At 71.9% G+C, this 226,824-nt stretch carries 204 protein-coding genes, 6 tRNA genes, 1 other RNA gene, 5 pseudogenes and 1 riboswitch (2 of these 217 running past the window's edge); of the genes and pseudogenes, 93 read left to right on the top strand and 123 right to left on the bottom strand.

Annotation, left to right across the window (positions count from 1 at the left end):
- Positions 1-298, bottom strand: partial view of an FAD-dependent monooxygenase gene (locus tag IE244_RS01255; RefSeq protein WP_191870749.1) — the 5' end (the start) only. It extends 950 nt beyond the left edge of the window; the window shows 298 of its 1,248 coding nt (coding positions 1-298); it begins with the start codon at positions 296-298; its stop codon lies beyond the left edge, outside the window.
- A 144-nt stretch (positions 299-442) separates the two neighbouring features.
- On the bottom strand, positions 443-757 hold the full coding sequence (locus tag IE244_RS01250) for a hypothetical protein (RefSeq protein WP_191870748.1): 315 nt from the start codon (positions 755-757) through the stop codon (positions 443-445).
- A gap of 369 nt (positions 758-1,126) precedes the next feature.
- Here IE244_RS01250 and IE244_RS01245 point away from each other — a divergent pair, with 369 nt between their 5' ends.
- The 4 genes from IE244_RS01245 (at position 1,127) to IE244_RS01230 (ending at position 5,839) form a co-directional block, all read left to right on the top strand.
- Positions 1,127-2,056, top strand: a complete 930-nt coding sequence (locus tag IE244_RS01245) for a bifunctional helix-turn-helix transcriptional regulator/GNAT family N-acetyltransferase (protein ID WP_191870747.1) — start codon at positions 1,127-1,129, stop codon at positions 2,054-2,056.
- Between the two features lie 17 nt (positions 2,057-2,073).
- Positions 2,074-2,874, top strand: a complete 801-nt coding sequence (locus IE244_RS01240; protein WP_191870746.1) for a sugar phosphate isomerase/epimerase family protein — start codon at positions 2,074-2,076, stop codon at positions 2,872-2,874.
- 138 nt (positions 2,875-3,012) lie between these two features.
- A complete protein-coding gene (locus IE244_RS01235) occupies positions 3,013-4,242 on the top strand; it encodes an MFS transporter (protein ID WP_191870745.1) in 1,230 nt (409 codons plus the stop codon).
- A 178-nt stretch (positions 4,243-4,420) separates the two neighbouring features.
- A complete protein-coding gene (locus IE244_RS01230) occupies positions 4,421-5,839 on the top strand; it encodes a serine protease (protein ID WP_191870744.1) in 1,419 nt (472 codons plus the stop codon).
- A gap of 66 nt (positions 5,840-5,905) precedes the next feature.
- Here IE244_RS01230 and IE244_RS01225 read toward each other — a convergent pair whose 3' ends face one another.
- The 6 genes from IE244_RS01225 to IE244_RS01200 all read right to left on the bottom strand — a co-directional run bounded on the left by IE244_RS01225 (position 5,906) and on the right by IE244_RS01200 (position 15,289).
- A complete protein-coding gene (locus IE244_RS01225; RefSeq protein WP_191870743.1) occupies positions 5,906-6,514 on the bottom strand; it encodes a hypothetical protein in 609 nt (202 codons plus the stop codon).
- 112 nt (positions 6,515-6,626) lie between these two features.
- Positions 6,627-8,558 carry a glycoside hydrolase family 3 protein gene (locus IE244_RS01220; RefSeq protein ID WP_191871374.1) on the bottom strand — a complete coding sequence of 644 codons (1,932 nt, stop codon included), beginning with the start codon at positions 8,556-8,558 and terminating at the stop codon, positions 6,627-6,629.
- Positions 8,559-8,948: 390 nt separating this feature from the next.
- Positions 8,949-9,344: a hypothetical protein gene (locus IE244_RS01215; RefSeq protein WP_031159799.1), complete on the bottom strand. Its 396-nt coding sequence runs from the start codon at positions 9,342-9,344 to the stop codon at positions 8,949-8,951.
- A 124-nt stretch (positions 9,345-9,468) separates the two neighbouring features.
- Entirely contained in the window at positions 9,469-13,197 is a 3,729-nt protein-coding gene (locus IE244_RS01210) for an ABC transporter ATP-binding protein (protein WP_191870742.1), read from the bottom strand.
- A gap of 60 nt (positions 13,198-13,257) precedes the next feature.
- Positions 13,258-14,301: an esterase-like activity of phytase family protein gene (locus IE244_RS01205; RefSeq protein WP_191870741.1), complete on the bottom strand. Its 1,044-nt coding sequence runs from the start codon at positions 14,299-14,301 to the stop codon at positions 13,258-13,260.
- Between the two features lie 64 nt (positions 14,302-14,365).
- The gene (locus IE244_RS01200; RefSeq protein ID WP_191870740.1) at positions 14,366-15,289 is read right to left on the bottom strand and encodes a serine hydrolase; all 924 of its coding nucleotides are present in this window, start codon (positions 15,287-15,289) and stop codon (positions 14,366-14,368) included.
- Between the two features lie 262 nt (positions 15,290-15,551).
- Between IE244_RS01200 and IE244_RS01195 the strand changes: the two genes are divergently transcribed.
- Positions 15,552-17,813: an ArnT family glycosyltransferase gene (locus tag IE244_RS01195; RefSeq protein ID WP_191870739.1), complete on the top strand. Its 2,262-nt coding sequence runs from the start codon at positions 15,552-15,554 to the stop codon at positions 17,811-17,813.
- A gap of 125 nt (positions 17,814-17,938) precedes the next feature.
- Here the strand turns inward: IE244_RS01195 and IE244_RS01190 are convergent, their stop codons facing one another.
- Positions 17,939-18,349, bottom strand: coding sequence for an ATP-binding protein (locus IE244_RS01190; protein WP_191870738.1), 411 nt, complete (start codon positions 18,347-18,349; stop codon positions 17,939-17,941).
- 204 nt (positions 18,350-18,553) lie between these two features.
- Here IE244_RS01190 and IE244_RS01185 point away from each other — a divergent pair, with 204 nt between their 5' ends.
- Positions 18,554-19,390, top strand: a complete 837-nt coding sequence (locus tag IE244_RS01185) for a helix-turn-helix domain-containing protein (RefSeq protein ID WP_191870737.1) — start codon at positions 18,554-18,556, stop codon at positions 19,388-19,390.
- Between the two features lie 8 nt (positions 19,391-19,398).
- Positions 19,399-19,590 carry a DUF397 domain-containing protein gene (locus IE244_RS01180; protein ID WP_191870736.1) on the top strand — a complete coding sequence of 64 codons (192 nt, stop codon included), beginning with the start codon at positions 19,399-19,401 and terminating at the stop codon, positions 19,588-19,590.
- Positions 19,591-19,594: 4 nt separating this feature from the next.
- On the opposite strand, the gene IE244_RS01175 is transcribed toward IE244_RS01180, so the two are convergent.
- The 5 genes from IE244_RS01175 to IE244_RS01155 all read right to left on the bottom strand — a co-directional run bounded on the left by IE244_RS01175 (position 19,595) and on the right by IE244_RS01155 (position 25,479).
- Positions 19,595-20,935, bottom strand: coding sequence for a VanZ family protein (locus IE244_RS01175; RefSeq protein ID WP_229853903.1), 1,341 nt, complete (start codon positions 20,933-20,935; stop codon positions 19,595-19,597).
- 98 nt (positions 20,936-21,033) lie between these two features.
- Positions 21,034-21,282 carry a hypothetical protein gene (locus IE244_RS01170; protein ID WP_191870735.1) on the bottom strand — a complete coding sequence of 83 codons (249 nt, stop codon included), beginning with the start codon at positions 21,280-21,282 and terminating at the stop codon, positions 21,034-21,036.
- Entirely contained in the window at positions 21,279-22,979 is a 1,701-nt protein-coding gene (locus IE244_RS01165; RefSeq protein ID WP_191870734.1) for a thiamine pyrophosphate-binding protein, read from the bottom strand. Before IE244_RS01165 ends, IE244_RS01170 begins: the two co-directional genes overlap by 4 nt.
- On the bottom strand, positions 22,976-23,956 hold the full coding sequence (speB, locus tag IE244_RS01160; RefSeq protein WP_191870733.1) for an agmatinase: 981 nt from the start codon (positions 23,954-23,956) through the stop codon (positions 22,976-22,978). The genes IE244_RS01165 and speB overlap by 4 nt, the downstream gene beginning before the upstream one ends.
- Before the next feature lie 56 nt (positions 23,957-24,012).
- On the bottom strand, positions 24,013-25,479 hold the full coding sequence (locus IE244_RS01155) for a sodium:solute symporter family protein (protein ID WP_191870732.1): 1,467 nt from the start codon (positions 25,477-25,479) through the stop codon (positions 24,013-24,015).
- Between the two features lie 173 nt (positions 25,480-25,652).
- Here IE244_RS01155 and IE244_RS01150 point away from each other — a divergent pair, with 173 nt between their 5' ends.
- Together IE244_RS01150 and IE244_RS01145 are read left to right on the top strand one after the other, a co-directional pair.
- On the top strand, positions 25,653-27,233 hold the full coding sequence (locus tag IE244_RS01150) for a PucR family transcriptional regulator (RefSeq protein WP_373305694.1): 1,581 nt from the start codon (positions 25,653-25,655) through the stop codon (positions 27,231-27,233).
- Positions 27,234-27,307: 74 nt separating this feature from the next.
- Entirely contained in the window at positions 27,308-28,096 is a 789-nt protein-coding gene (locus IE244_RS01145) for a phosphatase (protein WP_191870730.1), read from the top strand.
- Positions 28,097-28,110: 14 nt separating this feature from the next.
- On the opposite strand, the gene IE244_RS01140 is transcribed toward IE244_RS01145, so the two are convergent.
- The 3 genes from IE244_RS01140 to IE244_RS01130 form a co-directional block, all read right to left on the bottom strand.
- Entirely contained in the window at positions 28,111-28,986 is an 876-nt protein-coding gene (locus IE244_RS01140) for an acyl-CoA thioesterase (protein ID WP_031159775.1), read from the bottom strand.
- A gap of 35 nt (positions 28,987-29,021) precedes the next feature.
- Positions 29,022-30,179 carry an acyl-CoA dehydrogenase family protein gene (locus tag IE244_RS01135; RefSeq protein WP_191870729.1) on the bottom strand — a complete coding sequence of 386 codons (1,158 nt, stop codon included), beginning with the start codon at positions 30,177-30,179 and terminating at the stop codon, positions 29,022-29,024.
- 126 nt (positions 30,180-30,305) lie between these two features.
- On the bottom strand, positions 30,306-30,911 hold the full coding sequence (locus IE244_RS01130) for an SACE_7040 family transcriptional regulator (protein WP_191870728.1): 606 nt from the start codon (positions 30,909-30,911) through the stop codon (positions 30,306-30,308).
- A gap of 108 nt (positions 30,912-31,019) precedes the next feature.
- Between IE244_RS01130 and IE244_RS01125 the strand changes: the two genes are divergently transcribed.
- From IE244_RS01125 to IE244_RS01075, 11 genes are all read left to right on the top strand, one after another.
- Complete coding sequence (locus tag IE244_RS01125; RefSeq protein WP_191870727.1) at positions 31,020-32,636, top strand: carboxyl transferase domain-containing protein; 1,617 nt, start codon at positions 31,020-31,022, stop codon at positions 32,634-32,636.
- Positions 32,637-32,647: 11 nt separating this feature from the next.
- Positions 32,648-34,657: an acetyl/propionyl/methylcrotonyl-CoA carboxylase subunit alpha gene (locus IE244_RS01120; RefSeq protein ID WP_191870726.1), complete on the top strand. Its 2,010-nt coding sequence runs from the start codon at positions 32,648-32,650 to the stop codon at positions 34,655-34,657.
- Positions 34,654-35,598 (top strand): hydroxymethylglutaryl-CoA lyase, encoded by a 945-nt coding sequence (locus IE244_RS01115; protein WP_191870725.1) that lies wholly within the window; start codon positions 34,654-34,656, stop codon positions 35,596-35,598. Before IE244_RS01120 ends, IE244_RS01115 begins: the two co-directional genes overlap by 4 nt.
- A 5-nt stretch (positions 35,599-35,603) precedes the next feature.
- Positions 35,604-36,764, top strand: coding sequence for an acyl-CoA dehydrogenase family protein (locus tag IE244_RS01110; protein WP_191870724.1), 1,161 nt, complete (start codon positions 35,604-35,606; stop codon positions 36,762-36,764).
- A 158-nt stretch (positions 36,765-36,922) separates the two neighbouring features.
- Positions 36,923-37,969, top strand: a complete 1,047-nt coding sequence (locus IE244_RS01105) for an ABC transporter substrate-binding protein (protein ID WP_191870723.1) — start codon at positions 36,923-36,925, stop codon at positions 37,967-37,969.
- Between the two features lie 51 nt (positions 37,970-38,020).
- Complete coding sequence (locus tag IE244_RS01100; RefSeq protein WP_191870722.1) at positions 38,021-38,875, top strand: siderophore-interacting protein; 855 nt, start codon at positions 38,021-38,023, stop codon at positions 38,873-38,875.
- A gap of 114 nt (positions 38,876-38,989) precedes the next feature.
- Positions 38,990-40,432, top strand: a complete 1,443-nt coding sequence (gene desA / locus IE244_RS01095; protein ID WP_191870721.1) for a lysine decarboxylase DesA — start codon at positions 38,990-38,992, stop codon at positions 40,430-40,432.
- Entirely contained in the window at positions 40,416-41,693 is a 1,278-nt protein-coding gene (locus tag IE244_RS01090; RefSeq protein ID WP_191870720.1) for a lysine N(6)-hydroxylase/L-ornithine N(5)-oxygenase family protein, read from the top strand. Before desA ends, IE244_RS01090 begins: the two co-directional genes overlap by 17 nt.
- The gene (locus tag IE244_RS01085; protein ID WP_191870719.1) at positions 41,690-42,235 is read left to right on the top strand and encodes a GNAT family N-acetyltransferase; all 546 of its coding nucleotides are present in this window, start codon (positions 41,690-41,692) and stop codon (positions 42,233-42,235) included. Before IE244_RS01090 ends, IE244_RS01085 begins: the two co-directional genes overlap by 4 nt.
- Positions 42,232-44,001, top strand: coding sequence for an IucA/IucC family protein (locus tag IE244_RS01080; RefSeq protein ID WP_191870718.1), 1,770 nt, complete (start codon positions 42,232-42,234; stop codon positions 43,999-44,001). Before IE244_RS01085 ends, IE244_RS01080 begins: the two co-directional genes overlap by 4 nt.
- Before the next feature lie 44 nt (positions 44,002-44,045).
- Complete coding sequence (locus IE244_RS01075) at positions 44,046-44,675, top strand: hypothetical protein (RefSeq protein ID WP_229853902.1); 630 nt, start codon at positions 44,046-44,048, stop codon at positions 44,673-44,675.
- Between the two features lie 117 nt (positions 44,676-44,792).
- On the opposite strand, the gene IE244_RS01070 is transcribed toward IE244_RS01075, so the two are convergent.
- Entirely contained in the window at positions 44,793-46,406 is a 1,614-nt protein-coding gene (locus IE244_RS01070; RefSeq protein WP_191870717.1) for a beta-N-acetylhexosaminidase, read from the bottom strand.
- Between the two features lie 113 nt (positions 46,407-46,519).
- On the opposite strand from IE244_RS01070, the gene IE244_RS01065 reads away from it, so the two are divergent.
- Positions 46,520-47,389 carry a DUF4429 domain-containing protein gene (locus IE244_RS01065; protein WP_191870716.1) on the top strand — a complete coding sequence of 290 codons (870 nt, stop codon included), beginning with the start codon at positions 46,520-46,522 and terminating at the stop codon, positions 47,387-47,389.
- A gap of 36 nt (positions 47,390-47,425) precedes the next feature.
- On the opposite strand, the gene IE244_RS01060 is transcribed toward IE244_RS01065, so the two are convergent.
- Positions 47,426-48,991, bottom strand: coding sequence for a purple acid phosphatase family protein (locus IE244_RS01060; RefSeq protein ID WP_191870715.1), 1,566 nt, complete (start codon positions 48,989-48,991; stop codon positions 47,426-47,428).
- A gap of 165 nt (positions 48,992-49,156) precedes the next feature.
- Between IE244_RS01060 and IE244_RS01055 the strand changes: the two genes are divergently transcribed.
- Both IE244_RS01055 and glmS read left to right on the top strand, forming a co-directional pair.
- Entirely contained in the window at positions 49,157-49,414 is a 258-nt protein-coding gene (locus tag IE244_RS01055) for a hypothetical protein (protein WP_191870714.1), read from the top strand.
- A gap of 12 nt (positions 49,415-49,426) precedes the next feature.
- Positions 49,427-51,244 (top strand): glutamine--fructose-6-phosphate transaminase (isomerizing), encoded by a 1,818-nt coding sequence (gene glmS, locus IE244_RS01050; RefSeq protein ID WP_191870713.1) that lies wholly within the window; start codon positions 49,427-49,429, stop codon positions 51,242-51,244.
- A gap of 75 nt (positions 51,245-51,319) precedes the next feature.
- Here glmS and IE244_RS01045 read toward each other — a convergent pair whose 3' ends face one another.
- Positions 51,320-51,880, bottom strand: a complete 561-nt coding sequence (locus tag IE244_RS01045) for a GPR1/FUN34/YaaH family transporter (RefSeq protein ID WP_191870712.1) — start codon at positions 51,878-51,880, stop codon at positions 51,320-51,322.
- A gap of 137 nt (positions 51,881-52,017) precedes the next feature.
- Positions 52,018-52,545, bottom strand: a complete 528-nt coding sequence (locus tag IE244_RS01040; protein WP_191870711.1) for a universal stress protein — start codon at positions 52,543-52,545, stop codon at positions 52,018-52,020.
- 314 nt (positions 52,546-52,859) lie between these two features.
- Between IE244_RS01040 and IE244_RS01035 the strand changes: the two genes are divergently transcribed.
- The 4 genes from IE244_RS01035 (at position 52,860) to IE244_RS01020 (ending at position 55,688) form a co-directional block, all read left to right on the top strand.
- Positions 52,860-53,150, top strand: a complete 291-nt coding sequence (locus IE244_RS01035; RefSeq protein ID WP_191870710.1) for a hypothetical protein — start codon at positions 52,860-52,862, stop codon at positions 53,148-53,150.
- Positions 53,151-53,528: 378 nt separating this feature from the next.
- Positions 53,529-54,749: a helix-turn-helix domain-containing protein gene (locus IE244_RS01030; protein ID WP_191870709.1), complete on the top strand. Its 1,221-nt coding sequence runs from the start codon at positions 53,529-53,531 to the stop codon at positions 54,747-54,749.
- A 157-nt stretch (positions 54,750-54,906) separates the two neighbouring features.
- Positions 54,907-55,509, top strand: coding sequence for an oligoribonuclease (orn, locus tag IE244_RS01025; RefSeq protein WP_191870708.1), 603 nt, complete (start codon positions 54,907-54,909; stop codon positions 55,507-55,509).
- A 106-nt stretch (positions 55,510-55,615) separates the two neighbouring features.
- Positions 55,616-55,688 (top strand) — tRNA-His (locus IE244_RS01020).
- Position 55,689: 1 nt separating this feature from the next.
- Here the strand turns inward: IE244_RS01020 and IE244_RS01015 are convergent.
- On the bottom strand, positions 55,690-57,162 hold the full coding sequence (locus IE244_RS01015) for an MDR family MFS transporter (protein ID WP_191870707.1): 1,473 nt from the start codon (positions 57,160-57,162) through the stop codon (positions 55,690-55,692).
- An 84-nt stretch (positions 57,163-57,246) separates the two neighbouring features.
- Between IE244_RS01015 and IE244_RS41690 the strand changes: the two genes are divergently transcribed.
- Entirely contained in the window at positions 57,247-57,855 is a 609-nt protein-coding gene (locus tag IE244_RS41690; RefSeq protein WP_229853901.1) for a TetR/AcrR family transcriptional regulator, read from the top strand.
- Positions 57,852-58,397 (top strand): signal peptidase II, encoded by a 546-nt coding sequence (gene lspA / locus IE244_RS41685; RefSeq protein ID WP_229853900.1) that lies wholly within the window; start codon positions 57,852-57,854, stop codon positions 58,395-58,397. Before IE244_RS41690 ends, lspA begins: the two co-directional genes overlap by 4 nt.
- Before the next feature lie 59 nt (positions 58,398-58,456).
- Here the strand turns inward: lspA and IE244_RS01005 are convergent, their stop codons facing one another.
- The gene (locus IE244_RS01005; RefSeq protein ID WP_191870706.1) at positions 58,457-59,512 is read right to left on the bottom strand and encodes a LacI family DNA-binding transcriptional regulator; all 1,056 of its coding nucleotides are present in this window, start codon (positions 59,510-59,512) and stop codon (positions 58,457-58,459) included.
- Between the two features lie 316 nt (positions 59,513-59,828).
- On the opposite strand from IE244_RS01005, the gene IE244_RS01000 reads away from it, so the two are divergent.
- From IE244_RS01000 to IE244_RS00985, 4 genes are all read left to right on the top strand, one after another.
- A complete protein-coding gene (locus IE244_RS01000) occupies positions 59,829-61,160 on the top strand; it encodes an ABC transporter substrate-binding protein (RefSeq protein ID WP_191870705.1) in 1,332 nt (443 codons plus the stop codon).
- Positions 61,157-62,182, top strand: coding sequence for a carbohydrate ABC transporter permease (locus tag IE244_RS00995; RefSeq protein ID WP_191870704.1), 1,026 nt, complete (start codon positions 61,157-61,159; stop codon positions 62,180-62,182). Before IE244_RS01000 ends, IE244_RS00995 begins: the two co-directional genes overlap by 4 nt.
- Positions 62,179-63,072, top strand: coding sequence for a carbohydrate ABC transporter permease (locus IE244_RS00990; protein ID WP_191870703.1), 894 nt, complete (start codon positions 62,179-62,181; stop codon positions 63,070-63,072). Before IE244_RS00995 ends, IE244_RS00990 begins: the two co-directional genes overlap by 4 nt.
- Positions 63,073-63,161: 89 nt before the next feature.
- Complete coding sequence (locus tag IE244_RS00985; protein ID WP_191870702.1) at positions 63,162-64,595, top strand: GH1 family beta-glucosidase; 1,434 nt, start codon at positions 63,162-63,164, stop codon at positions 64,593-64,595.
- A 135-nt stretch (positions 64,596-64,730) separates the two neighbouring features.
- Here IE244_RS00985 and IE244_RS00980 read toward each other — a convergent pair whose 3' ends face one another.
- The 3 genes from IE244_RS00980 to IE244_RS00970 form a co-directional block, all read right to left on the bottom strand.
- On the bottom strand, positions 64,731-66,206 hold the full coding sequence (locus tag IE244_RS00980; RefSeq protein WP_191870701.1) for a glycoside hydrolase family 18 protein: 1,476 nt from the start codon (positions 66,204-66,206) through the stop codon (positions 64,731-64,733).
- A 131-nt stretch (positions 66,207-66,337) separates the two neighbouring features.
- The gene (locus tag IE244_RS00975) at positions 66,338-67,720 is read right to left on the bottom strand and encodes a sensor histidine kinase (RefSeq protein ID WP_191870700.1); all 1,383 of its coding nucleotides are present in this window, start codon (positions 67,718-67,720) and stop codon (positions 66,338-66,340) included.
- The gene (locus IE244_RS00970; protein ID WP_191870699.1) at positions 67,717-68,433 is read right to left on the bottom strand and encodes a response regulator transcription factor; all 717 of its coding nucleotides are present in this window, start codon (positions 68,431-68,433) and stop codon (positions 67,717-67,719) included. Before IE244_RS00970 ends, IE244_RS00975 begins: the two co-directional genes overlap by 4 nt.
- A 99-nt stretch (positions 68,434-68,532) precedes the next feature.
- Between IE244_RS00970 and IE244_RS00965 the strand changes: the two genes are divergently transcribed.
- A complete protein-coding gene (locus IE244_RS00965) occupies positions 68,533-69,039 on the top strand; it encodes a hypothetical protein (RefSeq protein WP_191870698.1) in 507 nt (168 codons plus the stop codon).
- Positions 69,040-69,043: 4 nt separating this feature from the next.
- On the opposite strand, the gene IE244_RS00960 is transcribed toward IE244_RS00965, so the two are convergent.
- The gene (locus tag IE244_RS00960; protein WP_191870697.1) at positions 69,044-69,931 is read right to left on the bottom strand and encodes a spermidine synthase; all 888 of its coding nucleotides are present in this window, start codon (positions 69,929-69,931) and stop codon (positions 69,044-69,046) included.
- 34 nt (positions 69,932-69,965) lie between these two features.
- Positions 69,966-70,370 carry a hypothetical protein gene (locus tag IE244_RS00955; RefSeq protein WP_191870696.1) on the bottom strand — a complete coding sequence of 135 codons (405 nt, stop codon included), beginning with the start codon at positions 70,368-70,370 and terminating at the stop codon, positions 69,966-69,968.
- 266 nt (positions 70,371-70,636) lie between these two features.
- On the opposite strand from IE244_RS00955, the gene IE244_RS00950 reads away from it, so the two are divergent.
- Entirely contained in the window at positions 70,637-72,112 is a 1,476-nt protein-coding gene (locus IE244_RS00950) for an NsdA family TPR-like regulatory protein (RefSeq protein WP_191870695.1), read from the top strand.
- 74 nt (positions 72,113-72,186) lie between these two features.
- Here IE244_RS00950 and IE244_RS00945 read toward each other — a convergent pair whose 3' ends face one another.
- Positions 72,187-72,783, bottom strand: coding sequence for a histidine phosphatase family protein (locus IE244_RS00945; RefSeq protein ID WP_191870694.1), 597 nt, complete (start codon positions 72,781-72,783; stop codon positions 72,187-72,189).
- Between the two features lie 212 nt (positions 72,784-72,995).
- On the opposite strand from IE244_RS00945, the gene IE244_RS00940 reads away from it, so the two are divergent.
- The 7 genes from IE244_RS00940 to IE244_RS00910 all read left to right on the top strand — a co-directional run bounded on the left by IE244_RS00940 (position 72,996) and on the right by IE244_RS00910 (position 79,302).
- Entirely contained in the window at positions 72,996-73,940 is a 945-nt protein-coding gene (locus tag IE244_RS00940; RefSeq protein WP_191870693.1) for a phosphatase PAP2 family protein, read from the top strand.
- Complete coding sequence (locus tag IE244_RS00935) at positions 73,837-75,099, top strand: hypothetical protein (protein ID WP_373305693.1); 1,263 nt, start codon at positions 73,837-73,839, stop codon at positions 75,097-75,099. The genes IE244_RS00940 and IE244_RS00935 overlap by 104 nt, the downstream gene beginning before the upstream one ends.
- Complete coding sequence (locus IE244_RS00930) at positions 75,090-76,679, top strand: hypothetical protein (protein WP_191870692.1); 1,590 nt, start codon at positions 75,090-75,092, stop codon at positions 76,677-76,679. The genes IE244_RS00935 and IE244_RS00930 overlap by 10 nt, the downstream gene beginning before the upstream one ends.
- The gene (locus IE244_RS00925) at positions 76,676-78,013 is read left to right on the top strand and encodes an AAA domain-containing protein (protein WP_191870691.1); all 1,338 of its coding nucleotides are present in this window, start codon (positions 76,676-76,678) and stop codon (positions 78,011-78,013) included. Before IE244_RS00930 ends, IE244_RS00925 begins: the two co-directional genes overlap by 4 nt.
- Positions 78,014-78,154: 141 nt before the next feature.
- Entirely contained in the window at positions 78,155-78,523 is a 369-nt protein-coding gene (locus IE244_RS00920; RefSeq protein ID WP_191870690.1) for a DUF8844 domain-containing protein, read from the top strand.
- A 145-nt stretch (positions 78,524-78,668) separates the two neighbouring features.
- Positions 78,669-79,238, top strand: coding sequence for a bifunctional DNA primase/polymerase (locus IE244_RS00915; protein WP_191870689.1), 570 nt, complete (start codon positions 78,669-78,671; stop codon positions 79,236-79,238).
- Positions 79,229-79,302 (top strand) — tRNA-Lys (locus IE244_RS00910). Before IE244_RS00915 ends, IE244_RS00910 begins: the two co-directional genes overlap by 10 nt.
- A gap of 100 nt (positions 79,303-79,402) precedes the next feature.
- Here the strand turns inward: IE244_RS00910 and IE244_RS00905 are convergent.
- Positions 79,403-80,662: a M6 family metalloprotease domain-containing protein gene (locus IE244_RS00905; RefSeq protein ID WP_191870688.1), complete on the bottom strand. Its 1,260-nt coding sequence runs from the start codon at positions 80,660-80,662 to the stop codon at positions 79,403-79,405.
- A 322-nt stretch (positions 80,663-80,984) separates the two neighbouring features.
- Here IE244_RS00905 and IE244_RS00900 point away from each other — a divergent pair, with 322 nt between their 5' ends.
- On the top strand, positions 80,985-82,790 hold the full coding sequence (locus IE244_RS00900; RefSeq protein WP_191870687.1) for a putative bifunctional diguanylate cyclase/phosphodiesterase: 1,806 nt from the start codon (positions 80,985-80,987) through the stop codon (positions 82,788-82,790).
- Here IE244_RS00900 and IE244_RS00895 read toward each other — a convergent pair.
- The 3 genes from IE244_RS00895 to IE244_RS00885 form a co-directional block, all read right to left on the bottom strand.
- Positions 82,769-83,866, bottom strand: coding sequence for an LLM class flavin-dependent oxidoreductase (locus IE244_RS00895; RefSeq protein WP_191870686.1), 1,098 nt, complete (start codon positions 83,864-83,866; stop codon positions 82,769-82,771). The genes IE244_RS00900 and IE244_RS00895 overlap by 22 nt on opposite strands.
- 82 nt (positions 83,867-83,948) lie before the next feature.
- Positions 83,949-84,680: a maleate cis-trans isomerase family protein gene (locus tag IE244_RS00890; protein WP_191870685.1), complete on the bottom strand. Its 732-nt coding sequence runs from the start codon at positions 84,678-84,680 to the stop codon at positions 83,949-83,951.
- Positions 84,677-85,468, bottom strand: coding sequence for a maleate cis-trans isomerase family protein (locus IE244_RS00885; RefSeq protein ID WP_191870684.1), 792 nt, complete (start codon positions 85,466-85,468; stop codon positions 84,677-84,679). Before IE244_RS00885 ends, IE244_RS00890 begins: the two co-directional genes overlap by 4 nt.
- A 207-nt stretch (positions 85,469-85,675) precedes the next feature.
- Between IE244_RS00885 and IE244_RS00880 the strand changes: the two genes are divergently transcribed.
- A complete protein-coding gene (locus tag IE244_RS00880) occupies positions 85,676-86,626 on the top strand; it encodes a D-2-hydroxyacid dehydrogenase (protein WP_191870683.1) in 951 nt (316 codons plus the stop codon).
- Positions 86,627-86,640: 14 nt separating this feature from the next.
- On the top strand, positions 86,641-88,062 hold the full coding sequence (locus tag IE244_RS00875) for an amidase (protein ID WP_191870682.1): 1,422 nt from the start codon (positions 86,641-86,643) through the stop codon (positions 88,060-88,062).
- A 14-nt stretch (positions 88,063-88,076) separates the two neighbouring features.
- On the opposite strand, the gene IE244_RS00870 is transcribed toward IE244_RS00875, so the two are convergent.
- On the bottom strand, positions 88,077-88,595 hold the full coding sequence (locus IE244_RS00870; RefSeq protein WP_191870681.1) for a DUF3830 family protein: 519 nt from the start codon (positions 88,593-88,595) through the stop codon (positions 88,077-88,079).
- Between the two features lie 47 nt (positions 88,596-88,642).
- Between IE244_RS00870 and ehuB the strand changes: the two genes are divergently transcribed.
- The 6 genes from ehuB to IE244_RS00840 all read left to right on the top strand — a co-directional run bounded on the left by ehuB (position 88,643) and on the right by IE244_RS00840 (position 92,862).
- The gene (gene ehuB / locus IE244_RS00865; RefSeq protein ID WP_191870680.1) at positions 88,643-89,560 is read left to right on the top strand and encodes an ectoine/hydroxyectoine ABC transporter substrate-binding protein EhuB; all 918 of its coding nucleotides are present in this window, start codon (positions 88,643-88,645) and stop codon (positions 89,558-89,560) included.
- Entirely contained in the window at positions 89,557-90,300 is a 744-nt protein-coding gene (ehuC, locus tag IE244_RS00860; RefSeq protein ID WP_191870679.1) for an ectoine/hydroxyectoine ABC transporter permease subunit EhuC, read from the top strand. Before ehuB ends, ehuC begins: the two co-directional genes overlap by 4 nt.
- Complete coding sequence (gene ehuD, locus IE244_RS00855) at positions 90,297-90,947, top strand: ectoine/hydroxyectoine ABC transporter permease subunit EhuD (protein ID WP_191870678.1); 651 nt, start codon at positions 90,297-90,299, stop codon at positions 90,945-90,947. The genes ehuC and ehuD overlap by 4 nt, the downstream gene beginning before the upstream one ends.
- Positions 90,937-91,719: an ectoine/hydroxyectoine ABC transporter ATP-binding protein EhuA gene (gene ehuA / locus IE244_RS00850; protein ID WP_191870677.1), complete on the top strand. Its 783-nt coding sequence runs from the start codon at positions 90,937-90,939 to the stop codon at positions 91,717-91,719. The genes ehuD and ehuA overlap by 11 nt, the downstream gene beginning before the upstream one ends.
- A gap of 224 nt (positions 91,720-91,943) precedes the next feature.
- Entirely contained in the window at positions 91,944-92,702 is a 759-nt protein-coding gene (locus IE244_RS00845) for an IclR family transcriptional regulator (RefSeq protein ID WP_191870676.1), read from the top strand.
- Positions 92,703-92,788: 86 nt separating this feature from the next.
- Positions 92,789-92,862, top strand: a tRNA-Lys gene (locus tag IE244_RS00840).
- Here IE244_RS00840 and IE244_RS41680 read toward each other — a convergent pair.
- The 5 genes and pseudogenes from IE244_RS41680 to IE244_RS00815 form a co-directional block, all read right to left on the bottom strand.
- Positions 92,828-93,147 (bottom strand): annotated as a pseudogene (locus IE244_RS41680) (acyl-CoA synthetase); the annotation flags it as partial. The gene IE244_RS00840 and the pseudogene IE244_RS41680 sit on opposite strands and share 35 nt — an antisense overlap.
- A gap of 6 nt (positions 93,148-93,153) precedes the next feature.
- Complete coding sequence (locus IE244_RS00830; RefSeq protein WP_191870674.1) at positions 93,154-93,621, bottom strand: DUF3592 domain-containing protein; 468 nt, start codon at positions 93,619-93,621, stop codon at positions 93,154-93,156.
- Positions 93,622-93,738: 117 nt separating this feature from the next.
- On the bottom strand, positions 93,739-94,344 hold the full coding sequence (locus IE244_RS00825; protein ID WP_191870673.1) for a lytic polysaccharide monooxygenase auxiliary activity family 9 protein: 606 nt from the start codon (positions 94,342-94,344) through the stop codon (positions 93,739-93,741).
- A gap of 133 nt (positions 94,345-94,477) precedes the next feature.
- A complete protein-coding gene (locus tag IE244_RS00820) occupies positions 94,478-95,620 on the bottom strand; it encodes an SPFH domain-containing protein (RefSeq protein WP_191870672.1) in 1,143 nt (380 codons plus the stop codon).
- A gap of 123 nt (positions 95,621-95,743) precedes the next feature.
- On the bottom strand, positions 95,744-96,808 hold the full coding sequence (locus IE244_RS00815; protein WP_191870671.1) for a peptidoglycan-binding protein: 1,065 nt from the start codon (positions 96,806-96,808) through the stop codon (positions 95,744-95,746).
- Between the two features lie 186 nt (positions 96,809-96,994).
- On the opposite strand from IE244_RS00815, the gene IE244_RS00810 reads away from it, so the two are divergent.
- From IE244_RS00810 to glxA, 4 genes are all read left to right on the top strand, one after another.
- Positions 96,995-97,068 (top strand) — tRNA-Lys (locus IE244_RS00810).
- Between the two features lie 105 nt (positions 97,069-97,173).
- Entirely contained in the window at positions 97,174-97,923 is a 750-nt protein-coding gene (locus IE244_RS00805; RefSeq protein WP_229853899.1) for a FadR/GntR family transcriptional regulator, read from the top strand.
- 311 nt (positions 97,924-98,234) lie between these two features.
- The gene (locus tag IE244_RS00800; RefSeq protein WP_191870670.1) at positions 98,235-100,214 is read left to right on the top strand and encodes a glycosyltransferase family 2 protein; all 1,980 of its coding nucleotides are present in this window, start codon (positions 98,235-98,237) and stop codon (positions 100,212-100,214) included.
- Positions 100,211-102,148: a radical copper oxidase GlxA gene (gene glxA, locus IE244_RS00795; protein ID WP_191870669.1), complete on the top strand. Its 1,938-nt coding sequence runs from the start codon at positions 100,211-100,213 to the stop codon at positions 102,146-102,148. The genes IE244_RS00800 and glxA overlap by 4 nt, the downstream gene beginning before the upstream one ends.
- Here glxA and IE244_RS00790 read toward each other — a convergent pair whose 3' ends face one another.
- The 15 genes from IE244_RS00790 to IE244_RS00720 all read right to left on the bottom strand — a co-directional run bounded on the left by IE244_RS00790 (position 102,149) and on the right by IE244_RS00720 (position 115,314).
- A complete protein-coding gene (locus IE244_RS00790; RefSeq protein ID WP_191870668.1) occupies positions 102,149-103,171 on the bottom strand; it encodes a glycoside hydrolase family 6 protein in 1,023 nt (340 codons plus the stop codon).
- Between the two features lie 98 nt (positions 103,172-103,269).
- The gene (locus IE244_RS00785) at positions 103,270-103,938 is read right to left on the bottom strand and encodes a class F sortase (protein ID WP_191870667.1); all 669 of its coding nucleotides are present in this window, start codon (positions 103,936-103,938) and stop codon (positions 103,270-103,272) included.
- A 9-nt stretch (positions 103,939-103,947) separates the two neighbouring features.
- Positions 103,948-104,505, bottom strand: coding sequence for a hypothetical protein (locus tag IE244_RS00780; protein WP_191870666.1), 558 nt, complete (start codon positions 104,503-104,505; stop codon positions 103,948-103,950).
- Positions 104,506-104,621: 116 nt separating this feature from the next.
- Positions 104,622-105,401 carry an HAD-IIA family hydrolase gene (locus IE244_RS00775; RefSeq protein ID WP_191870665.1) on the bottom strand — a complete coding sequence of 260 codons (780 nt, stop codon included), beginning with the start codon at positions 105,399-105,401 and terminating at the stop codon, positions 104,622-104,624.
- A 245-nt stretch (positions 105,402-105,646) separates the two neighbouring features.
- On the bottom strand, positions 105,647-106,702 hold the full coding sequence (locus IE244_RS00770; protein WP_191870664.1) for a 2-aminoethylphosphonate ABC transporter substrate-binding protein: 1,056 nt from the start codon (positions 106,700-106,702) through the stop codon (positions 105,647-105,649).
- 44 nt (positions 106,703-106,746) lie between these two features.
- Positions 106,747-107,544 carry an ABC transporter permease gene (locus IE244_RS00765; RefSeq protein ID WP_191870663.1) on the bottom strand — a complete coding sequence of 266 codons (798 nt, stop codon included), beginning with the start codon at positions 107,542-107,544 and terminating at the stop codon, positions 106,747-106,749.
- Positions 107,531-108,379 carry a 2-aminoethylphosphonate ABC transporter permease subunit gene (locus tag IE244_RS00760; protein WP_229853898.1) on the bottom strand — a complete coding sequence of 283 codons (849 nt, stop codon included), beginning with the start codon at positions 108,377-108,379 and terminating at the stop codon, positions 107,531-107,533. Before IE244_RS00760 ends, IE244_RS00765 begins: the two co-directional genes overlap by 14 nt.
- Entirely contained in the window at positions 108,369-109,430 is a 1,062-nt protein-coding gene (locus tag IE244_RS00755) for an ABC transporter ATP-binding protein (protein WP_191870662.1), read from the bottom strand. The genes IE244_RS00760 and IE244_RS00755 overlap by 11 nt, the downstream gene beginning before the upstream one ends.
- A gap of 1 nt (position 109,431) precedes the next feature.
- Positions 109,432-110,139 (bottom strand): HAD family hydrolase, encoded by a 708-nt coding sequence (locus IE244_RS00750; RefSeq protein WP_191870661.1) that lies wholly within the window; start codon positions 110,137-110,139, stop codon positions 109,432-109,434.
- Positions 110,140-110,144: 5 nt separating this feature from the next.
- Positions 110,145-111,269 carry a TIGR03364 family FAD-dependent oxidoreductase gene (locus tag IE244_RS00745; protein ID WP_191870660.1) on the bottom strand — a complete coding sequence of 375 codons (1,125 nt, stop codon included), beginning with the start codon at positions 111,267-111,269 and terminating at the stop codon, positions 110,145-110,147.
- Positions 111,270-111,400: 131 nt separating this feature from the next.
- Positions 111,401-112,156 carry a GntR family transcriptional regulator gene (locus tag IE244_RS00740; RefSeq protein ID WP_191870659.1) on the bottom strand — a complete coding sequence of 252 codons (756 nt, stop codon included), beginning with the start codon at positions 112,154-112,156 and terminating at the stop codon, positions 111,401-111,403.
- Positions 112,157-112,211: 55 nt separating this feature from the next.
- Positions 112,212-113,096, bottom strand: a complete 885-nt coding sequence (locus IE244_RS00735; protein WP_229853897.1) for a hypothetical protein — start codon at positions 113,094-113,096, stop codon at positions 112,212-112,214.
- Between the two features lie 96 nt (positions 113,097-113,192).
- Entirely contained in the window at positions 113,193-113,477 is a 285-nt protein-coding gene (locus tag IE244_RS00730) for a hypothetical protein (RefSeq protein WP_191870657.1), read from the bottom strand.
- A gap of 44 nt (positions 113,478-113,521) precedes the next feature.
- Positions 113,522-113,878 carry a hypothetical protein gene (locus IE244_RS00725; RefSeq protein WP_229853896.1) on the bottom strand — a complete coding sequence of 119 codons (357 nt, stop codon included), beginning with the start codon at positions 113,876-113,878 and terminating at the stop codon, positions 113,522-113,524.
- A 230-nt stretch (positions 113,879-114,108) separates the two neighbouring features.
- Positions 114,109-115,314 carry an ROK family transcriptional regulator gene (locus IE244_RS00720; protein ID WP_191870656.1) on the bottom strand — a complete coding sequence of 402 codons (1,206 nt, stop codon included), beginning with the start codon at positions 115,312-115,314 and terminating at the stop codon, positions 114,109-114,111.
- Between the two features lie 56 nt (positions 115,315-115,370).
- On the opposite strand from IE244_RS00720, the gene IE244_RS00715 reads away from it, so the two are divergent.
- Both IE244_RS00715 and IE244_RS00710 read left to right on the top strand, forming a co-directional pair.
- Positions 115,371-116,438, top strand: a complete 1,068-nt coding sequence (locus IE244_RS00715; protein ID WP_191870655.1) for a Gfo/Idh/MocA family protein — start codon at positions 115,371-115,373, stop codon at positions 116,436-116,438.
- On the top strand, positions 116,438-116,950 hold the full coding sequence (locus tag IE244_RS00710; protein ID WP_191870654.1) for a heme-degrading domain-containing protein: 513 nt from the start codon (positions 116,438-116,440) through the stop codon (positions 116,948-116,950). Before IE244_RS00715 ends, IE244_RS00710 begins: the two co-directional genes overlap by 1 nt.
- Positions 116,951-117,037: 87 nt before the next feature.
- On the opposite strand, the gene IE244_RS00705 is transcribed toward IE244_RS00710, so the two are convergent.
- From IE244_RS00705 to IE244_RS00695, 3 genes are all read right to left on the bottom strand, one after another.
- Positions 117,038-117,895 carry a fumarylacetoacetate hydrolase family protein gene (locus tag IE244_RS00705; protein ID WP_191870653.1) on the bottom strand — a complete coding sequence of 286 codons (858 nt, stop codon included), beginning with the start codon at positions 117,893-117,895 and terminating at the stop codon, positions 117,038-117,040.
- A 127-nt stretch (positions 117,896-118,022) separates the two neighbouring features.
- Positions 118,023-118,748 carry a membrane protein insertase YidC gene (yidC, locus tag IE244_RS00700; protein WP_191870652.1) on the bottom strand — a complete coding sequence of 242 codons (726 nt, stop codon included), beginning with the start codon at positions 118,746-118,748 and terminating at the stop codon, positions 118,023-118,025.
- An 86-nt stretch (positions 118,749-118,834) separates the two neighbouring features.
- Positions 118,835-119,188: a DUF6412 domain-containing protein gene (locus tag IE244_RS00695; protein ID WP_191870651.1), complete on the bottom strand. Its 354-nt coding sequence runs from the start codon at positions 119,186-119,188 to the stop codon at positions 118,835-118,837.
- Between the two features lie 251 nt (positions 119,189-119,439).
- Here IE244_RS00695 and IE244_RS00690 point away from each other — a divergent pair, with 251 nt between their 5' ends.
- Positions 119,440-120,210, top strand: a complete 771-nt coding sequence (locus IE244_RS00690) for a serine hydrolase domain-containing protein (protein ID WP_229853895.1) — start codon at positions 119,440-119,442, stop codon at positions 120,208-120,210.
- Positions 120,211-120,240: 30 nt separating this feature from the next.
- On the opposite strand, the gene IE244_RS00685 is transcribed toward IE244_RS00690, so the two are convergent.
- A complete protein-coding gene (locus IE244_RS00685) occupies positions 120,241-120,768 on the bottom strand; it encodes a winged helix-turn-helix transcriptional regulator (protein WP_191870649.1) in 528 nt (175 codons plus the stop codon).
- A gap of 144 nt (positions 120,769-120,912) precedes the next feature.
- Here IE244_RS00685 and IE244_RS00680 point away from each other — a divergent pair, with 144 nt between their 5' ends.
- Positions 120,913-122,310 (top strand): MFS transporter, encoded by a 1,398-nt coding sequence (locus IE244_RS00680; RefSeq protein ID WP_229853894.1) that lies wholly within the window; start codon positions 120,913-120,915, stop codon positions 122,308-122,310.
- Between the two features lie 21 nt (positions 122,311-122,331).
- On the opposite strand, the gene IE244_RS00675 is transcribed toward IE244_RS00680, so the two are convergent.
- The gene (locus IE244_RS00675) at positions 122,332-123,138 is read right to left on the bottom strand and encodes a class E sortase (protein ID WP_191870647.1); all 807 of its coding nucleotides are present in this window, start codon (positions 123,136-123,138) and stop codon (positions 122,332-122,334) included.
- Between the two features lie 196 nt (positions 123,139-123,334).
- Here IE244_RS00675 and IE244_RS00670 point away from each other — a divergent pair, with 196 nt between their 5' ends.
- Both IE244_RS00670 and IE244_RS00665 read left to right on the top strand, forming a co-directional pair.
- A complete protein-coding gene (locus IE244_RS00670) occupies positions 123,335-124,810 on the top strand; it encodes a glycoside hydrolase (protein ID WP_191870646.1) in 1,476 nt (491 codons plus the stop codon).
- A gap of 70 nt (positions 124,811-124,880) precedes the next feature.
- Positions 124,881-125,891, top strand: coding sequence for a hypothetical protein (locus IE244_RS00665; RefSeq protein ID WP_191870645.1), 1,011 nt, complete (start codon positions 124,881-124,883; stop codon positions 125,889-125,891).
- Between the two features lie 120 nt (positions 125,892-126,011).
- On the opposite strand, the gene IE244_RS41675 is transcribed toward IE244_RS00665, so the two are convergent.
- On the bottom strand, positions 126,012-127,076 hold the full coding sequence (locus tag IE244_RS41675; RefSeq protein ID WP_229853893.1) for a YDG/SRA domain-containing protein: 1,065 nt from the start codon (positions 127,074-127,076) through the stop codon (positions 126,012-126,014).
- Between the two features lie 100 nt (positions 127,077-127,176).
- On the opposite strand from IE244_RS41675, the gene IE244_RS00655 reads away from it, so the two are divergent.
- On the top strand, positions 127,177-127,839 hold the full coding sequence (locus IE244_RS00655) for an HAD family hydrolase (RefSeq protein WP_191870644.1): 663 nt from the start codon (positions 127,177-127,179) through the stop codon (positions 127,837-127,839).
- On the opposite strand, the gene IE244_RS00650 is transcribed toward IE244_RS00655, so the two are convergent.
- Positions 127,820-129,097, bottom strand: a complete 1,278-nt coding sequence (locus IE244_RS00650; RefSeq protein ID WP_191870643.1) for an NsdA family TPR-like regulatory protein — start codon at positions 129,095-129,097, stop codon at positions 127,820-127,822. The genes IE244_RS00655 and IE244_RS00650 overlap by 20 nt on opposite strands.
- A 617-nt stretch (positions 129,098-129,714) precedes the next feature.
- Here IE244_RS00650 and IE244_RS00645 point away from each other — a divergent pair.
- Complete coding sequence (locus IE244_RS00645; RefSeq protein WP_191870642.1) at positions 129,715-129,939, top strand: DUF397 domain-containing protein; 225 nt, start codon at positions 129,715-129,717, stop codon at positions 129,937-129,939.
- 75 nt (positions 129,940-130,014) lie between these two features.
- Positions 130,015-130,508 (top strand): annotated as a pseudogene (locus IE244_RS41670) (hypothetical protein).
- A 10-nt stretch (positions 130,509-130,518) separates the two neighbouring features.
- On the opposite strand, the gene IE244_RS00640 reads toward IE244_RS41670, so the two are convergent.
- Positions 130,519-131,010, bottom strand: coding sequence for a DUF2267 domain-containing protein (locus IE244_RS00640; RefSeq protein WP_191870641.1), 492 nt, complete (start codon positions 131,008-131,010; stop codon positions 130,519-130,521).
- A 285-nt stretch (positions 131,011-131,295) separates the two neighbouring features.
- Here IE244_RS00640 and IE244_RS00635 point away from each other — a divergent pair, with 285 nt between their 5' ends.
- A complete protein-coding gene (locus IE244_RS00635) occupies positions 131,296-131,598 on the top strand; it encodes a hypothetical protein (RefSeq protein ID WP_031159575.1) in 303 nt (100 codons plus the stop codon).
- A 41-nt stretch (positions 131,599-131,639) separates the two neighbouring features.
- Here IE244_RS00635 and IE244_RS00630 read toward each other — a convergent pair whose 3' ends face one another.
- Complete coding sequence (locus IE244_RS00630; RefSeq protein WP_191870640.1) at positions 131,640-132,440, bottom strand: hypothetical protein; 801 nt, start codon at positions 132,438-132,440, stop codon at positions 131,640-131,642.
- Positions 132,441-132,628: 188 nt separating this feature from the next.
- Here IE244_RS00630 and IE244_RS00625 point away from each other — a divergent pair.
- Positions 132,629-132,919, top strand: a pseudogene (locus tag IE244_RS00625) (hypothetical protein); the annotation flags it as partial.
- Between the two features lie 12 nt (positions 132,920-132,931).
- On the opposite strand, the gene IE244_RS00620 reads toward IE244_RS00625, so the two are convergent.
- Together IE244_RS00620 and IE244_RS00615 are read right to left on the bottom strand one after the other, a co-directional pair.
- A complete protein-coding gene (locus IE244_RS00620) occupies positions 132,932-134,491 on the bottom strand; it encodes an MFS transporter (RefSeq protein WP_191870639.1) in 1,560 nt (519 codons plus the stop codon).
- 89 nt (positions 134,492-134,580) lie between these two features.
- Positions 134,581-135,924 carry a DUF445 domain-containing protein gene (locus IE244_RS00615; RefSeq protein WP_373305692.1) on the bottom strand — a complete coding sequence of 448 codons (1,344 nt, stop codon included), beginning with the start codon at positions 135,922-135,924 and terminating at the stop codon, positions 134,581-134,583.
- Positions 135,925-136,105: 181 nt separating this feature from the next.
- Here IE244_RS00615 and IE244_RS00610 point away from each other — a divergent pair, with 181 nt between their 5' ends.
- Together IE244_RS00610 and rdgB are read left to right on the top strand one after the other, a co-directional pair.
- Positions 136,106-137,440 (top strand): SGNH/GDSL hydrolase family protein, encoded by a 1,335-nt coding sequence (locus IE244_RS00610; RefSeq protein WP_191870638.1) that lies wholly within the window; start codon positions 136,106-136,108, stop codon positions 137,438-137,440.
- Between the two features lie 92 nt (positions 137,441-137,532).
- Positions 137,533-138,135 (top strand): RdgB/HAM1 family non-canonical purine NTP pyrophosphatase, encoded by a 603-nt coding sequence (gene rdgB, locus IE244_RS00605; protein ID WP_191870637.1) that lies wholly within the window; start codon positions 137,533-137,535, stop codon positions 138,133-138,135.
- Positions 138,136-138,139: 4 nt separating this feature from the next.
- Here the strand turns inward: rdgB and IE244_RS00600 are convergent.
- Positions 138,140-138,226: transfer RNA gene (locus IE244_RS00600), tRNA-Leu, on the bottom strand.
- Positions 138,227-138,273: 47 nt separating this feature from the next.
- Positions 138,274-138,741, bottom strand: a complete 468-nt coding sequence (gene bcp, locus IE244_RS00595; RefSeq protein ID WP_191870636.1) for a thioredoxin-dependent thiol peroxidase — start codon at positions 138,739-138,741, stop codon at positions 138,274-138,276.
- Between the two features lie 93 nt (positions 138,742-138,834).
- On the opposite strand from bcp, the gene IE244_RS00590 reads away from it, so the two are divergent.
- The 3 genes from IE244_RS00590 (at position 138,835) to IE244_RS00580 (ending at position 140,076) form a co-directional block, all read left to right on the top strand.
- Positions 138,835-139,164 carry a DUF3618 domain-containing protein gene (locus tag IE244_RS00590; protein ID WP_031159556.1) on the top strand — a complete coding sequence of 110 codons (330 nt, stop codon included), beginning with the start codon at positions 138,835-138,837 and terminating at the stop codon, positions 139,162-139,164.
- A gap of 43 nt (positions 139,165-139,207) precedes the next feature.
- On the top strand, positions 139,208-139,567 hold the full coding sequence (locus IE244_RS00585; protein ID WP_031159553.1) for a GroES family chaperonin: 360 nt from the start codon (positions 139,208-139,210) through the stop codon (positions 139,565-139,567).
- Between the two features lie 83 nt (positions 139,568-139,650).
- Positions 139,651-139,719: riboswitch (guanidine-III (ykkC-III) riboswitch) on the top strand.
- A 36-nt stretch (positions 139,720-139,755) separates the two neighbouring features.
- Positions 139,756-140,076, top strand: coding sequence for a DMT family transporter (locus tag IE244_RS00580; RefSeq protein ID WP_031159550.1), 321 nt, complete (start codon positions 139,756-139,758; stop codon positions 140,074-140,076).
- A 13-nt stretch (positions 140,077-140,089) separates the two neighbouring features.
- Here the strand turns inward: IE244_RS00580 and IE244_RS00575 are convergent, their stop codons facing one another.
- A complete protein-coding gene (locus IE244_RS00575) occupies positions 140,090-142,921 on the bottom strand; it encodes a transglycosylase domain-containing protein (RefSeq protein WP_229853948.1) in 2,832 nt (943 codons plus the stop codon).
- Between the two features lie 1,022 nt (positions 142,922-143,943).
- Here IE244_RS00575 and IE244_RS00570 point away from each other — a divergent pair.
- The 4 genes from IE244_RS00570 to IE244_RS00555 are packed head-to-tail and all read left to right on the top strand — an operon-like array spanning position 143,944 to position 147,289.
- Entirely contained in the window at positions 143,944-144,744 is an 801-nt protein-coding gene (locus IE244_RS00570) for an ABC transporter permease (RefSeq protein WP_191870635.1), read from the top strand.
- Positions 144,745-144,781: 37 nt separating this feature from the next.
- The gene (locus tag IE244_RS00565) at positions 144,782-145,558 is read left to right on the top strand and encodes an ABC transporter permease (protein ID WP_191871364.1); all 777 of its coding nucleotides are present in this window, start codon (positions 144,782-144,784) and stop codon (positions 145,556-145,558) included.
- Positions 145,559-145,561: 3 nt separating this feature from the next.
- Positions 145,562-146,530 (top strand): ABC transporter ATP-binding protein, encoded by a 969-nt coding sequence (locus IE244_RS00560; protein WP_191870634.1) that lies wholly within the window; start codon positions 145,562-145,564, stop codon positions 146,528-146,530.
- 9 nt (positions 146,531-146,539) lie between these two features.
- Positions 146,540-147,289 (top strand): DUF1707 SHOCT-like domain-containing protein, encoded by a 750-nt coding sequence (locus tag IE244_RS00555; RefSeq protein ID WP_191870633.1) that lies wholly within the window; start codon positions 146,540-146,542, stop codon positions 147,287-147,289.
- A 104-nt stretch (positions 147,290-147,393) separates the two neighbouring features.
- Here the strand turns inward: IE244_RS00555 and IE244_RS00550 are convergent, their stop codons facing one another.
- From IE244_RS00550 to IE244_RS00540, 3 genes are all read right to left on the bottom strand, one after another.
- Positions 147,394-147,786, bottom strand: coding sequence for a hypothetical protein (locus IE244_RS00550; RefSeq protein WP_191870632.1), 393 nt, complete (start codon positions 147,784-147,786; stop codon positions 147,394-147,396).
- A 95-nt stretch (positions 147,787-147,881) separates the two neighbouring features.
- Positions 147,882-148,619, bottom strand: coding sequence for a ribonuclease PH (gene rph / locus IE244_RS00545; RefSeq protein WP_031159534.1), 738 nt, complete (start codon positions 148,617-148,619; stop codon positions 147,882-147,884).
- 86 nt (positions 148,620-148,705) lie between these two features.
- A complete protein-coding gene (locus tag IE244_RS00540; RefSeq protein ID WP_191870631.1) occupies positions 148,706-148,939 on the bottom strand; it encodes a PTS sugar transporter subunit IIB in 234 nt (77 codons plus the stop codon).
- 185 nt (positions 148,940-149,124) lie between these two features.
- On the opposite strand from IE244_RS00540, the gene IE244_RS00535 reads away from it, so the two are divergent.
- Positions 149,125-150,441 (top strand): PTS transporter subunit EIIC, encoded by a 1,317-nt coding sequence (locus tag IE244_RS00535; RefSeq protein ID WP_191870630.1) that lies wholly within the window; start codon positions 149,125-149,127, stop codon positions 150,439-150,441.
- A gap of 133 nt (positions 150,442-150,574) precedes the next feature.
- Positions 150,575-151,825, top strand: a complete 1,251-nt coding sequence (locus IE244_RS00530; protein ID WP_191870629.1) for a PTS transporter subunit EIIC — start codon at positions 150,575-150,577, stop codon at positions 151,823-151,825.
- An 83-nt stretch (positions 151,826-151,908) separates the two neighbouring features.
- Here the strand turns inward: IE244_RS00530 and IE244_RS00525 are convergent, their stop codons facing one another.
- The gene (locus IE244_RS00525; protein ID WP_191870628.1) at positions 151,909-152,661 is read right to left on the bottom strand and encodes an MBL fold metallo-hydrolase; all 753 of its coding nucleotides are present in this window, start codon (positions 152,659-152,661) and stop codon (positions 151,909-151,911) included.
- A gap of 214 nt (positions 152,662-152,875) precedes the next feature.
- On the opposite strand from IE244_RS00525, the gene IE244_RS00520 reads away from it, so the two are divergent.
- A complete protein-coding gene (locus IE244_RS00520; RefSeq protein ID WP_191870627.1) occupies positions 152,876-153,334 on the top strand; it encodes a type II toxin-antitoxin system PemK/MazF family toxin in 459 nt (152 codons plus the stop codon).
- A gap of 27 nt (positions 153,335-153,361) precedes the next feature.
- Here the strand turns inward: IE244_RS00520 and IE244_RS00515 are convergent, their stop codons facing one another.
- The 9 genes from IE244_RS00515 to clpS form a co-directional block, all read right to left on the bottom strand.
- Positions 153,362-153,817, bottom strand: coding sequence for a hypothetical protein (locus IE244_RS00515; protein ID WP_191870626.1), 456 nt, complete (start codon positions 153,815-153,817; stop codon positions 153,362-153,364).
- A 132-nt stretch (positions 153,818-153,949) separates the two neighbouring features.
- Positions 153,950-156,019 (bottom strand): putative Ig domain-containing protein, encoded by a 2,070-nt coding sequence (locus tag IE244_RS00510; protein ID WP_191870625.1) that lies wholly within the window; start codon positions 156,017-156,019, stop codon positions 153,950-153,952.
- Between the two features lie 275 nt (positions 156,020-156,294).
- The gene (locus tag IE244_RS00505; RefSeq protein WP_191870624.1) at positions 156,295-157,245 is read right to left on the bottom strand and encodes a PLP-dependent cysteine synthase family protein; all 951 of its coding nucleotides are present in this window, start codon (positions 157,243-157,245) and stop codon (positions 156,295-156,297) included.
- Between the two features lie 17 nt (positions 157,246-157,262).
- Complete coding sequence (locus IE244_RS00500) at positions 157,263-157,541, bottom strand: MoaD/ThiS family protein (protein ID WP_191870623.1); 279 nt, start codon at positions 157,539-157,541, stop codon at positions 157,263-157,265.
- A gap of 93 nt (positions 157,542-157,634) precedes the next feature.
- Entirely contained in the window at positions 157,635-157,730 is a 96-nt protein-coding gene (locus tag IE244_RS43100; protein WP_342448257.1) for a putative leader peptide, read from the bottom strand.
- Positions 157,731-157,809: 79 nt separating this feature from the next.
- Positions 157,810-158,232, bottom strand: a complete 423-nt coding sequence (locus IE244_RS00495; RefSeq protein ID WP_031159517.1) for a M67 family metallopeptidase — start codon at positions 158,230-158,232, stop codon at positions 157,810-157,812.
- 145 nt (positions 158,233-158,377) lie between these two features.
- The gene (locus tag IE244_RS00490; protein ID WP_191870622.1) at positions 158,378-159,814 is read right to left on the bottom strand and encodes an amino acid permease; all 1,437 of its coding nucleotides are present in this window, start codon (positions 159,812-159,814) and stop codon (positions 158,378-158,380) included.
- Between the two features lie 340 nt (positions 159,815-160,154).
- Positions 160,155-160,760, bottom strand: coding sequence for a DUF2017 domain-containing protein (locus IE244_RS00485; RefSeq protein WP_191870621.1), 606 nt, complete (start codon positions 160,758-160,760; stop codon positions 160,155-160,157).
- Between the two features lie 13 nt (positions 160,761-160,773).
- Positions 160,774-161,091 carry an ATP-dependent Clp protease adapter ClpS gene (gene clpS / locus IE244_RS00480; RefSeq protein WP_031159507.1) on the bottom strand — a complete coding sequence of 106 codons (318 nt, stop codon included), beginning with the start codon at positions 161,089-161,091 and terminating at the stop codon, positions 160,774-160,776.
- A gap of 57 nt (positions 161,092-161,148) precedes the next feature.
- Here clpS and IE244_RS00475 point away from each other — a divergent pair, with 57 nt between their 5' ends.
- Both IE244_RS00475 and IE244_RS00470 read left to right on the top strand, forming a co-directional pair.
- Positions 161,149-162,495, top strand: coding sequence for a nicotinate phosphoribosyltransferase (locus IE244_RS00475; protein ID WP_191870620.1), 1,347 nt, complete (start codon positions 161,149-161,151; stop codon positions 162,493-162,495).
- A 97-nt stretch (positions 162,496-162,592) separates the two neighbouring features.
- Complete coding sequence (locus tag IE244_RS00470; protein WP_191870619.1) at positions 162,593-163,180, top strand: nicotinamidase; 588 nt, start codon at positions 162,593-162,595, stop codon at positions 163,178-163,180.
- A 69-nt stretch (positions 163,181-163,249) separates the two neighbouring features.
- Here IE244_RS00470 and IE244_RS00465 read toward each other — a convergent pair whose 3' ends face one another.
- Complete coding sequence (locus IE244_RS00465; RefSeq protein WP_191870618.1) at positions 163,250-163,567, bottom strand: hypothetical protein; 318 nt, start codon at positions 163,565-163,567, stop codon at positions 163,250-163,252.
- A gap of 121 nt (positions 163,568-163,688) precedes the next feature.
- Entirely contained in the window at positions 163,689-166,043 is a 2,355-nt protein-coding gene (locus IE244_RS00460) for an immune inhibitor A domain-containing protein (RefSeq protein ID WP_191870617.1), read from the bottom strand.
- A 348-nt stretch (positions 166,044-166,391) separates the two neighbouring features.
- Here IE244_RS00460 and IE244_RS00455 point away from each other — a divergent pair, with 348 nt between their 5' ends.
- A complete protein-coding gene (locus IE244_RS00455) occupies positions 166,392-166,637 on the top strand; it encodes a hypothetical protein (protein ID WP_191870616.1) in 246 nt (81 codons plus the stop codon).
- 78 nt (positions 166,638-166,715) lie between these two features.
- Here IE244_RS00455 and IE244_RS00450 read toward each other — a convergent pair whose 3' ends face one another.
- The 3 genes and pseudogenes from IE244_RS00450 to IE244_RS43370 all read right to left on the bottom strand — a co-directional run.
- A complete protein-coding gene (locus tag IE244_RS00450) occupies positions 166,716-167,504 on the bottom strand; it encodes an RDD family protein (protein ID WP_191870615.1) in 789 nt (262 codons plus the stop codon).
- Positions 167,505-167,598: 94 nt separating this feature from the next.
- Positions 167,599-168,843 (bottom strand): RDD family protein, encoded by a 1,245-nt coding sequence (locus tag IE244_RS00445; protein WP_444545072.1) that lies wholly within the window; start codon positions 168,841-168,843, stop codon positions 167,599-167,601.
- Between the two features lie 576 nt (positions 168,844-169,419).
- A pseudogene (locus tag IE244_RS43370) lies at positions 169,420-169,512 on the bottom strand (DUF2510 domain-containing protein); the annotation flags it as partial.
- Between the two features lie 245 nt (positions 169,513-169,757).
- Here IE244_RS43370 and IE244_RS00440 point away from each other — a divergent pair.
- A complete protein-coding gene (locus IE244_RS00440; protein WP_191870613.1) occupies positions 169,758-170,171 on the top strand; it encodes an SsgA family sporulation/cell division regulator in 414 nt (137 codons plus the stop codon).
- 26 nt (positions 170,172-170,197) lie between these two features.
- Here the strand turns inward: IE244_RS00440 and IE244_RS00435 are convergent, their stop codons facing one another.
- The gene (locus IE244_RS00435) at positions 170,198-171,613 is read right to left on the bottom strand and encodes an FAD-binding oxidoreductase (RefSeq protein WP_191870612.1); all 1,416 of its coding nucleotides are present in this window, start codon (positions 171,611-171,613) and stop codon (positions 170,198-170,200) included.
- Between the two features lie 92 nt (positions 171,614-171,705).
- Here IE244_RS00435 and IE244_RS00430 point away from each other — a divergent pair, with 92 nt between their 5' ends.
- Entirely contained in the window at positions 171,706-173,169 is a 1,464-nt protein-coding gene (locus tag IE244_RS00430) for a tetratricopeptide repeat protein (RefSeq protein WP_191870611.1), read from the top strand.
- Between the two features lie 10 nt (positions 173,170-173,179).
- Here the strand turns inward: IE244_RS00430 and hppD are convergent, their stop codons facing one another.
- Positions 173,180-174,325 carry a 4-hydroxyphenylpyruvate dioxygenase gene (gene hppD / locus IE244_RS00425; RefSeq protein WP_191870610.1) on the bottom strand — a complete coding sequence of 382 codons (1,146 nt, stop codon included), beginning with the start codon at positions 174,323-174,325 and terminating at the stop codon, positions 173,180-173,182.
- A 121-nt stretch (positions 174,326-174,446) separates the two neighbouring features.
- Here hppD and IE244_RS00420 point away from each other — a divergent pair, with 121 nt between their 5' ends.
- Positions 174,447-174,929, top strand: coding sequence for an Lrp/AsnC family transcriptional regulator (locus IE244_RS00420; protein WP_031159480.1), 483 nt, complete (start codon positions 174,447-174,449; stop codon positions 174,927-174,929).
- A 33-nt stretch (positions 174,930-174,962) separates the two neighbouring features.
- Here the strand turns inward: IE244_RS00420 and IE244_RS00415 are convergent, their stop codons facing one another.
- From IE244_RS00415 to IE244_RS00405, 3 genes are read right to left on the bottom strand one after another with little or no spacing between them, the layout of a single operon-like run.
- On the bottom strand, positions 174,963-175,754 hold the full coding sequence (locus IE244_RS00415; protein WP_191870609.1) for a S16 family serine protease: 792 nt from the start codon (positions 175,752-175,754) through the stop codon (positions 174,963-174,965).
- A 32-nt stretch (positions 175,755-175,786) separates the two neighbouring features.
- Positions 175,787-176,896, bottom strand: coding sequence for an o-succinylbenzoate synthase (menC, locus tag IE244_RS00410; protein WP_191870608.1), 1,110 nt, complete (start codon positions 176,894-176,896; stop codon positions 175,787-175,789).
- Positions 176,893-177,672, bottom strand: coding sequence for a chorismate synthase (locus IE244_RS00405; protein WP_191870607.1), 780 nt, complete (start codon positions 177,670-177,672; stop codon positions 176,893-176,895). The genes menC and IE244_RS00405 overlap by 4 nt, the downstream gene beginning before the upstream one ends.
- A 102-nt stretch (positions 177,673-177,774) precedes the next feature.
- Here IE244_RS00405 and IE244_RS00400 point away from each other — a divergent pair, with 102 nt between their 5' ends.
- Positions 177,775-179,331: a PucR family transcriptional regulator gene (locus tag IE244_RS00400; RefSeq protein WP_191870606.1), complete on the top strand. Its 1,557-nt coding sequence runs from the start codon at positions 177,775-177,777 to the stop codon at positions 179,329-179,331.
- Here the strand turns inward: IE244_RS00400 and dapE are convergent.
- From dapE to IE244_RS00370, 6 genes and pseudogenes are all read right to left on the bottom strand, one after another.
- The gene (gene dapE / locus IE244_RS00395) at positions 179,312-180,367 is read right to left on the bottom strand and encodes a succinyl-diaminopimelate desuccinylase (RefSeq protein WP_191870605.1); all 1,056 of its coding nucleotides are present in this window, start codon (positions 180,365-180,367) and stop codon (positions 179,312-179,314) included. The genes IE244_RS00400 and dapE overlap by 20 nt on opposite strands.
- The gene (locus IE244_RS00390) at positions 180,364-181,818 is read right to left on the bottom strand and encodes an amino acid permease (protein ID WP_191870604.1); all 1,455 of its coding nucleotides are present in this window, start codon (positions 181,816-181,818) and stop codon (positions 180,364-180,366) included. Before IE244_RS00390 ends, dapE begins: the two co-directional genes overlap by 4 nt.
- Before the next feature lie 266 nt (positions 181,819-182,084).
- Entirely contained in the window at positions 182,085-182,726 is a 642-nt protein-coding gene (locus IE244_RS00385) for an IclR family transcriptional regulator (RefSeq protein WP_191870603.1), read from the bottom strand.
- A gap of 295 nt (positions 182,727-183,021) precedes the next feature.
- A complete protein-coding gene (locus tag IE244_RS00380) occupies positions 183,022-184,821 on the bottom strand; it encodes a DEAD/DEAH box helicase (protein WP_031159461.1) in 1,800 nt (599 codons plus the stop codon).
- A 116-nt stretch (positions 184,822-184,937) separates the two neighbouring features.
- A complete protein-coding gene (locus IE244_RS43095; protein ID WP_191871363.1) occupies positions 184,938-185,306 on the bottom strand; it encodes a Fic family protein in 369 nt (122 codons plus the stop codon).
- Positions 185,280-185,535, bottom strand: a pseudogene (locus tag IE244_RS00370) (MFS transporter); the annotation flags it as partial. The pseudogene IE244_RS00370 and the gene IE244_RS43095, both read right to left, overlap by 27 nt.
- A gap of 89 nt (positions 185,536-185,624) precedes the next feature.
- Here IE244_RS00370 and IE244_RS00365 point away from each other — a divergent pair.
- Both IE244_RS00365 and IE244_RS00360 read left to right on the top strand, forming a co-directional pair.
- Positions 185,625-185,699 (top strand) — tRNA-Cys (locus IE244_RS00365).
- A 698-nt stretch (positions 185,700-186,397) separates the two neighbouring features.
- Positions 186,398-188,521: an FG-GAP-like repeat-containing protein gene (locus IE244_RS00360; protein WP_191870602.1), complete on the top strand. Its 2,124-nt coding sequence runs from the start codon at positions 186,398-186,400 to the stop codon at positions 188,519-188,521.
- 22 nt (positions 188,522-188,543) lie between these two features.
- Here the strand turns inward: IE244_RS00360 and IE244_RS00355 are convergent, their stop codons facing one another.
- The 8 genes from IE244_RS00355 to IE244_RS00320 all read right to left on the bottom strand — a co-directional run bounded on the left by IE244_RS00355 (position 188,544) and on the right by IE244_RS00320 (position 198,317).
- The gene (locus IE244_RS00355) at positions 188,544-189,704 is read right to left on the bottom strand and encodes an SUKH-4 family immunity protein (RefSeq protein WP_191870601.1); all 1,161 of its coding nucleotides are present in this window, start codon (positions 189,702-189,704) and stop codon (positions 188,544-188,546) included.
- 137 nt (positions 189,705-189,841) lie between these two features.
- Positions 189,842-189,982 carry a hypothetical protein gene (locus tag IE244_RS00350; protein ID WP_191870600.1) on the bottom strand — a complete coding sequence of 47 codons (141 nt, stop codon included), beginning with the start codon at positions 189,980-189,982 and terminating at the stop codon, positions 189,842-189,844.
- Positions 189,979-192,291: a xanthine dehydrogenase family protein molybdopterin-binding subunit gene (locus IE244_RS00345; RefSeq protein WP_031159450.1), complete on the bottom strand. Its 2,313-nt coding sequence runs from the start codon at positions 192,289-192,291 to the stop codon at positions 189,979-189,981. The genes IE244_RS00350 and IE244_RS00345 overlap by 4 nt, the downstream gene beginning before the upstream one ends.
- Complete coding sequence (locus IE244_RS00340) at positions 192,288-194,324, bottom strand: 2Fe-2S iron-sulfur cluster-binding protein (RefSeq protein WP_191870599.1); 2,037 nt, start codon at positions 194,322-194,324, stop codon at positions 192,288-192,290. The genes IE244_RS00345 and IE244_RS00340 overlap by 4 nt, the downstream gene beginning before the upstream one ends.
- Positions 194,321-195,214 carry an FAD binding domain-containing protein gene (locus IE244_RS00335; RefSeq protein ID WP_031159445.1) on the bottom strand — a complete coding sequence of 298 codons (894 nt, stop codon included), beginning with the start codon at positions 195,212-195,214 and terminating at the stop codon, positions 194,321-194,323. Before IE244_RS00335 ends, IE244_RS00340 begins: the two co-directional genes overlap by 4 nt.
- 257 nt (positions 195,215-195,471) lie before the next feature.
- Positions 195,472-197,094 (bottom strand): beta-N-acetylhexosaminidase, encoded by a 1,623-nt coding sequence (locus tag IE244_RS00330; protein ID WP_191870598.1) that lies wholly within the window; start codon positions 197,092-197,094, stop codon positions 195,472-195,474.
- Positions 197,095-197,433: 339 nt separating this feature from the next.
- Complete coding sequence (locus IE244_RS00325; RefSeq protein WP_191870597.1) at positions 197,434-197,715, bottom strand: DUF3039 domain-containing protein; 282 nt, start codon at positions 197,713-197,715, stop codon at positions 197,434-197,436.
- A gap of 29 nt (positions 197,716-197,744) precedes the next feature.
- On the bottom strand, positions 197,745-198,317 hold the full coding sequence (locus IE244_RS00320) for a YqgE/AlgH family protein (RefSeq protein ID WP_031159437.1): 573 nt from the start codon (positions 198,315-198,317) through the stop codon (positions 197,745-197,747).
- 287 nt (positions 198,318-198,604) lie between these two features.
- Between IE244_RS00320 and murA the strand changes: the two genes are divergently transcribed.
- Positions 198,605-199,945 (top strand): UDP-N-acetylglucosamine 1-carboxyvinyltransferase, encoded by a 1,341-nt coding sequence (murA, locus tag IE244_RS00315; protein WP_191870596.1) that lies wholly within the window; start codon positions 198,605-198,607, stop codon positions 199,943-199,945.
- A gap of 190 nt (positions 199,946-200,135) precedes the next feature.
- On the opposite strand, the gene IE244_RS00310 is transcribed toward murA, so the two are convergent.
- The 6 genes from IE244_RS00310 to IE244_RS00285 all read right to left on the bottom strand — a co-directional run bounded on the left by IE244_RS00310 (position 200,136) and on the right by IE244_RS00285 (position 207,277).
- The gene (locus IE244_RS00310) at positions 200,136-200,417 is read right to left on the bottom strand and encodes an HU family DNA-binding protein (protein ID WP_023550134.1); all 282 of its coding nucleotides are present in this window, start codon (positions 200,415-200,417) and stop codon (positions 200,136-200,138) included.
- Between the two features lie 371 nt (positions 200,418-200,788).
- Positions 200,789-202,204, bottom strand: a complete 1,416-nt coding sequence (locus tag IE244_RS00305) for an NAD-dependent malic enzyme (protein WP_191870595.1) — start codon at positions 202,202-202,204, stop codon at positions 200,789-200,791.
- Positions 202,205-202,594: 390 nt separating this feature from the next.
- A complete protein-coding gene (locus tag IE244_RS00300; RefSeq protein ID WP_191870594.1) occupies positions 202,595-204,958 on the bottom strand; it encodes a HelD family protein in 2,364 nt (787 codons plus the stop codon).
- 60 nt (positions 204,959-205,018) lie between these two features.
- Complete coding sequence (locus IE244_RS00295) at positions 205,019-205,765, bottom strand: anti-sigma factor family protein (RefSeq protein ID WP_037684803.1); 747 nt, start codon at positions 205,763-205,765, stop codon at positions 205,019-205,021.
- 86 nt (positions 205,766-205,851) lie between these two features.
- Complete coding sequence (locus IE244_RS00290; RefSeq protein ID WP_030167252.1) at positions 205,852-206,436, bottom strand: sigma-70 family RNA polymerase sigma factor; 585 nt, start codon at positions 206,434-206,436, stop codon at positions 205,852-205,854.
- Between the two features lie 247 nt (positions 206,437-206,683).
- Complete coding sequence (locus IE244_RS00285; protein WP_191870592.1) at positions 206,684-207,277, bottom strand: CGNR zinc finger domain-containing protein; 594 nt, start codon at positions 207,275-207,277, stop codon at positions 206,684-206,686.
- Between the two features lie 163 nt (positions 207,278-207,440).
- On the opposite strand from IE244_RS00285, the gene IE244_RS00280 reads away from it, so the two are divergent.
- Entirely contained in the window at positions 207,441-207,962 is a 522-nt protein-coding gene (locus tag IE244_RS00280) for an anthrone oxygenase family protein (protein ID WP_229853892.1), read from the top strand.
- Between the two features lie 124 nt (positions 207,963-208,086).
- A complete protein-coding gene (locus IE244_RS00275; RefSeq protein ID WP_191870590.1) occupies positions 208,087-209,547 on the top strand; it encodes an FG-GAP and VCBS repeat-containing protein in 1,461 nt (486 codons plus the stop codon).
- Positions 209,548-209,619: 72 nt separating this feature from the next.
- Here the strand turns inward: IE244_RS00275 and IE244_RS00270 are convergent, their stop codons facing one another.
- From IE244_RS00270 to IE244_RS00260, 3 genes are all read right to left on the bottom strand, one after another.
- On the bottom strand, positions 209,620-210,780 hold the full coding sequence (locus tag IE244_RS00270; RefSeq protein WP_191870589.1) for a uroporphyrinogen-III synthase: 1,161 nt from the start codon (positions 210,778-210,780) through the stop codon (positions 209,620-209,622).
- A gap of 86 nt (positions 210,781-210,866) precedes the next feature.
- Positions 210,867-212,243 carry a nitrate/nitrite transporter gene (locus tag IE244_RS00265; protein ID WP_191870588.1) on the bottom strand — a complete coding sequence of 459 codons (1,377 nt, stop codon included), beginning with the start codon at positions 212,241-212,243 and terminating at the stop codon, positions 210,867-210,869.
- A 143-nt stretch (positions 212,244-212,386) separates the two neighbouring features.
- Entirely contained in the window at positions 212,387-213,364 is a 978-nt protein-coding gene (locus IE244_RS00260; RefSeq protein ID WP_191870587.1) for a LysR family transcriptional regulator, read from the bottom strand.
- 84 nt (positions 213,365-213,448) lie between these two features.
- Between IE244_RS00260 and IE244_RS00255 the strand changes: the two genes are divergently transcribed.
- The gene (locus IE244_RS00255; RefSeq protein ID WP_191870586.1) at positions 213,449-214,642 is read left to right on the top strand and encodes an MFS transporter; all 1,194 of its coding nucleotides are present in this window, start codon (positions 213,449-213,451) and stop codon (positions 214,640-214,642) included.
- An 89-nt stretch (positions 214,643-214,731) separates the two neighbouring features.
- On the opposite strand, the gene ssrA is transcribed toward IE244_RS00255, so the two are convergent.
- The 5 genes from ssrA to ftsE form a co-directional block, all read right to left on the bottom strand.
- Positions 214,732-215,100, bottom strand: a transfer-messenger RNA (tmRNA) gene (gene ssrA / locus IE244_RS00250).
- A 109-nt stretch (positions 215,101-215,209) separates the two neighbouring features.
- A complete protein-coding gene (gene smpB / locus IE244_RS00245) occupies positions 215,210-215,752 on the bottom strand; it encodes an SsrA-binding protein SmpB (protein WP_229853947.1) in 543 nt (180 codons plus the stop codon).
- A gap of 83 nt (positions 215,753-215,835) precedes the next feature.
- The gene (locus IE244_RS00240; RefSeq protein WP_191870585.1) at positions 215,836-217,008 is read right to left on the bottom strand and encodes a S41 family peptidase; all 1,173 of its coding nucleotides are present in this window, start codon (positions 217,006-217,008) and stop codon (positions 215,836-215,838) included.
- A 67-nt stretch (positions 217,009-217,075) separates the two neighbouring features.
- Positions 217,076-217,993: a permease-like cell division protein FtsX gene (gene ftsX, locus IE244_RS00235; RefSeq protein ID WP_191870584.1), complete on the bottom strand. Its 918-nt coding sequence runs from the start codon at positions 217,991-217,993 to the stop codon at positions 217,076-217,078.
- A 33-nt stretch (positions 217,994-218,026) separates the two neighbouring features.
- The gene (ftsE, locus tag IE244_RS00230) at positions 218,027-218,716 is read right to left on the bottom strand and encodes a cell division ATP-binding protein FtsE (RefSeq protein WP_031159396.1); all 690 of its coding nucleotides are present in this window, start codon (positions 218,714-218,716) and stop codon (positions 218,027-218,029) included.
- A 244-nt stretch (positions 218,717-218,960) separates the two neighbouring features.
- Between ftsE and IE244_RS00225 the strand changes: the two genes are divergently transcribed.
- Positions 218,961-219,152, top strand: a complete 192-nt coding sequence (locus tag IE244_RS00225; protein WP_191870583.1) for a hypothetical protein — start codon at positions 218,961-218,963, stop codon at positions 219,150-219,152.
- A gap of 93 nt (positions 219,153-219,245) precedes the next feature.
- Here IE244_RS00225 and IE244_RS00220 read toward each other — a convergent pair whose 3' ends face one another.
- From IE244_RS00220 to IE244_RS00205, 4 genes are all read right to left on the bottom strand, one after another.
- A complete protein-coding gene (locus tag IE244_RS00220) occupies positions 219,246-220,268 on the bottom strand; it encodes a hypothetical protein (RefSeq protein WP_191870582.1) in 1,023 nt (340 codons plus the stop codon).
- A gap of 294 nt (positions 220,269-220,562) precedes the next feature.
- A complete protein-coding gene (gene prfB, locus IE244_RS00215; RefSeq protein WP_031159389.1) occupies positions 220,563-221,669 on the bottom strand; it encodes a peptide chain release factor 2 in 1,107 nt (368 codons plus the stop codon).
- Between the two features lie 112 nt (positions 221,670-221,781).
- Positions 221,782-223,005, bottom strand: coding sequence for a serine/threonine-protein kinase (locus IE244_RS00210; RefSeq protein WP_191870581.1), 1,224 nt, complete (start codon positions 223,003-223,005; stop codon positions 221,782-221,784).
- Between the two features lie 143 nt (positions 223,006-223,148).
- Positions 223,149-224,840: a serine/threonine-protein kinase gene (locus IE244_RS00205; RefSeq protein WP_191870580.1), complete on the bottom strand. Its 1,692-nt coding sequence runs from the start codon at positions 224,838-224,840 to the stop codon at positions 223,149-223,151.
- A gap of 301 nt (positions 224,841-225,141) precedes the next feature.
- Here IE244_RS00205 and IE244_RS00200 point away from each other — a divergent pair, with 301 nt between their 5' ends.
- Positions 225,142-226,824, top strand: partial view of an FHA domain-containing protein gene (locus IE244_RS00200; protein WP_191871361.1) — the 5' portion only. It continues 2,457 nt past the right edge of the window; 1,683 of the gene's 4,140 nt are visible here — the first part of the coding sequence; the start codon lies at positions 225,142-225,144; its stop codon lies off the right edge, out of view.

The raw sequence follows: 226,824 nt of genomic DNA, 5'->3' as shown, positions 1-226,824 counted from the left end.
CCCGGCCCATGCTGTAGCCGTAGCCGCCGAAGTACGCGGTGCCGTCGTGCCGGCTGCCGTGCAGGCGGATCTCCTGGTCCCGCCAGAGCACGGAACCGGCGCTCACCGCGCGTGCGCTCTCGGGGTCGTTGCGGTGCAGGATGTCCAGCAGGTCGTTCCAGTACACGACGCCCCAGCCGTACGTCGCCTCCGGGGGGTCGCGCTCGATGACGGTGATCTCGTGTCCGGCGTCCCGCAGCTTCGCGGAGATGGAGAAGTACAGCCCGGCCGGGCCTCCGCCCACGCACACGATCCTCATCAGGTCCCACCGCCTTCACGGCCACGGGGCCCAGGGCCCCTGCGTCGCCACACCGCGGATGTCGTCACATGGATCCGGGCGCCCCATGGGTCGGGCACCCGGATCCGCTGTCGCTGTCAGTGGGCGGCAATCACGACGGTCGACTCAGTAGTCGTCGTCGTCATCACCCCAGCCCCAGCCACCGTGGTCTCCTCCTCCGTGATCGCCGTGGTCGCCTCCGCCGCCGTAGTCGCCTCCGCCCCCGTGGTCGCCTCCGCCGCCGTGGTCGCCTCCGCCGCCGTAGCCGCCTCCGCCGCCGTGGCCGCCTCCGCCTCCGCCGTTGTCATAGGCGACGACGTGGTCGGGGGCCGCAGCGGTGGTGGCTGCGCTGACGGCTCCTGCACCGGCGGCGATGGCGAGGATCGGCGCCGAGCAGACCGCGATGGCCACTCTCTTGATGCGGGTGGTGTGCGCGCGCATGATGAGTCCCCTCTCCGAGGGTGTGGATGATTTCGACGGCCTCGACGGGCCGTCAGTCTGCGCTCCGGAGCCTGCGCGTAGCTCCGCGCGCCCTCCTCGCCGCCCGCGATACGTTCCGGCGGCGGGTCGTCACGTCCGGTACAGAACGGATATCTGTGACGTTTGTTCTTAAATTACGACGCAAACGCGACGAAGTCAAAAGGAGTGACAGCGCAGGCGGAATGTGTGGGGTACAGGCCCAACTCCCCGCCCGGACCAGTGGTTTCCCCCCGCCTCCGCAACGGGTTCCCAGCTGTGGACGAGGACGCACCCCGGGTCTACGCTCGGAGCGACGATATCTCTGACTGAGTCAAACATCCGGGGGCGATCATGACTGTCCAGGACGTCCGCGCCTTCAACCGCTTCTACACCGGCGTCATCGGCGCCCTCGACCACGGCCGCCACCGCTACGCCCCGTACACCCTCACCGAGTCCCGTGTGCTGTACGAACTCGCCCAGGTCCCGCACCTGGACGCGGCCGACCTGCGCACCCTGCTCGGCCTGGACGCGGGCTATCTGAGCCGGATCCTCAACCGGTTCGAGGATGCCGGGCTGATCGAGCGCGGCCCCTCCGACAGCGATCCACGCCGGCGGCGGGTCCGGCTCACCGTGCCGGGCCGGGAGGCCGCCGCGGTGCTGGACGAGCGGGCCCGGGAGACGGTCGGGGCCCTGCTCGACACCGTGGCCCCGGCCGACCGGCCCCGGCTGGCGGAGGCCATGCGGACCATCCGGGACCTCCTCGGCGAGGAGCGCGCCCGGTCCGGCGCGGTGGTGCTGCGCGAGCCGCTCCCCGGCGACCTGGGCTGGATGGTGCAGCGCAACGCCGCGCTGTACGCGGCCGAGTACGGCTGGAACGCCGACTACGAGGGACTGGTCGCCCGGATCGTCGCCGACTTCGCGCAGGACCACGACCCGCACCTGGAGCGGGTGTGGATCGCCGAGGCGGGCGGGCGGCCGGTGGGGTGCGTGATGTGCGTACGGGACGACGCGCCCGGTACCGCGCGGCTGCGGCTGCTGCTCGTGGAACCCGCGGCACGCGGGGGCGGCATCGGCGACCGGCTGGTGCGGGCGGTGATCGACTTCGCGCGCGGGGTGGGCTACCGCGAGCTGGTGCTGTGGACCAACGACGTGCTGAGCGGCGCCCGCCGCATCTACCAGCGGCACGGCTTCGTCCTCGCCGCCGAGCGGCCGCACCGCTCCTTCGGCAAGGATCTGATCGGCCAGGACTGGCGGCTGGATCTGCACGGATCGGGCGTGTGACGAGTAGGGTCCGCCCCATGAAGCTGGCGTTCTCCACTCTCGGTGTCCCCGGCCTGCCCGTCCCGGAGGTCCTCGCGCTCGCGACCGCGCACGGCTACCACGGCGTCGAACTGCGCGCCCATCCGGAGGAGCCGGTGCACCCCGGCCTCTCCCCCGCCGAACGCGCCGACACGGCCGCCCTGTTCAAGACGGCCGGGGTCGAGGTGCTGGGCCTCGCCGGGTACACGCGCGTGGCCGCGCCGGGCGACGACGCGCCCGTACTGGCGGAGCTCCGGGACCTCCTCCACCTCGCCCACGACCTGGGCGCACCCTTCGTCCGGGTCTTCCCCGGCGCCGACCCCGACCGCCCCCGCGAGGAGTCCGACGCGCTCGCCGCCCGGCGGCTCGGCACCGCCGCCGAGGACGCCGCCGCGCTCGGGGTGCGGATCCTGCTGGAGACGCACGACTCGCACCGCACCGGCGCCGCCGCGATCCGGATCCTCGGCCCGGTCGGACACCGGCAGGTCGGCGCGCTGTGGGACGTGATGCACACCTGGCTGGGCGGCGAGCAGCCCTCCGACACCTACGCCGCGCTCGCTCCGCACCTGGGGTATGTGCAGGTCAAGGACATCGCGTCGGCCGACGACACGGTGCCGCTGCCGCTGGGCGCGGGGGTGCTGCCGCTCACCGAGTGCGTGGATGTGCTCCTGCGGCACGGCTGGGACGGCTGGCTGTGCTGGGAGTACGAGAAGCGGTGGTACGAGTCGGCCGCGCCGCTTCCGGGATTGCTGGGTGCGGGGCGGGAGCACTTGTTGCGCCTGCTGGGCGAGGCCGCCTGAGGGCCGGCCACGAACTCGGTGCCGCGGGGCCGTCGCCGGGTGCGGATCCGTCGCGGTTCCCCACGCCCCTGGCCGGCGTCGCCCCGGCCCCCGGTTAATTCGGTGGCCGGGGTGGGGGCGCCTGGTTAGCCTCCCCCGGTGATCCAGCCGCTCATCGACACACGTCCGCTCCGCACCTCGCCCGCCTTCCGGCGGCTGCTGATCGGGCGGACCGTGTCCACTCTGGGCGGGTTCATGACCATGGTGACGGTCATGTTCCAGGTGTGGGACGTCACCCGCAGCACGGCGTGGACCGGCGCGGTCGGGCTCGCGCAGGCGCTGCCGCTGGTGGTGTTCGGCCTGTTCGCGGGGGCCTGGGTGGACCGGGCGGACCGGCGGCGCGTCTATCTGGCGGCGACCGTGGGGCAGGCGGCCTGTTCCCTGCTGCTGGCCGTGCAGGGGTTCACCGGGCACGTCCCGGTGCCGGCCGTACTCGTGCTGGTCGCCGTGCAGGCGGCGTTCGGCGCGCTCGGCGCCCCGGCGGCCGGGGTCTTCGTGCCGCGGCTGCTGCCCAGGGACCAGGTGGCCGCCGGTCTGGCCCTCAACCAGATCACCGGCCAGTCGATGATGCTCCTCGGCCCCGCGCTGGCCGGCGTGCTGCTGGGCCGGCTGGGCATCGGCACCTGCTATCTGCTGGACGCCCTCAGCTTCGGCCTCGCCTTCCACGGGGCCTTCGGGCTGCCCGCGCTTCCGCCGCAGGGCGAGCCGTCGCGGGCGGGCCTGCACGGGGTGCTGGACGGGCTGCGGTTCCTGGCCGGCCACCGGGTGGTGCGCGGCGCGCTGATCACCGACCTCGCCGCGACCGTACTGTCCTTCCCGGTCAGCCTGTTCCCGCTGGTCAACGCCGAACGGTTCGGCAACGACCCGCGCACCCTCGGTCTGTTCCTGTCGGCTCTGGCGGTGGGCGGCATCGCGGCGACGGCGTTGTCGGGCGCCGTGACCCGGTTCGGCCGGCCGGGTCCGGTCATGCTGGGCGCGGCGGCCGTCTGGGGTGCCGCGCTGGCCCTGTTCGGGCTGACGAGCAACCCGTGGGCCGGTCTCGCCCTGCTCGTCGTCGCGGGCGCCGGGGACGCCACCTCGGTCGTCTCCCGGTCCACGATCGTGCAGACGCGCACCCCGGACGCGCTGCTCGGCCGGGTCACGGCGGCCGAGCAGATCGTCGGCCAGGCGGGTCCCAGCCTCGGCAACGTGCGCGCCGGCCTGGTCGCGGGCTGGACCACCGGGGCGACCTCCCTGATCTCCGGCGGTCTGCTGTGCCTGCTGGCGGTGGCGGCGGTCGCCGCGACGACACCCGAGCTGCGGGACGGCGCCGCGGTGCCGGCGGACTGAGCCCCCGAAGCGCCGCGGCGCCCGGCGGGACGACGGCGTCCCGGTGAGCTCGCGCCGAGCGCCCCGCGAACGCCGGCGCCCACCCGTGTGCGCTCAAATCCCTCTGGTGCGGCACCAGTTGCTCCGATAGCTTCCGGCGCACATGTGTCTCACAACAGTCACACAGGGGAGAGTGCGCATGCGCAAGGTGCTCAGATGGCTGCTGGCGCTCGCGGTGTTCCTGGGAACGCTGAGCGGCACGGCGGCCGGCGCGGCCACCGCCGCACGGTCCGGGCCCGCCGACATCAAGGACCGGCTGCTGTCCATACCGGGCATGAGCCTGATCGAGGAGAAGCCGTACCCCGGCTACCGCTACTTCGTCCTGAACTACACCCAGCCGGTCGACCACCGCCACCCGGACCGCGGCACCTTCCAGCAGCGGATCACCGTCCTGCACAAGGACACCAGCCGCCCGACGGTCTTCTACACCAGCGGCTACAACGTCTCCACGGCCCCCTCGCGCCGCGAGCCCACGCAGATCGTGGACGGCAACCAGGTCTCCCTGGAGTACCGCTTCTTCACCCCGTCCCGCCCCGACCCGGCCGACTGGTCCAAGCTCGACATCTGGCAGGCGGCCAGCGACCAGCACCGCGTGTTCGAGGCGCTGAAGCCGGTCTACGGCGGCCGCTGGCTCGCCACCGGCGCCTCCAAGGGCGGGATGACGGCGACGTACTACGAGCGTTTCTACCCGCGTGACATGGACGGGGTCGTCGCCTACGTCGCCCCGAACGACGTCGTCGACAACGAGGACTCGGCCTACGACCGCTTCTTCACCGCCGTGGGCACCAAGGCGTGCCGGGACCGGCTGAACGCCGTGCAGCGCGAGGCGCTGGTGCGCCGGGGTGCGCTGGAGAAGCGGTACGCGCGGTACGCCGCCGACAAGGGGTACACCTTCGACACCGTCGGCGGGCTGGACAAGGCCTACGAGGCGGTCGTCCTCGACTATGTGTGGGGCTTCTGGCAGTACAGCCTGCTGGAGGACTGCGACACGGTCCCGGCGGACGCGGCCACGGCGAGCGACGAGGAGATCTGGAAGTCGGTCGACACCATCTCCGGTTTCTCCGCCTACACCGACCAGGGCCTCGCGCAGTTCACGCCGTACTACTACCAGGCGGGCACCCAGCTCGGCTCGCCGACCATCCACTTCCCGTACATCGAGCGGAAGCTGATCCGCTACGGCTACCAGCCGCCGCGCGCCTTCGTGCCCCGCTCCGTCCCGATGCGGTTCCAGCCGCACGCGATGCGGGACGTGGACACGTGGGTGCGCCACCACGCCGCGCACATGCTCTTCGTGTACGGCCAGAACGACCCCTGGGGTGCGGAGCGGTTCCGGCTCGGCTCGGGTGCGCGGGACTCCTACGTCTTCGCGGCGCCCGGCATGAACCACGGCGCGAATGTGGCGGGCCTGGTGCCGGACCAGAAGTCCCTCGCCACCGAGCGCATCCTGCGGTGGGCCGGCGTCTCCCCGGCCGACGCCGCCCGGGCGAAGCCGTTGGCCGCGTACGACGCCCAGCTGGACGGCCGGGATCCCGAGCGCGAGCCCGCGCTGCGACCGTAGGAGGGGCGGGCCGCGGCGACGGCGCGTTCGGCGCCGCCGGGTTCCGCCGGCGCGGCCCCGAGCCGTTCACACCCGCCGGGCGCAGCCCACCGGCCTGCTCCCGCCCAGCTCGACGTAGAGCACCGTCGAGACCGGGCAGTCGTCCCGCTCCGCGGTCGCCTCGGTGATCCGGTACTGGGGCCGGTGTCCGCCCGAGCCGTCGCAGGGCGTCTCGCGGACCTGGCCCGCACCGGAGGCGTACACGCAGTCGCCGGGGATCGTGCGCGGGCCGCCCCCGCCGCCGGGGTCGCCCGGATGCGGGGGTTCCAGGTCGCGCATGCAGGCGTACCCCTGGGCGATGGCGCCGTCTCCGTCCTCGTCGCCGGTCGCGGCCTGGGCGCTGATGTGCAGGACGAAGTCGGTCGTCGCCGGGCACGAGGGGCCGTCGGCGGCCACGCCGTCGTAGCGGGCGACGACCCTGGCCGCCGCCCGCTCGCTCGTGCAGGGCACCTCGGTGAAGCTGGTCGTGCCGAAGGAGCTGCACTCGCCGACCGCGAGGAACTCGGCGCCGTAGCCGCTGGTCGTGGCCGGGGTGGGGCGGGCGTCGCCGACGGGGGTGCCCGCCGGGCCCCGGCAGCCGGTCAGCAGGGCGGCCAGCAGCAGGCACGCGGGTCCTGCGGCACCCTTCCCACGCATGGCAACCCCCCTGACGCCCCGGTCCAGCGTGGCCCTTGGCGGCGCGGCCACGCCAGACATTCGGGAGGGTTTCCGCCCATGGGGGGTATTGCGCCCGGTGTGTGGCGTACGGCTAGTACGTCAGCCCGTGCCCGATCGGGTACAGCACCTGCGTGGGGTCGTCGGCCCGCTGCACCGGCACCGGCAGCCTGCCGCGCGGCGCCACGCGTCCGGCGATCACCCGCGCGGCGGCCCGCACTTCGACGTCCGTCCAGCCGTAGGACGCCAGGCAGGCCTTCACGGCGGGGAGCTGGGCCACGTCGTAGGGGTTGCGGACGGCGAGGGCCACCAGCGGGCTGCCGACGGTCAGCAGGTGTTCCACCAGCGTCTGCTGGGCACTGCCCGGCACCACGTTGTACGTCGCCACGATCACCCCGTCCGCGTCCTGCGCGGCCGTGACCGCCTTGGCGATGGTCGCGGCGGAAGGGGAGGTGCCGGTGGACAGGGCCGTGGCGGTGAAACCCAGTTCGGTGAGGGCGGCCGCCAGCACGCCGGTGGGCGGCCCGGTGGTGCCGGAGGGGGAGTCCGGGTCCGCGCCGACGACCAGGAGACGGGGCGCGGTGCGGCTGTCGAGGGGCAGGGTGCGGTCCTCGTTGACCAGCAGGGTGGTGGTCCGCTCGGCGATCTTGTCGGCGGTGGCCAGGTGCGCCTTGGTGCCCACCGTGTGCTCGATGCGGGTCCGGTCGGTGTGCGGATCGTGGAGCAGGCCGAGCCGGGCCTTCAGGCGCAGGATGCGCAGGATCGATTCATCCAGGCGGGACTCGGTGAGCTCGCCGTCCTGGACGGCCTGCAGTACGGCGTTCCAGGCCACGTCGAGGGACGGCGGGTTGAGCAGCTGGTCGACGCCGGCCTTCAGCGCGAGCACCGGCACCCGGTCGTCGCCGTACTTGGTGCGGACGCCCTCCATGCCGAGGGAGTCGGTGATCACGACCCCGTCGTAGCCGAGTTCGCCCCGCAGGATGCCGCTGAGGATCCGTGGGGAGAGGGTGGCGGGGTCGCCGGAGTCGTCCAGCGCCGGGAACTGGATGTGCGCGGTCATGATGGAGTCGATGCCGGCGGCGATCGCGTCCCGGAACGGCACGGCGTCCAGCTTCTCCCACAGTTCCCGGCTGTGCGTGATGACGGGGAAGCCGGTGTGGCTGTCGACAGCGGTGTCGCCGTGGCCCGGGAAGTGCTTGGCGGTGGCCGCGACCCGGGACTCCTGATAGCCCTTCACCTCGGCCGCCACCAGTGCGGCGACCGCCTCCGGGTCGGCGCCGAACGACCGTACGCCGATGATCGGGTTGGCCGGGTTGACGTTGACGTCGGCGTCCGGGGAGTAGTCCTGGTTGATGCCCATCGCGCGCAGTTCGGCGCCGGAGATCCGGCCGAGGGTGCGCGCGTCGGTGCGGGAGCGGCCGGCACCGATGGCCATCGCGCCGGGGAAGAGGGTCGCGGGCTTGCCGACCCGGCAGACCGCGCCGTGTTCCTGGTCGGTGGCGATGAGCACCGGCAGGCCGCGCGGCTGGTCCAGGGAGGCCTGCTGGATGCCGGCGGACAGGTCCGCGATCTGGTACGGGTCGCGGGTGTTGTGGGCCCAGGTGAAGTAGATGATCCCGCCGACGCGGTACTTCGCGATCAGCTCGGCGGCCGTGCGGACGCCGATCTCCTTGAGGTTGGCGTCGATGTCGGCCTGGTCGGGGGCGGTGGCGGAGTGGCCGTAGACCCGCATCACGAAGAGCTGGCCGACCTTCTCCCGCAGCGTCATCCCGGAGATCAGGGTGCGCAGCCGGCGGTCCTCGCCGGGTGCGGCGGCGCGGGCGGCCGTCGGTACGGTCAGCGCGGCGGTGAGGCCCGCGGTGGCGGCGAGGACGGCGCGTCTGGACGGTCTGCTGGTGTCGGACACGTGCGCTCCTTCCAGAGGAGAACCGCTGAAGGAAACTTCCGAGAGGTCACCAATATCCGGGAGGTTTCTTTCCGTCAAGGGAAAGCACAGTAACCGGAGGAGAGGCCGCCACCGGCGCATTGAGGGGGGCGCGCCGATGGCGACGGGCTGTCGGCCGGATGCGGCGGAGAGGGTGAGTCGGCGCTCGCCGCCAGGCGTACGGGCCGACACCGCACCACGGAGGCTCGTCCGGCAACCCGGCCGTTTGGACGGGCGCGGGACGGGGCCGGTTCCCCGCCCGCCCGGTGTCCCGAGTTCATGGACTTCGCGTCCCGGCGGACGGCCGGACCGCCCTCGCCCGGCCGTGCCCGCGCTCGCCGGGGCCGACGTCCTCCGCCGCGGGATCCACCCCGGCACGTGCGCCCCGGCGCGGGGATCAGGGCCGACGGCCCCGACTGTGTCCGCACGACGTTCCCGCACTTCCCCGAGACGTCCGCCGGGCTGCGGCACACGGGGTGACCGGGCGGACCGTCAGCACAGGATCCATCCCGAGTTGGCCGACCCGTGCGACCCCACCGAGCCCTTGACCCACACACAGCGACGGCCGGCGTGGACCGTCACCGGGCCCGCGAGGTGCTGGTAGCGGCCCTTGTCGACGACCGGCCGGCCGCCGCGGACCTGGACGCTGACGGACATCGTCTGCGTCGAGCCGGGGTGCCGGGCGACGGTGACGGCGCAGACATAGCCGTCCCGCTTGTAGACGTGCGTGACCCCGCTGCTGAACGGCAGGGTCCGCACCTCGCGCCCGGCGCAGCCGCCGACCGTGCTCGCCTCGGCGGTGCCGGATGTCACGAGACCGAGCACCCCGGTCGCGGCCAGCACTGCCGCACCGAGCGCCAGGCGCCGGCGTATCCCACCACTGTCCACTGTCGTCCTCCCCCTCACGCGGTCGCACACCCCCGGATGCCGTACTGATGTACGGACGCACGACGTATGTCGGATGGTTGCACGACCGTCAGCGGCACGCGTCGACAGGGTCCGCACAACGGCCTCAGCGGGAGGCGGTGACCGGTTCCTCCGGTTCGGCACGGCCGGTGAAGGTCCGCCACAGCACGGCGTACCGGCCGTCGCGGGCGAGGAGTTCGTCGTGGGTGCCGTCCTCCGCGACCCGGCCGTGGTCCATCAGCACCACCCGGTCCGCCTTGGCCGCCGTGGTGAGGCGGTGGGCGACCACCAGCGTCGTACGGCGTCCCGCCAGGCGGTCGGTGGCCTGGTTGACCTGCGCCTCCGTGGCCAGGTCCAGGGCGGCCGTGGCCTCGTCCAGGAGCAGGATGTCGGGGTCGACCAGTTCGGCGCGGGCGAGCGCGATCAGCTGGCGCTGGCCGGCCGAGAGGTTGCGGCCGCGCTCGGCGACCTCGTGCAGATAGCCACCCTCCAGCGTGGCGATCATGTCGTGTGCGCCGACCGCCCGTGCCGCCGCCTCCACCTCGGCGTCGGTGGCACCGGGCCGGCCGTAGGCGATGGCGTCGCGGATCGTGCCCGGGAAGAGATAGGCCTCCTGCGGGACGACCCCGAGGCGGTGCCGGTACGAGGTCAGGTCCAGGGCGCGCAGATCCGTGCCGTCGACCGTGACCCGCCCCGCGGTGGGGTCGTAGAAGCGCGCGACCAGCTTGACGAGGGTCGACTTGCCGGCGCCGGTCTCACCGACGAAGGCCACCGTCTGCCCGGCGGGGATCGTCAGGTCGATGCCCGTGAGCGCCGCGCCGGTCTCGTCGGCACCCCCGTACGCGAAGTGCACCCCCTCGAAGGCGATGTCCCCGCGCAGCGACAGCACCTCCAGCGGCTCGTCCGCCGCCTTCGTGGACGCCGGCTCCCGCAGCAGCTCCTGGATGCGGCCCAGGGACACCGTGGCCTGCTGGTAGCCGTCGAAGACCTGGGAGAGCTGCTGGACCGGCGCGAAGAACAGGTCGATGTAGAGCAGGTACGCCACCAGGGCGCCGGTCGTCAGCGTGGCCGCCTCGATCCGGTGCGCGCCGGCGATCAGCACGCTCGCCGCGGCCACCGCCGACAGCAGCTGGACGAACGGGAAGTAGACCGATATCAGCCACTGGCCGCGGATGCGGGCGCGCCGGTAGCTCTCGCTGCGCTCGGTGAACCGCCGCCTGCCGTCCCGCTCGCGCCCGAAGGCCTGCACGATCCGCAGGCCGGCGACCGACTCCTGCAGGTCGGCGTTGACCGACGAGACGCGCTCCCGGGCGAGTTCGTACGCCTTCACGCTCGCCCGGCGGAAGAAGAAGGTCGCGACGACCAGCGGGGGCAGCGTGGCGAAGACGACGAGGGCGAGCTGGACGTCGATCACCAGCAGGACGACCATGATGCCGAAGAACGTGACGACCGAGACGAACGCCGTGACCAGGCCGGTCTGCAGGAACGTCGACAGGGCGTCGACATCCGTGGTCATCCGGGTCATGATCCGGCCGGTCAGCTCGCGCTCGTAGTAGTCGAGCCCGAGCCGCTGGAGCTGCGCGAAGATCTTCAGCCGCAGCGCGTAGAGCACCCGCTCGCCGGTCCGGCCGGTCATCCGGGTCTCGCCGATCTGCGCGACCCACTGGACGAGGACGGTCCCCAGGGCCAGCAGCGAGGCCGCCCAGACCGCGCCGAGGGCCATCTTCGACACGCCCGCGTCGATGCCGTGCCGGATCAGCACCGGCAGCAGCAGGCCCGCGCCCGCGTCCACGGCGACCAGCAGCAGGCTGAGCAGGAGGGGCGTGCCGAAACCGTGCAGCAGGCGGCGCAGGCCGTAGGAGTCCTCGCGGCGCACCGCCCGGGCCTCGTCGACGTCCGGGGTGTCGGTGGCCGGCGGCAGCGCCTCCACCTGCGCGAGGAGTTCCGGGGTGGCCGGGGTGCCGCTCAGCGCCTGGTCCTTGGGTTCGCGGTCGCCGGTCCACAGCCGGGGGGTCACACCCCGCTCCGCGTCGAACTCTGCGTCCAGCTCCTCGCGGACCGAGGTGTCCTCGCGCGGCAGGGCGGGCTCGGTGTGGCCCGGCGAGACCCAGCCCAGCTCGTCCGGATCGGTGAGCAGCCGCCGGTACAGCGCGGACCGCTGCTGGAGCTCCTCGTGCGTGCCGAGGTCGGCGAGCCGGCCGCCGTCGAGCACGGCGATGCGGTCGGCGAGGTTGAGGGTGGAGCGGCGGTGCGCGATGAGCAGGGTCGTACGGCCCTCCATCACCTGCTTCAGCGCCTCGTGGATCTCGTGCTCGACCTGGGCGTCCACGGCCGAGGTGGCGTCGTCCAGGACCAGCAGGCGCGGGTCGGTGAGCAGGGCGCGGGCGAGCGCGATGCGCTGGCGCTGGCCGCCGGAGAGGGTCAGGCCCTGCTCGCCGACCGTGGTGTCGTAGCCCTCGGGGAGCTCGGCGATGAAACGATCCGCCTGAGCGGCGCGGGCGGCAGCCTCGATCTCCTCGCGGGTGGCGTCCGGGCGGCCGTAGGCGATGTTGGCGCGGACGGTGTCGGAGAAGAGGAACGAGTCCTCCGGGACCAGCCCGATCGCGGCCCGGAGCGAGTCCAGGGTCAGCTCGCGCACGTCGTGGCCGCCGATCAGGACGGCGCCGTGGGTGACGTCGTAGAAGCGCGGGAGCAGCAGGGAGAGGGTGGACTTGCCGGAGCCGGAGGAGCCGACGACGGCCAGGGTCTCGCCGGGCCGTATCTCGAAGCTGAGCCCTTCGAGGACCGGACGCTGGTGGTCGTAGCCGAAGGACACGTCGTCGAACTCGACGGTCGCGGGCGCGTCGGCCGGGAGGGTCTTCGTGCCGCCCCGCAGGGTCGGCTCGGTGTCGATCAGCTCCAGGACGCGCTCGGTGCCGGCCCGGGCCTGCTGGCCGACGGTGAGGACCACCGCGAGCATGCGGACCGGGCCGACGAGCTGCGCGAGGTAGCTGGAGAAGGCGACGAACGTGCCGAGCGTGATGTGCCCGCGCACGGCCAGCCAGCCGCCGAGGGCCAGCATGGCGACCTGGCCGAGGGCGGGGACGGCCTGCAGGGCGGGGGTGTACCTGCTGTTCAGCCGGATCGTGCGCAGCCGCCCGGCGAAGAGCCGGTGGCCGACCTCCCTGAGCTTGCCGGTCTCCTGCTCCTCCTGCCCGAAGCCCTTCACCACGCGTACGCCGCTGACGGCGCCGTCGACCACGCCCGCGACGGCGGCGGCCTGGGCCTGGGCGTACCAGGTGGCGGGGTGGAGCTTGCTGCGGCTGCGCTTGGCGATCCCGTACAGGGCCGGTGCCACGGCGAGGGCGACCAGGGTCAGCGGCAGCGACAGCCAGGCCATGATCACCAGGGAGATCAGGAAGAGCAGCACGTTCCCGAGGGTCATCGGGAGCATGAAGAGCAGGCCCTGGATCAGCTGCAGGTCGCTGGTGGCCCGGCCGACCACCTGCCCCGTGGACAGCTCGTCCTGGCGGCGGCCGTCGAGGCGGGTGATCGTGCCGTACATCTCGGTCCGCAGGTCGTGCTGGACATCGAGGGCGAGCCGGCCGCCGTAGTAGCGGCGGACGTACGCGAGGACGTAGACGAGGACGGCGGCCGTTATGAGGGCGCCGGCCCAGGGGGCCATGGAGCGCGTGCGGGTGCCGATGACGTCGTCGATGATCACCTTGGTGATCAGGGGCACCACCGCCATGACCGCCATGCCGGCGAGGGACGAGCCGAGGGCGAGCATCACGTCCCCGGGATAGCGCCAGGCGTATTCCGCCAGCCGTCGTGCCCATCCCCGTTGCGCTGCCACGCGGGTGCCTCCCTCTAGACCTGGTCTGCCGGAAGGCACCAACGCCGAACGATGCGGATTTCATCCCTCCGCAACAATGGGCACGCGTACCCGCAGGTCGTAGAAGCGGGTCGTCTGTGCCGCGTTCTGGTTGTCGTCGCTCACCAGCAGCACCTTCAGGCGGCCGGTGCGGTCACGGCCCGTGACCGCCATGCCCTCGATGTTGTCCAGCAGGGGGTTCGGCTGGGGCTGCCTGGCCGTGGCGCCGAGGCTCGGGCAGTCCGCGATGTCGGCGAGCAGGGTCTTCCTGATCAGGTGGACCTCCGGCCGGCCGGTGAGGTTCTCGATGCCGCTGGTGTCCGTCGCGTGCCGGAGGTCGGCCAGGTAGAGGCGGACGGTGTTGCCGACCCCGGCGGTGAAGCCGCGCTCCAGGACGAGCAGGCGACCGTCGGGGGTGGCCTGCACCTCGGGGACGCCGAGGCCGGTGTCGGTGCGGTAGCCGTACTGGGCGGCGAGGCGGAACCGGCCGTGGTGGCGGGTCCAGGCCTGGAAGCGGACGATCCCGGTGGTGTCGCCCGAGATCGCGTCCTCCATGGAGGCCAGGAGGGTGCGGCCGCCGGGCAGCAGGGTCAGGCCCTCGAACGTCTGGTTGCCCGTGGCCCGGCCGGCCGGGGCGACCTGCAGGGAGGACGGGACGGGGAGCCGGTCGAGGAGCCTGCCGTCGCCGGAGTAGCGGCGTACGGACGGCTCGGTCTCGGAGGTGACGAGGCGGGTGCCGTCGCGGTCGACGACCAGGCCCTCGGAGTCGAGGTCGGCGCCCTTCTCGTCGGCGAGGTGGACGGACGCCCTCGGCTGGAGGGTCCCGGCGTCCAGGTCGAACAGGGACGAGCGGTCCGCCAGGGCCGCGAGCGATCCGTCCCGGTCCACCGCGAGGGCGGAGAGGTTGCCGACGAAGGTGCCCTCGTACGTCGTCTTGTCGAGCGCGTCGGAGAAGCGGTCGATCGACACGGTGGACGAACAGGCGTGGCTCGTGGCCCCGTTGGCGGCGGCCGGCCCGGCGGCGGTCAGACAGGCGGCCGCCGCCAGGCCGGCGGCGAGGGTGGCAAGTACGTTTCTCGGGCGCATGGTCGGTCACCGTAGGGCCGGCCGGTGACGCGCGGGAGACCCCCTCGTGAAGCGTCGGTCCGCCTCAGCCCTGCGGCGGCACCGCGACGAAGGCCTCGGTCGGCTTGCTGGTCGGGGTGTACACCGCCGTGCCGGGCGTGGTCGGCACAAGGTCCTTGTGGATGGCCTTGGCGACGTTCTGGATGGTGGTGACGCCGTAGCCCATGGTGCTGTTGTCCTGCGTCAGCACCGAGATCATGTAGTCGTGGCCGGCGCCGTTGAAGGTGCCGAGGCTGTGCACCCGCCAGCCGTGCGTCGCACGCTGCAGCCAGCCGTTCTTGACGTGCACGGAGACCGTGGAGGGCGCGCCGGCCGGCGTGCCCCAGCGCTGGTCGGAGACGACCTGGCCCATCAGCTTGAGGATGTAGGCACGTGCGTTGTCGGTCAGCACGCTGTTCTTGGCGGTGACGAGCTTCAGCAGCTTCTGCTCGTCGGTGACGTTCTCCTGGGTCAGACCCCAGTAACCGCCGGTGCCGGGCACGGTCTTGGTCATCCCGGCGGCGGCCAGGAAGCCCTTGATCTTCGTCATGCCCAGCTGCTTCCACAGCGCGGTCGTCGCGTCGTTGTCCGACTGGGTGATCATGGCCTTGGCGAGCGAGGTCTCACGGTCGGTCAGGTACCGGTTGTGCTTCTTGGCGTCCCACAGCAGCGTGGCGAGCACGGTGACCTTGACGGTGCTGGCCGAGTCGTAGGAGCTGGTGGCGCGCAGGGTGCAGGTGGTGTTGGTGCTGCGGTCGTACAGGCCGATGGCGACCGTGCCGTGACGGCCCGCGAGAGCGGCCGTGATGTCCTTCTGCAGCTTGTCGGCCAGACCCGCCTTGGCGGACGTACAGCTGACGGCGGGCGTGGTGGCGGCGGCCGGGACGGCGGCGGCCGCGATGGGTATGAGAACGCCGGCGCCGAGGGCTGCCGCCAGCACTTTGACGCGTCGGGTCATGCGGTGGGTCATGAGAAGGTCCCCCTGGGAACGTCGTGTGGGCGCACGCCTGCGCCTGTGGGGTTGACTCGCCGGAACCGCCGGAAGTTGTACGCATGTTCCCAGGGCGGGAGTTCAAGGTGACCGGCGGGTGGCGGTGACGCGTGCGGACACTCCGGGACAGACACCCGCAACTGCCGCACCTCCCCCGTCCACCCACAGCCGCCGCGCGACCCACAGCCTCCGCCCAGGTGCACCACAGCCCGCACCCATCGCCGGTCTGCATGGTGCACTCGTGACCTCCGCCACCGATCCCCTCCCCCGCACGACCACCGCGACCCCCGACGCCCGCCCCTCGGCCGGGCCGCCGGACCGGGCACCGCGCTGGTCGCTCCCCGCGCTGCTCGCCGTCCTGCTGCTGGCGGCCGGGCTCTACTCCTGGAACCTCTCCGGTTCGAGTCTCAACACCTTCTACAGCGGCGCCGTCTGGGCCGGTACGCAGAGCTGGAAGGCCTGGTTCTTCGGGTCACTGGACCCGGGCAACTTCCTCACCGTCGACAAACCGCCCCTCGCGCTGATGCTCATGGGCCTGTCGTGCCGGCTCTTCGGCTTCGGCACCTGGCAGATGATGGCGCCGATGGTCGTGGTGGCCCTGGCCACCATCTGGATCCTGCACACGTCCGTGAAGCGGGTGTGGGGCCACGTCGCGGCGGCGGTGGCCGCGCTGGTCCTGTCCCTGACCCCGGTCACGGTCGCCATCAACCGCGACAACAACCCCGACACGCTGCTGGTGTTCCTGATGGTGTCGGGTGCGGCACTCGCGCTGCGCGCCACGCGTGACGACAGGCTGCTGCCCCTGCTCGGCTCGGCGGCCTGCTTCGGCCTCGCCTTCAACACCAAGCTGCTCGCGGGCTACATCGCGCTGCCGGCCGTCTTCGCGGTCCACCTCTACGCGTCCCGGGCCGCGTGGCCGAAGCGGATCGCCCACCTGCTGCGCGCGGCGGTCGTCCTCGCCGTCTCCAGCTTCTGGTGGGCGCTGGCCGTCTCCCTCGTCCCGGCCTCCGACCGGCCCTACATCGGCGGTTCGACGGACGGCACCGCCTGGGACCTGATCATGGGCTACGACGGTCTCGGCCGCGTCTTCGGCGGCGAGGGCAACGGCGGGGGCGGCGGAGGCGGCGCGAGCTTCTCCGGCACCTCGGGCCTCGGCCGGATGTTCAACGACGTCCTCGGCGGCCAGATCTCCTGGCTTCTGCCCTTCTCCGCGATCGCGCTGACCGGCGGCCTGGTGCTGTGCGGGCGCGCCCCGCGCACCGACCTGAAGCGGATGGCGCTGGTGCTGTGGGGCGGCTGGACCGTGCTCCACTACGTCATCTTCGCCACCGCCCAGGGCACCATGCACCCCTACTACACCACCGCGCTCGCCCCGGGCATCGCGGCGCTGTGCGGCGGCGGTGGCGTGATGCTCCTGGACGCGTTCCGCGCCGACGGGCGCTGGGCCTGGGCGCTGCCGCTCGGCTGCGCCGTCACCGGCGTCTGGGCGATCGTCCTGCTGCGCCGGGCCTCCGGCTGGAACACCTGGCTGTGGCCGGCGATCGGTCTGCTGACGGTGGCCGGGGTCGTGGGCATGCTGGTCTTCCGCACCGGCGGCAGGGCCCGGCTGCTGGCCGTGTCCGTCGCCGCCGCGCTGGTCGCGGCGGTCGCCGGCCCGGCGGCGTACGCCTGGTCGGTGCCGTCGGGTTCCGGCGGTGGCATGGGCGGTACGAACCCCACGGCCGGCCCCTCGACGGGGGGCGGCTTCGGCGGTGGACCCGGCGGGGGCCGGGGCGGCTTCGGCCCGGGCGGCACCCGGCAGGGCAGCGGCAACACCGAGGCCGGCGGGATGCCCGGGGGCGGGCAGGGAGCGCCGGGCAGGGGAACCGGTGAGCTGCAGGGAGGCGGGAACGGTGGAATGCCGGGCGGAGGGAACGGTGAGCTGCCGGGCCGGGGCTCCGGGTTCCCCGGCGCCGGCCAGGCACCTGGCGGCACCGGCCAGGCACCCGGCGGTGCGGGAGCGGCCGGCGGCGCGGGCGGCGCCACGTCCGGCCGGAGGGGCGGCGCCACGTCCGGCCGGAGGGGCGGCGGCTTCGGCGGCCCCGGCGGCGCAATGGGCGGCGGGGCGAGCAGCGAACTGATCGCCTATCTGAAGAAGCATCAGGACGGCGCGACCTGGCTGCTGGCCGTGCCCGACTCCCAGTCCGCCGCACAGCTGGAGCTGACCGCCAGGGCGCCCGTCATCTCCATGTGGGGCTTCACCGGCAGCGACAAGGCGATGACCGTCGCCAAGCTGAAGGAACTGGTGAAGAAGGGCGAGCTGCACCACGTCCAGCTGGGCGGCGGCATGAGGGGCGGCCCCGGCGGTGGCGGCAACAGCGTCAGCTCCGAGGTCACGGCGTGGGTGAAGAAGCACGGGACGGCGGTGAAGGAGAGCGCGTACGGCAAGACACCGAGCTCGTCCTCTTCCTCCTCCACCAGCCAGCCCACGCTCTACCGACTGGACCCGTCGGACGCGAGCTGAGCCGAGCATCCACGCGGCGCGCCAAGGACCCGGCCGACCCTTGGCGCGCCGGGCCCCCTAGTTAGGCTTCGCCTGGGGGGCGGCCAGGCAGGAGCCGACTCCAGTACTTCGCGGTGCCCAACGAGCTAGGCCGTCGCGAGTTCGCACCACACGTACTTGCCCCGATCCCCGAAGCGGGCCGCCGGCTGCCACCCCCAGTACTCCGCGCACGCCCTCACCAGTCCCAGCCCGCGCCCGTCCTCCAGTTCCGCGACCTGCTCCAGCGGGCACGGAGGATCCGGCGGCGCGGGGTCCGTGTCCCACGCCCCGATCCACACCATGCCCTCCGGGGTGCGGCGGACCCTGAGCGCGGCCGGACCCTTCGTGTGCCGTACCGCGTTCGACACCGACTCCGCCGCCAGCAGCTCCGCCGTGTCCGCGATCCCGATGAACCCGTGCAGGGTGAGGATCAGGCGCAGGGTGCGGCGACACACCGTGACGGCTCTGAGGTCGTTGGGGATGCAGAGGGTGTAGTCCCAGGACTCGTTTTCGGGCATGCGTCATCAACTCCGGGAAGAGAAAGGGGATTTGAGCGCGCGGTGGCATTGCCGCAGCCGTCATGGCAGGACGGAGCGGTGCGCTTCCGCTGCGTGTGCGTTGCATCACCGACGGTAGGTCTAAATCTAGGGACGGGACAAGCCGATCGCGTAATCTGACACCGAACGGGTCGTTCTCTGCTGGCGTGTCAGGAGGCGCAGTCGATGGTGAAGAGGCGCGAGCCAACGGCACGTCAGCTGCGGCTGGCAACGGAACTGCGCAGACTCCGCGAGGCTGCCGGGCTCAATTCACGGCAGGCAGCAGCACTGCTCGGCGTGAACCCGGCCCAGATCACACATATCGAGTCCGCACTCGCAGGTGTCAGCGAGCAGCGAATCCGCCGCCTCGCCTCGCACTACGCCTGCACCGACGACGAGTTCGTCGATTCCCTGGTCGCGATGGCCGTCGATCGGACGCGCGGCTGGTGGGAGGAATACCGGGGTCTGCTGCCCACGTCGTTCCTGGACCTGTCCGAGCTGGAGCACCACGCCAAGTTCCTGCGCCACGTGGCGATCCTGTATGTGCCGGGCCTGCTGCAGACGGAGGACTACTCGCGTGCCGTCTTCTCGTCCAGGTTGCCGGAACTGACCAGCGACGAACTTGAGTTGCGCATCCAGCATCGAAGGGAGCGCCAGAAGTTCACTCTCCCGTACGAAGCGGTGATCCATGAGTCGGCACTTCGGATCCGAGTCAGCGATCGTGCCGTCGCCAGGGCCCAACTCGCCCGCCTCGTCGAGCTCTCCGAGGCAGAACACATCAGCCTGCGCGTCATTCCCTTCGACCTGGACGGCTTCGCCAGTGCCTCCAGCACGATGACGTACGTGGGCGGCCCCGTTCCCAAGCTGGACACCGTAGTCCGGGACGCGTTGCACGGCTCAGCGTTCATCGATTCCGAGGCACAGCTCAACACGTATCGAACGAGCTTCCGTAAAGTGGAGGCCGCGTCACTCGCGCCCGAACAGTCGCGTGACTTCATCCACAAGCTGACCAAAGAGCTGTGAGGAACCACATGGACAACTGGCGGAAGTCGTCCTATTCGGGGCCGGGCGACGGCAACGAGTGCGTCGAGATCGCGGCCACCCCCACCCACATAGCCGTCCGTGATTCGAAAGCCCCCGCCCGAGCCACCCTCACCTTCCCCGACGGCGCCTTCGGACGCTTCCTCGAAGCGTTGAAGGAGAGCTCCGCCACGGCGGAGTAGCGGCTCAGCCCACCTCCTCCCCGGTACGCGCGTCCAACCGCCACGTGCTGGGCTCGCAGTCGATGCCGTCCGCGGCGGAGGCGCACGGGGTGTCGGCGACGACCACCGACCAGATCGCGCGCCAAGGGCCTGTGTCGCCCTTGGTGCGTTCGGTCGTGAGGGGGCCGGCGTGGATCCGCAGTCCGGTGGTGTCGGTCTGACCCTTCTCCTCCTGCTCGCGGACGAGCCTCTCGGCCTGCCGGGCCGAGAGGAGGTGGGCGGGCAGGGGCACGTGGGTGGGGCCGAGGTCCACCTGCAGGCCCGTCACGTGTCCGGCGCGGTCGAGCCGGACGTCGAGGCTGCGGGGCATCTCCACTCCACGCTCCTTGTAACGCCAGGAGGTGACCCACCCGGCAGGGTCGTCGACCGCTCGTGTGGCGTGCCAGGGCGCCGAGTCGGCCCAGGGGTAGTGGGCGCGCATGTAGGTACGGGCGATGCGGTAGGCGTCCGCGGTGCTGCGAGGCGTTGCCGCGCCCGGCACCGCGAAGGCCGCCTCCTTCGGGTGTCCGGTGCTCTCGAAGTCCACGGTCAGCCGGCGTCCGCCGGGCCACATCAGCTCGGCGGGGAATCCGCCCGCGAACTGGACCGACATCGAGCCGCTGTAGCCGTCGAGGCCGGGCCTGACCCTGACGGCACCGACCCGGTAGCGGTCGCCGAAGGCCTGTCGTACGGCCCGCTCGGCGGCCACGCGCTCGTCGCCGTGGGCGTCCCGCACGGTGGAGCCGTCCACGTGGTCCAGGGTGACCGCGCTGCCGCAGACGACCGCCCCGAGTACCGCGAGGACGGCCGTCACGGCCACGGTGGGCGCGGCCCAGGCCCGCCACGCGACCCTCCCGCGCGACCACACGAGCCCCGCGGCCACGCCGACGACACCGCCGCCGGCGTTCATCTCCACGTCGGCGCTGTCGCAGACGCCGCTCGCGAAGGGGGCCAGGGCCTGGGTCAGTTCGATGACGAACGGCAGCGCCAGGACGCCGGCGAGCACGGGCAGCGGGCGCCGCAGGGCGAGCACGCCGAACAGGCCGAGCGGCACGAACATCGCCAGGTTCCACAGGCCCTGCGTGGTGTACAGGGGCTCGGTGATCTCGTGGTTGATCACGCACTCGGCGCGTCCGGCCTCGCCGCCGCGCAGCGCGAGGGTGACCCCGAGGACACCGGTGAGGCAGCACGCCAGCGGTGCCCACCAGCCCGGATGGGCGGCCCGGCGCCGGCGCGCGAGAGCCCACGCGAGGGCGCCCGCGACCACCGCGACGGCCGTGAGCCCGGCCAGGAAACCGATGTCGTCCCCGAAAACAGCGTCGAACACGCGTGCCCCGTCCCCCGATGCCATCCTCCGACACACCGCCCCGCTGCCGGCGGAGGCGGTGCGGCTCCGGCGGCCTGGTCAGGGCCCCTGAAGCATGATCACTTCAGAGGACGCCCGCGACCGCCGCCCGGTTTCAGGCCGTGCGCTCCCGGTACGCCGTGCCCGGGGACGTGGTCCAGGTCGGCCGGGGAGGAGGCGGCGACCATCGGGGTGGACAGGGCGTCCCTGGCGTCGTAGCGGTCCTTCACCTCGATACGCCACGGGCCGTGACGCGGGACGAGGATCTCCGCCCGGTCGCCCACCTTCCCGTGGCCCGCCGCGCGGGCGCATGGTTTCGGCCGCGTCACCCGGCGTCCGGCTCCGCGAGGTGCGTCGGGGCGAACATCCGCAGCACCGCCGGGAGGACGACCACCGACGGGCCCGGCGTGGCGAGCGCCTTCGCCAGGTCCTCCTCCAGGGTCTCGGGGGTCGTACGGATTCCGGGGACCCCGAAGGACTCGGCCAGCGCCACGTAGTCCGGGCGCGTCAGCTCCGTCGCCGTCGCCTGGCCGAAGGCGTCCGTCATGTACTCGCGGAGGATGCCGTAGCCGCCGTCGTCGACGATGAGCCAGGTGACCGGAAGGCCGTACTGAGCGGCCGTCGCCAGTTCCGCGATCGAGTACAGCGCGCCACCGTCGCCCGACACCGCCAGCACCGGGCGGTCCGGGTCGGCCGCCGCCGCGCCCAGCGCGGCCGGGAAGCCGTAGCCGAGGCCGCCGGCGCCCTGGGCCGAGTGCATGGTGTTCGTGCCCCGGGGGTCGAAGGCCGACCAGGCCCAGTACGCCAGGATCGTCATGTCCCAGAAGGACGGGGAGTCGGCGGGCAGGGCGCGGCGGACGGACGCCAACACGTCCTGTTCCAGGGTGAGTTCCTGGGAGGCGATCCGGTCGGCGACCTTCGCGAGGAGCTCCCGCACCCGCCCCGGCGCCGATGCGTCGGTCCGGTCGGTCACCGTCTCCAGCAGGGCCTGGAGGGCCAGTCGCGCGTCCGCGTGGATGCCCAGGGCGGGGTGGTTCGACTCCAGCTTGCCGGCGTCCGCCTCGATCTGGATCACCCGGCCTCGGGGCTTGAACGTGTGGTAGTTGGAGGACAGTTCTCCGAGGCCCGAGCCGATCACCAGCAGGACGTCCGCGTCCTCCAGGAAGTCCGTGGTGTGACGGTCCTCCAGCCAGGACTGCATCGACAGCGGGTGCTCCCAGGGAAACGCCCCCTTGCCGCCGAAGGTGGTCACGACCGGCGCCTGCAGCTTCTCGGCGAGCCGCAGCAGCTTGCCGGGGGCGTCGGACCGTACGACTCCGCCACCCGCGATGATCGCCGGACGGGCCGCGTTCGACAGCAGGTGGGCGGCGACCGCCGTCAGTTCGGGGCGCGGGACCAGCTCGTCCGGGGTCGCGTCCATGGCCGTCACCGCGGGCAGCGACGCCTCGGCCAGCAGCACGTCCTGCGGGATCTCCACCCACACCGGGCCGTGCGGTGCCGTCAGCGCCGACTTCCACGCCGCCGCGATCGCGGAGGGGATCTGGGACTGGGTGCGGACCGTGTGGACGGACTTGACCACGCCCCGGAACGAGGCGGCCTGGTCGGGGAGTTCGTGGAGGTAGCCGCGGCGGCCCCCGCCCAGCCCCGCCGTCGGGACCTGGCTGCTGATCGCCAGCACGGGTGCGGAGGCGGCGGCGGCCTCCTGGAGGGCGGCGAGCGAGGTCAGGGCACCGGGGCCGGTGGAGAGCAGCAGCGGGGCCGCCTCGCCGGTGACCCTGCCGTACGCGTCCGCCGCGAAGCCGGCGTTGTTCTCCACCCGCAGGCCGACGTAGCGCAGGGTCGAGCGGCGCAGGGCGTCGAACATGCCGAGGGCGTGCTGGCCGGGCAGGCCGAAGACGGTGGTCGCGCCGAGCCCGGCCAGCGTTTCCACGACCAGGTCTCCGCCGTTGCGGCCCGGAGGGGGATTCAGCGCCGCCGCCGTCTGCTGGTCGGTAGGCCGGAGTACCAGGTCGTGGTCGTGCGTCACTTGGCTTCGGAGTCCTTCCGGGCCGCCGCGATCTGGCGGCTCATGATGGTGGTCAGTTCGTAGGCCGTGTGCGAGGCCGCCACCGAGGTGATCTCGGCGTGGTCGTACGCGGGGGCGACCTCGACGACGTCGGCCGAGACCAGGTTGCAGGACGCCAGGCCGCGCAGGATCTCCAGCAGCTCGCGGGAGGTCATGCCGCCGGCCTCGGGGGTGCCGGTGCCGGGGGCGTGGGCCGGGTCGAGGCAGTCGATGTCGATGGAGATGTACAGCGGGCGGTCACCGATGCGCTGGCGCAGCTGGTCGGCGACCTCGTCGGCGCCCCGGCGGTAGATGTCGGCCGAGGTGACGATGCCGAAGCCCATCTTCTCGTCGTCGGTGAGGTCCTGCTTGCCGTACAGCGGGCCGCGGGTGCCGACGTGGGACAGCGCGGAGGTGTCGAGGATGCCCTCTTCCACCGCCCGGCGGAACGGGGTGCCGTGGGTGTACTCGGCGCCGAAGTAGGTGTCCCAGGTGTCCAGGTGCGCGTCGAAGTGGAGCAGGGCGACCGGGCCGTGCTTCTTCGCCATCGAGCGCAGCAGCGGCAGGGCGATCGTGTGGTCGCCGCCGAGGGTCATCAGGCGGGCGCCGGTGCCGAGCAGCTCGTCCGCGGCCGCCTCGATCGTCTCGACGGCCTCGTTGATGTTGAACGGGTTCACCGCGATGTCGCCGCCGTCGGCGACCTGCGCCAGGGCGAAGGGGGAGGCGTCCTGCGCCGGGTTGTAGGGGCGCAGCAGCCGGGACGCCTCGCGGATGGCGTTGCCGCCGAAGCGGGCGCCCGGCCGGTACGAGACGCCGGAGTCGAACGGCACGCCCACGACGGCGACGTCGGCGGTGCCGACCTCGTCCAGTCGGGGAAGCCGGGCGAAGGTCGCGGGTCCGGCGTACCGCGGGATGCGGGAGGAGTCGACGGGGCCGCGGGGCGTCTCGTAGCTGCTCATGGTGAAATGCCTTCTTTCTTGCGCTTCATCGCGCATGTACTGCTTTCCCTACGACTCTACTGGGGAGCCGGGACCGGTTCGGACGCGAGTTCGGGGGACCGTCCGGCCAGGCGCTCGCGCCAGACGGCGAGGACGGACTCGTCGGTGGGCCGCGTCGCCAGGGAGACGACGACGTACGCGGCGAGGGAGGCGAGCAGGCCGTAGTAGACCGGCTCGTTGGCGAGGATGCCGTAGCCGGCCATGAGGCCGATCACGGAGAGGCCGCCGAGGGTCACGGAGGCGAGGGCGCCCTGGACGGTGCCGCGCTTCCACAGCAGGCCGCCGAGGATGGGCACGAGCAGGCCGCCGACGAGCAGGTTGTACGCGACGGTCAGCGCCTCGACCACGTTGTTCAGCGCGATCGCCGTACCGATCACCGCCACACCCATGACCAGGATGAACGCCCGGTTGCCGGCCACCTCGTCGTGCTCCGCGGAGGGCTCGGACCGCTTGGCGAGCCCCCGCAGCCGCGACCAGATGTCGTTGTTGGCGACCGTGGCGCAGGCGATCAGGGCGCCGGAGGAGGTGGACATCACGGCGGCCAGGGCGGCGGCCAGCACCAGGCCGCGCACGCCGACGGGCAGCTCGTCCTTGACGATGGTGGCGAAGGCGTCGTCGGGGCTGCCGAGCTTGGGGTAGAGCACCTTGGCGGCCGTGCCGATCACCGCGCCGGCGAGGGCGTAGGCCAGGCAGTAGGTCCCGGCCACCGTGCCGCCCCACTTGGCGGTCCTGTCGCTGCGGGCGGTGAACACGCGCTGCCAGATGTCCTGGCCGATGAGCATGCCGAACGTGTAGATCAGGACGTAGGTGAAGATCGTCTCGCCGCCGATGCCCAGCGGGTCGAAGTACGAGGTCGGCAGCTTGGCCCTCATCGCGGCGAAGCCGCCCGCCTTGACGACCGCGATGGGCAGCAGCAGGAGCAGCACGCCGATGGTCTTCACCACGAACTGGACCATGTCGGTCAGGGTGATGGACCACATGCCGCCGAGCGTGGAGTAGGCGACGACGATCGAACCGCCGAGGATGATCGCGACGGTCCGGTTCAGGTCGAAGAGGACGTCGAAGATCGTGGCGTAGGCGATGGTGGACGTCACCGCGAGCATGAGGGTGTACGCCCACATGACCACGCCGGAGATCACGCCGGCCCGGCCGCCGTAGCGCAGGTCCAGCATCTCGGAGACGGTGTAGACCTTCAGGCGGGCGATGCGGGCGGAGAAGAACACGGACAGGGCGAGCAGGCCGAGGCCGATGGTGAAGACCATCCACGCGCCGGAGAGGCCGTACCGGTAGCCGAGTCCCACGCCGCCGATGGTGGAGGCGCCGCCGAGGACGATCGCCGCCATGGTGCCGGAGTACATGGCGGGTCCCAGGCGGCGGCCGGCCACCAGGAAGTCGCTCTTCGACCTGGCGCGGCGCATGCCCCACCAGCCCATGGCCAGCATGCCGGCGAGATAGACGACGATCACTGTGTAGTCGACGGCCATGAGGCGGCCCTCCTTCGCGCACTGTCGGTGGCGTGTCGTGCAGAGACGTGGGGGTGTGACGGCAGCGGATCGCGGGGACATCCGCCCGTACCCGCGGCTGCCGTTCGGTGTTGACCCTAGGTGGCCCGAAAGCGACTGCGAAGTGTACGTTTCATCCATAGAAACGGGGCCGGATGGAGGGAACGCACACCATGCCGGAAACGATCACCCCAGCAGTCCCACCGACCCCACCCGTCCCGCTCTCGGCCCTGTTGGCCCGCGAGGACCTGGCGCTGCGGCAGATCGCGGGCCCGCAGGACCCGTCGATCGTGATCCACTGGGCGCACACCTCGGAGATGGCCGACCTGTACCCGTATCTGCTGGGCGGCGAGCTGCTGCTCACGGCCGGGGTGCACATCCCGGAGGCGGCGGGCTCGGGCACCTACTTCGACGACTACGTCGCGCGCATCGTGGCGGCGGGCGGCGCTGCCCTCGGCTTCGGTCTGGCCCCGGTGCACGACACGGTCCCGCCCGCCCTGGCCGCCGCCTGCGAACGCCACGGGCTGCCGCTGCTGGAGGTCCCGCCCCAGACCACCTTCTCCGGGGTGGCCCGCGCGGTGTGGCAGCTGATGGCCCAGGCCCGCCTGGCCGAACTGCGCCACGTCACGGAGGCCCAGCAGAGCCTCTCCTCGGCCGCCGCCCGCCCGGACCCGGTGCCGTCGGTGCTGCGCCGCCTGGCCCAGCACCTCCTTGCCCACACGGTGCTCTACGGCCCCGACGGCACGGCCCTCGCGGCAGCGGGCCGCGAACCGGCCGAGGAGGTGCGCCGCGCGCTGGCCGGCCTGGCGACGGTGGTCCGCCCCACCGGCGCCCCGCCGCCCGAAGCGGACCGGGCGACCGCGGCGGGACCGCACCCGTCCGGCGCGGACCAGGCCCCCGCTCCCCCGTCGGCCCCCGCCCGCCCGCGGCCCACCTCCGCCACCGACACCGCCGGCTCCGCGCACCTCGCCGTCTACGCCCTCGGTGCCGGCGACGGGTTCGTCCTCGGGGTGGCCGCGCCGCGGCGCGAGCCCGGTGACCACACCATCGCCTCCGTCGCCGCGGTGCTGCTGTCGCTGCTGACCGGCAAGCACCACAGCGGCGCCGGGGCGGGGCGGTCCTCGGCGCTGGTGCGGCTGCTGCTCGGTGCCGCGCCGGAGGCGGTCGCACCGCTGCTGGGAGAGGGCCGCTGGACCGTCGTGCACGCCCGGCCCGAGGACCAGCTCCCGGACGCCGTCGCCGCCTCCGCGCTCGGCGCCGCCCTGGGGTCGCCGCTGGTGGACCTCGCCCATGACGTCGTACGGGTGCTGGTACCCGGCGGGCGGGCACCGGGGCCGCAGGACGGCTGGACGCTCGGGGTGAGCGCCGCCGTGGAGCCGCGCGAGTGGGCGGCCGCCGACGCCCAGGCGGCCCGTGCCCTCGCCCGGGCCCGCGCCACCCGCAGCCCGCTGGTCCGGCACGGCGCCCGGCCGGGGTGGGAGGACCTGGTGCCGCGGGCGGACGCCGAGGCACACGCCCGCGCGCTGCTCGCCCCGCTCGCCGGCCGGCCCGCACTCGCCGAGACGCTGCGCAGCTGGCTGTCCCTGCACGGCAGTTGGGACCGTACGGCGGTGGCGCTGGACGTGCACCGCAACACCGTGCGGCAGCGGATCGCCCGCTGCGCCGCCCTGTTGGACGCCGACCTGGACGACCCGGACGTGCGCATGGAGTTGTGGTTCGCCCTGCGGCACGGCTGACCTGGTGAGTGAGCCGCGTCCCAGCGGGCGATATGCCGAGGACGCCCGCAGCGCGCTGCCTCACAATGGGAGGCATGCCGATATCCGGGACACCCAGCCGCGCCCAGCTCGTCGACCACCTGGTGAGGACCCGTATCGCGGGGGACGTCGCCACGCCCCGCGAGAACAACCTCTCCCACTACCGCCAGCTCGCCAACGGGGTCCGGAACTTCTGGCTCGGCCTGGAACTGGGCGACCGCTGGACGGACGAGCAGGACGTGCTCGCGGTGATGGCGGAGAGAGTCGGCGTCAGCGACGACCCCGAGCACCGGTACGGGCAGGACACCATCGACCCCGAGCTGACGGTGGACGCGCTGGAGCGGATGGCGGGGCGGCTGCGCAAGGCGGCCGAGGGGCGGCAGCGGGTGCTGTTCGCGACCGGTCACCCGGGTGGCCTGCTGGACGTGCACCGGGCCACGGCCGGCGCGCTGCGCGCCGCCGGCTGCGAGATCGTGGTCATCCCGGACGGGCTGCAGACGGACGAGGGGTACGTCATGCAGTTCGCGGACGTGGCGGTGCTGGAGCACGGGGCGACGCTGTGGCACACCCACTCCGGGGAGCCGATGCGGGCCATTCTGACGGGACTTGAGCGCGAGGGGCGCCCGCTGCCGGACCTGGTGGTCGCCGACCACGGCTGGGCGGGGTACGCCGGACAGCACGGCCTGGACTCGGTCGGCTACGCCGACTCCAACGACCCGGCGCTGTTCCTCGCCGAGTCCGAGGGCACCCTGCAGGTCGTCGTGCCGCTCGACGACCATGTGGTCAGCCCGCGTCACTACGATCCCCTGACGGCGTATCTGCTGGCCGAGGCGGGGCTGGCCTGACGCCGGCGGCGGGCTCAGCGCGGGACGCGGACCACGCCCTCCTGGATGACCGTGATGGCGAGCCGGCCGTCCTGCGTGTAGATACGGGCCTGGCCCAGGCCGCGACCGCCGTGCGCGGACGGCGACTCCTGGTCGTACAGCAGCCATTCGTCGGCGCGGAAGGGCCGGTGGAACCACATCGCGTGGTCCAGGGAGGCGCCCACGACATCCCCCACGGCCCAGCCGCCCCGGCCGTGCGCGAGCAGCACCGAGTCGAGCAGGGTCATGTCGGAGACGTAGGTGGCGAGGACGACGTGCAGCAGCGGTTCGTCGACAGCACCGCCCAGCTTGCCGTTGGCCCGGAACCACACCTGGCTGTGCGGCTCACGCGGCTCGCCGAACTGCCCGTACGGCGGCTCGTCCACGTACCTGAGGTCGATCGCCTCGCGGGCCTCCAGGAACCTCTCGACGACCTCCGGGGCGAGGTGGCCGTAGCCGCGCAGCCGCTCCTGCGAGGTCGGCAGCGTCGCCGGGTCGGGCGAGGCGGGCATGGGCGCCTGGTGCTCCAGACCCTCCTCGTACGTCTGGAAGGACGCCGAGAGGTGGAAGATCGGCTTGCCGTGCTGCACGGCGACCACGCGGCGGGTGGTGAAGGACCGGCCGTCGCGGATGCGGTCGACGGTGTAGACGATGGGCGCGCCGGGGTCGCCGGGGCGCAGGAAGTACGCGTGCAGCGAGTGGGCGGGCCGGTCCGCGGGGACCGTCCGCCCGGCGGCGACCAGCGCCTGCGCGGCGACCTGCCCGCCGAAGACACGGGGTACGACGGCGGAGCGGGACTGGCCGCGGAAGATGTTCTCCTCGATCTGCTCCAGGTCGAGCAGATCGAGGAGATCCTGGAGTGCCTGGCTCATGGCGTCAGTTGTACCGGCCAGTGATTGCGGGGACCTTACAGACCCATGTCCTTGGCGATGATCGACTTCATGATCTCGCTGGTGCCGCCGTAGATGCGGTTGACGCGGTTGTCCGCGTACAGGCGGGCGATCGGGTACTCGTTCATGTAGCCGTAGCCGCCGTGCAGCTGCAGGCAGCGGTCGATGACGCGGTGGGCGACCTCGGTGCAGAACAGCTTGGCGGAGGCGGCCTCGGCGGGGGTCAGCTCACCGGCGTCCAGGGCCTCCGTGGCCCGGTCGGCGACGGCCTCGGCCGCGTCCACCTCGGCCTGGCAGGCGGCCAGCTCGAACTTGGTGTTCTGGAAGTGGGCGACCGGCTTGCCGAAGACGGTGCGCTCCTGCACGTACTGCTTGGCGAACCGGACGGCGGCCTTGGCCTGCGCGTAGGCGCCGAAGGCGATGCCCCAGCGCTCGGAGGCCAGGTTGTGGCCGAGGTAGTAGAAGCCCTTGTTCTCCTCGCCGAGCAGGTCCTCGACCGGGACCTTGACGTCGACGAACGCCAGCTCGGCGGTGTCGGAGGTCTTCAGGCCGAGCTTGTCCAGCTTGCGGCCGACGGAGTAGCCCTCGGACTTGGTGTCCACGGCGAACAGGGAGATGCCGTGGCGGCGGTCCTCGGCGGTGGGCGCGGCGGTGCGGGCGCAGACGATCACCTTGTCGGCGTGGACGCCGCCGGTGATGAAGGTCTTGGCGCCGTTGAGGACGTAGTGGGTGCCGTCCTCGCTCAGCTTGGCGGTGGACTTCATGCCCGCGAGGTCGGAGCCGGTGCCCGGCTCCGTCATCGCGATGGCCCACATCTCCTCGCCGGTGACGAACTTCGGCAGGTAGCGCTTCTTCTGCTCGTCGGTGGCGAGCATCTTGATGTACGGCAGGGCGAGCAGCACGTGGACGCCGGAGCCGCCGAACTGCACGCCGGCGCGGGCGGTCTCCTCGTAGAGGACGGCCTCGAACTTGTGGCTGTCCAGGCCGGCGCCGCCGAACTCCTCCGGGACGTTGATGCCGAAGATGCCCAGCTCACCGAGCTTGTAGTAGAAGTCGCGCGGCGCCTGGCCGGCGGCGAACCACTCGTCGTAGACGGGGACGACCTCGGCCTCGATGAAGGCGCGCAGGGTCTCCCGGAAAGCCTCGTGATCCTCGTTGAACACCGTACGGCGCACGCCGCCCACCTCCACGTACCTGTCTAAGCGCTTGCTCAGAATCGAAGATACCGGCGAGTACGGCGATGCGTCCAGGGTGAGCTGTGCCACCCGTCCGGGACGGGGCCGCGGACCCGGTGGCGCCCGTCAGCCCTCGGCACCCCCCGCCGCCTCGAACGCCCCCCGGGCCATCCGGTGCAGCAGCGCCGCCGTGGCGCCCCGCCCCGGCAGTGTCCCCGCGCGGCCCAGGTGCGGGGTGGAGTTCAGCAGGCCGAAGACCGAGTGGACGGCCGAGCGGGCCGACGGCTCGGACAGTCCCGGATAGACCTCCCGCACGACCTCCACCCACAGCTCGACGTACTGCCGCTGGAGCTGGCGCACCAGCTTGCGGTCGCTGTCGCGCAGGCGGTCCAGCTCGCGGTCGTGCAGGGTGATCAGGGGACGGTCGTCCAGGGCGAAGTCGATGTGGCCCTCGATCAGGGAGTCGAGGACCGCGGAGGCGCCCGACTGGCCGTCCGCCTCCGCCAGACGCCGCTTGGCCCCCGTCAGCAGCTGGCCGCTGATGCCCACCAGCAGCTCGGCGAGCATCGCGTCCTTGCCCGGGAAGTGCCGGTACAGACCGGGACCGCTGATGCCGACCGCGGCACCTATCTCGTCGACACCGACACCGTGGAAGCCGCGCTCGGCGAAGAGCCGGGCGGCCTCCTTGAGGATCTGCTCGCGGCGGGTGGGGGCGTCGGTTCTGGTGACCATGCAGGCAATTCTAGACAGCGAGGTTAGCGGTCGTTAACCTGAAGGAAATGGTTAACGCTCATTAACAGCGGAACCACGGGTTCGATCACCGGGTGAGGGGACCGCAGGATGCAGGAGGCACCGGAACTCCGGAGCGCGGCAGATCCCGCGTCGGAGGCCTGGCGGGCCAATGAGAAAGCCCATCTCGCGCTCGTCGGCGAACTGCGCGCCAAGCTGGCGGCGGCGGCCCTCGGCGGCGGCGAGAAGGCGCGGGCGCGGCACACCGCCCGCGGCAAGCTGCTGCCGAGGGACAGGGTGGACACGCTGCTCGACCCGGGATCGCCGTTCCTGGAGCTGGCGCCCCTCGCGGCCGACGGGATGTACGACGGGCAGGCCCCGGCGGCCGGGGTGATCGCCGGGATCGGGCGGGTCAGCGGCCGCGAGTGCGTGATCGTCGCGAACGACGCCACGGTCAAGGGCGGCACGTACTACCCGATGACCGTGAAGAAGCACCTGCGCGCCCAGGAGGTGGCCCTCGACAACCGGCTGCCGTGTGTGTACCTGGTCGACTCCGGTGGCGCCTTCCTGCCGATGCAGGACGAGGTCTTCCCCGACCGGGACCACTTCGGACGGATCTTCTACAACCAGGCCCGGATGTCCGGCGCCGGGATTCCGCAGATCGCGGCCGTTCTCGGCTCGTGCACCGCCGGCGGCGCCTACGTCCCGGCGATGAGCGACGAGGCCGTGATCGTCCGCGACCAGGGCACGATCTTCCTCGGCGGCCCGCCGCTCGTGAAGGCGGCCACCGGCGAGGTCGTCACGGCGGAGGAGCTGGGCGGCGGCGAGGTGCACTCCCGGGTCTCCGGGGTCACCGACCACCTCGCCGAGGACGACGCGCACGCCCTCCGGATCGTCCGGGACATCGTCGCCACCCTCCCGGCCCGGCAGTCCCTGCCCTGGGAGGTCACGCCCGTCACCGAACCCAAGGCCGACCCGTACGGGCTCTACGGCGCCGTCCCGGTCGACTCCCGCACCCCCTACGACGTCCGCGAGATCATCGCGCGCGTGGTCGACGGCTCGCGGTTCGCCGAGTTCAAGAGCGAGTTCGGGCAGACCCTGGTCACCGGCTTCGCCCGGATCCACGGCCACCCGGTCGGCATCGTCGCGAACAACGGCATCCTCTTCTCCGAGTCCGCCCAGAAGGGCGCCCACTTCATCGAGCTGTGCGACCAGCGCGGGATCCCGCTGGTGTTCCTGCAGAACATCTCCGGGTTCATGGTCGGCAAGGACTACGAGGCGGGCGGTATCGCCAAGCACGGCGCCAAGATGGTCACGGCGGTCGCCTGTACGCGCGTGCCCAAGCTGACGGTCGTCGTCGGCGGGTCGTACGGCGCGGGCAACTACTCGATGTGCGGCCGGGCCTACTCGCCCCGCTTCCTGTGGATGTGGCCCAACGCCAAGATCTCCGTCATGGGCGGGGAGCAGGCCGCGTCCGTCCTCGCCACGGTCAAGCGCGACCAGCTGGAAGCGCGCGGCGAGAACTGGCCGGCCGGCGACGAGGAGGCCTTCAAGGCGCCGATCCGCGCGCAGTACGAGCGCCAGGGCAACGCCTACTACGCCACCGCCCGCCTCTGGGACGACGGCGTGATCGACCCGCTGGAGACCCGTCAGGTGCTCGGACTCGCCCTGACGGCCTGTGCCAACGCGCCACTGGGAGAGCCCCAGTTCGGCGTCTTCCGGATGTGAGGAGGGGAACCGTGTTCGACACAGTGCTGGTCGCCAACCGGGGCGAGATCGCCGTACGTGTCATCCGTACGCTCCGCTCGCTGGGCGTGCGCTCGGTGGCGGTCTTCTCCGACGCCGACGCCGACGCGCGGCACGTCCGGGAGGCCGACACGGCGGTACGGATCGGGCCGGCGCCCGCGGCCGAGAGCTATCTGTCCGCCGACCGCCTCCTGGAGGCCGCCGCCCGCACGGGTGCGCAGGCCGTCCACCCCGGGTACGGCTTCCTGGCCGAGAACGCGGGCTTCGCGCGGGCGTGCGAGGAGGCGGGGCTGGTCTTCGTCGGCCCGTCCGCGGACGCGATCGCGCTCATGGGCGACAAGATCCGCGCCAAGGAGACGGTGCAGGCGGCCGGGGTGCCGGTGGTGCCGGGCGGCCGGGACCCCGACCTCGCCGAGGCGGCCCGCGCACTGGGCGCGCCCGTGCTGCTCAAGCCCTCCGCCGGCGGCGGCGGCAAGGGCATGCGGCTGGTGCGGGACATGACCGTGCTGGAGGAGGAGATCGCCGCCGCCCGCCGCGAGGCCCGCGCCTCCTTCGGCGACGACACGCTGCTCGTGGAGCGGTGGGTCGACCGGCCCCGGCACATCGAGATCCAGGTGCTGGCCGACGGCCACGGCAACGTCGTCCATCTCGGCGAGCGCGAGTGCTCCCTCCAGCGGCGCCACCAGAAGATCATCGAGGAGGCGCCGAGCGTGCTCCTCGACGAGGCGACGCGCGCGTCGATGGGCGAGGCGGCGGTGCAGGCGGCGCGCTCGTGCGGGTACCGGGGCGCGGGCACGGTGGAGTTCATCGTGCCGGGCGGGGACCCGTCCTCGTACTACTTCATGGAGATGAACACCCGCCTCCAGGTGGAGCACCCGGTCACCGAGCTGATCACCGGGCTGGACCTGGTGGAGTGGCAGCTGCGGGTGGCGGCCGGGGAGCGGCTGGCCTTCGCGCAGGAGGACGTGACGCTGACCGGGCACGCCGTCGAGGCCCGGATCTGTGCCGAGGACCCCGCCCGTGGCTTCCTCCCCTCCGGCGGCACGGTCCTGCTGCTGGACGAGCCGCGGGGCGACGGCGTGCGCACCGACTCCGGGCTCAGCGAGGGCACCGAGGTGGGCAGCCTGTACGACCCGATGCTGTCCAAGGTGATCGCCTACGGCCCCGACCGGGCGACCGCGCTCAGGAAGCTCCGGGCGGCCCTCGCCCAGACGGTCACGCTGGGCGTGCAGACCAACGCGGGCTTCCTGCGGCGGCTGCTGGCCCATCCGGCGGTCGTGGCGGGCGAGCTGGACACGGGGCTGGTGGAGCGCGAGGTGGACGGGCTGGTACCGGACGGGGTGCCGGCGGAGGTCTACGCGGCCGCGGCGCTGCTGCGGCAGGCCGCGCTCGCGCCCGCCGGCGGCCTGGGCTGGACGAACCCGTTCGCGGCCGCGGACGGCTGGCGCCTGGGCGGTGACCGGGCCTGGACGCCGCACCACCTGCAGGTGCCGGGGCACGAGCCGGTGACCGTGCGTGTGCGCAGCACGCCGGACGGCGCCACGGAACTGCTGCTGCCCGGGGCGGACAAGCCGCTGCGGGGGTCTCGGGGCGTGCCCCCGCGGCCCGGCGCCGCACACCGGTTCGGCTTCCTGCTGGACGGCGTCTCCCACACCTTCGCGGCCGGGCCGGACGGCTCCTGGCTGGGCCGGGACGGCGACGCCTGGCACGTGCGCGACCACGACCCGGTCGCCGCGTCCCTCACCCGGTCCGGGCACGCGGGCGCGGACTCGCTGACCGCGCCGATGCCCGGCACGGTGACGGTGGTCAAGGTGGCCGTCGGTGACGACGTCACGGCAGGCCAGAGCCTGCTGGTGGTGGAGGCGATGAAGATGGAGCACGTCATCTCCGCCCCGCACGCCGGCACGGTCGCCGAGTTGGACGTGGCCCCGGGCACCACGGTCGCCATGGACCAGGTGCTCGCCGTGATCGCACCCCACGCCGAGGAAGGGGTGGCCCGGTGACCGCCGACGGACTCCCCATGGTCGTACCGGCCACCGGTCTGCCCGCACGGGTGCGGATCTACGAGGTCGGCGCGCGCGACGGGCTGCAGAACGAGAAGAGGACCGTACCGGCCGAGATCAAGGCGGAGTTCATCCGCCGGCTCGCCGCCGCGGGCCTGACGACCATCGAGGCGACCAGCTTCGTGCACCCCAAGTGGGTGCCCCAACTCGCCGACGCCGAGCAGCTGTTCCCGATGGTCGTCGACCTGCCGGGGGTGGCGCTGCCCGTCCTGGTGCCCAACCAGCGCGGGCTGGACCGGGCGCTGGCGCTCGGCGCCGACCGGATCGCCGTCTTCGCCAGCGCCACCGAGTCCTTCGCGAAGGCCAACCTCAACCGCACGCTGGACGAGTCGCTGGCCGTGTTCGAGCCGGTGGTGCGGCAGGCGAAGGACCGGGACGTGCACGTGCGCGGCTATGTGTCCATGTGCTTCGGCGACCCCTGGGAGGGCCCGGTCCCCCTGCACCAGGTGGCCCGTGTCTGCAAGGCCCTGCGGGACATGGGCTGCGACGAGCTGAGCCTCGGCGACACGATCGGCGTGGCCACCCCCGGCCATGTGCTCGAACTGCTCAACCTGCTCAACGAGGAGGGCGTGCCGACCAACATGCTCGGCGTGCACTTCCACGACACCTACGGCCAGGCGCTCGCCAACACCTATGCGGCGCTGGAGCACGGGGTGACCACGGTCGACTCCTCGGCCGGCGGACTCGGCGGCTGCCCGTACGCCAAGTCCGCCACCGGCAACCTCGCCACCGAGGACCTCGTCTGGATGCTGCACGGTCTCGGCATCCAGACCGGGGTCGACCTCGGCCGTCTCACCGCCACCAGCGTGTGGATGGCCGCCCATCTGGACCGGCCCAGCCCGTCCCGTACCGTCCGCGCTCTCTCCCACAAGGACCAGTGATCAGCATGGACCACCGTCTCAGCCCCGAGCTGGAGGAACTCCGCCGTACGGTGGAGGAGTTCGCGCACGACGTGGTGGCGCCGAAGATCGGCGACTTCTACGAGCGGCACGAGTTCCCTTACGAGATCGTCCGCGAGATGGGCCGTATGGGCCTGTTCGGGCTGCCGTTCCCGGAGGAGTACGGCGGCATGGGCGGCGACTATCTGGCCCTCGGCATCGCCCTGGAGGAACTGGCCCGGGTGGACTCCTCGGTGGCGATCACCCTGGAGGCGGGGGTGTCGCTGGGCGCCATGCCGCTGCACCTCTTCGGCACGGACGAGCAGAAGCGCGAGTGGCTGCCCCGCCTGTGCGCGGGCGAGATCCTGGGCGCGTTCGGCCTGACCGAGCCGGACGGCGGCAGCGACGCGGGCGCGACCCGTACGACGGCCCGCCTGGACCCGGACACGAACGAGTGGGTGATCAACGGCACGAAGTGCTTCATCACCAACTCCGGCACGGACATCACGGGTCTGGTGACGGTCACCGCGGTCACCGGCCGCAAGCCGGACGGCAAGCCGCGGATCTCCTCGATCATCGTCCCGTCCGGCACGCCGGGCTTCACGGTCGCCGCGCCCTACTCGAAGGTCGGCTGGAACGCCTCCGACACCCGTGAACTGTCGTTCGCCGACGTCCGCGTCCCCGCCGCCAACCTCCTGGGCGAGGAGGGCCGGGGCTACGCCCAGTTCCTGCGCATCCTGGACGAGGGCCGCATCGCCATCGCGGCGCTCGCCACGGGCCTGGCCCAGGGCTGTGTGGACGAGTCGGTGAAGTACGCGAAGGAACGCCACGCCTTCGGCAGGCCGATCGGCGCCAACCAGGCCATCCAGTTCAAGATCGCCGACATGGAGATGAAGGCGCACACGGCCCGCCTGGCCTGGCGGGACGCGGCCAGCCGCCTGGTCGCGGGCGAGCCCTTCAAGAAGGAGGCGGCGCTGGCCAAGCTCCACTCCTCCACGGTCGCCGTCGACAACGCCCGCGACGCCACGCAGATCCACGGCGGCTACGGCTTCATGAACGAGTACCCGGTGGCCCGTATGTGGCGCGACTCCAAGATCCTGGAGATCGGCGAGGGCACGAGCGAGGTCCAGCGGATGCTGATCGCGCGGGAACTGGGGCTGGTGGGCTGAGGCTTGCGGGGCGCCCTTGCGGGCGGGGCGCCTGGCGTCACCCTCGCCGCCGAGACGGTACGGGCACCGACCCCCTGGACATCGAGTGAGGTTAGGCTAACCTGACCTTCGAACCAGTCCGGTGGGTCGCCCCGCCCTGTTCCGAAAGCAGCCGAGCCATGTCCAACGCCCCTGCCCCGCACATGAATCGCCGCGGCATCCTCGCCGCGGGCGGCGTCCTCGCACTCGGTGCCGCGCTCACCGCCTGCGGGGACGGCAAGGGCGAAGACACCGGCTCGGGCAGCGGGACGCAGGCCGCCAGGTCCGGCCCCTGGTCCTTCAAGGACGACCGCGGCACGACCGTGAAGCTCGACAAGGTCCCCGCGAACATCGTCGCCTTCACCGGTGTCGGCGCGGCACTCCACGACTACGGCGTCCAGGTCAAGGGCGTCTTCGGCCCGACGACGACCAAGGACGGCAAGGCCGACGTCCAGGCCGGCGACATGGACGTCAGCAAGGTGACGGTCCTCGGCAACACCTGGGGCCAGTTCAGCATCGAGAAGTACGCCTCGCTCGCGCCCGACGTGCTGATCTCCACGATGTTCGACGGCGCCGGCACGCTCTGGTACGTCCCCGAGGAGTCGAAGAAGAAGATCGCCCAACTGGCCCCCAGCGTCGCCATCTCCGTCTACGACCGTCAGCTCACCGAGTCGCTGCAGCGCATGTGGAGCCTGGCCGGGTCGCTCGGCGCCGACATGAAGGCCGCCAGGGTGACCGACGCCAAGAAGCGGTTCGAGGCCGCCGCCGCCCGGCTGCGCGCCGCCGCCAGGGCCAAGCCCGGCATCAAGGTGATGGCCGGCAGCGCGAGCGACCAGCTGTTCTACGTCTCCGGCACCAACCTCTCGGTGGACCTGGAGTACTTCAAGGCCCTCGGCGTGAACTTCGTGGAGCCGCCGGAGAGTGCCAAGAAGCAGGGCGGCGGCTGGTACGAGTCGCTGAGCTGGGAGAACGTCGACAAGTACCCGGCCGACATCATCATGATGGACGACCGGTCCTCGACCGTCCAGCCGGCCGACATCAGCAAGGCGACCTGGAAGAAGCTGCCCGCGGTGAAGGCGGGGCAGGTCATCGCCCGCTCGCCCGAGCCGATCCTGTCGTACGACAAGTGCGTGCCGCTGCTCACCGGTCTGGCCGAGGCCCTGGAGAAGGCGAAGAAGGTCAGCTGACCTCCGGACCACCCCTGACACAGCCCTGAACCCCACCCTCAGGAGCCACCCATGACGACGGCCGTAGCCGCCCCGTTCCGCTTCTTCTCCCTGCAGGTCGTACGGACGAGGCGGCTGGGGCCGTCTCTGGTTCGCGTGACCTTCGGCGGAGCCGATCTGCACGCCTTCCACTCCGACGGGCGGGACCAGTCCCTGTCCCTGTTCCTGCCGCATCCGGGCCAGCCGGAGCCTGTCGTGCCCCTGGAGCTGGGCGACGACTGGTGGCAGGCGTGGCGTGAACTCCCGGACGGCATACGGGCGGTCATGCGCTCGTACACCCTCCGGGCCCTGCGCCGCGACGCCCTGGGGCACACGGCCGAGATCGACATCGACTTCGCGCTGCACGGCGTCGGGACCGGCGCCTCCACGCCCGCCGGCCCCGCCTCCCGCTGGGCCTCCCGGGCCACCACCGGCGACCGGGTCCTGCTGCTCGGGCCCGCCGTCGCCGACAACCGGGCGATCCGCTTCCGCCCGCCCGAGGACACCGACCTCGTCGTGCTGTGGGGCGACGAGACCGCCGTACCGGCCGCGACCGCGACCCTGGAGTCCCTGCCCGCCGGCACCCGCGTGCGGGCCTGGCTGGAGGTGCCGCACGCCGGTGACATCCAGGACGTGCGCACGGAGGCGGACGCGGAGATCACGTGGCTCGTACGGCACGACGGGTCCCCCATGGCCGTCGATGCCGTACGGGCCGCCCGGCTCCCCGCCGCCGAGCGGCCGTACGTGTGGATCGCCGGGGAGTCGGGGCAGGTGAAGGCGCTGCGGCGGTACTTCGTCGGGGAGCGCGGGGTGGACCGGCGGCGGGTGACCTTCGTCGGGTACTGGCGGCGGGGGATGACCGAGGAACAGTTGCGGGCCGCCGAGTAACTCCCCCTGGAGTGGCGCCGGTCACGGGTCAGCCATGCCTTGATCCGAAGAAGTTAGGTTAGGCTAACCTAAGTCAAAACCCCCGCACGGACTGTCCCCTCGGAGGACCCCCACATGCGCTCGCACCTGCTCAATGGCCTCACCACGGAGCACTACCGCAGCTCCGTGACCGAAGGAGTCGAGCGGGTGGCGGCCAAACTCGCCACCACCGACCGTCCGTTCACCGGCGTCACCGTGGACGCCCTCGCCCCCCGCGTCGACGCCATCGACCTGGACCGCCCGCTCGGCGACACCGCCGCCGTCCTGGACGAGCTGGAGGACGTCTACCTCCGCGACGCGGTCTACTTCCACCACCCCCGCTACCTCGCCCACCTCAACTGCCCCGTCGTCATCCCGGCCGTGCTCGGCGAGGCCGTGCTCTCGGCGGTCAACTCCTCGCTGGACACCTGGGACCAGTCGGCCGGCGGCACCCTGATCGAGCGCAAGCTCGTCGACTGGACGGCCCGGCGGATCGGCCTCGGGCCCGCCGCCGACGGCGTGTTCACCTCGGGCGGCACCCAGTCCAACCTCCAGGCGCTGCTCCTCGCCCGCGAGGAGGCCAAGAGCGAAGACCCCGCCACCCTGCGCGTCTTCGCCTCCGAGGCCAGCCACTTCAGCGTGCAGAAGTCCGCCAGACTGCTCGGGCTGGGGCAGGAGGCCGTCGTCCCCGTCCCCGTCGACCACGAGAAGCGTCTGCAGACCGTCGCCCTCGCCCACGAGCTGGAGCGCTGCCGGCGCGACGGCCTGACCCCCATGGCCGTCGTCGCCACCGCCGGCACCACCGACTTCGGCTCCATCGACCCGCTCCCGGAGATCGCCGGACTGTGCGCCCAGTACGGCGCGTGGATGCACGTCGACGCGGCCTACGGCTGCGGGCTGCTCGCCTCGCTGAAGTACCGGCACCGCATCGACGGCATCGAGCGCGCCGACTCGGTCACCGTCGACTACCACAAGTCCTTCTTCCAGCCGGTGAGTTCCTCCGCCGTCCTGGTGAAGGACGCGGCCACCCTGCGGCACGCCACCTACCACGCGGAGTACCTCAACCCGCGACGCATGGTGCAGGAACGTATCCCCAACCAGGTCGACAAGTCCCTGCAGACCACCCGCCGCTTCGACGCCCTCAAACTGTGGCTGACCCTGCGGGTGATGGGCGCCGACGGTATCGGGCAGCTCTTCGACGAGGTCTGCGACCTGGCGGCCGAGGGCTGGAGGCTGCTCGCCGCCGACCCCCGCTACCACGTCGTCGTCGAACCCAGCCTGTCCACCCTCGTCTTCCGCTACATCCCGGCGGCCGTCACCGACCCGGCCGAGATCGACCGCGCCAACCTCCACGCCCGCAAGGCCCTGTTCGCCTCCGGCGACGCCGTGGTCGCGGGCACCAAGGTCGGCGGCCGCCACTACCTGAAGTTCACCCTGCTCAACCCCGAGACCACGACGGCCGACATCGCCGCCGTCCTCGACCTGATCGCCGGCCACGCCGAGCAGTACCTGGGAGAGTCCCTTGACCGCGCGTCCTGAAACCCCCCACACGACCTACGACTTCGTGGGAATCGGGCTGGGCCCCTTCAACCTCGGCCTCGCCTGCCTCACCGAACCGATCGCCGGTCTGGACGGCGTCTTCCTGGACGCCAAACCGGACTTCGAATGGCACGCCGGGATGTTCCTGGACGGCGCCCATCTGCAGACCCCGTTCATGTCGGACCTGGTCACCCTGGCCGACCCGACCTCGCCGTACTCCTTCCTCAACTACCTGAAGGAGAAGGGCAGACTCTACTCGTTCTACATCCGCGAGAACTTCTATCCGCTGCGGGTGGAGTACGACGACTACTGCCGCTGGGCGGCGAGCAAGCTGAGCAGCGTCCGGTTCGGCACGACGGTCACCGAGGTGACGTACGAGGACGAGCTGTACGTCGTCCGCACCGCGGCCGGTGACACCTACCGCGCCCGCCACCTGGTCCTCGGCACCGGCACCCCGCCGCACATCCCGGACGCCTGCCGGAGCCTGGGCGGCGACTTCCTCCACAACTCCCGCTATGTGCACCACAGGGCGGAGCTGCGGCGCAAGAAGTCGATCACGCTGGTCGGCAGCGGCCAGTCGGCGGCCGAGATCTACTACGACCTGCTCGGTGAGATCGACGTCCACGGCTACCAGCTGAACTGGGTCACCCGCTCCGCGCGCTTCTTCCCCCTCGAATACACCAAGCTCACGCTGGAGATGACCTCCCCGGAGTACGTCGACTACTACCGCGAACTGCCCGAGGCCACCCGCTACCGGCTGACCGCCGAGCAGAAAGGCCTGTTCAAGGGCATCGACGGCGACCTGATCAACGAGATCTTCGACCTGCTCTACCAGAAGAACCTCGCCGGCCCGGTCCCCACCCGCCTGCTCACCAACTCCTCGCTGAACGCCGCACGGTACGCGGACGGCGCGTACACGCTCTCCTTCCGCCAGGAGGAACAGGAGAAGGACTACGAGCTGACCAGCGAGGGCCTGATCCTCGCCACCGGCTACCGGTACACCGAGCCGGACTTCCTCAAGCCCGTCAGGGACCGGCTGCGCTACGACTCCCGGGGCAACTTCGACATCGCCCGCAACTACGCCGTCGACGTCACCGGCCGAGGCGTCTTCCTGCAGAACGCCGGCGTCCACACCCACAGCATCACCAGCCCCGACCTGGGGATGGGCGCCTACCGGAACGCCTACATCATCCGCGAGCTGCTCGGGACGGAGTACTACCCGGTCGAGAAGAGCATCGCCTTCCAGGAGTTCGCCGTATGAACGACACGAACACGACCTTCACCTTCCGTGCCGTCGACCCGCTGGAGGACGGCCGGCTGCTGCACTCCTGGGTCACCCACCCCAAGGCCTCCTTCTGGATGATGCAGGACGCCAGACCGGAGGACGTCGAGCGCGCCTACATGGAGATCGCGGCGGACGAGCACCACCACGCCCTGCTCGGCCTGCGGGACGGGGAGCCGGTCTTCCTGATGGAGAAGTACGACCCCGCGCACCGGGAGCTGACCGGCCTGTACGAGGCCCGGCCGGGAGACATCGGCATGCACTTCCTCACCCCGCCGACCGGTACGCCCGTGCACGGGTTCACCCGGTCGGTCATCACCGCCGTGATGGCCCACCTCTTCGAGGACCCCGCGGTGCGGCGGGTCGTGGTCGAGCCGGACGTGCGCAACAAGGCCGTGCACGCGCTGAACGAGGCCGTCGGGTTCCTGCCCGAGCGGGAGATCCAGAAGCCGGAGAAGAAGGCGCTGCTGAGCTTCTGCACGCGTGAGCAGTTCGCCGCCGCGACGGGAGTGGCCGCATGACCCTCGCCGACGCCGTGGCCCACCTCTCCCCCGACCGGTGGGAGACCGCCAACCGCCTGCTGATCCGCAAGGCACTCGCCGAGTTCGCGCACGAGCGCCTGATCACGCCCGCGCAGGAGGGTGACGGGTACGTCGTCCGCAGTGACGACGGCCTGACCTCCTACCGCTTCTCCGCCGTCCAGCGCGCCCTCGACCACTGGCAGGTGGACGCCGAGTCCCTCACCCGGCACCGCGACGGCGGTGAACTCCCGCTGGCCGCGCTGGACTTCTTCATCGAGCTGAAGGGCTCCCTGGGGCTGAGCGACGAGGTCCTGCCGGTGTACCTGGAGGAGATCTCCTCCACCCTCTCCGGCACCTGCTACAAGCTCACCAAACCCCGCACCACCTCCGCGGAGCTGGCGGACGGCGGCTTCCAGGCGATCGAGACCGGGATGACCGAGGGCCACCCCTGCTTCGTCGCGAACAACGGCCGGCTCGGGTTCGGCATCCACGAGTACCTCTCCTACGCCCCCGAGACCGCGAGCCCGGTCCGGCTGGTGTGGCTGGCCGCGCACCGTTCGCGGGCCGCGTTCACGGCGGGCGTCGGGATCGTGTACGAGGACTTCATCCGGCAGGAGCTGGGGGCGGAGACGGTCGACCGGTTCCACGACCGGCTCACCGGCCAGGGCCTCGACCCCGCCGACTACCTCCTCATCCCCGTCCATCCCTGGCAGTGGTGGAACAAGCTCTCCGTCACCTTCGCCGCCGAGGTGGCCCGCCGGCACCTGGTCTGCCTCGGCGAGGGCGAGGACGAGTACCTGGCTCAGCAGTCCATCCGGACCTTCTTCAACGCCTCCCACCCGGAGAAGCACTATGTGAAGACGGCCCTGTCCGTCCTCAACATGGGCTTCATGCGGGGGCTGTCGGCCGCCTACATGGAGGCGACCCCGGCGATCAACGACTGGCTGGCCCGGCTGATCGAGAACGACCCGGTGCTCAAGGCCTCGGGCCTCACGGTCATCCGGGAGCGGGCGGCGGTCGGCTACCGCCATCTGGAGTACGAGCAGGCCACCGACCGCTACTCGCCGTACCGCAAGATGCTGGCCGCGCTGTGGCGGGAGAGCCCGGTACCGGGCCTGCGGGAGGGCGAGTCCCTCGCCACCATGGCCTCCCTCCTCCACCTCGACCACGCCGGCGCCTCCTTCGCGGGCGCGCTGGTCACCCGCTCGGGCCTGACGCCCACCGAGTGGCTGCGCCGGTACCTGCGGGCGTACTACACCCCGCTCCTGCACAGCTTCTACGCCTACGACCTCGCCTTCATGCCGCACGGCGAGAACGTCATCCTGGTGCTGGAGGACGGGGTGGTGCAGCGGGCGGTCTACAAGGACATCGCCGAGGAGATCGTGGTGATGGACCCGGACGCGGTCCTGCCGCCGGAGGTCCGGCGGATCCGTGTCGAGGTGCCGGACGACAAGAAGCTGCTGTCGATCTTCACGGACGTCTTCGACTGCTTCTTCCGCTTCCTCGCCGCGCACCTCGCCGCCGAGGGGATCCTGGAGGAGGACGCCTTCTGGCGCACGGTCGCGGAGGTCACCCGCGAGTACCAGGCGGCGAACCCCGAACTGGCCGAGAGGTTCCGCCGGTACGACATGTTCGCCCCCGAGTTCGCCCTGTCCTGCCTCAACCGCCTGCAGCTGCGCGACAACAAGCAGATGGTCGACCTCACCGACCCCTCCGCCGCCCTCCAGCTCGTCGGCACGCTGAAGAACCCGATCGCCGGGTTCTGACTCCCCGGCGGCTTGATGCCCCGCGCATCGGGTATCGCAGGCACATGAGGGCTTGGGGAGCGGCCATATGGGCGGGGCCCTGGTGGGAGACGTTCCTGCTGGGCGTGGTGAGGCGGGTGCAGGCGAGGACCGGTCCGCAGCCGTGGTGGATGCCGCGGCGCGTGCTGACCGTCGTGTCGGCCGATGTCGACGCCACGTCCGGGGTCGCGGCGATCTGGCTGCTCTGGCGTCCGAGGTCACGGCGGACGCGTGAGCACACCGGGCTTCTGGAGTGGCACGACGAGCGGTGGCAGTACCTGGGAGGCGGCTGGGGCGACGCAGACGGGGACGACGGTGCCGACGTCGAGGTGCTCGACGTTCGCCACGCCGCGGGTTCCGTCGGCCTCTCCCGCCGCCTCGACCCCCCTGGCTCGCTCGTCTCAGCCCCGTGGATCGGTTGCGACATCGTGCGCCTCGGGTCGGACGTGGGCCATGTCCTCGTCGGAGCCCGCCGGCTCGAGGCGCCCGAGCAGCGCAGGCTCATCGCCGTCTGGAAGTCCCCCCGCACCGGCACCGGCCGCGGAACCCGTCCCGTCATGGCGGCCCTGGCGCAGGATGGCACCGAACTCTCCCGCATCGGCCCCCATGACGGCCTGGACAGCCACACCTGGGCGCGGCTGAGGGACGAGCTGTAGCCGGCCCGCTTCCGCGACCCGACCGGCTGGGCATCACCGCGCGGCTCCGGCACAGCGGCTGGGACCCGGACCGGCGGGCACCCCGGAGCACGGTCCTCCGGGGTGCCCGTCGAGGGGTCAGCTGGTCGGCCAGGGCACCTGGGGCGACCTGTAGTAGGTGATGCCCAGGGCGTCCCAGCGAGGTGCCTGGGCCGCCAGCCGTACCTTGTAGGTGTCCCAGTCGTGCGTGGCCGCCGGGGACCAGCCCAGTTCGGCGGCGCCGGGCAGGCGTGGGAACGCCATGTAGTCGAGATCCGCGGACGTCGTCAGGGTCTCCGACCACAGGGGCGCCTCCACGCCCCTGATGGCCGAGTCCGGGGCACCGGGAAGGTAGGCGCCCGGGTTCCAGTCGTAGGACCGCTCGACCTCGACCAGGCCCGCCCAGTCCAGGCCCAGCTTGGTGTCCTTGGTGTACTTCATGTCGAGGTAGACACGGTCGGCCGGGGAGAGGATCAGGCCGGTGCCGTTCTGGGCGGCCTTGACCACCTGGGCCTTGTCGGCCGCGCTGGTGCGGTCCAGGCCCCAGTACTGGGCGAGGGCGCCCTGGGCCGGGTGGGCGCCGGTGAGCTGGTGCCAGCCGATGACCGTCTTGCCGTACTTGGCGACGATCGGCTGCACGCGGTCCATGAAGGTCACGTAGTCGGCGTGGCTGGTGGAGTGCGCCTCGTCGCCGCCGATGTGGAGGTAGCGGCCGGGGGTGAGGGCGGCCAGCTCGCGGACGACGTCGTCCACGAAGTCGTACGTCACCTGCTTGGGCACGCACAGCGAGCTGAAGCCGACCTCCGTGCCGGTGTACAGCGGGGGTGCGGTGCCGTTGCAGTTCAGCTCGGCGTACGAGGCGAGGGCCGCGTTGGAGTGGCCGGGCATGTCGATCTCGGGGACGACCTCCAGATAGCGGGAGGCGGCGTAGGAGACGATCTCCCGGTAGTCGGCCTTGGTGTAGGAGCCGCCCGCGCCGCCGCCGACCTCGGTGGAGCCGCCGTAGGTGGCCAGCCGCGGCCAGGAGTCGACGGCGATGCGCCAGCCCTGGTCGTCGCTGAGGTGCAGGTGCAACTCGTTGATCTTGTAGAGGGCCAGCTGGTCGATGTACCGCTTGACCTGGGCGACCCCGAAGAAGTGCCGGGAGACGTCCAGCATGGCGCCCCGGTAGGAGTAGCGGGGGCGGTCCTCCACGGTGCCGCCGGCGACCTGCCAGGGACCGGGCTGGACGGTCTTCTCCTCGACGGCGGGCGGCAGGAGCTGACGCAGCGTCTGGACGCCGTGGAAGAGGCCGGCGGGGGCGCTCGCGGTGATGGTGACGCCGCCCGCGTCGCTGTGCAGCCGGTACCCCTCGGCGCCGTAGTCGCCCTGCGCGAGGTGGAGACTGATGCCTCCGGTGCCGTGGTCGGTGAGCGGCAGCGGATAGCCGGTGGAGGGCCGCAGGATGCCCGTGAGGTACGCGCCGATCCGGCGGACCTCGGCGGATCCGTCGACGCGGACGCTGCTCGTGCGCGTGATGCGGTACGGGGTCCCGGCGGGCTTGACGGAGGCGGGCGCCGGGACCACCTGGTCCAGCGGCGTGGGGGCGGCGGCCGTCGTCGCCGCCGGTGCCGCGGGTGCCGTACCGAGGGTGAAGACGCCGGCTGCCGCGAGCAGCAGCAGCGATCCGAGGATGCGGGGGGATCGGGGAGTCGTGCTGTGGTTCCGTCTCACATGCGCTCCCTTCGGGTGGGGGGTTCGGCCGTCACGGGTGGCCGAGTCGTCGGTGTGGACCGACAGACATGGTCGAGACCACTCTCCCGCAGATCCGGTGAAACAATCCCTCCATGGCGGAAATCATCCAGAAGGACGGCACCTGGACCTTCGACGGCGATGCCCTGCGGCTCACGCCGGGCCGGGACAAGAACGTGGGCCTGCTCCGCCGGGAGCTGGGCGAACTCGTCGTGCCGCTGGGGGCGTTGGCCGGTGTCTCCTTCGAGCAGGGGCGGAGGTCGGGGCGGCTGAGGCTGCGGCTGCGGGACGGGGCCGATCCGCTGACGCAGGCCACCGGCGGGCGGCTGGCCGAGCCGAACGACCCGTATCAGCTGACGGTGGAGTCCGACCGGTACGGGGTCGCCGAGTACTTCGCCGACGAGGTGCGCAACGCGCTGCTGCTGGACGGGGTTTCACCCGGTCCGGTCACCGGCTATCTGCTGCCGGGGCCGCCCCTGCCGGTGTCCGCCTCCGCCGGGGACGGCACGGCGAGCTTCGACGGGGAGCGCGTGCGGCTGGAGTGGAACTGGAAGACCGAGACCGCCAAGGCCGAGGCCGGCGTCCGGACCATCCCGCTCGCGGACGTCCTCGGCGTGGAGTGGCAGCCGGCGGCCGGACTGGAGAACGGCCACATGCGGATCCTGGTGCGCGGCGCCCCGGCGACGGCGACGGCCAAGTACGACCCGAACGCGGTCGAGCTGTGGGGCTTCAAGAAGGACCCCCTGATGGCCCTGGTGGCCGCGGCCGTGCAGGCACGGCTGCCGCACCCCGCCGCGGCGGCGGACACGCCGAAGGAGCCCCCGGCGCTCGCCAAGGCGCCGGCCGGGGACGACCACGACGCCCTGCTGCGCCGCCTGCGCGAGCTGGGCGAGCTGCACCGCGACGGGGTGCTGACCGACGAGGAGTTCACCCTGGCCAAGCAGGCGGTCCTCCAACGCATGTGACGCGCGGATGAGGACCGCCCGCGGCGGGACCGGGGGTTACTTGGCCGTGCGGGACACCGTGAAGTGGTCGATGCGGTCGCCGGTCTCGGCGATGCCCGACACGCTCAGGGTGGTCTGGCGGCCCTTCGGCGCGGGGGTGACGTCCACGCGCAGGAAGGAGTAGTTGAGGTAGCGGACCCGGGACCAGGCGACGGTCTCGTTGACCTTGCCGTCCTTGGTGTTGATGAAGGAGGCGACCGAGTCCACCTCGTGCTCGTGGCCCTCGTAGGAGTCCGGGGCGCTGAACGCGTACAGGCTGCGGCCCGCCGCGCCGGCGGTGACGTAGACCACGCCCTCGGTCTCGGGGTAGGCGGTGCCGCCGATCGGGAGCTTCTTGGTGACGGCGCCGGCCTTGATGACGTCGGTGCGCTCGTACTGGTGGTTGTGGCCGTTGATGACCAGGTCCACCTGGTACTTCTCGAACAGCGGCACCCACTCCTGGCGCACGCCCCCCTCCGAGGCGTGCGCCGTGGACGTGCAGTATGCGCAGTGGTGGAAGAACACGACGATGAAGTCGACGTCGTCACAGGCCCGGTACTTCTTCAGCTGGGCCTCGAACCACTTGGTCTGGGTTCCTCCTGATATGCCCAGGTTCGCCGGGATCTCGAAGGAGACGTCGTTCGGGTCCAGCGAGATGACCGCGGTGTTGCCGTGGACGAAGGAGTAGACGCCCGGCAGGTTCTTGGCGTCCGGGCCGTTGTCCGGAAGGGTCCAGCGGGCCTCCTCGCCGCCGTAGCCGTTGGGCGAGTACCAGGCCTCCATGTCGTGGTTGCCGTACGAGACCATCCACGGGATCTGCTTGGCGACCGACTCGGTCTGGTACAGGAACTGGTCCCAGGTGCGCGAGTCGAAGCCGGTGTCGGTGGTCCTGCCCTGGCCGGCCGGGTCGCCGTAGGCGATGTCACCGGCGTGCAGGTGGAAGGACGGGTTCTGGCCGAGGATCAGGCTGTCGTTGGCCAGCGCGTGGTAGCTGACGCCCTGGTCACCGAAGGCGGTGAAGGTGAACGGCGCCTTGCGGGCGGGGGCGGTGGTGAAGGTGCCCAGGGTGCCCAGCAGATGCGGCTCGGCCGGGTCGAAGCCCTCGTGGCCGACGCCGTAGTAGTAGGTCCTGCCGGGGCGCAGGTGGGTGAGCTGGGCGTGCAGGTAGTACTGCGTGTGGTCGCCGCTCGCACCGACGCCGGCCGGGGTGTAGAGGCTGCGGACCTCGGCCTCGATCTTGCGGGAGAGGTCCCAGGGGTGGGCACCGATACGGATGAACGGCTTGTTCACGGCGACCGGGACCTGCCAGGAGACGGTCATCTCCGTGCGCGGGTCGTTGCCGTAGGCGAGGTGGCGGCCGAAGGGGGCGACGAGGGCACCGTCGACCGTCTCCGTGGCGGGCGCGGTGCGCTGGGTCGGCACGGCCGCCTGGGCGGTGGCCCCCGGCACGAACGCGCCACCCGCGACGGCGCCCAGCGTGACGGCGCCACCTCTGATCATGGTGCGCCGCGAGAATCTGGCGCGCAGGTACTCATGCTGCTCGGCCATGCTCATGCGCTCGGCCAGCTTCTCGGGTACTCCCATACGAGGAATGTCCATGGCGTCCGAAACTCGTGGGTCCGGGCAACGAGACACAAGACACAGAGTGGACAGCTTGCGAACAGAGATCCAACAGCACTCAGGCGGAGGTCTGCCCGAAATCGGGCACGCTCCTTGCGAAACCGTGGCCCGTACCCCAGGATCTACCGGGTGCACGACGAACTTGTTGATCACCTGACGCGGTCCACGCCCCTAGCCCGGGGTGAGGCGCTGCGTGTGATCCAGGACGTGCTCGCCTACTTCGACGAGTCGACGGAGGACTACGTCCGCCGCCGTCATCGCGAACTGCAGGCCCAGGGCCTGGTCAACGCCGAGATCTTCGAACAGGTCTCGGCGGACCTCAAGTACCGAGCGGTGGCACCGCCCGAGCTGACGCTCCGGCAGCTGCGCCGCATCGTCTACGGCTAGGAATACCTATATATGTGCGGAATTGTCGGATACATCGGGAAGCGTGACGTAGCCCCGCTGCTGCTCGAAGGGCTGCAGCGGCTGGAATACCGCGGCTACGACTCGGCGGGCATCGTCGTCACCTCCCCGAAGGCGCCCGGCCTGAAGATGGTCAAGGCCAAGGGCCGGGTGCGCGACCTGGAGGCCAAGGTCCCGGCGCGCTTCAAGGGCACCACCGGTATCGCCCACACCCGCTGGGCCACCCATGGCGCCCCGTCCGACGTGAACGCCCACCCGCACATGTCGGCCGACAACAAGGTCGCCGTCGTACACAACGGCATCATCGACAACGCCGCCGACCTGCGCCGCAAGCTGGAGGCGGACGGCGTCGAGTTCCTCTCCGAGACCGACACCGAGGTCCTCACCCACCTCATCGCCCGCGCCACCGCCGAGAAGCTGGAGGACAAGGTCCGCCAGGCGGTCCGGGTGATCGAGGGCACCTACGGCATCGCCGTCCTGCACGCCGACTTCCCCGACCGGATCGTGGTGGCCCGCAACGGCTCCCCGGTCGTCCTCGGCATCGGCGAGAAGGAGATGTTCGTCGCCTCCGACATCGCCGCCCTCGTCATGCACACCCGCCAGATAGTGACTCTGGACGACGGCGAGATGGCCACCCTCAAGGCAGACGACTTCCGCACCTACACCACCGAGGGCACGCGCACCACCGCCGAGCCCACGACCGTGGAGTGGGAGGCCGAGTCGTACGACATGGGCGGCCACGACACCTACATGCACAAGGAGATCTTCGAGCAGGCCGACGCCGTGGACCGCGTGCTGCGCGGCCGCATCGACGACCGCTTCTCCACCGTGCACCTCGGCGGCCTCAACCTGGACGCCCGCGAGGCCCGGCAGATCCGCCGCGTGAAGATCCTCGGCTGCGGCACCTCGTACCACGCGGGCATGATCGGCGCCCAGATGATCGAGGAGCTGGCGCGCATCCCCGCCGACTCCGAGCCGGCCTCCGAGTTCCGCTACCGCAACGCGGTCGTCGACCCCGACACCCTGTACGTCGCCGTCTCCCAGTCCGGTGAGACCTACGACGTCCTCGCCGCCGTCCAGGAGCTCAAGCGCAAGGGCGCCAAGGTCTTCGGCGTCGTCAACGTCGTCGGCTCGGCGATCGCCCGCGAGGCGGACGCCGGGATCTACGTCCACGCGGGCCCCGAGGTCTGCGTGGTCTCGACGAAGTGCTTCACGAACATGACGGTGGCCTTCGCCCTGCTCGCTCTGCACCTGGGCCGCACCCGCGACCTCTCGGTCCGCGACGGCAAGCGGATCATCGCGGGCCTGCGCAAGCTGCCCGAGCAGATCACCGAGATCCTCAAGCAGGAGGAGAAGGTCAAGGAGCTGGCCGAGCTGTACGCCGACGCCCGCTCGATGCTCTTCATCGGCCGCGTCCGGGGTTACCCGGTGGCCCGCGAGGCCTCCCTGAAGCTCAAGGAGGTCTCGTACATCCACGCCGAGGCCTACCCCGCCTCCGAGCTGAAGCACGGCCCGCTGGCCCTGATCGAGCCGGCCCTGCCGACGGTGGCGATCGTCCCCGACGACGACCTGCTGGAGAAGAACCGCGCGGCCCTGGAGGAGATCAAGGCCCGCAGCGGCAAGATCCTCGCGGTGGCCCACCAGCACCAGGAGAAGGCCGACCAGACGATCGTCGTCCCGAAGAACGAGGACGAACTGGACCCCATCCTGATGGGCATCCCGCTCCAGCTGCTGGCGTACCACACGGCGAAGGCCCTCGGCCGGGACATCGACAAGCCGAGGAACCTCGCGAAGTCGGTGACGGTGGAGTAGGCGCCGGCTCGGACGCGAAGAAGGACCCCCGCGTGTGCCACCAGCACGCGGGGGTCCTTTCTGTGCCGCTCAGACTCAGCCGGTGGCCGTCACCCCCCGGCCGGCGGCACGCCGGGGAAGCACCGTCGGCCAGTGCGCGACCGCGGCCGTCGCCGCGTACCAGGCGACCGCACCCGAGACAGCGGCCACCCAGCCGCCCACCTTGGCCAGGGAAGAGCTGTCGGCGAAGGCCGCCACGGCCAGCACCAGCATCGCCAGGAACAGCAGGCCGTGCATGACCTGACCCAGGCCGTCCCCGCCGGCGAGGGTCAGTGTGAGCGCCACGAGGGCGAACAGAAGCAGGAAGAGCCCGGCGGCGTGGGCGGAGGAGTGAGTGCCGACCGCCCACGTGAACCACAGCGCGCCCAGGGCCGCGAAGCCCGTACCGGAGACGCTGTCGCCGCCGCGGAGGGCCAGCAGGCCGACCAGGAACAGGGCGACTCCGCCCACGTAGTGGGCAAGTGAGACGGCGTCGGACGCGGCCACGCCGTGGATGACGCCGGTCGTACCGAGGCCGAACGCCAACAGGGTGATTCCCAGGGCGAGTCGGCCGACCACGGTGGTGCTTCCCGTTCCCGCAGAGACTTCGTTGTCCACGGCGGGCTCCCTTCGTGCTGTGCGGTTGCGCGGTGACCGGTATATGCCCTTCACAAGGGCACAAACCACCTCTACGCGCGGGTAGTTTCGCACTGGACCATCGCGGTCTCCGTGCTGCGCAAGGGGAGTTGAGCGGGTCAGGGAATGACGATCACGGGCCGCTTCGCCCGCTTGGCGAGCCGCCCCGCGACGGAGCCGAAGAGGCGGCCGACGATGCCGTGCGTGGACCCGACGACGATCGCGTCGGCCTCGTACTCACGCCCCACCTCTTCGAGTTCGTGGCAGATGTCCCCGCCGCGCTCCACCAGGATCCACGGCACCTCGGCCAGATAGTCCGCGCACGCCAGCTCCAGCCCGAGGACCTCGGTGCGGTGGTCCGGCACGTCGACGAAGACGGGCGGTTCGCAGCCGGCCCAGACAGTGGTGGGCAGCCGGTTGGCGACATGGACGATGATCAGGCCGGACTGGGAGCGGTGGGCCATGCCGATGGCGTAGGCGAGGGCGCGCTCACTGGAGGTGGAGCCGTCGAAGCCGACGACGACTCCGTGCCGGAAGGCGGGGTCGCAAGAAGGACGTGACTCTTCCGCCGCCAGGGGATCGGCCGCCGTGGGGTCGGCGACCGGCCGCTTGCGGTCCGCGGGTTCGAAGAATTCGTGACCGGCCATGGCTGTCTCGGCGTTGTGATCCTTTATGGGTGGGACGACAGTGTGCGGCGGAGCTGTGTCCGGGAAACATCTTCCCAACCCCATACCCCCAAGGGTACGGCGGCACGCCTCCTGAGCCCAGTTCTCGCGCACGCTCCGTAAGCGGTCCCCGACATCCGTAGGGGTTCACCGGAGCATGCACGAGCCGCGCCCGTAACGCAATGGTTGCTGCCCCGTACAGGCGGTTTGCACAGGATTCACAGACGTACGTCCGGTGACCGACCGCTCGAACAGACGTTGAACACCCTGAGCCACCGCCACAGGGAGTACGAGTGATGCCCGGTCCCCGATCCACCTCCGATCCGCACCCCGCGCCGGACACCGTGAGCGATGTGATCCGCTGGGCCGCCTTCAGCTGCGTCCTCGTCCCCGTGGTGCTGGTCTGGTACGGCACCTCGCTGGCCGGAGCGGCGGGCGCGGCACTGGGTCTGGCGGCCGTCACGACCGTGTGCCGGTACCTGCTGCGCCGGTCGGAGCGGTGCGCCGAGCGGAGCCGGCGCGGCGGCAGGCGTTGCGCCAAGCAAAGAGGCGGACGCCACACACGCCGGCGGACACCGGTCGACTGACCTGTTTCCGTACCCCCGAGCGCATCTTTTCAGCCAACTTCTGAATGTCGCCCCACAGGGGCTCCAACCACCCTCCACCCCCCGTTCGACCTGCAAAGAAAGGGTCTAGGGGCGGCTGCGCACCCTACGCGGTTTGGCCACTGCGACAAGGCGCACTTCCCTGCACGCTCCGCGAGTGCAACGCTTCGTGATCGAATGCTTCACGCCAAGTTGTCATGTCGACAATTCGGGCGTGTGGGACTGGTCACCGTGAGACCGCGGGAGCCAGTAGATTCGATCTTGACTGTCTTTACGGCGGGGGACTCGTGCAGGACCGAGGGGAAACGTGCAGGAGCGACACAACCGAGGAGCCGCGACCACCGAGGGGGGCTTAGCAGTATGAGCCACGACTCCACTGCCGCGCCGGAAACCGCGGCCCGGAAACTATCCGGGCGACGCCGCAAGGAGATCGTCGCGGTGCTGCTGTTCAGCGGCGGCCCCATCTTCGAGAGTTCCATTCCGCTGTCGGTGTTCGGAATCGACCGCCAGGACGCCGGTGTCCCGCGCTACCGCTTGCTGGTGTGCGCCGGGGAGGAGGGCCCGCTGCGGACCACAGGGGGCCTGGAACTCACCGCGCCGCATGGACTGGAGGCGATATCGCGCGCCGGGACGGTCGTCGTACCGGCCTGGCGTTCGATCACCGCACCGCCGCCGGACGACGCGCTCGACGCACTGCGCCGGGCGCACGAGGAGGGAGCCCGGATCGTCGGGCTGTGCACGGGCGCGTTCGTGCTCGCGGCAGCCGGACTGCTGGACGGACGCCCGGCGACCACCCACTGGATGTACGCGCCGACGCTGGCCAAGCGCTATCCGTCGGTGCACGTCGATCCACGTGAGCTGTTCGTCGACGACGGCGACGTGCTCACGTCGGCGGGTACGGCGGCCGGAATCGATCTCTGTCTCCACATCGTGCGGACGGACCACGGCAACGAGGCGGCCGGCGCGCTCGCCCGGCGCCTGGTGGTCCCACCGCGCCGCAGCGGCGGCCAGGAGCGCTATCTCGACAGATCTTTACCAGAGGAGATCGGCGCCGACCCGCTCGCCGAGGTCGTCGCCTGGGCGCTGGAACACCTCCACGAGCAGTTCGACGTGGAGACCCTGGCGGCACGCGCCTATATGAGCCGCCGTACGTTCGACCGCCGGTTCCGCTCGCTGACCGGCAGCGCGCCGCTGCAGTGGCTGATCACCCAGCGGGTGCTGCAGGCACAGCGGCTGCTGGAGACGTCGGACTACTCCGTGGACGAGGTGGCGGGCCGCTGCGGCTTCCGCTCCCCCGTCGCACTGCGCGGGCACTTCCGCCGCCAGCTCGGCTCGTCCCCCGCCGCCTACCGGGCCGCCTACCGGGCCCGCCGGCCGCAGGGTGACAGGCCGGCCGACACGGAGCCGCCGCTGCCCGGGCCCGGGCAGCCGGGCCCGCCCATGGGCCTGGCCGGCTCCGCACCGGTGGGCCACGGACCCGCCGTACTGCACCCGGACCGGGACAGCGGCGTACCGATGCAGAGCCGCCGGACGGCGGCGGGCGCGGTGGGTCTGCTGCCGGGGCCGCGGAGCGGTAACTGAGAGCAGGGACGGGGGGCGAGCACAGGCTCGCCCCCCTTTCTTTTCCGCGCCCCGCGGGGGCGCGGGACGGTATCCGCGGGCGGCCGCGCCGACCGACGGCCCATCCCCGCTGAGCACGGGGGCACCGAAAAGCTCAGGTCCGCTTTAGGGTGGTCGCATGAACGATCGCATGGTGTGGATCGACTGCGAGATGACCGGCCTCTCGCTGTCCGACGACGCTCTCATCGAGGTGGCCGCCCTCGTCACCGACTCCGAGCTGAACGTACTCGGCGAGGGGGTGGACATCGTCATCCGCCCGCCGGAGCGGGCGCTGGAGACGATGCCGGAGGTGGTGCGTCAGATGCACACCGCGTCCGGGCTGCTCGCCGAGCTGGAGAACGGTACGACCCTCCAGGACGCCGAGGAGCAGGTCCTCGCGTACGTGAAGGAGTACGTGAAGGAGCCCGGCAAGGCCCCGCTGTGCGGCAACTCCGTCGGCACCGACCGCGGCTTCCTGCTGCGGGACATGCCCACCCTGGAGGACTGGCTCCACTACCGGATCGTCGACGTCTCCTCCGTCAAGGAGCTGGCCCGCCGCTGGTACCCGAGGGCCTACTTCAACAGCCCGGAGAAGAACGGCAACCACCGGGCCCTCGCCGACATCCGCGAGTCGATCGCCGAGCTGCGCTACTACCGCGAGGCCGTCTTCGTCCCGCAGCCCGGCCCGGACTCCGACACCGCGAAGGCGATCGCCGCCAAGCACGTCCTGCCCGCGCAGTAGGCCCGAGGAGAGGGGCTCGCGAAAACGTGTGCGCGAGCACCCCTTCGGACCCTGTAGACTTCTTCTCGGCCGGTCGGGGAAACGACAAGTTCCACCGCCGGTCATGGTGGGTGTAGCTCAGCTGGTAGAGCACCTGGTTGTGGTCCAGGATGCCGCGGGTTCGAGTCCCGTCACTCACCCTCACCGATCAGCCGGTGACTCCGTCGCGAGACGGGTCACCGGCTGATTCTTTCGTGCCGTACCACCCGGCCCGCCCCGCAGCGGCACCTCCCGCACCAGCAGCGCCAGGACGAACGCCACCGCGCACACCCCGGCGGTCGCCGCGAAGATGTGCCGGGTGCCGGTCGCCACCGCGTGCCGGTACGCCTCCCCCGTCGCCGTGGCCGGCACCGCCCGCGTGAAGAGCGAGCCGAAGACGGCCACGCCCAGCGAGCCGCCGAGGGTGCGGAACAGGTTCGTCGCCGCCATGGCCGCCCCCATGTCCCGCAGCTCCACGCTGTTCTGCGCGAGTGTGGTGGCCATCTGCATCGTGAAGCCCAGGCCCAGGCCGACGAGTGCCATCCAGCAGCCGGCGAGGAGACGGGAGGTGCCGGTGCCCATGGTGGCGAGCGCCAGCGTGCCGGCCGTCAGCAGCAGCGTGCCGAACACCGGGAACACCTTGTACCGGCCGGTGCGGGACATGACCTTCCCGGCGAGGTTGGAGGCGATCACCACGGGGATCATCATCGGCAGCAGGAGCAGCCCGGAACTGGTCGCCGTGGCGCCCTGGACACTCTGCTGGAACAGGGGCAGATAGAGCGCCGACCCGAACATCACCACTCCGACCGCCGCCAACAGGCCGATGCCGAGCGGGAAGTTGCGGTGGCCGGTGAACACCCGGGGCGGCAGCACGGGTTCGCTCACACGCCGCTCGACGGTGACGAACACCACCGTGCCGAGGACGGCCACCGCGCCGAGGGCGAGGATCCGCCAGGACGTCCAGGCGTACGTCGTACCCGCCCAGGTCGCCGCGAGGACCGCCGCGCCGGTCGCGGTCGCGAGGACGGCGATGCCCGCCCAGTCGATGCGCGGCCGCGCCTTCGGTGCCTGCTCCGGCAGCCGCAGCGTCAGCTGGACCCAGGCCAGGGCGACGATACCGAGCGGCAGATTGACGTAGAACGCCCAGCGCCAGCCGAGGTGTCCGGTGACCAGGCCGCCGACCAGGGGCCCGCCGACCACGCCGAGGGCCATCACGGAGGCGGTCATGCCCTGGTAGCGGCCCCGCTCCCGGGGCGGCACGAGCACGCCGATCAGGGCGAACCCGCCGGCGGCCAGTCCACCCGCGCCGATGCCCTGCAGGGCGCGGAACTCGATCAGCTGGGTCATCGAGTGGGCCGCGCCGGCGAACAGCGAGGACAGCAGGAAGAGCGCGATCGAGGCGAGGAAGACGTGCTTGCGGCGGTAGAGATCGCCGAGCTTGCCCCAGACCGGGGTCGAGACGGCGGTGGCGAGGGTGTACGCGGTGACGACCCAGGAGATGTGCTCCAGGCCGCCCAGGTCGCGGACGATCGTCGGCGTCGCCGTACCGACGATGTTGTTGTCGAGCATGCTCAGCAGCATGGCGAGCATCACGCCGAGCAGCGTCCGGCGGACGTTCCGGGTTGATGGGTTCATGCGGCCCAGAAAAGCACACCGACTCACTAAGTGCAACGAGTCAACTTTTTGCACGGGACAACCTTGCTGGGTACGCTACGGAGCATGACGGAGACGACGGAGCCACTGGGCCGCCGCGAACGCAAGAAGGCCGCGACCCGCCAGGCACTGGCGGACGCGGCGCTGGAGCTGTTCCTGGAGCGCGGCTTCGACGCGGTGAGCATCCGGGACATCGCGGAGGCGGCCGACGTCTCCACGACGACCCTGTTCAAGCACTTCCCGAGCAAGGAAGCGCTGCTGTTCGACATGGACGCGGACGTGGAACAGGCACTGGTCGCCGCCGTACGCGACCGGGCGCCCGGCACCCCGCTCCTTGCGGCCCTGCGCACGCACATGCTGCAGGCCCGGGCGTTCAAGTCCGAGTACGACGAGCAGATCGCCACGTTCCAGCGGCTGGTCGCCAGCACCCCCGCGCTGGTGGAGTACCACCGGCGCATGTGGATGCGGCACGAACGCGCCCTGGCCGAGGCGATCGCCGCCGACACGGGCGCCCCCGCCGACGACCCGGCCTGCGCCGCCCTGGCCCATCTCGCCCTGGAGGCCCGGTCCCTCACCACCCCGGCCACCGACCGGCTGGCCGCCGTCAACGCGGCCTTCGACCTGCTGGAGCGGGGCTGGGAGGCGGCGCGCGGCGCGAAGGGGCGGACCTCGTGACGCGGGACGCCCGGACCGCGGTCCTCGAGAGCGCCGGGGCGAAACGGCGGGTCTTCCTGCTCCTGGCGGTGGCGGGCCTCGCCTACGCGATCGACCTGTGCAGCAAGGTGTTCGTCGTCTCACGGCTGGAGCACCACGCCCCGGTGCAGGTGATCGGCACCTGGATGGAGCTGCGGGTCTCCCGGAACGCGGGCGCCGCGTTCAGCATGGGCACGGCGATGACCTTCGTGTTCACGGCCATCGCCGCGGCGGTCGTCGTCGTCATCGCCCGTCTGGCGCGCAAGCTGTACAGCACCCCGTGGGCCGTGGCCCTCGGGCTGCTGCTGGGCGGCGCGGCCGGCAATCTGACGGACCGTCTCTTCCGCGCGCCGGGTGGCCTGCAGGGCGCGGTGGTCGACTTCATCTCCGTCCGCGGCTTCAGCGTCATGAACCTGGCGGACTGGGCGATCGTCTGCGGCGGGGTGCTGATCGTGCTGTTCTCCCTGCTGGGCTGGGAGATGAGCGGCACCGCACGACGTGACGCCACGGCGCACGGCCTCTGAGAGCCCAGGGGCGCCACCGCCACGGCGGCCAGCAGCGGCCTCGGCCGCCTCGCCGCCCGCTACGAAGACGTCCGCGCCACCAGTTCCGTCGGCAGCACCGCATGCCGCCGCTCCAGACCCCGGGACACGGGCGGGCGGCGGTCGGCGATCTCCGCCAGGAGCAGGTCGATCATCGCGCGGCCCATCTCCTCGATGGGCTGGCGCACGCTGGTGAGCGGCGGGTCCATGTGGCGGGCGATGGCGGAGTCGTCGTAGCCGACCAGCGCCACGTCGTCCGGGATGCGGCGGCCCGCCTCGCGCAGCACCTGCCGGGCACCGGCCGCCATCACGTCCGAGCCCGCGAAGACCGCGTCCAGGTCCGGGCGCCGGTCCAGCAGCACGGTCATGGCCCGCCGGCCGCCCTCCTCCGTGAAGTCCCCCGGTTCGACGAGGAGTTCGTCCACCCCCCGGCCCGCGTCGCGCAGGGCGTCGCGGTAGCCGTCGAGGCGGCGCTGGGCGCCGTAGACGTCGGGGTGGCCGGTGATGTGGGCGATGCGGGTGCGGCCCCGGGACAGCAGGTGTTCCACGGCCGAGCGGGCGCCGCCGTAGTTGTCCGAGTCCACGGAGGTGAGCGTCTCGCCGGCCGAGCGGGGGCCGCTGATCACGGCCGGGATCTCCAGCTGGGCCAGCAGGTCGGGCAGTGGGTCGTCGGCGTGCACCGAGACCAGCAGCACGCCGTCCACCCGGTGCGCCGCCAGGTACTGGGCCAGGCGCTGCCGCTCCCGGTCGCTGCCCGCGAAGATCAGCAGCAGCTGCATCTCGGTGTCGGACAGCTGGGAGCCGACACCGCGCAGCATGTCCGAGAAGTACGGCTCGGCGAAGAACCGGGTCTCCGGTTCCGGGACGACGAGGGCGATGGCGTCGGTGCGGTTGGCGGCCAGGGCACGCGCCGCCGTGTTGGGCACATAGCCGAGTTCGGCCACGGCGGCCTCGACCGCGGCACGGGTGGCGTCGCTGACCCGGGGCGAGCCGTTGATCACCCGCGAGACCGTGCCCCGGCCGACCCCGGCCCGGGCGGCGACCTCTTCGAGCGTGGGCCGACCCCCGCTGCGGCCCCGCGCTCCGTGGCTTGCCATGCGCTCCGCCTTTCTCGCCACGTCCACTGTGCCGGGCGAATGTAACAGCACCGTTCGCCGCGGCTGCCGGCCCTCGCGGTGCCGCCCGGCGGCGCCGGTTAACGCTCAGATAACTGAAGGCAGTTGCGTCGTCCGCTCCCTTGACACCCCGCGCCGGAGCGACGACTCTTCAACACATCACTGATGGGAGCGCTCCCACACTACCTGACACCTACACACCCCGCACGTTCCCCGCCCGAGCCGCAGCGAGTACGAACGGGCCCGTTTTCCATGCAGTTGGCCGGGGGGTCGGCACGTCAGGCAACAGGAGGACGCAATGCGCACGAGCATCCGCCGGTCCCAGCGGCTGATGGCCCTCGCGGCCGTCGCCGCACTGACCACGGGGCTGCTGGCCGGCTGCGCCAAGGACTCGGACGACGACGCGTCGGACGGCTCCGGCGGCGGAAACGGCAGTGGTAAGGGCAAGATCACGCTGACCATCGGCACCTTCGGCGTCTTCGGCTACAAGCAGGCCGGCCTCTACGACGAGTACATGAAGCTGCATCCGGACATCAGCATCAAGGAGAACGTCACCACCCGTACCGACGTGTACTGGCCGAAGGTGCTCACCCGTCTGCAGGCCGGCTCCGGCACGGACGACATCGAGGCCATCGAGATCGGCAACATCACCGAGGCCGTGCAGACCCAGGCGGACAAGTTCGTCGACCTGGGCAAGGAGGTCGACAAGTCGCAGTGGCTGGACTGGAAGAACGCCCAGGCCACCACCAAGGACGGCAAGCTCATCGGGCTCGGCACCGACATCGGCCCGATGGCCGTCTGCTACCGCAAGGACCTGTTCCAGCAGGCCGGGCTGCCGACCGACCGGACCGAGCTCGCCCAGATGTGGAAGGGCGACTGGAGCAAGTACGTCGACGTCGGCAAGCAGTACATGAAGAAGGCGCCCAAGGGCACGAAGTTCGTGGACTCGGCGTCCTCCGTCTACAACGCGGCGGTGGGCGGTGCGAGCGAGCGGTACTACGACAAGGACGGCAACGTCGTCTGGGACAGGTCCGCGGGCGTGAAGAAGGCCTGGGACGCCGCCATGACCGTCGCGACCAGCGACATGTCGGCCAAGCTGAAGCAGTTCGACCCGACCTGGGACCAGGGCTTCGCCAACGGCACCTTCGCCTCCGTCGCCTGCCCGGCCTGGATGATCGGCTACATCGAGCAGAAGTCCGGTGACTCCGGCAAGGGGAAGTGGGACGTGGCGGCGGCCCCGGCGGCGTCCAACTGGGGCGGCTCCTTCCTCGGTGTGCCGACCGCGACCAGGCACCAGAAGGAGGCCGTCGCGCTGGCGAAGTGGCTGACCGCGCCCGAGCAGCAGGCGAAGGTCTTCGCCAAGCAGGCCAGCTTCCCGTCGACCCCGTCGGTGTACACGAAGCTGAAGCCGCAGGCCGACACCACGGCGTACTTCTCGGGCGCCCCGCTCACCCAGATCTTCTCCGACTCGGCGAAGACCATCCCCTCGCAGCCCCTCGGCGCCAAGGACAAGCCGATCGACAACGCGATCAGCGACGTCGGCATCCTCCAGGTCGAGCAGAAGGGCAAGTCGCCCGCGCAGGGCTGGGACGCCGCGAGGAACGAGATCAAGGACGTGCTCGGCCAGTGACCCGCCCCAAGCAGGCTCTCGCGCACTCCGCGTCGAGCGCCGAGGCCGCGCCCGGCACCCCGCCGGGCGCGGCCCGGGGCGCTCGGGGTCGCGGCACGCCGGCGGGCGCCGTCTCCTGGCGCAGCCGGTTGTACCGCTGGGACATGAAGGCGTCGCCGTACGCGTTCGTGTCGCCGTTCTTCGTCCTGTTCGCGGCGTTCACCCTGGTGCCGCTGCTCTACACGGCCTGGTACTCCCTGCACCATGTGCAGCTGTCCGCGCTGGACCACCAGACCTGGGCGGGCCTGGACAACTACCGGAACCTGTGGTCCTCGGACTTCTTCTGGAACGCCCTCAGGAACACCCTGACCATCGGTGTCATCTCGACCGTGCCGCAGCTGCTCGCGGCGCTCGGCCTCGCCCACCTGCTGAACTACAGACTGCGCGGCTCCACCGTCTGGCGTGTGGTGATGCTGACCCCGTACGCCACCTCGGTGGCGGCGGCGACCCTGGTGTTCACGCTGCTGTACTCCTGGGACGGCGGCATGGTCAACTGGCTGCTGCACTTCCTCGGGTTCGGTCCCGTCAACTGGCGTGAGTCCGACTGGGGTTCGCAGTTCGCGGTGTCGTCGATCGTGATCTGGCGGTGGACGGGCTACAACGCGCTGATCTACCTCGCCGCGATGCAGGCGATCCCGACGGACCTGTACGAGTCGGCGGCGATCGACGGCGCGAACCGCTGGCAGCAGTTCCGGCATGTGACCGTCCCGCAGCTGCGCCCGACGATCCTGTTCACGGTCGTCGTGTCGACCATCGGCGCGACCCAGCTCTTCGGTGAGCCCCTGCTGTTCGGCGGGGTGAGCGGGTCCAAGGGCGGGTCCGAGCACCAGTACCAGACGCTCGGTCTGTACATGTACGACCAGGGCTGGATCATCGGCAACCTCGGCAAGGCGTCCGCGATCGCCTGGTCGATGTTCCTGATCCTGCTGGTCATCGCCGCGATCAACCTGCTGCTGACCCGACGGCTGAGGAAGTCCCGATGACCACCAGTGAACTGACCCTGTCCCAGGGCGCCGGCCGGACGCGACGGTCCCGGGGCCGCGGGGGTGCCGGCAAGCAGCTGCACGCGGGCCCGGTGACGTACGTCGTGCTCACCGTGTTCGCGCTGGTCTCCCTGGCCCCGCTGGTGTGGACGGCGATCGCCGCCTCCCGCACCTCCCACCGGCTGGACGAGACCCCGCCGCCGCTGTGGTTCGGCGGCAACCTGTTCAGGAACCTCCAGTCCGCCTGGGACCAGGCGGGGCTCGGCACCGCGATGTTCAACTCGGTGATCGTGGCGGGCACCATCACGGTGAGCACGGTGCTGTTCTCCACCCTGGCCGGATTCGCCTTCGCCAAGCTGCGGTTCCGCTTCTCCGGCCTGCTGTTGCTGCTGACCATCGGCACGATGATGATCCCGCCGCAACTGGCCGTCGTGCCGCTGTACCTGTGGATGTCGGACCTCGGCTGGTCGAACCAGCTGCAGACGGTGATCCTGCCGAGTCTGGTGACGGCGTTCGGCACCTTCTTCATGCGCCAGTACCTCGTGCAGGCGCTGCCGGCCGAGCTGATCGAGGCGGCCCGGGTGGACGGCGCGAGCAGTGTCCGGATCGTGTGGCACGTGGTCTTCCCCGCGGCGCGGCCCGCGATGGCGGTGCTCGGCCTGCTGACGTTCGTCTTCGCCTGGAACGACTTCCTGTGGCCGATCATCGCCCTGAACCAGCAGAACCCGACCGTGCAGGTGGCCCTGAACTCGCTCGGCACCGGCTATGTCCCGGACCAGGCGGTGATCATGGCGGGCGCGCTGCTCGGCACGCTGCCGCTGCTGCTCGCGTTCGTCCTGTTCGGCAAGCAGATCGTGGGCGGGATCATGCAGGGCGCGATCAAGGGCTGACGTCTCCTTCCCAGGGGCCGGGCCACCGCCGCCCCGGCCCCTCCGCCACCACTACGCCAGTCTTCCGCGACCTCGATGGGAGCGCTTCCATGCCTGAACCCGTTACCTCCGTGACCTTTCCTCCCGCCTTCCTCTGGGGCGCCGCGACCTCGGCGTACCAGATCGAGGGGGCGGTGCGGGAGGACGGCCGTACGCCCTCGATCTGGGACACCTTCAGTCATACGCCGGGCAGGACGGCCGGCGGCGAGACCGGTGACATCGCCGTCGACCACTACCACCGCTACCGCGACGACGTGGCGCTGATGGCGGAGCTGGGCCTGACCGCTTACCGCTTCTCGGTCTCCTGGTCCCGGGTGCAGCCCACGGGCCGGGGCCCGGCGGTCCAGCGCGGCCTGGACTTCTACCGCCGTCTGGTGGACGAGCTCCTCGCCCATGGCATCAAACCGGCGCTCACCCTCTACCACTGGGACCTGCCGCAGGAGCTGGAGGACGCGGGCGGCTGGCCGCAGCGGGACACCGCGTTCCGGTTCGCCGAGTACGCCCGGCTGGTCGGCGAGGCGCTGGGTGACCGGGTGGAGCAGTGGATCACCCTCAACGAGCCCTGGTGCAGCGCCTTCCTGGGATACGGCTCCGGTGTGCACGCCCCGGGCCGCACCGACCCGGTGGCCTCCCTGCGCGCCGCCCACCACCTGAACCTGGCGCACGGCCTGGCGGCCTCGGCGCTGCGCTCGGTGATGCCGGCCCGGAACGAGATCGCGATCAGCCTCAACTCGTCGGTCGTACGGCCGCTTTCCGAGGACCCGGCCGACCTCGCGGCGGCGCTCCGGATCGACGACCTGGCCAACGGGATCTTCCACGGCCCGATGCTGCACGGGGCGTATCCCGCGTCACTGCTGGAGGCGACGTCCTCGGTCACCGACTGGTCGTACGTCCACGACGGCGACACGCGCACGATCAACGTCCCGCTGGACGCGCTGGGCCTGAACTACTACACCCCGGCCCTGGTGTCGGCCGCGGCCCGCCAGACGCCTCCGGGCCCGCGCGCGGACGGCCACGGCGCCAGCGAGCACTCCCCCTGGCCGGGCGCCGACGACGTGCGGTTCCACCAGACGCCGGGCGAGCGCACGGAGATGGGCTGGACGATCGATCCGACGGGCCTGTACGACCTGATCACGCGGTACACGAGGGAGGCACCCGGGCTGCCCCTGTACGTCACGGAGAACGGGGCCGCCTACGACGACAAGCCCGACCCCGACGGCCGTGTGCACGACCCCGAGCGCATCGCGTACCTGCACGGCCATCTCTCGGAGGTCCGCCGGGCCATCGCGGACGGCGCCGACGTCCGGGGCTACTACCTGTGGTCCCTGATGGACAACTTCGAGTGGGCCTACGGCTACGGCAAGCGGTTCGGGGCGGTCTACGTGGACTACGCGACGCTGCGGCGAACACCGAAGTCGAGCGCCCGGTGGTACGGGGAGGCGGCGCGAACGGGGGTGTTGCCGGGGGTGGAGCCGCGGGTCTGAGCGCGCCGGCAGGACGTGCGGTGCCGCGCCTCGCCGTGTCTGCCGGCTGCGGGGCCCGGGCCGAAGATCGACCCGGGCCGGAACCGCATAGGCGCGATCATGCCGAGCTGGTCTTTGCTCGCGCCGTCCGGCGTGTCAGTCCAAGGCGCCGAACGCCTTCGCGAAGGCGTTCTCGTCCTGGGCGATCGAGCTGCAGGTGGCGTCGGCGGTGGGCTTGGTGCCGCCGGCGCACTGCTTGTCGCGGGTCGCGGACCACATCGACAGGCCGCCGAGGCCCTTGGACTTGGCGAAGTCGACCAGCTGGGTGGCGTCGTCGACCTTGAAGACCTCGGAGGAGACGTCGTTGACACCGATCATCGGGGTGACCGCGACGGTCTTCCAGGCCGCGGCATCGGACCGGCCCAGAACGCTCTTGACCTGCGCCTGGGTGGCGGTCGCGGCCTGCTCGGCGTAGGTGCCCATGTCGCCGTTGTACGAGGGGCCGTAGTCCATCGCCATGATGTTGACCGTGCTGATCTCCACGCCGTTGGACTTGGCGTCGGACAGGAGGTTCACGCCGTCCTGGGTGAGGCCCTCGGGCATCACCGGGAGGGTGAAGGAGACGTCCAGGCCCGGGTGCTGTGCCTGGAGCTTGGCTATCGCCTTCGCCCGGAGCGTGTTGGCGGCCGTGTTCGGCAGCGCGCCGCCCTCGACGTCGAAGTCGACCTTGGTGAGCTTGAACGCGTCGACCGCCTTGCCGTACGCCGACGCCAGCGCGTCCACGGAGGAGCAGGTGGTGGCCAGTTCGGAGCCGGAGGCGCCGCCGAAGGAGACCCGGACGTCACCGCCCTTGGCGCGCAGGGAGCCGATCTGCGCGGCGACGCCGTCGCTGGTCAGGTCGGTCACGCCGCCCCATTTGGGGGTGCAGCCGCCGCCGTCGGTGACGAAGGCCAGGTTGTAGTTCTTCACGCCGGTCGCGTCGGCCGCGCCGAGCAGGTCGAACGCCGGGTAGAGGGAGGTGTCGACGTACGGGGCGAAACGGGCGGAGGCGGTGGTGCCGCTGCCCGTTCCGCTGCCGGTCGTGCGGGAGGCGGTCGGGGCCGGAGTGGCGGTCCGGGTCGGGGCCGGCGTGCTCCCGGTCGGGGTGGCGGTCGGCGCCGGCGGCCGGGTCGCGGTGGGACGGCCGCTCGGCTCGGGGGTGGGGCTCGCGTCCGCGGAGCACTGGGCGTTGTCGATACGACAGCCCGTCGGGGCGCCCTTGCCGTCGACCACGAAGCCGACGGTCACCGACTTGCCGGGGGCGAGGCCCTCGGTGTCCCACTTCGCGGGCTTCACGGTGACGTGCGTGCCGCTGACGCTCGACTCGCCGTTCCACAGGGAGCTGAGCCTGGCGCCCGCCGGGAGGTCGAACTCCAGCGTCCAGGTCTTCTCCTGCTGCCCGCTGTTGTTGGTGACGACGTACTGGGCGGTGTAGCCGGTGGACCAGTCACTGGTCCGGGTGTACGCGGCGTTCACGCCGGCCGCGTTGGCGGTGCCGGTGAGCAGGACCGCGCCACCGCCGACGACGGCCGCGGCCACGACGCCGCCTATCGCCTTGTTCCTGCCACTGATCCTGCGCCGGTGCGTGCTCATGCGCGTGCCTGCCTTCGCTGTTCACGGGGTGGGGTGCGGCAGCACGCTAGCGATCCGGAATCGGGCAAACGGCCTGATAGGGGCGGCCGTTGCAGACCTTAGGGTTCGCTTAAGGAAGGGATCGGGGACGATTAATGGTCGAGACCAGTCAGGACCGGTTTGCCCGACCGGCGTCTGCGCACCCGCCCGCGCGCCACCGGCTTGCGCCCGTCCAGCTGGAACCAGATCCGCACCTCGGTCCCGCCCAGCACCGAGGAGCCGATGCGGACGTCCCCGCCGGTGGACTCGGCGAGCCGGCGCACGATGTCGAGGCCGAGACCGGTCGAGCCGGTGTTCCCGGAGCCGCGGCCACGGGCCATCGCGGCGTCCGGGTCGGGTATGCCGGGGCCCGCGTCGGACACCAGCACGATCACCGCGTCCTCGCCGTTGTGCACGTCGACCGCGAAGGCGGTGCCCTCGGCGGTGTGCCGGAAGACATTGCCGAGCAAGGCGTCGAGGGCCGCGGCCAGGTCGGGGCGGCCCACGGGTACGCGCACCGGCCGCTCGACGCCGGCCACCCGCCACTTGCGGCCCTCGTCCTCGGCGAGCGCGGACCAGAACCCCATGCGTTCGCGCACCACTTCGGCCACGTCGCATCCGGCGCCGGGCCCGGCCGCGACCGTCTGCGGCTTGGCCTCCCGGGCCGTACGGATGATGGTGTCGACCTCGCGCTCCAGCTGGGCGACGGCGGCCCGGGTCTGCTCGGCGGCCGGTCCGCCGCCCAGGGAGGCCGCGTTGAGCCGCAGGACGGTGAGCGGGGTGCGCAGCCGGTGGGAGAGGTCCGCCGCCAGCTCCCTCTCGTTGGCGAGGAGCTGGACGACCTGGTCGGCCATGGCGTTGAACGCCACCGCCGCCAGCCGGAGTTCGTTCGGGCCGTCCTCCGGCACCCGGGCGCCCAGCCTGCCCTCGCCCAGTTCGTGCGCGCCCTGGACCAGCCGCTGGGCGGGTCGCACCATGCGCACCCCGAGCCGGTCGGCGACCGCGACCGAGCCGACGATCAGCGCCAGGCCGACGGCCGCGAGCACCGCCCAGGCGGTGCCGACACCGTGGGTCACCTCGGACTCGGGGACGTAGACCTCGACGACCGCTATGGCGCCGGAGCCGAGCGCGACCGGCTGGAGCAGCGTGAAGCCGCCGGAGACGGAGGTCGTGGAGGCGCGGCCCATCTTCCGCACCGCCTGGATGTCGCGGTCGGCGGCGCGCTGTCTGCCGAGGTCGAGGGCGGACCGGCCGTCGGTGGCGGGCAGATGGACGGCCATGCCGGAGTCGGCGCCGGCGGAGGCGACGACGCGCTCCAGTTTGTCCCGGTCGGTGGTGATGGACAGCGCGGGCGCCACCGCGGCGGCCTGCCGCTCGGCGCCTGCGAACGCCCGGTCGCGGGCCATCTCCTTGACGACCAGCCCGAGCGGGACCGCGAAGGCGACCACGACCATCGTGGTCACCGCCAGGCAGACCTTGACCAGGGCCCATCTCATCGCGCCGGCTCCCCGTCGCGCCCGTCGGCCGGGGGCTCGATCTTCACGCCGACGCCCCGGAGGGTGTGCAGATAGCGCGGCCGGGCGGCCGTCTCCCCCAGTTTCCGGCGCAGCCAGGACAGATGCACATCGATGGTCTGGTCGTCGCCGTAGGACTGCTGCCAGACCTCGGCGAGGAGTTCCTTGCGCGCGACGACGACCCCGGGGCGGCCGGCGAGGAAGGCGAGCAGGTCGAACTCGCGGCGGGTGAGGTCGAGGCGGACGCCGTCCAGTTCGGCCTGGCGGCGCAGCGGGTCGACGGTCAGGCCGCCGACGCGGAGCACGGACGAGGGCGGGGCCTCCGCGCCGCCGGAGCGGGCCCGGCGCAGTACGGCCGCGATCCGGGCGGAGAGGTGCTCGACGGAGAACGGCTTGGTCAGGTAGTCGTCCGCGCCGGCGTTGAGCAGCCGGACGACCTCCGTCTCGTCGTCCCGTGCGGTGGCGATGATGACGGGCACGTCGGTGATGCCGCGGAGCATCTTCAGCGCCTCGGAGCCGTCCAGGTCCGGCAGTCCGAGGTCCAGGATGACCACGTCGAAGGGGAAATGCGCGACCTCGCGCAGCGCCTCCAGCGCCGTACCGACACTGCGCACGGTGTGTGCGGCGTCGGTCAGGTGCCGGATGAGCGCCGAGCGTACGAACTGGTCGTCCTCGACCACGAGCACACTTGCCATGCGCCGCACCGTACGCCATGCGGAGCACACCGGGCGGGCGCCTGTGGACAACTCGGAGCATGTGCGCACCGCGGTGTCCCTGAGGCAGTATGGCCCGCGATGCGCAGAGGACTCGTACACGTACTGGCGTGGCTGCTCGCGACGGGAGCGGCGGTCACGCTGTCGTGGTGGGGCGTGCACACGGTGATGGCCGGGACGGCGTACGACCCCCCGCGCGCCCTGCCCGTCACGGACGCCGGTGCCACCGCGCCGGGTACGAAGGCGCTCGGCTCGCCGACGCACCGGCCGTCCCCGTCGGGGCGGCCGTCGGCCGGTCCGCCGGCGCACACGCCGGCCCCCGCCCGCAGGCCGACGCCCTCCGCCACCTCGTCGGCGTCCGCCGCCGGCCGGGTCAAGTCCTACGACACCGACGGCGGCCGGGCGGTGTTCGAGCTGGACACGTCCAGCGCGACCCTCGTCTCGGCGACGCCGGGTACCGGCTGGTCGATGCAGGTGTGGAAGACCGAGACGTGGATCCGCGTGGAGTTCAGCCGGGGCACGGACCGCGTGTCGGTGTTCTGCACCTGGCACGACGGGCCGCCGCACGTGGAGATCGGGAACTACTGAGCGCTCACCGGAACACCGAGGGCGGCGGTGCCGGTGAGGCGACCGCCGCCGCGTCCGTCACGGGGACCGCGCCGCCGGTGAAGTCGCTCAGCGGCCTGCCGTGTTCGACCCGGCCCGGGTGCGGGTCGGAGGCGGCGCGGCGGGTGAGTTCGGCGAGCGGGAGCGGGGCGTCGGAGGCGACCAGGACGGCGTTGCCGAAGCGCTTGCCGCGCAGGACGGCCGGGTCGGCGATCAGCGCGAGTTCGGCGAACCGGGCGGCGGCGGTGGCGATCTGGCCGCGCAGATGGGCGAGCGGCGGGCCGTCGGCGAGGTTGGCGGCGTAGACCCCGGACGGCCTCAGGGCGCGGCGGACCTCGTCCAGGAACTCGGTGGAGGTGAGGTGGGCGGGGGTGCGGGCGCCGCTGAAGACGTCCGCGATGACCAGGTCCGCCCAGCCGTCCGGCACCTTGGCGAGACCCGCGCGGGCGTCGGCCGAGCGGACCCGGATCCGGGCGTTCGGGTCCAGCGGCAGTTCCCGGCGGACCAGTTGGACCAGGCTCGCGTCCCGCTCGACGACCTGCTGGGTGGAGCGGGGTCGGGTGGCGGCGGCGTACCGGGCGAGGGTGAACGCGCCGCCGCCGAGGTGCACGGCGTGCACGGGCTTGCCGGGCGGGGCGACGAGGTCGATGACGTGGCCGAGGCGGCGCTGGTACTCGAAGGAGAGGTACGCGGGGTCGTCCAGGTCGACGTGCGACTGGGGCGCGCCGTCGATCAGCAGCGTCCAGGCCCGGCTGCGGTCGGGGTCGGGGACGAGCTGTGCGAGGCCGCCGTCCACCGCCTCCACGACGGCTTCGACGGCGGTCTGCCTGCGCCGCGTGTCCCGCGTCTGCCGTGGGTTCCTGGACCTGCCCATCGGACCATTTTCGCAGCAGGCCGGGGCGGGCGCCTCACCGGCAGTTGTCGGCCGCCTCGATCATCCGGGCCGCCTCCCCGAGGGCCCGGCGCAGCACCGCCGGGTCGGTGGCGAGGTCGGCCTCGCCGGGCGGCAGCAGCCAGTCGGAGCCCTCCACCGGCGGCTGCGGGGTGAGTCTCAGTCCACGCCCGTCCGTCTCCGTGCAGGTGCTGCCCGGCACGTCCCAGCCGGCCGCCGTGCCGGCCGGGACCAGGAAGCCGAGGGTGGCGCAGCCGCCGTCGTGCAGCACGGGGCCCATCGCGTCACCGGCGCCGCGCCGCAGGATGTCGACCGCCTCAAGGCCCTGCCGGGCCGGCACCGTCACGAGGTCGCAGGCCGCCGCGGCCTCCGCGGCCGACGACGGCGACGTACACGGTTCGTTGCTCTGGCTGGTCTCCATGCCGGCCTCCACCACACAGCCCTGTTGCGGTCCACGGGGTCCAACGCGTGAACGCGTCAACGGCTACGGCACAAGTGCGCCGCAAAGGATGGCACTTCATGGCAGATCGTGGATGAGATATCCGGTTTGTAGCCAAACACTGCGTGGCGGGTCCTTCACAGCAGGTACGTTCATGCCCGCCGGAACCAGGGCGTCACTCGGACAACTCGTCACGAAACCGTCCCGGATCCGGCATGGTTCGACGGTTCGCACGAGAGGACCCGGCCATGGCGTCGTCAACCGTGACCTCGTCACAGCCCGAACGGCCACCCCGGCCGAACCTCGCCTTCCGGCACCTGCGTGGCAGTCGTTCACCCGCCGAGTTCGCGGCACTGGTACGCCGTGCCGCGCGCGAGATCGGTGAACGGGTGAGCTGTGACGCGCGTTACGTCGGCAGGGTGGAGGCGGGCGAGATCCGCTGCCCCAACTACGCGTACGAACGGGTGTTCCTGCATATGTTCCCCGGCCGCACGCTCACCGACCTGGGCTTCGCGCCCCGCTCGTCCGTCCGCGGGCGCGCGGCGCGGACGACGGCGGACGGGCCCGAGGTGCTCCTCACCGCTGAGGGTGGGGGACACGGCGCCGGTGAGACGCCGGCGGCCTTCGAACCGTATGAACCGCAGGACCCGTACGGCCCGCACGAGCCGCACGCGAAAGACCATCTGAACCACGAGGAGAGCGACGTGCTGCGTCGCGCATTCATGACCGGCGGGGGCGCCACGGTGGCCGCCGCCACGCTGGGCCCGCTGCGGCTCACCACGGACGCCGCGGCCACGGTCCGGCCCGCGCGCCGGCCCGGCAGCCCCGAGGCGGCCGCCCTGGAGGAGGCGGTCCGCCGTATCCGGCTGCTCGACGACCGGCACGGCGCGGACGGTCTCTACCGGCGCGCGGCGGCTCCGTTGCGCGCGGCCTACGCGCTGCTGGACGCCGGGGCGACCCGGCAGACCACCGCCGACCGGCTGCACTCGGGCGCCGGTGAACTCGCCATCTCCGTGGGCTGGCTGGCGCACGACTCCGGCCGCTTCGACGACGCGCGCTCGCACTACGCGGAGGCGCTGGCCACGGCCCGTATGACCGGGGACCCGGCGCTGGAGGCACACGCCTTCTGCAACACCGCGTTCCTGGCACGGGACGCCGGCCGCCCCCGGGAGGCGGTCCGCGCCGCGCAGGCCGCCCAGCGCGCCGCCCGTCCGCTGGGCTCCGCCCGCCTGATGTCGCTGCTCGCCCTGCGCGAGGCGGGCGGCTGGGCGGGGCTCGCCGACCGCACCGGCTGCGAGCAGGCGCTGGCGCGGGCACAGGCCCTCTTCTCGCGAGGCCACTCGGACGCCGACCCCGAGTGGATGAGCTTCTACGGAGAGGCCGAGCTGGAGGGTCTTGAGGCGCAGTGCTGGTCCACGCTCGGCGACTGGCGGCGCGCGTCCCGGCACGCGCGCCGGGCGGCGCATCTGCAGGATCCGCACTTCACCCGGAACATCGCCCTGTACATGGCCGAGCTGGCCGACGACCTGGCCCGCGAGGGCCGTCCCGACGAGGCGGCCGCCGCGGGCTTGAAGGTGCTGTCGTTGCTGGACCAGGTCCAGTCCTCCCGCATCCAGGGGATGCTGGCCGGGACGGCTCGGGTGCTGTTGCCTCACCGGCGGGCGTCGGGCGTCTCCGACTTCCTGGACCGGCATGCTTCTGTGCCGAGAACGGGGCGGGCGTAGCGGGCAGTCGGGGTGCGGGCGGACCGTGGTCGCTCGCGCAGTTCCCCGCGCCCCTTCGGGGGCGCTCCCGCCCCCTATGCCGCCAAGTGACCCACGTCGTTCCAGCTCTCGATCGCCGGCTCGCCGTAGGCCCAGCCGAGGACGGACAGCGAGGTCGGGTTCAGGCGTATCCGCGCGGCGAAGTCCAGGGGCAGGCCCAGCCAGCGCGCGCCTATGGAACGCAGCATGTGACCGTGCGCGAAGACCAGGACGTCGCGGTCGGACGAGCGGGCCCAGGAGACCACCTCGTCCGCGCGCGCGGTCACCTCGGCGAGGGTCTCGCCTTGCGGCACCCCGTCCCGCCAGATCAGCCACCCCGGCCGCACCGCCTGGATCTCGGCCGGCGTCATGCCCTCGTAGGCGCCGTAGTCCCACTCCATGAGCGTGTCCCACACCGTGGCCCGGTCCCCGAAGCCGGCCAGTTCGCACGTCTCACGCGCGCGTGCCAGCGGACTGGTGCGCACCTCCACCCCGGGCAGCCCGTCCAGCGGAGCGCGGTGCAGCCGCTCACCGAGCAGCTTGGCTCCCCGCCGGCCCTCCTCCAGCAGCGGCACGTCGGTCCTGCCGGTGTGCTTGCCGGACAGCGACCATCCCGTCTGTCCGTGCCGGGCCAGCAGGATGCGCGGTGCCATGGGGGGCCTTTCCGGGAAGGGGACGTCACGGACGCCACGAGAACGACGAGAGAGGACTTCTCCATCATCGCTCACACCCGTTCGGGGCAACCCGGCGGGCGATCCCCGCGTCTTTGTGGGCCGGAGCGCCGTCATGGGCGGGATACGGACACCGTAAAGTGGCACGGTCGCCCTCCGGGGCGGGCCGCACGCAGAAGGGGGAGGGCGATCGGATGCCGCAGACCGAGACACCGGGCACCGAGGTGGCCCCGCGAACCCGGCTGCGCTGGTGGACCGAGCTGCCCCTGATCCTCCTGGTCTACGGCTGCTACTCGGCCGGCCGGCTCCTCGCCCGCGGTGACGTCTCCTCCGCCGTCGACCACGGCCTGGCGATCCTGCGCTTCGAGAAGGCCCTGCACCTCAACGCGGAGCACCCGCTCAACCGGCTGTTCACGCGCGAGCCCTGGCTCGGTGTGCCGGCGGACTTCTGGTACGCCTCGCTGCACTACCTGGTCACGCCCGCGCTCCTGATCTGGCTGTTCCGGACCCGCCCCGAGCACTACCGGCGGGCCCGCACCTGGCTGATGACGTCCACGTTCATCGGCCTGATCGGCTTCACGCTGCTGCCCACCTGCCCGCCCCGGCTGCTCTCCGCCGGTCACGGGTTCGTGGACACCATGGCGCACTACAGCTCGTACGGCTGGTGGGGCGCCGAGGCGAGCGCGCCGCGCGGCATGGGCGGGATGACCAACCAGTACGCGGCGATGCCGAGCCTGCACGTCGGCTGGGCGCTGTGGTGCGGGGTGATGCTGTGGCGCCACGGACGCACCCGGCTCGCGAAGGTCCTCGCCGTCGGCTACCCGCTCGGGACCGCGCTCGTGGTCATGGGCACGGCCAACCACTACTTCCTCGACGCGGTCGCGGGCATCGCCGTGATGGGCGTCGGCCTCCTGCTGGCGCCGCCGGTGATGCGGCTCGTGGACCTCCTCCGGGCCCGCCTGTCCCCACGCCGCACACCGGTCACGGACGGCACGGGTTCCCCGATTGTCAGTGCCGGGTGCCAGACTGCCGCGGGTGAGCGAATTCCACGGCAGCGCGAGTCCCGGCTCGACGCCGGGGCCGAACCGGACGCCTCCCCCAGCGACGCGGGCGAAGGGGCTGCGGCACCGGCTCGCTGAGCTGCGCGGTCCCGACGTACCCGCCAAGGCCCTGGACGCGCGCGCCCTCGCGGCGCTCGCCGCGAACCCCGGGTGCGCCAGGCGGGCGATCCTGGACGGCGCCGGGGTGGACAAGGCGCGACTGGCGAGCGCGCTGGGCACACCGTCCGCGTTCGGTCAGTCGCAGTTCGCGCTGACGCGCGGGAACGCGTTCGAGGCGAAGGTGAAGGCCGACGGCGGTGCCGAGCTGCTCCGGCTGGTGCACGCCCGGCTCGACCCCGGCGCCCCGGCACCGGAGGGGGCCGCCGTACCCGACCTGACCGCGCACGGCCCCGAGGGGCGTACGGCCCGTACGGCGCTGGCGCTGCGCGAGGCCACCCGCGCGGGCGGCTGGACGCTGCTGGACCATCCGATGCTGGCGCTGGACGTGGCCGGCTCGCTCGCCTTCCTGGAGCCGGACGCGGTGGTGGTGCACCCCGACGGCAGCTGGTCGGTGGTGGAGATCAAGTCCTTCCCGATGCTGGACGGGGCGGCGGACCCGGCGAAGGTCGGCGCGGCGGCCCGGCAGGCGGCGGTGTACGTGCTGGCGCTGGAGGAGGTCGCCGCGCGTCTCGGCGCGGAGCCGGCACCGGCTCGGGCGCCCCGTGACGGGAGCGCCCACCCGAGCGATCCGTCCGCGCGCGTGCACCACCGGGTGCTGCTGGTGTGCCCGAAGGACTTCTCGAACCTGCCCGCCGGTTCCGCCGTCGACGTCCGCAGGCAGCGCGCGGTCACCGCCCGTCAGCTGGCCCGGCTGACCCGGATCGAGGAGATCGCCGGGGCCCTGCCCGAGGGCACGTGCTTCGCGCCCGACCGGAGCGCCGAGGAGCTGACGGCGGCCGTGGCGGCGGTCCCGGCGGCGTACGCGCCCGAGTGCCTCTCCGCGTGCGAACTGGCCTTCCACTGCCGGGAACGCTCCCGCGAGCAGGGTGCCGTCACCCGCCTCGGCCGCCCCCTGCGGGCGGAACTGGGCGGGCTGACCACGGTCGAGGACGTCCTCGCGGCGGCCCGCGGCGAGAGGGGCGACCCGGACGACCCGGCGGTCGCGGCCCTGCGCCGGGCGGCGGCCCTGCGCGCCGAGGCCCTCCGGACGGCGGCCCCGCACACCAAGGCCCCGGCGGAGGTCACCCCGTGTCCCTGATCACCACCCTCGCCCGGCTGGAGGCCGTCGCCACCGGCCGGGCCCAGCCCTCAGCGACCGTCCGGCACCGGCATCTGTCCGCACACCCCCTGGTGTTCGTGCCGCTGACCACCGCCGGTGAGGCCGGCGCCCCGCTCGGCGCGCTCGTCGGCACCGACCGGGACGCCCCGCGCCTGCTGGTCGTACCGCAGCCCCGCGACCGCGATCTGCGCTTCACGTTCCTCGCCGAGCTGGCCGACGTCGTGCTGCCGTACATCGACGCCTACGCCGCCTCCGTGGAGGCGGCCGAGCGCACCGAGACCGACCCGGAGACCGGCAAGCGGGTCAAGGTGGAGGTGGAACTGTGCGCGGACGCGCCCCAGCTGATCGTGCCGAGCCGCGCGGGCCTGGACTTCGTACGGCTGCTGGGCCGCTCCATGCGTTTCCGCCGTACGGCCGAGCAGGACCCCGAGGCGCCCTACCCGGCGCCGCCCCGGGTGCCGCTGCTCGGCCGCTGGCTGACCCACTACGGCGAGCGTGCCCGGGTCCCCGGCTCCTCTTTGCTCCTCGCCCTGACCGACCTGCTGTCCCGGCACTGGGCGACCGGCCAGTCCAGCCTGGAGGACCAGCACCTGGGCGCCCTGCTCGCCTGGATCGACCCACCGCGGGACACGAGCGGCGCCGAGGCCGCGCGCCGGGCCGAGCTCGCCCGCGACGCCGCCGGGCAGCTGCTGTGCCCGCCGGCCGGTCCCGCCACCGACCCGGCGTTCGACAACAAGCTGCTGGCCCCGGCGATCGAGCGCTACGACCGCGCCCGCAGCGCCCTCGCCGCCGCCGAGGACGCCCTGGCCGCCGACGACCGGCTGGCCGCGCTCACGGCGGCCGAGCGGGAGATCCGCGACCTGGTGGCGAGCCGCACCCGGCCCACCTGGGACGCGGTGTGGCGGGGCCTGGACCTGCTGCGGACGCTGCCCGAGGGCGCGCGTACCGAGGAGCGCTGGACCCGCGACCGCTGGTCGTTCACCGGCCACCGCGACCGGGTGCTGGCGGGCGAACCCCCGCAGCCGCGCCGGGACGACGCGGTGACGGCGGCGAACAAGCTGGCCACCCGCGAGCGCGAGCAGGCCCGGCTGGAGGCGCAGGAGGCGCTGGACGACCCGCTGGTGATGGCGGGGCGGCGGCTGGCCGGAGAGGCGTTCGCGGGTGAGGTGACCGAGGTCGTCCTGGCGTACAGCGAGGGCAGGCGGCCGAGCCCGCGCCCGCTGGTGACGGTCCGCACGGACGACCGGCCGCATCTGGCGGAGGGCGCGAGGGTGTACCGCTCGCTGGGCGGCAGGCCGCAGTCGGCGGAGTTCGTCGGGTACGACGGCGAGGACGGTCTCGTGCTGCGGATCCTGGACAAGATGGGCCGCGGCAAGGAGCCCGAGCCCGGTTCGGTGCCGGAGAAGGGCGATGGGGTGTGCTTCACCCTCTTCGAGCACGAGCAGCGCGGCGGGGCGAAGCTGCCCGACCCGGAGGAGACCCCGTGGACGCACGGCGGGCCGCCGGGTGAGGCCGTGCCGGAGGCACCGGACACCGTGACCGAGGAGGACGCGCTGTGACGACCGTCGACCTCGATCCCGGAGCCGCGGCCGCCCGCGCCACCGAGGCGATCCTCCACGACACCCTGCACGGCACCGCCCGCGGTGTGGTCGTGGACTCCCCGCCGGGCGCCGGCAAGTCGACGCTCGTGGTCCGCGCGGCGCTCGAACTGGCAGAAGCGGGCCGCCCGTTGATGGTGGTGGCACAGACGAACGCCCAGGTCGACGATCTCGTTCTCCGGCTCGCCGAGAAGAACCCGGACCTGCCGGTCGGCCGCCTGCACAGCAGCGACAGCGACCCGTACGACAAGGCGCTGGAGGACCTGCCGCAGGTCCGCACGTCCGCGAAGGCGGCCGACCTGAACGGCCTGCCCGTGGTCCTGTCCACGGCGGCGAAGTGGGCGCACGTGAAGGTCGACGAGCCCTGGCGGCACGCGATCGTGGACGAGGCCTACCAGATGCGCTCCGACTCCCTGCTGGCCGTGGCCGGACTCTTCGAGCGGGCCCTGTTCGTCGGCGACCCCGGCCAGCTGGACCCGTTCGCGATCGTCGGCAGCGAGCAGTGGGCGGGCCTGTCGCACGACCCCTCGGCCTCCGCGGTGACCACCCTGCTGGCCCACAACCCGGGCCTGCCCCAGCACCGACTCCCGGTCTCCTGGCGTCTGCCGGCCTCCGCCGCGCCCCTGGTCTCGGACGCCTTCTACCCCTACACGCCCTTCCGCAGCGGTACCGGCCCCGGCGACCGCCGCCTCACCTTCGCCGTCCCGTCCGACGGCTCCGGCCCCGACCAGGTGATCGACGAGGCGGCGGAATCCGGCTGGGGCCTGCTGGAGCTGCCCGCCCGGCACACCCCGCGCACGGACCCGGAGGCGGTGCGGGCGGTGGCGACGGTCGTACGCCGCCTGCTGGACCGGGGCGGCGCGGCGACCTCGGAACGCCCGGCCGCTCCCACCCCCCTCACCGCGGACCGTGTCGCCGTCGGTACGGCCCACCGCGACCAGGCGGCGGCGGTCCGCACGGCGCTGGCCGAGCTGGGCATCACGGACGTCACGGTCGACACCGCGAACCGCCTCCAGGGCCGGGAGTACGACGTCACGGTCGTCCTGCACCCGCTGTCGGGCCGCCCCGACGCCACCGCCTTCCACCTGGAAACGGGCCGCCTGTGCGTGCTGGCCTCCCGGCACCGGCACGCCTGCATCGTGGTCTGCCGCGCGGGCGTGGCCGACCTCCTGGACGACTACCCGTCCACGGAACCGGTCCAGCTGGGCACGCTGGTGAAGTTCCCGGACGGCTGGGAGGCGAACCACGCGGTGCTGGCCCACCTGGCGGAACACCGGGTGACCTGGCGAGCGTGAGCGGGACCCGGCCGGCCGGCGCACCTCGCGGAACACCGCGTGAACTCGCGGCCATGAGGGGCCCTTGCGCGGGCGCGGGACAATGGACGATGGCCCACCTGAAGGCGGTGCCCAGCGAACCGTACGAGGAGGAGACAAGACATGGCGGAGCCCACGCCGCGTCGTCACGAACCGCGGCTACGCCCCGCGCCCCTGATCTTCGAGCCCGCGGAGGCGGCCGCCGATCCCGAGCACTTCTTCGACCTGGAGTCGATCGAGGATCCGCGGGCGCTGCTGGCCCGGGCCACGGAGCTGGCCCAGGCGTTCCGCGCGGCCGCCGACCGGGCCGTGGAGTTCCAGGCCGTCGCGGCGGCCCAGCTCGCCGATCCGCGCCGGTTCGACCGGCTGACCCCGGCGGACATCGCCGAGCGGGCGGAGTGGACCGAGGACTACGCGAAGAAGATGGTCGAGTTCGGGCAGGACCTGATGCGCGGCAACACCGAGGGCCGGACCTCCGCCGACCCCGTGTGACCCCGCGCCCGCGTCAACCCGGAGCCCGCGAGTTAACCCCTCTGGCATATGCCAGCGGGGCAAGATACTCCCCCTCCACCGCCTCTGTCCCGAATTTCTGCAACTCAGCGGAACAGCCTCCTCACCCCCGGTACATCTGGGTGGCATGAGCAGCACACCGAACGTCACCCGGGTCACCTCCGACGGAGTCGGCTGGCTCGCCTCGGCGGCCACGTACCCCCGCAGCGCGCTGGCCCTCTGGGAGGAGCGCCCGGACGCCCCCGTCGTCCTGCCCTGCGGCACCGTCTTCGACGTGGTGAGCGCGCCGGCGATCTTCGGCCGCCGGATGCTGGACCGGCTGTGGGACGACGGCCCGGGCTCCGGCCCGGTCGCGATGTTCCGGGGCCGCGTGCTGCTGTTCGCCGCGCCGGGCACGGCCCAGCGGCTGCCCTCGCTGCTGGCGTGGGAGGAGTGGGGCTCGAACCGTACGGAGGCGGTGCCGCCGCTGCTGTGCCACGGCACGGGCGACGCCGTGACGGTCCCGGCACCCACCGGGGACGACGGCGCCGGCGCCGCCCGCTGGCTGGTCGCCCCGGACACGCGTCACCCCTGGCTGCCGGGTCCGGAGGTGGTGCTCTGGGCGGCCGTACGGGCGGCCCGCGCGGCCGTGCGGATATCGATTTTTCCTCCCGCCGACCAGGATGCTAAGGTCTACGACGTCAGCAGGCGCCGCTAGCTCAGTTGGTTAGAGCAGCTGACTCTTAATCAGCGGGTCCGGGGTTCGAGTCCCTGGCGGCGCACGATGACGAATGGCGAGGCATGTCCGCTACAGCGCGGAAGTGCCTCGCCATCGTTTTTTCGCGCGGTCTCGCCATGCGGTGCGGGGCTTCGCCCCGTGTGTCAGCCGGTGACCCTCGGCGTGAGCCGCACCGTCCACGTCCCCGACGCCGATCTCCCCTCCACCTCCACCTGTACGCCCTCGCCGGGCACGGTGAAGCTCTCGCCCAGGGCGACGGGGGCGTCGGCGAGCGGTGGGTAGACCGAGTCCTCCCAGCAGGCCTCGCTGTGCGGGTGGGCGTCCACGACCTCCACCGGGCCGCCGCCGGACTCCGCTCCGCTGCGGATCCGGTACACCAGCACCCCCTGCCGGCAGCCGGCCCGGTCGTTCCCGGCCGGACCACGCACCTCGAAGCCCAGGGCGCTGTCCGGCCCGGTGCGCACGATCGCCAGCTTCACCCCGTGTCCGAGACCGAAGGCCGGGGCGCCCGCCGTGCCCTGCACCGGGCTTCCCTGGCCGGCTTCCAGCGGCTCCAGGGTCAGCCGGGTCGACCCCGCGCCGCGCACGCACATCACCTGACGCGGATCCAGCCAGCCCAGCTTCCACTTGTGCCAGGCGAACAGGTCCGGGGACAGCCCGAACTGGCTTCCCATCAGGTCCCAGTCGCCGACATAGGTGTCCCAGTCGCCCTTGCCGTCGACGGGACGGTGGTAGAGGTCGGGCAGGTCGAAGACATGACCGGTCTCGTGGGCGAGAACCAGCCGGTCCGGCGGGTGTTTCTCGAACACGGTGACGACCCGGCGGACGTCCGTGCCGTCCACGCGCAGGGGCGTGTCGAGGTTCACGACCTTCGTGGCGTCCGAGTCCACGCCGGGCGCGTCCGGATCGGCGACGAGGTACACGACCTGGTAGCGGGAGAAGTCGACCTCCCGGTCGGCGATCGCGAACGCGTCCCGCAGATAGGCGGCCCGGTCCTGCACGCTCCAGTCCCGCTTTATGGCGTACGCGGTGGACGGCCGGGGCATGCGCAGCCAGTGCTCGACCGGGTGCTGGCGCAGGGTGAACCTGCCGTAGGAGGCCCTTTCGAAGTAGCGGCTGGTGGCCGGGAAGTGGTCGGCGGTCAGCTGGGCGGGCGTGGTGCGTGGAGCGGAGTCCGGGAAGGAGAGGAAGACCATCACGGCGTCCAGCACGCCGGTCGGGCGGGTGTAGTCCGGGTTCCAGGTGTCCACGCCCTCGGAGTGGTGGGCGTCGGTGCGGTGCAGGGCGCAGGGGGTGGTGGAGAAGGGCTCGGCGACCGACGGGCTGCCGAGGATCGATGTCGCGGCGAGCGCCGACAGCGTGGTGCACACGGCGGCGGTGCTGCGCAGCATGGGCACGGACATGACCTCCGGACGCGGTTCGACAGGACCCGCATCCAGATTGCTGTTATTTAGTGCGCTATGCCCTGTTCATCTGCACCACAAGGGTGAGTGCGCCCCCCTGATGCTCCGGCGCGCTCCGGCGCCCGACACCCCGAAACACTCACGGAACGTCACAACTGGTCGGGGGCCCTTAGAACCCGCCCACGCGCGGGCAGAAACGATCTGTCAGAACCAGTGTTCGGTCCGGGACACTGGAGACCGGCTGGAAGGGCCCGGGGCCAGCCTCTATGATCGGCACACTTTCCGGCACGGACAGCGATCGAGTGCACTGCGGGAGCGAGCGGTGAGCGGAACGTCCGAAGGGCCGACGCCCGCGGCAGACCTCGACCGGTCAGCCGTCACAGACAGTGACCACACCACCTACCATCGTGTCTTCGCGACGGCCCCGCTCGCCATGGCCGTCGTGGACCGCGCCGGACTCGTCACCGGCGCCAACGCGGCCTTCGGCGAGCTGCTCGGCACCGATCCGGACACGCTCACCGGGCGGGTCGCCGCCGATCTGGTGGACCTGGCCTCGGACACCCGTAGCTGGCACGCCTACCGCGAGGTGCTGCGTGGCCGGCAGGCGAAGCTGCGCTGCACCCGCCGGCTGAAACATCCCGAGGGGCACTCGGTGTGGGTGCAGGTGACCGTGGCCCCTCTGACCGGAGAGGCCGGGGTGCTGCTGTCCGTGGCCGACATCAGCGCCCGCCGCGAACTCCAGGCGCGGCTGCGGCACTTGCAGATGCACGATCCGGTGACCCGGCTGCCCAACCGCACGCTGTTCTTCGAGCGGCTCTCGGCCGCGCTGGAGGCGGAGTCGTACGAGCAGAGCGGCACCGGCCGGATCGGCCTGTGCTATCTGGACCTCGACGGCTTCAAGGCCGTCAACGACACCCTCGGCCACCGCGTCGGCGACCGGCTGCTCGCCGCCGTCGCCGAGCGCCTGACCCGGGTGGCCGACGAGGCCGGCTACGCCCGTGTCGTGACCCCGCTGGTGGCCCGGCTCGGCGGCGACGAGTTCGCCCTGCTCGTGGAGGACTCCACCGGCACCGAACAGCTCGCCGAGCTCGCCGAGTCGGCGCTGAAGGCGCTGGAGGACCCCTTCGACCTGGCCGGGCAGCGGCTGTCGTTGACGGCGTCCATCGGTGTCGTCGAGCGGCACGCGGCGGGTACGACGGCCACGGGCCTGATGCAGGCGGCCGATACGACCCTGTACTGGGCGAAGGCCGACGGCAAGGCCCGCTGGACCCTGTTCGACCCCGAGCGCAACGCGCACCGGATGACCCGTCAGGCGCTCTCGTCCACTCTGCGCCCCGCCATCGACCGCGGCGAATTCGCGCTCGAATACCAGCCGTTGGTCGGCATGGAGGACGGCCGTCTCTCCGGGGTCGAGGCGTTGATCCGCTGGAATCATCCTCAGTTCGGCACACTGACGCCGAATCGGTTCATCGGACTGGCCGAGGAGGACGGCTCGATCGTGCAGCTCGGCCGCTGGGCGCTCGCCACCGCCTGCCGCCAGGCCCGCCGCTGGCAGCTGGACCACCCCGAGGAGCCGCCCATCTTCGTCAGCGTCAACGTGGCCGTACGGCAGGTGTGGGACTCGGACCTGGTGGCCGATGTGGCCAAGACCCTCTCCGAGACGGGACTCGCCCCGCACCTGCTCCAGCTGGAGCTGACCGAGTCGGCGGTGATGGGATCGGCCGGCCGGCCGCTGCAGGCCCTGCAGGCCCTCAGCGACATGGGCGTCCGCATCGCCATCGACGACTTCGGCACCGGCTACTCGAACCTCGCCTATCTCAGCCGGCTGCCGGTCTCGACGCTGAAGCTGGACGGTTCCTTCGTGCGCGGCTTCCAGTACGAGGCCGACAAGAACCCCGCGATCACGCCCAACCCCGCCGACGAGGTCATCGTGGAGGCGATGATCCAGCTCGCCCACCGGCTGGGCATCACCGTCACCGCCGAGTGCGTGGAGACCTCGGCCCAGGCCACCCGGCTGCGCCGGATCGGCTGCGACACCGGCCAGGGCTGGCTGTACTCCCGCCCGGTGCCGCCGGATCGTATCTCCGAGCTCCTCGGCGAGCAGACCTACGCGGTCGGCAATCCGTAGGCGTCCGCGATCAGCTCGTAGGACCGCAGGCGCAGTTCACCGCGGTGGGCGTGGGAGACGAGCATCAGCTCGTCGGCGCCGGTGCGCTTGTGCAGGTCGTCCAGGCCGGAGCGGACCTCGTCCGCGGTGCCGTGCACGATGTTGGCCGTCCAGGAGGTGATGAACTCCTCCTCCATCGGGCTGAACTCGTGCTTCTCGGCCTCCTCCGGGTCGGGGAAGAGGCCGGGGCGGCCGGTGCGCAGCCGGAGCATGTTCAGGGCCACCGCGCGGCTCTGGCGGCGGGCCTCGCGCGCGTCGTCGGTGGCGAGGGCGGAGACGCCGATGAGGGCGTAGGGCTCGTCGAGGACCGCGGAGGGGCGGAAGGTCTGCCGGTACAGGTCCAGGGCCGGGATGGTGTTCTGCGCGGAGAAGTGGTGCGCGAAGGCGAACGGCAGGCCCAGCATTCCGGCGAGGCGGGCGCTGAAGCCGGAGGAGCCGAGCAGCCAGACGGGCGGCCGGTGCGGCGACTGGACGCCGCCGGGGGCGGTGGCCTGGACGGGGCCGGGGATGGCGTGGATCCGGCGGTAGGGGTGCCCGTCGGGGAAGTCGTCGTCCAGGAAGCGGACGAGTTCCGCCAGCTGCTCCGGGAAGTCGTCGGCGCCCTCGTTCAGGGTGTCGGTGCGGCGCAGGGCCGCGGCCGTGGCGCCGTCCGTGCCCGGCGCCCGCCCCAGGCCCAGATCGATCCGCCCCGGCGCCATCGCCTCCAGGGTGCCGAACTGCTCGGCGATCACCAGGGGGGCGTGGTTGGGCAGCATCACCCCGCCCGAGCCGAGCCGGATGCGGTCGGTGTGGGCGGCCAGGTGGGCGAGGATCACGGCGGGCGAGGAGGAGGCGACGCCGGGCATGGAGTGGTGCTCCGCCACCCAGTACCGGTGGAAGCCGCGCGACTCCGTCAGCCGGGACAGCGCCACGCTGGTGCGCAGGGCGTCGGTGGCGGTACTGCCCGCGCCGACGGTCACCAGGTCCAGTACGGAGAGTGGGGCGGGGGCGGTCCCGTGCGTCGTGCCCCGGATCTCGTCTGCCTCGTCTGCCGACACGGTGTGGGCCTCCTGTTCGTGGCGTGGGCGCTGTCCTGCCCGGCCTTAACAGGAGACGGTCTCCGGTTATTCCGTGAGGCGGTCAGACCTGCACGAGCGGCTCCCTCGTGAAGAGCGTCCCCAGCGTCGGCGCGTTCACCCGCCGGTCCGCGAGCCTGAGCCCCTCCCACACCGACACCTGGTTCGCCGTGAGCACCGGCTTGGACAGCGCCTTCTCCAGCAGCGACAGATGCGCGGCCGTGTGCAGGGCCGTGTCCGGGAGCAGTACCGCCTCCGCGTCCGGGACGTCGGCCGCGCGGGCCAGTGTCAGCACGTCCTCCTCGCCCCACGTGCCGACCTCCGCGGCCGTGACGATCCCGGACGAGCGCATCCCGGTCACCTCAAGGCCCCCGGCCCGCAGGAAGTCCGCGAACAGCGCGGCCACGTCCTGCGGATACGTCGCCCCGACCGCGACCCGCCGTACGCCGATCTCCCGGGCGGCGTGCACGAAGGCGAACGACGTCGAGGACGCCGGCATCCCGGCCAGCCGGGCGAGGGTGCGCACCTGCTCCTGCGCGCCCTCCCAGCCGTGCACGAAGCCGCCGCTGGTGCAGGCCCACACCACCGTCTCGGCGCCGGTCAGCCGCAGTGCCTCCATGCCCGCCGCGAGCCGCTCGGCGGACCCCATCTCACGCAGCGCCGCCACCCGGTGCGCGTCCTCGCCGATGTCGGTGTGGACCAGGTCCACCCGGATGTCACTGCCCAGGAGCTGCTCGATGCGTGGATAGTCGTCCTCGGCGGAGTGGCCCGGGTAGAGGAATCCGAGTGCGGTCATGTCCAGCCTTCCTGCGTCTCTTCGGGCAGTACGGGAGGCCAGGCACGCGCGGCCTCGTCCAGCAGCGCCTGATAGGGCCCCACCGCTCGGGTACCCAGCCGGCGCAGTGCAGCCCACATCGTGACCTGGTTGGCGGACAGCACCGGAATGCGCAGCTCGGCCTCCAGCTGGGGGATCACGTCGTACGTCGGCAGGTTGGTGCAGGAGATGAACAGCGCGTCGGCGCTGCCGGGGCGGACCACCGCCTGCCGTGCCATGGCGACGACGTCCTGGTACGGCACCTGCCAGATGTGCCGGGTCAGCCCCATGAAGGCGCACCCGGCGACCTGGACGCCGGCCTCGGCGACGAACTCCTCCAGCGCCCGGGTCACCGACACCGTGTACGGCGTGACCAGGGCGAGCCGTCGTATCCGCAGCTCGTCCAGCGCCTCCAGCAGCGAGCCGGAGGTCGTCACGGACGGGGGCGCGCCCGCCAGGCTCATCGCCGCGCGCATCGCCCGCTCCCCGGCGATCCCGCCGACGAAGCTGCCGGAGGTGCAGGCGTAGGCCACGGCCTCGGGCGCGACGGCGGTCAGCGCGCGCACCGCGTCAGCGAGGGTCTCGTGCTCGCTGACCAGCCGGGCCAGGTCCAGGCTCACCTCCACCGGCACGAACGGGGTCCGGGTCAGATGCAGCGACACCTCGTCGGGCACCCAGCGCCACAGCTCGCGGTCGAGGGCGAAGTCGAAGGGAGCCACCACGCCGACACCGCGCTGGGGGCGGGGGCCGCCGAGAAAGGAGACGTCCATGGCACTGGCCTCACGGTGAGAGACGAGTGGGTAACGGATCGCGAGTACGCCCGTGTTGACGAAGGTAGATTCGGGTGCGAGCGTGGTCAATCCGCGCATGTCACCGTGCCCGTCACCGCGCTTCTCACCGCGCATGTCACGCCACCGTGCCACGCCGCGGTGTCACGCGTACGTCAGACGCCTGTCCGACGCCGGGAGCCGCCCCGTATGACGACCCTCCCCACCGTCCTCGTCCTGGACGCCGAGCCGCCGCCCCGGCTCGGCCGGCTCACCGGCCGTGCCCGGATCGTGCACACGGACGCCGCGCGGCTGGCCGAGCGGCTGCCGGCCGCGGACGTGCTCCTGGTCTGGGACTTCACCTCGCACGCGGTGCGCGAGGCCTGGCCGGGGGACGGGCCCAGGCCGGCCTGGGTGCACACGGCGAGCGCGGGCGTGGACCATCTGATGTGCCCGGAGCTCGCCGGGTCCGGCACGATGGTGACCAACGCGCGCGGGATCTTCGACCAGCCGATCGCCGAGTACGTGGCGGCCCTGGTGCTGGCGGTCGCCAAGGACCTGCCGCGCACCCTGGAGCACCAGCGGGAGCGGACCTGGCGGCACCGGGAGGGCCGGCGGGTGGCGGGCACGCGCGCGTGCGTGGTCGGATCGGGCCCGATCGGCCGGGCGATCGTCCGCACCCTGAAGGCCCTGGGGGTGACGACGGCGCTGGTCGGGCGGGTGCCGCGGACCGGCATCCACGGCCCGGGGGACCTGGACCGGCTGATCTCCCGCGCGGACTGGGTGATCGCGGCGGCGCCGCTCACCGAGGAGACGTACCGCATGTTCGACCGCCGCCGGTTCGGCGTGATGCAGCCGTCGGCGTTCTTCGTGAACGTCGGCCGGGGTGCCCTGGTGGACGAGGAGGCCCTCGCCGACGCGCTGACCCGGCGCTGGATCGCGGGCGCCGCACTGGACGTGTTCACCGCCGAACCGCTGCCCGGGGACAGCCCGTTGTGGACACTGCCGGGGCTGATCGTCTCCCCGCACATGAGCGGGGACACGGTCGGCTGGCGGGACGACCTGGGTGCGCAGTTCGTCGAGTTGTACGAGCGGTGGGCGGCGGGCAGACCACTGGTGAACGTCGTCGACAAACAGCGTGGTTACGTGCCCGGGCACTGACTCTTGGAGGGTGCATGCAGCTCACCGACCTCACGGCCGTGGCGCTCCTCGACGGATACCGCAAGGGCGAGTTCAGCCCCGTGGAGGCGACCGAGCAGGCCCTGGAGCGGGCGCGGCGCGGTCAACCGGAGGTGAACGCGTTCGTACGGCTCACCGAGGAGGACGCGCTGGCACGGGCGCGGGAGTCGGCGGAGCGCTGGCGGCGCGGTGAACCGGCCGGGCTGGTCGACGGGGTCCCGGTCACGGTGAAGGACCTCCTGCTGCTGCGCGGCCACCCGACCCTGCGCGGCTCGAAGACGGTCTCCGAGCAGGGCGGCTGGGACGAGGACGCGCCCTCGGTGGCCCGGCTGCGCGAGCACGGCGCGGTGTTCCTCGGCAAGACCACGACCCCCGAGTTCGGCTGGAAGGGTGTCACCGACTCCCCGCTCACCGGCATCACCCGCAACCCGCACGACCCGACGCGCACGGCCGGCGGCTCCAGCGGCGGCAGCGCGGCGGCCGTGGCGCTCGGCGCGGGCCCCCTGTCGCTGGGCACGGACGGCGGCGGCAGCATCCGTATCCCGGCCTCGTTCTGCGGCGTCTTCGGCCTGAAGCCGACGTACGGCCGGGTGCCCCTCTACCCGGCGAGCCCGTTCGGCACCCTGTCGCACACGGGCCCGATGACCCGGGACGCGGCCGACGCGGCCCTGCTGCTGGACGTCATCACCGCGCCCGACTCGCGCGACTGGTCCGCGCTGCCGCCCGCGCCGGGGCCCTTCACCCAGGCACTGGAGGGGGGTGTGCGGGGGCTGCGGGTGGCGTACTCGCCGTCGCTGGGCGGGCAGGTGCCGGTCCAGCCGGCGGTCGCGGCGGCCGTCCGGCAGGCGGTGGCACGCCTCGCGGACCTCGGGGCGTACGTCGAGGAGACCGACCCCGACTTCAGCGAACCGATGGAGGCCTTCCACGTCCTGTGGTTCAGCGGAGCGGCCCGCCTCACCGAGCGGTTCTCCCCGCGCCGCCGGCAGCTCATGGACCCCGGCCTGCGCGAGATCTGCGCCCAGGGCGCCCGGTACAGCGCGCTGGACTACCTGGCCGCGGTGGACGTCCGCATGGACCTGGGCCGGCGGATGGGCCGCTTCCACGAGCGCTACGACCTGCTGGTGACACCGACGCTGCCGGTGACGGCGTTCGAGGCGGGCGCGGAGGTCCCGGCCGGCTCCCCCTTCCGGCGCTGGACGGGCTGGACACCGTTCACGTACCCCTTCAACCTCACCCAGCAGCCCGCGGCGACCGTCCCGGTGGGGACGGACGGGGACGGGCTGCCGGTGGGCATGCAGCTCATCGCCGCCCGCCACCGCGACGACCTGGTCCTGCGCGCCGCCCACGCGCTGTACGAGACGGGCACGGCTTCGCCCCCACCGGTCGCGACCGGCGCTCAGCGCGGCAGGCCTTGCTGACGGGCCCTCAGGGCTCAGGCCCCCGCATCGCGTTCCCCTTCGTGCCGCCGGAAGCTGAGCGTCTCCCCCGCCGCCCCCGTGCGCCACAGGTCGTTGCAGGCCTCGGCCATCGCCTCCAGGCCCTCCACCACCTGGCCCCACACGATTCCGGGTACCCAGCCCACGTCGCCGTTGAGCAGCAGGTTGTTGCGCTCGTAGAAGAGGGCCAGGTCGACCACCGTGGTGCCGGGGCGGACCTCACGGTCGTAGCCGTAGGCGTTCGTGCCGAGTTCGGTGCCGGCGAAGGAGAAGTAACAGAGGTCGCCGGGAATCGGGGTGACCGTCGGGTTCTCCAGTGGGGGTTCCGTGGAGGCGAACGGCGGGAAGAGGGCGTAGATCTCGTTGCGGGCGTACTTGGCGTGGTAGACCTCGCCCGTGAGGGGCAGTGCCTGCCAGACCGCCGCGCAGGTCAGGGGCGCGCGGTCGTCCAGCAGTCGTGCCGTGCAGTGCACGTCCCGCTTGTCGAGCGAGACGGTGACGAATCGATCGGCCATGAAAACAAGGGTGCATAGCCGCAGAGCGCTTGGGTAGCCGCGCCGCCATGGCTCCACCACTTGGGAACGACGTACACACAATTCGGGCGGAACACAGACGCACCCGGCGGTCCGTGCTCGGTGGGCTCGCCGCCCTCGGTGCGCTGGGTGCGGCGGGCTGCACGCGGGTGGCCGCGGCCTCGGGCAAGGCGGGCGGTGACCTGCTGGACCGGCTCCGCGCGCAGGGTGTCGTGCGGCTCGGGATCGCCGGTGAGGTCCCGTTCGGGTACATCGACAAGGACGGCCGCCTCACCGGCGAGGCCCCCGAGCTGGCGAAGGTGATCTTCAAGCGGCTGGGGGTCGGCCGGGTGCAGCCGGTGCCCACCGAGTTCGGTTCGCTGATCCCGGGGCTGAACTCGCAGCAGTTCGATGTCGTGGCCGCCGGGATGTACGTCAATCCGGAGCGCTGCCAGCAGGTGATCTTCGCCGATCCGGACTACCAGATGCTGGATTCGTTCATCGTGCGCAAGGGGAACCCGTTGGGGTTGCACTCCTACCGCGATGTCGTCGCGAAGAAGGCGAAGTTCGCCACCGGCACCGGATACGCCGAAATCCAGTACGCGGTCGAGGCCGGGTACAAGGAAGGCGACATCCTCATCGTCCCGGACCAGGTCGCGGGGCTGAACGCCGTCGAGGCGGGCCGGGTCGACGTGTTCGCCGGTACGGCGCTCACCACCCGCGAGGTGGTGAGGAAGTCCGCCAAGGCGGAGGCCACGCGGCCGTTCGCGCCGCTGGTCAAGGGCACACCGCACGTCGACGGCGGCGCGTTCGCGTTCCGGCCGGCCGAGACGAGCCTGCGGGACGCCTTCAACGGGGAGCTGCGCAAACTGAAGAAGAGCGGCGAACTGTTCCGGATCCTGCGGCCGTTCGGCTTCACCAAGGCCGAGATGACCGGCCTCACCGCGAAGGAGCTGTGCGGCGGATGACCCCGGGACTGTGGGACCTCGTACTGGAGGGCGTCTGGACCACGGTCCAGCTGCTGGTGTTCAGCGCGCTGCTGACCGCGGCGGTGTCGTTCGTCGTCGGTGTCGCGCGCACCCACCGGCTGTGGATCGTGCGCTTCGTCGCCGGCTTCTACACCGAGGTGTTCCGCGGCACCTCGGCGCTGGTGATGATCTTCTGGGTGTACTTCGTGCTGCCGGTCGCCGTGGGCTGGCAGCTGGTGCCGATGTGGGCGGGCACGCTGGCGCTGGGGCTGACGTACGGCGCGTACGGCTCGGAGATCGTGCGCGGCGCGCTGAACGCGGTGGACCCGGCGCAGAAGGAGGGCGGGATCGCGCTCGGCTTCACGCCCTGGCAGCGGCTGCGGCTGATCGTGCTGCCGCAGGCGGTGCCGGAGATGATCCCGACGTTCTGCAACCTGCTGGTCGAGCTGCTCAAGGGCACGGCCCTGGTGTCGGTCATGGGCATGGGCGATCTGACGTTCAGCGCGAACCTGGTGCGGCTGGCGTTGCAGCAGAGCGCGGAGATCTACACCTATGTCCTGGTGATCTACTTCGTGATCGCCTTCGTGCTGACGCGGCTGATGCGCGGGCTGGAGAAGCGGCTGAAGGCCGGGGTCGGCAAGGACCCCGGGACGGAGTGGGCGGCGCGTGAGCTCAAGCGGGCCCAGACGACCGGCGTGGGCGCCGCGGGCGGCGTGGGCATGGGCGGAGGTGCCGCATGAAGTGGGACTGGAACGCCGTCGGCGACTTCATGCCGGCCTTCTGGCACGGGCTGCTGGTCACGCTGCAGGTCCTCGCGCTCGGTTCGCTGGTGTCCTTCACGCTCGGTCTGGTGTGGACGCTGCTCGTCCGGACGCCGCTGCGGTGGGTGCGCTGGCCGGTCGGGGTGGTCACGGAGTTCGTGCGCAACACCCCGCTGCTGGTGCAGCTGTTCTTCCTGTTCTACGTGCTGCCCGAGTGGGGCCTGACCTTCTCGGCGCTGGCCACCGGCGTCTTCGCGGTCGGCCTGCACTACTCGACGTACACCATGCAGGTCTACCGGGCCGGTATCGAGGCGGTCCCGGCCGGTCAGTGGGAGGCGGCGACCGCGCTGAACCTGCCCCGGCGGCGGACCTGGACCGCGGTGATCCTGCCGCAGGCGATCCGCCGGGTGGTGCCGGCCCTCGGCAACTACGTGATCGCCATGCTCAAGGACACACCGATCCTCATGCTGATCACCGTGCCGGAGATGCTCCAGCGGGCCCGGCTCTTCTCGCAGCAGCACTTCCAGTTCACCGAGCCCATCACGGTGATCGGTGTGGCCTTCGTCCTCATCTCCTACCTGGCCTCCCTTCTCCTGCGAGCCCTGGAGCGTCGCCTTGTCCGTTGAGACCCACCCGCAGCCGTCCCTGTCCGACGCCCAGCCGGGCGAGCTGATCCGCCTCGCGAACATCACCAAGCGGTTCGGCGCGAACACCGTGCTCGACGACCTGAGCTTCACCGTCGCCCCGGGCAAGCACGTGACCCTGATCGGCCCCTCCGGTTCCGGCAAGACCACGATCCTCAGACTTCTGATGACCCTCACCCGGCCGGACGAGGGCACGATCACCGTCGACGGGGACCAGCTGTTCCCGGCGCCGGAGAAACAGATCCGGGAGGTCCGCAAGAAGATCGGAATGGTGTTCCAGCAGTTCAACCTGTTCCCGAACATGAGCGTGCTGCGCAACATCACCGAGGCCCCGGTGCAGGTCCTCGGCATGTCCGGGGACGAGGCCGAGGAGCGGGCCCGGGAGCTGCTGGACCTGGTGGGACTGGCCGACAAGTGCGACGCGAAGCCGACCCGGCTGTCCGGCGGGCAGCAGCAGCGGGTGGCGATCGCCCGGGCCCTGGCGATGCGGCCCCGGGTGCTGCTGCTGGACGAGGTGACCTCCGCGCTCGACCCGGAGCTGGTGGCGGGCGTGCTCGACCTGCTCAGGGACATCGCCCGCAGCACGGACATCACGATGCTCTGCGTGACCCACGAGATGGGTTTCGCCCGCGACATCTCCGACCAGGTCCTGATGTTCGACGGCGGCCGGGTGATCGAGTCGGGCTCCCCGGAGAAGATCTTCACCGACCCGGAGCAGGACCGGACCCGGGAATTCCTCAGCGCGGTGCTGTGACCGCGGCGGCCGGGTCCGGACGATGCCGAGGTCCGGCCGCTGGGTCATACCCGTGGCATATGCCAATGGATCTGCCCGCAGCTGGGAGGGGACGGCGAGCGGAACAATCTCGCCAACCCCCTCTCCCGGCAGGGGGTTTGCCCGTTATCGTGGTAGCGATCCGCCGACCGGATCCCGCGGCTACCGACCGGCGAACAGACAGGCGAGCGCAGGGGGAGACCACCGTGGCGCTGATGCACGAGCCGACCGCCCCGTACCACTCCGCTCAGGACGCGCTGCGCGTGCTGGAGACCGTCGCCCGCCACTCCGCCGGTGTCACCGACACCGAGCTGGCCCGCTGCACCGGCCTGGGCTCCGAGCGGCTCACCGCCCTGCTGCGGATGCTGCGCCGCGAGGGCTATGTCGAGCAGATCACCGACGGGGCGTACGTCACCGGCGACACCCTGCGCCGCCTCACCTCCGCGCACGACCGCGAGCGGGCCCTGCGCGAGAAGCTCCAGCACACCCTGGACCAGTTGCGCGACTCGGTCGGCGCGGCGGTCTACATGAGCCGGTACGTCGACGGCGAGGTCAAGGTCACCCAGTACGCCGCCGGGCCCACCACCCCGGCGGTCAACGAGTGGGTCGACTTCCGCTGCTCCGCCCATGCCACGGCCGTCGGCAAGAGCCTGCTGACCCAGCTGGACCACAACGCCCGCCGCGACCACCTCTCCCGGTACAAGATGGCGCGCCTCACCTCGCGCACCATCACCAGCGACAAGCTGCTGCTGTCCCGCCTGGAGTCCCAGCCGCCGACGGTGCCGGTGCTGGACCTGCAGGAGTACGCGGTCGGCACGGTCTGCGCCGCGGTCCCGATCACCGCGGGCTCCTCGGTCGGCTGCCTGGCGCTGTCGCTTCCCGTGGAGCACGCGCACCGGCTGAAGCAGGCCGCGGACACGCTCAACCGGAGCGCGACACCGGTGCTGCTGTCCCTGACCCTGTAGGTGGTCACGAGCACCCCTCAGGACCAGGTAGTATTTTCTTCGTCGCCAGCCGCGGAAGGCAGAAATCCGCGGAAGGCGGGAGTCATGCGCCGCTAGCTCAGTTGGTTAGAGCAGCTGACTCTTAATCAGCGGGTCCGGGGTTCGAGTCCCTGGCGGCGCACATGGACGAAGGGTCCTTCGCGAAAGCGAGGGGCCCTTCGGCGTTCTCCGTGGCGAGGCGCCGGTACGAGGTCTCCCCTGGTGGCCTCCACCACACCGGATCGGTGCACCCGTACCCCTCACGCCTGAGCAGGGCCCGGTGGATCTCGTTCGTCGCGGTCACCGGCATCCGTTCCAGCACCCGCACGAACCCGGGCGCCATCTTCGTCCCCAGGCCGGGCCGGGCCGCCAGGAACTGGGTGAAGGCCGTGGGATCGAAGGTCCCCGCGACGGCCGCCATCACCTGGGGAGCCTAGGGAAAGAAGTCGTCCGTCATCGAGAACGCGGCGTGGGCGGTGATCATGAAGAGGGCGCAGCCCCCGATGAACACGGCGAAGAACGCGACCAGGCAGCCGGATTCGGCGGCGAGCTTTCCGCGCGCCGGGGCGTGCGCCGTCGCCCGCTCGGGATGCTCCGCCGCGTAGTACACGGTCACGACGTCGCCCACGATCCTCGTCCCCGGCCCGTTGCCCTCTTCGAAGCGCACGGTACGGCCCTCGCGGGTGGTGAACTCGTACACATGGTGGAGCGTCGTGGACACGGAGGTCTCGCCGGCGCCGCCGCTGGTCGTGGTGTACGTCCGCAGGCAGCGCGCCTCGGCCGTCAGGCCGCCGTTCCAGGCCCGGCGCACCTCCCGCGACCGGCGCAGCAGCCCGAGCAGGCCGAAGACGGCCAGGGTGATCATGAGCGCGGGCACGGCGTAGAAAAACAGCTCGAACATGAGGTTCCCCCGAGGTCGTACGCCGTCCCGCTCGGCCGGCGTGCGAGGAACGTACCCGGCGGTAGGGCCGGCCCGCCTCAAGGGAACCTCAGTTTCCGTGCTGTGGCGGTACGGCCGTCAGAAGGTGACGTCCGAGCAGGCGTAGAACGCGTTGCCCGTGTCGGCGATCGTCCACACCGCGAGGATGACGTGGTGTCCGCTCAGCCCGGTCGGCAGGGTGCCGCTGTGGCTGAGGGTCTGCGGCGGACGCTGGCCGTTGTACGGCACCGTCAGGAACGGGGTGAGGGTGAGGTCCGAGCGGGACAGGGGGTGGTTCTGGTTCCAGCCCTGCCTGGTGACGTAGTACTTGAAGTCCGTCGTGGCGTGCATGGCGGTGAACTGCCAGCGGAAGGTGTACGACTGGCCGCCCGTCACCCTGGTGGTGGGCCAGGCTCCGCCGGACGGGGTGACCGGCGAGCTGAGCTGGGCGAACCGGCTCAGGCCGCCGTTGCAGAGCTGGCCGTCGGCGGGCCCCGCGGCCGGGAAGCCCTTGGGGCCCTCGACGCTCTGCGGCTCGTACTGGATGTCGCCGCAGCCCGTCACGGTGCCGTTGGCGCAGAGTTTCTGCCTGCTGATGGGGAGGTCGGTGTAGCCGTGCCCGCTGGCGGCGCCGGTGGAGAGCGCGAACGCTCCGGCGGTCACCACGCCCAGCACGACCGCGGACAACTTGGTCCTCGTGCGCATACTGCCGCTCCTGGAGAACGTGGGGAGTTCGATGAGCTGTGCAGGTAGGTCTAGACCAAGTGCCAGATTATTACCGGCCGTTGACTGTGTCCATACAAACGACGCCCGCAACGGAGTCCCCGGCGGGCGCCCGCTACAGCGGCTCCCCGCGCCCCGAGCAGAAGGCGACCGTCAGGTCCTTCACCAGTGCCTTCCGCTCGTAGTCGTCCAGTTCCACCAGGCCGCGCACGGTCAGCCGGGTCACCGTGTCCTCCACCGAGTCCACCACCGAGCTGAGCACGCTGGCCCGCTGCCGGGCGTCCAGCGCGGCGATCCTGCGCCGGTGCATCGCGGCGGCGACCTCCGGGGCGTACTCCACCCGCACCGGCTGCACCGAGAACACCTCCACACCGACCGGCGCGGTCTCCTCCGCCACCAGCCGGGTCAGCGCGTCCCCGGCCGCCGTCACCCCGCCCCGCGGCCCGCCCGCCGGCTCCACCGGAACGCGGGCCAGCGCCGCCTCCACGCACTCGCGCAGATACGTCTCGTGGTCCTCCAGGCCGAGCGCGGCCCGCGCGGTGTCCCGCACCCGCCACACCACCAGCACCACCACCCGCAGCGCCATCCCCTCGGGATCCGCCGCCGGTAGCGCCTCGCTGCGCCAGTGCCGCAGCCGCACATCGACCCGGCGGCGGCGCAGCAGCGGATTCACCCAGAGCAGCCCCGTGCGCCGGACCGTCCCCCGGTAGCCGCCGAACATCCCGAGCACCCAGGCCCGCCCGGTCCGCCCCCGGGCCAGCCCGGCGAAGCCGAACATCCCGAGTGCCCCGGCCCCGGCGTACGCCGCCCACTGCGCCGGGCCGAGACCCGCGGCCGCCGAGGCGGGCAGCCGCAGCGCCTCCAGCGCGGCGGACGGCAGCAGCCCCGCCCACCAGGAGGTCGCCAGACATCCGGTGAGTCCGCAGGCCCCGGCGAGCAGTCCGGCCGTCCCCGGCAGCACCCGCGCCGGGCGCTCGACCAGTGCCGCGTCGACCTCCGGCAGCGGCCGGCGGCGCACCGGCGCCGGGCGCCCGAGGCGCGGCTGCTCACCGGTGCCCTGGCGGCGGCCCACCACGGCGGGCTTGAGCGGCACCTTCACCGGGTTCAGGGGGTCGGGATCGTCACGGAAGAGCAGATGGACGGGGATCTCGGTGGTCACCTCGTTCTGGATCAGCCGGGCCGGGCGCCCGCCCGGCACCGGACCGCCCTCCGGCTGCCCCTCGGATTCGGGCGGTGTGTGTGACGTGGTCGTACTCATGCGTTCCTCCAGCCTCCGCGCCAGATACGTCATGAACAGGGGGGTGGACAGGGGGATGGACAGGGGGTGGTGCGGGTGGGGGGAGGGACGTGGCGGCTGGTGCCGGCCGCCACGGTCAGGCGGTCAGCGGCCGCTCTCGGGGCCGGGGTCCGCCTCCATGAAGAGCCGTCGCCAGGTCTCCGGCCCGGGGTAGCCGTCCGCGGCGCCGCCGCGCCAGCCCTGAGCGCGCTGGAAGGCCTCCACGGCACGCCGGTCCGCTTCGCCCCAGCGTGGACCGGGGCCGCCGGCGTAGAACCTGCCGAACCCCTTCTTCACCAGCCGGCGGCCCAGCTGGGTGACGTACGGGTTCTCCGCGCCCGGGCGGAACAGGCTCCGGCCGGGATAGCCGGGCACCTGGTGCGAGGCGGACCGGCCCGGGGCTTTCGCCTTGCCGTCGTCCCGCTCCGCGTCCGCCGTGCCGGCGGTCACGCCCTTGTAGCGGTAGGGGACGTACTTGTCGGCGTTGCTCCAGTAGGGGTACGGGGTGGGCTGGCTGCGGGTGTGCGGGGGCGTCTGCTCGTAGACCGTGTAGGTGGTGTGCGCGGTGTCCGTCCAGCCGCCGAAGATCACCACGTGGGAGCCCTTCTCGGGGTTGTCGGGGTTGTGGAAGAGCAGCATGTCCCCGGGCTGCAGCTCCTCCTTGGTGATCTTCACGCCGAACTGGTCGAGGCTGCCGGTCCATTCGTTGGTGCCCAGGTTCCAGGCCATGGAGACGTAGCCGGAGCAGTCCTGCCGGTAGCCGTCGGACCAGTAGTCCGACATGCTGTACGGCACCTGTGCGGCCACCCAGACCTTGGCCCGCTTGATGATGTCGGCCCGGGTGGTCGCGGGGGTGGGGACGTCGGCGGGGGCGACCGGCTTGCCCGCCGCACCGTGCAGCTGGGACCTGCCGCCCTGGGGGGTCTCGGGCTCGCCGTCGGCGGGGACGTGGGGACGGTGCCCGGCGGGCCGGGCCGGGGTGACGGCCGCGGCCGGGGTGACCGCGCCGAGGACGGCCGACGCGGCGGCCACGACGACGATTCCGCAGGCCGCCGGGCGACCGCCGGGTCGGCCGGACGACGGACGGGGGCTCACCCGTCGCCCTTCGACACAACCGGGGCAGTCGCAGTCCCTCGCGGGCTCGACTTCCTCGAACACCGGAGCGGTCATGCGATCTACCTCACATTCGGGGGTGTTTTGTCCGCGCTTGTGCACGATGATCAGTTTCTCAACTGTCCATCGGGCCGCCACTTTGACGGTCCGAACGATGTACGCGGCCCCGGGGGAGGCCTTCCGGCCACCCATGGATGGTCGGGGGCACCCCGAAAGGTCAGGTAGAGTTCTCTCTGTCAGCAGGCGCCGCTAGCTCAGTTGGTTAGAGCAGCTGACTCTTAATCAGCGGGTCCGGGGTTCGAGTCCCTGGCGGCGCACCGACCGGAAGGCCCCTCGCGGAAGCGGGGGGCCTTCCGCATACCCGCACATCCCCCCTGTCCGGAACCGGGCCGTCCCCCCGATTGGCCGGATACCCTCTCGCCATGGCAGCCCGGGACCTTCAGGAGCGGATCAAGAAGCTGATCATCGATCGGCGGCTGCCCTCGGGCGCCCCACTGCCGACCGAGCCGGAGCTGATGGAGTACCTCGGCGCGAGCCGGAACTCGGTGCGCGAGGCCCTGAAGGCGCTGCAGGCCATGGGGATCGTGGAGATCCGGCACGGCTTCGGGACGTACGTCGGCTCCATGTCGTTCGCACCCATGATCGAGGGGCTGGCCTTCCGCACCGTCGCCGGGCACTACCGGGGCGAGGAGTCCCTGCTGCAGCTGCTGGAGCTGCGCGAGGCCGTGGAGACCGGACTGGTCTCACGGCTGGCCGGACGGCTGCCCGAGGCGGACCTCGTTGAACTGGACGCCCTCGTGGACCGTATGGAACAGGAGGCCGCACAGGGAGCCGGCCTCGCCGAGACCGACCGTGCTTTTCACGCCACCCTCTACCGGGGGCTGGACAACGTGCTGCTGAGCGAGGTGCTGGAGGCGTTCTGGGACGCCTTCCACCGGGTGCAGCGGGATCTGGTGGAGGTGCCGCAGGACCCCCGGGTCACCTGCCGCCAGCACAGGGAGATCCTGGACGCGGTCCGGTCCGGCGACTCGCTGCGGGCGGAGGAGGCCATAAGAGACCACTTCGGCAACGTCCGTGTCCGCCTCTCCACCAGCGGCGCGCCACGGTCCCCCGAGACCACCGGCGCACCCCGGCCTCCCGCGCCCCACCCGCGCCACAATGAACGGGTTTGAGCGGTAAACACCGCGTTTCGCGTCTTGCGATCATGCGGAGCGCCGTAGAACCCTGGATGTTCAACCTGCCGCGGCCTGACGGCAGTTGGGGGGAATCACGCGGTTGCCCGCAGGCGGGGAGGGGGCCCCGCTCATGAATCGATGCCGAGGGGGGCATCATGCAACCGGAAGCTCGCCGTCCCGTGTCTATAACGTGGGGAAGACGTGGGTATGGGAGCCACCACTGATCCGCACGCGGGCTTAAGGGGAGCCGGCCGGGCGGAAAAGGACCGACGAAACACGCGGTGACCTGCGTGTGGGGGGAATGACTCATGACGTCGACGCCGCCGGGCGCCGGACCGAGCCACGCTCACAACGACCCGTCACAGACCACACGTCTCAGGGCGGTCACACACCGGACGGGCCAGTTCCGCCGGATGAGGAAGAGCCTGCCGAGATACGACTACGAGCACTACAGCCGGCTCGCGGGCCCCCTCACCCAGCCCGACCCGACGAAGCCGTACACGGTGCAGTACCGCTCGCTGCTCTCGCAGGAGCCGCACCGCGTGCGCGCCGCGCTCATGCTGGGCGCGGCCCCCGTGCTCTCCCTCGTCCTGCTGTTCTGGCTGCTCCAGCCCGAACACTGGACCGAACGCGACTACCCGGCCCACGACTTCCTGCCGGCCCTCGACACCGTCATGCTCGTCTCGATCGGCCTGATCGAGTTCTTCCGCTGCATGAACGTGCTGTCCAACGCGCACGCCACGCTCGTCGCCCGCGACCCGGTCCCGGTCGTCCCGGAGGCCGGCACCCGCGTCGCCTTCCTCACCTCCTTCGTGCCCGGCAAGGAGCCGCTGGAGATGGTGACGAAGACCCTGGAAGCAGCGGTGAAACTCCGTCACCGGGGGCTGCTGCACGTGTGGTTGCTGGACGAGGGCGACGACCCGGCCGTCAAGGAGGTCTGCGCCCGGCTCGGCGTGCACCACTTCTCCCGCAAGGGCGTCGCGCAGTGGAACCAGCCCAAGGGCCCGCACCGCGCCAGGACCAAGCACGGCAACTACAACGCCTGGCTGGAGGCGCACGGCGACGACTACGACTTCTTCGCCTCCGTCGACACCGACCACGTGCCGCTGCCCAACTACCTGGAGCGGATGCTCGGCTACTTCCGCGACCCGGACGTCGGCTTCGTCATCGGCCCGCAGGTGTACGGCAACTACGACACGTTCGTCACCAAGGCCGCCGAGTCCCAGCAGTTCCTCTTCCACGCCCTGATCCAGCGCGCCGGCAACCGCTACGGCGCCCCGATGTTCGTCGGCACCTCCAACGCCGTGCGGATCAGGGCGCTCAAGCAGATCGGCGGCCTGTACGACTCGATCACCGAGGACATGGCGACGGGCTTCGAGATGCACCGCGCCAAGAACCCGGCGACGGGGCGGAAGTGGAAGTCCGTCTACACCCCGGACGTGCTCGCCGTCGGCGAGGGACCGAACGCCTGGACGGACTTCTTCACCCAGCAGCTGCGCTGGTCCCGGGGCACGTACGAGACGATCCTGAAGCAGTACTGGAAGGGCCTGTTCACACTGGGGCCGGGCAAGCTCTTCAACTACACGATGATGATCATCTTCTATCCGATGTCCGCCCTCAACTGGATCCTCGCCGCGCTCAGCTGCGCGCTGTTCCTGGGCCTGGGCGCCTCGGGTGTGAACATCGACCCGACCGTGTGGCTGATGCTGTACGGCAACGCCTCCGCGCTGCAGATCGGCCTGTACATCTGGAACCGGCGGCACAACGTCTCCCCGCACGAGCCGGAGGGCTCCGGCGGTGTCGCGGGCATGGTGATGTCGGCGCTGTCCGCGCCCGTCTACGCGCGCTCCCTCATGGACGCCGTACTGCGCCGCAAGAGCAAGTTCGTGGTGACGCCCAAGGGCGAGTCGGCGAGCCCCGACACGCTGTTCGGGACGTTCCGGATCCACTGGTTCTTCATCCTGGTCTTCGCCGGCTCCCTCGCGGCCGGCTTCGTGTTCGGGCACTCGCACCCCGCGATGATCACCTGGGCGTGCTTCGCGCTGCTGATCACCGCCTCGCCGATCTTCGCCTGGCAGTACACGCTGCGGCAGGAGAAGAGGCGGCCGAAGCCGGCGCCGGCCGTCGCCGAACCGCAGGACGCGGTACCGGCACCGTACGCGGCCCCCGCGCCGCATGTGCCGCAGCAGCGGCCCACCTGGGCGAACGCCGGGCAGGGCCACCGGGACGGGGAGAACGAGCAGTCCATGCAGATCGCCCTTGGCGGACTTGGGGGACGTAAGGAATGAAGGACCAGGCAGGCCGCCGTCGCGCCCGTCGACTCGCGATCGGGACGGCGGTGGTACTCGCGCTGGCCGGGATGAACGGGCCGTGGGTGTACCGCTTCGGCACCGCGCAGTACCACCAGTACAAGATCAACAGACCCGAGTACAAGGCCGCGAACGGCCACTGGGACATCATCGAGTTCCCGCCGGAGTACCGGCAGGACACCATCCACGCGGCGCTCCTGCACACCGGCAAGGTGCTGCTGGTCGCCGGATCGGGCAACAACCAGGACAACTTCGACAAGAAGAAGTTCGACACCCGGATCTGGGACCCGGTCAAGGGCACGATCAAGAAGATCCCCACGCCCAACGACCTGTTCTGCACCGGCCACACGCAGCTGGCCAACGGCAATCTGCTGATCGCGGGCGGCACCAAGCGCTACGAGAAGCTCAAGGGTGACGTCACCAAGGCCGGCGGCCTGATGATCGTCCACAACGAGAACCCGGACAAGCCGATCACGCTGCCCGCGGGCACCAGGTTCACCGGCAGGACCAACGGCAGGACCTTCGTCTCCAAGGACCCGGTGCTGGTGCCACGCGCGAAGAAGGTGTTCGACCCGGGCACGGGCGCCTGGCTGCGCAACGACCCCGGGCTGGGCCGGATCTACGTCGAGGCGCAGCGAAGCGGCACCAGGTACGAGACCGGCACCCAGGACAACTACCGGATCCAGGGGCTGACCGGCACCGACGCGCGCAACACGTACGGCATCGCGCAGAAGCTCGCCCTCGACAAGAAGGACTTCCAGGGCATCCGCGACGCCTACGAGTTCGATCCGGTCGCCGAGCGGTACATCAAGGTCGACCCGATGAACGAGGCCCGCTGGTACCCGACGCTCACCACGCTGTCGGACGGCAGGATCCTCAGTGTCTCCGGGCTGGACGACATCGGGCAGCTGGTGCCGGGCAAGAACGAGATCTTCGACCCCACGACCAAGAAGTGGACGTACACGAAGAAGATCCGCCAGTTCCCGACATATCCGGCGCTATTCCTGATGCAGAACGGGAAGATCTTCTACTCGGGGTCGAACGCGGGGTACGGGCCGGACAACGTGGGCCGCGACCCCGGGATCTGGGACGTCGGCACCAACGCGTTCACCAGGCTGCCCGGGCTCTCCGATCCGAACATGATGGAGACCTCCGGGACCGTGCTGCTGCCTCCGGCGCAGAACGAGAAGTTCATGGTGATCGGGGGTGGCGGCGTCGGTGAGTCGGAGCTGTCCAGCAGGAAGACGCGGCTGATCGACCTGAAGGCCAAGGCGCCCAGGTTCGTGGACGGGCCCGAGCTGGCGAAGGGCACCCGGTATCCGCAGTCCTCGATCCTGCCCGACGACACGGTTCTGGTGTCCGGCGGCTCGGAGGACTACCGGGGGCGCGGCGACTCCGACATCCTGCAGGCCCGGCTGTACCACCCCGACAGCAACAGCTTCACCCAGGTCGCCGACCCGCTGGTGGGGCGGAACTACCACTCCGGTTCGATCCTGCTGCCGGACGGACGGGTGATGTTCTTCGGGTCCGACTCGCTGTACGCGGACAAGGCGAACACCAGGCCGGGGAAGTTCGAGCAGCGGATCGAGATCTACACGCCGCCCTATCTGTACCGGGATTCCCGGCCGACGCTGAGCGGGGGGCCGCAGACGATCGCCCGGGGCGCCTCGGGCACGTTCACGTCGAAGCACGCGGCCGGCATCAAGAAGGTGCGGTTGATCCGGCCGAGCGCGTCGACGCATGTGACGGACGTGGACCAGCGGTCCATCGCGCTGGACTTCAGGACGGCCGGTGACCGGATCACGGTGACCGTCCCGAAGGACCGCAACCTGGTGCAGTCCGGGTGGTACATGCTGTTCGTGGACGACGACCAGGGGACACCGTCGACGGCACAGTGGGTCAGGGTGCCGTGATCACCCGCTGTTCCGGGCGAGGGTGAGTGCGTAACTCGCCCACCACTGCCCGGCCTTCGGCCCTCCCTTGCACGTGCCGTCGGACTCGCCGGGCCGCTTGACCCACAGATAGGCGTCCACCAGGGGGTCGGCCGTCTTCGTCGTCGGGGTCTCTCCCAGGGCCCGGCCCGGCGGGTTGCACCAGCGCTGGGCCGGGTCGCCGCCGGTGTAGGGGCCGTTGCCGTTGCGGCTGGTGTCGATGACGAAGTGCTTGCCGCCCACCTTCGACGACAGCTGCTTGCCGTAGGCGAGGGAGTCCTGGGTGGAGTAGAAGTTGGAGACGTTGACGGAGAAGCCGTCGGCCCGGTCGACGCCGGCCTGCTGGAGGGACTGGTAGATCTGGTCGGGGTGGCCCCAGCCGGCGTTGCCCGCGTCCAGGTAGACCTTGGTGTTCTTCAGGGACTTGAGCCGGGCGATCGCGCCCCGCAGGAGGTCGTAGCGCTCCTCGTGGAACTGGGCCGGGGTGCAGCCGTCCACGAGGTGCAGGACGGCGTCGGGTTCGAGGACGACCATCGCGGAGCGGTCGCCGATGCCCCGCGCCACGGCGTCGACCCAGGCGCGGTAGGCGTTGCCGTCGGCGGCACCGCCCTGGGAGTACTGGCCGCAGTCGCGGTGCGGGATGTCGTAGAGGACGAGCAGGGCCGTGCGGTCGGACTTCTCGGCGGCCTCGGTGAAGCCGCGGGCCTCGTTCTCCGGGTTCTCGGGGCCGATCCACTCCCCCACCGGCTGCTCGGCGAGCTTGCGGACCTGCGCCGCCTCGGTCTTCCGGCCGGCCTTCGCGTACGCGGCCAGCTGGCGGGCCGCGGTGCCGTCCGGGTTGACCCAGAACGGGTCGGCCGCCTTGGGCTGTTGGGTGATCCGGGCCGCCGGGTCCCCGCTCCCGTCCCCGCCGCCGGAGGAGCATCCGGCCAGCAGCAGTGCCGCCCCCAGCACCGCCGCCGCCGACACCCGTGCGGAAGGGCGGGCCCCCCTGCTGCCGTCCATGCGCATCCCCCTGGTCCCCCTGGGCGAACTGGTCCGGGTGCCAATCGTGGCATATCCGGCCGGTGCGTCACGAGGTCGCGTGGCGGGGCGTACGGGGGTCAGCGGGTGGTACCGGTGAGGTAGGCGGAGACCACCACGTTGGCCGTGTAGCTGTGGCTGGCGCGGTCGAAGGAGCCGCCGCAGGTGATCAGGCGCAGCTCGGCCCGGCCGGGCCGGTGGGGGCCGTAGGCCTGGTCGGCGTCGAAGCCGGCGCGGGGCAGGACCCGGACGTCGTCGATGGTGAACTCGGCGACCGTGCCGTCCGAGCGGACCACCCGGACCGTCTCGCCGGGCTTGAGGGTGCTGAGCTTGTAGAAGACCGCGGGCCGGGTGGCGGTGTCGACGTGCCCGACCAGGAGCGCCGCGCCCTTGGCACCCGGGGCGGTGCCGGCGCCGTACCAGCCGACCACGCCCGGTTGGTCGAGGGGCGGCGGGTCGACGGCGCCCTGGGCGTCGAGGCCCCTGCTCACCACTGGTGCCCGCACCCCCAGCTGGGGGATGTCGACCCGCTGGGGCACGGCGTCGCCGAGCGGCGTGGCGGGGCGGGGCAGCCGGGCGGGGTCGACGGGGGTGACGGCGAACAGGTCACCCGTGGCGGGGTCGCCCGTGCCGTGCGGTGTGCCGGTCACCCCGAGTCCCCACAGCCACAGTCCGAGCAGCAGCACCGCCCAGGTGAGGCCGGTGATCAGCCGTCCGCTGCCGGTGGCGGGCTCGCGGTCGTCGGACATCCGGCCGCTTCAGCGGTCACGGCGGCTGCGGCGGGCGCCGAGTCCGACGGCGACCGCCGCGATCCCGGCGAGGGCCAGGCCGGTCACCTCCTGGCCGGTGTCGGGTCCGGACTCACTGGTGGCCACCGTGGCGAAGTGCGCGGTGCCGCCGCCGCCCGCGTGGACGGGGGCGACGGGCGTGGCGTCGGCGCCGGGCCGCCGGCCGGGTTCCTGGCTCTGGCCGGCTCCTTTGCCGCCCACGGTGATCTTTCTGGTGATCACGGAGTCGGCGCAGGTGATCCGGACGTCGTAGAGGCCGGGTTCAAGGGAGGAGCGGACGCGCGTCTCACCGGAGAGGGTGCCCTGGCCGCCGGTCAGCCGGGCGTCGGAGACGAACGCGGCCGAGGTGGCGGTGCCCTGTTGCCCGGAGCAGCCGCGGACCTGCAGGGACACGTCGGAACCGGGGGCGGGGAAGGCGGGGGTCACGGAGACCGAGCCCGCGTCGGCCGCGGGGGCGGCGTGCGCCGCCGGTGCGAGGGCGGTGCAGGCCAGGATTCCGGTACAGAACGTGAGGCGTAGTGAGCCCATCGTGAACCTCCAGATATCAGGAGGCTCCCCCGGCCGGAGCGCCCCCGCATCCTCGGGGGGCGCCCCATTGCTCCGAACGGGTGGTTCGTGGTGTGGAAATCCCTTGAAACCGCTGCTCAGACCAGATCGACCAGGTCCGCGATGGAGTCGACGACCTGGGACGGACGGAAGGGGTAGCGGTCGACGTCGTCGGGCTGGGTGACGCCGCTGAGCACCAGGAAGGTGCGCATGCCGGCCTCCAGGCCCGCGAGGACGTCGGTGTCCATGCGGTCGCCGATCATCGCGGAGGTCTCGGAGTGGGCGCCGATCGCGTTCAGGCCGGCCCGCATCATCAGCGGGTTCGGCTTGCCGACGAAGTACGGCTTCTTGCCGGTCGCGGCGGTGATCAGGGCGGCGACCGAGCCGGTGGCGGGCAGGTCGCCCTCGGTGGACGGGCCCACGTTGTCGGGGTTGGTGGCGATGAACCGGGCGCCGTCGTTGATCAGTCGCACGGCCTTCGTCAGCGCCTCGAAGGAGTAGGTGCGGGTCTCGCCGAGAATCACGAAGTCGGGGGCGTGGTCGGTGAGGATGTAGCCGATGTCGTGCAGGGCCGTGGTCAGACCGGCCTCGCCGATCACGTAGGCGCTGCCGCCGGGGCGCTGGTCGTCGAGGAACTGGGCGGTGGCCAGGGCGGAGGTCCAGATGTTCTCCTCCGGCACGTCCAGGCCCATGCGGCGCAGGCGGGCGTGCAGGTCACGGGCGGTGTAGATGGAGTTGTTGGTCAGCACCAGGAAGGGCCGCCCGGACTCGCGCAGCTTCTTCAGGAAGGCGTCGGCGCCGGGGATCGGGACACCCTCGTGGATCAGGACACCGTCCATGTCGGTCAGCCACGACTCGATCGGCTTGCGGTCTGGCATGTTGTGCGTCTCCTGGCGTACGTACGGTCAAGAAAGCGGGGGCGCCGGAACCACGGCGTACCGACGCCCTCAGCCTAGTCAGACCTGGCTGATCCGTACCCCGTCGATCACCCGGTACCAGTTGGTGCCCCCGGTGTGGCGGAAGCGGACCCGGACACTGGTGGCGCCTGCCGGGACCTGGAGGGCAGCCGACGGTCCCCGCGGGGATGCCGGACGGGACCCGGGCGGCGAAACCCTCGGGGGGTTCAGCTGCCGGTGGCCGACTTCCAGTCCTCCACGTACGAGGTGAGGTTCTTGTCGATGTCGTTCCAGTCCGGTTCGAAGAACTCGACGCCGTCCATCACCTTGGTGAGGGCGATGGCGTTGGTGTCGGTGGCCTTGACGTCCTGGCGGGCGGCGAACCCGCCGCCGATCTCGCTGACCTCCTGCTGCTGCTTCTGGGCGAGCATGAAGTCGAGGAGCTTCTTGCCGTTCTCGCTGTGCGGGGCCCGGGTGACCAGGCCGGCCTCGTAGGGCAGGGCGAAGGTGGTGGGCTTGCCGTCCTTGCCCGCCGGGAACCAGATGCCGAGGTTCGGCATGGACTTGGACTGGGCGTAGTTCATCTGCACGTCGCCGTTGGCGACGAGCAGTTCGCCCTTGTCGACCTTGGGGGCGAGCTTGCCGGTGGAGGCGGACGGGCCGACGTTGTTGGCCTGCAGCTTCTTCAGGTAGGCGAGAGCCGCCTCCTTGCCGCCGAAGTCGTGGACGGCCTTGATGAGCACGGCGGTGCCGTCACCGGCGACGCCCGGAGTGGAGTACTGCAGCTTGTTCTTGTACGTGGCGTCGAGCAGTTCGTCCCAGGTCCGGGGGGCCCGCTTCAGCTCCTTCTTGTCGTAGACGAACCCGAAGTAGTTGCCGACCACGGAGGTCCAGGTGCCGTCCTCGGCCTTGTCGGCGCCGCCGACCTGGCCGGAGTCCTTCGGCCCGTACTTCTGCAGCAGCCCCTTGCGGTCTGCCTCCTGGATGAACGGCGGCAGGGTGACCAGCACGTCGGCCTGCGGGTTGCTCTTCTCGCGGACGGCGCGCTGCACCATCTCGCCGGAGCCGCCCTCGACGTACTTGACCTTGATGCCGGTCTGCTTCTGGAAGTCCGCGAAGACCTTGTCGTACCAGCCGTCGCCGTTCTCGCCCTTGAGGCCGTCGGCGCTGTAGACGGTGACGACCTTGGCGTCGGAGGCGGCGGAGGAACCGCCGCAGGCGGACAGCACGGGGGTGGCGAGCAGAGCGAGGGCCACGGCGAGCGTGAGGCGGGTTCTGGGCATGGCGAGGCCAACTCCTGGCGTGACGACGGGGATTACCGGGGGATTTAGCGGTACGACGCCCGGGTGCGGACCCGGGAGACGGCGAACAGGACGAGCAGGGTCGCCGCCATCAGGACGACGGCGACGGCGGAGCCGGTGAACAGGGCGCCGCGGTCGGTGGCCGCGTAGATCAGGACGGGCAGCGGGGTCCAGTCGGGCGGGTAGAGCATCATCGTGGCGCTCAGCTCGCCCATGGACAGGGCGAAGCAGAGGCCGGCCGCGGCGGTCAGCGAGGGCAGCAGCAGGGGCAGCCGTACCCGCAGCAGCACGTAGGAGGGCCGGGCGCCGAGGGAGGCGGCGGCCTGTTCACAGGCCGGGTCGAGGCGGGCGATCGCCGCCGACGCGGACTGGTGGGCGAAGGCGGTGACCAGCACGGTGTGCGCGAGGATCACGATCCACCGGGTGCCGTTGAGCAGCATCGGCGGCTGGGAGAAGGCGACCAGGACCGACAGTCCGACCACGACCGACGGCACGGCGACCGGCAGCACGAACAGCGCGTCCATGAGCCGCCGGTACCGCCGGTTCAGGGCCGCCCCGGCCAGCGCGGCCCAGGTCCCGACGACCAGCGCGAGCAGGCTGGCGCCGGCGGCGGTGAGCAGGCTGGTGGTGAGGGCCTGCAGGGCCTCGCCCCGGGTCGCCGCCCGGTAGTTGTCGGTGGTCAGCCCGGCGGGCAGGACGCCGGGCCAGTGGGTGGCGAAGGAGGCGCCGAGGACGACGAGGAGCGGAAGCGCGAACAGCGGCAGGAACAGGACGAGGAACACCGCCCACACGGTCCACCTGGCCCCACGGCTATGCACCAGCACGACGGCTCACCACCCGGTAGAGGCCGTACAGCCCCACGGAGATCAGGACGTTGACGACGGCGACCACGCACGCGCCCGGGTAGTCGGACTCCAGGATCGCCTTGCCGTAGACGAGCATCGGCAGGGTGGTGACCCCTTTCGCGCCGGTGAACAGGACGATCCCGAACTCGTTGAGGCAGAGCACGAGGACGAGGCTCCCGCCGGCCGCGAGCGCGGGCAGCGCCTCGGGCAGGATCACCCGGCGCACGATCCGCGGCGCCCGCGCCCCCAGCGAACTGGCCGCCTCCAGCTGCGCGGTGTCCAGCTGCGAGAAGGCGGCGAGCAGCGGGCGCATCACGAACGGCGTGAAGTAGGTGACCTCCGCCAGCAGCACGCCCCAGGGCGTGGTCAGGAACTGGAAGGAGCCGATGATGCCGGTCGTGCCGTAGATGAACAGCAGCGCCAGCGTGATCAGGAAGGACGGGAAGGACAGGTACACATCGATGAACCGCGCCACCCCCTTCGCCCCCGGGAAGGGCACGAAGGAGATGACCAGCGCCAGCAGGAAGCCGAGCACCAGGCACCCGGCCGTGGACGCGACGGCCAGCCAGACGGTGGTCCACAGCGCGTGCCGGAACGCCTGGGAGGCGAACACGTCGGCGTAGGGCCGGACCGAGGTGCCTCCGCTGTCCGGCTGGAAGGACTGCCGGACGACGAGGGCGAGGGGGTAGAGGAAGAAGAGGGCGAGTGCGGCTGCCGGGGGAGCGGCCCACAGCTGTGGGCTCCACCGCCGTGGGCCCTCGTTCCGCGGGGCGGAACGGGTGGGCACGGCCTGCAGTGCCGGGTCACCTGCCATCGCCGACCACCCCCGCGGGCAGCAGCACCGCGTCCTCCGCGGCGAAGTGCAGACTCACGGACTCCCCGTGCGCGGGCGGGTCCCTCAGCTCACGGAGGTCGGCCATGACAGCGTGCCCGTCGACCTCGACGTACAGCCGGTGCGTGGCCCCTCGCCACTGGATCTCCCGTACGACACCCACGAGTTGGTTGGGGCCGGCCCCCAGCCCCACCAGATGCGGCCGCACACACAGCGTGGCCCGCGCCCCCGCGACGACATCCCCGGTCTCGACCTTCAGCTCGGCACCGGCGAAGGACACACCCCCAGGCCCGACCGTCACCGGCAGCAGATTCGCCCCGCCCACGAACGACGCCGTGAACGCGTCGGTGGGGGCCCGGTACAGCTCCCGCGGCGTCCCACACGCCCGCAGCCGCGCCTTGTCCATGACCGCGATCCGGTCGGCCAGGGTGAGCGCCTCGACCTGGTCGTGGGTGACGTACAGCATCGACACGTCCGGCAGTTCCCGGTGCAGCCGGGCCAGTTCGGCCAGCATCCCGGACCGCAGCTGGGCGTCCAGCGCGGACAGCGGCTCGTCCAGGAGCAGCACGCGGGGCCGGATGGCCAGCGCGCGGGCGATGGCGACCCGCTGCTGCTGCCCGCCGGACAGCTCACGCGGGTACCGGCGGGCGTAGGCGGCCATGCCGGTCATCTCCAGCGCCTCGGCGACCCGTTGCCGTATCTCGCCCCTGGGTGTCCTGCGGGCGCGCAGCCCGAAGGCCACGTTCTCGTCGACGCGCAGGTGCGGGAAGAGCGCGTACTGCTGGACGACCATCCCGATGCCACGCCGGTACGGCGGCAGGTCCGTCACATCCCGGCCGCCGAGGAGCACCCGCCCGGACACGGGCCGTACGAACCCGGCGACCGCCCGCAGCGCGGTGGTCTTGCCGGAGCCGGACGGCCCGAGCAGCGCCATGACCTCACCGGGCTCGACGGTCAGGTCGAGCGCGTCGAGGGCGAGGCTGCCGACGTTGCCGTCGTAGGCGACGGTGACGGAGTCGAAGCGGATGCTCATCTCACCGGGCTCCCGAGAGGAGGGCGGACAGGCCGGCGACGGAGTCGAGGACGTGGGTGGCACCGGCGGCGCGGAACTCCTCGTCCCCGTGGGCTCCGGTGCGTACCCCGGCGACCAGGCCGGCCCCCGCCCGTACGCCGCTGAGCACGTCGTAGGAGGTGTCCCCGACGACGGCGACCTGCGTGACGGCCTCGGCGGCCTTGGTGCGCACGAAGGCCTCCAGGACCATGTCCGGGTAGGGCCGTCCGCGCCCGCCGGCGTCGGCCGGGCACAGGGTGAGCGGGACGAGGTCGCGCCAGCCGAGGGCGTCGAGGACGGCGTCCTGGGTGACGCGGGCGAAGCCGGTGGTCAGGACGACGGTGCGGCCGCCGCCGGCCAGCTCCTCGATGGCCTCGCGGGCGCCCGGCACGGGGGCGATCAGTCCGCCCTCGACGAGTTCGCCGTAGGCCTTCTCGAAGGCGGTGTTGGCGCGCCGGGCGCTCTCCTCGTCGCCGAACAGGTGGCGGAAGACGGAGATCTTGGACTCGCCCATGGTGGCGCGGACGTAGGCGAGGTGGCCGGCGTGCTCGGGCGAGCCGGGGGCGACGCCCAGCTCGGTGGCCGCCGCCTCGAAGGCGCGCTCGACCAGGCCGCCGTCGGCGACGGTCGTGCCGGCCATGTCGAGGACGACGAGACGGATGTCGTCGGGGGTGTCGGTCGGAGTGTTCATGGGGGTCACCAGCCCAGTTCGTTCGCGGTGGTCTCGGCTATCGCGGGGGCGCAGGTCATGCCGCGCCCGCCGGGCCCGGTGACCAGCCACACCCCCTCGCGCACCTGCTGGCGGTGCACCACCCGGCCGGGTTCGGTGCACTGCGCGTACACGCCCGCCCAGCGGTGGCGGATGCGCGGCAGCGGCCGGCCGAGCAGTGACTCGACGACGCCGGTGAGGTGCTCGTAGGGCTCCTCGACGGTGTCGAAGGCGAAGGGGTGCTCGTACTCGTGGGTGTCGCCGACGGTCAGGCCGCCGTCGGCGCGCTGCACCATGAGCAGCTGCATCCTGTGGGTGGCGGCCGTCTCCGGCTGGGGCTGTTCGGCGTTGAGCCGGTCCAGGGCCGGGGAGGTGTAGGCCGGGTAGTAGCGGAAGCTGTCGGCGTCGGCGACCGAGGTCGGCAGCGGTTCGCCCAGCGGGTCGGTCTGCATCATCTGGAGGCGGACGCGGCGCACCGGCAGTTCGGGTCCGGCGAGTTCGCGGACCAGGCCGCCGAGCCAGGCGCCGGTGCACAGGACGACCGCGTCGGCGTGGTGCACGTCACCGTGGTCGTCGCGGACGGTTCCGGCGCCGACGACCTCGCGCACCTCCCGGCCGGGCAGGAAGGTGTAGTCCGGGGACCTCAGCAGTTCGTCCCGCAGGGCCAGCTGGGCGGTGCGCGGCTCCACGGCGGCGTCCCGCTCGCAGTACAGGGCGGCGGTGAAGTCGCCGCGCAGGGCGGGGTTGAGGGCGCGGGCCTCGCCCGGGGTCAGGAGCTTGTAGCCGCGGGCGGCGGCGTCCGGGCGGGCCGCGGCGGCCTCGGCGACGGCGAGTTCGAGGGGGCCCCGGACGGGGGTCAGGGACCCGTTGGCCCGGAAGCCCAGCGCCGGGACGCGTCCCCCGATCCCCTCCCACAGCTCCCGCGCCCGCAGCGCGGTCTCCAGCTCTTCTCCACCGGCGCGGCCACTGACCCAGATCTGCCCGAAGTTGCGCAGCGAGGCGCCGCGCGCCTCGGTCTCGCGCTCGATCTGGACGACCTGATGGCCGCGCTGCACGGCGTGCCAGGCATGCATGGTGCCCACCACGCCGGCTCCGACGACTGTCACTCTCACGGCTGCAACGCTCCTCGCGATCGGGTAACCGGAAGGGTCCGGCTGACAACGAGAGCGTGAACGACCCATCACGTTTGGGCTAGACCCGTTATCATTTCGTGATGATTCCGCGCCTGTCGGCAGGGCGTCTTTCAGCCTTTGAGATGCGTGGTGAAGGAGAACCGGTCGCCCCGGTACAGCGACCGCACACGCTCCAGGGGCCGCCCCTCGGTGTCCCTGGAGATCCGGTGGATCAGCAGCATGGGCAGGGCGGGCGGGGTGCCGATGAGCAGGGCTTCGCGGGGCGTGGCCAGCACGGTCTCGATCCGCTCGTCGGCGTCGCCGAAGGAGACGCCCTGGGTGGTGAGGTAGCCGTAGAAGGAGGAGTCGGGGTCGAAGTCGCCGTCCAGCCGGGGCACCCGCGCGACGGCGACGTACGTGCTCTCCAGGCCGACCCGCTCCTCGTCGGCGAGCAGCACGCGCTCCAGGTGCCAGACGGGCTCGCCCCGGGTGAGCCCGGTCTCGGCGGCTAGGGCGTCCGGGCAGGGGAAGCGGTCCAGGGTGACGAGGGTCCGACCGGGCGTACGGCCCTGCCGGCGCACCCCCTCGGTGTAGCTGGCGAGGGACAGCGGCTGGGCGAGCTTGGGCCCGGCGACGACGGTCCCCCGGCCGCGTCGTTTCAGCCGGCCCTCCAGCACCAGCTCCCGCACGGCCTGCCGGACGGTCTCCCGGGCGACGTCGTACCGCTCGGCGAGGTCCCGCTCGGTGGGGATGACGCTGTCCTGACCGAGTTCCTCCAGCAGGGCGGCGATCCGCGCCTTCACCGCGTAGTACTTGGGGATGCGCCCGTGCTCGGGAATGCCGGAGCGGACGGGGGCGCCGGGAGCCTGGTCGTTCGGGTAGTCCACGAGAGGGATCGTCGCAGACGGGACGGGCCCCGCCCGACGGGACCCCGGTCAGGGGTCAGCGGCGTCGGCGGGCCAGCAGCAGCGCTCCCGCGCCGGCGCCGAGGAGCACGGCGGCGCCCGCGAGCAGCCCGCCGGCCCGGCCGGGTCCGGTGCGCGCCAGCTCGCGGGCCCACGCCCCGGCCTCCACCGGCTGCTGGGCGAACGGCAGGGAGGGGTCGGGCGTGGCGGCGGGGGTCGCGGCCACGGGTGTGGCCCGCGGGCTGCCGGACGCCCCGGGGTCCACGCCGCCCTCCTGCGTGCCGTCCGGGCCCGGCGTCGCTTCCCGCGTCGGTTCCTGTGTCGGGTCCTGTGTCGGGTCCTGCGTCGCGACCCCGCCGTCCTCGCCGACGCCGAACCGGTACGCGTTGGACTGCCCGACCCAGTCCCCGTCGTCACCCCGGCGCTGGACGACGGCGGCGGTGGCGGTGATCCGGTCGGTCGCCACGTCGGAGCGCAGCGCGAGTCTGACCCGGACGCTGACGGTCTTGCCGGCCGGTACGGCGAACCCGTCGAACCCCGCGCCGTCGAGCACACCGACCAGCTCCTTCTCGTCGGTGCTCTCGAACGTCACCGGCCGGGCCCGGGCACCGTCGTAGAACTCCAGGTCCGGCTGGTCGGGCCGCAGGGCGCGCTGGTCGTCGACGAGGACGATCACCGGGTGGACGCCGGCGCAGGCCCGTCGCGTGGTGTTGATGAGGTCGATGTACCAGTTGCCGTATCCGCCGCCCGCCTCGTAGGAGCCCGGGCCACCGCGGATCCGGGTGGTCAGCGGGAACGAGCGCGCGTCGGCGCCGACGCAGGCCGGGGGCGTGTCGGCGAACGCGGGTGCCGGCGACGACACGGGGACGACCACGGCGGCGGCTGCGGCAAGACAGAGGGACAGGGGCGTGCACAGTCGCATGAACACATGACCATGCCGGGTCGCGGGCGGGGACCGCGCACGCCACCCCGGGACGGCCCGGAACTCCGCCCGATCAGCGCAGTTCCGCCCGCCACGTCAGGCCCCGCAGACACGCCGGACCTGGGAGGCCGTCGAGACCCGCTGGGCACCGGCGTCCTGGAGCGCCTGCAGCTCGGCCGTGCCCGGGTGCCCTCCGTCGGCGATCTGGCGCTCGATGCCCCTCTTCAGCGCCTCGTAGTCGTGTTCGGCCCCGTCGGCGGCCGCGACCGCCCTGTCGCAGGCGCTGTCCGTACCGCCCGCGGAGGCGGCACGGGCCGGCGGGGAGAACGCGAGGAGCAGCACGGCACCGGCGGCGATCACCGGCAGGCGTTCGGACACCATGGGGAACCTCCGGGGCGAGGGAGTGGGTCCGGACGGGGATGCGGTCAGGACGTCAGTGTGACCAGCCGGGTGTCGTCCCGGGTGTCCGCGCACTGCTGGTAAGGGTCGGGGTCGCCCTGGCGTTCCCGGCACTTCCACACGGCTCCGGCCGCGCGCACCTGGACGGGGGCGCCGGCCGTGCCGCGCCAGACCTCGGTGTAGGCGGCCGCGACCTGCAGCGCGGTGGCGCAGGACACGTTCCCGCGGGCGGACACGCCGAGCCCGGTGGCCCGGTCCGTACCGCAGTAGGGGCTGGATTTCGGGGGCGCGCCGGTGTCCGCGGACGGCTGGGCGGGCACCGCGAGGCAGAACGCGGCGGCTCCCAGCAGACCGACGGCCGTTCTCATCCTGGTCGAGCGCACGGGTACCTCCTTGCGGGGAGCCCGGGCAGGGCCCTGGGCGCACCGAGTACCCGGGATGCGGGGAACAGGTGCGCGGGGAGTTCCGCGCCCGGCCGTGAGGCGCCGTGGCCTGCGGGCAGTCGCGGCGCCGGGGCGGCACGGGTGGGCGCGGGCGGCACCTGGCCGGCGCCGGCAGGCGATCCCCTGGCCGACCGCCGCACGGGGCGCGCGTCCGGGTCCGGCTCCCGCCCCTATGCGTCTCCCCGCCCGAACAACGGCCCCAGCAGCAGTTGCGCCGCGCCCTCGGCGACGACCCGTTCCCCGCCCGCGGCCACCCGGACCGGCACCGTCCCGCCGAGCACGCCCTCTCTGCGGGACCGGGCCTCAAGGACCTCCCGGACGCCCGCGGCGAACACCTCCGGCGCCCTCGCGATCGTCCGTCCTCCGAGCAGCACCACATCGATGTCCAGCAACCCGGCCAGATTCGCCGCACCCACCCCCAGCACCCGCGCCGCCTCCCCCGGCTCCCCGCGGCCCACCGCCGTCAGGCACAGCACCTCCACGCACCCCCGGTTCCCGCACTCGCACAGCGGCCCGTCCAGCTGGATCACCTGGTGCCCGAACTCCCCCGCCCCGGTCCGCGCCCCCCGGTGCACGCGCCCACCGATCACGAGTCCGGCGCCGAGCCCGGTACCGAGATGCAGATACGCGAAGGATCCGCCCTCACCGCCCACCGAGAGCCCGAGCGCCGCGGCGTTGGTGTCCTTGTCCACCACGACGGGCACCCCCAGCCGCTGCCCGAGCGCCTCCCGCAGCGGAAAGCCGTCCCACTCGGGAAACCCGGTGACCCGGTGCAGCACGCCCCGCGCATGGTCGAGCGGCCCCGGCAGCGCCACCCCCACCCCGAGCAGTGTCCCGCCCCCGGCGCGTCCCTTCTCGCCGAAGCCACCGAAACCGCCGAAGCCACCGAGGCCGCCGAGCCCGAGCCCCAGGCCGTCGCGCACGAGTCCGTCCACCACACCGGCGACCATCCCGAGCACGGTCTCCGCCCCGGCCCCCAGATCCAGCCCGGTCCGCCGCTCGCCCACCACGGCCCCGTCCAGGTCGGCCAGCACCACCCGCAGCTCGTCCCGGTCCAGGTGCACGCCCACCGCGTGCCCCGCCTCCGGCACGAGCCGCAGCACGGTCCGCGGCTTGCCTCCCGTCGACGCCCGCCGCCCGGCCTCCGCGGCGAGCCCCGCCTCCCGCAGCCGCGCGGTGATCTTGCTGACGGCCTGCGGGGTCAGCCCGGTCCGCTCGGCCAGTTCCAGCCGGCTGACGCCCTCCGCACCCGCTTCCCGCAGCAGCCCCAGCACCAACGCGGTGTTGTGGCTGCGCACGGCGCCGAGGTTCGCCCCCACCGCCCCGCCGCTCCCGGCCCCGCTCCCCGTGCCCGTCCCCGGCCTCGTCCTGTTCACGCCCCCATTGTCCCCGCCACTTGCACTTTGGCAACAGCGTTGCGAAAGTAGGACGCATGACAGCTACCCCCCTCCGCGTCGGCCTGATCGGCTACGGCCTCGCCGGCTCCGTCTTCCACGCCCCGCTGATCGCCGCCACCGAGGGCCTCTGCCTGGACACCGTGGTCACCTCCCGCCCCGAGCGGCAGGAGCAGGCCCGCGCCGAGTTCCCGGACGTGACGGCCCTCGCCACGCCCGAGGAGCTGTTCGACCGCGCGGACCGGCTGGACCTGGTCGTCATCGCCTCCCCGAACAAGACGCACGTCCCGCTGGCCTCCGCCGCCCTGAAGGCGGGCCTGCCGGTCGTCGTCGACAAGCCGCTCGCGGGCACGGCGGCGGAGGCCCGCGACCTCGCCGCCCTCGCCGAGGAGCGCGGCCTGCTCCTGTCCGTCTTCCAGAACCGCCGCTGGGACAACGACTTCCTGACCGTCCGCCGGCTGGTCTCCCAGGGCGAGCTGGGCGACGTATGGCGCTTCGAGTCCCGCTTCGAGCGCTGGCGCCCGCAACCGAAGGGCGGCTGGCGCGAGTCCGGCGATCCCGCAGAGATCGGAGGTCTGCTCTACGACCTCGGCAGCCATGTCGTCGACCAGGCCCTGGTCCTCTTCGGCCCGGTCACCGAGGTCTACGCCGAGACCGACGTCCGCCGCCCCGGTGCCGAGACCGACGACGACACCTTCCTCGCGCTCACCCACGCGAACGGCGTCCGCTCCCACCTCTACGTCTCCGCGACGACCGCGCAGCTGGGCCCCCGCTTCCGCGTCCTGGGCTCCCACGCCGGCTATGTGAAGTACGGCCTCGACCCGCAGGAGGCGGCGCTGCGCGAGGGCCTGCGTCCGGGTCCCGGGTGGGGCGCGGAGGACGAGTCCCTGCACGGCCGTATCGGCGCCGGCACCTCCCCGGCGACCGGCGGCGGCACCCCCGTACCGACGCTGCCCGGCGACTACCCCGCCTACTACGCGGCCGTCGCGCGCGCGCTGACCGGTGCCGGCCCCAACCCGGTGACCGCGCTGGAGGCGGCCGCCGCCCTGGACGTGCTGGAAGCGGCCCGCAGGTCCGCACGGGACAAGGTGACGGTGACCCTCTGATGCAGCACCAGCAGCACCCTGCGCGGACCACGCCCGGGACCGCCCCCGAGCCGCCCCCGTCCGTCGAGGAGCTGGAGGCCCAGGAACGCCGCCTGGTCTTCCGGCGGTTCACCCACGACGACGCCTGGGCCCTCGGCTCGCTCCTGGTCGGGCTGGCCCGGGAGCGCCGGGCCCCGGTCGCCGTCGACATCCACCGCGCCGGGCAGCAGCTCTTCCACGCGGCCCTGCCGGGCTCCACCCCGGACAACGACGCCTGGATCGCCCGCAAGCGCCGCGTGGTGGAGCGGTACGGCGCCTCCTCCTACCTGGTCGGCGCCCGCTTCCGCGCCAAGGGCACGACGTTCGAGGACTCCTCGCGCCTGGACCCCGGCACCCATGCGGCGCACGGCGGCTCGTTCCCGGTCACCGTCGAGGACGTGGGCGTGATCGGCGCGGTCACGGTGTCCGGGCTGCCCCAGCTGCAGGACCACAGGTTGGTCGTGGAGGCGCTGGAGCGGTTCCTGGAGGTGTGACGCGGCCGGGATGCCCGAGGGCGGCCGGGTGCCGGCCGCCCTCGGCCCGAAGGCCCTTCGGCCGCCCGGCTCGCGCGGCCCCACCCCTCAGGCGTCCTTGAGCTCCTGCCGCTGACGGCCGAGCCCGGCGATCTCCAGCTCGACCACGTCCCCGGCCCTCAGGTACGGCTTGGGTTCGGGCTGCCCCATGGCCACCCCCGCCGGCGTCCCCGTGTTGATGACGTCCCCGGGGTACAGCGTCATGAACTGGCTGACGTACCGCACGACCTCCGCCACGGGGAAGATCTGCTCGGCCGTCGTACCGTCCTGCTTCAGCTCCCCGTTGACCCACAGCTTCAGCGACAGGGCCTGCGGATCCGGCACCTCGTCCGCCGTCACCAGCCACGGCCCCAGCGGATTGAACGTCTCGCAGTTCTTGCCCTTGTCCCAGGTCCCGCCGCGCTCGATCTGGAACTCCCGCTCGGACACGTCGTGCGCCACCGCGTACCCGGCGACATGCGCGAGCCCCTCCTCGGCGGAGCCCAGGTAACGGGCCGTGCGCCCGATGACGACCGCCAGCTCCACCTCCCAGTCGGTCTTGGCCGATCCCCTCGGGACGAGAACCGTGTCGTGGGGCCCGACCACCGTGTCCGGCGCCTTGAAGAAGACCACCGGCTCGGCGGGCGGCTCGGCGCCGGTCTCGCGGGCGTGGTCGTGGTAGTTGAGCCCGATGCACACGACCTTCCCGATGCGACCGAGCGGCGGCCCGATCCTGAGGCCCGTCGCGTCCAGCGCGGGCAGCTCGCCGGCCTCGGCCGCCGCCCGTACCCGGCCGAGCGCCATCTCGTCGGCGAGGAGCGCGCCGTCGATGTCGTCCACGATTCCCGACAGGTCCCGCAGGATCCCCTCGGCGTCGAGCAGCGCAGGCCGCTCCGCCCCTGCCGTACCGACGCGCAGCAGCTTCATGGTCACCATCTCCCTCGATCGCGGGCGCCCGACCGATGGGTGCAGCCATCGGAGGACTGGTCGATCCTCCAAGCGGGCCGTCCACTCCGCAAGACCCTGTTCAGGTACTGGACCGTAACCGCACGCCCTACCGGTACAGAGCGGCCCGCTCGACCGCGCTCCAGGCCGTGCTGGTGACGACGTACAGCGCGGCGGCGAGCGGTACGACCGCCACGGTGACGAGGGTGAAGAAGGACATGAACGGCATGACCTTGCCGACCGCCCCGAGCCCCGGTATCTGCTCCCCGCCCCCGGCACCCGCCGCGACGGAGCCGGCCGCGGTCATCCGCTTGGTCCGCAGGAAGTTGAAGGTGGCGATGACCGCGACGACCGCGAAGAGCCCGAGATAGACCAGCCCGGCCGGGCCGAACAGCCCGCCCCCGCCGAGCGCGTCGGCCCACCGCCCGCCGAGCGGCGCCGCGAACAGCTGGTGGCTGAGCAGGCCGTTGCCCTCGCCGCCGATCGTGGAGCTGGAGAACAGGTGGTAGAGCAGGAAGAAGGCGGGCAGCTGCAGCAGGCTGGGCAGACAGCCGGAGAGCGGCGAGACCCGTTCCTCCGCGTGCAGTTCGAGCACGGCCCGCTGCAGCCGCTGCGGATCCTCGGCGTGCTTCTCGCGCAGCTCGGCGATCCTCGGCTGGAGCGCGGCGCGGGCGCGCTGGCCACGGGCGGCGGCGCGGGACAGGGGGTGGACGAGGAGTCGTACCAGCGCGGTGAACAGGACGATCGCGGCGGCGGCCGCGGAGGCGTGGAAGAGCGGCTGGAGCAGGTCGGCGAGCTGCCCGACCAGGCGGGCGAAGACAGAGAAGACGGACATGGGTGAGCCCTCCGGGGGTCTCGTCGTGCCGGAAAGTTCCGGAATGCTCCGGAAGCGAGCAGAACGGCATGACGACCCGCGCGGGGTCACGTACGGGACGAGTGAGGCGTGCCCTGGTGAGAGGTGCCCTGCGCGGCGGTCGCCGGAAGGGCCTGTCCGGGTGCCCTGGGCCGGCGCCGGCCGGGCGCGTCGGGATCGCGTTGCGGCAGGAAGGCCGTACGCCGGGCCCGGTCGCGTATCGCCGTGCGTACCCGGGTGGGCGGGACGGCGGGCGCCGAGCGGGCGGTGAGGAGCGAGCAGAGGGCGAGCGCGGAACCGGCGGCGGCGGTGGCGGCGAGGGCCACGGTCGCGGAGAGACTGCCGGTGTCGAGCAGCAGGACGGGCAGCAGCAGAAGCAGCAGCGGGGCGAGCGCACGCGACCGCTCCGGTGTGCGGATCACCCGGCCCCCCTCCCCATGGTTCCAACTGCCGACGTTTCTGCGCCATTTATACCTGACCAGCGGGAACAGCGCGTGCAGCGGCCGGTGATGACCGAAACGCGCTCCCGCCGCCGCCCCCCTGACGGACAATGGGCGCGGCCCACCGGCCCGATGACCCCGACCGCCACCCCCCGAAGGGCCCGCACGTGCCTCGCACCCCCACCTGCGTCCTGAGCAGCGCGTCTCCCGCACGGGTCGCAGACGGTCACGCGGTGGACCGGTTCGTCGAGATCGGCTCCTTCACCAAGGTGCTCACGGGTACGGCGATGACGCGCATGGCGGCCGCGGGCCTGCTCGAGGTCGACGCCCCGGTCGAGCGCCTGCTCCCCGCCGCTCCCGGCACCGGGATCACCCTGCGGCACCTGGCCGAGCACACCTCCGGGCTGCCGCGCCTCCCGCCCGACACCCGGTTCCTCGACCCGTACGCCCCGTTCGACGACGCCGCCCTGCACCGGCTGCTCGGCCGGCTGGACAAGGTCACCCTCCGGCCGCCGGGACAGCGGGAGGAGTACTCCAACCTCGGGTACGCCGTCCTGGGCGCGGCCCTGGTGAGCGCGGCCGGTACGGCGTACGAGGAACTGCTCGCCGAGCACGTCCTGCGGCCGCTGGAGGTCGAGGAGGTGAGCGTCCGGCCCGACCCCGGCCGGCGCCTCCTCGCGCCCGGCCTGTTCGGCGGGGAGCGAAGGCCCTGGACCATGGACGGGGCGATCCTCCCGGCGGGCGGCCTGTGGGCCACCCCGCGCGCGGTCGCCGATCTGCTGGTCCGGCTGGCGGTCGAGCGCCGGCTGGGGGATCTGGCCCCCTCCTGGGCGACGACCGGCCGGATGCGCTGGCACAACGGCGCGACCCGTCACGCCTCCCTCTTCGCCGGGGCCATGGAGGACGGCCGGTGGGTGGTGGTCCACCGGCTGGGCGGCCGGTCCGGGCGGACCGACCGGATGGCCGTCGAACTGCTCAGGGACAGCGGCTCGCAGGCCTCCTGAGCGGCCCGGCGCCGTTGCGGGCCCGCGCGGTCAGGCGGGCTCCGTCTCCAGCGGCTCCAGCAGCCGCTTCGGCTTCAGCAGCACCCGGCCGACCGGATCCGCCGGGTGCGGGTCGAGACCCGGACCGGGCTCCATGAGCACGTCCTCGACCGGTACGACGGTTCCGCACAGCGCGCATTCGCCGTACGGGCCGAGTTCGGTGCCGCAGGCCGCGTGCCGGAAGTACCGCAGCTGGGCCTCGCCGAAGTGCCGGCGCCCCCACAGGCCGAGGGCGCGCAGGGTGGGCCACAGGGCGATGCCGCGCTCGGTGAGGACGTACTCGTCGCGCGGCGGCGACTGCTGGTAGCGGCGCTTTTCGAGGATGCCCTCGGCGGTCAGGGCCTGCAGGCGGGCGGCCAGGACGGCGCGCGGGATGCCGAGGTGGACCAGGAAGTCGTTGTAGCGCCGCACCCCGTACAGCGCGTCCCGGACGACGAGCAGCGTCCAGCGTTCGCCGACGACCTCAAGCGCGCGCGCGATCGAGCACTCCTGTGTCGCGTAGTCCTTGCCCAGTGCCATGCCGTCCACTGTAGCCACTTTCCGACACCTTGGTTCGGTGACCGAACCTTCAGTGCTACGGTGATGTGGCGGGTAAGTTCAATGAACGAACCTGGGACGGTCCGACGCACGTCGCCGCAGCCCCCGAAAGGACAGGACCACGCCATGACCGGGCTCGACTCCGCCACCACCCCCGCGGCCACCGCCACCGGCGGCGAACCAGCCCGGGACACCCCCGCACACCCCCGGGCCACCCTCGCCCTGACCAGCGCGGCCACCGCCGTGGCGCTGATGACGTACACGGCCCCGATGGTCACGCTGCCGGACACCGCGGCCGCCCTGCACACCCCGCTCTCCGCCCAGGCCTGGCTGCTCAACGGCACCCCGCTCGGCCTCGCCGCCCTGCTGCTGGTGGCCGGCAGCCTCGCCGACGACTACGGCCGCCGCCGGATCTTCCTCGGCGGCACGCTGGACCTCGGCCTCACCACCGCCCTCGGCGCCCTCACGACGTCGACCTGGCAGTTCACCCTCGCCCGCGTCGCGCAGGGCGCGGCGAGCGCGGCGATCCTGGCGAGCAGCCTCGGCCTGCTGGTGGCGGCCTACCCCTCGCCGCGCGGCCGGCTGCACGCGACCGGCGTGTGGGGCGCCTTCGTCAGCGGCGGGATCGCGGCGGGCCCGCTGGTCGCGGGCGCGCTGCCGACCTGGCGGATCGCGTACGGCGTCCTGGGCGCCACCGCCCTCCTGGCCACCGCGCTCGGCGCCCGCGCGCTGACCGAGTCCCGCGCCCCGCGCGGCGGCCGGCCGGACATACGCGGCGCCCTGACCTTCGGCCTGGCCCTGGTGGCCCTGGTCGCCGCCCTGACCCTGGGCCGCGACGGCTGGCTGCGCGCCCCGGTCGGGCTCCTCCTGGCGGCCGCCGTCCTCCTGATCGCGCTCTTCGCCGCGGTGGAACACCGCACCGAGACCCCGATGATCGACCTCGGTCTGCTGCGCCACGCCCGCTTCCTGGCCTCCGCCGCCGGCGGTCTGTTCACCGGCCTCGCGGTGATCGGCATGTTCAGCTTCCTGCCCGCCCTGCTCCAGCAGACGCTCCGGCTGTCCCCCATGGCGACGGCCTGGCTGTTCCTGCTCTGGTCCGGGCTGAGCTTCACGGTGGCCCTCCAGGTCAAGCACCTGGCCGGCCGTATCACCCCCCGCGTCCAGCTGGCCGTCGGCTTCGCCCTGCACACCGTCGCCGTCCTGACCATGCTGGGCGCCGTCGCCTCCGGCTCCTGGACCCGGCTGCTGCCCGGCCTGATCGTCGGCGGAGTGGGCAGCGGCCTGCTCAACGGCGCGCTGCCGCTGCTCGCCGTGGAGTCGGTCCCGCGCGAACGCGCCGCGATGGGCTCCGGCGCCCAGCAGACCTTCCGCTACATCGGCTCCTGCGCCGGCGTCGCCCTGACCATCGCCCTCGCCACCTCGGCCCACACCCTGGCCGCCGGCACGAACACCGCCCTGCTGGTGTCGGCGGGGCTGGCGGCGGCGGGGGCGGTCGGGGTGGTGGTGCTGCGGGAGCGGCAGTAGCCGGCGGGGGCCGAAGCGGCCCTAGCGTGGCCGCACGGCCACCAGCCTGCCCCACACCACCATCCGGTAGCGCGAGGTGAACTCGGGCGTGCAGGTGGTCAGGGTGATGTAGTGGCCGGGTGTGTCGTACCCGTACCCCGGCCGCACCACAGAGCGCGGAACCGGCCGGACGACCCCCGAGTCCATGGCGGAGGTCCGCGGCAGGATCTGGTCGACGTCGTACGTGTACGTCGCCGTCCGCGTCGCCACCTCGATGTCGTCCCCGCGCCGCATCCGGGGCAGGTACCGGAAGGGCTCGCCGTGCGTGTTCCGGTGCCCGGCGAGCGCGAAGTTGCCCGCCTGGCCGGGCTGCCCGGTCCCCCGGTAATGGCCGACGTACCCCTTGTTGAGGACGTCGGCCTTGCTCACGCCCTCGGCGACGGGGACGCGCAGCCCAAGGCGGGGGATGACGAGGACGGCGTACGCCTGGGACTGCCGCGGCGGGCCGACCGGGCCGTACGACCGCTGCGGCGCACGGGAGCCGACGGTCCCGGACGCCGGTGCGGAGGAGGACGAGGACACCCGGGGTGACGCGGGCGCCGTGGGCGAGGAGACCGCCCGGCCGCCGCCCGTCCCGGGGCCCCACTCCCGCTCCAGCGCCTCCACCTGCCGCTCGGCCCCGCGCCGGGCCTCCCGGTTGGTCCACCACAGCTGGTGCACGACCAGCAGCACGAGCAGCACCCCGACGGTGACGAACGCCTCGCCGCCGCCCCACAGCACCCGCCTGAGCCGGGCGCGCCTGCGCCGATCGCTGTGCCGTACGACCCGCACGCCCGACGCCGCAAGCATCCGCACCCACCTCCACGGGAGCCGTGCGCAGGGTAGGCGCGGCGTGCACAACTGGCCATAGCCGCACGGGGCCTGGATACCGGCCGGGCTTTCTCAACTGGTTTGAGAAACCACTGTCATAACTCTCGACAACCCCACCCGCCACCCCCGATGCTTCCTGCTGCCGAAGCCGCGACGGAGAGGCGGAGAAGAAGCCATGGTCCGACGCAGAACACTGCTGGCCGCGGCGGGCGGCGGCCTGCTGGGCAGCGCCCTGGCCACGGGCACGGCACGGGCGGACGCCACCGTCGCCGTGAACCCGTCGGCCACGTACGGCACATGGGAGGGCTGGGGCACCTCACTGGCCTGGTGGGCGAACGTCTTCGGCACGAGGGACGACTTCGCCGACATCTTCTTCACCACGAAGTCCACGACGTACAACGGGATCTCGCTCCCCGGCCTGGGCCTGAACATCGCCCGCTACAACCTGGGGGCGTGCAGCTGGAACAGCGTGGGCGGCGAGTCGATGGCCGCCTCCCCCGGCATCCCGCGCTTCAAGCAGATCGAGGGCTACTGGCAGGACTGGACGAACGAGGACCCCACGTCGTCGTCCTGGAAGTGGACGGCGGACGCCACGCAACGCGCGATGCTGGTGAAGGCGACCCGGCGCGGCGCGACCAGCGAGCTGTTCGCCAACTCCCCGATGTGGTGGATGTGCCTCAACCACAACCCGTCGGGCGCCTCGGACGGCGGCAACAACCTCCAGTCCTGGAACTACCGGCAGCACGCCTCCCACCTGGCGTCCGTGGCCCTCCACGCGCAACAGAACTGGGGCGTGACCTTCACGACGGTGGAAGCCTTCAACGAACCGTCCTCCTCCTGGTGGACGGCGACGGGCACCCAGGAGGGCTGCCACATGGACGCCACCGTCCAGGTGGCCGTACTCCCGTACCTGCGCAGTGAGTTGGACAAGCGGGGCCTGACGGCGACGAGGATCTCGGCATCGGACGAAACGAGCTACGACCTGGCCCGCACCACCTGGAACTCCTTCTCCTCGACGGCGAAGGGCTACGTGGACCGCGTCAACGTCCACGGCTACCAGGGCTCGGGCGGCCGCCGCGACCTCCTCTACACGGACGTGGTGACGACGGCCGGCAAGGCCCTGTGGAACTCCGAAACCGGCGACGGCGACGCGACGGGCCTCACCCTGGCCGGCAACCTCCTGTACGACTTCCGCTGGCTGCACCCCACGGCCTGGGTCCACTGGCAGGTGATGGACCCCAGCGCGGGCTGGGCGGCGATCGCGTACGACGCCTCGACCCTCCAGCCCGGCGCAGTACAGACGAAGTACTACGTACTGGCGCAATTCACCCGACACATCCGCCCGGGCATGACGATCCTCGACACGGGAGTGAGCTACGCGGCGGCGGCGCTGGACAGCCAGGCGAGACGCCTGGTGATCGTGGCCGCGAACACCTCGCCCTCGGCCCAGACCCTGACCTTCGACCTCTCCCGCTTCTCCTCGGCGACCGGCGGCTCGGGCGGCCTGGTGCCCCGCTGGAACACGGTCACGACGGGCGGGTCGGACCTCTACACACCGCACTCGGACACCCGACTGTCGGGCAGGACGCTGTCGGTCCCCTTCGCGGCGAAGTCGGTCCAGACGCTCCAGGTGGACGGGGTGACGGTGTGAGGAGACCTCCAGCAGGACCCTGACCAGGACTTACCCCCTCCCGTCCGCACTCTTCAGTACGGTGTCCCCCATGCGCCCCGACACGCCTGCCGAGAACGTCGACCACACCGCCGAAGCGGCACGCCTGGAGCGGACCGCCGGACTGTATCCCGAGGACGCCGAGGCCCTCCTGCTGCGCGCCGCGGCCCACCTCGAACTGTCCGGCGACCGCCCCGCGGCCACCGCGCTCTACGACCGCCTGCTGTCCGCTTCGGACGGCCTGGAGAACCCCGCCCTGATCCGTGCCCTCAAGGCGTCGAACCTGTGGGAGTACGACCACGAGGCCGAGGCACGGGCGATCATCGACGGCATCCGGCTGACCGCCCCGCGCGACCCGGCCCCCTGGGTGATCGTCGCGGAGAGCCTGGAGTCGCACGACGAGCTGGAGGCGGCGGAGGAGACCTTCACGGAGGCGGCTCGCCTGCTGCTGACCGACGGGCAGGAGCCTCCCGCGTCGACCCACCCCCTCCTCTACGGCCGCCACCGGGTCCGCCGCATGCGGGGCCTGCCGCACGACGCCTGGGACACCCTGGCCGACACCCTCCACACGGCCCCGGTCCCGCTGGACGAACTCCACGACCCGAAACGCGTCTGGTCCCTGGGCTCCGACAACCCGGCGGAACTGGCGGCGGAGATCTCCCGCCTCAGGGCCGAACTCGGCGCCTACCGAGAGGCCCTCTCCCGCCCGTTCCCGGTGGCGGTCCTGCACTGGCCGGCACCGGAACTCGCCGAGCTGCTGTCGGCGTACCCGCCCCTGTCCTCGGAGTACCCGTCCCACGAGACGCACCTCGCGACCATAGAGTCCTCGCTGCGCGAGCTGTCTTCGTCGGGCACGGGGAATCTGGGCATCGTGACGGGCACGGTCCCCTCCTACGAGGCCTTCGCCGCCTCGGAGGGCTCGTCCCCGGACGATACGACCCTGCTCCCCCAGTACGCGACGACACTGGCGGCCCGGGGACGGGCGGTGGCTTGGCCGCCGCAGAGGGGGGCGGAGTGCTGGTGCGGGGCGGGGGAGGTCTATGGGGAGTGCCACGGAGCATAAAGACCGGGACGCACTGCTCACTCCGACCGCCCCGGCCCACCGACCAGCCACTCACCCGAAGCCGGCCTTGCCCGGGCCGCCCGCTCGCTTCCTTGCGTGCTGGAGCGGCCCGGCTTTTCCTCACTCCTGGCTGGGCCGGCTCTTCTTCTGCCACCAGTCCCTGTGGTACTGAACGTACTCCTCATGCACCCTGTGCTTCTTGTGCCGCTTGAGCACTGACCGCACGTCATGTCCAAAGACACCGGCCCGCACAATGATCGACCAATCTTCGTCGATGACTACGGCGCCGATATCAAGGCGGACGTGACAGTTAGGACAGAGGCACAGGATGTTCCTCTCAACGTCAGGCCCGTTATGCGGATTACCCAGCGGCCTTATATGCGCGCCTTCGCTATAAGGCTTGCCATCCGGCCCGACCAAACGCATGCCACACACTTGACATTCATGATCGTACAGCTCTTTGATTCGTCGCGCCGCGGCAGCGTCACGGACAATCCTCTGGATAGAGGTGGCCCGTGTCGTAGGGAACCGCTCACTCTCCCCATCGCCAGACTCGCTACAGTCAGAGGTAGTCTCGTTCACCTCCGCCTTTAGCCGCACCTCCTGCCGCAGTAGCGCCGAGGCGACCTCGCGTTCGGCCGGGGTCAACTCCTGTTCAGGGTCTGGGAGTCGTTCGAGGTCAACCTGGCATATTTCTATAGGGGAACCATCAGGAGCTGGCGTTTTGGAGAAAGTCGTGCGAGACGCAGTGATCCGGTACAGGCCGTCATACCGATAGTTCCCAGGCAGCGAATAGCGCGAGTCCCCCTCGGGGCCGCGGATGATGCGAATAGGGTAGCCACGCTCAAAGCTCAGCTTGAGTGCGGCGTTATCCCGATACTCCCAAGACTGGCTATGCAGGAGCCTCTTGCCGTCCTTACTCTTCTCTTTATCCGGGGAGGCGCCGGTGTACTTGATTCGAACCCAATCGTCTTCGTCATCTTCATAGCCGCCGTTCAAGACAATCGCGTCTGCAACGTAGCTACCGTCGGTATCCTTCAACCGTGAGATGCCTCGCATGGTGTCCCCATGCAGGTTCGCTCGCTTCACATTCGTCCGACGCGGAAAGACCGCACCAGGGACTACGCCGTCTATGTGACCGATGACTCGCTCTCCCATCGCCCCATACTGACGCACGTTGATCACCCGTGTCACACCTCATGCGCAAAGCGGCTGATCGTGGTTACTGCACGACCAGTTGGCCTCCGACGGCACGCAGCTTGCCGCACATCGGTACCCTGCCCCCATGATTCGGGCAGTGGTCTTCGATGTGGGTGAGTGCCTGGTGGACGAGAGCCGGGAGTACGGGGCCTGGGCCGACTGGTTGGGGGTGCCGAGGCACACCTTCCACGCCATGTTCGGGGCCGTGATCGCTCAGGGGCGGGACTACCGGGACGTCTTCCAAGAGTTTCGGCCAGGGTTTGACCTGTACACCGAGCGGGAGAAGAGGGCCACCACGGGGCAGCCAGAGACCTTCGGGGAAGAGGATCTGTACACAGACGTACGACCTGCTCTGGCCAGGCTGCGGGATGACGGGCTATGGCTCGGTATCGCCGGAAACCAGACCGTGCGCGCTGGGCGGATACTGCGTGAGCTGTTTGCAAGCGACGTCGACTTGATCGGCACCTCTGATGACTGGGGTGCCAGTAAGCCCGACCCCGAGTTCTTCAAGCGGGTCGCCGAGGCAGTGCCGTTCGACGTCAGTGAGATCCTTTACGTCGGCGACCGCTGCGACAACGACATCCGGCCGGCGCGTGAGGCAGGTATGCATACGGCACTCGTGCATCGTGGGCCCTGGGCAACGATCCAGTGGACCTCGGTGGAGGCCACCGAGCTGCCCACATTCCGGGTAGAGAGCTTGCTCGAACTGCCGGTCCAGGTCGGTCGGTTTAACGACTCAGCGCGTTGACCGTCGTCGACCAGTCGTACAGCCGATCGTCTAGGTCCCGGACACAGCGCTCATGCTGGTAGGGCGCAAGCGCACGGCGAACCTCACGCACTCGATCCATGCCGGTGGCGTACCAGGTGACCGCCAGTTGGTCGAGGGCCTGCCCCGCGTATCGGCATGCCTGCTCCGGGTTTCCTGACGCCACCTCCACTGCTGCCAGATCGCCGTAGATCACCGAACGCTGTTTGTCCTCGGCAGGCGTCATCGAGGTCAGGGCGTGGAGCAAGCTCTCGCGAGCCTGCGGCAGGTGGCCCGCGATCACCTGGGTATTCCCTTTGAAGGCTGCGAGACGAGCCGGGGAAAACCAGTCCAACCACTCGGGCGACGACTGGTCGTTGCCAGCTGCCAATACATCCTCGGCGTGGCCGATCAGGTTCAGTGCCGTGCGGGCGTTACCGCATCTGGTTTCGCATTCGGCTTCCACCGCATCAAGCCAGGCGAGGAACTCGGCGGAGGCGGGCGCACGGCGGGCGTACGTGCGAGCAGCTGTCATGCGCTCCAGAGCTGCCTCGCGGTCGGCCACCCACCCTGGGATGAAGGCCATGTGCGCGATGATCGCCGAGCCGAGCATCGGATCGTCGGCTTCCCCAGCGGCTTGCAGCGCCAGGAGGAGGGTGTCATTGGCCCGGCTCGGTTCGCGGATGTCGAAGAACTCGATCCGGCCGGCCAGAAGATAGGTCTCGGCCAGAGCTGCGGCCACGGTGTGACGAGTCGAGTCCCTCGTCTCGCGCAGCAGGGAACATCCCAGAGCAGCATGGGCGGCGACTGCGGGATGCAGTTGTGTCGGCGTGACGGACCAGTAGAGCCGACGGTGAGAACGAGTGACCGCGTGGAAGTCTGTTCCAGCCGTGACGGGATGCGACGCCGCGCTGGACCTGCCGGGCAGAACCGCCAGGCCCAAGCTCGCTGCGCCACCAGCGACCAGGGCACGCCGCGAGTGGCTAGGCTGCCGAGAGTCATCGGTACCCCACGGAGGCGTAAAGCCAAGTGCCTCCATGTCCTGGCCCAGCAAGTGGACCAGCACTCGCTGACAGTCCGGCTGCGGCCACGGAGGGCTGTCCGACTCCCATCGCCGGACTTGCCGCACACCAATGGACAGACCACGAATGCCCATGTCCTTGGCGTGCCGGGTCAGGGCATCAGCCAGGCCCTGTTGCGAGTTGAAACCGGCGGCGACTCGGGCAGCCTTGAGTCGGACGTTGCCGCTGGGCCTGGACACCTGGAAACCTCCTGCTGCTGACTTCTCCAACAGTCCCACACGACGTCCCCTATTGAGCCCCCTTTGCCTCCCAAGAGGCATGAGAGGCCCCTTCCAGGCCCTGTAAGAGGCCCTTCTAAGTCCTCGAATACCTCTAGTACGTCCAGGACGCTGTGTGCTGTACCTGATCGAAGGAGACAGGCATGGATACACAGGATGCATTAGGCAGGGCCGTGACCACGTGGCTCGCCCAAGCTCATCCAGCACTGGGGCCGACGCGGGTTGGGGCACTCCCGACTGGCCTAGCAGCACGCATGGAGTTGAGAAGGCACCCGAGTACATGACGATGCGCGCTGACTCTGAAGCGAAGGCGCGGTTCTTTACCGATAGCCCTCTCATGACCATTCGTGTCTCGCGAGACTCCGGTAAGACCTGGGGGCCTGAGACGGTCGTATTCGCCAGAGATGACCTACCGCCCCTGATCACCACCGAGTGGCCGCCGTGTCAGTGCCGGCGCTGCGAGGCGCGGTAGAGGCTCCGGACGCTGAGGCGTACACACCTCCTCCCATGAACTCCCGCCCACCGAGGGCGGCGGCGGTCAGTCATGGCCGTGATCAGTTGAGCAGGAAGGTGCAGTGATGCTGGACGGAACCAAGCTGTATGACCTTGACATCAGCGGGGCCTCCTTTGCGAAGGCGTGCGGAGGGCCCTGCACCGAGGGGTGCGTGACTCTGGCCCGGATCGGCGACGACGCCTGGGCGTTGGGTGACAGCAAGCAGCCGGCTGCGGAGCCGTTGCGGTTCACCTCGGAGGAGTTGGCCGTGGCCGGTATCGATCCGGTGCGGTTCGGACTGTCCGTCTGATCCTCCCCTGCCGGTCCCGGCTCCCGTGTGGAGGCCGGGACCGGTCCCTCTCCAACGCCCGACAAGGAACGGCTGGTGCATTTCCACGGCTATCTGTGGATCGGCGCGAAAGAGCGCTTCGACCAGGAGGCGCTCCGGCGGCCTCCGCATCCGGAGCGGCCGCCGGCCGCAAGCAGGCCTGAGCTGATCGAACGCTATCGAGAGGTGGCGACGGCGTTCCCGACGGTGGATCTTCCTCCGTTGGAGACGGCGTACTGGCTCGTCAAACCACGTTCCTTGGTGCGGGGGACGTGGGAGGAGGGGAGGGACGCCGCTGCCTGGGTCGAAGCGCGTGTGGCCGAATACGCGCACGGTTCGCCTCCGCCTGGGAGCGCGACTACGGCGATCCGGGGGCGCTGGTGGCCTCTGTGGCGGACACGCTCTGTTCGGGCGGCGACGTGTCCCTCGGGTTCTATCTCGAACGCCCCTCGTACCTGTCCCTTGCGGCGGTGACATGCTCACCGAACCGGTCGAAGCCCGAACTGACGTGCCCCGGTATCGACCTGGCCGTTGCTGACGGATTGCCGTAAGGCCGGGCTGTCACGTCGTCGGTGCCAGGTCCGCCCGGCCGAAGAGGAGGGCGTAGCCCGGGGGGAGTTGGGTGAGGAGGTGGGTGGTCAGGGGGGCGCCTGCCCAGGCTGCCAGGACGGTCAGGACCGAGCTGACGTGCCAGCGGGCCGTCGCCGGGGTCGCGCCGTCGATGCGGGTGGCTACCGAGTCGACGAACTCCCGTGCTGTGAGGAGGTGCGTCGCGGGAATCTGGGAGGCGATCAGCCGGGCTGCCTCCCGGGGGAGGGACTGGGCGAGGGCGACGCGTTCGTCGCCGGTCACGTGGCTGCCGAGGGCCGAGAGGACCGTGCGGGTCACGCGTTCCGCTTCCGCCCTCGTCGGGTACTGGCCCGCCTCCCGTACCGCCTCGGTCAGCTTCTCCCAGCCCGCGGACTCGGCGTCGGCGTCACGGCCGTGGCCGCGGGTCAGGGGGGATGCGGTGGGGATCGTCGTTCTCTGCGGCGGGGTCGTCGTCACGGTCATCGCGGTGGCTCCTTCTCCGGGACGCTGCGAAGCATCGGCAGTTCGGGGTACCGGGGGGCAGAACCCCGGTACCCCGTAATGCGAGCTGCATGAGCTGGAGTTCGGCCAATGTGCGGCTTGGGGCGGGTGGTGTCCGGGGGTGCCGAGACGATCGCCGGGGGCGACCAGGGTCGACGGGGTCACCCGCGGGGACCGCACTTGACAGCGGCCGACTCAAGTCGGGGCGGTCCGGTCACCTGCGCGTTAGCCTCGGCCCGAGACATAGGGGCAACAGAGGAGGCAGTCATGGCCAGGGTTCCCAGTGCGGTCGTCGCCGGTGCCGGGCTCGTCGGTGGGTACGGCGTGGCCCGGTGGACCAAGAAGCGGCAGCTGGGCGGTGCCGTGCTGGCCGTCGCCGGGGTCACCGCCGCTCAGCAGTGGCGCAGGCAGGCCGGCGGGAAGGCCGCGGGTGCGCTGAGCGCCGCGTACGTCGCCGCGTTCGCCGGGTCCCACCCGCTGGCGAAGAAGGTCGGCGCCTGGCCGTCCGTCCTCGGTGTCGCCGGCGCCGTCGCCCTCGCCTCCTGGGCCGTCGCCGACCGCCGGGGCTGATCGGCTCCGCCGGACACCTGCTCCGAGTCGGGCGCCGGGAGCTACCTTCCCAGCGCCCGCCGAAGCGTCACCCCGTACCGCGCCCGCAGCCTTCGCACCTCCCAGACCGACAGTGCCGTCACCGACACGGGGCCGCCGAGCAGGAAGGTGTAGAGCACCACGGGCGGCGCCGCCACGTCCGGGCCGTCGAAGAGGCCGAGGGCGAAGAGGGACCAGACCAGGAGGGGGGAGATCCAGGGTGGCAGGAGCTCGTGCACATCACCGAGGCGGAAGCAGGAGTTCAGCCCGTACACCAGCGCGGCCAGAGTGAAGAGCACCGCGAAGACCAGGGCCACCACGCAGATCAGCCAGCCGATGAAGAACAGCAGCAGCACCAGCAGGCCGATCAGGAAGCCGTGGTAGCCGACGTCGGCCGTCGAGATGATCTCGCCCTTCAGCATCTTCACCATCAGCCACGAGCCCCCGGCGCCCAGCGCGATCCCGGCCAGCGAGCACAGCGGGCCGGTCAGCCGGACGACGTACCCGCGGCCCAGCGGCGAGCGGGCCGCGATGATGAAGGTGGTCACCGCGGCAGCCCCGACGGCGAGGGTGAGCCCGCTGCCGACGAGCAGGTCCTCCACCTTGCCCATGACGAACTGCTCGCGCCCCTCCGCCAGCGGATATGCCATCAGCAGCCACAGCGTGGCGATGAGCCCCACCGCCGTACGGGCCCGCTGCAGGCCGGTGACGAACGGGTCCTCGACGCGGTCGGGACGAGACGGCGCGGCCACCGTCGTGGCGAGCGCGAACGGGCTGGGTATCGACCGGAAGGACGCGGACGCGCCCCTGCTGCTGTTGTGCACCGATAGCTCCCCCGAAGACATGCCGGACAGTGACACGCCACGGCGTTCCACCTGCCCGTGCCTGCCACGGCCCGGAATCCTAGCTGATCTTGAGGGGCTTTTCGTCACCCTGCCGAAAAGACCTCCGGTACGCCTGCAGGCTCGTCCCCACCACCCTGCGGAAGCGTTCGCGGAAGGCCCGTGCGCGCCGGATCTGCCAGGTGTACGCCCTTGTCGGCGTCGTCGTCCCGGCCTTCGGGTTCGCCACCGCGAGCGAGCTGGGCGGGCTCGGGCGCGCCTGGCTGATCGTGTCGATCGCGCTGACCGCCCTCGCCGCCGTGGTCCTCGGCGCGCCAATGCTGCCCGCGCAGGGCGCGCTGCTGGAGGGCCGGGGTGCGAATCCGGCGCGGCTGGCCCTGTTCACCGGTGTGTTCGACCTGCTGTGGGCCACCGTGACCGTGCTGATGATCGTGCGGCCGGGGTCCGCGACGGGCGCCTGACCGTCGTGACCGTTACGGCCTGCTCGCCGCCGGCGGTGCCGCGGGTCCCCCCGGCCCCGGGGAGCGGCGGGAGGACGGCCGGGCTCCCTTCGCCGCCCCCCTAGCCCGGTCCGCCACCGCCGTCAGCGGGCGGGCGATGTCCTCCAGGGAGCGGCGTTCGGCCCGTACGGCCAGGAAGGCGGCCACCAGGCCCGCCGCGCACATCAGGGCCGCGCCGATGGAGAAGGCCAGGACCGTGTCACCGACCCTGCCGGTACCGGTGAGGTCGGCGAACAGCAGCGGGCCGCTGATTCCGCCGGCCGCGGTGCCGAGGGCGTAGAAGAAGGCGATGGACATCGCCCTGGTCTCCATCGGGAAGATCTCGGACACGGTCAGATACGCGCTGGAGGCTCCCGCCGAGGCGAAGAACAGGACCGCGCACCAGCAGGCGGTCAGCGTGCCCGCGCTCAGCGCACCCCGGTCGAACAGCCACGCCGTGCCGAACAGCAGCAGGCCCGACAGCAGGTAGGTCGAGGAGATCATCATCCGGCGGCCCACCGTGTCGAACAGCCTGCCCAGCAGCAGCGGGCCGCAGAAGTTGCCGACCGCGATCACCGCGAAGTAGTAGCCGGTGCGGTCGGCGGGCACGGCGAAGAACCTGGTCAGGATGGCGCCGAAGCCGAAGGTGATCGCGTTGTACAGGAACGCCTGGCCGATGAAGAGGGAGAAGCCGAGCACCGCCCGCCTGCGGTACCGGCCGAAGACCGTGCGGGCGATCTCCAGGAACGTCACGCTCTCGCGCTGACGGATCTCCAGCTCACCCCGCGGCTGGGGCAGCGTGCCCCCTGTGCGCTGCTCCACCTGGCGTTCGATGCCGGAGACGATCTCCTCCGCCTCCCGGTCCCTGCCGTGGATCAGCAGCCAGCGCGGGCTCTCCGGGACGTGCCGCCGTACGAGCAGGATGACCAGGGCCAGGACCGCGCCGAGGGCGAACGTCAGCCGCCAGCCGACGTTCCTGGCCAGCAGGCCGGTGTCGAGCGCGACGATCGACAGCAGGGAACCGCCGACCGCGCCGAGCCAGAAGCTGCCGTTGATGACCAGGTCCACCCGGCCCCGGTAGTCCGCCGGGATCAGCTCGTCGATCGCGGAGTTGATCGCCGCGTACTCACCGCCGATGCCGAAGCCGGTCAGGAAGCGGAACAGGAGGAACCACCAGGCCTCCCAAGACACGGCCGTCAGAGCCGTCGCCGCCAGATACACCGCCAGGGTGATCATGAAGAGCTTCTTGCGGCCGAACCGGTCGGTCAGCCGGCCCCAGAACAGCGCGCCCGAGCAGGCGCCGGCCACGTACAGCGCGGCGGCGACGCCGGTGATCTGGCCCGAGGTGATCGACAGCCCGCTGCCGGGTTCGGCCAGTCGGCCGGCGATGTTGCCGACGACCGTCACTTCGAGGCCGTCGAGGATCCATACGGTTCCCAGGCCGATCACGATCGTCCAGTGCCAGCGGGACCAGGGCAGACGGTCCAGGCGGGCCGGGATGTCGGTGGTGATCGTGCGGCCTGTCTGCGGCGACGGCGCCTCGGCTGTGGCCATGGGGCCCCCTCCTCGTCGAAGGACGTCCCCTCACGGGCGGGGGACGGCAACACGGGTGCCCCCGCCCCGCGGAAACACTCGGAACCGGCTCAGGCACCCAGCGTCCGCGTCACCGCGAAGATCAGCAGCCCCGCCAGCGACCCCACCACCGTGCCGTTGATCCGGATGAACTGCAGATCGCGGCCGATGTGCGCCTCGATCTTCCGGGTGGTGTGCTCGGCGTCCCAGCCCGCCACCGTGTCGGTGATCAGCGAGGTGATCTCCTTGCGGTACGTCGTCACGACGTGCACCGCCGCGCCCTCGACCCAGCTGTCGACCTTCCCCTGCACCTTCGGCTCGGTCGCCATCCGCGCGCCCAGCGACAGCAGCGCCGCCCGCACCCGCGTCCGCAGCTCGCTCCGCTCGTCCTCGGCCGCGGCCACGATCATGGACCGTACGGCCGTCCAGGCGGACGCGATCAGGTCCTGCACCTCGCCCCGGCCCAGCACCTCTCCCTTCAGCCGCTCCACCCGCGTCCGGGTGTCGGTGTCGGACTGCAGGTCGGAGGCGAAGTCGGTGAGGAAGCGGTCCAGCGCGCCGCGCGCCGGGTGCGACGGCATGTCCCGCATCTCGGTGACGAACCGCAGCAGCTCCTTGTAGACCCGCTCACCGACCCTGCGGTCCACGAACCGCGGCGTCCAGCCCGGCGCGCCGCCCTCCACCGCGACCATCACGTCGTCCCGGTGCAGCACCAGCCAGTCGTGCGCCCGCGCCACCACCAGGTCCACCGCTCTGCGGTGCCCGCCGTCGGCGACGATCCCCTCCAGCATCTTGCCGATGCCCGGCGCGATCTCCTTGGTGTTCGCCCGCCGCGTGATCGCCTCGCTCACGACCGCCTGGACGTCCCTGTCACGCAGGACCGTCAGCGCGCCCCGCAACGCCGTGGCCAGCTCCGCCGTCACCCGGTCCGCGTGCTCCGGCTCCGCCAGCCACGCCCCGAGCCGGCTGCCGATGCCGACCGACCGCAGCCGCTGCCGTACGACGTCCTCGGAGAGGAAGTTCTCCCCGACGAACTCGCCCAGCGACACACCCAGCTGGTCCTTCTTCGTGGGGATGATCGCGGTGTGCGGGATGGGCAGCCCCATCGGGTGCCGGAAGAGCGCGGTGACCGCGAACCAGTCGGCCAGCGCGCCCACCATGCCGGCCTCGGCGGCCGCGGCCACGTACTCCGCCCAGGGCCCCGCGCCCTCGTGCCCGGCCAGCTTGGCCACGACGTACACGACCGCCACGAACAGCAGCAGGGCCGTCGCCGTCAACTTCATCCGCCGCACCCCGCGCCGGCGCTCCTCGTCGGCCGGGGTGAAAGCCGTCATGGTGCGATACGACACACCCCGCCCCGGCGCCGTTCCGGTCTCCGTTGGTCCCATCAGCTCCACCCGTTCGACTCCACCCATGCGGTGATCCCGCACACAATTGTCCCTTCCTGACCGACTCCCGGAACGGAACAGGAGTTCCCGGCGTCTGTCCGCACGGGGGTTTGGGCAGGGCCCTGACAGCTCCCCCCGGCCCATGACGCATCATGGGCACATCACGATCGGAGCCTCGGGCTCCCATCCCGAGGAGAACAACACAAGCGTGACCAAGCGTCATGGTTATGCGGTCCTGAGTGCGATCGTCGCACTGGTCCTGGCCGTGTCCGCCGCCATCTACCTCACCGTGGCGTCCCACGACGGCACCCCGCGCGGCACCCTCGCCGACAGCCGCCCCCATCACGGCTCCTCCGCCGCCCCCGCCTCCACCGGCACCTGGGTGGGCTCCTGGTCCACCGCCCCGGTCGCCGGCGAGCCCGGCACCGAGACGGCGGGCCTCGCGGGCCACTCGGTCCGCAACGTCGTCCACGCGGGCACCGGCGGTACCAGTGCCCGCATCACGCTGTCCAACCTCTACGGCCACGCCCCGCTGACCCTCACCCACGCCTCGATCGCGCTGTCCGCGGGCGACGGCACCGCCGCGGCCGACCCCGAGTCGATGCGCCGCCTCACCTTCAACGGCACCACCAGCGTCGTCATACCCGCCGGCGGACAGATCGTCAGCGACGCCGTACGCCTCACCGTCCCGCACGACAGCGACGTCCTGGTCACCACCTTCTCCCCCACCCCGTCCGGCCCGGTCACCTACCACCCGCACGCCCGGCAGATCTCCTACCTCGCGGACGGCGACCGCACCGAGGACGCCACCGGCGCCCCGTACACCCGGCAGACGCCCTACTGGCGCTACCTCACGAGCCTGGACGTCCTCAGCAACGAAGCCGACGGCACCGTCGTCGCCTTCGGCGACTCCATCACCGACGGCATCACCTCCACCACCGGCGCCAACCACCGCTGGCCGGACATCCTCGGAGGCCGGCTGCGCACCGCCGTCGAGGGCGGCCGGCAACTGCCGCGCTACAGCGTCGTCAACGAAGGCATCAGCGGCAACCAGGTGCTCGCCGACGGCCTCGGCCGGCCCGCCGAGAACCAGAGCGGCCTCGGCCGCTTCGGCCGCGACGCGCTCTCCCACCCGGGCGTCAAGGTCGTCGTCATCGACCTCGGCGTCAACGACATCCTGCGCAACCCGGGACTCGCCGACCCGGAGCGCATCCTCACCGGCCTGCGCACCCTGGTCCGCGAGGCCCACGCCCGCGGCCTGAAGGTGGTCGGCGCCACGCTGATGCCCTTCCAGGGCCACCGCGGCTGCACCCCGGCCCGCGAGGCGGTACGCCAGCAGGTCAACGCGCAGATCCGGGCCGGCGGGGTGTACGACGCGGTCGTCGACTTCGACAAGGCCCTCCGCGACCCCTACGCCCCCCACCGCCTCCGCCCCGACTACGACTCCGGTGACCATCTGCACCCCAGCGACCTGGGCTTCAGCAGGATGGCCGAGGTCTTCGACCTGAGCACGCTGGGCGGCGCCGGGCAGGCGGAGCTGTAGCCGGCGGACGCACGGCCAAAACCGCCGGGCGTGCCGGGAGCGGGCGCGGGCCGGACGGATCCGTGATCGGCGGGCGAGGAATACTGGCGGGCATGACCCGCTTGATCCTCGCCACCCGTAACGCCGGAAAGATCACCGAACTCAGGGCGATCCTCGCCGAGGCCGGTCTCCCCCACGAGCTGATCGGCGCCGACGCCTACCCCGATGTCCCCGACGTCAGGGAGACAGGCGTCACCTTCGCCGAGAACGCGCTGCTCAAGGCCCACGCCCTCGCCCAGGCCACCGGCCTGCCCGCGGTCGCCGACGACTCGGGCCTGTGCGTCGACGTCCTGAACGGAGCCCCCGGCATCTTCTCCGCCCGCTGGGCCGGCCGCCACGGCGACGACAAGGCCAACCTGGACCTGCTGCTGGCCCAGCTCGCCGACATCGCGCAGGAGCACCGCGGTGCGCACTTCGCCTGCGCCGCCGCCCTGGCCCTGCCGGACGGCACGGAGAGGGTGGTCGAGGGCCGGCTCCGGGGCGTCCTCCGGCACGCCCCGGCGGGCACGAACGGCTTCGGCTACGACCCGGTCCTCCAGCCGGAGGGCGAGACCCGCACGTGCGCCGAGCTGAGCCCGGACGAGAAGAACGCGATCAGCCACCGGGGGAAGGCGTTCCGGGCGCTGGTGCCGGTGGTGCGGGAGCTGCTCGGCTGAACTCTGGTGCGGCCGGAGGGACTCGAACCCTCACGGGAGTTACCCCACTGGGACCTAAACCCAGCGTGACTGCCAATTCCACCACGGCCGCTCGGTGCTGCCCGGCCATGCTAGCGGCCGGGCAGCGGGACCCGTTGGTCAGATGCCAAGGTCCTTGATGATCTTTGCCACGTGGCCCGTGGCGCGGACGTTGTAGAGGGCCCGTTCGACCTTGCCGTCCTCGTCCACGACGACCGTGGAGCGGATGACGCCCATGTACGTCTTGCCGTAGTTCTTCTTCTCGCCGTAGGCGCCGTAGGCCTCGGTGACCTTCTTCTCCGGGTCGGCCAGCAGCGTGACCTTCAGGGACTCCTTCTCGCGGAACCGCGCCAGCTTCTCCGGGGCGTCCGGGGAGATCCCGATGACGTCGTAGCCCGCGGAGGCCAGGACCTCCAGGTTGTCCGTGAAGTCGCAGGCCTGCTTGGTGCATCCGGGAGTCAGGGCGGCCGGGTAGAAGTAGACGATGACCTTGCGGCCCTTGTGGGCGGAAAGGGACACCTCGTTGCCGTCGGCGTCCGGGAGGGTGAAGGCGGGGGCCACGTCCCCCGGCTGGAGTCGCTCGCTCATCGGGCCAGGGTAACCGGGGGGCCTTGCGGTGCGCCGGGAGCAGAAGCTGACAGACTGTCCGGGACAGCATCAGGAGACTTCGGAGGCCGTACGGTGGCGGACACGTCGGACACCAGAACCCCGGCGCAGATCGAGGCGGACATCAAGCGCCGCCGCGAAGTGCTGGCCGAGACGCTCGACGAGATCGGGGTGCGGGTGCATCCGAAGACGATCGTCGGGGACGCCAAGGCCAAGGCCGTCGCCCATCTCGATCACACGGTCGGGCGGGCGTACGTCCAGGTCAATCGCGTGGTGAGCGAGGTGCGGGCGCAGTTCGTGGACGCGGAGGGCGACCTGCGGCTGGAGCGGGTCGTGCCGGTGGCGCTGCTCGCCGTCGGCGTGGTCGGGCTGCTGACCGTGGGCTCCCGGCGGCGCAAGGACTGACCCGGGCGGGTACGGGCAGGGCGAGGACAGGTAGGTTCGAGGCGTGAGCGCCAACAGAAACCAGCACAGCACCCCCCATCACGACAAGCTCCCGATCCGGATGCTGCACGACCGGGTTCTGGTCAAGCAGGAGACCGGTGAGGGTGAGCGGCGGTCGGGGGGCGGCATTCTGATTCCCGCCACCGCGGCGGTCGGTCGGCGGCTGGCCTGGGCCGAGGTCGTCGCGGTGGGGCAGAACGTACGGACCGTGGAGCCGGGTGACCGGGTTCTGTTCGACCCGGAGGACCGGGCCGAGGTGGAGGTGCGTGGCGTGGCGTACGTGCTCATGCGCGAGCGGGACCTGCACGCCGTGGCCGCGGACCGCTTCGAGGGGTCGGAGGACTCCACGGGCCTGTACCTGTGAGCGGGTCCGCCTGTTAGGCGGGTCCGCCCGTCTTTTCGGCAGTGCGAAGGGGGCCGGTGAGGTCACCGGCCCCCTTCGCGCTGCCTTTGCTATGTTCGGGAGTGAGCCCGACGAGACGCGCCGTACCGGGATGCAGGCAAAGACGACGCACCGGAAGAGAGTCGTCATCCGTCTCGGAGGTGCCTGTCATGGCCTGGGTTCTGCTGATCGTCGCCGGACTGCTGGAAGTCGGCTGGTCGATCGGGATGAAGTACACGGACGGTTTCACCCGGCTGGTGCCCAGTGTGTGCACCGGTGCCGGGATCGTCGCCAGCATGCTCCTGTTGTCGTACGCCGCGAGGTCGCTGCCCATCGGTACCGCCTACGGCGTGTGGGTGGGCATCGGGGCGGCCGGTGCGGCGGTGCTCGGCATGGTGGTGCTCGGTGAGCCGGTCACCGCCGCCCGGATCTTCTTCGTGTGTCTGCTGCTGGTCGCCGTGGTGGGACTGAAGGCGACCAGCGGTCACTAGGCGGGCGGGGGCGTCAGGTGAGGGGGCCGCCTCCCGCGCCGGCGGCGGTGCCGGTCGTACCGCCGCCGTCCGTGCCGCCGCCCGTGTCCGGGCCTCCGCCGGTGGCGTCGCCGCCGGTCGTGTCCCCGCCGGTGGTGTCCCCGCCGGTCGTGTTGCCGCCCGTGGTGTCTCCGCCGGTGGTGGTGCCTCCGCCGTCGGTCGTGGTGGGGCCGCCGGTGGTGTCGGTGCCGCCGGTGGGGGTGCCACCGCCGGTCGGGGTGCCGGTGGCGCCGCCGCCGGACGGGGTCGCGGTGCCGCCGCCGGACGGGGTCGCGGTCGTGCCGCCGTCGTTCTGGCCGCCGGTGGTGCCCGGCTGGGCGGAGGAGGTGGAGCTGGGCGGCTGGGGCTGGTCGGCGCCCTGCTGCAGTTGCAGGTCGAAGTCGCCGGCCGGAGTGCCCTTGAGGGCGTTACGGGTGTACTGCGCCCAGATCTGGGTGGGCGGGCCGCCACCGTTCATACGGGGCTGGCCGAGGGCGCCGTACAGCGGCATGTGCTTGGCGGTCACCGGGTCCTGGCCCATGACGGAGACCACGGTGGCCAGGTCGGGGGTGTAGCCGGCGAACCAGGCGGCGGTGTCGTTCTCCGCGGTACCGGTCTTGCCGGCCGCCGGACGGCCGGCGTCCTGCGCGGCGACGGCGGTGCCGTTGTCGACCACGCTCTGCAGCATCGACGTGGTGGTGTCGGCCGCTTCCCGGCTGACGGCCTGCTTGACCGACCGCTCGGGCAGCTTGACCACGTCCGAGCCGTTCTTGGTGAGCTTCTCGACCAAGGTGTACGTGCCGTGCTTGCCGTGGTTGGCGAGCGTCGCGTACGACTCCGCCATGTCCAGCACGCTGGCGGTGGCGGTTCCGAGGGCGATCGACGGGTACGGCTGCAGGTCCGGGGTGCCGGAGGGGACGCCCAGGTCGACGGCGGTCTGCTTGACCTTGCTGGGGCCGACGTCGACGGCCATCTGCGCGTAGACGGCGTTCACGGACAGGTCCGTCGCCTTGGTGACGGTGATCTGGCCGTACGACTTCTGGTCCTCGTTCTGCGGGGCGTAGGTGCCGCCGCTCCAGCCCTGTACGGGGCGCTCGTTGGTGCCGTCGTACATGGTGTTCGGGGTGATGGTGCGCCCGTCCTGGGTGGTCGAGCCGTTCTGCACCGCCGAGGTGAACACGAACGGCTTGAACGTCGAGCCGACCTGGAAGTCACCGCGGGTCGCGCCGTTGGTGTACTGCTTCACGTAGTCGATGCCGCCGTACATCGCGACGACCTCGCCGGTCTTCGGGTCGACGGAGGCGCCGCCCGCGCGGACGTACTTGTCGGCCGTCACGTTCTTCTTGTCCAGCTTGGAGATCAGCTGGTCGTTCACCGCCTTGACGAAGGCGTTCTGCTTGGTCTTCTGGATCGTGGTGGTGATGCGGTAGCCGCCGGCGGCGAGCTGGTCCTCGGTGAGGATGTTGTTGGTGGTCAGGTAGTGCTTGACCGCCTCCACGAGGTAGCCGCGCTGGCCGGTCAGGCCGGTGGAGACCGTCTGCTCCTTCGGCATGGGGAACTTCATGCCGGCGCGCTTGGACTCGCTGAGCCAGCCCTTCTTGACCATGCCGTCCAGGACGTAGTTCCAGCGGGCGAGGGCCGCGGCCTTGTTCTCGGGGTGGGCCACGACGTCGTACTCGCTGGGCGCGTTGACGAGCGCGGCGAGGTAGGCGGCGCGGGCCGGGTCGAGGCCGGCGGCGTCGCGGCCGTAGTACGCCTGGGCGGCGGCCTGGATGCCGTAGGCGCTGCGGCCGAAGTAGCTGGTGTTGAGGTAGCCCTCCAGGATCTGGTCCTTGGACTTGGTGCGGTCCAGCTTGATCGAGATGAAGAACTCCTTGGCCTTGCGGGTGAGCGTCTGCTCCTGGCCCAGGTAGTAGTTCTTCACGTACTGCTGAGTGATCGTCGAGCCGGACTGCTTGCCCTTGCCGGTGGCGGTGTTCCAGCCGGCGCGGAGCATCGCCTTGGGGTCGACGGCCGACTCGGTGTAGAAGTCTCGGTCCTCGGCGGCCAGCACGGCGTGCTGGGCGTCCTTGGAGACCTCGGCGAGGCTGACGCTCTCCCGGTTGACCTGGCTGTCGCGTGTGTCGCGGGCGATCTGGGAGCCGTCGGCGTAGAGGTAGACGTTGGCCTGCTTGGTGGCGAGGGCGTTGGCCGGCGGGATCTTGACCAGGGAGTAGCCGAGGAAGAAGAGGCCGACGAGCAGGAGGATGCCGATGATGAACGTGCCGAGCACCATGCGCCAGGTCGGGATGATCCGCCGCCAGCCGGTCCGCTTGGGCCGCTTGGGCTTCTTCGTCTTCCCCTTCCCCTTGTCGTCGCCGTCCCCTCCAGGGGGCTGAGCGTCACCGGGGGTGGCGGCGAGGACGGTGGTGTCGCGGTCGGGGGCGCTGGTGGTGCCCGTACGCCCGGTGCGGGGGCCGCCGGTGGCTGCTCCGACCGCACCGAGCGCGCCCGCGGGGCCCGCCTGGGCGGCCTGCCCGGCGGCGGCGCCCGCGGCACCGGCCGCGGCACCGGCCGCACCGGCGGCACGGTTCGTACGAGGGGGGCGGCCGGGGGCGCTCGCTCCGGTCGCCCGGGACGTGCGGCCCGTGGGGTTCGCCGCGTCGGCCGGAGAGGCGGCCGCCGTCTTGGCGGGGTCGCCGGGCTCGGCCGCTCGGGGCGCGCCGACGCGCCGCAGGACCTGGGTGGTCTCGGGCGCCCGCGTCTCACCGGGGCCCTGGGCCGCGTCGGCCGTCTCGCCGGACTGGTTCTCCTGCGATCCCCGGGGCGGGGTGACCCGCCGGAGCACCTGGGTGCTCTCGGCCGACTGCGCCGGCCCGGAGTTGTCCCCGGACCCCGCGGCCTGCGGCGCAGAACCACCACGCGGCCGGCCGGCCGCGCCGGCGTCGTCCGCCGCCTCAGACGCCTGGGAGGCCTGTGAGCCCTGGGACGCCGTGGACCCACCGGCTCCCGGCCTCTCACCGGCCACGGAGCCCCCGCGAGCCCCCGGCACGCCGGCAGCCCCGCCGGGGGCCGCGTCGGACGCCGAAGCCCCACCGGAATCAGAGCCCCCGCGGGGCCCCCGACCGCCACCGGAAGCCGAACCCTCGCGAGCCGCGCGGCCATCACCAGAGCCCGAACCGCCGCGAGCCGCCGAAGCCCCGTCCGAGTCCGAGTCGCCGCGAGGTGCTGGGGCGTCGGAGCCGGTGTTCTCGCGGGGCGTCGGTGCGCCGGTGGCGGGACGCGGCGTGGACGCCCCGGCGGGGGCCGTGGCGGACGCCCGGGCCCCGTCGGAACCCGGTGCGGGCGTCGGCTCGTCCGTGCGGCCGCCTCGGGCCGCCTGGCGGGCTCGGGCCATGGAGGCCGTCCGCTCCTGGGCAGAACGGTCCGCCGTGACCGGCACCGCCCCGTCACCCGTACGGCCGTCCCCGGGCCTCCGGTCGTCGGCGGCCCCCTCGGGCCGTGCCGGTGCGCCGGGCTGCTCGGGCGGTGTCGGCCTGCCGGTCCCCCTGACCGTGCCGGTGGCCGGCGCGTCGCGGCCCCCCGGGTCACCGGGCCCTTCAGCCGGCAGCGGCTTTTTCGGCGGCACGCCTTCGTTCGGCTGCTGCGGCTGCGGCTCGTCGCTCATGTCGTGCACGGACTCCTGTTTCGCGTCGTACGTTCCCGTACGCCTCGTACGCTTCTGCGCCCCCCGTTTGAAGACTCTCGCACCTGGCGTTCCGTTCCCGGATCCCGGCACGCTTCGGGCACGAATATTGCGTGGCCGACAGCCGGACCCCGGGACTAGGCTCCTGCGCTTCGGTGTCGAGCGGTCCAGGGAGGTTGACTGGCGTGGGCACGGGACGGTTGTACGGGGCCGTCGCGGCGGGGGGATTCAGACGGTACGCGACGTATCGGGCCGCCACTGCGGCAGGGGTGTTCACGAACACGGTCTTCGGGCTGATCCTCGTCTACGGGTATCGCGCCCTGTGGGACGAGAGACCACACCTGGGCGGGTGGGACCAGTCGCAGGTCGTGACGTATGTGTGGCTGGGGCAGGCCCTGCTGGCGACGCTCGCGATCGGCGGCGGGGGCGTCGAGAACGAGTTGATGGAACGCATCCGTACGGGGGACGTGGCGATCGACCTGTACCGGCCCGCCGACCTGCAGCTGTGGTGGCTGGCGACGGACCTGGGCCGGGCGTTCTTCCAGCTGCTGGGACGGGGGGTGGTCCCCTTCCTCTTCGGCGCGCTGTGCTTCCCCGTGTACTTACCGCGGGACGTCGGCACCTGGATCGCCTTCCTCGTCGCCGTGCTGCTGGCGATGCTCGTCGGGTTCGGGATCCGGTACCTGGTGGCGCTGAGCGCGTTCTGGCTGATGGACGGCATGGGGGTGACGCAGATGGCATGGCTCGCCGGCTATTTCTGCTCGGGCATGCTGCTGCCGCTGAACGTCTTCCCGGGGGCGCTCGGCGAGGTCGTACGGGCTCTGCCGTGGTCCTCGCTGCTCCAGGCGCCGGCGCAGATCCTGCTGGGGCACGCGGATCCGTTCGGCACGTATCTCTTCCAGGGGGCGTGGGCGGTGGTGCTGCTGGGCGCGGGGCGGCTGGTGCAGTCGGCGGCGACACGGCAGGTGGTGGTCCAGGGTGGGTGAGACCGGCCGGGTGCGGGAGGGCCTGCGGACCTATCTGATGATCGCCGGGATGTGGGTGCGGTCCACGATGGCCTACCGCGCCTCGTTCGTGATGACGACGTTCGGCAGTTTCGCGACGACCTTCTTCGACTTCGTCGGGATCCTGCTGATGTTCTCGCGGGTCGACGCCCTCGGCGGCTGGTCGCTGCCCGAGGTGGCCTTCCTCTACGGTGTGTCCGGTACCGCCTTCGGGCTGGCCGACCTGGTGATCGGGTCGATGGAGCGGCTGGGGCGGCGGGTGCGCGACGGCACGCTGGACACGCTGCTGGTGCGCCCGGCGCCGGTGCTGGCGCAGGTGGCGGCCGACCAGTTCGCGCTCAGGCGGCTGGGCCGGGTGACGCAGGGCCTGCTGGTGCTGGGCTGGTCGCTGTCGCGGCTGGACGTCGACTGGACGGCGCTGAAGCTGCTGCTGATGCCGGTGATGCTGGTGAGCGGCTGCGGGATCTTCTGCGCGGTGTTCGTGGCGGGGGCGGCCTTCCAGTTCCTGGCGCAGGACGCCTCGGAGGTGCAGAACGCCTTCACCTACGGCGGCGGGGCGCTGCTGCAGTATCCGCCGACGGTGTTCGCGAAGGAGCTGGTGCGCGGGGTGACGTTCGTGCTGCCGCTGGCCTTCGTCAACTGGCTGCCCGCGACCTATGTGCTGGGGCGGCCGTATCCGCTGGGGCTGCCGCGGTGGGTGGCGTTCGCCTCGCCGCTGGTGGCGGTGGGGTGCTGTGCGCTGGCGGGGCTGGCCTGGCGGGCGGGACTTCGTTCGTACCGGAGCACAGGGAGCTGACAGATGGCGGACGGCGACTTCATCGTGCTGGAGCGGGTCGAGAAGGTCTTCGACGTGCGGAGGAAGACGGGGTTCCTGAAACGGGAGCGGCGTCAGGTGCGGGCGGTGGACTCGATCTCGTTCACCGTGGCGCGCGGGGAGATGGTCGGGTACATCGGGCCGAACGGCGCCGGGAAGTCGACGACGATCAAGATGCTGACCGGGATCCTGACGCCGAGCGCGGGGCGGCTGCGGGTGGCCGGCATCGACCCGTCGAGCGAGCGCCGGCGGCTGGCGCACCGGATCGGGGTGGTCTTCGGGCAGCGTACGACCCTGTGGTGGGACCTGCCGCTGATCGACTCCTACCGGCTGGCGCACCGCATGTACCGGATCCCGGACGCCCGTTACCGGGAGAACCTGGACCGCTGCGTCGAACTCCTCGAACTGGGCGAGCTGCTGGAGGTGCCGGTACGGCAGCTGTCGCTCGGTCAGCGGATGCGCGGGGACATCGCGGCGGCTCTGCTGCACGACCCGGAGGTGCTGTACCTGGACGAGCCGACGATCGGTCTGGACGTCGTGTCGAAGGCGAAGGTCCGCGGGTTCCTGCGGGAGTTGAACTCCGAGCGCGGCACCACCGTGCTGCTGACCACGCACGACCTGCAGGACATCGAGCAGTTGTGCTCGCGGGTGATGGTGATCGACCACGGGCGGCTGATGTACGACGGTCCGCTCGCGGGGCTGCACGAGGCAGGGGAGAGCGAGCGGACGCTGGTGGTGGACCTGGAGCGGGAACTGCCGCCGGTCCGGGTGCCGTCGGCGCGGGTGGTGCGGGTGGAGGGGCCGCGGCAGTGGCTGGCGTTCCCGGCGGGGCAGTCGGCGGCGCCGCTCGTGGCGCATCTCGCGGCGGAGTACCCCCTGGTGGACCTGTCGGTGCGGGAGCCGGACATCGAGGCCGTCATCGCGAAGATGTACGCGGAGAGGGCGGTCTCGTAGGCTTCTGCCATGACCGACGACGCACGTCCGGACCTCCGGGCCGCCGACGCCGACCGTGAGCGGGTCGCCGAGGTCCTCAGGGACGCTCTGGCCGAGGGCCGGCTCGACATGGAGGAGTTCGAGGAGCGGCTGGAGGCGGCCTACAAGGCGCGCACGTACGGCGAACTGGCGCCGCTCACCCGCGACCTGCCGGCGGCCGGCGCCGCGGCGTCGCACGCCCCCGTGTCCTTCACCAAGGCCCCGGCGCAGAGCGGCGGTTGGGCCGACCGGATCGTCGGGGGCGAGGGTTCCTCGACGGGCGCGATCGCGATCATGTCGGGGTTCGAGCGCAAGGGCCGCTGGACGGTGCCCAGGCGGTTCAACTGTTTCGCGTTCTGGGGCGGCGGTGAGATCGACCTGCGTGAGGCGAACTTCGCGGACCACGAGGTCGAGATCAACTGTGTGGCGATCATGGGCGGGATGCAGGTCACCGTGCCGCCGGGGGTCGATGTGGTCGTCCGCGGCATCGGCATCATGGGCGGCTTCGAGCACCCGAGGGACGGCGGACCGCCCGAGCCGGGCGCGCCGCGGGTGGTCATCAGCGGGCTCGCGTTCTGGGGCGGGGTCGGTGTGGAACGCAAGGTCACCCGGGCGGAGCAGAAACGCCTGAAGGAAGAGCGCCGTCAGGAGCGGCTGGAGCGCAGGGAGTCCCGCCGCGAGCTGCACCGGGCGCGCCGCGAGGAGCGGTACGAGGAGCGGGAGCGGCGTCGGGGGCACTGAGCGCCGTCGCCGGCTGCGGGCCCGTCGTGCGCCGTGGGCCCGTCGCGGTCGGTCGCGCCCGCGCGCTCAGGGCCGCGTGTCACCGCGGCCCCGCGCCCCCCGGGTCACTTCGTGCAGCCCTTGGTCAGTTCGCCGGCGGCGTCCGTGACCGGGCCGACGTCCGGTGTCCTGTCGCCGTTCTTGATGGCCGTACGCACGTTGTCCACAGCCTTGTCGAGGTCGTCGACGGCCTTGTTGACATCGGCGTTGTCGGTCTTGTCGCCGATCTTCCGCAGGTTCTTCTCGATGGAGTCGAGGGAGGCGTCGGCCTGGCCGGGGTCCTTCGCGGCGTTCTCCACGGCCTGCTGGAGGTCGGTGACGCTGTCGGCGATGGAGTCGGCGGTCTGGACGCAGTCCAGCGCCTTGTTCACGGCGTCGCAGCCGGTGGTGAGCCCGGTCGTGAGCGCGGCGAGCGCCACGGCGGCGACGGCGGTGAGACGGCGTCGGCTGACGGCCATGGTGGTGTTCCCTCCCCTGGTAAGGCTGTCCGTAGCTAGGACGACGGGGAGGGCGCGCGGGTTGCCCGCGCGCACCTGTTTTGTTGGTCTGCCCTTTACTTTGCGAGCGTGGCCTCCAGGGCGGCGCGCTGGTGGGCGGCGAGTTCGCCGCAGCCGGCGACGGCGAGGTCCAGCAGGGCGTCGAGTTCCGCGCGGGCGAACGGCTCGGCCTCGGCGGTGCCCTGGACCTCGACGAAGCGGCCGTCGCCGGTGCAGACGACGTTCATGTCGGTCTCGGCGCGTACGTCCTCCTCGTAGCGGAGGTCGAGCAGCGGGACGCCGCCGACGATGCCGACGGAGACCGCGCTGACGGTTCCGGTGAGCGGCTGCCGGCCGGCCTTGATCAGCTTCTTGCCCTGGGCCCAGGCGACGGCGTCGGCGAGGGCGACGTAGGCGCCGGTGATGGCGGCGGTGCGGGTGCCGCCGTCGGCCTGCAGGACGTCGCAGTCGAGGACGATGGTGTTCTCGCCGAGCGCCTTGTAGTCGATGACGGCGCGCAGGGAGCGGCCGATGAGCCGGGAGATCTCGTGGGTCCGGCCGCCGATCTTGCCCTTGACGGACTCGCGGTCGCCGCGGGTGTTGGTGGCGCGGGGGAGCATGGCGTACTCCGCGGTGACCCAGCCTTCGCCGCTGCCCTTGCGCCAGCGCGGGACGCCTTCGGTCACGGAGGCGGTGCAGAAGACCTTGGTGTCGCCGAAGGAGACGAGGACGGAGCCCTCGGCGTGCTTGCTCCATCCTCGTTCGATGGTGACCGGGCGGAGCTGTTCGGGCGTACGGCCGTCGATGCGAGACATGCCGATGAGCCTAGCCGTAGCCGGGAAAGGGGCTCCTCCCGCGTCGGGAAGAGCCCCTTACAGGTGACCCCGGCTCGGACGGGGTCTCACATCATGTCTTCGATCTCCGCGGCGATCGGGTCGGCGTCGGTGCCGATGACGACCTGGATGGCGCTGCCCATCTTGACGACGCCGTGGGCGCCGGCGGCCTTCAGGGCGGCCTCGTCGACCAGCGAGGGGTTGGACACCTCGGTGCGCAGCCGGGTGATGCAGCCCTCGATCTCCTCGATGTTGTCGATGCCGCCGAGGCCGGCGACGATCTTCTCAGCCTTGCTGGCCATGTTGCTTCTCCCTGATCCGAACCGCTTTGTCGCAGTAACCCACAGTTGGCCCATCTTCGCGAGCGGTCATGCCGCGCGTGCCGAATGATGGCGATCACGACAGCGGAACCGTCCGCCAACTGGTCTACACCACAGGGGGGACGGTCGCCAAACCGCGCCTGAGTCGAGTGGCCGGGAGGACGCCCATGAGCGCCGAGAGCGCACCCGCGGACAGCACGGTGAGCCCGGCGCGGGAGCGCTGGAACCGGCTGTTCCAAGGGCTGCAGAAGATGGGCCGCAGTCTCCAGCTGCCCATCGCGGTGCTGCCGGCCGCGGGCATCCTGAACCGGCTGGGGCAGCCGGACGTCTTCGGCGGCCAGGGCCTGGACTGGACGGTCGCGTCGAAGGTGATGAAGGGGGCGGGCGGCGCGCTGCTCGACGGCTCCCTCGGCCTTCCGCTGCTGTTCTGCGTGGGCGTCGCGATCGGCATGGCGAAGAAGTCGGACGGCTCGACGGCGCTCGCGGCGGTGGCCGGCTTCCTCGTCTACTACGGCGTCCTGCACCAGTTCCCCCAGGCGTGCCCGGGTGGTTCGAAGGCACTGCCGGACATCGGCTGCCAGGTGAGCGTGGGCGCGGGGAGCGGTGCGGTGACGCCGTTCACCTTCCAGAACCCCGGCGTGTTCGGCGGCATCGTCATGGGTCTGCTGGCGGCCTTCTTCTGGGCCCGCTTCCACCGCACCCGGCTGGTGGACTGGCTGGGCTTCTTCAACGGCCGCCGGCTCGTCCCGATCATCATGGCGTTCGTCGGCATCGCCTTCGCGGCGCTGTGCCTGTGGATCTGGCCGCCGGTCGGCGCCGGCCTGGAGAGCTTCAGCCACTGGCTGCGGGACGCGGGGGCCTGGGGCGCGGGCATCTTCGGCGTCACCAACCGCGCGCTGCTCGTCATCGGGCTGCACCAGTTCCTGAACGTGCCCATCTGGTTCCAGTTCGGGACGTACGTGCCGCCGGGCGGCACGCCGGTGCACGGCGACATCAACATGTTCCTCGCGGGCGATCCGCACGCGGGCCAGTTCACCTCCGGGTTCTTCCCGATCATGATGTTCGCGCTGCCGGCGGCCGCGCTGGCCATGACCCACTGCGCCAGGCCGCAGCGCCGCAAGGAGGTCGGCGGCCTGATGCTGTCGGTGGCGCTGACGTCGTTCGTCACGGGCATCACCGAGCCGATCGAGTACTCGTTCCTGTTCATCGCCCCGGCGCTGTACGCGGTCCACGCCGTGCTCACGGGTGTCTCGATGGCGGTGACCTGGGCGCTCGGGGTGCACGACGGCTTCAGCTTCTCGGCCGGCCTCATCGACTACGTGATCAACTGGGGCCTGGCGACGCGGCCGTGGCTGATCGTCCCGATCGGCCTGTGCTTCGCGGTGGTCTACTACGCCGTCTTCAGGTTCGCGATCACCCGGTTCGACCTGAGGACTCCGGGGCGCGAGCCGGAGGAGCAGGTCGAGGACGTCACCAAGGCCTGAACCCCCTTAGCACATCGGCACGCCGCGTAGCGTTGCGGTAGCGGATTTCGTGGTTCCTTATCCCGCCTTCATCGTGCTACAACAGGTCTACACCACTGAGTGGTGTAGACCACCACCGATGGAGGAACCATCCATGAGCACCGCCACCGCCACGGCGGCTCCCGCGAAGAAGCGGGGATCCGGCCTGTTCCAGGGCCTTCAGAAGGTCGGCCGCAGCCTGCAGCTCCCGATCGCCGTGCTCCCGGCGGCGGGCATCCTGTTGCGTCTCGGCCAGGACGATGTGTTCGGTAAGGACGGCCTCGGCTGGAACAAGGTCGCGGCCGTGTTCGCCACCGCCGGCGACGCCGTCTTCAGCAACCTGCCGCTGCTGTTCTGCGTGGGTATCGCCATCGGTTTCGCCAAGAAGGCCGACGGCTCCACCGCGCTGGCCGCGCTCGTGGGCTTCCTGGTGTACAAGAACGTGCTGACCGCGTTCCCGATCACCGAGGCGAAGATAACCAAGGGCGCGGACATCCCCGCCACGTACAACGACCCCAAGGTGCTCGGCGGCATCGTCATGGGCCTCATCGCCGCCGTCGTCTGGCAGCGCTTCCACCGCACCAAGCTGCCGGACTGGCTGGGCTTCTTCAACGGCCGCCGGCTGGTCCCCATCCTGATGGCCTTCATCGGCACCGGCGTCGGTGTGCTCTTCGGTCTGATCTGGGAGCCCATCGGCAACGTCATCACCGACTTCGGCAAGTGGATGACCGGCCTCGGCGCGGTCGGCGCGGGCCTGTTCGGTCTCATCAACCGCGGTCTGCTGCCCATCGGCATGCACCAGTTCGTGAACACGGTGGCCTGGCAGGAGATCGGCAGCTACAAGGACTCCGCCGGTGCCCTGTGGCACGGTGACCTGCCCCGCTTCTTCCACGGCGACCCGACCGCCGGCCAGTTCATGACGGGCTTCTTCCCGATCATGATGTTCGCCCTCCCGGCCGCCGCCCTGGCGATCACCCACTGCGCCCGCCCGGAGCGCCGCAAGGCCGTCGGCGGCATGATGCTGTCCCTCGCCCTGACCTCGTTCGTCACCGGCATCACCGAGCCGATCGAGTTCGCGTTCATGTTCATCGCCCCGCTGCTCTACGCGATCCACGCGGTCCTCACCGCGGTGTCGATGGCGGTGACCTGGTCGCTGGGCGTGCACCACGGCTTCAGCTTCTCGGCCGGCGCGATCGACTACGTCCTCAACTGGGGTCTGGCGACCAAGCCCTGGATGATCATCCCCATCGGCCTGGTCTTCGCGGCGGTCTACTACACGGTCTTCCGCTTCGCGATCATCAGGTTCAACCTCCCCACCCCGGGCCGCGAGCCCGAGGAGGAGGTCGAGGACCTCACCAAGGCGTAGCGCTCCGCTGGAACGCACCCCTTCACAGCACGCGAAAGCCCCGGAACCGATGGAGGTTCCGGGGCTTTGCGCTGTGCGGCCTGCTAGATCTCGTACGTCAGCCTCGGCGCGGCCAGTTCCACCGGGCCGCCGAAGACCGCACGGGCGTCGCGGAGGTTGACCTGCGGGTCGGTCCACGGCGGGATGTGGGTGAGGACCAGGCGGCGTGCGCCCGCGCGGGCCGCCGACTCACCCGCCTCCCTGCCGTTGAGGTGCAGGTCGGGGATGCTCTCCTTGCCGTGCGTGAACGCCGCCTCGCACAGGAACAGGTCGGTGTCCCGGGCCAGCTCGTCCAGCGCCTCGCTGACCCCCGTGTCGCCGGAGTACGTCAGCGACCGTCCGCCGTGCTCGATGCGGATGGCGTACGCCTCCACGGGGTGGCGGACCCGCTCGGTGTGCACCGTGAGGGGGCCGATCTCGAACGTGGACGGCTTCACGGTGTGGAAGTCGAAGACCTCGCTCATGGACGAGGCGGAGGGGGTGTCGGCGTAGGCCGTGGTCAGGCGGTGTTCGGTGCCCTCGGGGCCGTAGACCGGGATCGGGGCACAGCGGCCGCCGTCGTGGCGGTAGTAGCGCGCGACGAAGTAGGCGAGCATGTCGATGCAGTGGTCGGCGTGCAGATGGCTCAGGAAGATCGCGTCGAGGTCGTAGAGACCGCAGTGACGCTGCAGCTCGCCGAGGGCGCCGTTGCCCATGTCGAGAAGCAGCCGGAAGCCGTCGGCCTGGACGAGGTAGCTCGAGCAGGCCGATTCCGCGGACGGGAACGACCCCGAGCAGCCGACGACGGTGAGCTTCATGAAGCAGAAACCTCCGTTGGCGGAAAGATCAAAAGGGCAGGAAACGGGGGTCGTGCGGTGCGTCGAGCGTAAGGCGCAAAAGCGCGGGTCGCTCCTCCGCCAGGGGCCGTTGTGGGCGAACTCACCTGTGCTGTCACCGGTTCGGCTGGACCCGGGGCGCAGAAGGATACGAAGAGGGCGCGCGATCCTCAGCGCGCGCCGGTAACGTCGTCGTATGGACACGTCCTGGTGGCTGGCGCTCGCGGCGGTGGTACTCCTCGCCCTGGTCGCCACGCTCGTCGACGGCTGGGGACGCGGCCGCCGGCCCGGCGGGCGCCGCCTGAGGCCGCCCGGCCGCCCAGGAACGCGCCGGGCGCAGGCCGCCCGGCCGGTCCCCGGGGACATCTGGTGGGCGGACGTCCCCTACGAGGACCGCGCCGAGGTGAAGGACCGGCCCTGTCTGGTGCTGGCGGTGCGCGGGAACCGGGCCACGGTCGCGAAGATCACCAGTAAGTACCACGACGAGCGGGCCGGGGTGATCCCGCTGCCCCCGGGCGCGGTCGGCGACGCCCGGGGCAGGCCCAGCTTCCTGGAGACCGACGAGCTGCGCGAGGTACCGGTCGGCTACTTCCGGCGCCGGGTCGGTGTGGTCGACCCGGTCCTGTGGGACCAGGTACGGCACCTGGCGGGTTAGGGCGCGCCATGTAGGGGCGCGGGGCGGTCACCGCACGTTCACCGTCACCGTCCACTCCTGGATGCCCTTGCACGAGACCTGGCCGGAGGCCGTCGGCTGGGCGCACAGCGGGCGGGACGACGTCAGCTTCACCGTTCCGGGCGCCACCGCCTGGTACGCGGCCGTGGCCTGGCCCGGCTGGATGACGAAGCCCGCGTTGATGCCCTTCAGCGCGGTGCCGGCGGCCGCGACCGGCTTCCACGGGCGGGACTTGGTGCCGTCCAGGGCGAGGCGGACCTCGCCGCCCTTGGCCACGCACACGGTACGGCCGCTGTCGGCGGCCTTGAGCTGGACGAGGGCCGCGCAGCCGCCCTTGCCCGGTGCGGAGGAGGCCGGCGCCGACGGCTTGCCGGCGCTTCCGGTGTCGGTGCCGCTGTGCGAGCCGCATCCCGCGAGGAGAAGCGCTGCCGCCGCGAGGGCGAGGGACGTCGTCGTACGGCGCATGGGATTTCGCCTTTCTGCCGTGGCCGCACGGGGTCGGCCGCCTGGTGCAGATGTGACGTACCAGCACGACGAAAGGATCCCGCACGCGGAGGGTTTCCGCGTGCGGGACCGCTTGTCCGCTCTCGCGGGGGATCAGCCGGTCGTCAGGGCGGTGTCGTCCACGACGAAGCTGGTCTGCAGCGAGGAGTCCTCCACGCCGTTGAACTTCAGGGTGACCGTCTGGCCCGCCAGCGAGGACAGGTCGAAGGTCTTCTGCGCGTACCCGGAGGCGGCGTTGACGTTCGAGTACGTCGCCAGGGTGGTCGAACCGGCGGTGACGGTCAGCTTGTCGTACGCGGTGCTGCCGGTCTCGGCGGTGTCGATGTGCAGGTAGAAGGTGAGCGTGGCCTTGCAGCCGGCCGGGATCGTCACCGACTGGGACAGCGTGTCGGTGTGCGAGGAGCCGTAGCCGTCGAGCCAGGCCTTGTAGGAGCCGCTGTGGGCGGCCTCACCGGAGTCGTTGGTGATGACGCCGCTGCTCGCGCTCCAGCCGGTGCTGCCCGACTCGAAGCCCGGGTTCGCCAGCAGCTGGGAGGAGGTGCAGCCGCCACCCCCGCCGGAGCCGACGGTCCAGGTGAAGGAGGCCGCGCCGGAGGCGCCGGTGGAGTCCTTCGCGGTGACGGTGACCTGGTAGGTGCCCGCGGTGGACGCCGTACCGGAGATCAGTCCGGTGGAGCTGTTGATGGACAGCCCGGTGGGCAGACCCGTGGCGCTGTAGGTGAGGGCCGCGCCCGCGCTGTCGCTGGCCTGTATCTGGAGGCTGACCGAGCTTCCGGTGGTGGTGGACTGGCTGCCGGGGTTGGTGACGGTCACCGTGTTGCCGCTGCTGGAGCCGGCGGTGAAGGCGGCGGTGCCGTTCGGGGTGCCCCAGCCGGTCGGGCCGTCGTAGCCGGCGGTCGCGGTGCAGAAGTACGAGGTGGAGCAGGAGCCGTTGCTGCCGCTGGTGACGTCGTACAGGTTGCCCGTGTGCTGGTACGGGTACTTCGCCGGGTAGTCGCCGGAGCCCGGGGTGCCCGCCAGGGCGTAGACGCCGGCCACGATCGGGGCGGAGGCGCTGGTGCCGCCGTAGACCGCCCAGCCGGAGCCGCCGTAGGTGTCGTAGACCGCGACGCCGGTGGCCGGGTCGGCGACCGCGGAGACGTCGGCCTCCATGCGCTTGGAGCAGCCGGTGTCGGTCTGCCAGCTCGGCTTGGCGTCGTAGGCGGAGCAGCCGGAGCCGGTGCCCTCGGTGGAGCTGGTGTGCCACACCGACTCGGACCAGCCGCGGGAGTTGGAGGCGGTGGTGAGCGCGGTGCCGCCGACGGCGGTCACGTACTGGGAGGTCGCCGGGTACTCGGCGCCGTAGGCGGAGTCACCGGAGGAGACGGTGATCGCGACGCCCGGGTGCTTGAAGTACTGGGTGTCCTCGGTGGTCTGGGAGGAGGACTCGGAGCCGCCCCAGCTGTTCGAGACGACCTTGGCGCCGAGCGAGACGGCCTCGTTCTCGGCGATGCCGAGGTCGGAGTCGTTCGCGGAGTTCGCCTCGACCAGGATGATGCTGCAGTTCGGGCAGACCGCGCTGACCATGTCGAGGTCGAGGGCCTCTTCACCGGCCCAGCCGCTGTCGTTGGTCGGCAGCGAGGTGGTGGAGCCGGTCTGGCTGACCTGCTTGAAGCAGCCGTTGGCCTTGGTGCAGGACGACAGGCCGTACGTGGACCGGTACGTGGCCAGGTCCGACTCGGCGTTGGGGTCGTTGTAGGCGTCGACGATGGCGACCGTCATGCCGGAGCCGCCCGTGGTGGGCAGGTTGTAGGCGCTGTGCAGGTTGGCCGGGGAGAGGCCGGAGGGTGCCGCGGCGGCGAGCGCCGAGGCGAGGCGCTGCTTGATGTCGGTGCGGCGCTGGGCGAAGCAGGACGCGTGGCCCGGCAGGGCGGTGGCGCACAGACGGGTCGTGGGGACCTTCTGGCCGGCCTTGCCGGTGGAGTGGTAGGTCTGCCGACCCGGGGCGGTCAGCGCCTTGTTGTTCTGCGTGACCTTGGAGGTGGGGGGGTGGGCCGCTGCGGGCCGGGCCCCGGCTGCCGGCGCCGCGACGAGCCCGGCGACGGTGAGGGCGAGGGCGGGGAAGGCGACGGCGACGAGTCTTCGCAGACTCCGTCTCCGCCGGCTCGGACGTGACTCACGCATGGGGTACTGCCTCCGTTGACGTGGGGATGCGCACTGGATTGGCAGGCCCGTGACGCGCGTAGCGGCGGCGAGACCGCGCAGTCATGAGCATGACATTCGCAGACCCCTGACACAGCCCGCCGGATGAGCGTGACATGTCAGGGTGCGGGGAGGAACGTAGCTCCGGGCAGGGCGGGACCGGCAGTGCCGGGCGCCTTTCTTTGCCTGGCCATAGGAATGGCTTAGCCCCCTCTAGGGAGGGGGCTGGCGCCCACTTGAGGCAGGTTAAGGCGGTGTTACGCCCAGAGCTGGCCCTGCAGCGTCTCGATGGCCTCCTCGGTGGTGGCCGCCGTGTAGACGCCGGTGGACAGGTACTTCCAGCCGCCGTCGGCCACGATGAAGACGATGTCCGCGGACTCCCCCGCCTTGACCGCCTTGCGGCCCACACCGATCGCCGCGTGCAGGGCGGCGCCGGTCGACACGCCCGCGAAGATGCCCTCCTGCTGCAGGAGTTCCCGGGTGCGGGTGACCGCGTCGGCCGAGCCGACCGAGAAGCGGGTGGTGAGGACGGAGGCGTCGTAGAGCTCGGGCACGAAGCCCTCGTCGAGGTTCCGGAGGCCGTACACCAGGTCGTCGTAGCGCGGTTCGGCGGCCACGATCCGGATGTCCGGCTTGTGCTCGCGCAGGTACCGGCCGACGCCCATCAGGGTGCCGGTGGTACCGAGGCCCGCGACGAAGTGGGTGATCGAGGGGAGGTCCGCCAGGATCTCGGGGCCGGTCGTGGCGTAGTGGGCGCCCGCGTTGTCCGGGTTGCCGTACTGGTAGAGCATCACCCAGTCGGGGTGCTCGGCGGCCAGCTCCTTGGCCACGCGCACGGCGGTGTTGGAGCCGCCCGCCGCCGGCGAGGAGATGATCTCGGCACCCCACATGCCCAGCAGGTCCCGGCGCTCCTGCGAGGTGTTCTCCGGCATCACGCACACCATGCGGTAGCCCTTGAGCTTGGCCGCCATGGCGAGGGAGATGCCGGTGTTGCCGGAGGTGGGCTCCAGGATGGTGCAGCCCGGGGTGAGCCGGCCGTCCTTCTCCGCCTGCTCGATCATGTGCAGGGCGGGGCGGTCCTTGACCGAGCCCGTGGGGTTGCGGTCCTCCAGCTTGGCCCAGATGCGGACGTCGCGGGACGGCGACAGCCGCGGCAGGCGCACCAGGGGGGTGTTGCCCACCGCGGCCAGCGGGGAGTCGTAGCGCATCGCTGCTCAGGCGCCGATCAGCGCATGCCGCCGGCGACGGCCGGCAGGATCGTGACGCTGTCGCCGTCGGACAGCTTGGTGTTGATGCCGTCCAGGAAGCGGACGTCCTCGTCGTTCAGGTAGACGTTCACGAAGCGGCGCAGCTGGTCGCCGTCCACGATGCGGGCCTGGATGCCCGCATGCCGGGTCTCGAGGTCGGCGAACAGCTCGGCGAGGGTGTCTCCGCTGCCCTCCACCGCCTTCTGACCGTCGGTGTACGTGCGGAGGATGGTCGGGATGCGGACCTCGATGGCCATGGTGGTGGGCTCCTGTCGGAAAGGGTTCGTCGATTCGGTGCGCGCGCACGCGACCGCGCGCCGCGGCTCACGGCCGTACGGCGGCGGGGAACGTCAACAGATGGCGCTGTTCAGCCTGCACAGGTCGACGTGCAGCCGCGCCACGAGCAGCACGCTCGGCGTCTTGTCGCTCACGTCTGTCAGAACCATGCGCTCATCGTAACGATTCCCGGTCCGTGTCCCGGAGTGTGATTCCGTATGCCGGACGCTTTTGGTCCGATGCGCGAGACTAGTAGGCCTCCACCACGGTGACCTGCTCCTCCGTGACCTCACCTGCCACGATCCGGAAGGAGCGGAACTGGAACTCGCCGAGGCCGTCGGTGTCGGCGGTGGACACCAGGACGTAGTGGGCACCGGGCTCGTTGGCGTAGGAGATGTCGGTGCGGGACGGACGGGCCTCGGTGGCCGTGTGGGAGTGGTAGATGACCACCGGCTCCTCGTCGCGGTCGTCCATCTCCCGGTAGAGCTTGAGCAGGTCGCCCGAGTCGAACTCGTAGAACGTCGGCGACATGGCCGCGTTCAGCATCGGGATGAAGCGCTCGGGGCGGTCCGAGCCCGCCGGGCCCGCCACGACGCCGCACGCCTCGTCGGGGTGGTCCTTGCGCGCGTGGGCGACGATCTGGTCGTACAGGGCCTGGGTGATGGTCAGCATGTCGGCCAGCATAAGCAGAGGGGCCGTCCCGTACCGAGGGATGGTACGGGACGGCCCATATGGTGGACGTCCTGAGCGGCGGCCGCCGGGGGCGCCACGAGAGCTCCCGACGGCCGGACGTCCTTTCCGGTGGCTTGTCGCCCGGTCAGCGCTTGCGGAAGGCCGCGGCCTCCGGGTTGCGGCGCTTGAGCAGCCAGTAGGAGACGCCGAGGATCGCGGCCCACAGCGGAGCACAGTAAAGCGACACCCGGGCGTCCTTGTCGATCCCCATGAGCACGATCACCATGAGGATGAACAGCAGGGCGAAGACGCTCGTGTACGGCGCGCCCGGTGCACGGAACTCGCTCTGCGGCAGCAGCCCGCGGTTCGCCTTCGCCCGGTAGCGGATCTGGCAGAGCAGGATGACGATCCAGGCCCACATGCCGGAGATGGTCGCGAAGGAGACGACGTAGTCGAACGCCTTGCCCGGCCACTGGTAGTTGATCCAGACGCCGACCAGCATCAGCGCGGCGGAGAACGTGGTGCCGACCAGCGGCGTACCGCTGCGCGTCAGCTTGGTGAAGAACTTCGGGCCCTGGCTGTTGAGCGCCAGGTCGCGCAGCATGCGGCCGGTGGAGTACATGCCAGAGTTGCAGGACGACAGCGCGGCGGTGAGCACGACGAAGTTGACGATGCCGGCGCCGGCGGCGAGGCCCATCTTCTGGAAGGCGGCGACGAACGGGCTGACACCCGGGTGGAAGTTCGTCCACGGCACGACCGACAGGATCATGATCAGCGCGCCGACGTAGAAGACGGCGATGCGCCACGGCACGGTGTTGATCGCCTTCGGCAGCACCTTCTTGGGGTCCTTGGACTCGCCCGCGGTGACACCGACCAGCTCGACGGCGAGGAAGGCGAACATCACCATCTGCAGGGTCATCAGGGTGTTGCCGACGCCGTGCGGGAAGAAGCCGCCGTCGTTCCACAGGTGGGCCACGGAGGCGGTGTCGCCGGCGTCGGAGAAGCCGATCGTCAGGATGCCGGCGCAGATCAGGATCATGCCGATGATCGCGGTGACCTTGACCATGGAGAACCAGAACTCCAGCTCACCGAAGAGCTTCACGGAGATCAGGTTGGCGGCGTACAGCACGATCGTGAAGATCAGGGCCGAGACCCACTGGGGGATGTCGAACCAGTACGTCATGTAGGCGGCCGCGGCCGTGACCTCGGTGATGCCGGTGACCACCCAGAACAGCCAGTACGTCCAGCCGGTCACGAAGCCCGCGAAGGGGCCGATGAACTCGCGCGCGTACTCCGAGAACGAACCCGACACCGGGCGGTACATCAGCAGCTCGCCGAGCGCCCGCATGATCAGGAAGATCACGAGGCCCGCGACGGCGTACGCCAGGATCAGGCTGGGGCCGGCCTTCGAGATGCCCTTGCCCGCGCCGAGGAAGAGGCCGGTTCCGATGGCACCGCCGATGGCGATCATCTGGATCTGGCGGGATCCGAGCCCGCGCTGATACCCCTCGCCGCCCTCGCTGTCCTCTGCCCGCACGGCCTCGTTGCCGTCGCGATGCTGGTCGACCTGCGCTGAGGTCATGTGTGGTGCGCCTTTCTCCATGCCGACCCGGGCCTTTCGTCGGCCTCGGATCGGGTTTCGATCCCCCCGGATTGCTGGAGCTGTTGCCTGGCCGACGGTCGTCGGCTCGGTGGCGCACCCGGCTGCACATGGGTGGTGCGGGCCGGGCGGTCGTGAAGATTTATCACGGCCGCAATATTGATCACCGGAGGTGAGTGTGACGCACCGCACAGGTAAAAGCGGACAAACAACGCCTGAATGCGCCAAACCAGGCCGCAACGGTGACGGGATCGTTATCCGGATTTGAGCGTCCTCTGAGCGAACACTCCGGGCGTCACCTTTGGTGACGTAATCCTCCGGATCAGGGCATAAGGGTGGCGACCAAGGTCTCCTGGAGTCCGCCGAGCCACAGATAGGCCATCACCATCGGCTTGCGCGGGTCCTCGTCGGGGAGGCCGTAGAGCAGATCGGTGTCGTCCTCGTCGGTGATCTCCAGCCGGGCGCCGATCGCGAGCCGCAGGTCGTTGAGGACGCCGAGCCACTGCCGGGACTCCTGCGGCACCAGCTTCAGCACCGCACCGCCCTCGTCCACCGGGGCGAGCGCATCCAGGGCGCGGATCACCGCGAGCGCGTTCTCGCGCTTGCCGGCGCGCAGGTCGTTCTCGGTGTAGCGGCGGAACTCGGCGGAGTGGGCCCGGCGCCGCTCGGCCTCGGCGGGCGAGTCCGGGGCCTGCTCCGGGTCGCTGTAGGCGTCCGGGAAGAGCCTTTTGAGCACCGGGTCGGCGGGCGGCTCGCTCGGGCCCTCCGCGAACAGCTCGGCGAGCGGGTCCTCGGGGCCGTCGGCGCCGGGGCCGGGTCCGATGAGCTCCAGGAGCTGGACGGCCAGCGACCGGATGATGGAGATCTCGACGTCGTCGAGCGCGACGGCCGCGCCGCCGCCGGGAAGCGGTTCGAAATGTCCGGGCATGTAAGTCGGTTCGCTACTTCCGGTCCTGCTGGAGGGTGGCCCACAGACCGTAACCGTGCATCGCCTGCACGTCGCGTTCCATCTCCTCGCGTGTACCGCTGGAGACGACCGCACGGCCCTTGTGGTGGACGTCGAGCATGAGCTTGGTGGCCTTGTCCTTGGTGTAGCCGAAGTACATCTGGAAGACGTACGTCACATAGCTCATGAGGTTGACCGGGTCGTTGTGCACGATCGTGACCCAGGGGACGTCGGGCTCGGGTACGGCGAAGACCTCCTCCGCCGATTCGGTGCGTTCGATCTCTACGGGCGCGGGTGACGTCACAGTGCCCATGCTGCCACGGCTCGGAAAAATCGTCACACTGACGAAATGGGGGTAGGATCCCTTGCCATGAACACAGCGGACCTTGGGCTGCCGGTGGATGTTCCCTCGACGGCGCTCTTCACGGACCAGTACGAACTGACGATGCTGCAGGCCGCTCTGAAGGCCGGTACGGCCGAACGGCGCAGCGTGTTCGAGGTCTTCACCCGGCGGCTGCCGGAGGGGCGCCGGTACGGCGTGGTGGCGGGCACCGGACGTGTCCTGGACGCGGTGGAGAACTTCCGCTTCGACCCGGGCGTCCTGGGCTTCCTGCGCGAGCGGAAGATCGTCGACGAGGACACCCTGGAGTGGCTGGCCGGCTACCGCTTCGACGGGGACGTGTGGGGCTATCCCGAGGGCGAGGTCTACTTCCCGGGCTCGCCGATCATGCGGGTCGAGGGCACCTTCGCCGAGTGCGTCCTGCTGGAGACGGTCATCCTCTCCGTCCTCAACCACGACTCGGCCATCGCGGCGGCCGCCTCCCGCATGGCCTCCGCCGCGGGTGACCGCCCGCTGATCGAGATGGGCGCGCGCCGCACCCACGAGCTGGCGGCCGTCGCCGCGGCTCGGGCGGCGTACGTGGGCGGCTTCACCACCACCTCCGACCTCGCGGCCGGCTTCCGCTACGGCATCCCGACCGTCGGCACCTCGGCCCACGCCTTCACCCTCCTCCACGACCGCGAGCGGGACGCCTTCCAGGCCCAGGTCGACACCCTCGGCCGGGGCACCACGCTGCTCGTGGACACCTACGACGTCGCCGAGGCCGTCCGTACGGCGGTGGAGGTGGCCGGCCCCGAGCTGGGCGCGGTCCGCATCGACTCCGGCGACCTGCTGCTCGTGGCCCACCGGGTGCGGCAGCAGCTGGACGAGCTGGGCGCGACGAACACGAAGATCGTCGTGACCTCGGACCTGGACGAGTACGCGATCGCCTCGCTGGCCGCCGCGCCCGTGGACGCCTACGGCGTGGGCACCCAGCTGGTGACCGGCTCCGGGCACCCGACCGCCTCCATGGTCTACAAGCTGGTCGCCCGCGCCGAGACCGCCGACCCGAAGGCCCCGCTGGTGCCGGTCGCGAAGAAGTCCAGCGGCGGCAAGACCTCCGTCGGAGGCCGCAAGTGGGCGGCGCGCCGGCTGGACGAGGACGGGGTGGCGGAGGCCGAGGTCGTGGGCACCGGCCCGGTCCCGGCGGACCTCGCCGACCGTCAGCTGCTGGTCGAGCTGATCAAGGGCGGTGACGTGGTGGCCCGCGAGCCACTGGACGTGCCGAGGGACCGCCACATCGCCGCCCGCGCCAATCTCCCGCTCTCCGCCACCCAGCTGTCCCGGGGGGAACCCGTCATTCCGACGGAGTACGTCAACGGGCGCTCGGGTAGCTAAAGCGGGACCGTCGTCCGCCCCCGCGAACGCCCCCTCCCGCACGGGCCCGGAAGTCTCTAGGCTCAGTTACTTAACCCTTAGTCGAAGGACACCCACCATGCGCCGCGCCTTGATCGTCGTAGATGTGCAGAACGACTTCTGCGAGGGGGGCAGCCTCGCGGTGTCCGGGGGTGCGGACGTGGCCGCCGCCATCACCGAACTGATCGGCCAGGCGGCCGGCACCGGGTACCGGCACGTGGTGGCCACCCGCGACCACCACATCGCCCCCGGCGGCCACTTCGCCGACAACCCCGACTTCGTCCGCTCCTGGCCCGCGCACTGCGTCGCGGGCACGGAGGGCGTCGGCTTCCACCCGAACTTCGCCCCCGCCGTCGCCTCCGGCGCGGTCGACGCGGTCTTCGACAAGGGCGCCTACGCGGCGGCCTACAGCGGCTTCGAGGGCGCCGACGAGAACGGCGTCCCGCTGGCGGACTGGCTCCGCGCCCGCCACATCGACGAGGTCGACGTGGTCGGCATAGCCACGGACCACTGCGTGCGCGCCACCGCGCTGGACGCCGCGCGGGAGGGGTTCCGTACGCAGGTCCTGCTGGACCTGACGGCGGGGGTCGCCGAGGAGACCACCGAGCGGGCACTGGAGGAGCTGCGGGGGGCCGGGGTGGAGCTGACCGGCAAGCCCGTCGTCTGACGGCTGACCGGCGCGGGTGAGCGGCCGCGACGGGCCCGAGGGCCGGCCGCGCACCCGCTCGCTCGACGGCTAGACCACCGCTGAGCTGCGAAGCAACGCCCGGATGGGGTGCCACAGCTCATTGACGATGACACCGTTGTCCGCCGGTGCCGTGCGCCATATCAGGCCGTCCGGGTGGTGCAGCACCGCCGTGATCTCGTCCGGCGTGGGGGGTGCGGCGTTCCCCCGGAGGTAGATAGCGCGCAACCCCAGGTTGCGGAGCCTGGTCAGGGCCCGGGCCCGGTTCTGGGCGTGCACCAGGACGCGCACCCCGGCGGAGCCGTAGGGCAGGTTCAGTGCCACCACGACCGTGCCGTTCGGCAGTTTGCAGAAGCCTCCAGCGGCCATGCGGTCACATCCCCGTTTCGGTCGGTGTCAATAAGCGGTCCACAGGACGCACCTAAACACGATCGGCGGCAACCCGCCAAGGGGTTGCCGCCGATACGCGCCTGACCTGCAAAAATGCGGACTACTTCACCGCGGGGCCAACCTTCAGCAAGATCGTCGAGCCGTCCTTGGCCTCCTTGACGATCGCGATCTTGGTGTTGGTGTCAGTGACCTTCACGCCCCCGGTGGGGTTGGTCGGGTCGTAGTAGGTGCTGGTGTGGTCGTTGAAGACCGACACGCCCTTCGACGCCTTGATCACCGTCGCGACGTCCGCCTTGTGCAGCGTGAGGCCGTCGGTGCCGTACAGGCTGAACGGGGAGTCGTAGGCCTGCATGCGGTTGCGCAGCAGCGTGCCGTCGGCCCACTTCAGCGCCGTCGGGTGCGAGTCGATCGGCAGGATCAGACCGGTACCCGGGTGGTCCTTGGCGTTGGTGTTGTTGTCCGCCTGGGAGGTGTCCCACTTCCAGATCAACAGGCCGTTCTGGTACGGGTAGTGCTCCACCCAGCCGGGGCGCTGGGCCGAACCGAAGTTGTACGGGCCGACCTTGAGCGTCTTGTCGTACGACACGTACTGCCGGTTCTCGGCGATGTAGTACTGCTTGTAGTCCTTGGTGAAGGACGCACCGATGCGGGAGAAGCCGTTCGACGTCCAAGCGGCGTCCTGCGTCTCGGCGTTGTCCGAGAAGAGCGCGGTGCCGTCGGCGGTCACGCTGATCTGGTCGGCCGCGAAGCCATTCTCCGCGACACCGCCGTCGGTGGCGTAGCGGAAGCGCAGGTCGATCTTCTTGCCCGCGTAGGCGTCCAGCGAGAACGACAGCTTCTTGTGCGTCTGCGAGAAGCCGGTCAGCGCCGGCTTGCCGCTGGCGTCACGCGGGATGGCCTGGCCGTCCGCCGTGCCGTCCAGGGGCGTCCAGTTGGCGCCGCCGTCGGTCGACGCCTCGGTGTAGACGTAGTCGAAGCCGTCCTCGGTGGCCCACCAGCCGTCCAGGTCCAGCTTCGCCGACGACTTGCCGGTGAGGTCCACGGACCGGGTCAGCGTGTTGTTCAGGTCGTTGCCGCTGCCGCTCCACCACTGGGCCTTGCCCTCGGCCGGCTCGGTGATCGTGGTGGTGACCGCCTTGTCGGGCAGGTTGACCACGAGGGCCTGCTTGTTCCAGGTGTTGTACTCGGCGACGCCCAGCTTGTGCGTGGACTGCGTGCCGGCCTTGGCGGTGTCGTAGTTCAGCCAGCCCAGCTGCAGCTTGTCCCAGGCGTTCATGTCGCCGGGCAGGTTGCCGATGGACTCCTTGCCGGTGCCGAGCCAGGAGCCGGACGACATCAGGGTCCAGAAGCCGGTGGAGTTGTCGCCGCCGTCGGTGTCGTACTCGTCCGGCAGACCGAGGTCGTGGCCGTACTCGTGGGCGAAGACGCCGAGGCCGCCGTTCTCCGGCTGGATCGTGTAGTCGCCGACCCAGACACCGGTGTCGCCGACCTGCGCACCGCCGAGCTTGTTGTTCACGGGACCGGTCGAGCCCTTGTCGGTACCGAACGCGTACCAGCGGTGGGCCCAGATCGCGTCCTTGCCCTGGGCGCCGCCGCCCGCGGACTCGTCCTCACCGGCGTGCACGATCTGGAAGTGGTCGACGTAGCCGTCGGGCTCGTTGAAGTTGCCGTCGTGGTCGTAGTCGTAGCGGTCCCACTGGTCGTACTGGGCGAGGTCCTTCTTGATGTCGGCGTCGGACTTGCCGGCCGCCTTCTGCTGGGCCACCCAGGCGTTCAGGCCGTCGCTGACCACGTTCCACACGCTGGGGCAGTTGGTCTGGCCGCAGGCGTTGTTGCCGTAGCGGGCCTCGTTGTACGGGACCTTGACCCAGTCCGAGACCTCGCCGTCGACCGAGTAGCGGCCCGAGGACTGCTTCTCGTAGTACTTCTTCAGGGACTCGGTCTTCTTGCCGGTGCCGAAGTAGAGGTCCTGGTAGTGCTTCCGGTCGTAGTCCTTCTGCCAGGCCGTGGAGTTGTCCTTCTTGCGGTCCGGCGCGGCGATCTGGTTGTGCAGCGGGCCCGCGGTGCCGCCGAACTTCGGGTCGGTCTTGTCCCCGAACTCCACCAGGATCGTGAAGATCTTGTCGGTCTTCTCGCGGCTGAGCTCGACGTACTTGCTCTTGCCCTTGCGGCTCTTGAGCGCCACGACCTTGGAGCCGTTCCGCTCCTGGGCCTTGGCCTTGCCCGATATGAGCTGGTTCAGCGCCTCCCGGCGCTGGGCTTCCTGGGTCTTGCTCAGCGGGCCGTCCAGGTCGTGGGCCCGCTGCTTCACCGGGGCCGGGTCGTGCCGGTTGGCGGCAGCGGACCGGGCCTGGGTGCTCGCCTCCGCGACGGCGAAGGTGGCGAACGTGGCAGAGGCCGCCGCGAGCGTCACCCCGATCGCGGCCGCTCTGAACGTCCAGGATCTGCTGGTCACTTGAGTTCCTCCCCCGCGCCGCGCACACGGACAGGGGGTTCCGGGTCATGGAGGAATCCGTGGGCGCATGATCAACGCGTGTAATCAAGTGCCGTAATTTGACTAGAGGTTTAGAAGAAAAGACAGTCCTTGACTTGTGCAGGCCAAGTGCACTATGCGGATTGAACGTCCGCTTTACGAACCTGCTCGCGGACTATGCCTCCACCCCATGACTCCGTGCGCCCCCCGTGCACCCCGTAGCGTGGGTTAGGTCACGCTTACCAGGGCTCCCGTTCGGGCATGCACGCGAAGAGAGTCGAACGGCACGCCTCAGCCCTCCCCCTGAAGTCTCCCTAGGACACGATTGCCATGCCTCGTCCGACTGCCGCACAGCTCGTTTACGGTTCCTGCACCGTGATCTTCTCGACGCTCGCCATGCTGCTGCTGTCCCAGACGAGTTCGGGCCTCGGGATCACCGTCATCGCCCTGGCGGCACTGGCCCTGGGGCTGCTCGTGGCGATGACGGTGCCACTGCCGACGGTCCGCACGACCGAAGCACCGGCCGCATCCACCGAGCCGGCGCCCCAGGAACAGCCGGTGTCCACCGCCCTGTGACGGGTGGCCGTACGACAGCGGCGGTCCCATGCTCTCCACGGATCCGCCGCTGTCGTATGGCCACCCATCACACTTCGCTCAACGGGTGGCGACCACCACCGTCTTGGCCGCTTTGTCGTGCAGGCCCTGTTTGTACGGCTTGTCGAAGAAACTCCAGCCGCCGCAGATCGCCGTCCAGACGCAGGCGCAGCAGAAGGCGAACGGCAGCCACAGCACCAGGGCGCGGATCAGATTGGTCTGCGCCGACGGGGTGGCGCCGTTGTCCAGGTTCGCCACCCTCATGTTCAGCCACTGCTTGCCGAGGGTCTGGCCGTACTTGGTCATCATGAACGTGTCGTACGCGATGTACAGCACGGCCGCGATGACGGACTGCGCGACGGACCGGCCGACCTCGATGTGATCGTCGTTGACCTGGTACTCGCGCACCCCGAACGCCCAGGTGAGCAGCCAGACGACGATCCCGACGAGGATCATGTCGACGATGCGCGCGAGCGTCCGCCTGCCGCTGTCGGCGAGCGGCGGCATACCGGCCAGCGGGTCGGTGGGGTAACCACCGGCGCCGGCACCGTAGGGACCCCCGGCGCCTCCGTACGGGCCGCCGCCGGGGGGAGGGGGCTGGCCTCCTTCGTACGGCGGTGGGGGCTGGTCGCCGTACGGCGGCGGGGGCTCGCCGCCGCCGTAGGGGGGCGGCTGGTCGCCGCCCGGCGGCTTCCCGCCGCCGCCCGGTGGCGGGGGCTGCTGGGCACCGCCGTACGGGGTGTCGTACGGCGAGCCCGGCCCCTGCCCCTGGTCCGACGGGGGCCGCTTCCTGAACGGGTCGTCCTCGGGGGGCTGCTCTCCGGAGCCGGGGGGCGGTTCGCTGCTCATGGCCCGAGTGGACCGCGAACGCCCCGGTTCCGCACCCGGCGGGCGGCCGTACGGAGTACCCGGTGCCGTGGCCCGGGCACCCCGGGTCCTCGGGTCAGCCGGCGACGAAGGTGTGAGCCGCCTTGTCGTGCCAGCACTGGTGCCACGGCCGGTCGAACAGGCACCACAGCACGCCCACGATCCCGATGCCGAGCAGCCCGGGCACGCTGTACACCAGCCAGCGGCGCAGCGCACGGCCGAAGGCCGGGGGCTCGTGCGCCTCGATGTCCCGCACCTCCAGCCCCAGCAGCTTCTTGCCGAGGGTGCGGCCCCACTTGGCGGTCGGCAGCACCTCGTACACGACGCCGAAGACGAGCAGGACGGCGAGCACGATGCCGAGGCTGGTGGCGGTCGTGCCGTCGAGCAGCCAGACGGTGACCTCGCGGCCGGACAGCTTGGCCGCGTCGACCTTCTCCTGGATGTGGTCGGCCGCCTGGAGGCCGAGCGGTACGGCGGCGGCCGCCGTCACCGCGCCCACCACCAGGCTGTCGATCAGCCGGGCGGCGAACCGCCTGCCGAGGCCGGCCGGGCGGGCGGCGGCCTGGCGGCGCGCGGCCGCCTGGAACGGGTCCTCGACCGGCGGCTTCCACGGCACCACGGGCGGCTCGTCACCACCCCCGGCCAGCTGGTGCACCTGCTGCGCCCAGGAGGCCTGACCACCACCGGGCCCGCTGGTCACCGGGGTCGCCGGTGCTCCGCCCTGCGCCGGCACCGAGGGCGCCAGGGAGGCGGGCGCGGCCTGGGCCGGTTGTCCCGCCTGCCCGGCGGCACGCGCCGCGGCGGCCTTGCCGGCCCCGAAGCCGGGGCCTCCGGCCGGGGCGGGGGTCGGGGAGGACGCGGCGGGCGGGGTGGGCGAACCGACGGGGCCCTGCGGTCCGAAGCCGCCGGACGCACCGGGGGTACCGGCCGCAGCGGGGCCGCCGGGCGCCGCTCCCGAGCCGGCGGCCTGCGCGCCGGGGACCTGACCGTGGCCCGGATGGGCCGGCCCCTGTGCCCCGAAGCCGGCACCCGGCCCGGCCTCGGCACCGGGGGCGGGGGCGGGGGCGCCGAAGCCGGTGCCCTGCGCCGAACCGTGCGGACCGAAACCGGCGCCCTGACCGGAACCGTACGCACCCGCGGCCGCGCCCTGAGCCGGACCGTACGCACCCGGGCCCGCGTGCGCGCCGGCGCCGGCCTCCGCGTCGGAGGGCGCTCCGGCGCCGGGCGCCGGCCGTGTGCCGTGGGGCGCGTCCGCGGCCCCGGTGCCCCGGCCGCCCGACGCCGGCGCGCGGCCCTGGCCGGGTACCGGGCGGAAGGTCATCGTGCCGTCGTCCGTGACGGCCGCGGGTCCCGGGACCGGGCGGCGGAAGAGGAACGTGCCGCCGGGGTCCGGTTCGTCGCCCTCGGCCGGCTGGACCGGGGCCGTGCCGGCCTGCCCGGCCGGCCGGGCCGTGCTCTCCGCGGGCACCCTCGGGTCGGCGGGGGTACGGCCGTCGCCGTCGCCGGCCGACCCGAACCGCCCCCCGGCACGGCCGGCACCACCGGCACCGGCCTGCCCCGCGCCCTGGCCGCCACCGCCCCGCTGCCCGTGCGGGCCCCCGGCCCCGGGCCCCGCCTGACCGCCGGCACCGGGCTGCCCCGCGCCGTAACCGGACGCACCCGCCTGCCCCGTCGTGCCCTGTGCGCCGTACCCGGCGTGGCCCGTGCCGCCGGGGCCGTCGGCCGTCCACGCGCCGGCCCCGTCCTGCCCGGAGGGCGTCGGCTGCGGGTCCTCGTCGAAGAAGTGCGGGCCCGTTTCCTCCACGGCCGCGGACGCGGCGCGGACGCCGGGCGGCGGGACGAGCGGCTCGCCGTCCTTCGGCGCCGGCCGGCTGGTGCCGGGCACCCAGGAGGAGCCGTTCCAGTACCGGACGTATCCGGGGATGGACGGGTCCGGGTAGTAGCCCTCGCGGGGCCTGTCGTCACCTGGGGCCGGGGTTGGGGCGCTCATGTCCGTCGTCCCGTATCTGCTCGGGGGTGGGATGGGGGCCTCCACATCTATCAGACCGGGGCAGCCCTCAGCGCCAGTCCCGCAGGACCCACCCCTTTCCGGGCATCGCCGTGCTGGGCTCTCACAGATCCACGAAAAAAATTTCCCCGAACCCGCGTAATGGCCCGCCCGCCGCCCGCTCTCCCCCGGTGCGAGCCCGTCCCGAGCGGGTCCGACCAGCGCAGACGAGGAAAGGAACGCAGGTCATGGAGCACATCGTGGTGGAGCGCGAGCTGGAACTGAGGCTCATCCTGTCGCCGGAGCGCAGCATCCCGGTACCGGCCCGGCTGAGCTACCGCTCCGACGATCCGTACGCCGTCCACATCATCTTCCACATCACCTCCGAGTCCCCCGTCAACTGGACGTTCGCCCGCGACCTGCTGGTGGAGGGGGTGTTCCGGCCGCGCGGCCAGGGGGACGTGCGGGTGTGGCCGACGAAGGTCGACGGGCGCAGCGTCGTGCTGATGGCGCTCAGCTCGCCGGACGGGGACGCGCTGCTGGAGGCGCCCGTCCCGCAGGTGTCGGCGTGGCTGGAGCGGACGCTGCGGGCGGTGCCGCCGGGCACGGAGGGCGGGCAGCTGGGCATCGACGACGCGCTCGACCAGCTGCTCGCCCGGTGAGGCCGGGGAGCCCGGTGCGGCAGGGCTCAGAGGACCTTGCCCGGGTTGAGGATGCCCAGGGGGTCGAAGGCCTGCTTCACGGCCCGCTGCATCTCGACCCCGACCGGGCCGATCTCCCGGGCCAGCCACTCCTTCTTCAGCACGCCGACGCCGTGTTCGCCGGTGATGGTGCCGCCCAGCTCCAGGCCGAGGGCCATGATCTCGTCGAAGGACTCGCGGGCCCGCCGGGACTCGTCGGCGTCCTGGGCGTCGAAGCAGACGGTCGGATGGGTGTTGCCGTCACCGGCGTGCGCGCAGACGCCGATGGTCAGGCCGTACTTGGCGGCGATCCGCTCGACGCCCTCCAGCATCGCGCCGAGCCGCGAGCGGGGCACGCACACGTCGTCGATCATCGTCGTGCCCTTGACCGCCTCCAGCGCGGTCAGCGAGAGGCGCCGGGCCTGGAGCAGCAGCTCGGACTCGGCCGCGTCGTCGGCCGGCACGACCTGGGTGGCACCGGCGGCCTCGCACAGCTCACCGACGGCGGCGAGGTCGGCCGCGGGATGCGGGGTGTCGAAGGCGGCGAGGAGCAGCGCCTCGGTGGTCTCCGGGAGGCCCATGTGGGCGAGGTCGTTGACGGCCTTGACGGTCGTACGGTCCATCAGTTCGAGGAGGGAGGGGACGTGACCGCCCTCCATGATCCGGCAGACGGCCGCGCAGGCGGCGGTCGCGGAGGGGAACTCGGCGGCCAGCACCAGCTGCTGCGGCGGCTTGGGTCTGAGGGCGAGGACGGCCCGGACGACGATGCCGAGCGAGCCCTCGGAACCGACGAACAGCCGGGTGAGGTCGTAGCCGGCGACGCCCTTGGCCGTGCGGCGGCCGGTGGACATCAGGCGGCCGTCGGCGAGGACGACGTCCAGGCCGAGGACGTACTCGGCGGTCACGCCGTACTTGACGCAGCACAGGCCGCCCGAGCCCGTGCCGATGTTGCCGCCGATGGTGCACATCTCCCAGCTGGAGGGGTCCGGCGGGTAGTACAGGCCGTGTTCCTCGACCGCGTGGGAGAGGGTCGCGTTGATCACGCCCGGTTCGACCACGGCGATCCGGTCGACGGGGCTGATCTCCAGGATCCGGTCCATCTTGGTCAGGGACAGCACGATGCAGCCGTCGGTGGCGTTGGCGGCGCCGGACAGGCCGCTGCGGGCGCCCTGCGGGACGACCGGGACGCGCAGCTCGGTGGCGACCCGCATGACGTGCTGGACCTGTTCGACGGTGCGCGGCAGGACGACGACGGCCGGGGCGCCGGCCGGGCAGAAGCTCGCCATGTCGTGCGAGTAGGAGGCGGTGACGCCGGGGTCGGTCAGGACGGCCTCGGCCGGCAGGCCGGCCAGGAGCCGGCCGGTGAGGTCGCCGGTCACCACAGCGTCTTCGGAGCGGGGCGCTTCGATACGGCTCATGATCAAAGGGTGACACTCACGGCCATCGGTGTGAACCCCGGCCGCCCTCCGGTTGGGCCACCCGGATGTGATCGTCATATTGACGCACAGTGAGCGCCATGGACAACCGAGTGGGCGTGCGGGGTACGTCCCTGCCGAGCGAGCCGCCGGCGCCGCGCCGCTCGCGGCGGTGGCCGCGGCGGGTGCTGGTCACCGCGCTGGCGGGCGGGGTCGCCGCGGGCGCGGTGCTGACCCTGCTGCCCGGCGGACGGCCGCACCGGGCGGTACCGCCGCCCGCCGCCGGACCGCAGGCACAGGCGCAGGCGCTGACGGCGGTGACCTCGGGACTGCCGGCCGCGCTGCCGCAGCTCGGGGCGCTCATCGCGCTGCAGGAGCAGCGGGTGCGGGCGCAGCCCCGCGACGCGCGGGCGTGGGCCGTGCTGGGGGCGGCGTACGCGGCGCGGGCCCGCCGGACGGCCGACCCGGCGGACTGTCCGCGGGCCGAGCAGGCGCTGCAGACGTCCCTGCGCCTGCGGACGGCACAGAACACCGAGGCGCTGGACGGGCTGACCGCGCTGGCGCTGACGCGCCGGGACTTCCCCGCGGCGAAACGGTACGGCGAGGAGGCGCTGAAGTCGGCGCCGAAGCGGTGGACCGCGTATCCGCCGCTGATCGAGGCCTACACCGGGCTCGGCGACTACAAGAGCGCCCGCGCCACGCTGGACAAGCTGCTGGGGCTGCGCACCGGCGCGGCGGCGCGGCCCGCGGTGATGGCGCGGGCCGCGGCGGTGTACCGGGACCGGGGCTGGCGCGAGGACGCGGCGGCCCAGCTGGCCGACGCCGCGGCCGGTGCGGGCACCCCGGCCGAGCAGGCCGCCTATCTGACCGGGCTGGGGCAGCTGGCGTGGGAGCGCGGGGACCTTCAGGACGCGCTGCGGCACTTCGAGGCGGCCGTACGCCTCGACCCGGACCAGGGGGCGGCGCTGACCGGACGGGGCCGGGTGCTGGCGGCGCTGGGCCGCACCACGGAGGCGTACGAGGCGTACCGGGCGGCGCTCACCGGGCATCCGAGTCCGCAGGGTGCCTATGAGCTGGGCGAGCTGTACGAGGCGCGGGGCATGACCGAGCAGGCCCGGGAGCGCTACGACCAGGTGCTGGAGCTGGTGCGGCGCGGGATGGCGGGCGGGGTCGACGAGGAGCTGCTGATCGGGCGGTACGAGGCGGACCACGGGGACCCGCAGGAGGCCGTGGAGCGGCTGGAGGCGGAGTGGGAGCGGCAGCCGGGGACCGAGGTGGCCGACGCGCTCGGCTGGGCGCTGCACCGGGCCGGCGACGACGAGGAGGCGCTGACCTACGCCACCACCGCGACGGACGCGACGAAGGGCGGCGGGGTGCGCAGCGCGCTGTACGCCTTCCACCGGGGCATGATCGAGCTGGAGCTGGACGAGCAGGCTCCGGCGCGCCGGCACCTTCAGCAGGCGCTGCGGTTCAACCCGTACTTCTCGCCGTTGCAGGTCCCGGTCGCGCAGGAGGCGCTGCGGGCGCTGGGCGACGTCCCGGAGGAACCGCCGCCCAGCGCCTAGGGCGTGCCGCTTACAGGTTGCCCCGCTTCTCCTGCTCGCGTTCGATCGCCTCGAACAGGGCCTTGAAGTTGCCCTTGCCGAAGCCCATGGAGCCGTGCCGCTCGATGATCTCGAAGAAGACCGTCGGGCGGTCCTGGACCGGCTTGGTGAAGATCTGCAGCAGATAGCCGTCCTCGTCACGGTCGGCGAGGATCTTCAGCTCGCGCAGGGTCTCGATCGGCACACGGGTGTCGCCGACCCACTCGCCGAGGGTGTCGTAGTAGGAGTCGGGCGTGTCGAGGAACTCGACGCCGGCCGCGCGCATGGTGCGGACCGTCTGCACGATGTCGTTGGTGTTCAGCGCGATGTGCTGGACGCCGGCGCCGCCGTAGAACTCCAGGTACTCGTCGATCTGGGACTTCTTCTTGGCGATCGCGGGCTCGTTGATCGGGAACTTGACCTTGAGGGTGCCGTCCGCGACGACCTTCGACATCAGCGCGCTGTACTCGGTGGCGATGTCGTCGCCCACGAACTCCTTCATGTTCGTGAAGCCCATGACCTTGTTGTAGAAGGCCACCCACTCGTTCATCTTGCCGAGTTCGACGTTGCCGACGCAGTGGTCGATGGCCTGGAAGGTGCGCTGGGCCGGCGGCTCGACCATCGGCTTGGCGGCGACGTAGCCGGGCAGGTAGGGGCCGTCGTAGCCGGAGCGGTCGACCAGGGTGTGGCGGGTCTCGCCGTAGGTGGCGATCGCGGCGAGGACGACGGTGCCGTGCTCGTCCTTCACCTCGTACGGCTCGGCGACGCTCCGCGCGCCGTGCTCGATCGCGTAGGCGTACGCGGCGCGGGCGTCCGGGACCTCGATGGCCAGGTCGACGACACCGTCGCCGTGCTCGGCCACGTGCCGGGCGAGGAAGCGGCCCCAGTCGGTGCCCGGCTTGATCACCGAGGTGAACACGAAGCGGGCGGATCCGTTCTCCAGCACGTAACTGGCGGTCTCGCGGCTGCCGTTCTCCGGTCCGGAGTACGCGACCACCTTCATGCCGAAGGCGGTGGAGTAGTAGTGCGCCGCCTGCTTGGCGTTGCCCACGGCGAAGACGACCGCGTCCATTCCCTTGACCGGGAAGGGGTCGGCCTGCCGTGCGGTGTCGGGAGTGTGGTGTGTGGTCTGCGTCATGGCGGAAGGGTGGCCCCGCTCTGCAAGGTGCGCAATAGTTCGCGTATTCACTGGGCAATCTGCCCAGCGGTACGGCCGCATCGGCTGCCTTTCTGTACAGGATGACCATCTTGGGGGTCCCATGGCGATCGATCATCTGGACGGGCGCATCATCGTGCTGCTGGCCCAGGAGCCGCGCATCGGCGTGCTGGAGATGTCCCGGCGGCTCGGGGTCGCACGGGGCACGGTGCAGGCACGGCTGGACCGGCTCCAGTCGAACGGGGTCATCCGCGGATTCGGCCCCCAGGTGGATCCGGCGGCCCTCGGCTACCCGGTCACCGCGTTCGCGACGCTGCAGATCCGGCAGGGCCAGGGGACCGACGTCCGGGCGCATCTGTCGACCGTGCCGGAGGTGCTGGAGCTGCTCACCACCACCGGCAGCGGGGACATGCTGTGCCGGCTGGTGGCCCGCTCCAACGCCGATCTGCAGCGGGTGATCGACCGGGTCGTCGGCTTCGACGGCATCGTCCGCGCCTCCACGACGATCGTCATGGAGAACCCCGTTCCGCTGCGGATCATCCCCCTGGTGGAACAGGCGGCGGCGGAGGGCCGGGACAGGGACTAGGGCCTTCCGCCGGCACGATCCGCAAGAGAGGCGCTAGCAGCTCGGGACCGGGCCCTTGCCCTTCTCCAGGGCCACCAGGGCGTTCACCGCCCCCTTCAGCGTGGTGACCGGGACGAGCCTGAGGCCCTTGGGCAGTTCCGCCCCGGCGTCGGCGCACTCGGCCTTCGGCACCAGGAAGACGGTCGCCCCGTCCCGCCGGGCGGCCTGCGTCTTCAGGGCCACCCCGCCGACCGCGCCGACCTTGCCGTCGGCGTCGATGGTGCCCGTACCGGCGATGGTGCGGCCACCCGTGAGCTCGCCGCCGCTGCCGTCGCCGTCCAGTTTGTCGATGATCCCCAAGGTGAACAGCAGGCCCGCGCTCGGCCCGCCCACGCCGGCGAGCTTCAGCGTGACCTTGACCTTGTCCGCGCTCAGCCCCAGGTACTTCAGCGCCGCCTGGGTCGCCGCGTCCTGGGACTGCTTCATCTGCGCCACGTTGTGCTTCTCGATCTCCTTCAGCGTGTCGCCGCTCGGGTAGACCGCGTCGCGCGGCATGACGGCCCGGTCGGCGCGGAACCAGTTGGAGGCCACGTCACCGAGGGTCACCCTGGTGTCCGGGCCGGTCGCCACGATCGTGACCATCCGCAGCTGCCCGGTGGTCCTGCGGACGGGCGCGCCGGAGACGGTGATCACCTGGCTTCCCTCGGCCGCGCCGAGCACGTTCGCGGTCGTGCCGGGCTGGGCCACCGAGAACGGCAGCGGCGCGAACGCCGCCGTGGCCAGCAGGGCCGCGACGGGCAGCGCGCAGACGGCTACGGCCTGGGAACGCGTGAGACGTGAGAGCACGGGATCAATCTAACGCGGTCACCGTCCGTGCCTTATGCCGTGTACAGGTCCCGCCGCTCCACGGTGAAACGGCGCAGCGCGTCCGGGAGCGGTGCGACGCCGATGCCGGGGCCCGCCGGGACCGGGAGGTGCCCGTCCTTGAGGACGAACGGCTCCGTGAGGTCCTCGGCGAAGTAGCGGGAGGAGGCGGAGGTGTCCCCGGGGAGGGTGAAGCCGGGGAGCGCGGCCAGGGCCAGGTTCGGGGCACGGCCGATGCCCGTCTCCAGCATGCCGCCGCACCACGCCGGGACGCCGTGCGCGTGCGCCACGTCGTGGACCCGGCGTGCCTCCAGGTAGCCGCCGACCCGGGCGGGCTTGACGTTCACCACCCGGCAGGCGTCCAGCGCGATCGCGGAGGCGGTGTCGCGCGCGTGGTGTAGGGACTCGTCCAGGCAGACCGGCGTCCGCAGGCGCTGCTGCAGCCGGGCGTGGGCGTGCAGGTTGTTCTCCTCCAGCGGCTCCTCGATCAGCAGCAGCCCGAACTCGTCCAGCCGCCGCAGATGCTCGGCGTCGGCGAGGGTGTAGGCGGTGTTGGCGTCGACCTGGAGCGGGAGGGCGGTGCCGAAGCGCTCGCGGACCGCGCGGACCGGGTCGACGTCCCAGCCGGGCTCTATCTTCAGCTTGATGCGGACATAGCCCTCGGCGAGGTAGCGCTCGACGTCGTCCAGCAGTTCGGGGACCGAGTTCTTGATGCCGACGGAGACCCCGGCGGGCACCCGGTCCCGGACCGCGCCGAGGTAGGTCGCGAGCGGCATGCCGTACGACCGCAGCTCGGCGTCCAGGAGCGCCGTCTCCAGGGCGGCCTTCGCCAGCTCGTGGCCCTTGGTCTTCGCCAGGGCGGGGGCGAGCGCGGCCGTGGTGAGGTGCGGGAGGGCGGCCGCGCGCGGGATCAGGAAGTCGCGCAGCACGATCTCGGCGCCGGCGACGAACTCCGGGCAGTACAGCGGTTCGGGGTCGGCGGCGAACTCGGACCAGCCCTCGGCGGTGTCCGTGACGACCCGCAGCAGGAAGGTGTCCTTCGCCGTCATCGTCCCGAAGGACGTGCGGAAGGGGGTGACCAGCGGGATCGCCACGTGCACGATCTCGACGCGTTCGAGCTTCATGCCGCCGCCTCCTCGCGGGTGAGGGTGTACCAGCCGTCACGGGACATGCCGGTGGCCCGGAACCCCTCCGTGAAGGCGTCCAGGAGCACGTCGCGCACGGCGTGCCGCCAGCGCAGCGCCAGGGCCGGCTCGGCGGCGCGCAGTTTCACGATGTCCTCGGGCACCCGGCACCAGACGTGCCGGCCGGCCGGGTCCCGGCGGGCGAGGGGGTCGCCGTCGGGGGCCCTGCGGACGACCGGACCGCAGGCCCCGGCCTCGGCCTCGGCCTCGTCCTCGTACGGGGACGAGGCACCGGCCGCCGTCAGATCCCAGGTCACCGTCAGCCGGTCGCTCTCGTCGCCGTCGTTCACGCCGTCGGTCATGGGGCCGTAGAAGTCGACCAGGTACTCCGTGCCGACGGCGCCCAGCTTGGCCAGGTTGAAGCGGGCGTTGCGGCCGACCAGCGGGTCGAAGGTCCAGCGCATGGTGCGCGCGCCGCGCCCGGCCGCCCAGTCGCGCTGGGCCAGCTTCACCGCGTGCCCGAGCCCCCGGTCGGCGGCGGCCACCAGCGAGTAGGTGCTGTGCTCGGGGCCGAGGACGGCGACGGACGCCCCGGCGAGCCGCTGCCCGTCGTAGGCGGCGTGGACCGCGCCGCCGGCGTGCACCAGGCTGTGCAGGACCTCGGCCGGGTAGGGCGGGGCGGTGCGGGGTGTCTGCCAGACGTCGCTGAAGTAGTCGGCCACGGCCGCGAGGCGGGCGACGTCCTGGACGGTGCGGATGGTGACTCCTGCTGTCATGGCACGAGTCTCGAAGGAGCCGGGGACACGTGTGTTGTGCGAGCGGCCAAGGGATGCGTACGTTCGTTTCACCATCCGCCAACAGCCTGCTGGGGGGCCCTCATGGACGTCTGCACTCTCGGCGATCTCCTGGACGTCGTCGGCGGCCCCGCCCTGCACCTGCACACCGCGCCCGCCGGGCAGGCCGTACCGGTCACCGAGGCCGTGCTCCACGACGGCCGCACCCCGCTCCCCCGGCTGCCCGGCGCGCTGCTGCTGGCGGTCGGCGTGCCGGCGGACCGGGCGGGCCCGCTGCTGCGGGCGGCGGCGGAGGCGGGGCTGACCGGCGTGGTGGTACGCGGCGCGGACGGCCCGGTCGCGGAGGCCGAGGCACAGGGCGTGGCGCTGCTGTCCGTCGCCGAGGACGCCGCCTGGCACCACGTGCATCTGCTGCTGGCCTCGGCCATCGCCGCCCGGCCCGGCGCCACCGGCTCCGACAGCGGGCTCGGCGACCTGTTCGCGCTGGCCGACGCGATCGCGACGGCGACCGGCGGGGCCACCGCCATCGAGGACCCCAGGCAGCGGATCCTCGCCTACTCCACCGTCTCCGGCCAGCCGATCGACGAGGACCGACGGCAGGGCATCCTCGGCCGTCAGGTGCCGACGACGGGCACGGCGAACACCGAGCAGTACCGCCGGCTGTTCGCCGCCGCCGGCCCGCTCCGGCTGCCCGCGCTGTCCGACGGGGACCTGCCCCGGCTGGCGGTGCCGGTGCGGGCCGGCGGGGAGACGCTCGGCTCGGTGTGGGTGGTCGACGGCGGCTCGCTCGCCCCGGACGCCGAGGACACCCTCGCCCAGGGCGCCTCTACGGCCGCCCTGCTCCTGCTGCGGGCGCGCGCGGCCCGGGAGCTGGCCCGGCACCGGGGCAGCGAGCTGCTGCGCCGGCTGCTGGACGGCACGGCGGCGGACTCGGCGACGGCCGCCGAACGCCTGGGCGTCTCCGGCCCGGCCCGGGTGGCGGCCTTCGTGCTGGACTCCGCCGCGAGCGTCCCGGACGCCGAGCGCACGGCGTCGCGGCTGCTGGACGTCGTACGGCTGCAGTGCGAGGCGCGCTACGGGCGGCACGCGGGCGTGCTGGTGGACGGGGTGGTGTACGCGGTGCTGCCGGGCCCCGGTGAGCGGCACAGGAGGCTCGCCGAGGACATCGTGGCGCGGGCCGGGCAGGCGCTGCGGGTGCCGGTGCGGGCCGCGCTCGGCGAGGTCGTACCGGACGCGGAGGGGCTCGCTCATTCGCGGGCGGACGCGGACCTGGTGCTGCGGGTGCTGGACGAGGAGCTGCCGGTGGCCACGGTGGACGAGGTCCGGGCGCGGGTGACGCTGCTGCGGCTGGGTGAAGTGATGGGCGGGCGGCGCGAGTTGAGCGCGGGCGCGTGGCGGCGGGTGCTGGCGTACGACGCGGAGCACGGCACGGAGTACGCGCGCACGCTGGTCTGCTGGTTCGACGCGGGCTGCGACATGGCGGGCGCGGCGAAGCTGCTGGCCGTGCACCCCAACACCTGCCGCTACCGCCTCAGACAGCTCCAGCAGCACGCCGGGGTCGACCTGGACGACCCCGACGAACGGCTGGTGCTGTGGCTTCAGCTGCGGGTACTGGCGGGCCTCAGCCCAGCCACGCCCTGAGCCCGGCCTCGCACCGATGCAGGTGCTCCACGGGGACGTACTCCCCCGCCGTGTGCGCCAGTGCGGGGTCCCCGGGGCCGTAGTTGAGCGCGGGCACACCCAGCGCGGCGAACCGGGCGACGTCCGTCCAGCCCAGCTTGGGCCTCGGCTCGGCACCGAGCGCGGCGACGAGCCCCCCGACCCGGTCCAGGTGCGGCAGGGCGCCCGCGACGGCCTCGGTGACCCGCACCTCGTACTCCGGGAAGAGCCCGCGCACGTGGGCCTCCGCCTCTTCGGGTGAACGGCTGGGCGCGAAACGGCAGTTGACGGTGACGACGCACTCGTCGGGGACGACGTTCCCGGCGACCCCGGCCCGTACGGCGACGGCGCCGAGCCCCTCCCGGTACTCCAGCCCGTCGATCACCACCCGCTCGGGCCGGTGCGCGTCGAGCCGCCGCAGGACCTCGCCGGCCTTGTGCGCGGCGTTGACGCCCTGCCAGGCGCGGGCGGTGTGCGCGCGGGCGCCCCTGACCACGATGTCGGCGGTGAGGATGCCCTGGCAGCCGGCCTCCACGCCCGCGTCGGAGGGTTCCATCAGGATCGCCAGGCCGGCGTCGGCGAGCAGCTCCGGCCGCTCGGCACCGATGCGGGCGAGCCCGTTCCGGTCGCCCTCGACCTCCTCGCACTCGTAGAAGACGTAGGTGAGGTCGCGTTCGGGCGCGGGCACGGTGGCGGCCAGCCGCAGGGCGACGGCGACCCCGCCCTTCATGTCGCAGGCGCCGAGCCCGTGCACACGGCCGTCGGCGAGCCGTGCGGGCAGGTTCCCGGCGGCCGGGACGGTGTCCAGGTGCCCGGCGATCAGGGCGCGTGCGGAACGGCCGAGGCCGGTGCGGGCGACGACGGAGTTGCCGACCCGGTCGACGGTGAGGTGGGGCAGGGCGCGCAGGGCGCCTTCGACGGCGTCCGCGATCCGCGCCTCCTCGCCGCTCTCGGAGGGCAGGTCGACGAGGGCACGGGTGAGGGTGACGACGTCGGCGGTCGGGTCGAGCGTGCTCATACGAGGTCCTCAGGCTGGTTGAGCTTGGAGTGGCGGTTGCCGTAGAGGCCGTAGACGACGAGCCCGGCCGCCATCCAGGCGCCGAACGCGATCCAGGTGCCGGCACCCAGGCTGCCCAGCATGTAGACGCAGAAGCCGACGCCGAGGAGGGGTGTGACCGGCGAGAACGGCACCCGGAAGGAGCGCGGGGTGCCGGGGCTGCGCCGGCGCAGCAGCACGACCGCCAGGTTGACCAGCATGAACGCGAAGAGGGTGCCGATGCTGGTGGCGTCGGCGAGGCTGCCGAGCGGCACGAGGGCGGCGAGGACGGCGATGAATCCGGACACGATCACCGTGTTGGCGCGGGGCACGCCGGTGCGCGGGTGCACCTTGGCGAACAGGGGCGGTACGAGACCGTCCCGGGCCATCGCGAAGAGGATGCGGATCTGCCCGTACTGCACCGTCAGCACCACGCTGGTGGTGGCGACGACCGCACCGACGGACAGCAGCACCGGCCACAGGTTCCCGCCGCCGACCGACCGTACGAGCACCTCGCTGAGCGTGGCCTCGGTCCCCGCGAACTGCTTCCACGGCATGGCCCCGAGTGCGGCGACCGCGACCAGCACGTACAGGGCGGTGACGAGGACCAGCGACAGGATGATGGCGCGCGGCAGGTCCCGTTGGGGGTCGCGGGCCTCCTCGCCCGCCGTGGAGGCGGCGTCGAAGCCGATGTAGGAGAAGAAGAGGGAGGCCGCTCCGGCGCTCATGCCGGCGGCGCCGAGGGGGAAGAGGGGGTGGAAGTTCCCGGCGCGGAAGGCGGTGAAGGCGACGGCGCAGAACAGCACGAGGGCGGCGATCTTGACGGAGACCATGACCGTGTTGGCCACGGCGCTCTCCCTGGCCCCGCGCAGCAGGACGACCATGGCGAGGACGACGATGAGGGCGGCGGGGATGTTGAGGGTGCCCCCGGCGCCGGGCGGGGCGCTGAGCGAGGCGGGGAGGGTCACCCCGAAGGTCAGCTCCAGCAACTCGTTGACGTACTGCCCCCAGCCCACGGCGACGGCCGCCACGGAGACGCCGTACTCCAGGATCAGACACCATCCGCACACCCAGGCGACCAGCTCGCCGAGGGTGGCGTAGGCGTAGCTGTAGGAGGAACCCGAGCCCGGGATCATGCCGGCCAGTTCGGCGTACGACAGCGCGGAGAACAGGGCGGTGACGCCGGCCAGCACGAAGGAGACGACGATGGCGGGTCCGGCCTCGGGCACGGCCTGGCCCAGGACGACGAAGATGCCGGTGCCGAGGGTGGCGCCGACGCTGAGCAGCGTCAGCTGGGCCACGCCCATGGTCCGCTTGAGCGGGCTGCCGGCGGCCTCGCCGACGAGACGTTGCACCGGCTGGCGCCGGGTGAGTGTGCCTGTGCGTGGTCTGCGCCGGCCGGCCTCCGGCCGGGTGCCCACCGTGTCCACCATGCTGTTCCCTCCGCCTCGGGGTGTATGGCCCTTGATGATGCGGAGGGGCGGCGACGGCGGGGTGTGCGCATCGGCCAAAGCTGCGGGGTGCTTCTTGGCCGGATGGGCAAAGGAGGCGGGGCCTTTGCGGCGAGGGCGTGCGGGTCGGCCAAGGATCCTGAGCGGTGCCCGTGCCGCAGCGGGGCGAGCGCCCCGCAGGGGCGCGGGGAACCGCGCTCGCGGGCCCCGCCCGGTCGCACGCGGCAGAGGGGCCCCCGTCACGCGTGTCAGCGCAACGCCTCGGCCACCTCCCGCGCCGCCTCCACCACCCTCGGCCCGACCCGCTCCGGCACGGAGTCCGCCAGCATCACGACACCGACGCTGCCCTCGACCCCCGTGACCCCGACCAGCGGCGCGGCGGCCCCGCTCGCCCCGGCCTCCAGCTCACCGTGCGTGAGCGTGTACCCGGGATCCGCGGACGGTGCCTGCCGGGCCGCCAGGATCGCCCTGCCCGCGGCCCCCCGGTCCAGCGGATGCCGGAACCCGGCCCGGTAGGCCACGTGATAGTCGGTCCACGTCGGCTCGACCACGGCGACGGCCAGCGCCTCCGTCCCGTCCACCAGCGTCAGATGCGCCGTGGCCCCGATGTCCTCGGCCAGCGACCGCAGCGCGGGCAACGCGGCCTCCCGCACCAGCGGATGCACCTGCCGGCCGAGCCGCAGCACCCCGAGCCCCACCCGGGCCCGTCCGCCCAAGTCCCGCCGTACGAGGGCGTGTTGTTCCAGCGTGGCGAGCAACCGGTACACCACGGTACGGTTCACGCCCAGTTTCGTGGACAGCTCGGTGACGGTCAGCCCGTGGTCGGTGTCGGCCAGCAGCTTGAGGACGCGCAGTCCCCGGTCGAGCGTCTGAGAGGTCTCCGCGGTCACGACGCCCACTCCTTTGGTGGTGAGGGCGGCGGCCCCCTGAGCGGCGGATGCGTCACCGAGTCCCGTCGGCGACGCGCGTCAGAGGCCGCCGATCGGCAGGACGGCCCGGCGGCTCCGGACCCTGTCGCTTCACGGCTGCGCTCCGCGGCGGCGCTGCCACGGGGCGTGTGCGTAGCGGGACAGTAGCGAAGCCGGTTCGCTGAGCGGAAGTCTCAGTCCAGAATCCGGGCAAGACCGGATCCGGCCTGCCAGGATTCGTCCGGATACGCACACGCGGCGAGCGCCGACGGGCACGTCACCGCATCCGCGTCGCCCACTCCTGCACCTTGGCGATCCGCTGCCGCAGCTGTCCCGCCGTGGCCTCCGCGCTCGGCGGTCCCCCGCACACCCGCCGCAGCTCGGTGTGGATCACCCCGTGCGGCTTGCCGCTCTGGTGCACATAGGCGCTGACCATCGTGTTGAGCTGCTTGCGCAGCTCCATCATCTCCTTGTGCGTGACCACCGGCCGCCGCTCGGCGGGCAGCTCCAGCAGGTCGGCCTCGGTGTCCGGCTTCTTCCGGCTGTGCGCGATCTGCCGGGCCTGCCGCTTCTGCAGCAGCATCTGCACCTGGTCGGGCTCCAGCAGGCCCGGGATGCCGAGGTAGTCCTGCTCCTCCTCGCTGCCCGGATGGGCCTGCATGCCGAACTCGGCGCCGTCGTACAGCACCCGGTCGAAGACGGCCTCGGACTCCAGCGCCTCGAAGGAGAACTGCTCCTGCTCGCCGGTGTCCTCGTCCTGCTGCTTGTTCGCCTCCTCCATCTCCTTCTCGGATTCGGCGTACGGGTCCTCCTCGCCCTCCTTCTTCGGCTTGTCGAGGGCGTGGTCCCGTTCCTTCTCCATCTCGTTGGCGAAGGTCAGCAGGTCGGGCACGGTCGGCAGGAACACGGACGCGGTCTCGCCGCGCCGCCGGGACCGTACGAAACGCCCGACGGCCTGCGCGAAGAAGAGCGGGGTCGAGATCGTCGTCGCGTACACGCCGACCGCGAGCCGGGGCACGTCGACGCCCTCGGACACCATGCGCACCGCGACCATCCACCGGTCGTTGCTCCCGCTGAACTCGTCGATCCTCTTCGAGGCGCCGGCGTCGTCGGACAGGACGAGCGTCGCCCTCGTCCCCGTGATCTCGCGGATGAGCTTGGCGTAGGCGCGCGCCGAGTCCTGGTCGGAGGCGATGACCAACGCCCCCGCGTCCGGGATGGCCTTGCGGACCTCGGTCAGCCGCTGGTCGGCGGCGCGCAGCACGCTGGGCATCCACTCGCCGCGCGGGTCGAGCGCCGTACGCCAGGCCTGGCTGACCGCGTCCTTGGTCATCGGCTCGCCGAGCCGGGCGGCGATCTCGTCACCGGCCTTCGTGCGCCAGCGCATGTTGCCGCTGTAGGAGAGGAAGATGACCGGCCGCACGACGTGGTCGGCGAGGGCGTTGCCGTACCCGTAGGTGTAGTCGGCGGCGGACCGCCGGATGCCCGCGTTGTCCTCCTCGTACGTCACGAAGGGGATCGGGTTGGTGTCGGAGCGGAACGGCGTACCGGTCAGCGCGAGCCGGCGCGTCGCGGGCTCGAACGCCTCCAGACAGGCCTCGCCCCAGGACTTGGAGTCACCGGCGTGGTGGATCTCGTCGAGGATGACGAGGGTCTTGCGCTGCTCGACCCGGTTGCGGTGCAGCATGGGCCGCACGCCGACACCGGCGTACGTGACCGCGACGCCGTCGTAGTCCTTGCCGAGCGGTCCCGCGCTGTACTCGGGGTCGAGCTTGATCCCGATCCGGCCCGCCGCCTCGGCCCACTGCTTCTTCAGGTGCTCGGTCGGCGCGACCACGGTCACCTGCTGCACGACGTGGTGGTGCAGCAGCCAGGAGGCGAGCGTCAGCGCGAAGGTGGTCTTGCCGGCGCCGGGCGTGGCGACGGCGAGGAAGTCACGCGGCTGCTCCTGGATGTACTTCTCCATCGCCCCCTGCTGCCAGGCACGCAGCCTGCTGGCGGTACCCCAGGGCGCGCGGCCCGGGAAGGCGGGCGAGAGGTGGTGGGAGTGAGCGGAGGAAGCGGCGGTGGTAGTCACGGTCTCCGTTTTTGTGGGGCTCGGCTCGGCTACGTATGACAACCGGGCCACCCTACCGGCGCCGCCCTCCCGTCAACGCCCGGACGAGGCCCGGCCGCCCGCGGGTGGGACCCACATCACAGCTGCCGCAACCGCCCCGCGATCACCGCGACATCACTGACGTCCCCGGAGGTCACATCGATGACCAGGTCGTATGCGACGTCCTGGCCGGCGTCGGCGAGATCGACACCGTCGCGGCCGAGGAAGGGGGCCGTCGCCGGCCAGGCGGTGCGCTGGTCGCCGTCGACCAGCGGGTGGCTGGCGGCGAGGGCGTGCAGCAGGGCGGCGGCCTGCTCGTGCAGGTCGTCGTAGGCGACCGTGCCGGACATCCGGGCCCGGGGCCGGTGCACGGCGGAGACCAGCGGCCGGGGCTCGCGCGCCTCGGGCGGCCGACCGCCGAAGGCGAGCGGGCCGACGAAGGCGAGCGGGCCGACGATCGAGGGCACGACCCACCCCGCGGCGAACGCCGCCATGATCGCGGGTCCCAGCCGCTCCGGGTAGGCGCGGCCGACGACGTACAGCGCGACGATCACCAGTCCGCCGCCCAGGCCCTGCACGCCCCGGCCCGGCCCGGCCGAGGATGAACACCCACATGGCCTGCCCGGTCCCGGCGACGACGAGTCCGGCCGCGAAGGCGCCGATGCCGGTGGTGAGCGAGCCGAGGGGACCGCGCCTTCATGAACGGCGTATGGCAGTCCCGTTGCAGCCCCGCCGGTCCCCTTGAGCCGCTTCCGCACGGCGGCCTACGTTTACTCCATCAACACGGCCGTGTGCCCGAGTGGTTCAGGGGCTCGCCTGCAAAGCGAGTTACGTGGGTTCGAATCCCGCCACGGCCTCCACATACGACCGTAGTTCGATACCGCAACCCGCGATGGACGAAGCGGCGCCCACGGCGAACTCTGGTGGAAGCATGCCTGGACCCGACAAGGCGCACTCATAACCATGGCCTCGGGCCTGACAGGCGCACTTCTCGGGTTCCTCTTCGGTATACCCCGGAGTCTTCGCGGCAGACCGCAGGTCTCCGACAACGAGGCGAATTCCCCTGACGCGGGGGGCTACAGATCCAGTACCAATCCGGAAGAGGTGTCCGACTGGCTCACCAAGATCATTGTAGGCGTCGGCCTGATTCAACTGGGAAGCGCTACAGGGGCACTGGGGAGGCTGATACGCGCTGTAGGCGCCGCCCTGGGAGGTACCCCGTCAGCCAGAGTTGTGGGCCATTCACCCACTCCCGTGCGCGACCAAGTGGCGGCCGATCTTCGCGTGGTCAAGAAAACACTCCCGAAGAAGTTCGAGTCACTGATGGCCGACTCCGCCGTACGAGCATGGCTTGAGCGCAACAACATGGCGCCTGAATCGCTCTGACATCACAGCACGGACGCGCACCGGCTCCCGTCGGGTGCGGCATCCGCGGCCGCCGGCTGCCCTCCTGATCTTGGCTGATATACGCTGCGCCTACTTTCATCGCAGCTTGCCCGGGGGGGCCTTACAGATGTTGACGCAGTCGCGTGCGCTCTGGGGGAGCGCGCTTGTTTCCGTGCTTCTGGTGGGCACCGGTGCGGTCGCGGCGCCGGCGTCGGCTTCGGTCACCGGTGCCACCGTCGCGGCCGGGCTCGGACCATGGGCCGCGCCGAAGGAGTTGCCCGGGGTCAGCCGGGTGGTCGATCTGAAGTCGGCCCGGAACGGGACGCTGGCGGGGCTCTTCGTCCAGGGCGGCGAGACGGTGCTCGCGGTCCGGCCCGCGGGCAGCGCCACCTGGCGGCCGTCCGCGCCGGCGCCGGGAGCCACGCTGCAGCGGACGGACGACGGTTCCCTCACGCTGCTGTGGTGGGCGGCGGGGACCGGCGGCGCGCCCAGCACCCTGCGGATGTCCCGGCTGGCTCCCGACGGCACCGCCTTCGGCCCGGCCGAGGACGTCGCGACGGGCACGCCCGCCGCCGGCGGGGTCGACCGGCGGACGCCGGTGACCACCGTCGCCGCCGACGCGGCGGGCAGGCAGGCCGTCGCCTGGATGGACGCAGACCGCCGGCTGACGGTCGTGGAGCGTTCCGGCCCGCGGGCGGCCTGGTCCACGCCGGCGGCCCTGGACCGGCTCCCCGACCCGGTCGTCCGGCCCGACCACACCTACGACTACACGCTGCGGGACCTGCACCTCGCCATGGCCGCCGACGGATCGCTGGCGCTGCTCTGGGGCGGCGACAGCTCCTACACGGGCGACGGGGTGGACCCGGACCCGACGGCGTACCAGTGGCACTACCGGTTCCTGGAGAAGCCCGCGGGGTCCGGGTCCTGGAGCGCGCCGCGTGCCCTGCCGCAGCTGGGCGACAAGCCGCGGCTGGTCACGCTGGCCGCCCATCCGCAGGGCGGTTTCCAGCTGCTGGCCGGGGGCGCCTACGTCCGCAAGCCGGCCGGTGCGGCGGACTGGGGTGCCGCCCAGCCCACCGGGATCGACGCGGGCCCGTCCGCCCCGGCCGAGTTGCTGACCGCCTCGAACGGCGACGTCACGGCGGTCGGCTGGCAGGGCGGCGGCCCGGCCGTCGCCACGCGTCTCGCGTCCCGGGGTGGCTGGGGCGCCCCGCAGCAGCTGACCCGCTACGCCGAGGACGGCTCGCTCGGCAGCGCCCGGACCGCGAACGGCGCGGTGGTCGTCACGTACACGCAGAAGCGGTTCGTCTCCAGTCGTACGGTCCGCCGTGACTTCGTCGCCCAGACCGTGGCGGGCGGCAGCGTGTCGAAGCCACGCACCCTCAGCTCCCGCAAGGACGGCACCACCAGCGCCGGCCGGGTGGCCACCGACGACAAGGGGCGCCCGCTGGCGGTCTGGACGCAGTCGGCCGACGACGGCTCCTCGCACACGTCGTACACCGCGACCACCGCGAGCCGGGCCCTGCCCAGGTGGCACGACTACGCCGACGACGGCCGCGCGGACCTCGTGGGCATCGGCAAGGGCGACACGATGAACCTGCTCACGCGGGACTCCACCGATCCGCTGACCACGTATCAGACGCGTACCTGGGCGGACACGACCCGCGTCGTGCCGTTCGGGGACGTCGACGGCGACCGCTGCAACGACCTCGTCGTACGGCTGCCCGGCGGCGAGACCCGGCTCTACACGCCCGTCTGCGGCGGCCTGCCCGCACCCGACTCCGCGTACCGGCGCCTGGCGAGGGACTGGAGCGGCTACGACACGCTGCTCTCCAGCGGCGACCAGACCGGCGACGGCCGGCCCGACCTGCTGGCCCGCGACGCCCGCACCGGCGATCTGTACCTCTACGCGCTGGACGGCACCGACGGCTTCCTGCCCCGCAAGAAGATCCGCTCCGCCTGGACCGGCTACAAGCGCGTCATCGGCGCCGGCGATCTCAACGGCGACGGCATCGGTGACGTCCTCGCGCTCGACACGTCCGGCGAGCTCTGGCGCTACGACGGCACCCGCAGCGGCACCCTGAAGGACCGCGTCCTGGTCTTCAAGGACTGGGGCGGCTCCTACCAGGACGTCGTGGGCGCCGGTGACGTCGACGGCGACGGCCGCGACGACCTGGTCTCCCGCGACACGTCGAACAGGCTGTGGCTCAACGCGGGCACCGGTACCGGAACTTTCAAGAACCGCGTCCAGGCCGGCGACACGAGCTACTGGAAGAGCTGGGCGTCCCTCGGCTGACCGGGGCGCCGGGCGGGCCGGGTCACAGGACCCCGCCCGCCTCGTCCCGGAACAGGTGCGTCCAGTAGTGCCAGGTCGTGTCCGGGAGGCCGGCCGTGGGGTCGAGGGCGGTCAGGGTGTGCAGCATGGCCGCGGCCAGGTGGTCGTAGGCCCGGGTCGTCAGTTCGTTGCCCAGGTGTTCGTCGATGGTGCGCTCGTGGTGCAGGAGCCAGAGCGTGAAGGCGAGGGTGGAGACGTCGGTGTTGAGGGGATGGAGCGTCCCCTCGGGCCCGCTGTAGGTCAGGACCGCGCCCGTTCTGCCGTCGACCACCAGGCTGTGGTCCCCTACCAGGCGGCCCAGACGGATCAAGTGGTCGGCGTGCGCGGGGAGTTCACCGAGGAGGCCGCCGTCCGCGTGGTCCTCGGTGACGTACTCCCGCAGCGTCGGCAGCGGGACGTCCGTGTCCGCGTGGAAGAGGACCGCCGCCTCCGGCAGCCCGGTCTCGCGCAGGAAGCGCCGGGTCGGGTCGTGCGTGAGCGTGGCGGGGAAGTCGACCTCCTCGAAGCGCACCACCCGGCCGTGCCCGAACTCCTGGTCCAGCAGGCGGGCGGGGACGTCCAGGGTCAGCCCCGACGCCGTGCCGGGGCCCGCGCCGAGCGCGAGCGGGCGGATCAGGGCCGCCGCCTTCCAGTACGGCGGGACCTCGCCGTCCGCGCCCTCCTCGAACAGGGAGAGCAGCCGGCGGGTCGCCTCGGCCGCCGTCCGGGGGCCGTACTGACCCGCCAGGGAGGCGAAACGGCCGCGCAGACCGGCCAGTTCCTCCGTGACCGCGGCGAAGCGCAGCAGGGTGTCCAGGGAGGGCGCGAAGGGGCGCGGGTCGGACGGGGTGGAGAGGTACGCCGTCGTCAGCTCGCCGGTGACGCCGTCGAGCAGGATCGACTCGCGCCGCATGCCGGCGGGGTTGAGCAGTTCGCCGATCACCAGCCGGTCCCGCAGCTCGTCGGCCACGCGGAACGGGCCCTCGGCGGCGTCGGCGAGCGTGCGCAGACCGTGCCTGCGCAGCGGGGAGAAGGTCAGCAGGTCGGTGGCCGCGGGCAGGCCGGTGCCGCTGAGCAGGCCGCGGGTCGGCGCGTGCGTGACATAGCGGTCCAGCTCCGCCTCGGTCAGCGTGATCGCCGTGACGCCGGCGTCGGTCGTGCTCATCGCTCCCCCGCGATCTTCCCCGTACGGTGCTCAGTCGAGTCCGTGAGTGCCGCTGCCCCCACCACTCAGCACCCTACGCCGCCCCACTGACAACGGCCCTCACCAGGAAGGACGTCGGGCGACCGTACGGGGACGGCTCAGGTGAAGTAGATGCCGCCCAGGACGACGGCCAGGGCCGCCACGACGAACAGCAGGATCCACCCGAACAGCTTGCCCATGCTGGGCGGGGGCTCGTAGCGCGGCTCCTCCGGGCCGGGCGGGGTCTCGGGAGTGCTCACGGGGCCGTCACCACCGCCGCCTGCGGACGGATCGGGAGCCGGTTGACCGGGCGGCCGGTGGCCGCGCGGACGGCGGAGGCGATCGCGGCCGGTGCCGTCACGACCGGGACCGCGCTGACGGACTTGGCGCCGAAGGGGGCGACCACGTCCCGTTCCTCGACCAGTTTGACGATGCGGATGTCCGGCGCGTCCAGGGCGGTCGGGAGGGCGTATCCGGTCAGGTCGGGGTGGCGGATCAGGCCGCGTGGGGTACGGAGGTTCTCGGTGAGGGCGATGCCGACGCCCTGGGTGACGCCCGCCTCGATCCGGGCGGCCAGCTGGGTCGGGTTGAGGACCCGGCCCACGTCCTGGGCGACCGCCAGTTCCACCACCCGGACCGAGCCCAGCTCGATGTCGACGTCCACCACCGCGCGGATCGCGCAGAAGGCGAGGCCCACGAAGGCGTCGCCCTGCCCGGAGGCGTTCAGCGGCTCGGTGGGGTGCGGGCGGCACTGGGCGGTGGCCCACAGCTCCTTGCCGTCCATCGCCTCCGTGACGGTCGTCGAGAGCACGCCGTCGTACGAGGTGATCTTGCCGTCCGTGATCTGCAGCAGCTCGGTGGACATGCCGAACTTGTGCGCCAGGGGCTGCAGCAGCTGGGTGCGGACCATCTTCGCCGCCCGCTCCACCGCCCCGCCCGACACCCAGGTGTGCCGGCCCCGGCAGCCCGGGCCGGCGGGCGGCTGGTCGGTGTCGACCGGCGCCACGTGGACCTCCTCGATGCCGAGGGTCTCCTGGACGATCTGCCGGGCGAGGGTGGTGAAGCCCTGGCCGGTCTCGACGGCCGCGCACAGCACGGTCGCGACGCCGTCGTGGACCTTGACGGTCGCCGTGGACACCTCGTCGGCGCCCTCCGCACCGAGCATGTGCACCATGCCCAGGCCGTAGCCGACGCCCCGGCGCACCGCGTCCGGTTCGCCCGCGCCCTCGGGGCCGCCGGGCAGCAGCCACTCCTCCTCGGGGGTGTCCTTGGGGAGGGCCGGGAGCGGGAAGTCGCGGACGGCCTGGAGGAGTTCGGCCACCGGTGCCGGGCACGTCACCGTCTGGCCGATCGGGAGGACGTCCCCCGTCGCCAGGACGTTGCGCAGGCGCAGTTCGGCCGGGTCCAGGCCCAGCTTCTTGGCCAGCTTGTCCATCTGCGCCTCGTAGGCCGCGCACACCTGCATCGCGCCCTCGCCGCGCACATGGCCGGAGGGCGGGTTGTTGGTGCGTACGGCCCAGCCCTCGATGAAGGCGTTGGGGACGACGTACGGGCCGCACGCGAAGGAGACCGCGGCGGCCAGGGCGTCGGCGGAGGTGTCGGCGTACGCGCCCGCGTCCAGGAGGATCTGCGCCTCGACCTTCACCAGCTTGCCCTCGCCGTCGGCGTGGTGGCGGTACCGGAGCAGCGTCGGGTGACGGTGGGCGTGGCCGAGGAAGGACTCCTCGCGGGTGGCCGTGAGCTTCACCGGACAGCCGGTCTTCAGGGCGAGCAGGCCGAGCGGCAGCTGGAAGCCCTGGTCCTCACGGTCGGCGGTGGCGCCGGGCACCCCGGTGACCACGATCTTCACCCGATCCGGGGACAGGCCGTAGCAGGCCGCGGCGGTGTTGCGGTCGCTGTGCGGGTCGGTGGAGGCGAGGTAGAGCTCCACGCCGCCGTCGGGGCGGGGCACGGCGAGGCCGGCCTCGGCGCCGATCGGGGCCGGGTCCTGGCGCCCTATGCGGTACAGGCCCTCGACGACGACCTCGCCGGCGGCCTCCGGGTCGCCGTGGTGCAGCGGGATGTGCCGGATCAGGTTGCCGTCGGGGTGCAGCGGCTCGGCCTCGAAGGCCTGCTCGGGGTCGGTGACCGGGTCGAGTACCTCGTACTCGACGATGACGGCGGCGGCGGCCATCCGCGCGGTGTCCGGGTGGTCGGCGGCCACGGCCGCGATGGGCTCGCCGTGGTGGCGTACCACCTCGGAGGCGAACACCGGCCGGTCGGGGACGCCCCGGCCGTGGCGGGGGGTACCGGGCACGTCCTCGTGGGTGACGACGGCCCGTACGCCGGGCATCTCGCGCGCGTGGCTGGTGTCGACGGACACGATGCGCGCGTGCGCGTGCGGGGAGCGCAGGACGGCCGCCCACAGCAGGCCCTCGGCCCACAGGTCGGCGGCGTACGGGAAGGTGCCCTCGGTCTTGGCGCGGGCGTCGGCGTGCGGCAGGGAGGCGCCGAGGCCGTGCGGCCATCCGCCCTCGGTCTCGGCGGCGGGTTCCGCGGCGGTGGTCGCCGTGCCGGCTTCGTTGCTCACACCTGGCCTCCGTCCTGGCCGTAGTGCTGGTCGTACGGGCCGTGCGGGTCGTGCGGTCCCGGGGTGCCGTGCGGCGGTGTGCCGTACGGGCCGGGTGCGCCGTACGCATCCGGTGCGTCGCCGTAGCCGCCGGGAGCGGCGCGCGGCGTGTCGAACGCGCCCGGTGCCTCGAACGCCGACGGGTTGACGCCGCCTGCGCCGGGGCCCGCCTGATGGGGGATACGGGCCTCGCCCGCGTCCGTCTCGGTGTCGGCTCCGTGCGAGGCCTCGCGTTCGGCGACGACCTCCTGGACGGCCTGCAGGACGCCCCGGTAGCCGGAGCAGCGGCAGAGGTTGCCGCACAGTGCCTGCCGCGTCTCCAGCTCGGTCGGCGCGGGGTTGCCCTCCAGCAGGTCGTGCAGGGTCATCGCCATGCCCGGCACGCAGAAACCGCACTGCACGGCACCGCACCGGGCGAGCGCGCGCTGCACGTCGGAGGGCTGTCCGTCGGCGGCCAGGCCCTCGACCGTGCGCACCTCGCTGCCGGCCGCGGTCACCGCCGGGACCAGGCAGGAGGCCACCAGGCGTCCGTCGACCTGAACGTTGCAGGCCCCGCACTCGCCCTGCGAGCAGCCGTCCTTGGCGCCCGCGAGTCCGAGCCGCTCCCGCAGGACGTACAGCAGCGACTCGCCGATCCAGGCGTCGGTGACGGGCCGGTCGGCGCCGTTGACGCGCAGGACGTACGAGGCGAGCGGGTGGTCGTCGTGCGGCGGGAGGGGCGCGGTGTGCTCCTGGGCCGCCTCGGGAGCGGGGCCGTCGGCGGGTGCCTCCGCGGCCTCCCCGGTGGTCTCGGCCGCACCTTCGGGCGTGTCGTCCTCGCCCGGATGCGGATGCGGTACGGCGGCGTCGACCGGTTCGGCCGGTTCCTCCGCCACGGCTGCTACGGCTGCCCCGGCGGAGTTCTCCGGTGCCGCCGGGGCGGCGGTCCCGGGCGTGTCCGGCGGGGCGGGCGCGACGGGGGCTGTGGCGGCCTGCGGGGCCTCGGTCGGGGTCTCGGGACCCTCATGGCCTGCCGGGCCGTCAGCGGGGCGCTCAGGGGCCCCGGCGGGGTCGTGTCCGTCCGTGCCCGCCACCACCGGTCCGGGCCGCTGCTCGGGTGCCGCGGCGGGCGCGGCGAACTCGCCGGGGTGCCCCGCCTGGACGTGCGCGACGGAGTCGCCCGGGTGGACGGCGCCGGCGTGCTTCCGGGTCCCGTCCGCGTGCCCGGTGCCCGCCTGGCCGGCCTGCTCGTGGCCGGTGCCGGCCTGGTCGTCCGGGCGGCCGGCCTCGGCCCGTCCGGCCTCTTCGTGGCCGGCGCGGTCGTGCCCGTACCGCTCCTCGGGCGCGTGCCCCTGCTCGTCCGGCGCGTACCCCTGCGCCGGCGCGCCGCCGGGGCCGGGCTCGGCCGGACCGCCCGCGGGGTGCGCGTCGGTGTGGTCGGGCAGGCCGGGGTGGCCGGCGTCCGCGGGCCGGTTCCAGGGGCCGCCGGTGTCCTGTGTCGCCCACGGCGCGGGCGCGCCGCCGGGCAGGGTGGCCGGCGGGGTGCCGCCCCACTGCTCGACCAGGGCGGACGTGGTGAACTCGCCCGACTCGTCCGGGAGATCGCCGCCGGCGACCGGGATGGACCACTGCCCGGTGACGTCGTGCCCGGGTGCGGCCGGGGCCGCGGGCTCCTCGAAGGTCCAGTGCTGCGTCGCACCGGGCTGGTAGGTGAACCGGTCGTCCGCGGGCTGGGCGGGCGTGGCGTTCGGGTCGGGCCACTGGGCCCCGCCCGCGGGCGCGGTCCAGGTGCCGGGCGCGGCGGGGTCCCCGGCGCCGGGGGCGGCCGTTATCCGCGGCGGCACATAGCCGTGACCCGGCGCGGCCAGCGGGCTGTCGCCGGACAGCAGGGCGTCGATGCCGCCCTCGGGGAGCTTGACGAAGGCGGTGGCGCCGTCGTCGTAGTCGCCCTGGGGCAGCGGGTCCCAGCGTCCGCCGCCCTGGGGCGTGCCCTCTCCGTGCTGGTCGTCGGTCACGACAGCGCCCTCCCCAGTGCTCGTCGGGCCAGTGCGGCGACGGTGCGCCGCAGGTGCAGTACGGCGGGCGGAAGCGGGGCCACCGAGCCGTCGGGCTCCGGTGCCGGGTCCGGGATGCAGGCCGCGGCGACGTACTCGCCGAAGGCGTTCAGGGCCTCCGGGACGAGCGCGCGGTCGTTGTCCCAGTCGATCAGCTGGGCGACCCACTGCTCGGCCTCCAGGGGCCTGAGCGGCATCGGCGCTATGGCGCCGACGGCGCACCGCACCCCGCGCCGGGCGGGGTCGAGGACGAGGGCCACGGAAGCCAGCGCGCGGCCCGGCCCGGTGCGCCCGGTGGCCTTCAGGAAGACCTGCGGGGCGTGCAGCAGCGGCACGCGCACGTAGCCGATGAGTTCACCCCCGCGCAGCATCTCCATGCCGGCCAGCAGGTGCGACACCGGGATCTCCCGGCGGGCTCCGCCCGGGCCCGCGATGATCAGTGTCGCCTCCAGGGCGGCCAGCACCGGCAGCGCGTCCCCGGTGGGGGAGGCGGAGGCGATGTTGCCGCCGAGGGTGCCCGCGTTGCGGATGTGCGGCGGGCCCGCGGCGCGCGCGGCGGCCGCGAGCGCCGGGATCAGGGCCGCGAAGTCGGGGCGGCCCATGCGTGCGTGCGTGAGGCCCGCGCCGAGCAGCGCGTGGCCGTCCTGGTACTGCCAGCCCCGGATCTCGCTGATCCGCCCGAGACCCACCAGGGCGGTGGGCCTGAGCTGACCGGAGTTGACGGCGGCCATCAAGTCGGTGCCACCCGCGACGGGCACGGCGGCGGGCATGGCGGCGAGGGCCGCCACCGCCTCGTCCAGCGTCGTGGGCAGCGTGACGGCCTGCGCCGCCTGCGGTGCGTGCGTGGTCAAACCGGCTGCCCCTTCCCGCTGCCCCACTGGTCCCACCTGTGTGGCCGTACGGTACGTGCTCACAGGGCGGACGTGGCAACTCTGGCACATCTTCGCAACGGCCGAACGCGGGGGTCCGCTAGGAGGCATTCGCCCACCTCACCACGGAGATGGTCCGTTTTCGCACGCCATCACCGGTGCGCACCGATTGACACTCTTCGGTGACCCTTGGAGCGGTTTTCCATTACATGTTCGCAGCGGTCATGCGTTCGGGGCGGTCACTTGTTCGGCGGCAGCCCCTCGATCGGGCGACCCGGGACGCCGGGGCGCTTCTGCCACGGCCGGGGCCCGGCGGGCGGCCGGTAGGCGACCCCGAGGGCGTCGAGGCGCGCGTAATGGGCGGCCATCCGGCGTTCGAAGCCGGCGAAGTCCCGCTCCTCCGGGGCAGGCAGCCGGCTCCAGGCCACCTCGGCGAAGGCCGCGAGCCGGGGGAAGGTCTGGTAGTCCACGCGGGCGACGTCCTCCATCGCCTCGGTCCAGACGTTGGCCTGAGTGCCCAGCACATGCCGGACCTCCTCCTCGGTGAGCCCGGGCGGGACGGGTTCGAACCGGTAGACGTCCTCCAGGGTGCGCACGAACCCGATCGGCACCGGCTCGTCCTCGCCCGGGGCCTGACGGTGGTCCAGGTAGACGTACTGTTCCGGACACATGACGACGTCGTGGCCGGCCCGCGCGGCCGCGATCCCGCCGCCGTAGCCGCGCCAGGACGACACCGCGGCCCCTGGGGCGAGTCCGCCCTCCAGGATCTCGTCCCAGCCGATGAGCCGCCGTCCGCGCGCGGACAGCCACGCGCCGAAGTGCCCGATGAACCACGCCTGCAGCTCGTCCTCGTCGGCCAGACCGAGGTCCGCGATCCGGTTCTTGGCGGTCACCGACCCGCTCCACTGCTCCTTGCGGCACTCGTCGCCGCCGACGTGGATGAACTGCGAGGGGAACAGTTCCAGGATCTCCTCGAAGACTCCCTCGTAGAAGCGCAGCGTGTTGTCGGTGGGGGCCAGTACGTTGGAGGAGATCCCCCAGGTGTCCCACACGGAGAGGGCGGTGGTGTCGATGACGTCGGTGTTGCCGAGTTCCGGGTACGCGGCGATGGCGGCCTGCGAGTGGCCCGGTACGTCGATTTCCGGGACGACGGTGATATGCCGCTCGGCGGCGTAGGCGACGATCTCCCGGATGTCGTCCTGGGTGTAGTAACCCCCGTGCGGCTTCTCCTCCCACAGGGGTGAGGCACGGTGACCGAATTTCGTCCGCGACCGCCAGGAGGCTGTTTCCGTCAGCCGCGGGTGGCGCTTGATCTCGATCCGCCAGCCCTGGTCGTCCGTCAGGTGGAAGTGGAAGACGTTGAGTTTGTGCGCGGCCATCAGGTCCAGGTAGCGCAGCACGCCTTCCTTGGGCATGAAGTGCCGGGCCACGTCGAGGAGGAGACCGCGCCAGCGGAACCGGGGGGAATCGTCGATGATCCGGTGCGGGATGCCGACGGCGCGGCCGGGGCGTACGGGCGCACGCCGGAACGCCTCGGGGCCGAGGAGTTGACGCAGGGTCTGCGCACCCCAGAAGACACCGGCCGGGTCACCGCCACGGATCTCCACACCCTGGTCGGCGACCACGCCCAGGCGGTAGGCCTCCGGCTCCAGCGAGCCGTCCAGGAGCAGGCGTACGCCGCCACGGGCGTCCTCGGGGCCGGGCCGCAGCGGCAGCCCCAGGGCCGCGCCGAGCGTGGCGCGCAGCCAGCGTTCCGTGGTCTCCGTGCCCGGAGCCGCCCACAGGGTGGTGTCGCCGTCCAGCGGGACGCCCCGGCCCATCGGTTCCTGGACGGCGTGCGGCGCCGGAATCAGATCCGTCATGTTCAGTCCTTCACCTGATCGGCAAGGTGGTCCGGAAGCGGAAACGGAATCGCGTGAGGATGGTGGCGGCAAGCACGCGATCAGGCGGTGGTCAGGCGATCAGGCGGTGACAGTCAGGCGATCGGCACCGAAACGATCGAGCACCATTTGTTGCAATATGCGCAATGACTGTTTCGCCCTGCACAACCCTCAGGCTAAGGACCGCATGGACATGGCGACAAGAGGTCTGAGCCACTCCGACCGGAAAACGCGAAGACCCCCGGGGCGCGCGTGTCGCACGCGCGCACCCCAGGGGTCTCGCGAGAACTCAGACCGACGGGCGGACCGTCACAGGACCGGCTACTTCTTGTCGCCGCCCTTGTCCTCGCCACCGCTGCCCATGGACTCGTAGATCTCCTTGCACATGGGGCACACGGGGTACTTCTTCGGGTCGCGGCCCGGCACCCAGACCTTGCCGCACAGCGCCACGACGGGGGTGCCGTCGAGGGCGCTCGCCATGATCTTGTCCTTCTGGACGTAATGGGCGAAGCGCTCGTGGTCGCCGTCGCCGTGGGACACCTGTGGCGTCGGCTCTACGAGGGTCCCCGTACCAGTCCCGCGCTCGGGCTCAAGAGTGCTCATACCAGACAGGGTACTGAAGCGCACCCGCATCAGTTGAGCGAAGGGTCGTCCGGATACGTGGCCACCATCGCGAGTTCGTTGCGCTGGCGGCGCAGGACCTCGCGCCAGAGTCTCTCCGGGGCCGGCGAGGAGACGTCTCCTGGCTCGGACTCGACCACGTACCAGGCGCCCTCGACCAACTCGTCCTCCAGCTGACCGGGGCCCCAGCCGGAGTATCCGGCGAAGATCCGCAAGGACCCGAGGGCCGCGGCGAGCAGTTCGGGCGGGGCCTCCAGGTCGACCAGGCCGATCGCGCCGTGCACCCGGCGCCAGCCGAGCGGTGCGAGGTCGCCGTTCGCGCCGCCCGGGATGACCGCGACGCCGAGCGCCGAGTCCAGCGAGACCGGGCCGCCCTGGAACACCACACCGGGCTCACCGGCGAGGTCGGCCCAGCCCTCCAGGATGTCGCCCACGTCCACCGGCGTGGGGCGGTTGAGGACGACACCGAGGGAACCCTCCTCGTCGTGGTCGAGAAGGAGCACCACCGCGCGGTCGAAGTTCGGGTCCGCCAGGGCGGGAGTGGCCACGAGCAGCCGCCCTGTGAGCGAGGACACCTCGGTCATGCCAGACATGATCCCGCATCTTCCCCTTCAGTGGGGAGCCAATCGGAGCCGAGGAGTGAACGCAGCTCAGGGAGCACGGAAGCGCCCCGGGCGCACACCCGCGACCGGCGGCCGGCCGGTGACCCCATGTGCCCGAAAGGGAACGGTTCGTGTTGTGACACAGCTATGACGTGGCTGGACGGTACGGGGACTTACGGACGGGGGGTAATCGGCGATTACCCTGTCTTCCCGGCCCCTGCGCACAGTGATCGGCCGGACCCTGCCCAACTCATCGGAACGCGAGATACATGACCGTCAACGACGATGTCCTCCTTGTCCACGGCGGAACCCCGCTGGAGGGCGAGATCCGTGTCCGCGGTGCGAAGAACCTCGTACCGAAGGCCATGGTCGCCGCCCTGCTGGGCAGCGCGCCGAGCCGACTGCGCAACGTTCCCGACATCCGTGACGTGCGGGTCGTCCGCGGCCTGCTCCAGCTGCACGGTGTGACGGTCCGTCCGGGCGACGAGCCCGGCGAGCTGGTGCTCGACCCGACGCATGTCGAGAGCGCCAACGTGGCTGACATCGATGCCCACGCGGGGTCGAGCCGTATCCCGATCCTGTTCTGCGGCCCGCTGCTGCACCGTCTCGGGCACGCGTTCATCCCGGGCCTCGGCGGCTGTGACATCGGCGGCCGGCCCATCGACTTCCACTTCGACGTGCTGCGGCAGTTCGGCGCGACGATCGAGAAGCGCGCGGACGGGCAGTACCTGGAGGCCCCGCAGCGACTGCGCGGTACGAAGATCCGGCTGCCGTACCCGTCCGTGGGCGCGACCGAGCAGGTGCTGCTGACGGCCGTACTCGCCGAGGGCGTCACCGAGTTGTCCAACGCGGCCGTCGAGCCGGAGATCGAGGACCTCATCTGCGTGCTGCAGAAGATGGGCGCGATCATCGCGATGGACACCGACCGCACGATCCGCATCACCGGTGTGGACAAGCTCGGCGGCTACACCCACCGCGCCCTGTCGGACCGCCTGGAGGCGGCGTCCTGGGCGTCGGCGGCGCTCGCGACCAACGGCAACATCTACGTCCGCGGCGCCCAGCAGCGCTCGATGATGACGTTCCTGAACACCTACCGGAAGGTGGGCGGTGCCTTCGAGATCGAAGACGAGGGCATCCGTTTCTGGCACCCCGGCGGCCAGTTGAAGTCCATCGCGCTGGAGACGGACGTCCACCCCGGTTTCCAGACCGACTGGCAGCAGCCGCTGGTCGTGGCCCTCACGCAGGCCACGGGCCTGTCCATCATCCACGAGACGGTCTACGAGTCCCGTCTGGGCTTCACCTCGGCCCTGAACCAGATGGGCGCCCACATCCAGCTCTACCGCGAGTGCCTGGGCGGTTCCGACTGCCGCTTCGGCCAGCGCAACTTCCTGCACTCCGCGGTCGTCTCAGGACCCACCAAGCTGCAGGGCGCCGACCTGGTCATCCCCGACCTGCGCGGCGGCTTCTCGTACCTGATCGCGGCCCTGGCCGCCGAGGGCACGTCCCGCGTCCACGGCATCGACCTGATCAACCGCGGCTACGAGAACTTCATGGAGAAGCTCGTGGAACTCGGCGCGAAGGTGGAGCTGCCGGGCAAGGCGCTCGGCTAGACCCCGCACGTACCGAAAGGGCGGCCCCCCTCGTCATGAGGGGGGCCGCCCTTTCGGCGTCTTCGGCGAAGGCGCGCCCCGAAGGGGCGCGGGGAACTGCGCGACCAGCCACGACGGGCCCGCAGTCGCCCACGGCGCTCCGGTCGAACGGCGCTCCGGTGGACCGGCGCTCGAAGCGGAGCGCTTCCGCTTACTTGCCCTTGGCCGCTTCCTTGAGCTTGGAGCCCGCGGTGACCTTCACGCTGTAGCCGGCGGGGATGTTGATGGGCTCGCCGGTCTGCGGGTTGCGCGCGGTGCGAGCGGCACGGTGGGTGCGCTCGAAGGTCAGGAAGCCCGGGATGGTGACCTTCTCGTCGCCCTTGGCGACGATCTCGCCGACGGTCTCGGCGAACGCGGCCAGCACGGCGTCGGCGTCCTTGCGGGTCACCTCGGCGCGGTCGGCCAGCGCGGCCACCAGCTCACTGCGGTTCATGTTGTTACTCCCGTGTTTTTCTTGCCGTTGGGGTGTGCCGCGCGGCGGATCCGCCCGTGGCACTGCGATGCCGATGCGCTCGCGCCCAGGGACGCATCCTGCCCCTACCTGCGGCGGTAAAGCCAATCCGGCACCCGTAGGAGTCGTGAGAACACCCTGGGGAGTCACACGAAAGGCGCCCGCCCGGCGTCACCCTAGAGCGCGCCCGGCATCAGCTGGTTCCACGACGCGCCGGTGCACGGGCCGTCGTGGTGATCCTCACAGCCCCTGCACAGTACGGCACGCCGTCACCGGGCCGACGCCCGGCCGCCTCTTCTCCTTCACCTGGCCGGGCGCGAGGGCGCCCGGCCGGATCCGTTCCGGGGCGGGTGCTAGGCCGTCGCCCCGGCCGCCTTCGCGGCCTCGCGGACGGCGCCGGCGACCGCGCCCGCGACCTTGTCGTTGAAGACGCTGGGGATGATGTAGTTCGGGTTCAGCTCGTCCTGGCTGACCACGTCGGCCAGGGCCTGGGCGGCGGCGAGCATCATCTCGGTGTTGACGGTGCGGGACTGGGCGTCCAGCAGGCCGCGGAAGACACCCGGGAAGACCAGCACGTTGTTGATCTGGTTCGGGAAGTCGGAGCGGCCGGTGGCCACAACGGCCGCCGTCTGCCGGGCGATTGCCGGGTCGACCTCGGGGTCGGGGTTCGCGAGCGCGAACACGATGGCACCGTCGGCCATGGCGGCCACGTCGTCGCCGTCGAGGACGTTGGGGGCCGAGACACCGATGAAGACGTCGGCGCCTCGCACGGCCTCCTTGAGGGTGCCGGTGAGGCCCTCGGGGTTGGTGTTGTCGGCGATCCAGCGCAGCGGCGAGTCGACGGGGGCGTTCACCAGGTCCTCGCGGCCGGAGTGGACGACACCGTGGATGTCGGCGACGACGGCGTTCTTCACGCCCGCCGCCAGCAGCAGCTTGAGGATGGCCGTACCGGCCGCGCCGGCGCCGGACATGACGACCCGGATGTTCTCGATCGCCTTGTCCGTGACGCGCAGGGCGTTGGTGAGGGCGGCGAGGACGACGATGGCGGTGCCGTGCTGGTCGTCGTGGAAGACGGGGATGTCGAGGGCCTCGCGCAGCCGGGCCTCGATCTCGAAGCAGCGCGGCGCGGAGATGTCCTCCAGGTTGATGCCGGCGAACCCGGGGGCGATCGCCTTGACGATCTCGACGATGGCGTCGGTGTCCTGGGTGTCCAGGCAGATCGGCCAGGCGTCGATGCCGGCGAAGCGCTTGAAGAGGGCCGCCTTGCCCTCCATGACGGGCAGCGCGGCCTTGGGGCCGATGTTGCCGAGGCCGAGCACGGCGGATCCGTCCGTCACGACCGCAACGGAGTTGCGCTTGATGGTGAGGCGGCGGGCGTCCTCGGGGTTCTGGGCGATCGCCATGCAGACGCGGGCCACACCCGGCGTGTACACCATGGACAGGTCGTCACGGTTGCGGATGGGGTGCTTCGACGCCATCTCGATCTTGCCGCCGAGGTGCATCAGGAACGTACGGTCGGAGACCTTGCCGAGCGTGACGCCCTCGATGCCGCGGAGTTTCTCGACGATCTCGTCGGCGTGCGCGGTGGACGAGGCCGCGATCGTGACGTCGATACGGAGCTTCTCGTGACCGGACGCGGTGACGTCGAGGCCGGTCACCGAGCCTCCGGAGGACTCCACCGCGGTGGTGAGCTGCGAGACGGCGGTTCCGCTCGCGGGCACCTCCAGCCGGATGGTCATCGAGTAGGAGACGCTGGGCGCCGTTGCCATGGCCGACTTCCTCTGCTTTCACCGAGTCGCGAGTTGTGCCGTCCGATCGTCGCACCTACCCGTGAGTACGTGATAGCCGCCCGGCATTGCGGACGTTTTGTTCACAGCAGGCGCACGGTCAGGCGCGCAATTTCGGAAAACCACTTCCACCATACGAGAAATGATCAGGTGGCGGAAGGGGCATGCGGGGCAAAGAAGGAGGCCCACGTCACATGTGTGTGACGTGGGCCTCCCACGCGTACGGCACCGGCCCGCCATGCTCGCCTCGCGGCAAGTGGTCCCTCTCAGGGACGAAGGTTGGGCCCGGGGGCTTGGATCGAGCCGGTGCCGTACCCAGGCTAACAAACGGACGCCGGAGACCATTCCCCCCGCGGGGAGTTCACCGGAAAGTCAGTCCCTCAGCAGATCCGGCACCCCGGCCGCGTCCGGCTCGTCCCGCTCCCCCGACACCACCGTCAGCTGCTGCGTGGCCCGGGTCAGCGCCACGTACAGCACGCGCAGGCCGGCCGGGGACTCGTCGGCGATCTCCGCCGGCGAGACGACCACGGTCGCGTCGTACTCCAGGCCCTTGGCCTCCAGGCTGCCGAGCGCCACCACCCGGTCGCCGAGCCCGGCCAGCCAGCGCCGCGCCTCCTCGCGCCGGTTCATGGCGACGACCACGCCGACCGTACCGTCCACCAGGTCCAGCAGCCGCTCGGCCTCGGCCCGCACGGTCCGCTCCAGGCCCTGCCGCACGACACGGAAGCGCGGCTCGATCCCGGTGGACCGCACGGCGGTGGGCGCCTCGGAGCCGGGCATGGCCAGCGCCAGCACCTTGGCGGCCAGCTCGGCGATCTCGGCGGGGTTGCGGTAGTTCACGGTGAGCTGGAAACGGCGCCGGGGGCGGGTGCCGAGGGCCTCGTCGCGGGCCTCGGCCGCCTCGTCCGGGTCGGACCAGGAGGACTGGGCCGGGTCACCGACGACCGTCCAGGTGGCGTGCCGGCCGCGGCGGCCGACCATGCGCCACTGCATCGGCGTGAGGTCCTGCGCCTCGTCCACGATGACGTGCGCGTACTCGGTGCGCTCCTGGGCGAGGCGCTCGGCCCGCTCCCGCTGGGTCTCCTCGCGCACCGGCATCAGTTCCTCCAGCCCGGTGAGGTGGTCCAGCGGGTCCAGCTCGCGCCGCTTCTTCGGGCGGGCCGGGGCGCCGAGGACCGCCTGCAGCTCGTCCAGCATGGCGATGTCGTGCACGGAGTGGCCGTCGCGCTGGAGCGACCGGGCCACCTTGCGGACCTCGCCGGGATTGAGGATCCGGCGGGCCCAGCGGCCCAGCCGTCTCTCGTCGGCCATCGCGGCGAGCACCGCCTTCGGCGTCAGCTCGGGCCACCAGGCGTCCAGGAAGGCGATGAAGGGGTCCTCGCTGATGACGTCCTCGTCGAAGGAGGCGCGCAGCTCGGCGGCCAGCTCGGGGTCGGCGTGCCGGGCGGCCGCGCCGGACTTGGCCCACAGGGCGTCCAGGAGCAGCTTGCGGGCGCGCGGCCGCAGCAGGTTGACGGGCGCGGTGCCGCCGAGGGCGGTACGGCGGACGCGTTCCAGCTCCTGTGCCTCCAGCTCCAGGCGGCGGCCGAAGGCGACGACGCGGAGCCGGGTGGGAGGGCCGTCGACGGCCCGCGGTGCGCTGTCCTCGTCCTGGGCGGGCGGGCCGGCCAGGCCCAGCTCCAGCGTGCCCCGGGCGGCCTTCCGCAGCACCTTCAGCATGCGGTAGGAGCCCTTGGCGCGGGCCACGGACGGGGAGTCGTAGAGGGTGGCCTCGGCGCCGACGGTGTCCACGGCGAGTGAGCCGATCGCGCGGATCGCGACCTGGCCCTCCTCGCCGAGCGAGGGCAGCACGCCCTCGGTGTAGGCCACGAGCAGCGGGGTCGGCGAGACGATCAGGATGCCGCCCGCGTAGCGTCTGCGGTCCTGGTAGAGCAGGTAGGCGGCGCGGTGCAGGGCGACGGCGGTCTTGCCGGTGCCCGGGCCGCCCTCGACGTAGGTGATGGAGGCGGCGGGGGCGCGGATGACCAGGTCCTGTTCGGCCTGGATGGAGGAGACGATGTCCCGCATGGTGTGGCTGCGGGCCTGGCCGAGGGCGGCCATGAGGGCGCCGTCTCCGATGACGGGCAGCTCGCGGCCGTCGAGGCGGGCGGTCAGCTCGGGGCGCATCAGGTCGTCCTCGACGCCGAGGACGCGGCGCCCCTTGGACCGGATCACCCGGCGCCGTACGACCCGTCCGGGCTCCACCGGCGTGGCCCGGTAGAAGGGCGCGGCGGCGGGTGCCCGCCAGTCGATGACCAGCGGCGCGTAGTCCTGGTCGAGGACGCCGATGCGGCCGATGTGCAGGGTCTCGGCGATGTCGGCGGTGTTGTCGTCCCGCACGGCGCCTTCGGCCGGTTCCACGGCGGTGTAGGCGCCGTCGGGCCCCTTCTTGCCGTCCTTGCCGAGGAGGAGGTCGATGCGGCCGAAGAGGAAGTCCTCGAACTCGTTGTTGAGCCGGTTGAGGTGGATGCCGGCCCGGAAGACCTGCGCGTCGCGCTCGGCCAGCGCGCCCGGGGTGCCGACCTGGCCGCGTTTGGCCGCGTCGTTCATCAGGAACTCGGCTTCGTGGATCTTCTCTTCCAGCCGCCGGTACACCCGGTCCAGGTGTTCCTGTTCGACGCTGATCTCCCGGTCACGCACGGAATCGTGTCCGTCGTGCACCGAGCCGACCGCGGACTGCTGAACCTGAGCGGCCACCGGGCCCCCTTCTGACGTGCTGGGCAGCCGTCAACCGTACGCGAAGGGGACCCGTGGAAGCTACGCGTCTACTTGCACCAGCTTCTTGCCCTCGAAGGTGACCACCTCGAAGTGGTCGATCTCGTTGGGCTTGAAGGCCGCCGCTCCGCCGATGTAGAGCGGTTTCTTGGACTCCGGGGTCGTCCCGTCCGGGATGCCGTAGCCCCAGTTCGGCACGGACCAGGAGGACATCGTCACCCGCTGGCCGTTCTTCGCGACGAGCACGAGCGAGCACTTCAGGGGGCCCTTGACGTTCTTCAGTTCCAGGACCGCCTGGGTACCCCAGTCCTTCTGCGCCATGCCGACGGTCGCGCTGACCTGGGACGACGGGTCCGTGGCCGACTTCTTGTCGGGCATGGCGGAGAACGTGGTCTGGGCGGTGGACGCCGCGACCTGGTCTCCGCCCCCGCCCGAGCCGCTGTTGACGGCGACCGCCGCCAGCGGACCGGCGATGATCAGGGCAGCCGCGGCCGCGATCATGTAGAAGCTGCGCCTGCGCTTCTGGGCGCGCTTCTCGGCGACCTCGTCGACCAGCTTCTCCACCAGTCGCGGACTGGGCTTGGCGGACAGCGAGTCGCCGATCGCGGGAGTGCTGCCGGAGCCCGGCAGGTCCGCGAGTGCGGCCAGCATCGGCTCCATCCCGGCCAGCTCGTCCAGCTGCTGGGCGCACCACTCGCAGCCGGCGAGGTGCGCTTCGAAAGCGGTCGCCTCGGCGTCGTCGAGGATCCCGAGGGCGTAGGCGCCGACGGTCTCGTGCTCACTCGGCACCGAAGATCCCGATTGGGGGCTCATAGGCCCAGACATACCCGGACCACCTGCACCGAATCCCTGCATCCCCCCGTAACCACTGCTCATCACGCCGTCACCCCCCGCTCCTCCAGTGCCAGCTTCATCGACCGCAGGGCGTAGAACACCCGAGAGCGCACCGTGCCGCTGGGGATACCCAGCGTCTCGGCCGCCTCATTGACCGTACGCCCCTTGAAGTACGTCTCGACGAGGACCTCCCGGTGGGCCGGGGTCAGGTCGTCGAGCGCGTCCGACAGCGTCATCAGCCACAGCGCCTTGTCGATCTCGTCCTCCGCGGGGATGACCTCCAGCGGCGACGGATCGACCTCCTGCGGCCGGGCCTGCCGGCTGCGGTGGCCGTCGATGACGATGCGGCGTGCGACCGTCACCAGCCAGGGGCGTACCGAACCGGTCGCCCGATTGAGCTGACCGGCGTTCTTCCAGGCACGGATGAGCGTTTCCTGTACGACGTCCTCGGCGCGCTGGCGGTCACCGGCGACCAGCCGAAGGACATACGCGAGCAGAGGTCCGGCGTGCTCGCGGTACAGCGCACGCATCAGCTCCTCATCTGGTTCCGAGGGCTGTGAGGACATGCGATGTCGGGCCCTCGATCCACGTTCATTGGCCACGGCCGCATCCTTGCGCACGCCCACCTCCGGTGTCCGGGGGTTCCCCCAGTCGGTCGCTCGCCCACCCGTACGGAAGGGAGCGCTGAGGTGTTCAAACGCAGGTGACAGTTTTCTTCGGGGTGACGTGACGAGCGGGACATGCGCGCACATTCCCACCGTGTGATCTTTACATTTCCGACACATCGCCGGAGGTGCCGGGAAATACCCGTGTAGACAGCAACGAAACCTGGTGTTACGGAAATCACTCCGCGCTCGGCGACTCCCAAGCCCCTCAGGCGCGCGCCAGCGCGGCCCGCCGCCGGTGCCGGGCCACCCGCTCCCGGTTCCCGCAGACCTCGCTGGAGCACCACCGCCGGCGCCGCCCCCGGGAGGTGTCCAGGTACACGAGGGGGCAGTTGTCACCCTCGCACTCCCGCACGGCCGCCCGCGCCAGGGGGTCGGTGAGCAACTCCACGGTGTCCCGCGCGAGGAGCGCGAGCAGCCCCGCGCAGCCGGGCGGTTCCACCAGCTCGCGGACCAGGGCGCCGCCTTCGCCGCGCACGGCGCGCAGGGGCGGCGGCGCGGCTCGGGCGGCCTCGTTGACCCGCCCGAGCGCCCGCGCGTACGAGGACGTGTCCGGCACCCGGGGGCCGCGCACCAACTGGCCGATGTGGGAGCGCAGTTCCCGGAACCCCACGAGCCAGGAGGTGTCGGCGTGCCCGAGCGCCGTGCCCCGCGGCACCAGGCCGGCCCCGTCGATCCACGCGCGCAACGCCTCGACGCCGTCGAGCCGTTCGGCCGGATGCGTGGTCGCGAGCAGGTCGAGACAGATCCGTCCGGCGTCGAACCGCAGCTCGTACGCGGGCGTGGCCGTACCCAGTGCCATGTGCCTGTCACCGCCTAGGCAGGAAGCGAGGGGCTCTCCTCTTCACAGTGCCTGCCCGGGGCCCCGGCCGGAACCCCTCGTACCGCGCCGGCCTGGACGCACACGCATGCAACCGCGCGCCTCGGCCATGTCCGGGAGCGGTGTGCCCCGGTTGGCTGGAGACATGACGCACACGACGCACACACGCACGACGACGACGGCGAGGACGGCACCGACGGGCACCACCGTGCTGATCGCGGCCACGATCACCACGGGCCTGAGCGCCGGGGTCTTCTACATCTTCGCCTGCGCGGTGATGCCGGCCCTGGCCCGCAGCGACGACCGGACGTACGTCGAGGTCATGCGGAACATCAACACCGTCATCCAGAACCCGGTGTTCTTCCTGAGCTTCATGGGGGCACCGCTGCTGACGGGATGGTCGGCGTGGCAACTGCGCCGGACCCCCCGCGCCCGCTGGGTCCAGGCGGCCCTGCTGTCGTACGCCCTGGTCTTCCTCGTCACGATGGCGTTCAACATCCCGCTGAACAACGCCCTTGCGGCGAACGGCGCCCCCTCCGCTCTGCGCGCGCGCTTCGAGGGCCCCTGGGTGGCGTGGAACGTGGTGCGGGCGCTGGGCTCGACGCTGGCGCTGGGCCTCCTGGCCCGTGCACTGACGCTGCACGGCCGTCCTGGCCGCTCCGCGTAGCCGGGGCCCCGGTGACCACGCGCGCGACCCTTGCCGGGCGGACACAAAGATCCGCACAACCGTTCTGATCCGTCAGGGGTCTTGAGGGTGCAACCAACCGAGTTCTCACATGGGGGGAACGGACGTGCGCAGCCACCTCCGTCACGCCGTCGTGATCGCCGCCGCGGCCACGACGATCACGGCTCTCACCGGGGGCCTGCTGGTCTCCACCGGCATCCCGGCCCGGGCCGCCACCACCACGGGTCCCGCGCCCACCCGGTACGCCGACGACTTCAACGGTGACGGGTACCACGACCTCGCGATCGGCGCCCCGGACGGCGCGGTGAACGTCTCCGGCCCGGACGGGAACCCCGCCAAGGCCCTGAACGCGGGTTACGTCACCGTCTCGTACGGCTCGAAGTACGGCGCCCAGAAGACCGGCCTGAAGGCCGTCACCCAGAACAGCCCGGGCGTGCCGGGCGACGCGGGGCAGGACCACCGGTTCGGCCGGACGCTCGCCGACGGCGACTTCAACGGCGACGGCTACGCGGACCTCGCGGTCGCCTCGCAGTCCCAGAACGTCGACGAGGTCACCCTGCTCTGGGGCGGCCCCACCGGCCTCAAGGGCGGCACCCGGATGCCCGGCGGCGACACGGCGCCCGGGTTCGGCGCGGTACTGAAGGCCGGCGACTTCACCGGAGACGGGAAGACCGACCTGATCGTCGGCTACTCCACGTCGATCCGCCTGTTCCGGGGCCCCTTCAAGGCGGACGGCTCGCCCGCCTCCGTCCAGCCGGTGGACGTGGGCGCCTCGTTCCTCTACCGCGACGCCCAGAAGCGGCTGGCCGTGGGCCGGATCAACAAGGGCACCACCGACGACCTCGTGGTGCTCGGCGAGAACCGCAGGCGGGGCCGGGTGCTGCTCGGCGGCGCGTCCGGGCTGCGCCGGACCGCGGCCACCGTCCCGGGCGGCGAGAGCGTCGCGATCGCGGACTTCGACAAGGACGGGTACGGCGACATCGCGGTGGGCGACCCGGCGTACGAAACGGGTGCCGAGCGCCGCGCGGGCCGGATCCAGATCAGCTACGGCGCCTCCGGCGGCGTGGACGAGAACCGCAGCACCAAGGTGTTCACCGAGGACAGCACCGGCATCCCGGGCGGCGTGGAGGCGGGGGACAACTTCGGCGCCGACATCGCCGCGGGCGACCTCGACCGGGACGGCTACGCCGATCTGGTCGTCGGCGCCCCCGGCGAGCGACACCCCACCTGCGAACACTGCTCCATCAGCGGGGGCGGCATGTACGTGCTCAGGGGCTCGGCCAAGGGGGTGACCGGCACGGGTGCCGCGTTCTACGGCTACAACGCGGCCGGCCTGCCCCGCCCGGCCGGCGTCTACCGCATCCCCCACCTGCTCAGGATCACCGACCTGAACGGGGACAGGCAACCCGAGATCACCTTGCCGGTCCAGGCGGACACGCCGGAGGTGTGGTCGGTCGGGACGAAGGACGGCAAGGTCGCCGGGAGCACGCCCACCCGCGTGGTGAAGCCTCCGGTCGACTCCCAGCTCGCGTGGGCCGGGAACGAGTTCGGCGTGTTCACCGGCTGACCGTCCGGCGCGTCGCCGCCGCGTCGCCTCGCGCGGGTGTACGCGGACGCCTGGGCCGGCCTTCGCCGACCGCTACGCGTCCGCGTACTTCGCGTCGCTCGCCGGGTCCAGGGCCAGCCGGTAGCCCCGCTTGACCACCGTCTGGATCAGCTTCGGTGCGCCGAGGGCCGTGCGCAGGCGGGCCATCGCCGTCTCCACCGCGTGTTCGTCACGGCCCGCGCCCGGCAGCGCGCGCAGGAGGTCCGCCCGGGGGACGACCCAGCCCGGCCGCCTGGACAGCGCCCGCAGCAACGCCATGCCCGCCGGCGGGACCGGCTTCAGGGCGCCGTCGACGAGGACCGCGTGGCCGCGGATCTCCACCCGGTGGCCGGCGACCGGCAGGGCGCGGGCGCGGCCCGGGAGTTCCTGGCAGAGGAGCTGGACGAGGGGGCCCAGGCGGAAGCGCTCCGGCTGGACCGTGTCCACGCCGTGCGCCTGCAGGGGGATCGCGGTCACCGGGCCCACGCAGGCCGGCAGGACGTCGTGGGCCAGGGCCGACAGCAGCTCGGGCAGGAGGCCCCGGTCCTCGGCGCGGGTCAGCAAGGACGCGGCGGCCGGGGCGCTGGTGAAGCTGAGGGCGTCCAGGGCCCGGTTGACGGTCGCGTCCAGGAGGCGGTCCAGCGGGGTGATGTCCTCCGGGGGCATCCAGCGGTACACCGGCACCGGGACGACCTCCGCCCCGCCGGCCCGCAGGGACTCGACGAATCCCGGGAGCGGCTCACCGTGCAGCTGGACGGCGACACGGCGACCGTCGACACCCTCCTGCAGGAGCCGGTCCAGCACCTCCGCCAGGGACTCCGAGGAGGGCGACCACTCCTCCGTCAGGCCGGCCGCCCGGATCGCCCCCTTGACCTTGGGGCCCCGGGCCAGCAGCTCCGCGCCGCGCAGCCGCCCGAGCAGGTGCTCGCCGAGCCCCCAGCCGTCGGCGGCCTCGATCCAGCCCCGGAAGCCGATCGCCGTGGTGGCCACGACCACGTCCGGCACCTGGTCGATGATCTCCTTGGTGGCGGCGAGGAGTTCGCTGTCGTCGGCGAGCGGCACGATGCGCAGCGCGGGGGCGTGCAGGACGGCGGCACCGCGCCGCTGGAGCAGGGCGCCCAGCTCGTCGGCCCGGCGCGCGGCGGTGACGCCCACGGTGAATCCCGCGAGCGGACCGTGCTCAGGGGCTCCGGGTTGCTGCTCTTCGTCGTACATGGGCTCTCCTAGCTGACCGGCACGCCGAACGAGCCTGTCAACGGCGCGTGACAGGCTCGGTTCGGCTTGATGTCACCGGTGTTACGTCAGACTTCCGCGTAGCTGAGCTGCGTCTTCGTCTCCGAAGCCGCCACTGTCACAGCCTGCCCCGCCGGGCGGCGAAGGTATACGGCCCACGTCACCGTGAAGCAGAGGGCGTAGAAGGCGAGGAAGGCCACGAACGCTCCGGTGCCGGTGCCGTAGGACAGGAAGGACTGGCGGAAGGCGAGGTTGATGCCGACGCCGCCGAGCGCGCCGACCGCGCCGATCAGGCCCATGGAGGCACCGGACAGCCGACGGCCGTGGGCCACGGCCGCTTCCCCGGTCAGGCCCTTGGCCAGGGCCTTGTTCTGGAAGATTCCCGGGATCATCTTGTACGTCGAGCCGTTGCCGAGGCCGCTGAGCACGAACAGGACGACGAAGACGGACACGAACACCGGCAGTGACTTCTGGGTGCTCGCGACGATCAGGACAGCCGTCGCGGCGGCCATGCCGACGTAGTTCCACAGGGTGATGCGGGCGCCGCCGTACCGGTCGGCGAGCCGGCCGCCGAGGGGGCGGATCAGGGAGCCGAGCAGCGGGCCGATGAAGGTGAGGTAGGCCGCCTGGAGCGGGGTGCGGCCGAACTGGATCGTCAGGACCTGGCCGAAGGCGAAGCTGTAGCCGATGAAGGAGCCGAAGGTGCCGACGTAGAGGAAGGACATGATCCAGGTGTGGGCGTCCCGGGCGGCGTCCTTGGCCGCGCCGGTGTCGTTCTTCACCGTCGCCAGGTTGTCCATGAAGGAGGCGGCGCACACGGCGGCCACGACGATCAGCGGGATGTAGATGCCGAGCAGCACGCGCGGCCCACCGCTCGCGCCGATGACCGCGAGGGCCACGAGCTGGATGACGGGCACGCCGATGTTGCCGCCGCCCGCGTTGAGACCCAGTGCCCAGCCTTTCTTCCGCAGCGGGAAGAAGGCGTTGATGTTGGTCATGGAGGAGGCGAAGTTGCCACCGCCGATGCCGGCCAGGAGGCCGACCAGGAGGAACGTGGTGAAGGACGTCCCCGGCTTCATCACGGTGAACGCGGCGACCGTCGGGACGAGCAGCAGGCCCGCCGAGATCACCGTCCAGTTGCGGCCGCCGAAGACGGCGACGGCGAAGGTGTAGGGCACGCGGACGACTGCGCCGACGAGCGTGACCACCGAGGTCAGCAGGAACTTGTCGGCGGGGGTGAGGCCGTACTCCGGGCCCATGAAGAGGACCAGGACGGACCACATGGTCCAGATCGAGAAGCCGATGTGCTCGGAGAGCACCGAGAACCAGAGGTTCCGGTTGGCGGTCCGCTCCCCGCCCGCCTTCCAGAACCCCTCGTCCTCCGGGTCCCAGCGTTCGATCCAGCGGCCACTGCGACGGGTTGGGGCTGGGGCTGGAGCTGTCATCACGCCTCCACGGGATCCGGGCTGCTCGGTCTGCCGTACGACTGCCTGAGCCCGAAGGTAGGGAGGGCGCGTTTCCTGCCTGTGGCTGTGGGTGACCGCGAGGGAACTTTGCTCTCACTCGGGGATCCGACGCCCGGTGAGGGTCATCCCGCGGCGCTCATGGCCTCACCGTCGGCGGCTGGAATCCATCCCTCGGCGGGCCGCCGCAGCCAGCCGTGCGTCCGGGCCAGCTCGGCCGCCGCCCGGCGCAGCGCGTCCAGCGCGGGGTGGGCCAGCCCCTTCCGCCACACCAGGGAGACCGGCGACAGCGGGACGGGATCGACGAGGGGCCGGCGTACCGTGCGGGGCAGGGCCGGGAAGTCCACCACGGCCAGCACCGGATGACGGGTCTTGGCCATGATCCGCTCGAACTCCTCGTCCCCGACGGCCGGCGGAAGGGGGGCGGCGAGCCGGATGCCGCGCCCCTCGAAGAGCCGGCACGCCAGGTCGGTCCACTCCCCGGTGCGCGGGTTCCCGGCACCGGCGTACACCGTCTCGCCGGCCAGCGCGGACACCGGTACCTCGGGGAGGGCGGCCAGCGGATGGTCCTCGGGCAGGACGACGGCCATCGGCTCGTAGCGCACCGGCTGCTGCTCCAGCGCGGACCGCAGCGCCGGGTCCAGGCCGGCGAACCGGCCGAAGGAGGCGTCCAGCCGGCCGGCCAGCAGTTCCGCGGCGGCTCCGGTCAGGCCGCTCTCGTAGCGGGCCATCAGCTCGCAGTCGCGGGCGAGTTCACGAGCCCGGCGCAGTACCCGGCGGCCGGTCGCCAGGCCCGGCGAGTTGATGTCCACCAGCAGCGGGCGCGACTGGCCGGGGGCGAAGGCGGCGAGCAGGTCGTCCTCGGCGGCGAGGACCCGCCGGGCGTGCGGCAGCAGCCGTGCGCCGTCCGCGGTCAGCGTCACCTGCCGGGTCGTCCGCACGAACAGCTCCGCGCCCAACTCCCGCTCCAGCCGCCGCACATCCCGGCTGAGCGCCTGCTGGGCGACGTACAGGCGGGCCGCGGCACGGGTGAAGTGCAACTCCTCGGCGACGGTGACGAAGGCACGCAGGAGCCGGGGCTCGACATGGGCGGGACCGGGCATGGCAGGGAACTTACAACACAGGTGCGTGAATGGGCGTCCGGAAGGTGTTGGACCCCTTGATCCACTCGGGGCGAGGGTGGGTCCATGCCCTCCGTCATACCCACCGCCAGCGGCTACCGCCGCCTCTTCGCCCTGCCCGGCACCCGCGCCTTCACCGCCGGCAACCTCCTCGCCCGGCTGCCCATGGGCATGTTCAGCGTGAGCGCCGTCGTGATGATCGCCGGGTCGCGGGGGTCGTACGCCCTGGCCGGTGCCGTCACCGCGACCGGTCTCGCGGCGACCGCGCTGGCCGGGCCGTGGATCGCCCGGCTCGTCGACCGGCACGGGCAGGCCCGGGTGGCCGTACCGGCCACGCTCGCGTCCGTGCTCGGCAGCCTCGCGCTGCTGCTGTGCGTACGCTACGGCGCCCCGGACTGGACCTTGTTCGCCGCGTACGCCGGCACCGCGGCCACCCCGAACATCGGCGGCCTGTCCCGCGCCCGCTGGGCCCATCTGCTGCGTGCCGACCCCGGCGCGCTGCACACCGCGAACTCCTTCGAGCAGGCCGCGGACGAGCTGTGCTTCATGCTCGGCCCGGTGCTGGCCGCCTTCCTCACCGGCACGTTCTTCCCGGAGGCGGGCACGCTCGTGGGTGCCGTGCTGCTGCTGGCCGGCATGCTGCTGTTCACCGCGCAGCGGGCCACCGAGCCGCCGCCGCGGGCCCGTTCGCAGGCGCCCTCGCCGCTGCGCAGCCCGGGCATCCCGCCGCTGCTGGCCTGTTTCCTCGCGACCGGCGCGGTCTTCGGCTCGATGGAGGTGGTCACGATCGCGTACGCCGACGCGCGGGGACACCGCACGGCGGCCGGCGCGGTCCTCGCGCTGCAGGCGGCGGGCTCGTGTGTGGCGGGGCTGGTGTACGGGGCGCGGGAGCGGGCGCGGGTGCGCTTCTCCTGGTGTCTGGCGGCCATGGCCGTGCTGATGACGCTGCCCTGGCTCGCGGCCGCCACCCGGTCCCTCCCGGTGCTGGCGGGGGCGCTGCTGGTGGCGGGGATGGCGACGGCGCCGACGATGGTGACGGCGATGACGCTGGTGCAGCGGCGGACCCCGGCGGACCGCCTCAACGAGGGGATGAGCCTGGTGGTGACCACCCTGCTCACGGGGATCGCCTGCGGCTCGGCGACGGGGGGCTGGGCGGCGGAGCACCTGTCCCCCACGCTCGGGTACGCCGTACCGGTGTCCGCCGCCGCCCTCGCAGGGGGGTTGGCCCGGCTCACCCGCGCCGGCGGGGGACGCCCCTAGGCCGACGGCACTGCGGTCCCCATGGCGAAGGCCCCGCCGCTCGAAAGCGACGGGGCCTTGCCCACATGGGGTGAGCCCCCGGAGGGGCTTGGTGGAGATGGCGGGAATCGAACCCGCGTCCAACGGTGCGGAATCAGGGCTTCTCCGTGTGCAGTTCGCTTCGCTTTTCTCGGCCCCGGCGATCACGCGAACAAGTCGCCGACGGGCTCAGTCACTGTTTGGTTTCCCTCTTCACCCCGTGACCGGGATCAAGGTTTAGTCCCCTAGCTGATGCCAGGATCCGGGTCGGGAACAGCCCCGGGCTGACACTTCGCAAGTCGCTACTTAGGCAGCGAGGGCGAAGGAATCGCGCTTGGTGTTGGCGATTATTTTTTGCGACATATGGTTTACGAGATCATTGCCGCTTCCTCGACACGCTTCCCCTGCTTCGACAGCCGCTGTCGAAACCGATCATCCCCATGTTGATTTTTCAATCCCTCCGGAGAGGGGGCGCGCACCCTCTGTGGAGTGCGATGCCATCGTACGTGACCAACGCACGCCGATGCCAGCCTATTCCCGGCGACCCGGCTAGACGCCTCGCTGCCTCCGCTTCGCCGCCGCGATCGCCCGGTCCGACTCCCGCCGGTCCTGCTTCTCCCGCAGCGTCTGGCGCTTGTCGTACTCCTTCTTGCCCCGTGCGAGCGCGATCTCGGCCTTCGCCCGGCCGTCCTTGAAGTAGATGGCCAGGGGCACGATCGTGTGACCCGTCTCCTGGGACTTCGACTCCAGCTTGTCGATCTCCTCGCGGTGCAGCAGCAGCTTGCGCTTGCGGCGCGCGGAGTGGTTGGTCCAGCTGCCCTGGTGGTACTCGGGGATGTGGGCGTTGTGCAGCCACGCCTCGCCCCGGTCGACCTGGACGAAGCCGTCGGTCAGAGAGGTCCGTCCCTCGCGCAGCGACTTGACCTCGGTGCCGGTGAGCACGAGCCCGGCCTCGTAGGTGTCGACGATCGCGTAGTCGTGCCGGGCCTTCTTGTTCTGGGCGACGATCTTGCGCTTGCCGCCCTTCTCGCCGTCCCTGGCCTTCGCGGCCCCGCCGCCCTGCTTGGGCTGGGACTCCTTCGGTACGTACATTCCCTTGCTCATAGTGCCGACCATTTTCGCACCACACAGGGGGTGTGAGTACAGCCGATTACGGGGGGCCGCACGGCGTGTGACTAGGAGGGGTCGCCCAGGCCCGTGAGGACCGTCTCCGCCCTCGGCAGGGCCTCCCGCGGCCCCGCCTCCAGGTCGGGGGTGATGCCCCGGCCGTCGACGGCGTGGCCCGAGGGGGTCCGGTAGTGGCCGACGGTCAGCTCGGCCACCGAGCCGTCGGGGAGTTTCGTCGGCATCTGGATGGAGCCCTTGCCGAAGGTGCGCGAGCCGATCACCACCGCGCGGCCCCGGTCCTGCAGGGCACCGGTGAGCATTTCGGCCGCGCTCATCGTGCCGCCGTCGACCAGGGTGACCAGCGGTCGGGAGGTGTCGCCGCCGGGGTCGGCGTGCAGGGAGCGCGGGGCGCCGTCGACGTCGTAGGTGGCGACCAGGCCGCCGTCGAGGAAGACGGAGGAGGTCTCCACCGCCTCGGTGACCAGGCCGCCGGAGTTGCCGCGCAGGTCGAGGACGATGCCGGTGTCGGCCGGGACCTGCCGTACCGCGGTGCGGACGGCGCCCCCGGTGCCCTTGGTGAACGCGGAGATCTTGATGACGGTGACCCCGCCGGGCAGTCTGCTCACCGCCACGGAGTCGGTGGACAGGCTGGCCCGGCGCAGTTTCTCGGTCCACGCGCGCGTGCCGCGCTCCAGACCCAGGGTGACGGTCGTACCGGCGGCCGCGTCGTCGGCGTCGCCGCGCAGTAAGGAGACGACCTCGGTGACCGGCCGCCCGTCGACCTTGCTGCCGTCGACGCTGCGCAGCCGGTCGCCCCTGCGGACCCCGGCCTCGGCGGCCGGCGAGCCGGGCTGCACCCGGGTCACCTCGATCCGGCCGTCCCGGTCGCTGCGCGCCCACAGTCCGACGCCGGTGTACCGGCCGTCGAGGGCGTCCTGGAACTCCTGGTACTCGCCCTCGGAGTAGACGGCGCCCCAGCGGTCCCCACTGCGGCTGACGGCCCGCTCGGCGGCCTCCATCGGGGACTTGCCGTCGGCCATCGCCTCGGCGGCGGCCTTCTGCACGTCCTCGTGCCGGGTGGCCGCGGGCGCCGGCCCGGTGGCGGCCTTGCGCAGGGGGGCGCCGGTCTCCGGGAAGGACCCGGTGGCGGCGCCGGCGACCAGGACGCCGGCGAAGACCAATGTCAGGGCGGCCCCGCGGCGGACGCGGCGGGGCGGGCAGAACAGGTCTCGGCCTGACATGGCGGTGAGTCTAGGACAACGCGAAGGGCCGTACGGCCGGATGCCCGTACGGCCCTCTTGGCGTGCGTCACACCTTCAGGTACTTGCGCAGCGCGAAGAACGCCGCCAGCGACGGCATCACCACGCTCGTGGCGAGGATCAGCGGCAGCTTGGTCAACACCGCGTCCCAGCCGACGAAGTTGATGAGCGAGAGCTTCGCGGACAGGGCCATGCCGTGGTCGATCGTGAAGTACCGGCCGACCACCAGGGCCACGCAGGCGAGCCCGCCGCCGATGAGCCCGGCGACCGCGGCCTCGGCGATGAACGGCGCCTGGATGTAGAAGCCCGAGGCACCGACCAGGCGCATGATCCCGGTCTCACGCCGGCGGCTGAACGCCGAGACGCGCACCGTGTTGACGATCAGCAGCAGGGCGACGACCAGCATCAGCGCCATCACGCCGAGCGCGCCCCGGTTCATCAGGTTCAGCAGCGTGAAGAGGTTGTCCAGGATGCCCTTCTGGTCCTGCACGGACTGCACACCGGCGCGTCCGTTGAAGGCGGAGGCGATGACCTGGTACTTCTGCGGGTCCTTGAGCTTGATCCGGTACGACTCCTGCATCTGGTCCGGCGTGAGCGAACTGGCCAGCGGGGAGTTGCCGAACTGCTCCTTGTAGTGCTTGTACGCCTCGTCCTGCGACTCGTAGGTGACCTTCTCGACGACCGTCATCTTGTGCAGGTCCGAGAGGATCTGCTTCTTCTGGTCCTCGGTGACCGCGCCCTTGGCGCAGTTGACGTCCGAGTCGGCGTCGTGCTTGTTGCACAGGAAGATCGAGACGTTGACCTTGTCGTACCAGTAGCCCTTCATGGTGCTCACCTGGTCGCTCATCAGCAGCGAGCCACCGAAGAGGGCCAGGGACAGGGCGACGGAGACGATGACGGCGAAGGTCATCGTCAGGTTGCGGCGGAGACCGACACCGATCTCCGACAGGACGAACTGGGCGCGCATGGCGTCTGGTCGAGCCTTTCGTCGTGAACTTGCTTAGTGCTGGTAGCCGTAGACGCCGCGGGCCTGGTCGCGGACGAGGCGGCCCTTCTCCAGCTCGATGACGCGCTTGCGCATCTGGTCCACGATGTTCTGATCGTGTGTCGCCATGATGACGGTGGTGCCCGTCCGGTTGATGCGGTCGAGCAGCTTCATGATGCCGACGGAGGTCTGCGGGTCGAGGTTGCCGGTGGGCTCGTCGGCGATGAGCAGCTTGGGCCGGTTGACGAAGGCCCGCGCGATGGCCACGCGCTGCTGCTCACCACCGGACAGCTCGCCCGGCATCCGGTCCTCCTTGCCGCCGAGCCCGACGAGATCGAGCACCTGCGGCACGGACTTGCGGATCTCGCCGCGGGACTTGCCGATGACCTCCTGGGCGAAGGCCACGTTCTCCGCGACGGTCTTGTTCGGCAGGAGCCGGAAGTCCTGGAACACGGTCCCCAGCTGGCGGCGCATCTGCGGCACCTTCCAGTTGGAGAGACGCGCGAGGTCCTTGCCCAGTACGTGCACCTGGCCGTGGCTGCACCGCTCTTCACGGAGGACGAGCCGCAGGAAGGTGGACTTTCCGGAGCCGGAGGACCCCACGAGGAAGACGAACTCGCCCTTCTCCACCTCCAGGGAGACATCCCTGAGTGCGGGGCGGGTCTGCTTGGGGTAGACCTTGGAGACGTTGTCGAATCGGATCACGGATGCACCACGGGTCGCCGGGGGTAGATGAGCGTGACCATACGCGAACCAGGTCCGCAAGTGCAGTCGCAGGTCGAGGTTGGGTAAGGCTTGTGCGTTTTTGTACCGGCACCCGGCGTCCGTCCTGGGCCCTCTCTTCGGGGCCCCGCGCACGCGCTGCACGAACCTGGCACAGTGGAGGGGGGAACGTTCCCGTTCCCGTGAGCGTTGTAGAAGTGATGACCGGTGCAAGGAGGGCGAGCGCATGACGTACGACCGGTTGGTGTGCGCGAACTGCGCGGCGCCCGTGAGCGAGGGCCGGTGCCCGGTGTGCCGTGCCAACCGCGAGCGACTGCAGCAAGAAGGCTTCCTGGGCGGGGTGAACCCGATGGCGCTGATCGCGCTGCTGGCGGTGCTGGTCGCCGCGGTGGCGCTGCTGGCGCACCAGACGGTGTGAGAAAAGTCTGAGAAACCCGTAAGGGCCCGGAGCGTCGAGCTCCGGGCCCTTACGTGTGCGTGATGCGCGCGCAGTGTGACCGCGCGGTTACGCTCAGGCCGCAGCGCCGCCGCGGCCGTTGGCCAGACGCGGCAGGACACGGAAGCCGATGCCGCCGGCGATCATCGTCGCGGCACCGATGAGCAGGAACGCGGTCTGACCGGCACCGGTCTCGGCGAGCTGCTTGCCGTTGCCCTTGCCCTGAGCCTGGGTGTCGGAGCCGGTGTCGGTGAGCTCCGAGGAGCCCTCGTCCTGCGAGGCGTTGTTGTTGCCGCCCTGCGGAGTGTCGTTGTTGCCACCGGTGCTGGAGCCGCCGCCGGTGCTGTGACCACCCGTGTCACCGCCACCGGAGGTGCCGGTACCGCCGTTGTCGCCGGTACCGCCGTTGTCGCCGGTACCGCCGTTGTCGCCGGTGCCACCGTTGTCGCCAGTGCCACCGTTGTCGCCGGTACCACCGTTGTCACCGGTACCACCGTTGTCACCGGTACCACCGTTGTCACCGGTACCACCGTTGTCACCGGTACCACCGTTGTCACCGGTACCACCGTTGTCGCCAGTACCACCGTTGTCGCCAGTACCACCGTTGTCACCGGTACCACCGTTGTCACCGGTACCACCGTTGTCACCGGTACCACCGTTGTCGCCAGTACCACCGTTGTCGCCAGTACCGCCGTTGTCACCGGTACCACCGTCGGTGCCGGCGATGACGCCACCGATGGTGACGTCACCGTTGCCACCGTTGTCGCCAGTACCACCGTTGTCACCGGTACCACCGTTGTCACCGGTACCACCGTTGTCGCCAGTACCACCGTTGTCACCGGTACCGCCGTTGTCACCGGTACCACCGTTGTCGCCAGTACCGCCGTTGTCACCAGTGCCACCGTTGTCGCCGGTGCAGATCGCGATCGGGCAGCCGCCGTCGTCAGCGGTGTTCGTGTGCGCACCCAGGCTGATCGGGCCCGCCTGGACATCGAAGTCCAGGGCGGAAGCCGCGCCGGCTGCGGTCAGGGACGCACCGGCCGCGATCACGGCGCCGGCGGCTATCCGCGCGACCCGGATCCGCGTCTTCTTCGTCATATGGTTGCTACCCCCAGTAGCTGTTCGTCAATGAGGCGGCGCGTGGGGCGTGCCGTGATCGACGGAGGCAGCTGGCGACGAAGTACGCGTCTCGATCCCCCGGTTCACATGCGCCCCAGATGTACGCATGCCGCGCCTCACCCTTCCGATTTTTCAAAGCAACGTCAAGGCCATTGCGGGCGCAATGTCCACTGGGGTCGCGTTTGGGGGAAGTTGGCACCTGTGAGTGTGACGTAAAACCCAGACAAAAAGACAACTGCCGCCTCCGGGGCGGCAGTTGTCATGTCGACAAAGTTACTTCTCCTGCTGCTTGCGCCAGCGAATACCGGCCTCCAGGAAGCCCTCGATCTCACCGTTGAACACGGCCTCGGGGTTGCCGACCTCGAACTCGGTGCGCAGGTCCTTGACCATCTGGTACGGGTGCAGGACGTAGGACCGCATCTGGTTGCCCCAGGAGTTGCCGCCGTCGCCCTTGAGGGCGTCCATCTTGGCCTGCTCCTCCTGGCGGCGCCGCTCCAGCAGCTTGGCCTGCAGGACGTTCATCGCCGTGGCCTTGTTCTGGATCTGCGAGCGCTCGTTCTGGCAGGAGACCACGATGCCGGTGGGGAGGTGCGTGATGCGGACCGCGGAGTCGGTCGTGTTGACGCCCTGGCCGCCGGGGCCGGAGGAGCGGTAGACGTCGATCCGCAGGTCGGACTCGTCGATCTCGACGTGGTCGGACTGCTCGACGACGGGAAGCACCTCGACGCCCGCGAAGGAGGTCTGGCGGCGGCCCTGGTTGTCGAAGGGCGAGATGCGCACCAGGCGGTGCGTGCCCTGCTCGACGGAGAGGGTGCCGTAGGCGTACGGCGCCTGCACGGAGAAGGTGGTCGACTTGATGCCGGCCTCTTCGGCGTACGACGTCTCGATGAGCTCGGTCTTGTAGCCGCGCTGCTCGGCCCAGCGCAGGTACATGCGCTGCAGCTTCTCGGCGAAGTCGGCGGCGTCGACGCCACCGGCCTCGGCGCGGATGTTGACGAGCGCCTCACGGGAGTCGTACTCGCCGGACAGGAGGGTACGGACCTCCATCTCGTCCAGCGACTTCTTCACCGCGGTCAGCTCGGACTCGGCCTCGGCGCGGGTGTCCGGGTCGTCCTCCTCCTCGGCCATCTCGAAGAGGACGGCGAGATCGTCGATCCGGCCGCGCAGCGCCTCCGCCTTCCTGACCTCGGCCTGGAGGTGGGAGAGCTTGCTGGTGATCTTCTGCGCCTCGTCCGGGTTGTCCCAGAGGGACGGCGCGGCCGCCTGCTCCTCGAGCACGGCGATGTCTGCCCTCATCCTGTCGAGGTCCAGGACGGCCTCGATCGACTCCATGGTCGAGGAGAGGGACTTCAGCTCTTCGGATACATCGACGACTGCCACGCCTTCCAGCGTAACGGCTACGGCAAGCGGTCCGGCCCGCCTCCCTGCCGACCGGGACCGACGGGCGGGCGGGAAGCCCTTGGCCACGGCGTCGACGTGCGGGTCACGACGGTTACGGCGTCGATGTGCTGTGGGTGGCCGGCGCCGGGTGGTCGTCCCCGTCGGAAGAGGCGAACCACGCGCCGACGCCCACGACGGCGGCCAGGACCACCCCGGCCACCCCCAGGGTCACCCTCCGGCGTCGCACCGCGGCCTTGTGCCGGGCCGACCCCGGCCGCGGCGCACCGGTGGCCCGGGGCGCGCGAGCGGTGCCGTGCGCGCCGCCCGCCAGCTCGTCCGGCGCCGGCACCCGCATCGACGTGTGCGTGTCCCGGTTGGAGTCCGGCTTGGCGCCGGGCACGAGGGACACCGCGCCCCGCCGCCGCACCGGCTCGCCCTGCGGAACCGACGGCGCGGGCTCCTCGGCGGCCTCCTCGGAGGGGTCCGGCTCGTCCACGTCCAGCGGCGGCATCCCGGTCAGCGTCGGCAGCTGCTCGCGCAGCCGCGCCGCCAGCTCCGAGGCGCGCAGCCGGGAGGCGGGCGCCTTGGCCAGGCACTGCACGATCAGCTGCCACAGCTCGTCGGGGATACCGGGCAGCGGTACGACGGTCTCGGTGACGTGGCGCCGGAGCACCGCGCCGGGGTGACCGCCGCCGAAGGGGGTGAAGCCGGCCAGCAGCTCGTACAGGACCGTCGCGAGGGCGTAGATGTCCACGGCCGCGCGCGGCGGCAGGCCCTCGACGATCTCCGGGGCCAGATAGTCCGGCGTGCCGATGATCTTCGTGGCCCGGTTCCGCTTGGGCGAGTCGATCAGCTTGGCGACGCCGAAGTCGGTGAGCAGCGCCGGGTGCGCGCCGCCCGGGCCGAGCGGGCCCTGCATGTCGAGGAGCACGTTCTCCGGCTTGACGTCCCGGTGCACGACCCCGGCCGCGTGGGCGGCCGCCAGCGCGTCGGCGACGTCGGCGACGATCGCCACGGCCGCCGCGGGGGCGAGCCGCCGCTCGCGCTCCAGGCGGGTGCGCAGGTCGGTTCCGCGCACGAGGTCCATGACCAGGGCCAGGTCGTTGCCGTCGACCACCAGGTCGCGCACGGTGACGATGTGCGGATGCTCCAGGCCGAGCAGCGCGGTGCGTTCCTGGACGAAGCGTCCGACCAGCTCCTGGTCGGAGGCGAGGTCCTCGCGCAGCAGCTTGACGGCGACGGGGCCCTCCGGCCCCTCGCCCAGCCACACCGTGCCGGCGCTGCCCCGCCCCAGGATCTGGTTGGCGGTGTACCGGCTGCCGATCTTCCGTGCCAAGGCTGCTCCTACAGACGCGTGTTGTCGTTAAAACTACGCGTCCGGCGAGCCAACCTTCACCGCGGAGACGGAAATCACCCGCCAGATGTCGACAAATCCGCAAACCCGCGGTCTGTTACCGCGGGTTCGTGTGCGCGGTCCGCTCAGTTGCCGCCACCGGAGGAACCGCTCAGGTCCTTGATCCACTTGCTGGTCTGGTGGACCCAGTGGGTGACCTCGTGCCAGTAGCTGCGGCCCTGGCCGATCCAGGTGTGCAGCGGGGTCAGCTCATAGATCAGCCAGCTCGCCACGACCAGGATGACGATCGTGAAGAGGCAGCCCTTCAGGCAGCCGAGCCCCGGGATCTTCATCGGGTTGGCACTGCGCTGCCGCGGCGCGCGGGGCTCGCGCGCGGGCCGCTGGGGCTCCGGAGCGGGGGGCGCGTACCGCTGCGGCTGCTGCGGCGGGGCGTACTGCTGCGGCTGGTGGGGCTGCTGGGGCGCGTAGCCGTACCCCTGCTGGTACCCCTGCTGCCGGCCACGCGGCTGCGGCTGCTGGGGGCGGGGCTGCGGGGCCTGGCGCGGCTGCTGCTGGGGCCTGGCGACCTGCCGCTGGGGCCGGTGGCGCAGCGGGTCGTCCTCCGGGGACAGGAACTGCTGGACCTGCGTCTGCTCGTTGCGGTCGCGGGCCGCGGCCAGCTGGCTCTGCCAGGGATGCGGCTGCTCGGGCTGCTGCCCCTGCGGGCCCGTGTTCGGCAGCACCGCCGTCGGGTCCGCCGCGCCCGTGTTCGGCAGGACGGCGGTGGGGTCGGCCGCGCCGACCGGGCCGCCGGTGTGCGGCAGGACACTGGTCGCGGCGTTCGGGTCGTACGCCCCCCGCGGCCCGTTCGACGGCAGCACCTGGGTGGGGTCGGCGGCGCCGGGCGCACCCGGGACGGCGGCCGGGGCCGGGTCCGGCGCGAGCAGCGCGCCGACGCCCTCGGCCGCGGCGATCTGCGCGGGGTTGGCGTGCACACCGATGCCCTCGGCGACCACCCTGAGGCCGCGCGCGAGGTTCTCGGCACTCGGACGTTCCTCGGGGTTCTTGCGCAGACACCGTTCTATGACCGTCCACAGCGGGTCCGGGACGGTGGAGGGGCGGCGCGGCTCGGCGCTCAGGTGCTGGTGCAGGACCTCCAGCGCGGTGCTGCCGGAGAACGGCGGGTGGCCCGTGACCAGCTCGTACAGCAGGATGCCGGCGCCGTAGATGTCCACGGCGGAGGTCTGCGGGCGGCCCTCGGCGGACTCCGGTGCCACGTACGCGGGCGTGCCGACGAACTCGTGGGTGCGGGTCAGGCCCGGGGAGTCGGCGAGGCGGGCGATGCCGAAGTCGGTCAGCATCGGGTGCATCTGGCCGTCCTGCTGCATGAGCAGGACGTTGGCGGGCTTCAGGTCGCGGTGGACGACGCCGTCGGCGTGGCTCACGGCCAGCGCGTCGGCGATCTGCGCGGTCATCAGCGCGGTGGCGACCGGTGTGAAGGAGCCGTTCTCACGCAGGTAGCGGTGCAGGTCGGGGCCGTCGACGAGGTCCATGACCAGCGCCAGCAGATCGCCCTCGACGACCAGGTCGCGGACCCGGACGATGTTCGGGTGGGTCAGGCGGAGCAGGACGGAGCGCTCACGCAGGAAGCGCATCACGATGTCCGGATCGCTCGCCAGCTCCTCCTTGAGGACCTTGATCGCGACCGTCTCGCCGGGCTGCCCGGGTACGGCCGCCTCGGCCCCCGCGGTCTCGCGCTGGCGGGCACGCCAGACGGTGCCCGTGGCGCCGCGTCCGAGCGGCTCCTCAAGCAGGTACTTGCTGCCGACTGGCCGCACGTCACGCGCTCCCTGATTGCTTGCTGATGCTTGCTTGCCTGCATTCCGCTTGTTCCGACCCACTGTAGTGCCGCTCTCCGGGGCGTCAGGGGCTCGACGGAAAGACGCACGTCCCGGTCCGCTGGTTGCCCGGACCGGACGTGACCGATCTCAAGTGATCGCCGGTAGCCGCATGGTCAGGCACTTTTGGGGGCAGAGCCGACCAATCAAGATCACTTGTCCTCGGGTTCCGGGCGCGCTGTCAGTGGCAGGTGCGAGGATGCCTTTCAGTACTGGCCGACGTGCTCGTGTTGGGGTGGGGATGCAGATCCGGCTGACCGTCGTAGACCCGCTGGGCCCGTCCCCGCAGCGGGGCCGCGCCGCAAGCCGCGACGTGCTGGTCACGGCGCCCACGGGCACGGAGCTGGCCGCGGTCGTCTCGGCGCTGGCCGGTGCGGTCACCGGGGAGGGCCGCGACGCCTCCACCTCCGTCGTGCTGTACGCCGGCACCGAACGGCTCGACCCGCGCCGCTGCACCCTCGGCGAGCCTCCCCTGGTCGACGGTGCCGTGCTGTCCCTGGGCGCCCCGGCGGCCGCCGAGCCGCATCCCGGGCCGGCCGACGCACCGACCCAGCTGCGTGTCGTCGCGGGCCCGGACGCGGGCGGGGTCCATCTGCTGCACGGCGGCCGGATCACCGTGGGCCGCTCGGCCGAGGCGGACGTGCCGCTGGACGATCCCGACGTGTCCCGGCTGCACTGCGCGGTCACCGTCGGCGCGGACGGGCGCGTCTCGGTCGCCGACCTCGACTCCACGAACGGGACGACGCTGGACGGGGTGCGGGTGGACTCGCGTCCGGTGCGGTTCCCTGCCGGGGGCTTGCTGCGGGTCGGCGAGTCCGCGCTGCGGGTTGCTCCGTCCGGGGGGCCGGGGGCGCGGGTCGTCTCCGACGGTGAGGGGTGCCTTCGGGTGGTCCGGGAAGCGTCTGCGGGAGCGGGTGTGTCGGGGTCCGGGTCTGGACCCGGTTTCCCGCCCGCGCCTCCCGTGCAGGCACCGCCGTCGGGTGGCCCCGGCGGGAGCGGAGCCCCGTCGGCGGCTCCGGGTGGCTCCGCGGGGGCGCGGGCGGCGTCCACGGATGAGGGCTGGGCCGGTGGGCCGGTCGCTGGTGGCCCTGGCGGGGCGCGGGCGGCCTCGGCCGGGGCCGGTGAGGCACGTGGGACCGAGGGTGCGCCTGCGGGCGCGGGTGGCCCTGGTGGCGCGGCGTCCGCGGATGCCGGCTGGGCCGGTGGGCCGGTCGCTGGTGGCCGTGGCGGGGCGGGGGCGGATGTCGGGGAGGTGCCTCCCGTCGGCCCGGCTCAGCACGGCTACGACTCCGCCGGGTGGGGCGCCTCCGGTGGCGGGGGGCTGGAGCACCGGCGCCGGGAGCCGGGGGTGGTGCCGGGCCAGGCCGCGGCTCCGGCGATCGAGAACCGGAGCGGCGCGGACACGCACGCCGGGCGCTTCGGCGTCGGCGGACCGAACCCGGGGGCCCCGGAGCCGTACGCCGGTGCGCCGCAACAGGGCCCGGCGGGCGGCCGGCCCGAGCCCGGCGAGGATCCGCGCGCTTCCGGCCGTAAAGGCGCCCCGGTGCGGGGCACCGGCATCCCCCAGGGCGGACGGCGGCGTGGGCTCGGTGCCTGGGCGCGCAAGCTGACCGGCGGGCGTGGGGAGCAGCCCGCCGGCTCCGGGACGTACGAGGCCCCCGCCTCCCGCGCCGGCGCCGGCCCGACCGCCCTGGCCCGCAAGCAGCCCGAGACCTGGCCGGATCCGGCCGCGCTGCTGTTGACGGCGCTCGGTCCCGGGCCCCGGCTGTGGGAGCGCGGGCCCGACCATGCGGAGGTGCTGACCGTGCGGCTCGGCACGGCCGACCGAAGCACGCCGGACGGCTCCGGACTGCTGCCCGCGGTGCCCGTGACGGCGGCGCTGCGCGAGGCGGGCGCCCTGGGCCTGGCCGGTCCGCGCCCCCGG

The sequence above is a fragment of the Streptomyces filipinensis genome (genome assembly GCF_014649495.1).
GTDB lineage: Bacteria > Actinomycetota > Actinomycetes > Streptomycetales > Streptomycetaceae > Streptomyces > Streptomyces filipinensis.
Note: the sequence above shows the minus strand (reverse complement) of the source record. Positions and strands in the feature narration are given on the sequence as shown.

Excerpts from the sequence above, each read along its gene's own strand:
- IE244_RS01035 (WP_191870710.1), top strand. The coding sequence starts at position 52,860 with ATGCCCGGTCCCCGATCCACCTCCGATCCGCACCCCGCGCCGGACACC.
- IE244_RS01245 (WP_191870747.1), top strand. The coding sequence starts at position 1,127 with ATGACTGTCCAGGACGTCCGCGCCTTCAACCGCTTCTACACCGGCGTC.
- IE244_RS00465 (WP_191870618.1), bottom strand. The coding sequence starts at position 163,567 with ATGGCCGCTGGAGGCTTCTGCAAACTGCCGAACGGCACGGTCGTGGTG.
- IE244_RS00540 (WP_191870631.1), bottom strand. The coding sequence starts at position 148,939 with ATGGCCAGCAAGGCTGAGAAGATCGTCGCCGGCCTCGGCGGCATCGAC.
- IE244_RS00355 (WP_191870601.1), bottom strand. The coding sequence starts at position 189,704 with ATGAGCACGACCGACGCCGGCGTCACGGCGATCACGCTGACCGAGGCG.
- IE244_RS00490 (WP_191870622.1), bottom strand. The coding sequence starts at position 159,814 with ATGACCTCAGCGCAGGTCGACCAGCATCGCGACGGCAACGAGGCCGTG.
- IE244_RS00825 (WP_191870673.1), bottom strand. The coding sequence starts at position 94,344 with ATGCGCACGAGGACCAAGTTGTCCGCGGTCGTGCTGGGCGTGGTGACC.
- IE244_RS01145 (WP_191870730.1), top strand. The coding sequence starts at position 27,308 with ATGCCGATATCCGGGACACCCAGCCGCGCCCAGCTCGTCGACCACCTG.
- IE244_RS00255 (WP_191870586.1), top strand. The coding sequence starts at position 213,449 with ATGCCCTCCGTCATACCCACCGCCAGCGGCTACCGCCGCCTCTTCGCC.
- IE244_RS00985 (WP_191870702.1), top strand. The coding sequence starts at position 63,162 with ATGCCTGAACCCGTTACCTCCGTGACCTTTCCTCCCGCCTTCCTCTGG.
- IE244_RS00760 (WP_229853898.1), bottom strand. The coding sequence starts at position 108,379 with ATGGCAGGTGACCCGGCACTGCAGGCCGTGCCCACCCGTTCCGCCCCG.
- IE244_RS00405 (WP_191870607.1), bottom strand. The coding sequence starts at position 177,672 with ATGACAGCAGGAGTCACCATCCGCACCGTCCAGGACGTCGCCCGCCTC.
- IE244_RS01185 (WP_191870737.1), top strand. The coding sequence starts at position 18,554 with ATGGTGAAGAGGCGCGAGCCAACGGCACGTCAGCTGCGGCTGGCAACG.
- IE244_RS00730 (WP_191870657.1), bottom strand. The coding sequence starts at position 113,477 with ATGGTGTCCGAACGCCTGCCGGTGATCGCCGCCGGTGCCGTGCTGCTC.
- IE244_RS00510 (WP_191870625.1), bottom strand. The coding sequence starts at position 156,019 with ATGCGTGAGTCACGTCCGAGCCGGCGGAGACGGAGTCTGCGAAGACTC.
- orn (WP_191870708.1), top strand. The coding sequence starts at position 54,907 with ATGAACGATCGCATGGTGTGGATCGACTGCGAGATGACCGGCCTCTCG.
- ehuC (WP_191870679.1), top strand. The coding sequence starts at position 89,557 with ATGACCCCGGGACTGTGGGACCTCGTACTGGAGGGCGTCTGGACCACG.
- IE244_RS01005 (WP_191870706.1), bottom strand. The coding sequence starts at position 59,512 with ATGGCAAGCCACGGAGCGCGGGGCCGCAGCGGGGGTCGGCCCACGCTC.
- IE244_RS00920 (WP_191870690.1), top strand. The coding sequence starts at position 78,155 with ATGGCGGAGCCCACGCCGCGTCGTCACGAACCGCGGCTACGCCCCGCG.
- IE244_RS00655 (WP_191870644.1), top strand. The coding sequence starts at position 127,177 with ATGATTCGGGCAGTGGTCTTCGATGTGGGTGAGTGCCTGGTGGACGAG.
- IE244_RS00270 (WP_191870589.1), bottom strand. The coding sequence starts at position 210,780 with ATGTACGACGAAGAGCAGCAACCCGGAGCCCCTGAGCACGGTCCGCTC.
- IE244_RS01155 (WP_191870732.1), bottom strand. The coding sequence starts at position 25,479 with ATGGCCGTCGACTACACAGTGATCGTCGTCTATCTCGCCGGCATGCTG.
- IE244_RS00805 (WP_229853899.1), top strand. The coding sequence starts at position 97,174 with ATGGCAGCCCGGGACCTTCAGGAGCGGATCAAGAAGCTGATCATCGAT.
- IE244_RS00635 (WP_031159575.1), top strand. The coding sequence starts at position 131,296 with ATGGCCAGGGTTCCCAGTGCGGTCGTCGCCGGTGCCGGGCTCGTCGGT.
- IE244_RS00785 (WP_191870667.1), bottom strand. The coding sequence starts at position 103,938 with ATGTCCGACGACCGCGAGCCCGCCACCGGCAGCGGACGGCTGATCACC.
- IE244_RS00520 (WP_191870627.1), top strand. The coding sequence starts at position 152,876 with ATGGACACGTCCTGGTGGCTGGCGCTCGCGGCGGTGGTACTCCTCGCC.
- IE244_RS00775 (WP_191870665.1), bottom strand. The coding sequence starts at position 105,401 with ATGCCAGACCGCAAGCCGATCGAGTCGTGGCTGACCGACATGGACGGT.
- IE244_RS01105 (WP_191870723.1), top strand. The coding sequence starts at position 36,923 with ATGTCCAACGCCCCTGCCCCGCACATGAATCGCCGCGGCATCCTCGCC.
- IE244_RS00915 (WP_191870689.1), top strand. The coding sequence starts at position 78,669 with ATGAGCAGCACACCGAACGTCACCCGGGTCACCTCCGACGGAGTCGGC.
- IE244_RS01220 (WP_191871374.1), bottom strand. The coding sequence starts at position 8,558 with ATGCGCCGGTGGCGGCCTCTCCTCCGGTTACTGTGCTTTCCCTTGACG.
- IE244_RS00260 (WP_191870587.1), bottom strand. The coding sequence starts at position 213,364 with ATGCCCGGTCCCGCCCATGTCGAGCCCCGGCTCCTGCGTGCCTTCGTC.
- IE244_RS00505 (WP_191870624.1), bottom strand. The coding sequence starts at position 157,245 with ATGCGCTACGACTCCCCGCTGGCCGCGGTGGGCAACACCCCCCTGGTG.
- speB (WP_191870733.1), bottom strand. The coding sequence starts at position 23,956 with ATGAGCAGCTACGAGACGCCCCGCGGCCCCGTCGACTCCTCCCGCATC.
- IE244_RS01125 (WP_191870727.1), top strand. The coding sequence starts at position 31,020 with ATGCAGGAGGCACCGGAACTCCGGAGCGCGGCAGATCCCGCGTCGGAG.
- IE244_RS00780 (WP_191870666.1), bottom strand. The coding sequence starts at position 104,505 with ATGGGCTCACTACGCCTCACGTTCTGTACCGGAATCCTGGCCTGCACC.
- IE244_RS00680 (WP_229853894.1), top strand. The coding sequence starts at position 120,913 with ATGACCGGGCTCGACTCCGCCACCACCCCCGCGGCCACCGCCACCGGC.
- IE244_RS01100 (WP_191870722.1), top strand. The coding sequence starts at position 38,021 with ATGACGACGGCCGTAGCCGCCCCGTTCCGCTTCTTCTCCCTGCAGGTC.
- IE244_RS00755 (WP_191870662.1), bottom strand. The coding sequence starts at position 109,430 with ATGAGCATCCGCTTCGACTCCGTCACCGTCGCCTACGACGGCAACGTC.
- IE244_RS00640 (WP_191870641.1), bottom strand. The coding sequence starts at position 131,010 with ATGACCGTGACGACGACCCCGCCGCAGAGAACGACGATCCCCACCGCA.
- glxA (WP_191870669.1), top strand. The coding sequence starts at position 100,211 with ATGAAGGACCAGGCAGGCCGCCGTCGCGCCCGTCGACTCGCGATCGGG.
- IE244_RS00530 (WP_191870629.1), top strand. The coding sequence starts at position 150,575 with ATGAGCACCGCCACCGCCACGGCGGCTCCCGCGAAGAAGCGGGGATCC.
- IE244_RS01015 (WP_191870707.1), bottom strand. The coding sequence starts at position 57,162 with ATGAACCCATCAACCCGGAACGTCCGCCGGACGCTGCTCGGCGTGATG.
- IE244_RS00770 (WP_191870664.1), bottom strand. The coding sequence starts at position 106,702 with ATGCCCAGAACCCGCCTCACGCTCGCCGTGGCCCTCGCTCTGCTCGCC.
- IE244_RS00560 (WP_191870634.1), top strand. The coding sequence starts at position 145,562 with ATGGCGGACGGCGACTTCATCGTGCTGGAGCGGGTCGAGAAGGTCTTC.
- IE244_RS00965 (WP_191870698.1), top strand. The coding sequence starts at position 68,533 with ATGCGCAGAGGACTCGTACACGTACTGGCGTGGCTGCTCGCGACGGGA.
- clpS (WP_031159507.1), bottom strand. The coding sequence starts at position 161,091 with ATGGGCACTGTGACGTCACCCGCGCCCGTAGAGATCGAACGCACCGAA.
- IE244_RS43100 (WP_342448257.1), bottom strand. The coding sequence starts at position 157,730 with ATGGTTCTGACAGACGTGAGCGACAAGACGCCGAGCGTGCTGCTCGTG.
- IE244_RS00620 (WP_191870639.1), bottom strand. The coding sequence starts at position 134,491 with ATGGCCACAGCCGAGGCGCCGTCGCCGCAGACAGGCCGCACGATCACC.
- IE244_RS00820 (WP_191870672.1), bottom strand. The coding sequence starts at position 95,620 with ATGAGTACGACCACGTCACACACACCGCCCGAATCCGAGGGGCAGCCG.
- hppD (WP_191870610.1), bottom strand. The coding sequence starts at position 174,325 with ATGACGCAGACCACACACCACACTCCCGACACCGCACGGCAGGCCGAC.
- IE244_RS01060 (WP_191870715.1), bottom strand. The coding sequence starts at position 48,991 with ATGGGAGTACCCGAGAAGCTGGCCGAGCGCATGAGCATGGCCGAGCAG.
- IE244_RS41690 (WP_229853901.1), top strand. The coding sequence starts at position 57,247 with ATGACGGAGACGACGGAGCCACTGGGCCGCCGCGAACGCAAGAAGGCC.
- IE244_RS00735 (WP_229853897.1), bottom strand. The coding sequence starts at position 113,096 with ATGCGACTGTGCACGCCCCTGTCCCTCTGTCTTGCCGCAGCCGCCGCC.
- IE244_RS00970 (WP_191870699.1), bottom strand. The coding sequence starts at position 68,433 with ATGGCAAGTGTGCTCGTGGTCGAGGACGACCAGTTCGTACGCTCGGCG.
- IE244_RS00455 (WP_191870616.1), top strand. The coding sequence starts at position 166,392 with ATGCCTCGTCCGACTGCCGCACAGCTCGTTTACGGTTCCTGCACCGTG.
- IE244_RS00310 (WP_023550134.1), bottom strand. The coding sequence starts at position 200,417 with ATGAACCGCAGTGAGCTGGTGGCCGCGCTGGCCGACCGCGCCGAGGTG.
- IE244_RS01130 (WP_191870728.1), bottom strand. The coding sequence starts at position 30,911 with ATGGTCACCAGAACCGACGCCCCCACCCGCCGCGAGCAGATCCTCAAG.
- IE244_RS00485 (WP_191870621.1), bottom strand. The coding sequence starts at position 160,760 with ATGCCCGGACATTTCGAACCGCTTCCCGGCGGCGGCGCGGCCGTCGCG.
- IE244_RS00800 (WP_191870670.1), top strand. The coding sequence starts at position 98,235 with ATGACGTCGACGCCGCCGGGCGCCGGACCGAGCCACGCTCACAACGAC.
- IE244_RS00535 (WP_191870630.1), top strand. The coding sequence starts at position 149,125 with ATGAGCGCCGAGAGCGCACCCGCGGACAGCACGGTGAGCCCGGCGCGG.
- IE244_RS00880 (WP_191870683.1), top strand. The coding sequence starts at position 85,676 with ATGACGACCCTCCCCACCGTCCTCGTCCTGGACGCCGAGCCGCCGCCC.
- IE244_RS00550 (WP_191870632.1), bottom strand. The coding sequence starts at position 147,786 with ATGGCCGTCAGCCGACGCCGTCTCACCGCCGTCGCCGCCGTGGCGCTC.
- IE244_RS01230 (WP_191870744.1), top strand. The coding sequence starts at position 4,421 with ATGCGCAAGGTGCTCAGATGGCTGCTGGCGCTCGCGGTGTTCCTGGGA.
- IE244_RS00565 (WP_191871364.1), top strand. The coding sequence starts at position 144,782 with ATGATCGCCGGGATGTGGGTGCGGTCCACGATGGCCTACCGCGCCTCG.
- IE244_RS00555 (WP_191870633.1), top strand. The coding sequence starts at position 146,540 with ATGACCGACGACGCACGTCCGGACCTCCGGGCCGCCGACGCCGACCGT.
- IE244_RS00790 (WP_191870668.1), bottom strand. The coding sequence starts at position 103,171 with ATGGACGGCAGCAGGGGGGCCCGCCCTTCCGCACGGGTGTCGGCGGCG.
- IE244_RS01240 (WP_191870746.1), top strand. The coding sequence starts at position 2,074 with ATGAAGCTGGCGTTCTCCACTCTCGGTGTCCCCGGCCTGCCCGTCCCG.
- IE244_RS01040 (WP_191870711.1), bottom strand. The coding sequence starts at position 52,545 with ATGGCCGGTCACGAATTCTTCGAACCCGCGGACCGCAAGCGGCCGGTC.
- IE244_RS01085 (WP_191870719.1), top strand. The coding sequence starts at position 41,690 with ATGAACGACACGAACACGACCTTCACCTTCCGTGCCGTCGACCCGCTG.
- IE244_RS00475 (WP_191870620.1), top strand. The coding sequence starts at position 161,149 with ATGAACACAGCGGACCTTGGGCTGCCGGTGGATGTTCCCTCGACGGCG.
- bcp (WP_191870636.1), bottom strand. The coding sequence starts at position 138,741 with ATGAGCGAGCGACTCCAGCCGGGGGACGTGGCCCCCGCCTTCACCCTC.
- ehuD (WP_191870678.1), top strand. The coding sequence starts at position 90,297 with ATGAAGTGGGACTGGAACGCCGTCGGCGACTTCATGCCGGCCTTCTGG.
- IE244_RS00665 (WP_191870645.1), top strand. The coding sequence starts at position 124,881 with ATGCGCCCCGACACGCCTGCCGAGAACGTCGACCACACCGCCGAAGCG.
- dapE (WP_191870605.1), bottom strand. The coding sequence starts at position 180,367 with ATGAGCACGCTCGACCCGACCGCCGACGTCGTCACCCTCACCCGTGCC.
- IE244_RS00420 (WP_031159480.1), top strand. The coding sequence starts at position 174,447 with ATGGCGATCGATCATCTGGACGGGCGCATCATCGTGCTGCTGGCCCAG.
- IE244_RS00580 (WP_031159550.1), top strand. The coding sequence starts at position 139,756 with ATGGCCTGGGTTCTGCTGATCGTCGCCGGACTGCTGGAAGTCGGCTGG.
- IE244_RS00325 (WP_191870597.1), bottom strand. The coding sequence starts at position 197,715 with ATGAGCACTCTTGAGCCCGAGCGCGGGACTGGTACGGGGACCCTCGTA.
- IE244_RS00715 (WP_191870655.1), top strand. The coding sequence starts at position 115,371 with ATGACAGCTACCCCCCTCCGCGTCGGCCTGATCGGCTACGGCCTCGCC.
- IE244_RS00645 (WP_191870642.1), top strand. The coding sequence starts at position 129,715 with ATGCTGGACGGAACCAAGCTGTATGACCTTGACATCAGCGGGGCCTCC.
- IE244_RS00450 (WP_191870615.1), bottom strand. The coding sequence starts at position 167,504 with ATGAGCAGCGAACCGCCCCCCGGCTCCGGAGAGCAGCCCCCCGAGGAC.
- IE244_RS00430 (WP_191870611.1), top strand. The coding sequence starts at position 171,706 with ATGGACAACCGAGTGGGCGTGCGGGGTACGTCCCTGCCGAGCGAGCCG.
- rdgB (WP_191870637.1), top strand. The coding sequence starts at position 137,533 with ATGACCCGCTTGATCCTCGCCACCCGTAACGCCGGAAAGATCACCGAA.
- IE244_RS01030 (WP_191870709.1), top strand. The coding sequence starts at position 53,529 with ATGAGCCACGACTCCACTGCCGCGCCGGAAACCGCGGCCCGGAAACTA.
- IE244_RS00890 (WP_191870685.1), bottom strand. The coding sequence starts at position 84,680 with ATGACCGCACTCGGATTCCTCTACCCGGGCCACTCCGCCGAGGACGAC.
- IE244_RS00710 (WP_191870654.1), top strand. The coding sequence starts at position 116,438 with ATGCAGCACCAGCAGCACCCTGCGCGGACCACGCCCGGGACCGCCCCC.
- glmS (WP_191870713.1), top strand. The coding sequence starts at position 49,427 with ATGTGCGGAATTGTCGGATACATCGGGAAGCGTGACGTAGCCCCGCTG.
- murA (WP_191870596.1), top strand. The coding sequence starts at position 198,605 with ATGACCGTCAACGACGATGTCCTCCTTGTCCACGGCGGAACCCCGCTG.
- IE244_RS00515 (WP_191870626.1), bottom strand. The coding sequence starts at position 153,817 with ATGCGCCGTACGACGACGTCCCTCGCCCTCGCGGCGGCAGCGCTTCTC.
- IE244_RS00225 (WP_191870583.1), top strand. The coding sequence starts at position 218,961 with ATGACGTACGACCGGTTGGTGTGCGCGAACTGCGCGGCGCCCGTGAGC.
- IE244_RS00685 (WP_191870649.1), bottom strand. The coding sequence starts at position 120,768 with ATGGCACTGGGCAAGGACTACGCGACACAGGAGTGCTCGATCGCGCGC.
- menC (WP_191870608.1), bottom strand. The coding sequence starts at position 176,896 with ATGAAGCTCGAACGCGTCGAGATCGTGCACGTGGCGATCCCGCTGGTC.
- IE244_RS00675 (WP_191870647.1), bottom strand. The coding sequence starts at position 123,138 with ATGCTTGCGGCGTCGGGCGTGCGGGTCGTACGGCACAGCGATCGGCGC.
- smpB (WP_229853947.1), bottom strand. The coding sequence starts at position 215,752 with ATGTACGTACCGAAGGAGTCCCAGCCCAAGCAGGGCGGCGGGGCCGCG.
- IE244_RS00400 (WP_191870606.1), top strand. The coding sequence starts at position 177,775 with ATGGACGTCTGCACTCTCGGCGATCTCCTGGACGTCGTCGGCGGCCCC.
- IE244_RS00470 (WP_191870619.1), top strand. The coding sequence starts at position 162,593 with ATGCGCCGCGCCTTGATCGTCGTAGATGTGCAGAACGACTTCTGCGAG.
- IE244_RS00615 (WP_373305692.1), bottom strand. The coding sequence starts at position 135,924 with ATGGGTGGAGTCGAACGGGTGGAGCTGATGGGACCAACGGAGACCGGA.
- IE244_RS01140 (WP_031159775.1), bottom strand. The coding sequence starts at position 28,986 with ATGAGCCAGGCACTCCAGGATCTCCTCGATCTGCTCGACCTGGAGCAG.
- IE244_RS00670 (WP_191870646.1), top strand. The coding sequence starts at position 123,335 with ATGGTCCGACGCAGAACACTGCTGGCCGCGGCGGGCGGCGGCCTGCTG.
- IE244_RS00975 (WP_191870700.1), bottom strand. The coding sequence starts at position 67,720 with ATGAGATGGGCCCTGGTCAAGGTCTGCCTGGCGGTGACCACGATGGTC.
- IE244_RS01000 (WP_191870705.1), top strand. The coding sequence starts at position 59,829 with ATGCGCACGAGCATCCGCCGGTCCCAGCGGCTGATGGCCCTCGCGGCC.
- IE244_RS00265 (WP_191870588.1), bottom strand. The coding sequence starts at position 212,243 with ATGACAGCTCCAGCCCCAGCCCCAACCCGTCGCAGTGGCCGCTGGATC.
- IE244_RS00220 (WP_191870582.1), bottom strand. The coding sequence starts at position 220,268 with ATGACGAAGAAGACGCGGATCCGGGTCGCGCGGATAGCCGCCGGCGCC.
- IE244_RS01205 (WP_191870741.1), bottom strand. The coding sequence starts at position 14,301 with ATGCGCCCGAGAAACGTACTTGCCACCCTCGCCGCCGGCCTGGCGGCG.
- IE244_RS01250 (WP_191870748.1), bottom strand. The coding sequence starts at position 757 with ATGCGCGCGCACACCACCCGCATCAAGAGAGTGGCCATCGCGGTCTGC.
- IE244_RS00875 (WP_191870682.1), top strand. The coding sequence starts at position 86,641 with ATGCAGCTCACCGACCTCACGGCCGTGGCGCTCCTCGACGGATACCGC.
- ehuB (WP_191870680.1), top strand. The coding sequence starts at position 88,643 with ATGGCTCCACCACTTGGGAACGACGTACACACAATTCGGGCGGAACAC.
- IE244_RS00240 (WP_191870585.1), bottom strand. The coding sequence starts at position 217,008 with ATGTCAGGCCGAGACCTGTTCTGCCCGCCCCGCCGCGTCCGCCGCGGG.
- IE244_RS00830 (WP_191870674.1), bottom strand. The coding sequence starts at position 93,621 with ATGTTCGAGCTGTTTTTCTACGCCGTGCCCGCGCTCATGATCACCCTG.
- IE244_RS01200 (WP_191870740.1), bottom strand. The coding sequence starts at position 15,289 with ATGACCCACCGCATGACCCGACGCGTCAAAGTGCTGGCGGCAGCCCTC.
- IE244_RS00980 (WP_191870701.1), bottom strand. The coding sequence starts at position 66,206 with ATGAGCACGCACCGGCGCAGGATCAGTGGCAGGAACAAGGCGATAGGC.
- IE244_RS01180 (WP_191870736.1), top strand. The coding sequence starts at position 19,399 with ATGGACAACTGGCGGAAGTCGTCCTATTCGGGGCCGGGCGACGGCAAC.
- IE244_RS00950 (WP_191870695.1), top strand. The coding sequence starts at position 70,637 with ATGGCGTCGTCAACCGTGACCTCGTCACAGCCCGAACGGCCACCCCGG.
- IE244_RS00870 (WP_191870681.1), bottom strand. The coding sequence starts at position 88,595 with ATGGCCGATCGATTCGTCACCGTCTCGCTCGACAAGCGGGACGTGCAC.
- IE244_RS00960 (WP_191870697.1), bottom strand. The coding sequence starts at position 69,931 with ATGGGCAGGTCCAGGAACCCACGGCAGACGCGGGACACGCGGCGCAGG.
- IE244_RS00280 (WP_229853892.1), top strand. The coding sequence starts at position 207,441 with ATGACGCACACGACGCACACACGCACGACGACGACGGCGAGGACGGCA.
- IE244_RS00945 (WP_191870694.1), bottom strand. The coding sequence starts at position 72,783 with ATGGCACCGCGCATCCTGCTGGCCCGGCACGGACAGACGGGATGGTCG.
- IE244_RS00955 (WP_191870696.1), bottom strand. The coding sequence starts at position 70,370 with ATGGAGACCAGCCAGAGCAACGAACCGTGTACGTCGCCGTCGTCGGCC.
- IE244_RS00905 (WP_191870688.1), bottom strand. The coding sequence starts at position 80,662 with ATGTCCGTGCCCATGCTGCGCAGCACCGCCGCCGTGTGCACCACGCTG.
- IE244_RS00815 (WP_191870671.1), bottom strand. The coding sequence starts at position 96,808 with ATGACCGCTCCGGTGTTCGAGGAAGTCGAGCCCGCGAGGGACTGCGAC.
- IE244_RS00750 (WP_191870661.1), bottom strand. The coding sequence starts at position 110,139 with ATGAACACTCCGACCGACACCCCCGACGACATCCGTCTCGTCGTCCTC.
- IE244_RS00305 (WP_191870595.1), bottom strand. The coding sequence starts at position 202,204 with ATGGCAACGGCGCCCAGCGTCTCCTACTCGATGACCATCCGGCTGGAG.
- IE244_RS00500 (WP_191870623.1), bottom strand. The coding sequence starts at position 157,541 with ATGGCCATCGAGGTCCGCATCCCGACCATCCTCCGCACGTACACCGAC.
- IE244_RS00445 (WP_444545072.1), bottom strand. The coding sequence starts at position 168,843 with ATGACCTTCCGCCCGGTACCCGGCCAGGGCCGCGCGCCGGCGTCGGGC.
- IE244_RS00990 (WP_191870703.1), top strand. The coding sequence starts at position 62,179 with ATGACCACCAGTGAACTGACCCTGTCCCAGGGCGCCGGCCGGACGCGA.
- IE244_RS00440 (WP_191870613.1), top strand. The coding sequence starts at position 169,758 with ATGGAGCACATCGTGGTGGAGCGCGAGCTGGAACTGAGGCTCATCCTG.
- IE244_RS01080 (WP_191870718.1), top strand. The coding sequence starts at position 42,232 with ATGACCCTCGCCGACGCCGTGGCCCACCTCTCCCCCGACCGGTGGGAG.
- IE244_RS01225 (WP_191870743.1), bottom strand. The coding sequence starts at position 6,514 with ATGCGTGGGAAGGGTGCCGCAGGACCCGCGTGCCTGCTGCTGGCCGCC.
- yidC (WP_191870652.1), bottom strand. The coding sequence starts at position 118,748 with ATGTCCGTCTTCTCTGTCTTCGCCCGCCTGGTCGGGCAGCTCGCCGAC.
- IE244_RS00940 (WP_191870693.1), top strand. The coding sequence starts at position 72,996 with ATGCCGCAGACCGAGACACCGGGCACCGAGGTGGCCCCGCGAACCCGG.
- IE244_RS01190 (WP_191870738.1), bottom strand. The coding sequence starts at position 18,349 with ATGCCCGAAAACGAGTCCTGGGACTACACCCTCTGCATCCCCAACGAC.
- IE244_RS00285 (WP_191870592.1), bottom strand. The coding sequence starts at position 207,277 with ATGGCACTGGGTACGGCCACGCCCGCGTACGAGCTGCGGTTCGACGCC.
- IE244_RS01150 (WP_373305694.1), top strand. The coding sequence starts at position 25,653 with ATGGAGGGAACGCACACCATGCCGGAAACGATCACCCCAGCAGTCCCA.
- IE244_RS01110 (WP_191870724.1), top strand. The coding sequence starts at position 35,604 with ATGGACCACCGTCTCAGCCCCGAGCTGGAGGAACTCCGCCGTACGGTG.
- IE244_RS00390 (WP_191870604.1), bottom strand. The coding sequence starts at position 181,818 with ATGGTGGACACGGTGGGCACCCGGCCGGAGGCCGGCCGGCGCAGACCA.
- IE244_RS00330 (WP_191870598.1), bottom strand. The coding sequence starts at position 197,094 with ATGACGGATCTGATTCCGGCGCCGCACGCCGTCCAGGAACCGATGGGC.
- IE244_RS00885 (WP_191870684.1), bottom strand. The coding sequence starts at position 85,468 with ATGGACGTCTCCTTTCTCGGCGGCCCCCGCCCCCAGCGCGGTGTCGGC.
- IE244_RS00525 (WP_191870628.1), bottom strand. The coding sequence starts at position 152,661 with ATGAAGCTCACCGTCGTCGGCTGCTCGGGGTCGTTCCCGTCCGCGGAA.
- IE244_RS01075 (WP_229853902.1), top strand. The coding sequence starts at position 44,046 with ATGAGGGCTTGGGGAGCGGCCATATGGGCGGGGCCCTGGTGGGAGACG.
- ftsX (WP_191870584.1), bottom strand. The coding sequence starts at position 217,993 with ATGCGCGCCCAGTTCGTCCTGTCGGAGATCGGTGTCGGTCTCCGCCGC.
- IE244_RS00320 (WP_031159437.1), bottom strand. The coding sequence starts at position 198,317 with ATGACCGAGGTGTCCTCGCTCACAGGGCGGCTGCTCGTGGCCACTCCC.
- IE244_RS00705 (WP_191870653.1), bottom strand. The coding sequence starts at position 117,895 with ATGAAGCTGCTGCGCGTCGGTACGGCAGGGGCGGAGCGGCCTGCGCTG.
- desA (WP_191870721.1), top strand. The coding sequence starts at position 38,990 with ATGCGCTCGCACCTGCTCAATGGCCTCACCACGGAGCACTACCGCAGC.
- rph (WP_031159534.1), bottom strand. The coding sequence starts at position 148,619 with ATGTCTCGCATCGACGGCCGTACGCCCGAACAGCTCCGCCCGGTCACC.
- IE244_RS01065 (WP_191870716.1), top strand. The coding sequence starts at position 46,520 with ATGGCGGAAATCATCCAGAAGGACGGCACCTGGACCTTCGACGGCGAT.
- IE244_RS00495 (WP_031159517.1), bottom strand. The coding sequence starts at position 158,232 with ATGCTGACCATCACCCAGGCCCTGTACGACCAGATCGTCGCCCACGCG.